Genomic DNA, 230,686 nt, shown 5'->3' with positions numbered 1-230,686 from the left:
ACAACTCAATAGGATGCTCATTCAAGTCCATTTTTTCTTGAGAAATCGCGAGTGGCTTGCGTTGCGGCGTTTGTTCCGTACCTAATTGTTCCACGTATTCAGCAAGCTCGCGAACGGTTTTGTAGCGGAAAAAATCTCCGATGCGCAGCGCGCCATAACGCGGCTTTAGAATAGCCAGCACATGAATGACACGAAGCGAATCGCCCCCGATCAGGAAGAAATCATCGGTAGCGCCAATGTTATTTTTACCAAGCACTTGAGTCCATGCTTCGGCAATGAGTGTTTCGGTTCCTTCTCGGAGAGGTTCCCCGCCAAATGAAAGATCAGACGCTTCCGGCAGTGGTCGCAGGGCCAGCTTTTTGCGATCGATCTTGCCAGTTGGTGAAATTGGCATGGCTTCCAGATGAACGACATGGCTTGGTACAAAATAAGAAGGCAGCTTGCCCCCAATATAAGACTGAATAACGTCTTGTGGAATGGATTGTCCATCCGAAGTGGTAAAATAGCCAACTAACATGTTCTGATCAGTGTGATCTTTGACAGCTACTACAGCGACGTCCTGAACACCTGGATGTTTGGAAAAATGGTCTTCAATTTCTCCAATTTCAATCCGATTCCCCCGAATTTTGAGCTGTGAATCCTTGCGACTTACGTATTCAATCGTACCGTCTGGCAGCAGCTTGGCGATATCACCCGAGCGGTACATTTTTTCACCCGGAACAAAAGGGTTGTCCACAAACGATTGAGCTGTACGTTCTGGCTGATGGAGATAGCCATGGGCCAACGCAGGCGTAGCAATACATACTTCACCCGGAATATTGACAGGGCAAAGCTTGTTATCATCGTTAACGATATACACTTTATAATTGTAAATCGGCTTGCCGATCGGAATATTGACGACATGCTCAGGCACGGCACCACGAACCCGGTGGGTCGTTGTCGCCACGGTGCATTCGGTCGGTCCGTATACGTTTACGATGTCGGTATCTGTACCGAATTTACTTTGGAACGCTCGAACTTGTGAGCCGTACAGCGCTTCGCCTGCCACGGTAACGATCCGTACCTTAGCGAGTTTGCGATAGCCTTCGTCTGACAAGTACGTAGATAGCTGATTAAAGAATACGGTCGGCAAAATGGTAATAATCGTCGTGCCCGTACGTGCAATGGCTTCAGCGAATTCTTCAACAGATACACGTTCTTCGGAAGACAGCAAGTACAATTTTGCACCGTAAAACAAGGCTCCAATTGTATCCCAAACGGATGCATCGAAGCTGTAGGTTGCAAATTGGGTCAATACATCCTGAGGTGTAATGTCGCAATCGCGTTGCACGACAGCTCCTAGGTTAACGACACCGCGGTGAGCGATCAGAGCACCTTTCGGTTTGCCTGTAGAGCCGGATGTATAGATGACATAAGCTAGATCATCCGGACTTACATTAACGTTTGGATTGCTTGCAGCATAGCCTGCCAGTGGTCCGTTAATTGCTAAAATTTCTTTTACCGTCTCAATGGAACCGCACAGTTCAGTCGCTTGCTCCATGAGTGCGGAAGTTGTTAAGACAAAAGGAGAACGCGTGTCTTCGACAATGTAGCTGCTCCGGTCGGCGGGGTGGGCGGGATCAACAGGCACATACACGCCCCCGGCTTTCAGGATACCCAGAAGGGAAATAACGGTCTCCAAGCTTCGTTCCATGAAGATAGTCACGAATTCACCTTTGGTAAGACCTTTAGATAACAAGACACGTGCGACTTGGTTAGCACGTTCGTTCAACTCACGGTACGTGTACTCTCCAGTGTGGGAAGCAATAGCCGGACGATCAGGGTATTGTGAAGCAGCCTCCTCAAACATTCCATGAATAGTTTGATGCTCAGGATATTTCACGACTGTATTATTTAAAGCTTCGTGAGCAGCTCGATCTGCATCTGATAATATATCAATGGAGTTCACAAGTGCATGGCTGTTGGTTAGCGCGCCGCGCAAAAGGGTTTCAAAGTATTCTGCGTATCGGACAACCGTTGTTTCCAGCAAGAGTGATTGATCATATCGGATCTGTATTTGATAAGTGCCATTGTGTTCACTAACAGCCCAGTCCATAATACGGGATTCTACTCCGCTGTCCGTAGGCAGATTTGCCGAAAATGAAGTATCGGCTTGTGGTTCCGCTAGGTATGCATTAGGCTCACGGAGCATCTCCTGAAATAAGTCTGCTAGTTCATGAAAAGTCGTTTCCTTTTCGACTGTCAGCGAAGCTGTAAGCAGACCGGTTTGTGGCACAAATGTAGAAAAAGAAACTTCTTCTTCTGCGGATAGGCGATATACCCATGCAGTATATGCTGATAAAAGCAACGCTTGTTTGTCATCCGCAGTTTGTTGCTGATTTAATTGTTCCGAGATGGACGCTTCTAACTCTACTTGATAAGTAGAGGATGTATGCTTGCGTTGTATACGTGCACAATCCAAGGGAACTAGGAATGGGGATGGGGTTGTCTGTGTGCTGTTTTGTAGTAATGAAGCCATTACGCTAACCTCCTGAATGTATGATGTCTTAATATAAATGGTAAACTCAGTAAATGCCTCCGATCCCTTCAAATGCATGAACAGGAGGGAGGCATTACCGAATGATTTACTTATAAATTTTGGAGCCGATAAATGGTTATTATGATTTGGTACGGTTGGTGTCTGCAATTTTGAAATAAGATGTAATTTCTTGAAGCTCTTCAGACATGGACGTCAATTTATGGGATGAATCAATGATCGAATCCAAAGAAGCTTTTTGCTCCTCCACCGTTTGCACAATGTGAACACTGTTATTGGCTGTTTTGGTTACAGTGGAAGAAAGATCGTCTGCTGTCGCGGTCATTTCCTGTGTACCCGCAGATATTTGCTCAGTAGCGCTGGAAACTTCTTGGATTTGCCATGCTACATTTTTAGTTGCTTGAAGAATATCATTGAACAGCACGCCTGCTTGTCCGGCAACGACGATTCCGTTTTGAACTTCAACGTTTCCTTGCTCCATCGACTTCACAGCTTGTCCGATTTCACTTTGAATTTCTTCGATCAGGGACGTGATTTGTTTGGTTGCATCCGCAGATTGTTCTGCCAGCTTACGTACTTCACTGGCAACAACGGCAAAGCCTTTACCTTCTTCACCAACGCGCGCAGCTTCAATAGAAGCGTTCAAAGCGAGCAGGTTGGTTTGACTGGAGATGCCTGAAATGGTACTGATGATATTGCCAATTTCCTGCGAACGACTGTCCAGCAACTTGATGATACGGGAAGTATTGGTGACTGTATCGGTAATCAAGTGCATTTGGGATGATACCTTGCTTACAATCTCGTTGCCTTCGTTAGAACGTTTCTCTACCGAATTGGCTTCTTCCGCAACATTGGAAGAACTCGTGGCAATATTTTGAATTACCGAAGCCATTTCAGCCATGGCACGTGCACTATCGCCTGTTGCTTTTTCCTGCGAACGGATATTCTCCGTGATTTCACTGATGTTTTGATTGATGATGTTGGAGTTGATTCCGTTTTGTTCGCAGATTGCGAGTAGTTCCTTGGCAGATTCATTGACTTCATCAGTTGTCTGCTTCACTTTGGTCATAATGCTGTTAATATGACTTACCATATCGTTGAAATTCTGATTTACGAGCCCCAAATCATCATGACCTGCATGAATTTGAACATCCAGATTTCCTCTGCTTACTTCACTGATACCGTACATCAGTTGCTTAATCGGTGACAGCGTGCGCTTCACAACCCAATATTGAAGCGCCAGGCAGATTAGTAGGAAAATCACTAAAATGGTAGCGCCGCTAATGAGCAGCTTGGTTAAGCCGGCAGGTACGGCGCCAGCATCTGCATCGACTGCAAAATATGCAAAGATTTTGCCACTTGAATCTTTAATCGGAGTCATCAAAGTCGTCCATGTACCAAAAGAATCATCGTAGAAGCTAGTGAATGTTGGTTTGCCACTGTCCAACATACCGGTTACGCCGACTGCCACGACATTAGGTTGCTCGTACATAGAGCCAACGAGCAGCTTATCTTTTTCAAATGCTTCTCTGAGATCCGTTGGCATCGCCACAATAGATGTTAGATTGCCGTTTTCGAGCTCCGTCCCGAATATATAGGCATGAGAGATATTCGGATTGGTCGCCATGATGTTATCTAGGTACGTGCGGAGTTTGGTTTGAACGGGTCCATCATAGTTTTTCTCTTGAACCGCTTGGGTTACTTCATCGGAATTAATGCCCTGGGCCCACTTCAATGTGATTTTTTCCACTTGCCCATGCAATTGGTCTATCAAAATCGTACGTTGGATCAAATAACTGGACACAATAAGGACTAGTCCAATCAATACGATGTTGAAGAAGGATAATAATAAGTTTTTGGTGAAGAATGATAAGCTACTCCACTTTTTCAAAATGTTCCACTCCCTGGTTGTATTTTTGTATATGGTGTTGAACCGCTTATCGAATGAGATAATCAAGTCCCCCTTACAAACATAATAATAGAGATAATAGACCCTTGAATTTTATGTAATAGGTCTTAAGTCCTTTTATAGACAAGTATGATATCCCTATATATATGTCGTACGAAAAGCCCTTGAAATGAATACCTTACACAATAAAAAATTAATTTTTAATAGGTAAACGCTGTCTGTGTTTCAGTATATTCCAATTTATACTTCAACTTGAAATTCGAATTCATTACAGTCCATAAGCAACTATTCAACAGAAACCATCATACTTTATAATAGAGTCAAATGCACTTATCAATTTGGGACATTTTTCATATTTAACGTTGGAAATGCTTGATTTATCGCGGTTTTTGTGAATTGTTTGCGAAATGAGTCCTTATATCCATGCAAAGAGAAGAGGGATAAGAAGAATGTCCAAGCTTACGATTTTAAAGGTTGAGAGTCATCACGAGGATCTGCATGAGTTGATTCAAAGGCTGGATGAGGACTTGCTGGAAAGGTATCCTGCCGACGAAATTTACTTGGTTGATTTTTCCAATCCAAAAGTTAAAGAAATGATTTTCGCTGTTGTGTATGTGGACGAAAAACCGGTGGCTTGTGGAGGGCTTAGGCCTATAGATGCGGAAGAAATGGAGCTCAAAAGATTTTATGTCGATTCCTCTTATCGCAGACAAGGAATTGCGGTGAGCCTATTATCTTTTTTGGAAGAGGAAGCCAGCAAACGGGGAGTTGTAAGGATTAAACTGGAGACCGGAGCAGCTCAACCTGAAGCGATTGCTCTCTATACCAAGCGGGGATACGAACCTATTGAACGGTTTGGGGAGTATGAACACGATGAAAACAGCCTTTGTTATGGTAAAAAGCTGTCTCTGTTATTATAAAGCGTTCTCTTATAAAATGGATGATGATCAATACTAGCCTATATAGCGGGAGAGATGATAATGAATTTGAAGCAAAAAGCAGCCGAAAAAGCAGTTGAGGCGATTGAGGACGGCATGAAGGTAGGACTTGGTACAGGCTCGACAGCCTTTTGGGCTATTCAAAAAATTGGTGAGCGTGTAGCGCAAGGATTACATATACAGGCTGTAGCTACATCCCAAGCTTCGGAGGATCAGGCCAGGGAGCTGGGAATTCCCATCATTCCGTTTGATCAGATTGGAAGGCTTGACGTTACCATCGACGGTGCAGACGAGGTGAACGAGCAGCTGGTGCTGGTGAAAGGTGGAGGCGGAGCCCTGCTGAGAGAGAAAATTGTGGAAAGCAATAGCGACCGATTAATTATTATTGTCGATGAGTCCAAGGATGTGAAGGTACTGGGTGCATTTCCTTTACCCGTTGAGGTCGTACCCTTTGCCAGTGAATGGACGTTGGAGGCTTTACGGCAGACAGGCTGTAGGGCGGAGTGGCGTATGAAAGACGGCGAGCGCTTCCTTACGGATAACGGTAATTATATTGCCGATTGTCGCTATGGTACGATTGAGAATCCGCAGGAGTTGGAAATCCGCTTGAATCAAATTCCGGGTGTAGTCGATAACGGACTGTTCATTAATATGGCGGACCAGGTTATTATCGCACGGGCCAACGGACAGATCGACGTTCGTAACAAGTAATGTTTAGGACCCGCCTGCTTCATCATGTGGCGTTGATGTTATTGATTTTATATACAGGACTTCTATTATATTGGATGTTTCTCGGTTTTGGTCGTACATTACGGCCAGGACCCCCGTATTCGTATAATATTGTTCCGTTTGATACGATCAGGCAATACTGGCGGGCAATGGGGTCGTTTCCTTTTCGGGTATGGGGTGTTAATTTGCTCGGCAATATTGGCGTATTCATTCCCTTCGGTATTCTTGTGCCTATCATTTGGGTGTCCATGCGAAGTATAGGCAGTCTGTTGTTAACGATAGTGATCGCACTGGTCATTCTTGAGGTGTCCCAAATGCTGCTGGGCGCAGGTACAATGGATGTAGATGACATCATATTGAACGTTCTGGGAGTATTATGCGGCCGTGTTGCCTACGTATTTTTACGTAAGAAGTTAGGGGTTACAACATAATCGTCCTGCTCTCTGGATCAGTGCATTAAGACTGACTGAGAGCGGGCTTTTTTTACATAATGAACTGTAACCTTCACATAATAGACGGTAATTCCTCCATTTATAGGCCGTATGAGCAGGGGAAGGAACGCTTAAACTTGACAAAAGCGAACAATTAAGATATCTTGGAATAAAGATATGAGTAACGGAGGCTGTTAATATGTCTGTAAAACCAGATGATCAGGACTTAGCGCTTAATTTGTTCGTTGTTCTGGCTCGTGCTTATAATTCGGTCACGTCCCGTACGAATCGGGACATTCATAGTCATGGTTTAAATACAACAGAATTTGGTGTGCTTGATCTGCTGTATTATCGGGGATCACAACCTTTACAGAAGATTGGAGAAAAGGTACTAATCTCTAGTGGAAATATTACGTATGTGGTAGATAAACTTCAGAAAAAAAACTTGCTTACCCGTCGTGCATCACAAGATGATCGGCGTGTGATTTATGCAGAATTGACTGATGATGGACGTCATTTCTTTGAGCAAATATTCCCGCAGCATCATCGTGTCATTATGGAGACCGTGGATGGCTTATCCGTGGAAGAGAAGGAGCAGGCTATTCATCTGTTAAAAAAGCTTGGACTAACGGCTGAGGGGCAGAAGAGTAACGGATCATAAATGGTGCATGTACAGGTTAAATCTGCTTTAGATAAAATACCGACTTTTCGGTATTTTATTTTTTTGTCGTATTTTGGGGAGTAGGGTTAATGTAGAGGCGTAAATCAGGTATAATTATCTAATAGTCACGTCCGGAACAAATTCCCCAGTACCTGTTTCGAATACAAATACCTTGTCGGGGAAGGAGCTGTACATGAGTATACAGCAATATACCGCAGGTGAATCGCTATTGATGCAAGCAGGAGCTTTGGCTGAATTAGTTACCCATAAACAATACGAATTACAGCCCGATCTTTTGCAGCGTTTTGGGGATAACGGTAAAATAAAGACAAAACAGGATTCTATATATAGTTTGAACTATTTAGCTGAAAGTGTAATCATGAACAGCCCTATTTTATTTACACAGTATGTTTCTTGGTTAAAAAAGCTTCTGGAGGGTTTCGGCATAACCCAAGAAGATTTGAGCATCAATTTCCGATTAATCCAGGAGACGTTGGTAGAGCATTTCGATCATACAGATAAAGCTATGGTGCTGGAGCATCTGGATTTGGGGATACAGCAAATAGGGAAGAAAGAGGAGTATGCCTCTTTTATTACAGATGATAATCCCTATGCTGCTGACGTGGCTCAATATTTGGAATATTTACTCTCAGGTAATCGCAGACAGGCTTTGGATTGGATCGTCCGTTTGCTGAATGAGGGTATCTCTATTCAACATACGTATAAATATATTTTTCGAATTTCGCAATATGAAATAGGTCGTCTATGGTATGAAGGCAAAATCACCGTCGGTCAAGAGCATTTTTGCACTGCTGTGACTCAATTTATTATTTCCAGCCTGTACCCCCAATGGATGGGGAATGGAAATAAGGAACGCTGCCTCGTGGCGGCGTGTGTAGGCAGCGAGCAGCATGAAATTGGTCTGCGTATGCTGGCTGATATATTTGAAATGGATGGTTGGGATACGTATTATTTAGGCGCCAATGTACCTAACCGTAGTCTGCTTCAGGCCATTGTGAGTTACAAGGCGGATGTGGTGGCTATCTCAGCTACCATGGCTTACCATGTCCATCTAGTGAAAGAGTTGATTGCTCTCATTCGGCAAGACCCAACGACTAGCCATGTGAAAATTATGGTCGGAGGCTTGCCTTTTAATCTCGATTCCCACTTGTGGCAGGAAGTAGGGGCGGACGGATACGCACCAGGTGCGGAGGAAGCGCTGGAGGTTGCAGGGGACTTACTTTCGCTCAGGAAATAAGGTTAGTTATGTGAACCTGTAGTCATTTTGTAAAGGGGGCCTTTTAATATGAAGGAACCGACAGCAGAAATGGCTGTCCTGCGGAAAACGGTCGAACAATTAACGGATGAGATTGTGAAAAGCAAGGCTGAGGAAGAAAAGTTGCTGAATGAATTTTCATCAATGAACAACGAGCTGGTCAATCTGCAGCGTCAGCTTGCCAAAAGCAATGCGGAATTAACACAGACGAAGGAAGAAGCGGTACGGGCTAATGACCTAAAGAGCACTTTTCTGGCTGTGGTTAGTCATGAATTCAGAACGCCAATGAACGGAATACTTGGAATGATTGAAATGTTAGGTTCATCCAAACTTTCCCCAGATCAACGGCAGGCCATCAGTGTTATACGTGAGTCAGCCTCTCTGTTGTTGAACATGATTAATAATCTGCTCGATATATCTAAAGTGGAAGCAGGACAGATGGAACTGGAGATCGGAAACGTCAGAGTTCAGGCGATTATGAGCCACGTTGCTCAGTTGTTGGAGCCACAAATCTATCAGATGGGTAACCGTTTGAGTATAGAGACCGATTCTGGTGTGGCAGAGCATCTGGAGGGAGATTCTGCAAGGATCATGCAGATCTTGCTCAATCTGTTGAACAATGCGAATAAATTTACCAGTGAAGGATTGCTCATCATTCGAACAAAATTGGTGGAGGAAACAAAAGATTCCCAACGTGTTCGGTTTGAGGTGCAGGATTCGGGTATTGGTATTTCACCGGAGGATCAGAATAAGCTGTTTCAGCCTTATGTACAAGCAGGTGAAGGCAGCGCCTCCCAATATGGAGGAACGGGTCTAGGGCTATGGATATGCAGTTCATTTGTGGAACTCATGCAGGGAGAAATTGGGGTCGTCAGTAAAGAAGGCCAAGGCTCCACGTTCTGGTTTGAAATTCCCCTCATGAAAGGATCGGAGCAGGCAGACGAAATGGAGAAGCATGAAAATGGTGATTTGAAGGCATTTAGCGAGTTGCTGCGTGAGCATAGTCATTCTCAAACTATTTTGGTGGCTGAGGATAATCGGGTGAATCGGCAGGTGGTGCAATTGCAGCTTAACCACTTGGGATTCCAGCATATTGATTTTGCTGAGGATGGACAAGCTGCTGTAAGAGCGGCCTCCGAACGATCCTACGCTTGTATTCTAATGGATCATCATATGCCTCTGCTGAGTGGTCATGATGCGGCAAAATCGATCCGCCAGCGGGAAGCAGACAACCAGCAACCCCCTGTACCGATCATTTCTTTGACCGGAAATGTGTCCGAGGAGGATCAGGCACGGGGCCAGGAGGTTGGAGTGAACGATTACTTGATGAAGCCAGTAACGATTGAAAAGCTCTCTGAAAAGCTTGTAAAATGGCTTCCAAAGCCGGAAACCGAGCCGATTTTGGATGAGGAAGTTATACGTGAAATTATGCTGCTGGACGAGGATGGCAGCACGGGACTACTGGAGTCATTGGTCGAAATGTATACAAGTGATACACCTGCCAAAATCAATAAGTTAAATGAACTGGCTGCTGCGGGCGAAGCCACAAAAGTAGTAGAGGCTGCTCATGAGTTGAAATCAGGCAGCGTGAGTCTGGGTGTCGGACGTTTGTCCTCGTTGCTGTCCGATATTGAACAGCTTGCACGGGAGAACCGACTCGAGAATGCGAAAGCGAAGTTATCTGCGCTCCAATCTGTCTATCAAGCAACGTGTTTAGAACTGGAACGCTATATTCACCAGTGCTAGACAGGTTTCCCCCTTGTTAGACTTGCATACGGAAGGAGGACGTAAGAGACATATATGAAAGAACAGTTGCGTTCTATTCACCCGCTGGCCTGGACGATTATTGTCGGTACTATTTTTGGGCGGATGGCGACATCCATGAGTATCCCGTTTTTGTCTATTTACCTTACCACCCGTTTAGGGGTGTCCCCCTTTCATACGGGGGTGATCGTATCGGTCAGCTCGTTGGTCGGCATTTTTGCCAGCTTTTACGGTGGATATATTTCAGATCGAATTGGACGGCGTAAGGTGATGCTGGTGTCCATTGCGAGCTGGGCGCTTGTATTCGTTGCTTTTGCGTTGGCGGAAGCGGCCTGGGCCTTTTTTGTCATTAATGCTCTGAATGGACTGTGCAGATCCCTGTTCGAGCCAACCTCACGGGCGCTGTTATCAGATGTAACCCCGAAGGAGAAAAGACTGCTTATCTACAATATGAGATATGCGGCCATTAATGTTGGGGTGGTGGCAGGGCCGTTGCTTGGTTTAATGCTAGGATCTGCATCCACGGGTACGCCGTTTATGGTAGCTGCTGGTGTGTACGCATTGTACGGGGTACTGTTGTTGATCCAATTTGCCCGGTATGCATCGGATCTGCATATAGGTACAACAGCGGGAGAGGCTCCACTGCGAATGGGTGAGGCATTCCGTACAGCCAGCCGTGACCCGGTGTTTATGCCAATTTTGCTGGGAACGGTATTTTGTGTGATGGGCTATGCGCATTCCAATTCCACAATGCCTCAATTCTTGTCCTTATCCTTCGCAGAAGGAACCCGATGGTTTACATACATGCTGACGGTCAACGCGGTTTGTGTATTGGCATTTCAATATCCGCTGGTGCGACTGGCAAGCCGATTTTCCCCGGTGAATTCCTTGATTGCAGGGAATATATGTATTGCGGTCAGCCTGTTGCTGTGCGGTATGCTAAACTCAGGCTGGATGTTTATACTGGATATGGTGCTGTTTACGGTTGGTGAAGTGTTATTGTTCACGATGCTGGACGTATTGATTGACCAAATTGCAGATGCTCAATATAAAGGGACCTACTTCGGTACAATCGGCTTTAATAATTTGGGAAGCGTGCTGGCTCCTTTATTTGGTGGCTGGTTGCTGGATATCTATGGTCAAACGGCGCCGCTTGCCGTTTTTGTTCCGGTTGCCCTGTCGGTTGTGATTGGTATTCCATTCCTTCTGGTCGCACGCCGCCGTCTGGTGCAGCGTACAGCACGGATCGCGGCTCAGGGAGGAAAATCGGTGCAGCAACTGTCATCATAAAAAGGGAGTTGAGTGCAGGATGAAGTCGGAAGAAAATGCGCTACGAATCATACAATATATGAATGATCCGCAGGTACTGCAAGACTTGCGCTATGTGCGAGAGCTGAAGTTGCCACAAGGATGTATTGCCGCAGGCTATGTACGTAACCGGGTTTGGGACAAGCTCCATGGCTATACAACTGCTACACCTTTAAACGATATTGATGTTATTTATTTTGACCCGAAAAATACGCTAGAGGAACGAGATGAGTATCTAGAATTGTCCTTGAACCGTAAGCAGGCCGGACGTAACTGGTCTGTCAAAAATCAGGCTCGGATGCATATTCGCAACGGTGAGGCTCCGTATTCCTCGGTAGAGGATGCGATGAGCCGCTGGCCAGAGACGGCAACGGCTGTGGCGGTTAGATTGAATGACAAGGATCAAATAGAGGTCATTTGTCCGCATGGATTGGAAGATTTACTGGATATGCGGGTACGGCAAAGCCCTTTGTTTCGTCACACAACGGCTTTTCGTCAGCGTGTATTTGAGAAGCAATGGCTTGATAACTGGCCGTTGCTTATTATGGAGAATTAGAGTGTAATCCTAATTTCAGGATATTAAGGAGAGACGACAAACAATGTTTAAAAATATAAAAACAGATTCAGATCGTGAGGAGGTTCTGGAGCTGTTAACCTACGCTGTGCTGGATCACCCTGAACGCGGAGAAGCAGCTTTACGTACCTATCAAGCCTCGGATGACTGGAAGCTGTTCGGTGTAGAAGATGAAGGACTTATTGTAGGTATTGTCGGCTTTGAGGAGCAGGAGGATGGGACAACCGTAATTCGTCATCTGGCCGTGTTGCCTGAAAACCGTCATAGAGGATATGCCAGAGGTATGCTGCTTACGCTCATTCAGGAGCATAATCCGAAACGGCTTACTGTGGACACGGATGCGGAGGGGGCAGATTTCTTCCGCAACGTGGGCTTTGCCGTCTATGGATCAGAGGATTTGCCAGAGGGTGGGCAATTCCATTGTGTATATGAAATAGACGAAGAATAAGCGAATCTCCGGGTCCCGCGTCCCTCTTTCTACATAAGATATGTTATGTAGAAAGAGGGAGGTGAGTTTCATTGGCGTACCACTACACAGCGATTGGAGATTCTTTAACAACAGGTGCAGGGACGTTGCTGAGTGGCGGATTTGTACCTATCTATCGGCGAATGGCAGAAAGACATCTCCGTACGCCAGTCAGCTACGAGAATCTGGGAATCAATGGGCTGACATCGCAGGAGTTGCTGTCAATGGTCCGCAACAATCCGCTTTTTCGGTCGGCGCTCAGCCGGGCTGAACTTATAACCGTAACGATCGGCGGAAATGATCTGCGCCCATACATCAGCGCCCTTGCTGGAGGTTCCGGCTTGTCGGGTTCTTCCATTCCGCAAGCGTTGAATCACACAAAAGAACATGTGCGCCAAATTGTACATGCCCTGTATCAGATAAAGTCCGGTCAGCGTGAGCCATTTATCATCCGAATGGTGGGATTATATAATCCTTTTCCAGGGGTGAGGGAGGCGGGAGTATATGTGCGCCAGTATAACTCGTTTCTCTATACATTGGGCGGACCAAATTACCGGGTGGCGAACATTTATCCTGCATTTGAGGGTTATGAACGGGCTCTACTTTCGTTAGATCGGGTGCATCCGAACAGTCGTGGTTATCGCGTGATTGCGGAAGAGCTGAATCGGCTTGGTTATGCGCCGTTACGGTGAGCGTGAGAGGATGCTTTGGATCGGACAACGTATATTAGAGAAAGAGGTTCATCATGGCAGTAGAAACTGACCATCATGAACCTCTTTTTCTGCATTTCGGCGTGCTAAACTTCCAATATAGCCTTCAGCTTGGTGCAGTCTTCCAGTAACTCGGGCAGCTGACCCAAAAATAGAAGGAGGGCTTTCACGTGAGCTATTTCCACGTTTTCTTCCGAGAGTTCACCCTTTAATCTGCTTAGGATTTGCACATATTCATTCCGGGGAGCTTCATTTAATTTAGTTTGTTTCAGAACCGTATCCATACGTTGCAGTGCATAGGAGATTTGTTTTCCCTTGGTCCAGATTTGATCAGAATCTTCATGGAATACGGAATCGCGGCCCCACATGATTTGATGTTGAACATCAGGGCTCAGCATTCCTTGTGCCAGCATATCCGTAATGCTGAGCATAAATTCAGCCAGTGTTTGCTGCTCCGTCCAGGACAGCTCTGAATCGCTCATTCGGAAGGAATTAATAATGATACTTTTGATGACAAAATTGATATCGTGCGCATAGTCACGTATAGATTGTCCATAAGCATCAATTAAGAAATCAACCATCACGTTAGACAAATAAAGTTCAACACGATCAATGGCTTGTGCGATTTTTTCTTCCTTAGAACCGATTAAAGGGACGGAGTATACCAGTAAATGAACTTTATTCTTATAAATCCGGCCCAGCGCAATCAAATACAGTTGTCTCAACTTTTCACGGGAAGGTAGCTGGTGCTTCAAATAAAGTTCTTTAATATCTGCATCAAGAAGTTTTTCAATCAGGACGATTGTCCCCAGCAGCAACTCTTCTTTACTTTGAAAGTATTTATAAAAGGAAGCCTTCACCATCCCGCTTTCGCGGGCAATTTCATCCACCGAGGTGGCATCGTACCCTTTTTCAGAAAACAGGGAAAGGGCGGCATAGATAATATCTTCACTCGTTATTTTTTTCATTGTACCCCCAATTTTTTGCTCTGTCTCTTTAATTTCCAGCGGGCAATAACCATATACAGGGACGGAACCACAAACATCGTAAGAATGGTCGAGTACATCAATCCAAACATAATAGTATACGCCAGAGGTCTAAACATAAGTTCCCCAATAAGAGCAATCGGAATCAGACCGACAATGGCTGTCAGTGAAGTAAGCAATATGGGGCGGAAACGCGCTTTGGTCGCTGCAACAACGGCCTCCTTCAGTTCGATCCCTTCACGTCTTGCATCCTCAATAAACTCAATCAGCACAATGCCGTTACGTACGACAATACCTGCCAAGGTCATTAAGCCCAACACGCCCATAAAACTAACCGGCGTATTTAGAATGAACAAGCCAAGAAATCCGCCTGCTGCTGCCATATACACGGTAGTCAATATGATGAGTGGAGTCGAGAAAGAATAAAATTGCAAAAAGATCAGCATGAAGATTAATAGTATGACGACAACATATAACCATCCTATTTCTGATAAAATGTCATCTTGTCCTGAAATCTCGCCGCCAATTTCCCAAGTGTAGCCTGGAGGAAATTTAATGTCCTGCAATTTAAGCTTGACATCCTTCATGACTTCGGAAGCTGTACGCCCGTGAACTTCAGCTTCAACAGTAATCGAACGTTTTAAATTATAATGGTTAATTTTTTGTGTTGCAAAGGATGGTTTCAACTCAGCCAATTGAGATAAAGGGATTTGAATACCATTGGCATTGGTCACATTCAATTGCTGAAACAAAATTTCAGGATTTTGATCGGTTTGGCTTAGCTTCAGCTTAATATTGATCAAATCTTTCCCCGTATCAAATCGGCTAAAGCTCACGCCATTACCCATTAACAAGAGTGTACGTGTCAGATCATTATTGCTTACCTGATATTGATCCATCGCTTGTTTGTTGATTTGGAAATCCAACGTATATCCTTCATTTTCCATATTATCTTGTATGTCCTGTGTTCCTCTGGTAGCCATAATGCCTTCTTTTAACTGCTGTGACAACGAACGCAACTGATCTACATCATTGCCTAAAATCCGAATGGAGATCGGCTTACCGAGAGGCACCCCCACTTTAGCTATTTTCAAGGAAATGGATTGACCCGGATAACGATCCTTTAAAATGGAGGGCCATTTGTCTGCCATTTCATCGGGATCAAATGCACCTTCTTCCCCAATAATAGCAATTTGACCCACGGTTGTGCCTGTTTTGGCGTCAGCGGTCATATCTTGAAACAACCGGGGAGCGTCGCCGCCAGCCGCATAACTGATCGTTTCCACATGAGGTTGCTGCTTCACCCATTTGGCAATATCCTCGGTGACCCGCTTGGTTTCTTCTATAGAAGTACCTGTAGGCATACGCACATTAATGCTTAATTCCGGATCGTTGGTTCTGGGGAACAGGTCGATCGGAATCAGAGCAAGTATGCCGTACAGCGTGGTACTGATCAATAATCCTAATGCAGCATATAATCCAGGTTGCTTAATGACTCTCGGAATCAGCTTGCTGGTATATACGTTACGAAGAGCATCAATTTGTTTTCCCAGCAGTCCCGACGGCTTCATGGTGGAGTTGGGCGTTTTTTGATTTCGTTGTCCATACCATTCTCTAAAGATTGGGATGACGGTAAAGGACATGAGCATGGAAGCCAATAACGTAAAGATAACAGCAAACGGTAATGGTTTGATAAGGGAGCCTGCATCGCCTGATAAAAAGAACAGCGGGGCAAAGGAGGCTACAGTTGCCAGGGTTGCGGTCAAAATGGAAATGGAAACTTCTTTCGTTCCATTTAATGCTGCTATCTTGGGACTCTCGCCCAAGGTCATCATTCTGCGTTCAATATTATCATTAACCACCACAGCATCATCGACTAGAATCCCCATTACAATAATTAAGCCAATGACCGTAACCTGATTCAATGTTATTCCGAGCATAGGGAGAATAATGAGACCTATGGCGATTGAAATAGGAATAGCCAGTGCCACAAAAGAGGATGTAATCAGATTCAAGCCCAATGTACATACGATCACAACCGCCGCAATGGCAAACAGCAATTCACGGGTCAAGCCATGAAAAATATGATCAATCCGCTCGGTCTGTGAAAATAACGTATTCAGTTGAAACGTATTAGGCAGATCTGGTTTTAACAACTGCATTTCTTTATTTACTTTGCTATAAATCGTGTCTACGTCAGAGCCGGTATTACCGTTAATCGTCAGCGTAATAGCTGGTTTACCGTTAAAAAAGGCCATATAGCTGCTGGTGTTATGTGTAAGCAATACGGTGCCCACATCACTGAGATACACAGGAGCGCCGCTGTCTGTTCTGGAAATAATGACCTTACTCAAATCCTGAGCATCCTTGGACTGCTTTACATTCAAGCGATAGGTACGTTCATTGTAATCCAGATTGCCTATCGGATATTGCTCATTTTCCTTCTGCACTGCACTCATGAGCTGTTCCCAACTGATATGGTACTGCTGGAGCTTTTGAGCATCAATCTCAATCTGAACCTCTTGATCCGGTAATCCCTTGATTGTTACTTCCGATACACCGGGAATGGTTTTTAATTGATCCTTCCATGATATCACCATATCATTTAGTTGATACAAGTGCTCCACAGAGTCCCCCGTGATGGCGTAGGAATGGATAAATACTTTATTCAAATCATCGTTAACGACAGGCTTTTGAGCATCTGTGGGCAGAAAAGATTGGGCATCGTTCATTTTTTTGCGTAATGTATCCCAGACTTCTGCGGCATTGGCGTTGCCTTCTGTCTCAATGATAATCGTCGAAAGTCCATTTTCGGATGTAGAAGAAATCTTTTTAATATGATTGATTTCTTTCATTTTTTGTTCCAGAGGCTTCGTGACCGTTTGTTCTACCTTTTGGGGTGTAGCTCCAGGGTAGAGGGTCGTGACCACAGCGGTTTTCTTGATAATATCCGGCGTTTCCTGCCGGGGAAGTTGAGAGACACTATATAGCCCGGCAACAATCGCCATGATAAAAATAAAGAGGGTCAGTTTTTTCTTTTTGATAAAATATGCAATCATTTGCTCGTTCCCCCCATGATCTGAACGAGCAGCCCATCGTAGATCAGGTTTACTCCGGTGGTAACGATACGATCCCCGACATTCAGTCCCTTGGTAATTTCGAGCTTATTGTTGGACATCTGACCGACATTCACGACCGTCTTGACCGCTTTGTTGTTCACCACTTTATAGACAAAAGTATCTGTACCGTTATTAATGACAGCTTTGGCTGGGAGCAAAATTTGCTCACTCTGAGTCAGTTGGCGGCCTGCCTTTATGACTTGTCCCGGGGCCCAATCATGCTGGGGGTTAGGAACAATCACTTCTACGTTGATACTGCCCGTATTGGTGTTGGTGGCCGGATAAATTTTGCTGACCGTTCCTTCTCTGTTCTCATCGTACAGTTGAAGTTGGACTGTCTGACCTTGCTTCCAGTTCGTGATTTCATGATCGGGAACAGGGAGCAGCACCTTGAGCTTGTCGATTTGTCCGATACGATATATCGGCTGTCCAGTGCTCGCCAATTGTCCCACCGTTGCCTTTTTCTCCAGAATAACGCCGGAAATGGGGGCTTTTAAAGCTGTCTTGGAGAGGGAAAGTTCGGCTTGCTTTTTGGCAATGACCGCCTGTTGATATGCCGCAGTTGAGTTATCTCGGGAGGCTTCTGCCTGTTCCTTCGCAGCGATAGCAGCTTCTTTCCCGGCTTGGGCTTGCTGTAGGCTGGATTCTGCCGATTGCCGATCTTCCAATGTTGCTCCCTCCTGGATTAAGGAGAGGGCTTCTTGTGTATCCTCCAGGTCCTTGGTGGCATTGGTCAAAGCGAGCTGCGCATTTTCATAATCGTTTTTGGTTGCAGCTCCCTGATCATATAAAAGCTTGGTGCGTTCAGCGGTAGCCTGTGCTTTAGTCAAAGCGGACTGTGCTCTTTGCACTTTGGTACGGACCTGTGCCCTTTCCTGCTCACGGGCACCCTTGTTCACTTTGTTAACTCCAGCTTGAGCTGCTGCCTTTTGCGCGTCGGCGGATTGAATGGAGGCATCTGCACTTGAAATGGCAGCTGTAGCATTTTTGATACCTGCCTGTGCTTCAAGAATAGCTGTACTAGCCTGCTCCAGTTGTAGCTGGTAGCTGGATGAATCAAGCATCGTCAAGATCTGCCCCTGGGATACGGAGTCTCCCACATTGACTACTGTGTCGCGAATCAGTCCGGATAACTCAAAAGATACGGAGGTATCCTCATAGGGCTGTAGTGTGCCTGAAAGGTCAAAAGAAGCAGACAGCGGTTCTTTTTTAACAACCATCGCTTCCACCTTTTGCTTTTGTTGTTCTGCTGCTTCATTATTACTCGATCCTGTAGATGAGCAAGCTGAGGTGAACAGAAGAATGAATATAGCAGATATGTAGAGACTGGGTTTTAACAAGATGATCATCCTTTCTGTTTTTTTGTACTTTAAAGTTTATGTATAAACTCATAAGTTCATAAACGGATTATATGACCTGATTTGTGGCATGTCAACGACTGATTACAAAAAAATGCCTCGAATTCAGGATGCGAAAGGGAGCCGATTCAGGTCCGTGGAAGTACATGGTAGACAAACGTAAAAACGACCTTTCTCAAAAGAAGAGAAAGGTCGTTAAGAAAATAAATATAGCTGTTTAGCCGATTAATTTACGGAATAAGCTACGTACAGCCCACTTGCGCTCACTTCGTTTACGATATTTGGGCAGAGAGCGATAGACGGCAATGGACTGGTTAAAGGCTACAATGGCCTCATCCTTGCGTCCCAGCATACGGTACATCAAGCCTGTCAGATAATAGCCCTCACTGGAAGAAGACTGAATCTCCTGAAACTGCTGCAGATAATGAAGCGACTTATTGACGTCACGTTCCTTGAAAGCAGCGGCTAAATGCAAATAAGGCTCACCGTATTGCACCCGCGGGTTAATATCCAGTGCTTTCAATAAATGCTGTTCTCCAACCTCCAGATGGTTTGTGTGTACTTCAGCCGTTCCCCGTGCGTTCCAATAGTCTGCTGATTCTTCATAACGGGATTGAATTTCCAATAACAGCTCCAAAGCCTGAGGATATTTCTTGCTTTCGATCCAGATACGAGCCAAATCGAACTTGGCAGCCACATCGTTGGCGTTTAGCGTAATCTGTTGGTGCAATCGAGCGGCATTGCGTCTTCTTTTCCATGGTCTGCTGATGCTGGGCAATACACCGACAAAGCTGCGATCCAATATATAGATCACGATTAGGAGTACGAGCATTGCTAAAAACGGGTTGCCGAGCAAACTCCATAGTAGAGAGAAAATTAAAAATTTCCCAATCATTTTGCTCCAATCCTCCTGTGCATGTAACAATCCATACTTTCCACATTATAGCATAGTGTTACTTTAAGGGTCATTAGCATGATGAGATTTGGAAGGATGGTAGAGGGGCGAGAAGAAACATACTTATTTGTGATGCTCGATGTATAGTTTTACGAGAAAAGGAACCTTTTTTTATCCCCGCCAAAAGGTTGAACAGTCTGCCTTATCCAAAATATTAAACTCGATCATTTTCTCAAGTAATGAGAAATCAACGGGACTATCCCACTGGATACGTACCAACTGCTTGGTGTGATCATAGCCAGCCTGCATAATTAACTCAGAAAAATGATTAATCCCTGCCTTTTCAGGGGCAACGGCCAAATGATGTTTGGCTACGCTAAAGCCAATAATAAATGTGCCGTGATCCGTAAACATAGGCTGACTCCACGCAATTTTTGCCATTAAATTTGGAAACTTCTTGGTTACCCAAGCCAAAACCTCTTGCGTTCGAGCCCGATGTTGGGGGTTATCAATATGCGCTAAATATTCTGCAAAAGCTTCCATGTTGTTCCCTCCTTAAATTAAAAATTATATCGTTCAGAAAAGTTCCTCAAACCTATTTATCGTTAAAACTCCTCACAGAATGGCTCAGACAGATTCTTAACAACACCTATTTCCAACTATATATATTTTCAAACTAGATAGTCAAAAGGGTTTAACTATCATTTTATCGCAGCAACATGTTTCTTAAGAAGTAATTGTCTGTTGAAAAATATAAAAATATATTTAGATATAAAAAAATACCTTTTATGTCCTGTTATATTCCTCAGCAAGAATAGAGTACAAATATGAATCATGAAACTCGCCTTTGTAGTACCAGTGTTCACGCATCAAACCTTCACGTTGCATTCCGATCTGTTGCATAACCTTCTCAGAAGCCTTGTTTTCTGGACGACATGTTGCATAAATACGGTGGACAGCAAGTGTGCTAAATCCAAAGTCTAGTAACGCTCGTGCTGCCTCTGCTACATAACCCTTCCCTTGATAATCTGGATTCAAAACATAACCCATTTCTGCATTAGTATCTTTGACATGAATACCAACACCGCCGATCAGGGTTCCATTGTTTTTCAGACAAACGGCTAGTTCATAGTCTTGTCGTGGCTGTTTCTGCTGTGAAGCTAGAACTTGTTCTATATATGCCTTTGTATCTTCTTCTGTATTTGGTCCCCAGGCCGTATATCTAGTAACTTCAGGCAATGACGTGTAGGTATGTATACTTTCCCAATCGGATCTGCCAATATCACGAATGATGAGCCGATTTGTCTCAAATTGCATAACGATTCCTCCTGTCTATAATCAACAGACTCTACTTAGTATTTTAAAACGATTAACATCTCAATCCAATCTTTTATGCGTTCGTAGCCTTTAAACGTGAGACCTCCATTTAACAATGAACCTAGACCTTTTGCCGCCTGAACGCAAACCGCAAGGGAGGCGTCCGGCAAAAGGCAATCAGAAGATATTGAATGTGGTACTGGAATCCTCCTGTTATTGGCTATCTGATTCGTCCTAAAACAGCCTGCACGCTGTGACGAAACGTTTCTGCCATTTATCATCAAACGTGTCAAAATGAACGCCGCGTTCTTTGGAGAAGGTATGCAGCAATGTGTTGTTCCCTGCATAGATCGCCACATGGCCGATCTCCAGGCCGCGTGCGCTGAAGAACAGCAGATCGCCTTTGCGCAGCTCGTTCAGCCCGACCTTCCGACCTTCTTTAGCCTGATCGTAAGAGACACGGGGGAGGTCGATAGAGAGCGTATGCCGGAACACTTCCTCCACAAATGAAGAACAATCAAAGGTCGATGTCTGGCCGCTTGCTGCTCCGAATTCATAAGGAGTACCAAGGAATTTCTCTCCGTAGGCGATCAGTTCATCTCCTTGTCGTTCCACCAGGGATGGGCTGGTATAATCGCTGTATTTGGGTTTAGCCGATATGTATCCGGTCAGGTTGTCTTTAGTGCGCACTTCCAGCCAGAGAGCATTGACCTCGCGAATGACATGAACCTTTTCGTCGGCTGGAATAAGCCGCAGGGAAGAGGAAGCTATCGATGAATCCGGTTTGCTGCGCAGGTTGACCCCGAAAAGAACCGTTGTGAAAAAATCGCCCCTGGAGGCAATTCGGATGGTCCGGGTCAAGGCCTCCCACTTTACTGTGCTCCCAAGTGCTTCGCTTACAAAACGCAGTGGAATCATCGTGTTGCCCTCAACAATCTGTCCTGGAACATTCAGGGACAGCGTATCGCCGTTTAAGGTGGCAGCGAGTTCCCCGATGCGATAGGTCAGCACCGTGTCGTTTTTGGTTGCCGTTACGGTTTTGCCGGATCCATCCCAGGAAAGCCTGGCTCCTTGCGCCTCAAACAACTGGCGCATGGGGATGAGCGTTGTCCCGTCTAGCAGCAGCGGCTGGACGGCAAGCTGAAGCGGGCGGTCATCTACATAAACGGTTGTCACCGGAGTCGTCCGTACCGACTTTGCATACGACGGGTTTGCCTGGAGCAGTGATACCGCTAGCAGAGCTAGCAATGCTTTCTTGTTGATTGTCATGCTGTTATCACCTCATTGTGAATATGTTCATCTAAGTTGTACGAGACTGCATCCGATTAGTTGTGTACTAAATATTGGGTTCATTTAATAAAACAAAACAAACAAACATAAAACAAAATAATATCTGTGTTTTATTATTGACATCAAAACAAAGTAAAGATAAAATTATATGTGTGAAATATTTCACTTTATAGATTGATTCCCTATTTAGCGAGGCATTAAGAAGTGAATTCTTAGGAGGCCGATTTTTTATGAGTGCACATGTATTTTTTGTACCATCTATCAATCTTATGGGAACAGGATGTTTGCATGAAGTTGGGCCGTATATAAAAGAACTGAATTTAAACAAAGCTCTAGTCGTTACGGATAAATTTTTGATGAAGAGTGGCATTGCAGGCAAGGTTACATCTTTGCTGGATGATATTGGATTGAACTATGCGGTATACGATGAAGTAAAACCAAATCCGACCTGTAAAAATGTACATGATGGTGTTCAGTTTCTGCAAGAAAACGGATGTGACTTTTTAATTTCGATTGGCGGAGGATCACCACAGGATACGGCTAAGGGAATCGGCATTATTGCTACCAATGGGGGACATATAACCGAGTATGAGGGCGTTCATAAATCCACGCATAAATCGCTTCCTATTGTGGCTATTAATACCACAGCAGGAACATCGGCTGAAATCACGATTAATTATGTCATTACGGACGAAGAGCGCAAGGTCAAGATGGTTATGGTGGATAAGAATAGTGTAGCTACGATTTCGGTCAACGACCCTGAACTGATGGTAGATAAACCCGCCGCATTAACGGCAGCTACAGGACTAGATGCTTTGACTCACGCTATTGAAGCTTTGGTTACGCCAGGCTCCTATCCTGTAACGGATGCGACTGCGTTGGCAGCAGTAGAGATTATTTTTAATCATTTGGCTCGTACGGTAAGCAACGGTCATGATATAGAAGCACGCGAGCAAATGGTATACGCTATTTTCTTGGGAGGACTTGCATTTAATAATGCTGGATTGGGTTACGTTCATGCGATGGCGCATCAGCTTGGGGGCGTATACGATTTGCCTCATGGTGTTTGCAATGCCATGCTGCTGCCGATTGTGGAGGAGGAGAACGCCAAGCATGTACCAGAGAAATTTCGTGCCATCGCTAAGGTCATCGGTTTTGAAGATAAGGGGAAAAGGGATAAGGAATGCGCAGACTATGTAATCCAAAGAATCAAAGACCTGTCGAAGGAAGTTGGGATTCCTTCCAAACTTTCTGAACTGGGTGTAAATGAAGTGGATTTGGATCTGCTTGCCGAGAACTCAATGAAGGATGCTTGCGCTCCGGGCAATCCGTTCATACCTAGCAAAGAACAAGTTATCGAGATGTTTAAGAAAATTCTTTAAATAAAAGGTACAATTATTTTACTAAATACTATAAGGGCTGTCTCAGGAAATGATCGAAGAATACTGGGAACGGCCCTTTTATTTGCATTTTCTACTAAGAGATTTGTGAGACTAGAGATAAGACAACCCCATTGAAGATTAATGGCACAGCTCTCTCGGCTAAAGCTGTAGGAGACTCTTTTTTTCCTTCCGCATTCCAACGAAAGGTTACACCATAAATGGACCAGCTTAATATGTTCGCGGCAAGTTCTAACGTTCTTTGGTCTGTATTATTGGCTTCTCTTGTTATGAGTTGAAGTATGAAGTGCTCTAATTGATTCTTAATATGTTCTTCCAGGATCGGTGCGACTGAATTATATTTATGAACGCATTGGTTACTTGAGTCGTGATAGTCACATAACGAAAGAATAAGTTTCTGAATGGTCTCCTCCGACAAACGTGCCTCAGCATCAATCCTTTTGATAACATACTCCAAAAATGCGTCTGACAAAAGGGTTTCAAGCAGTGCATATTTATCTTGAAAATGTGCATAGAACGTGGCACGGTTAATGGTGGCTTTTTGGGTAATGTCATTGATCGTAATCGTGTAGAAGTCTTTCTTATTTAATTGGTCAACGAATGCGTCGAGAATTAATCTACGTGTTCGAATGACGCGCGGATCATTTGGGTTGGGTGAAGTTACACCAGGCATCCTCAAGACACTCCTTTCAGGTAAATCAAATGATTTCCCCATTATAAACATGTGTTGTTTTGTCAACAAGTGAATTTAGATATACAACAATTTCATAACCCTTTTGGTTAAGCAACAGAATGAACATTTTGTCGGTTGAATGATAAATTAAACATTGCTAACATTTTACTTGCACCCCGTTTGATGATGCACGAGCCTTTTATATAATCCTTTTAAAACGATAAAAGAAAATGAGGAGGTACAATCCTTGAGTAATCAACCGCAAAATGTCCATTCAACAGAAGCTTTATTTCAACCTTATACCATTCATAATCTGACCTTACAGTCTCGTATTGTAATGCCGGCAATGGGGCGTGCTTTTTCACCCAATGGTGTGCCAGGACCGGATGTAGCTGCTTATTATCGCCGTCGCGCAGAGAATGATGTAGGTCTTATTATTACTGAAGGCGCAGTGATTGACCATCCGGCTGGAACAAGTGAGCCGAGGATACCTAATTTTTATGGGGAAGCGGCTTTAAACGGTTGGGCTGAAGTGGTCAGACAGGTTCATGAAGCTGGTAGTAAAATTTTCCCACAGCTTTGGCATATGGGAATGGCTCGTCCTTTGGGGTCTCAGCCGAATCCCGAAGCGCTATCGATTGGTCCATCGGGGCTGGATCTGGAAGGCAATAAAGTGACCGAACCGATGACAGAAGAAGAAATCGCCAAGGTCATTGGCGCCTATGTCGATGCAGCGGCGAATGCAAAACGACTGGGCTTTGACGGCGTTGAAATTCACGGAGCACACGGCTATCTGGTTGATCAATTCTTTTGGGAGAGAACGAACCAACGTACGGATCGCTATGGTGGCGATATCATAAACCGTGCACAATTCGCCATTGAGCTTGTGGAAGCTATTCGTGCTGAGGTTGGCCCTGACTACCCTATTGCCATGCGTCTATCCCAATGGAAAATGAATGATTACAACGCAAAGCCGTTCGATACACCGGATAAACTGGGGCAGCTCCTGAATGTGTTAGTACAAGCGGGCGTGGACATCTTCCATTGCTCGACACGTCGCTTTTGGGTACCTGAATTTGAAGGCTCCGATTTGAGCTTTGCCGGATGGGTGAAGAAGCTGACTGGAAAAACCACGATTACGGTTGGCTCTGTAGGTCTGGATGAGGATTTTGTAAGTTATACGGAAGGAAAAGGGGCAGGACACCAAGATATTAATGAACTTCTGGAACGGCTGGACAACAATGAATTTGATCTGGTAGCTGTTGGGCGTGCGCTTCTGGGAGATCCTGCTTGGGCTACGAAAATACGTGAAGGCCGAATTCATGATCTTCAAACCTTTACACCTGAGTTACTTCAAACGCTCAACTAAAACATATCATACTTTGAACACCTCTTCCTTTCATAAATAAACACTGTAAGCCAAAATACTCAAAGTGAGGTAAGGAACTTTGGTATTTTGGTTTTTTTATGCGTCTGGATAGTAGTCCATCATGAACCATTTTAGATTAAGTCATATTTTCTTTAAAGCTGCTCCATTTAACAAGCTCCTATCTAATTTAGATCTCATTATAACAGACTTAATCCTAGTTCTTTGAAATCATTCATATACTAAAACCAGATCAGACTGACATCAATACTTGATATATATAGATGTCTATGTAATAATGCTTGTATGTTAAAAAATAATGCAGCTGCACTGATAGGAACCATTAGAGACTCAATCAATAAATTGATTGTGTCTGAGCTTGAAGCGAATGGAATTGAAGGGATTGTTCCTACTCATGGTGGAATTCTAATGTTCCTTTATCAAAAGGACGGGCTTTCCATTAAGGAATTGACGCAAAAAATTTCTCGTCAGCAACCCACTGTTACTGTTTTGATCGACAAGCTAGTGAAGTTGGGGTATGTCGAAAGAAAAAAAGAAAGGGAGGATAGTCGAGTTACCCTGATATTTCTGACCGATAAGGGAAAAGAGATAGAGCCTATATTTGAGATGATCTCCAACAGATTACAAGAAACGATCTATGGTGGTCTCAAAGATGAAGAAAAAGAACAGCTGGAGTATCTGCTGGAGCATGTCAAAAACAGATTATAAATTTTTTTAAGTAAATGCATAGATATCTATATTAATATCAAAATAACAATAAAACATCGGGAGGTTATTAAAATGAAACATCTTATCATCTATGCTCACTCTAACGCAGAAAGCTTTAATCATGCGATACTCGAAACGGTTGTAAATACCTTGAAAGAAAAAGGTGACGAAGTCGTTGTACGCGATCTATATGCCCTTGATTTTCAACCTGTATTAAAACCTGAGGATACTGCCGCTATGAGAGCAGGGCAAACCCCGGCTGATATCAAAGTGGAGCAGGAATACATCTCACAATCGGATACGATTACTTTTATTTCTCCCATCTGGTGGACAGGTCTTCCGGCTATCCTGAAAGGTTACGTTGACCGTGTATTTGCATACGGCTTTGCATATACGGCTGGTGTAGAAGGGATTAATAAGCTGCTTACAGGTAAAAAAGGTTTTATCGTGAATACACACGGTACTCCCAACGCGATCTACGATGAAATCGGTATGACCGCAGGATTGAAGATCACATCAGATACGGGAATTTTTGATTTCGTTGGAATTGAATCCGTCGGTCACTTACTGCTTGGAAGTATTGGTTACCTTGATGATGATGGCTATAAAGAGCTGCTACAGCAAGTACAAGACACAGTTAAAACGGTGCTGTAAAGTTAGATTATTTTTGATTCGCAGCGTAAAACATTCTTAAAATGATGAGGTCAACCAGCATGAATGGTTGGCCTTTTTTTTGTAAAAGCTAATTCTTCTCCAATATAGCCCAAACCACGATCTGATGCTGCTTGTTATTATTGGGATATACAAAACTAGCCTTCGTCCGATTTATTTTGTCATAATATACTATGGCATCTAGGTTTTGGGCAGAGTCGTAGCTTTGTTCGGCAAAATGGCTACCCAATTTATGTTTTACATCTTCGAGATTCCGAAGCTTGTATCCGGCGAAGCTGGAAAATTCATTTTCGGACAATGTTTGCAGCTTCATAATTTCCCCACGAGAGCTATGAACCATTAAGAAATTATCAAAATACTTGTAATCGGCATCTTTGGTGTGCTTATCGTCAAAATTTGGATTCTTTTGATAAGCAGTTAAATCAATGTCTGCAATATTTTTGCTTAGAGAAATATTATGGATAGTTAATTGGGCCAGGTCCGTTGACTTTATCAGCATCTCCGTCCATAGATTTTTTGTGAAATATGCCGTTAAAGCGATAAGGATGATAATCAATAAAATGATGCTTTTTTTGGAAAGCAGCTTCAGCATAGCTTATTTAACCCCCTTATAATTAAGAAAGTATTAGTATAGTTTATTTCATCTTATGTACTAGAATATACTATTTGGATTGAGATGAGCCAAACTTAATGAGACAGGAAGGTGAACTTGTGCATTCCACTGGGTGTCTCACAGTCCACGGTATATAACCTCCTGTTACTGGACATTCAAGGGGGGATAAAGTATAAAAATTCACAAATATTTCATTGTTATTATCGTGGGCAATTCATTATAGTACATAGTATTAATAGTTAACTGTATGTATTATGTGTGTTGCGGAGGTTCACTATGAAATATTATGAACTAAGGGACGAATTGAGAGAATCCGTTAACCGGATTTATGACATGGAATTATTCAGTAGCCTGACGGAGCTTGTTCAGGGGGAAAACCATGTGCTTCAATATTTAGTTCAGCATCGGGATGATGAAATTAATCCTTCCTTGCTCAGCGATCATCTGCATGTATCCAGATCAAGAATTACGGCAGCGCTTACGGGATTAAGGAAAAAAGGCTATGTGACTATGGAAATGTCTGAGCATGACAGACGACGAATGTGTGTAAGGCTCACAGTAGATGGTGAATCCTTGATCAAACAGAAGCAAGAGAGAATTGAAGGTTATTTTGAAGCGCTTGTAGTAGGTTTGGGTGAGAAGAATGTGAAGGAATTTATACGGTTAATTGAGCTTTCTTTGAGTATTATGAATGCGCGTTCTATTGAAAAATAACATAATGTGAGGGTGTACCGGGTGAGATATAAAATAATAGCGGATAGCTGCTGTGATTTAACGAGAGAGCTTAGAGAAGAGATGCAAGTTACTACGATTCCGTTGAATATGACGCTGGGAGATAAATGCTTCGTAGATGATGACACATTAGACTTGCCTCAGTTTATGGAAGAAATGAAAGCCTGTACAACCAAAATTGGATCCGCATCACCGTCACCTATGCTGTATAAGGAAGCCTTTCAAGGTGCGCATACTTCTTTTGCCATTACATTATCCAGCAACCTGTCCAGTTCGTATTCCAGTGCATTGGTAGGAAAAGATATGGCGGAAGAAGAAGGGGCGGATGTTCATGTATTTGATTCGAAAAGCGCTTCGGCTGGACAGCTCTTGTTAGCTCTAAAACTACGCAAGTTGATTGACGAGGGATATCATAAAAGCGAAATTATTTCTTCCTTGGAGAGCTTTATTAGCAAGATGAAAACCTACTTTGTTTTAGAAAATCTGGATAATTTGGTTAAGAACGGACGAATGAATAAAATCACTGGAAAGATACTTTCACTCTTGCATATCAGGCCTATTTTAGGCTCGGATGGTGACGGGAATATCGCATTTTTTACTCAAGCACGCGGTCAGAATCAAATTATCGAAAAGCTGGCAGATACTATTGAAAAAAGTGGTCGGGCTACCGAAGGAGAAAGCATCGTCATTACTCACTGCAATAATCCTGGGCTGGCGGAAAAATTAATGAATGCGCTGAAGAAACGCTATCAATTTAAAGATATTCATATTGTGTCCACCAGAGGGATTAGTTCAATGTACGCTAATGACAAAGGGATCATTATGGCCTTTTAAAAATATTCAGGGTTTATCCTCGCTGTATGGATAAACCCTTTTTAGTACACTGAGACTTTGCGGGAGTTCAAGCCTATCTCAATTTTCTAATGAGGACAGAAGCGTTTATGCTGGCTTGAGTTCCTCCGGCTTGTGTTTGCAGGGTAACAGCAGTAGTAGAGCTATGGTTTCGCAAAGTAAGGACGTCACCGCATGCCAGAGCGAGGATGGCTTGCCCTGTGTTCTGTTGTGTCCCGGCTCCTGAGCCGTATACAGTTCCCTCAGCCAGTGCGCCATTAATAAAGAGGGCGAATTGGTTAGGTTCCACACCGGACACCGAAAAGTGAACTTCATATTTTCCAGCATCGGATACAGCAATCTGTGTAGTTCCTGGAACATGAGCAATTCCAGGTGTAAGTATACCGTTTGTATCCAAAATGACATCCCCTTCAATCGGAACAACTTGGTGCTTCACATTATAAATATAACCGAACTGCGCTAAATCACCTATGGTTCCAGAATCCCCTTCAGGCCCTAAAGCGCCATGATTAATATTCACACTTACAAGTTGCTTTTTGACGATGATGTCTTTCCCGAACCCTTTCCGTTTCGAGCGGTCTTTTCTCTTTGGGGGCTTTTCCTCAAACTTTTTTTCTAACTTATCAAACCAGGCACGGACAAAAACATTTTTTTTACGGCCTTTTTTTCGTTTTAATTCAGGGTGACCCAATACAAACACCTCCATATGGTTTGTTGTATACTACTCCATTCATCTAGAGGAGGCATGGATATCTGTCCTGTGATCCATAGGAAACGATCTATTTTGACTAAAAACAGGCTGCTGTACAAGGTACATTCGTCTAGTATGTAAAAAAGCACCTTTGAATGTGCACTTGGATGATAACCAAGGAACAGACAAAGGCGCCAGTAGAGACGTGTATCATGATGAAGCGGTTTGAAGCCGCTTTTTGCGCACATATAGGGCGTACAAGATGCCCCCAAGCAGACACAGGATGCAGGCGAAGCCTGCCAGCAACCACGCCGATGAGACTGCTCCACCACGATCCATGCTATTTCCGAGCCATAAAGGCAGCAGAGCTCCTCCAACTCCACCTGCGCCTATAAGCAGGCTGGTGGTGGATTCTTCGGTGCCTGGCATCATTTTGCTGGCAAAAACAAGTGCGATGGAGAAGATCCCGGACATGCCCAGCCCCAGCAGTACAATAAGGATAAAGGCGCCGGCAGTGCCTTTGATCAGCGGGAACACGCACAGCAGCAAGGTCGCTGCCAGCGAGCTCAGGGCGACAAAGACACCGTAGCCGTATCGATCGGCAATGTAGCCTGTGAATAACCGGCCGGTAGCCATTGCTAACCAGAAGCAGGTGACACTAAGTGCTGCTTCGGCTTGCGTGAGACCCAAACGTTCGATGAACATGGAGGGCAGGAAATTAGCCAGGCTCATCTCTGTTCCTACATAGATAAAGAAAAAGACGATAAATAGTGCAAGTAGCTTCCAATTGCCTATAGGGCTACCTTTAGAAGCCTCCACCGTGGGGGATTTGGGTGAGTTGGTGGAACGCGCATGGTTGTCACCTCGGTGTTCCTGTTGGTCTAATACAGCGTCCAGCGTGCCGAAGGACCCACGCAGCCAAGCTATGACGGTCACGGCTGCAAACATGGAAATGATGGGAAAGGCCAATCGCCACCAACCGAGAGCAATGAGCTGGCTGGCGATAGCGGGCATAGCCAACGCGCCGATCCCAAAAAAGACTTCCAGACGGCTCATCGCCGCGCCCGTTCCTTGAGTAATACCGCTGATAATAATAGTGCCAATGAGTGTTTCTACCATGCCGAAGCCAAACCCGGCTGCTGCCCCGACGGCATATAGCCAACCCCAAGGCGGCAGCAATGAGTACAGCACTTCAGCCGCGCACAGCAGGAGCAGGGCGAATATTAGACTTCGGCGTTTGCCGAAACGCCGGGCAAGCCACGGCGACAGCAGGACTCCAGCCAGAAAACCGGAAAATTGAGCGAAGATTAGGCTTCCGCCGTCCGTATAGTTTCTACCGTAATGCTCTAACAACACAGGCAGTAGGGAGCCTACAACCACGTGTGCCAGGCCGATTAAAAAATAAGACAAGCTGCCGATCCATAGCAGTCGTTTCATGATGAACTCCTTTGATACCTAGATTTGACTCATGCAGCAAGCTGAACTGCATGAGTCAAATCTGAGGGATTATGATAGCTCCAGTACTTTACAGCCGTAGCCTTCAATAGAAATATCTCCTTCCAGGTATTTACCGCTGATCAGCTCATTCCCTTTCTGATCATCCAGATGATATTGCTGCGTCTGGGCGTTATGATTCAGAACGAATAGATATGATTTTCCATCTTTGGTCCGTACAGTGGCTTCTACACCCGCAGGAGCGCGCAGCAGGGATGGAATCCCTTTTTGCTCACAAATGTAGCAAAGTAGGCCATCAAGGAAAGTCTCTTCAGGATCTGAAGCAACGTACCATGCCTCACCTTGACCGAAACGATTGCGTGTCAGCACTGGCATGCCCTGATAGAAATCATCGCCGTATTCGGCCAGCACCTCGGCGCCTTCGCTATGCAACAAGTCGCAGAGCAGACCGCATTTATATTCACCTTGTAATACGCCCACCTTTTCTTTCAATACAATGCGATTGTGTGATTCCGGCAGAAGCGCGTCTATTTCTTCCACCCAGATCCCAAGCAAGTTACGCAGTTTACCAGGATATCCTCCGGTTGTGACCAGATCATTTTCATTTACAATGCCACTGAAAAAGGTCGTTACGAAGGTGCCACCATGCTCTGTGAATTGTTCTAGCTTCTCGGTGGTACCCGGCTTGACCATGTAGAGTACAGGCGCGATAATGAGATCATAATTCTGGAAATCTGCATCAACAGAAACCAGATCTACCTGTACATTCCGCCGGAAGAGGGGAGCATAATACTTGTGCACCTGATCCACATATTTCAAGGCGACAGAAGGGCCGCTTGATTTTTCTAAAGCCCACCAATTGTCCCAATCGAATAAAATGGCTACTTTGGCATTAACGGTCGCGTCAAGTAGCGTGTTGCCTAATGCGCCAAGCTCACTGCCAAGCTGTGCCACCTCGCGAAATACACGTGTGTTCTCATGCCCGGCATGTTCAATGACGGCCCCGTGGAATTTCTCACAAGCGCCGATCGAGCGGCGAAGCTGGAAGAACATGACCGTGTCCGCGCCATGCGCGACTGCCTGATAACTCCATAATCGCATAACGCCAGGCCGTTTAAGCGAATTATACGCCTGCCAGTTCTGCTGGCTCGGTGTTTGCTCCATCAGCATAAAGGGTTGCCCATCCTTCAAGCCGCGCATCAGATCGTGCGCCATCGCCGTATAGCTTATCGGAGTATTGGCCCCGGGATAGCTGTCCCAAGATACAATATCCATGTGCTTAGCCCATTTAAAATAGTCCAGTTGTTTAAAAAAGCCCATCAGATTGGTCGTTATCACGGCATCGGGAACATGTTTTTTAATCGCGTTATACTCCAGCAGATAACAATCAAGCATACTGTCTGAATTAAAGCGTGCATAATCGAGGGATATGCCCTGAAAGGTCGAGTGATTTTCTCCCCAATGCTCGCTCAGATTATTTGGTGGTACAATTTCATCCCAATCATAGAAGGTGTGACCCCAGAAGGAAGTATTCCACACCCGGTTTAGTTCTTCCAGTGATCCGTATTTTTGCTTGAGCCACACCCGAAATGCGGCCGCACAGTTATCACAATAGCAATCCCCGCCGTACTCATTGGACACGTGCCACACGAGGATCGCAGGATGGTTTTTGTATCGTTCTGCAAGTCGGTCAGCCATCTGCTCCGCATATCTTCGGTAAGTTGGGCTATTCGGACAAGAGTTGTGGCGTCCGCCGAATTTCCGCTTACGCCCGTCAGCATCGACCCGCAGAATGTCGGGATAACGCGTAGCCATCCAGGCTGGATGCGCTGCCGTGCTAGTAGCTAAACAAACGAAGATATCGCTTTCATAAAGACTGTCAATCAATTGATCCAGCCATTCAAAATGATATGTGATTTCGTCGGATTGAATTTTGGCCCATGAGAATACGTTGACCGTGGCGATATCAATCCCTGCCTGCCTGAACATCCGTAAATCTTCCTGATGTGTGGCCTCATCCCATTGCTCAGGATTATAATCTCCACCGTAAAATACTTTAGGAAGTTTGCTGCTTATCATGCCAATCACCTCTGTATATAAGAATAATCCTATCTTATAATACAAATAACTGCTTTTAAATATAATAAAATGAACGTGTATATAACAATATGGATCTACATGTGAAATACATACCCGCATACGCCGGAGGTGCTTTTTATGATTTTAACTCCCCATCATTTAAGATTTTTCCTGACTACGCGTGAGCATTCTTTACCCCTTTTTATTGAAAGTATCGGATTTAACAGCAGGCAGGAAGATGTGTCCCGTCCAGAGGGTTATCCGTGCTTTCACTGGATTCAGACGGTGTCTGGTGAAGGGATATTTACATTTAAAGGGGGGAGCTTCCGTTTGGGAGAGCAGTCCGGGGTTCTGCTGCTGCCCGGGGAATCCCATGCATACAGACGGGCGACCAAGGTATGGCGAACGTTATACATTACATTTGACGGCCCCATCGCCGCTGCTGTATTGACTGCACTGGGATTGAAGCATACGCGTGGGTATCATTGGGACCCGGATAGCGAGCTACACAGCTTTGGGGAAACGATGCTCCATTCCATGGTTAGTGAACGTGATTTGTCTGGATTAGATGCTTCGGCCAATATGTATCGTTTTCTGACTCTACTGCGTAAACATGGACAACATAGCTCAATGCCTTCCCTCTCCCATAATGTGGAACGTTTAACCCCTGTACTGGCCTTTATGGAGCAAAATTATGCCAGTCCAGATGTGGGCCTAGGTGATATGGCAGTTATGATGAATGTCAGCTCCCGCCATTTAAATACATTATTTAAGCAAGCGTTTGGTGTGACTTCTTATGCTTATCTGATTGTAATTCGGCTGCGGAAGGCCAAGGAAATGATGACGGAATATCCGCAATTAACAGTAAAGGAGATTTCGGAGCGTGTAGGCTTTCGGGATGCCAGTCATTTTGTGGCAACTTTTCGCCGAGCTGAAGGAATTACGCCTGAAAGGTTCAAATTACTGTATACATAAGGGTATTTTATCGAAATACTCTTTCTTACTCGGGAATGCTCATTTTAGGGAGCATTCCTTATTGTTTTTTTCAGGATGAGGGAGTATAAAATAATAGTTCATTTGTTTCATCAATCTGATGTTCAGGTGACATAATAAACATAAGATCCATAGTTCTTTTGCAAAACCCTCATCCAAAGAAGGAGTCAACGAAATGCTGAGTAAAGTCAAAAGATTATTAATCGGTCGTCCGCGAAAGTCGACGGCCCTTGAAGATGAGAAACTGAATAAGCTCAAGGCACTGGCCATTCTGTCCTCAGATGCCTTGTCCTCTGTAGCTTACGGAACGGAGCAAATTCTGCTGGTTTTAATTACAGCCGGCTTCGCTGCCCTATGGTATTCCATTCCTATATCCATTGCGGTATTGGGATTGCTGATCATTCTGATCCTGTCCTATAGACAGACCATATTTTCCTATCCTGGTGGCGGAGGAGCGTACATTGTTGCACAGGACAATTTGGGAAAGAGTCCGAGTCTGATTGCAGGTGGTTCTTTGCTGGTCGATTATATTCTGACGGTAGCAGTTAGCTCATCAGCAGGTACAGATGCCATTACATCGGCTTTCCCGTCGTTACATGATCATCGGATCGCCATTGCTCTGATTATGATTATCTTTTTGACTATTATGAACTTGCGCGGGGTGACAGAATCTGCCTCGGTGCTGGCTGTACCGATTTACTTATTTGTTGTTGCGATTTTTGTTTTGATTATTAGCGGTATCATTCATTACGTGGCAGGGGGAGCTCATGCTGCAGCACCGCAATTTGGAGCTACGGTATCCAACGTCAGTCTGTTCCTATTACTGAAGGCGTTCAGCTCGGGTTGCTCGGCATTAACTGGGGTAGAAGCTGTCTCGAATGCCATTCCGAACTTCCGCAAGCCTGCTGCCAAAAATGCAGCAACTACACTAATGATGATGGGTTTGATTCTCGGGTGTATGTTTATCGGAATTAGTTTGCTGGCTTATTGGTACGGTGTTCGTCCTAATCCGCATGAAACGGTCATCTCGCAAATTGCGAACGCCACTTTCGGGCGCGGTGTGATGTATTACATCATTCAGGGCGTAACGGCGCTCATCTTGTTTTTGGCGGCAAATACAGCCTATTCGGCCTTTCCGTTGCTTGCTTTTATGCTGGCGAAGGACAAATACATGCCGCACATGTTCATGGTTCGTGGAGATCGGCTCGGATACTCTAATGGTATCCTGTTTCTGAGTATCTTCTCGGCATTGCTGGTCATCGTATTTGGCGGCAACACAGAAAATCTGATCCCGCTTTATGCCGTAGGGGTATTTATTCCGTTCACGCTCTCGCAACTTGGCATGATGATTCGCTGGATCAAGCTCAAACCGCCAGGCTGGATCGTCAAACTTGCTATTAATACGGTTGGGATGCTGACCACGTTGTCGATTACGCTTATCTTTATCTTCACCAAGTTTAGCCAGGTGTGGGTAATCTTTATCTTCCTGCCTTTGGTTCTGTATTTCTTTATGAAGATCAATAGGCATTACAAAAATACGGCTGAACAACTGCGCATTGATATTACCAAGGATAAACCTATGGTGAAAGGCAATACGATTATTATTCCGGTGGCAGGTATTACGCGAGTCGTTATGAATACGATCAGCTATGCCAAAACCTTGTCGGACAATGTGGTTGCCGTATATGTGGGTGTGGATGATGAAGCGATTCGCAAAATGGAACAGAAATGGGAAGAGTGGGATGTCGGCATACGTTTAGTAGTGCTGAAATCCCGTTATCGCAGCATTATTAATCCGCTTCGCAAGTTCATCGATACAGTAGAGTGGAAAAAAGCAGACGAGGACCATATCACTGTTCTCATTCCACAATTCATCACCAAGCACTGGTGGGAAAATATTCTACACAATCAGACCAGCTTACTGATGAGAGCTTATTTGATTAATTATAAAGACGTGATCGTAACGACCGTTCCTTTTCATTTAAACAAATAAAGTCACTGCCAATTGGCCCATACTCATTTGCGTGAGCTGACGATAGTAATGACAAAATGAACATCTTTTGGCCGCATTTCTTTGCGGTCGGAGGGTGTTTTTTTGCATAACGGAGATATTTACTTTGGTGATACATTTTGTGTATTATAGATACGAAATGTATCATTCAAGACTGTTATGGAGGGATACGATGCCCGAAGCCACGGGGAAAATGGAAGATGACAAGCTGCAATTTGTAGATACGCTGAGGGCGCTGGCTATTATTGGAGTTTTACTTGTGCATGTCAGCCAGCATGTAGACGGATTAAACGGATGGTTGCAAAAAGGTTTGAGTATAGGAGCTAAAGGAGTCGCTTTATTTTATATGGCCAGCGCTTTTACGCTATTTCTGTCCTTGAGCAGACGTTCGGGTGACAAGAGGGAAAGAATTTCAGCTTACCTGTTGCGTCGTTTTTTTCGGATTGCTCCTTTGTATTACGTGATGTTAGGAATCTATTTGGTTGTGAACGGGACAGGTCCAAGATTTTGGCTTGGAGATCAGGAGGGAGTCACTGTCGCCAATATCACTGCTCATGTCCTGTTTTTGAATGGTCTGAATCCGTACTGGATCAACAGCATTATTGGTGTGGAATGGTCCATTGCGGTGGAATGTATGTTTTATCTGTTTATCCCCCTATTATTTAAGCTGATCCGATCAGTCCGCCATGCGACCTGGTTTGTTGTGATGGCGCTTGTGGTAAGCTTCGGGCTAAATACGGTATTTGCTCAATATCCATGGATTAGTGATCACTCTTTATGGGGTCACTATCTGTATTTATGGTTTCCGAATCAATTGCCTGTCTTTGGGCTAGGTATATTGTTGTTTTTCATTTGGAAAGACGAGCGGCATTGGAAAAGTATAGACCGAGTCAGTGGAGGTTTGCTGCTTGTTTCTGTGCTATTTGCATTTTTTGGAGGCATGACCGATTATCTCATAGGTTTCGGGTTGCTACTGGGAGCGTATGCTTTGTATCACTGGCAGCCGATATGGCTGCTTAATCTGGTATGGTCATGGATCGGCCGCCTTAGCTACAGCATGTATTTGACGCATATGCTGGCTCTGGGACTAATCGTACAGGTTAAAATACCTTTTGCTCCCCTAGTCAGCCTCACACTTATGTTTATCATGACGTTGCTAGTCACCATCGGACTATCTTGGTTTACCTACTCGTGGATTGAACAGCCCGGCATCCGTTGGGGGAAAAAGCTTATATCACGTATGAAGCCTGTGCGCAAGCAGGGAGATTCGGTCAAAGAAAGTGTTGCCTAAGCTACAACTTGAAGCAGCATCCGATAACATTTGGTTGAAGTGCTTGAATAAATCTATGAAATAATTGAAAAGACCTCTTGAAAAGTAGCTCCCAGCCCTTTATATTCGATGTACATCCAAGTTTTTGAATACACCGATGAGGTTGGTTGGAATTGTAAAGGAGATGCACGCATGCTTTTGAAGCCAATCGGCTTTTTGCTTTTCTCCACGCTTGAAGGAGTAGCTGTTTTTGCGCTGATTTTGAGTATTTTTAAAGTTAAAATGACCCCTTATCTTTGGCAGGCCATTTTTGTTAACCTGATTATGAATATGCAAAGTTATATGCTCCGAGAGGAGTTTTCCCTTTCGTATTTGGTGCCTGTCGTAAATATGCTGCTTTTTATTTTTTTACTCGCTACGGTCGTGAAGATTCCGATTGTGTGGTCCGGTATTATGACGGTTACAGGTTATTTTGCATATGCCGTTGTTCAGTCGGTATTCTTAAAAGTCATGTTCGGCAATCTTCCGGTTTCTGAGCTGCAGGATGGGTCCTTGAAGGGCTATCTGCTACAAGTGGTAAGCGCGGCAGTAGGACTGCTTATTTCATTGATGTTGTATCGAAAAGGGATCGGCTTTTCCCCTAATTTCAAGAAGCTTAAGTTCAAAGAGGAATATGGCATTGTCATCACGCTGATTATCCTGTCCCTCATTTCAACTTCTATTGTGCTCTACTATAACGAGGTATGGTTAAGTATGATATTTTTTGCACTGGTTTCGGGATTTTTCATCTATTATGCAATCGGAAAGGAATACCGGGATGATTGAAGCGATGGCTTTCAAACTTGCTAACCAGATCAAACGTACTGTGCCTGATCATCCAGCCTCTGTCGCGGTACTTAAATACGCACTTGCTCTCATTCTGAATGCGTCCATGATCATCGTGTTAACACTTTTCGCCTCAATCTTCACGGGACGGATGGTAGAAGCTGTAACGATTCTCATCGCTTTCGCCCTACTGCGCCAAATATCAGGAGGCATTCATTTGAAAACGGGCATGGCATGTGTGTTGGTGACCTCAGCAGCTTTTACTTACATATCCTGCATTGCCTTAAATAGTTGGTGGACAAACCTGTTTACCGGAATAGCTCTCATTCTCGTTTTATGTTTTGCCCCGTCCAGAATTGAAAAGCAGTCGCGCATTCCAGTACGTTTTTATCCCCTCTTGCGACTGTTATCCTCCTTGCTTGTATGTACTAATTTTGTAATCGGTTCCTCTGTAGTGGCTGTTGCTTTTTTGGTCCAAAGTCTAACATTGATCCGGGGAAGGAGGTGAGTGGAATGATGAGGAAAATGGTATATGGATTAGCCACATCGTTGTCTATGTTTGCAACATTTGCTGTATCAGTGGCGAGTTATGTGTATGTTTATCAAGGGGATACACCCGAGGAACTGCTGAAATAAACAAAATGCTGAAATAGAAAAATGATACATAGAGCTGCTATTAAGCAGCTTCTTTTTATGCAAAAAAAATCAGGCGCTCCATTAAAGAGCGCCCGAATGGGAGAGGAGAAACCGGACGAAGAGCTTATGGGGAAACGTAAGTCTTCTCCGCGGTTGTCTACGACATTGGTTGAATGCCGATATCCTAAGGATGCCCAGGGAATGGTTTTTTATACCTGCCTCATCCTAAGTTTTTCAAACGGCGGTGCATGTGGTACGATAGCGTCATAATCTTATATGGTTATGAACACATATAGAAAATAGGTGAGTTTCAGCGTGAGAGTGGTATCGGGTAGTGCCAAAGGAAGGCCGTTAAAGGCAGTTCCCGGCACAGGGACGCGGCCGACCACGGATAAGGTCAAGGAAGCGCTATTTAGCATGATAGGTCCTTATTTTGATGGGGGAGTCGTACTTGATCTGTTTGCTGGTAGTGGTGGCCTGGGTATAGAGGCGCTTAGCCGGGGAATGGACAAGGCTGTTTTTATTGATATGGAATCCAAAAGCATTGATGTCATTAAAGAAAATTTACGAAAAACTGGACTGGAAGGACAGGCTGAAGTGTTCCGCAATGATGCCGGACGAGCGCTCAAGGTGCTGGCAAAACGTGGAGCTCTTTTTGATGCTGTTTTTCTCGATCCACCCTATCGTCTCAAACACGGAGATGAATTAATGAGCCGTATGGCTGAGTTGAACTTGCTTCGTTCAGATGCAATCATCGTGCTGGAGTATGAATCGGGACATGAATATCCGGAAAGCTTCGGACCGTTCGAACAGGTCAGAAAAGCAGTCTATGGTGAAACGGCGTTATCTATTTATCATTTTGCAGCCGATGCTTTGTCGGATGTCGTAGAACATACGGAAGCCGGAGTGGTCAAATTCGGCATCAGCGAATCAGACGGGGAGGACCATCATGATTGAGCACAAACCACGTATTGCCGTATATCCGGGGACCTTTGATCCCGTGACGATGGGGCACCAGGATATTATTCAAAGAGCAGCCAGACAGTTTGATCTATTGATTGTCGCGGTTCTTAACAATATTAGTAAAAATCCGCTGTTTTCACTTGAGGAACGAATGGAGCTGCTGCGAACGGTAACTCGCGATATCCCGAACGTTGAAGTGGACAGCTTCCGTGATCTGACAGCTAATTATGTACGTCAAAAAGGGGCCCAGGTTATTGTCAGAGGAATCCGGTCGGTGACTGATTTTGAATATGAGCTGCAATTAGCCTCTACAAATCATAAGCTGAACCCGGATGCGGAAACAATCTTTATGATGACCAATCCGGCTTATTCATATCTGAGTTCCAGTATGGTAAAGGAAATTGCGCATTTTGATGGCAAGGTTGTAGATCTGGTGGCACCGGAGGTGGAAGACGCGCTGCGTGCGAAGGTCAACGCGAATCGCGGCGGCTCCACCATGAAGCCATAAAGGAAAAGGCCAGCAGGGTAACTATAATTGTACCCAGCAGCGCAATGGACAGTAGGGTTAGTTGCCAGGGGTACATAGATGTTCCTTCTATTTGTGTTAGTAAGCCGCTGGCTCCGGCCATGACAGGATGCGTGGCGGATTCATTTACGCTTTCCGCGAAAGAAGACACAGAACTGCGACTGACGTAAGCGGGAGTTGTATTGCTGACGATGCGGTTAAGCGGGACCCATGTCGCCAAGGTAAGTCCAAAAGCAATGATCCCATGGAGCACTCGTGACAAGGTGAAGGTGATGCCCTTGTCGGAAGGTCTGGTGACGGCGGTAATTTGAAGCCAGCCGCACAGGCCGCCCCAGCCCAACACAGCACTGATCAGGGCTGCTTGTGTACGGAGATCGTAGGGCAAACGGCTGATTTCATAGGAACCCAGATGGATTTCCATCCAGGCAGGCCATATGAAAGAAAACGATCCTTGGCCTGTGTATATGGACAGCAGTCGAATCAATACGGAAAAGAAAATAATGAATCCACCTGTCACCATCAGCGTCTGTACAGCATGGGATACGGTTTCGCCCAACAGTTTTCCGAAACTGCGGCCGTCCCGTTCTCTGGCAGAGCGGGTAGCTTCCCATGCGGATCGAATCAGGGAGGGAGAAGTACGGGAAACTGAGGTGCGCCGGAGGGCAGCTGGCGTTTCCCGTTTTTGCAATTCTTTGGACGATACAGATAGTCTGGCGGTGATCCAGCCTGCCAGCAGCCCGGAAATCCAGTGAACTGCAAGTAACATCACGCCTGCGGTAGCATTGTGCAGTAGCCCTGTCCCGATGACGAGCAGGATGGTAATCGGATTGCAGAAATGAGCGATAGAGGTTAGACGTCGAAGCTGAAACGCAGTCATATCCTCCTGTTGTGCCCATTGGCGCACCGCTTCCGCTGCAGCGGGGAATCCCGCGGTCAGGCCGAGGGCCAACACCCAGCCGCTTCGCCCGGGTAGACGGAACCAGGATCGCATAAACGGCTCCAGCAGGATACCTAGTCCATGTACTAGACCAAAGGCGATGAGCATTTCGGACAGCATCAAAAAAGGCAGCATGGCTGGGAAAATAATACTCCACCATAGCTTAAGGCCTTGAGTAGAGGCTTGAAATACTTCTTCTGGCGAGGCGACAACAGCCAGTACAAGCAAAATGGCTCCGAGGCCAAGCAGTATGGTTGTCCAATAAGGAGCGGAATGGGCTTCCTTTTGCATCAAAGAATTCACCTCTCATAAATATACTAAGGAGAGTGGGATGCTGTCTCCAGTGTTTATTCACGTTCGTTGTCTTGGGATAGGTTGTTCGTATACGTTGTCGTAAACAATGTATGCTTTTTCGGAAGGCTTGAGAACAGGTGGCGCAGAGGCACTTGGATAAGATAGGAGAAGTTAGGCTGCAAGGGGGGGAGAAGCAATGAAACGAATAAACCGGAAAAGAGTTTTTTTTACAACCGGTTATGTCTTAATGCTGGCTGCAATGGTCTATGTGCTGGTCTATATGCCAACCCCTTATCTGATCTATGGACCAGGTGGGGCTAACGAGATCAAACCGATGGTTAAAGTCCGGGAGGGTGACAGCATCGAACGGGGGACCTTTATGATGACGACGGTATCGGCGCGTTATGCCAATGTTATTATGTTGGGCCTTTCTAAGTTGGACCGCAATTCGGAGATACAGCGCAAAGAGGATCGTCTGCATGGAAGAAGTGAAGACGAATATGCGGCAGAGCAGGTATGGTATATGGGGGATTCCCAATCTTCCGCGATGGAGGCTGCCTACACCCGTGCCCATGTTCCCTATCGCATTGTGCCGGATTATGTGTATGTATTTAAGGTCCCGGGATCGAACAGCGTGTTTGAGCCTGGAGATGAAATGTTGGAGCTGAACGGCGTGCGGGTGACCGATAATCGTTCCATTCGGAAGGCTTTGGAGGACGGAAAATCGGGAAAAATGGCTAAAGTGAAGCTAAAGCGCGATGGAAAGTTGCTGACCGTGCAAGCTCCCTTAACGACCATCACGGACAGTGAGACGGGTAAGCAACGTTCTGGATTTGGCGTCAGTATTGCCACGGTACAGAAGGTAGAGCCGAAGGATGAACGTAAAACGATTCATTTTACATCTACGGATGTTGGCGGTCCTTCGGCAGGTTTGATGTTTACCATGGAAATCTATAACCAACTGACACCAGGTGATCTGAGTAAGGGATATCGTGTAGCCGGTACGGGTACTATTGATAAGGACGGTCAGGTTGGAGCGATTGGTGGTGCAAAGTATAAAATAGTTGCTGCTGACCGTCAGGGTGCGGAATTGTTTTTCGTCCCTGCGGATAATTATAAAGAGGCCAAGGCCAAAGCTGAGCAAATGGGAAGCCGGATGAAGCTTGTTTCGGTTCGCAAGCTTGGCGATGCGCTGAATTATATGGAAAAGCTGCCCATCAAACCATAATGGGCGGTCGCAAGTAATCAGCATACATGCCGCGGATGGCGGGACGTGGCATCCCGGCTGCGTGTATGGCGGCTGCGGCTGTATCCCAGTCCAGGTGGGGATGTGATCCGGCAGACAGCTTGACCCATACCGGAAGGGTGGCTGTCTGCTTCATACGTGCCAGCAGCTCGCGTCCAGCCCTGTTAAAGCCGAGCACGCGGATATAGCCCGGACCTTTCGCCAGCTCATCCGGAGTCATATCGGCTTTGGCATGATTCAGCAAAATATGTGCACACATCCGCTGAAGCTTCGTACGAGTATACCGCCTTGTCTTGATCGCGGTGAGCAGGGCCTCCACAGAAGGCTGGGGCAGCGTGTACAGCGATTGCCGCAGACGATGCTCCAGCCCTTCGGTGACCTCGTGCAGCTCCGCCAGCTGCTGCGGGCTACGTGTGATTAGGGCGTTCAGCAGCGGCTGGCTGAACGCTTCCCAATGCAGCGGCGCGCGTTCAGCTTGCCACTCGCGCCGCAAAATCTCCAGTGTCGCCGCAGGTATGTACGGCGACGCGGCTTCCGGCCCGCCGTCCAGCAGCAGACGGCGGATGGCCGTGGCGCTGGCGATGACTCCGTCCGCAGGGGCCACGGCTTCGTGGTAGCCCGATCCCGTGCGGGCTACCACGAAGGGCTTGATTGTGCTGCCCAGCCGTTCCAGCGCAATCAAATAATGCAGCCCCAACGTATTGTTGGGCTGCTGCATGAGGGCGGCGAGCGCAGCGCCGTCCGCTCCTTCGGCCGCGAGCGCGGCTGCGGCTCCCGCGTAGGCAGCGGGATAGCTCGTGCCGCTGCTTAGGCGCTGCGCGATGCCGGCCTTGAGCTCGGCCGGCTCTGCCGCCAGCACGCGGGCCAGCGCGCGCAGCGGGGCGATGTCTCCGCTCTCGCTGCCGAAGCAGAGCGCGTCGACGATGCCCGTCGCATGGAGCAGGGCGACCGCTCCGCGGGCAAACCATTCTGCGGGCTGGACGGCATAGGCCACAGGCAGCTCCAGAACTAGGTCCACACCCATGGCGAGTGCCATTTCGGTGCGGGACCATTTATCTGTAATCGCGGGTTCACCCCGCTGAAGGAAAGGACCACTCATCACAGCCACTGTGCGCTGTGCACCAGTGATGCGAAGAGATTCCTCCCAGTGATGGACATGTCCGTTATGCAGGGGATTGTACTCTACAATCATACCGAGTGTTTTCAAGACCGTAGTCGGCTCCTTTCTTAAAGTAGCTTATTGGGTAACCCTTTTGATAATAATGGTTAAGTACCCGTGAATGATTGTTTTCAGGGCAGCTATACTGATTTTTCATCGTCGGCATGAACAAGACCATTGAGACCTGGACGAAAAAGCTTTATACTCGCATTATTGTACACGAAGAGTGGCGGGGGTACGAATACTCATCGGTGCATGTTTAGCACAATGCATTTTTGCTTCTGCATAAAACTTGTCGAACCATTGGAAAACCGGTGGATTTGTGAGTGGTGTAAAGTGAAAGGTGTTGACAAACGACTCGATCAGTCGGTATAATAATTTTTGTTTGTTTGGAGTGATAGTGATGCAACTATTTTTTCGCAAAGTAGCAACAAGTGACGGTCCTTTTCCTATCCGTGAATCTCTTAATGTGAGTGAATTGGTGGATGATCGTGCTGATGTTACGGCCGTTTCCCCGCTGGAGACCGACTTGGTCGCCGTTAGTCTGGGTCAAGGCTTGATGAGCGTGGAAGGCACGTTGACCGCAGGTCTGGACATGCTGTGCTCACGCTGTTTAAGCCCGATGCACGAGGATTTAAAGATTGAATTCCGTGAACGGTTCAAGCAAACCTCTTCGAGTGTTGAAGAGGAGGATGAAGATGGCGATTTTATCGCAGTGACGGAGGAATCCTTCGACATTGCACCGTATTGTGAAGAACTGTTTGTACTGCATGTGCCGTTTGCGCCTTTGTGCAGTGAGGATTGTCAGGGAATCGCACCAAAGACCGGACAAAACTGGAGTATTGGCTCCGATGACAGTAACGATGGCGATACGGAAAAGATTGATCCGCGTCTGGCAGGGCTTAAGGATTTTTTTAAATGAGAATTGAGTTCAATTCTGAAAAATCATCATCCGCTTGTGCCGGAGAGTTACTGAACCGATGCGTGGATGTTGCAGGCTTGATTCACCGGCTGTAAGATAATTGCTTCTGGCATTTTCTTTCAGTCTTGAATGAGATAAGAAGTCATACCCGCTATGCGGGGGTGATCTGGTTAAGGAGGTGGGAATAATGGCAGTACCTCAACGGAGAACATCCAAAACTCGTCGCGACAAACGTCGTACTCACTTTAAACTGGCAGTACCAGGTATGGTGAAATGCTCCGAATGCGGCGAATTGAAACTTGCTCACCATGTGTGCAAAGTTTGCGGAACGTACAAAGCTAGAGAGATCATCTCTCAATAATGTCCGATAAGCGGATTCTTTGGAATCTTCGCAGGAAGAGTAGCGCTTCACTTCAGTGAGGCGCTACTTTTTTTTGTCTGCATGCTTCCTTTTTACGTCAGCATGCTATATACTGTTTTAGTACCAGGTTCTAAGAAAGAAGGGCCGAAGAGGTTCCTTTATACATACAAGAAGACAAATCGGCTTGAAGTTTCGCCGTTAGAAAGTGAAGTGAAGTAACCCGAACTGTCGTCTGAACGACAGTTTATTGTAGGGAAAGGAGGCGTCACTGACATCGAACGTTTGCCGAAGAGACAGAGACAGCAGCGGCTGACTCAATTAATTGATGATAATCCGTTCGTAACGGATCAGGAATTGACAAGACAGCTGAAGGTAAGTATTCAGACTATTCGGCTGGACCGGATGGAGCTGGGAATCCCGGAATTGCGGGAACGGCTAAAGCTGATGGCTGAGCGCTCCTATGACCAGGTTCGTTCTTTGCCTTTGCATGAAGTGATCGGGGATATCGTTGATCTACAGTTGGATCGAAGCGGTATTTCGATTTTTGAGATTAAAGAGGAACATATTTTTTCGCGTACTGGCATTGCGCGGGGGCATTATGTATTTGCCCAGGCCAATTCATTGGCCGTAGCCGTGATTAATGATGAGATAGCACTGACCGCGTCAGCGGATATACGCTTTGTCCGCCCGGTTCATTTAGGTGAGAAGTGCATTGCCAAGGCATATGTACGCTCTAATCCAGAACAAAAAGGGAAGGCTAAAGTGGAAGTCTTTGCCTACGTAGGAGAAGAAATGGTGTTCCAAGGCAACTTTGTCATTTATCGCTCCACGGAGGAAGAGTATAGCGAAGGAGGAAGTCAGCATGCGGATCGCCATTGATGCCATGGGGGGAGATAATGCTCCTGAGGCGACAGTAGAGGGCGCGCTATCTGCGGCGGCGGAATGGAAGGATACGGACATTACGCTGGTTGGTGACCGGGAACGAATTGAATCGGTTCTGAACGGTAGGGCGTTGCCGACGAACCTCAGCATTCGCCATGCATCCGAAACGATAGATGCGCAGGACGAGCCTGTAAAGGCAGTGCGCCGTAAAAAGGATGCTTCGATGGTCGTGGCTGGTCGAATGGTCAGAGAAGGCGAAGCGGATGCCATGATATCCGCAGGTAATACAGGCGCGCTAATGACCACAGGGTTGCTGGTGGTTGGAAGAATGGAAGGCATTGAACGTCCGGCTCTCGCGCCGATGATACCAACGATTGATGATCAGGGTATTCTGGCGCTGGACTTGGGAGCCAATATGGATGCCAAGCCTGAGCATCTTGCCCAGTATGCACTGATGGGGAGTTTGTATCGTCAGAAAGTTCACGGTGTGACTTCTCCAAGGGTGGGTCTGCTGAATGTGGGGACTGAAGCTGGGAAGGGCAATGAACTGACGAAGTTGGCATTTCCACTTATTGAGCAATTACCTGTCAATTTTGTGGGTAATGTTGAATCGAGAGATGTGTTAACCGGGAATTGTGATGTACTGGTGTGTGATGGATTTGCTGGAAATATCATGCTAAAATCACTGGAGGGTACAGCCGGAGCCATATTTTCTCTCTTAAAAGAGCAATTCACCAAATCCTTGAAGACCAAGCTTGCGGCAGCCTTGATTATGCCTGAGCTTCGCAGTCTGAAAGGTAAATTGGATTATAAAGAGCATGGCGGGGCTCCTTTGCTGGGTTTGAGTGGACTCGTCCTGAAAAGTCACGGTTCGTCTGACGGCGTTGCCGTCAAAAACGCGGTAAGGCAGGCTCGTACGGCCTTGCAAAACCGGTTGGTGGAAAGTATATCCAAGGAAATCAGCAGGAAGTGAGTGACGATATGAATAAATTACGGCCGGTTGGTGTTATCGGAACAGGGAAATACGTACCTGAGAAAATTCTAACCAATAAAGATTTGGAAGCAATCGTAGAAACGAGTGATGAATGGATTGTCAGCCGTACAGGGATTCAGGAGCGCCATATTGCGGCTCCAGAACAGGCTACATCTGATTTAGCTTATGAAGCAGCAATTAAGGCGTTGGAGTCCGCGGGTATGACGGCACAGGATCTGGATTTAATTATTGTAGCTACGGTTACACCGGATATGGCGTTTCCGTCAACTGCCTGCATTCTTCAGGACAAATTGGGAGCCAAAGGCGCAGCAGCTTTCGATTTGTCTGCGGCATGCTCGGGTTTTGTATACGGACTGGCTACGGCAACGAGCTTCATTAAGACAGGTATTTATAATAATGCATTAATCATTGGGGCAGACTGTCTTTCTCGGATTACAGATTATACCGACCGCAATACCTGTGTTCTATTCGGAGATGGTGCAGGAGCTGTAGTGATTGGCGAAGTGCCTGAAGGTAGAGGATTCCAATCCTTTGATCTCGGGGCTGAAGGTGCCGGAGGCAGCTTACTCAAGTTGGAAGCAGGAGGCTCGCGTTTGCCTGCGAGTGCAGACACACTGGAAAATAAACAGCACTATATTTACATGAACGGACGCGAAGTGTTCAAGTTCGCGGTTCGTGTTATGGGAACGGCAACGGTTGATGTGTTGGAAAAAGCAGGGTTGTCCAAAGATGATATTGATCTGTTCGTTCCGCATCAAGCCAATATTCGCATCATCCAATCGGCGATGCAACGTCTGGATTTACCAGAGGAAAAGGTAGTTGTTAATGTTCATAAATATGCGAATACATCTGCAGCATCAATCCCTCTCGCTCTTGTGGAAGCAGCTGAGGAAGGCCGCATGAAGGAAGGCGACCGTGTATTAATGGTGGGCTTTGGCGGTGGCTTGACCTGGGGAGCGTCGGTTCTTGTCTGGTAATTAGTTGGAAGTTTCGATATAATATTGAATTTGTGTAGTGTTTTACAGGACAAGCATTGGATACAGAGAGGTGCATACACGATGGGCAAAACGGCATTTATATTTCCCGGTCAGGGTTCACAAGCTGTAGGTATGGCTAAAGATGCTTATGAAGCAGTTCCAGCTGCAACAGAAGTATTTCGCCAAGCGGACGAACGGTTAGGGTTCGCACTAAGCGCACTGATTTTTGAAGGGCCGGACACAGCTTTGAAGCAAACATCCAATACGCAGCCTGCACTGTTAACGGCGAGCATTGCGTTGTATGAAGCGTTCAAGGAAAAAATGGGCATTCATCCCGATTATGTGGCTGGACATAGTCTAGGAGAATACAGCGCGCTAGTCGCTTCCGGTGTCCTCGCATTTGAGGATGCGGTTGAGATCGTTCGTACACGTGGCGAGTTCATGGAGCAGGCCATTCCTGATGGGCAAGGCGGGATGGCTGCTGTGTTGGGAGCTGATCGTGAAGCATTGGCAGCATTGTGCCGTGATATTACGGAGTCTGGTCAACTGGTTGAACTAGCCAACATCAATTGTCCCGGACAAATTGTTGTATCTGGTACGAAGGAGGGCGTAGCTGCTGTCGCTGAACGTGTAAAGGAAGCAGGAGGCAAGCGCGCTATTACTCTGGAGGTTAGCGGTCCTTTCCACTCGTCATTGATGAAGGAAGCAGCGACCAAGCTCTCCGGCAAGTTGGGGGCTGTAACTTTCTCCAAAGCTCAGATTCCGGTTGTTGCCAATGTAACAGCTAAACCTGTACGTGAGGGGAGCGAAATCCGCCAACTGTTGGTGGATCAGGTCTATTCTCCGGTACTGTGGGAAGACAGTGTAACATGGCTACTAGAACAAGGTGTTGACACCTTTGTTGAGTTTGGACCGGGAAGTGTTTTGACTGGACTGGTTAAAAAAATCGACAAAACGGTTAAGCTGTATAATATAAGCAGCCTGGAGTCGTTTGCTTCTGTAACGGAAGCCTTGGAGGCCCGTTAAAAGTATAATCATTGCCTTAACGGGTTATATACTTGCAAGGGGGGACTATGATGTCTAAGCCATTGAGTGGAAAAACGGCGCTCGTTACGGGAGCGTCGCGCGGAATTGGCCGTAGCATTGCGCTGGCGCTGGCTGAAGCAGGCGCTAATGTGGCAGTAAACTATGCTGGTAGTGAAGCGGCTGCGACTGAGGTAGCAGAGCAGATTCGTGCCAAAGGTGTAGAGGCTATTACAGTTCAGGCTAATGTCGGTCGCGCTGACGAAGCAGATCAGTTGATCAAGGATGTGATTGGCGCTTGGGGCAAGATTGACATCCTAGTGAATAATGCCGGCATAACAAGAGATAATTTAATCATGCGTATGAAGGAAGAGGAATTCGATCAGGTGATCGAAACGAATCTGAAGGGTGTGTTTAATTGTCTTAAGGCGGCAACACGTCCAATGATGAAGCAGCGTTCTGGCCGAATTATCAATATCTCCTCCGTGGTCGGTGTACTTGGCAACGCAGGACAAGCCAACTACGTTGCTGCTAAAGCAGGGGTAATTGGTCTTACCAAATCCTCTGCTCGAGAGCTTGCGTCAAGAGGTATTACAGTGAACTGTGTGGCTCCTGGATTCATCGATACTGAGATGACGCAGGTACTGGCTGATGATTTGCGTGACAATATGCTGAGCGGTATTCCGCTGGCCCGTCTTGGACGGCCTGAGGAAATTGCTGACGTGGTGCTGTTCTTGGCCTCGGATGCTTCCTCATATATGACGGGCCAGACTTTGCATGTGGATGGCGGCATGTATATGTAGTAGCATGTTGCCAATCCGCATGCCCCGATGAAGAGTTGTCAATGAAAACTCTCTTCTATGGCATTTTAATTGTAATTTTCGTATAATACCTAAGAGGAGGTGAGCCGGATGTCCGATGTATTGGAGCGCGTAAAACGCATTGTCGTTGACCGTTTGGGAGCCGACGAAGCCGAAGTTACACTTGAAGCATCTTTTAAAGATGATTTAGGCGCTGATTCTCTCGATGTAGTTGAATTGGTAATGGAATTGGAAGATGAGTTTGATATGGAAATCTCTGATGAAGATGCAGAGAAAATTACAACTGTAGGTGAAGTTGTGAAGTACATACAATCTCATACCTAATTCATGTCATCAAAAGTCCCGTTCTGTTACAGGCGGGACTTTCTCCTAATTATACAGATTGAACTAAAGACGGAATTGCCGCGTGTTTTTGAGTTTGGCTCAGCTTCACTTAGTCAAAGGCTGAGAAGTATGCGTCATTACTAACTTTAGTTGATTCTATATTATTTTTACGCACAAGAATGTGCGGTCTTAAAATACAATATGCAGTAGACATAGAGGTGATTATCTTTGAAACAACGTGTTGTCATAACAGGAATGGGTGTAATCACTTCGCTGGGACAGGATTTGAACACACTATGGGATAATCTGATGGCTGGAAAATCCGGCGTCAGTGAAATCGAAGCTTTCGATACAAGTGAGTACACTACGAAAATAGCCGCTTCCATTAAAGATTTTAATCCAGAGGATTATATTGAACGTAAGGATGCGCGTAAAATGGACCGCTTTGTGCAGTTTGCGGTTGCTGCTAGTAAGTTGGCGCTTGAGGACAGCGGACTTGTAATCGGAGAAAATGCGGACGCTGAGCGTGTTGGTGTATCTGTCGGTTCCGGTATTGGCGGATTGGGAACTTGGGAAGATCAGCACAACGCGCTGATTGAAAAAGGACCTAAACGCGTAAGCCCTTTCTTCATCCCGATGATGATTGCTAATATGGGTTCCGGTCAAGTATCGATTTCACTCGGTGCTAAAGGCCCTAATACATCACCAGTTACGGCATGTGCCACGGGCAGTCATGCTATTGGCGATTCCTTCCGCATGATTCAGCGCGGTGACGCAGACGCCATGATTTGCGGAGGAGCTGAGGCCACTATTCGTCCGATTGGTATGGCTGGATTTTGTTCCATGCGAGCGATGTCCACGCGTAATGACGAGCCTCAAAAGGCAAGTCGTCCTTTTGATACCGAAAGAGACGGGTTTGTTATGGGCGAAGGCTCTGGTGTTCTTATTCTGGAATCGTTGGATCATGCTTTGAAGCGTGGTGCGCGTATTTACGGTGAAGTGATTGGCTACGGTCTTTCTGGCGATGCCCATCATATGACGGAGCCTGATCCAGAGGGAGCGGCACGCTGCATTAGAATGGCGATCCGTGATGCTGGATTGAATCCTGAAGAGATTGATTATATCAATGCACATGGTACATCTACACCAGTCGGTGATAAATCCGAAACGGAAGCAGTTAAGAAAACGCTTGGAGAGCATGCCTATAAGGTAGCGATCAGCTCAACCAAGTCGATGACAGGGCATTTATTGGGTGCAGCGGGCGGCGTTGAAGCCGTGATCTGTGGTCTCGCCCTTCAGCATCAGACGATTCCGCCAACGATTAATTTGGATAATCAAGACCCGGCATGCGATCTTGATTATGTACCTAATAAGCCGAGAAAAGCGGAACTGAATGTGGTTATGTCCAATTCCTTTGGTTTTGGCGGTCACAATGCTACGGTTATTCTAAAAAAATATGAAGCATAAGGGGTCAGTTCGTTGAGTGGAGACTTGAAGCAATTACAGCAGAAACTTCATATTCAATTCAACAATCGGCAGCTTCTGAAGCAGGCCTTTACGCATGCTTCCTACGTAAACGAACATCGGTTCAGTCAGCATGCAGACAATGAGCGTCTTGAATTTTTAGGTGACGCTGTTCTGGAACTGACGGTGTCCGAGCAATTGTACAATCAGTACCCTAATCGACCCGAAGGCGAACTCACCAAGTTGCGTGCAGCTATTGTCTGTGAGCCTTCTCTGGTGAAATTTGCTGTCGGGCTTGAGTTCGGGCAATATGTACTGCTTGGAAAAGGTGAAGAGTTGACAGGTGGACGTACTCGTCCGGCTCTGTTGGCTGATGTATTCGAAGCGTTCGTAGGTGCGCTTTATTTGGATCAGGGTCTGGAGGCCGTCCGGTCGTTTCTGGAACGTTATATTTTTCCTCAAATTGTATTAAATGGTAAGCTTCAGATGAGTGATTTCAAAACAGAGCTTCAGGAACTGACGCAGCATCATAACATGGGGATGCTTGAATACAAGATTGTAGAGGAGCGCGGACCAGCCCATGAGCGCGAGTTTGTAGCTGAGGTATATATGGACAGCGAACGGCTAGGGGCAGGTACGGGACGCTCCAAAAAAGAAGCTGAGCAGCAAGCGGCGGCAGTAGCTTTAAACCGCTTGAAGCTGGCAGAATCGTAATCGGTACCTGAGCAGCCCGGACGGGTTACGCAAGCAGGGGGCACAAAGTAAGAGCAAAGGGCAGTCCGCGGGGAGTCCCGGCCCGTAATGGCGAATGGACTGCGTTTTGCTCTTTTTTCGTGGCTTTGCTGGTGTAATGTGAGTGTCGGTACTGTGCTTTATACAAGCTAGTTTATGCTACAATAGGGATAATTCATATCAATCAGGTATACGGTGTTGTACAAGCATATTTGAAATGTTAGAGGTGAGATTGAGCATGTTTTTAAAGCGCATTGAGCTGGCGGGCTTCAAATCGTTTGCAGATAAAACGGAAATGGAATTTGTCCGCGGCATTACGGCAGTCGTCGGACCCAACGGAAGCGGAAAAAGTAATATTTCCGACGGAATTCGTTGGGTGCTAGGCGAACAGAGTGCCAAATCACTGCGTGGCGGCAAAATGGAGGACATTATTTTTGCGGGTAGTGATGCTCGTAAGGCTGTTAATTACGGTGAAGTATCGCTTACGTTGGATAATGAAGATCAGGCGTTGCCTCTGGATTTTGGTGAGGTCACGGTAACGCGACGTGTACATCGAAGTGGGGATAGTGAATATTTCATTAATCGGCAATCATGCAGACTCCGAGATATTACAGAGCTGTTTATGGATACAGGCATTGGTAAAGAAGCTTATTCAATTATTGGGCAGGGACGCATTGAAGAAATTCTGAGTACCCGATCTGAGGATCGTCGAGGTATTTTTGAGGAAGCTTCGGGTATCGTAAAATATAAATCGCGTAAAAAAGATGCGGTTCGCAAGCTGGATGAAACGGAGCAAAATTTGCTGCGTATTCACGATTTGGTTAGTGAACTGGAGGATCAGATTGGACCGCTTAAGGAGCAGTCTGAAAAGGCGATTCATTTTAAAGAGCTGCGCGGTGAATTGAAATCAAAAGAAATTTCAATGTACGTCCATCAAATTGAACAAATTCATACTTCGTGGAGCGATGCGACTTCCAAACTAGCTCTGTTGCAGCAGGAGCAGCTTCAGTTGTCTACGGTGGTGTCCCGCCATGATGCGATGCTGGAAAGCGACCGCAACGAATTGCGCCAGCTGGAAGAGCAGGTAGAGCAGTTGCAAAGGGATTTGCTGCAATACAGTGAAGCGACGGAGAAAAGTGAAGGCTACGGCGAATTGCTCAAAGAGCGCACACGCAATCTGGAGGCTAATCGGGAACAATTGATCTTATCACTTAGCACAAGCGAATCACGGCATTCCGAGCGTAGGAGTGAACTGGATCAGCTGAACGAAAAACTGTCTACACTGAATGTAGAGCTTGACGAGTTGCGTGCGCGGCTGTCTGACGAAGAGGCCAAACTGATTGGTGTTACAGGCGGAATCAGCCAGGAGCAGGAAGAAAGCCTAAAGGGTGGTCTGCTGGAGCTGATGAATCAGATGGCGCAGGCGCGTAACGAAATTCGTTATACAGACCAACAGAAGGAAGCATTGGAACGGCGTGTGACTCGCGTAAGTGACGAATCCGGCAAATGGGAAGCCCAGAAAGTACAACTTGAACAGCGCAAAAAGGGATTGGAAGCTGCGGTTCAGAAGCTGGGGCAGGAAATCAGTAGTTTGCGTAGTGGCTATATTCAGGGAAGTGAAAAGTACCAGGCCCTGCAAAAACTACTGGAAGAAAATCAGGGTACGGTTCGTAAATGGGAACAAAAACGTGAGGCTCAAATTTCACGGCGAGATACAATGAAGGAAATGCAGGATGACTTTGACGGCTTCATGCTTGGAGTTAAAGAGGTATTGAAGGCTGCACGAAAAGATACTTTGCACGGTGTGCATGGAGCGGTAGCGGAGCTGATTCGGGTGCCTGAGCATTTAGAGCAGGCGATGGAAACCGCTTTGGGTGCTTCAGTTCAGCATATCGTGATGGAAAATGAATCCGTATCCAGACAGGCGATCAGTTTTCTAAAGCAGCGTCAACTGGGCAGAGCGACATTTTTGCCTATGGATGTTATCCGTCCGCGTCAAATCGGTGCAGGAGAACGCCAAATTGCAGAAGGAGCCGAAGGCTTTGTCGGAATCGGTGCAGATCTTGTTCAGTATGATGATCGATATGCCGGAATTGTAGGCAGTCTCTTGGGGAATGTGGTCATTGCCCGTACGTTGGAAGATGCAAACCGTATTGCGGCCCGTTGCCAATATAGATACCGCGTGGTCACTTTGGAAGGCGATGTTGTCAATGCAGGGGGTTCCATGACTGGGGGAAGCCAGTTCAAGAAAAATGCTAATCTGCTTGGACGCAAACGTCAGCTGGATCAGTTGGACCAGGACATTGTAGATACGGAGCAGCAAATTGCAAGGTTGCGCCAGAGTGCAATAGATACCAAACGCCAGTTGGAGGAGACACAGACCCGTCTGGACGAGTTGCGCCAGGGCGGCGATGTGAAGCGCGGTGAAGAGCAGCAGATGGCAATGGAACTCAAGCAACTGGAGCATGAACTTCGTCATGTTCTGGAGCAGGTCGCTGCGTCTGGTCAGGAGAAAAAGGGCTTTGATCAGGAAATCAAGGAGCTAGAAACTTCCCGTGAAGAAGCGTTGGTAAAGTTGGCTGCGCTGGAGGAAGAAGAAAAGAAAACGCATCAGGCCATTCACGCTGCTGAATTTGCCCGTAAAGCCAACGAATCTGCCAAAGAGCAGCTGCAGGGAGAGCTCACGAATCTCAAGGTAAGAGAAGGAAAGCTGGACCAAGAGCGCTTTTCTTTGGAAGAGCAGTTGCGCAGATTGCGTGGGGATTATGATACTCTTGGTAAAGATTCGAGACAAAACAAAACCTTGCTTGCTTCCATCGAAGCAGATTTGCTGACCAATGAGCAGGAGACCGTGAAACAGATTGAAAATCTCAATCAATACCGTTTGAAAAAGGAAGAAGCCGCACAGCAACTGGAATTCAAACGGGCTGCACGCAGCAGCTTGTCCAAAAAGCTTGAAGTGGCTGAGAACGACACGAAAGAACAGCGAATTCAGCTCAAGTCAGTGGAGGAGTTGCTTCGTCAAACGGAAATTGGAGTAAATCGGCTTGATGTGGAACTGGAAAACGTTCTGAAAAAATTAAGTGATGATTATGAACTCAGCTATGAGTTAGCCAAGCAGCGTTACCCTATACCGGAAGATATTGAAGGTACGCAGAGCGAGGTAGAGAGGCTCAAACGGGGTATTTCCGCGTTGGGTGAGGTGAATCTGGGCGCCATTGAAGAATACCAGCGTGTGCATGAGCGTTATACGTTTCTTGATGAGCAAAAGTCTGATTTGGTGGAGGCCAAGACAACACTTTATCAGGTTATTCGTGAAATGGATGAAGAAATGTCCAAGCGCTTTAAGACTACGTTCGATGCTATTCGGCGCGAATTTGGAACGGTATTCTCCAAGCTGTTCGGAGGCGGACGTGCTGATCTCGTGCTGCTTGACCCGGAACGCTTATTGGAGACGGGAATTGACATCGTAGCTCAGCCACCGGGCAAAAAACTGCAAAACTTGCTGCTGCTGTCAGGCGGTGAGCGCGCGTTAACAGCGATGGCGTTACTATTTGCCATTTTACACGTTAAACCTGTTCCATTCTGTGTACTCGATGAAGTAGAGGCTGCATTGGACGAAGCAAACGTGGTGCGTTTTGCCCAGTATTTACGAGAATTCTCGGAGCAGACACAGTTCATTGTAGTCACACACCGTAAGGGCACAATGGAAGAATCTGATGTGCTTTACGGGGTTACGATGGAGGAAGGCGGGGTTTCCAAACTCGTATCTGTCAAGCTAGACAACGATGAAGCTGAGATTGCCTGACATTAAATAACCTACTTTCAGACCAACGGAGGGAATCCATGAGTTTCTTTAGGAAATTGAAGGAAAGCATTGCAAACAAAACTGAATCTGTCACAAAACAGTTCAAAGATGGTTTGGAAAAAACACGTAAAGGTTTTGTTGAAAAAGTAACGGATTTGATGATTCGCCGTAAAAAGATTGATGAGGAATTTTATGAGGAACTGGAAGAAATTCTGATCGGAGCGGACGTAGGCGTCAACACGGTTATGAACCTCATTGAAGACCTGCGAGAAGAAGTGAAAAAGCGCAAAATTGAGGACGCATCGGAATTACAGCCTGTACTGTCGGAAAAGCTGTCCGAGTTGCTGCGGGGGAATGACAATAGTCAGCTCAAAATGAGCGCTGACGGGATTACAGTCATTCTATTCGTGGGAGTCAATGGCGTCGGCAAAACGACAACCATTGGCAAGTTAGCTCACCGTTTTAAACAAGAGGGCAAAAAAGTATTATTGGCTGCTGGAGATACGTTCCGGGCGGGTGCGATTGAACAGTTGGAGGTATGGGGCGAACGGGCAGGTGTAGAGGTTATTAAGCAGCAATCCGGTTCCGATCCGGCTGCGGTTATGTTTGATGCCGTACAGGCTGCCAAGCAGCGTCAAGTGGATGTTTTGTTGTGTGATACCGCTGGACGTCTTCAGAATAAAAGCAATCTGATGGAGGAACTGAACAAAATTTTCCGCGTGATCCAACGAGAAATTCCAGATGCTCCTCATGAAGTGTTGTTGGTACTTGATGCGACGACTGGACAAAATGCACTTAACCAAGCCAAGCTGTTTGGTGAGAAAAGCGGTGTAACCGGGCTGGTACTAACGAAGTTGGATGGTACAGCGAAGGGCGGGATTGTTGTGGCCATCCGTCAGGAGCTGAATTTGCCTGTTAAGCTGGTGGGCTTAGGTGAAAAAGTGAATGATCTTCAACCGTTTGATTCCGAGCAATTCGTTCATGCGTTGTTTGCGGGGTTGATTCAGGAAGAGACCGTCGAAGCAACTGCTGCAGACGAGGAAGAACAGAACTGATACGTTTAAAGTAGGCTTTCATGCTACGTTTGGGACTAAGTAGCCATCCTGTTGCTGTTCAAGCTCGCCCAGATGTATAATGAAAGCAAGAGGTCTGTCGATGCCGTATATGTAATGTATGTTGTATGTAAAATATAAATAAGGAAGCCGGGTGAAAAACCGATGGCAAACACCTATACCTACTCCCGACGGGAAGAAGTAGCCAACGCCATTACACATGGAATTGGAGCCGTTTTAAGCGTGGCAGCGCTTGTGTTACTCATTGTTTTTGCTAGCTTGAAAGGAACCACTTGGCATGTCGTCAGCTTTACGATTTACGGGATTACGATGCTGCTGTTGTACACCAATTCAACGTTGCTTCATAGCCTGCGTGAAGGGAAAATGAAGGATTTGTTCGAAATATTCGATCATTCTTGCATTTACCTGTTCATTGCAGGTAGCTATACCCCGTTTATGCTCGTTGCACTGCGAGGTACTCTGGGATGGACACTGTTTGGAGTGATTTGGGGGATTGCACTGTTTGGTGTGTTGTTCAAGGCGTTCTTCACCAAGCGCTTCCTGTTTATGTCTACCGTGTTTTACATTGTGATGGGCTGGCTCATCACAATTGCCTGGAATCCTCTGGTTGCGACTGTTCCCGCCGGAGGGATGACGTTATTGTTCGTAGGTGGTCTTATGTATACGTTGGGCACGATTTTCTATGTGTGGCGGGCATTTCCATATCACCATGCGATCTGGCATCTGTTTGTTTTAGCAGGCAGCATACTTCATTTTCTGGCTGTTCTGCTGTATCTTACTCCAGTAAGGGTTTAAGTAACAGTGGGCAAAAAGCCGATCCGTACTTCCGTTTGAGGGCAGTGGATCGGCTTTTTTTTGTATGACAAGGGATAACGCTTGACATCTTCTTTTCTTTTATGTATCATAAGGAACGTTGAAAAGAACTGTAAAGTGTTTTTCCTTGACGATGGAGGTATACAAGATGAGTCAGGAGAATCGGCTGGAAAAGACAAACCGGATTAACCGACTGTTTGACTTCTATGAACCTCTGCTTACAGAGAAGCAACAGATGTTTTTAAAATATTACTTCCATGATGATTTTTCTTTAGGGGAAATCGCATCGGAATTTCAAATTAGCCGTCAGGCAGTATATGAACATATTAAACGTGCTGAACAGGTATTGGAAATGTACGAGGAAAAGCTTGGTTTGCTAAGCAAGTATGAGCGTAGAATCCAAGATCTCGAAGAATTAAATAAGACGTTGTATGAGGCATTCGGTAAAATCGGTGAGTCCGATGAAGGCATTCTGCAACATGTTCATCAAATTGTAAATCGCCTGCAGGAACTGTAGGACATATAGATTAAGAACAAACAACCCTGGTAGACAAGGAGGTGCGAAAGTATGGCATTTGAAGGATTATCGACTCGCTTGCAAAATGTATTCAGTAAACTGCGCGGTAAAGGAAAAGTGTCTGAGGATGATGTAGCTCAGGCGATGCGTGAAGTACGATTAGCTTTGCTTGAGGCGGACGTTAACTTCAAGGTTGTAAAGGACTTTATTGCCAAGGTAAAGGAGAAATCCGTTGGTAAGGAAGTGATGGACAGCTTTACGCCAGGCATGGTCATCATCGACATCGTGAACAAAGAACTGACCGAGTTGATGGGTGGCAGTCAGGCCAAGCTTGCCAAAGCAAACAAACCGCCTACGGTCATTATGATGGTGGGTCTCCAGGGCGCAGGTAAGACGACGACGTCTGGAAAACTGGCGAAATTGCTGCAAAAGCAAAATCATCGTCCATTGCTTGTAGCTGGTGATATTTATAGACCAGCCGCGATCAAGCAACTTCAGGTTCTTGGGGAGCAGATTAATACTCCTGTATTTACACTGGGAGATCAGACAAGCCCGGTAGAAATTGCAAAACAGGGTTTGCAGCATGCTAAGGATAATGGTAATGACTACGTTATTATAGATACTGCTGGTCGTCTTCATGTTGATGAAGAGCTCATGGAAGAGTTGCGCCAGATTCATACCAACGTCAACCCGGATGAAGTTCTACTGGTTGTAGATAGCATGACGGGGCAGGACGCGGTTAACGTTGCGGAGCACTTTAATAATAGCTTGGAGTTAACGGGAGTTGTTCTGACGAAGCTGGATGGTGACACTCGTGGTGGTGCAGCTTTATCGGTTAAGGCTGTGACGGGATGCCCAATCAAGTTTGCTACATTGGGTGAAAAGCTGGATGCGATGGAGCCGTTTCATCCTGAACGGATGGCTTCACGGATTTTAGGCATGGGTGATATGTTGTCCCTGATTGAAAAAGCGCAGTCCAATATCGACGCCGATAAGGCGAAGGAAATGGAACGGAAAATGCGTAATGCCGAGTTTACTTTTGAAGATTTTCTGGAGCAAATGGATCAAGTTAAGAAGCTTGGCCCAATCGACCAGATTCTTGATATGATTCCCGGTATGGGCAACATGAAGCAAATGAAAGATATCAAAGTGGATGACAAACAGATGGGCCGGATTGAGGCTATCGTTCATTCTATGACCACACAAGAAAAGCAAAACCCAGATATGATTAATCATAGCCGTCGCAAACGTATTTCTGTAGGCAGCGGAACATCACTGGCTGAGGTAAATCGTCTGATAAAGCAATTCGACGAAATGCGTCGCATGATGAAGCAGTTCTCAGATATGATGGGACCTAAGGGTGGCAAAAACAAGGCTATGAAGCAGTTGAAGAGTATGGGTAAAGGTATGAAGTTTCCTTTCCGCTAAGGCCAATAGGCCCTTGGAATTATGGGATAACAATATACAGTCTACTTTTTGAAGGAGGTGAATTTTCGTGGCAGTTCGTATTCGTCTGAAACGTATGGGTGCACATAAAGCTCCTTTCTATCGCGTCGTGGTATCTGATTCTCGTTCCCCGCGTGACGGTCGTTTTATCGAAGAAATCGGTTACTACAACCCAATCACAGTACCAGCGGTTGTAAAAATTGATGAAGATAAAGCGCTGAAATGGTTGCAAGATGGTGCACAAGCATCCGACACAGTCCGTAACTTGCTTAGCAAAGCGGGCGTAATGAAAAAGTTTCATGAGTCTAAACTACAGAAATAAGGTGCTGATACGGAGGGTCAACCATGGAAGAATTAGTGATAATCATTGCTAAGGCTTTAGTCGATCATCCGGAAGATGTAACCGTGAAGACCTTGGAGAAGGATCGGCTTGTTGTATATGAGCTTAGTGTGCATCCTGAGGATGTAGGCAAAATCATTGGTAAGCAGGGTCGTATCGCCAAGGCGCTTCGCACTGTGGTTGCATCAGCAGCCGTTAAGATGGATAAACGGGTTACCGTAGACATCATATCTTAAAGATATACGAAAGTGGGTTAGGATGTATGTCCTAACCCTTTTTCGTACATGATGAAGATGATATGGAGCGGGACCGATTACAAGCAGGAGGAACACGATGCAACAATTGTTTAATGTCGGAAAAATTGTGAACACCCATGGAATCCGTGGGGAGCTTAAAATATTAACGACGACAGATTTCCCAGAGGATCGCTTTGCTAAAGGTAGTGAACTTTTGATTGTTCCGGCTGAAGGTAAAGCCCCGATTCCCGTAACTATTGAAACAGCGCGTTTTCAAAAAAATATGGTTGTCGCTAAATTTAAGGAATATCACAATATCAATGAAGTTGAAAAATATAAAGGTACTTTGTTGAAGGTATCTGCTGATCGGTTAGGCGAATTGGAAGAAAATGAATTCTATTTTCATGAAGTAGTCGGCATGGAAGTGGTGACCGAAGACGGAAATGAGCTCGGCGTGGTTAAAGAAATTTTGACTCCGGGAGCCAATGATGTATGGGTAGTCAAAATGCCTAAAGGCAAGGAACTGCTATTGCCGTATATAGAGGATGTTATTTTGGATGTAAACGTGCGCGAAAAACGGGTTACGGTACGGTTGATGGAAGGTCTGCTGTAATGCGGGTGGATGTGCTGACCCTGTTTCCAGAGATGTTTGATGGAGTATTTAATGCAAGCATTCTGGGAAAAGCAAGGGATAAGGGAATTGTATCACTGCAAGCGGTTAATTTTCGTCAGTATGCCGGCAACAAGCATGGACAAGTGGATGATACGCCTTATGGCGGTGGGGGTGGCATGGTTTTGAAGCCTGACCCTATTTTTGCTGCCGTGGAAGCGCTGTTGGATAAATCAGAGGAATCAACATTAGAAACTGCCGATGAAGTTATTCAACATGAAGGGATAGAACGTAACACAGACATAAAATCTCCGCGTATCATTTTGATGTGTCCACAAGGCGAGACTTTTACGCAAAAGAAAGCGGAAGAGCTGGCCAAAGAGGACCATCTTATTTTTATATGTGGGCATTATGAGGGTTATGATGAGCGTATTCGAGAGCATTTGGTGACAGATGAGCTTTCCATCGGAGATTATGTATTGACTGGCGGTGAGCTTCCAGCCATGGTCGTCATTGACAGTGTGACACGCTTGCTGCCAGGAGTGCTGGGGAACGAAACGAGTGCGGTAACGGACTCGTTTAGTACGGGGCTGCTGGAGTATCCCCATTATACCCGGCCTGCGGAGTTTCGGGGCTGGAAAGTACCAGATGTACTTCTGTCAGGGCATCACGTCAATATTGATTCTTGGAGACGACAAGAGGCGTTACGTCGTACGATGGAACGCCGACCGGATCTGTTGGAACAAGCTGAATTGACAGGCAAGGAGCGCGTGTGGGTTGAGGAGCAGCGCAAAGCTGACGGTTTGGAGGAAAAGCAATAAAGCGCTTTAGACATGAGTGGATTTGAAAGCAGGCAGTGACCTGTTTTATAATGGAGTCAATTAAATAATGTTTGGTCAAATCCCTTTTTGTTGTTGCAATGCGGTATCCTCCATGATACAATACATCTGTTGTGTGTAATACGGTGGTCCTCTGTGGATAATGAAGGAAACGGTTGTGTTTCCAGAAGAAGCATGAACACCTGTACGGAAGGAGGGAGTCATAGATGAATATCGTCCAAGCGATCACTGAAGAACAACTGCGTAAAGATTTGCCTAACTTTCGTCCTGGTGACACTTTGAAAGTGCACGTGAAAGTTATTGAGGGAACTCGTGAGCGTATCCAGTTGTTTGAAGGTGTTGTCATTAAACGCCGTGGTGGTGGAATCAGTGAGACTTTTACAGTTCGTAAAATTTCTTACGGTGTAGGTGTGGAAAGAACTTTCCCGCTTCATTCCCCAAAAATCGATAAAATCGACGTGGCTCGCCGTGGTAAAGTGCGTCGTGCGAAGCTTTATTATCTTCGTGAACTGCGCGGTAAAGCAGCGAGAATTAAAGAAATTCGTCGTTAATACAACGAATAACGAAAGGGGCTTGGTTACAAGCTCCTTTCGTTTTTTCTACGTACATAGGGAACTGTGGATTATTGACCGTAAAGAGAGGACAGTGAGCTATGGAGCAAGAAGTAGGACAAGGAGCTGTACAGCAGCCAACTGAACAGGATGGTACGCCCAAGCGTAAACCAAAAAATGAGATTTTTGAGTGGCTTAAGGCCATCATTATTGCGTTAGTGCTTGTCTTTTTAATCCGCTGGCTTCTCTTTAAGCCGTTTATTGTGGATGGCCCGTCGATGCAGCCTAACTTTCATACCGGAGAACGCGTCATTGTAAATGAGATTTTGTATGATTTCCGTGCCCCTAAACCAGGGGAAGTGATCGTGTTTCATGTGCCGGAGGAAGGAAGAGACTTTATCAAACGCGTCATTGCCGTTGAAGGAGATACGGTCAAGGTAGAAGGTGACACGATTACAGTAAATGGTAAGCCGATTCAGGAAGCTTATTTGAAAGCTCCTTTAGAAGAAGCGCATCAGAATGGCGAGCTTTACAACAAGTTTACAAATTTTCCAAATGAGAAGTTTAAGGATGGAAAAGTTCCGGCAGGGCATATTTTTGTAATGGGAGATAACCGTTCCAATAGTACAGACAGTCGGATGATTGGATATATTGATTTGAAGGAAGTCGTAGGTCGGGCTGACGTTATTTTCTGGCCGGCGCAAGATATGCAGTGGATTAACCACTAGAATAACTAATAAGCAGCATAGCTGCCGTAATCCTAACGAAGAGCCTAAGGGTAAAAGTAGGAGTTACGATCAATGGGGTGATGACGGTGACGATTCAATGGTTTCCTGGTCATATGACCAGAGCGCGCCGCCAAATTGAAGCAAAATTAAAGTTAATTGATTTGGTCATTGAGCTGATTGATGCTCGATTGCCGCTCTCCAGCCGAAATCCAATGATTGATGATATTTTGCAAGGCAAGCCGCGAATGATTATTTTGAATAAAGCAGATTTGGCGGACCCGGTAGTATCACAGCAATGGATTGCCTATTTTAAGGAGCAGGGGCATGTGGCCCTTCCGGTGGATGCCACAACTGGGACGGGACTAAAAGAAATTCCGATTCAGGCTAAGCTGCTGCTTAAGGAAAAGATAGATCGGCAGATTAGGAAGGGAATGAACCCGCGTCCTATGCGTGGGTTGATTGTTGGTATTCCGAATGTCGGTAAATCGACACTGATCAACCGAATGGCGGGACGTAATATTGCAGCTACGGGTGACCGTCCAGGGGTAACGAAGGCACAGCAGTGGATCAAGATCGGAGAAATTGAATTGCTGGATACACCAGGTATTCTATGGCCTAAATTTGAGGATCAGAATGTAGGCTATCGTCTGGCAGTTACAGGTGCGATCAAGGAAGAAATTCTGAATGTTGAGGATATTGCCTTTTTTGCGACTAAATATTTGGTTCAGTACTATTGGGATGCACTGGCAGAGCGCTTTGAGCTCACCGAACGTCCTGAAGATACAGAAAATCCTGATGAAATTGTCAACGTTATGGAAGCGATCGGACGTAAACGTGGCTGTATTGTTAGCGGCGGACGTGTAGATCTCGAAAAGGCGTCAAAAATCATTTTGCGTGAGCTGCGTGCAGGGAAGCTGGGACGATTCAGTTTGGAAGCTCCTTACTGATTTTACTGGTACACCGATGCAGAACATAGCATTTTGTGGCAAGGAAGAACCTTCCCCATCTCTCCGGAGAGGAGGAAGGTTTTTTTGGTATTTGAAGGCAGTTAGAAAAGGGTTTTGGACGGTGAAGGTCTGTGGTAAGCTGAATTCAATCGCTAGAGCTACGGCATGAATGACGCGTTAAACTACATATAGATGGGCAGGTATTGAATATGGAAAATAAAGAGATTGTAGTGAAGGACATGCTACATTATGAAAAAAAATGCTGGGAGCAGTCTTGTGAGCGGATTGCAGGTATTGACGAGGTAGGTCGTGGATGCCTGTTTGGTGATGTTGTGGCCGCAGCAGTCATTTTACCAGTGGGTGAGTTACTGGAAGGTGTGGATGATTCCAAAAAATTGACGGACAAGAAGAGAGAAGCATACTACGAGCTGATTATGGAGAAGGCTATTGCTGTAGGAGTTGGCTATGTAGACGCGCAGACGATTGATGATATCAATATTAAACAAGCAGCTCGTTTGGCTATGAAGCAGGCTATTGAGGCTTTACATGTGTCTCCTGATTATTTACTGGTGGATGCAGAAAAGGTAGATGTGCCTATTCCTCAGCTCTCTATTATTAAAGGAGATGCCAACAGTCAGTCTATTGCGGCGGCATCTATCATCGCCAAGGTAACCCGTGATCGGCTGTGCAAAGGTGAATGGGATGCGAAGTATCCGGAATATGGGATCGGTATACATAAAGGTTACGCTACCAAGTTACACAGGGAACAAATTTTGGCGCTAGGACCTACAAAGATGCATAGACGCAGCTTTCTGGGCAATTTGTTGACGGAGCAACCGACGCTGTTTGATCTGTAGTTGCTTATTATGAATCAGGACAATGCCGATATAAAGTATAACTAATACCATAAGCCCCTTTGAATGGGGGAGAGTGAGAGGAGGGGCGATATGAACATCGGATCTGTATTTCGTGGATTACTTGGAGATGTGAAGGCTGGAGAGGCTAAAAAACTTGATATGCAGCCAGGTCAGGTTGTACGAGGAGTCGTGCTAAAGGTGTCTGAGGACGGCAGCGAGGCTGTGTTGCAAATACAAGGTTCTCAGGTCAGGGCAAAGCTGGAGACCCCTCTTCAACCTGGACAGACTACAACGTTTCAGGTTCAACCGGCTTCCCCCAGCGGAATGACGGTGCTTAAGCCTCTGAACGATGTGACCAATACACCACAGCAAACCGTAGCGCTGACAGATGTATTGGAATCGGTGGGACTGCCGGATACAGCTCAGAACAGGGAGCTTATACAGGCAATGCAAAAGAATGGTGTGCCGTTGACATCTGAAAATGCGGCCTCTTTGCGAGAAGCTATGGCGAAGCAAAACGGCAATGTACAATTGGGAACGTTTGTGCAGGCGGCGGCAGTTGCCTTTCAGCGGGGACTTCCATTGACGGCAGAAAGCATAAACGGATTGCGTCAAGCGATGTTTGGGCCTCCTTTAAATGATCTGTTGTCTTCGCTGGAGCAAGAGCTTGAAGCGGTATTAAAGCAGCAAGGACAGGGAATATCCACTGACCGTTCAGTGGCGGAATCAACAGCTATAAAGAGCGCTGATCGAATGCCTGCTAGTCCAACAGGTGCTTCTTCCGGGGTGGTTGTAGATGGACAGGAAGGCCAAGCTCTCATATTGTCCAAGGATGCTTCTACCGCTGCAAAGCAGGCAGAAGCTGGACAAACCACAGGCGGCAAGGAATTGTTAAAAGGGACTCAAGCAGCCAACCTTGCTGCTGCAGTGAGTGAAGCGAGTGCTTTAGCAACAGATTCAGATACTGCGACGGGAGCTACATCTGCAGCCAAAGGGACTGCTCCAGGAGAAGCGGAGACAGTCAATGGACGCGGAGCGACAGTGGCATCGGAAGCTAGCGTAATTGCTCCAGAATCGGGTGCTGATGCATTAAACGGTCCTCGCACCAGAGTGGAGCAGTCACAGTCACAGCAAGCTACTGCGTCAAGCACACAACTTAAGAATGCGGATGGCGCTCCAGCGGTTGCCACGGCAGAATCTGCGGGGGCAAAGACAGCCTTAACCGCGGCCACGGCTGACCGTCCCACTGCACAGCAGGCTGGTGCCCCTGTGCCGCAATTCACAGCAGGTAACACTGCTGCGCCAGAGGTGCCGCTCCAGCGGCTGCGCACGTTGCTGCAAGAGCTACGCGCGGCGGTGCCGCCCGCACTGGGCACAGCTGCGCCGGAGCAGCCCGCAACGGAAGTGGCGCAGCCAACGGCTGGCGCCTCACGAGCCGCAGACGCCGCTGCGTCGCAGCCTGCGGCGTCCAGCACGCAGCTTCCCCCCACGGAGGACCCGTGGGTGGGCCGCGTACTGAAGCTGCTCGGTGCAGAGCACGAGCAGCAAGTACACCGCGCGACTACACAGGTCGCGCAAGGGGCGGCGGCACGTATGGAGCCGCCAGAGGGAATGCCCCAGACGCTGCCGGGATTAGCGGCTGCGTCTGGGGACACGGTGTCAGCAGACGCAGACACCGTAAAAGGGGCGCTGCTCCAGCTGATGAGCAGTGACGATCTGCCGCCCGCTTTGAAAGAGGCGGCCCAGCAGGTTGTACAGCACCTGACAGGTCAGCAGTTGCTGCTCAATACAGACCGAACGGCGCCTTTTGCACAAGTACACATGTTTATACCGTTCGTTGGACCGGACGGTCGTGAAACAGCTACGATCCAGATTCAGTCCCGCCGCGGCAAACGGGGAGAGCTGGACGCCTCCAACTGTCGTCTTTGGTTTGATTTGGACATGAAGGGGCTTGGACCGACCCTGGTAGATGTCCAGGTTGTAGATCGGATTGTAAGTGTCAAGCTCCATAATGATCATGAATGGGCGGCTTCGTTGTTAACCAGTGGGCGTGAGTCCATTCACACAGCGTTGGAGTCACTAGGATACCAACTTCTATCGCTTCGTACTGAGCCTATGCCCATAAGGACTGAACAGAACAGTCTCGCCTCTTCTGAAGTACAAAGCTATGTGCCTCAGCCGTATAAAGGAGTCGATCTTAAAATATGAAAGAGCCGTTGGAACCTCCTTCTCCTTCCATAAAGAAGGCGGTCGCCCTTAAATATACGCCTGGTGAGAGCGAAGCACCGATTGTCGTTGCCAAAGGGAGCGGCCGTGTTGCGGATAGCATTTTAGAAAAAGCTAAAGAACATGGTGTTCCAGTACAGGAGGATGCTGCGCTGGTTGAAGTACTATCCAAACTCGATTTGGACGAACAAATTCCTGCTGAGCTCTATCAGTTGGTGGCAGAGGTGCTTACCTATATATATCAAATGGATAGGCTTGCATCAAAGGATGACTGGTGATGTCGAATGAAATGAAGGCTGGAGGCAAGGATCAACGGAAAGCCAAAGGAGCGATGGGCGAAGAGGCAGCGGCTTTGTTTTTAGAAAACTTGGGTTACCGTATCATAGAGCGTAATTGGCGATGCCGCAGTGGTGAAATAGATCTGATTGCCAAGCAGGAGCATACACTCGTGTTTATTGAGGTACGTAGTCGAAGTAGCTCCAAGTATGGAACGCCAGCAGAATCAGTTACTGCGCGTAAAAAGCCCAAGTTCGCCAAACAGCCGCTGTATATTTGCACATGAACGGGATTGGAGAAGCTCCAATCCGCTTTGACATGATTTCTGTACAATTAACTGACGAAAAGGCAGTTGTTACGGACCATTTAATAGGCGCATTTTAAACGAGTAAGAGCTTATTCAAAGGTAAGAGTGCGGGACTGAATTCATATGTGCAGGTTGACAGGAAGGAAAGCTACAGGTATATTTTATTGAGAATAGTTATCATTTTCATCTTAAAATGAATATCTAGAAGTTGTACCTGTGAAGGAGGATTTACGTGACAAAGCATACCTTTAGTGAACATGTCATAGATGTAATTCAGGAACGCCGGACGATTAAACGATTTAAATCCGACTCCATTCCGGTAGATACGATCAAAGAACTGCTGGACGTCGCTGTGTGGGCTCCTAATCATAAAATGCGTGAACCGTGGCGTTTTCTGTTGTTTGCTGGTGAAGGACGGAAAAAGCTTGCAAAAGCAATTGCAGCCGATATTGGTAAGGACAACAAGTTTGAGAGCGGCATTTTGCACAACCCGATCCAGCTTTTAGTAGTATTGGAAGAAGACCCGCGTCAAGCGGTTTGGGATGAGGATTTTGCAGCGGTCAGCGCGCTTGTACAAAACTTTATGCTTGCCGCATGGAGCAAAGGAATCGGAACGTTTTGGGTGACAAAGCCATTTTTGTATTCGCCTAAGTTCCGTGAGCACTTGGGAATTCAACCAGGTGAGAAGGTAATAGGAATGATATATGCAGGTTATCCTGACGTTATCCCGGAATCAAGACCACGTACTCCGGCAGCCGATAAGCTGACCTTGTTTGACAAATAATCTGTCGTCAGATAAACTTAGTCAAGAATTTTGAAAGCATGGTCCGAAGCTAAAATTTCGAACATCACATTTGCAAAGAATGAAAATTTGGAAGCACCTTTTTTCATATATGCAATGATTCCCGAGAGGGAGCATTCCAATATGAGGAGAGGTGCTTTTTGATATGTATGGAAAATTACACGGAGCTTGTTTGTATGGAATAGATGGTGTTCTGATTGAAGTTGAGACTGATTTGTCCAATGGCTTGCCTCAGACAGCGATTATAGGCTTGCCGGATTCGGCGATTCGAGAGGCAGTGGAGCGTGTCAGAGCAGCAATTAAAAACTGTGGCTTTAAATATCCGTCCCAGCGTGTCACGATTAATTTAGCTCCTGCTGATTTGCGTAAGGAAGGTTCATCTTTTGACCTTGCTATCGCTTTAGGGTTGCTGACGACCAGTGAACAGGTCGTTTTACCCGCGGGAGAACGAACGTTGTTTATTGGCGAGCTGGCGCTGGATGGCAGTATTCGCCCTGTGAATGGGGTACTGTCCATGGTTGATCTGGCCAAGCGAGAAGGATTCAACTCCGTGCTGCTTCCCCAGGAAAACGCAAGCGAGGCTCGTCTGATTACGGGTATACGTATTTACGCTATACGGCATCTAGCAGATCTTATTCCGATTGAAGATCGTGCACAAGGCACTGTTGATAGCCAAGCAACAAATCAGAGTTGTACTGCCAGTAAACAAGTCATGATCTGTTCCTATGACCATTTACCTCAGGCAGAGCATATACCGTTGTGTGAAAAAGAAGGGATAACTAGCAACATGGAGGATTACAGCGATGTGTTGGGTCAGCTGCACGCCAAGCGTGCGTTAGTCATCGCTGCAGCCGGAATGCATAATATCCTGCTTATGGGACCGCCGGGGGCTGGGAAAACAATGCTCATCCGCAGATTGCCATCTATCCTTCCGCCTTTGACTGAAAAGGAGGCGCTTGAAGTCACCAAAGTATACAGCGCTGCCGGGAAGTGGAAGGAGTCATCGCCTCATCTGATGAATATTCGTCCCTTCCGTTCGCCTCATCATACGATCTCTGCTGCTGGTTTGGTGGGTGGGGGAGGTATACCCAAACCAGGAGAAATCAGTCTTGCACACCGGGGGATTTTATTTCTGGATGAGTTGCCTGAGTTTAGCCGTCATGTACTAGAAGTGCTGCGTCAGCCTTTGGAAGACCACAATGTTACGATCAGTCGTTCACGTGCTGTTTTTAAGTATCCGGCGCATTTCTTACTTGCTGCCTCTTTAAATCCGTGTCATTGTGGCTTTTTCGGAAATGACACGGAACATCAGCGCTGTACCTGTTCACCTGCAGCAGTAGCCCGCTACCGTTCACGTATTTCTGGTCCACTGCTGGATCGGATTGATCTTCAGCTTGAAGTATCGCAACCGAAGGATTGGCGGGAGGAAAAAGAATCATTGTCGTCCGCTGAAATGCGAAGACAGGTGCTGGCTGCTCAAGCGATACAAATCCACAGATATAGCAAGCTTCCCTTTTCATGGAATAGTGAGCTGTCCGGTCAGATGCTTCGTAAATATGCCGTATTAGAAAAAAATGCAGCGGAGTTGCTTGATCAAACAATGGACGCACTCGGTTTAAGCATGCGTGCGTATGATCGAATTCTCAAGCTTTCGCGTACCATTGCAGACTTACATGACTCAGAGAAAATTTTGACTTCACATGTGGCTGAAGCTATTCAATACCGCCACATGGATAGAGCAAATGCCAGTTTTCCTGAAAGTTAAAAAGGCGATAAAACTTAATAGTTATAACACATTATTTTTATGAAAGAGTTTTTCCAAGGGGTATGTACAATAGAAAATGGAAAAAAGGACAAAAAAAGCTCCAGACAATAAAGATCTGGAGAAGAAAAAAAGATTATGACAATAGTGATTATACTATGAGTATATCAATTTTGTATATACGATTATACATCATCTCCCATGTTACTTGATGGAAAAAAACAAACATTCTTTAACGAAGGAATAGCTGAAAGGATAATAAGCCCCTCGACAAAAAACGGTTGAGGGACTTGTTGCAAGATTCATTCTAACGAATACTATTGAATTCATGAAGAGAGATGGAGATGGGCCCCCTACATATGCTAAAGAAAATCTAAGTTACAAAACGTTCAGTTTCACTTCAATATTACCGCGGGTAGCGCGAGAGTATGGACATTGTTCATGTGCGCCTTCCACCAGTTTTACTGCAGTTTCATGATCGACGCCTTTTACCAGTACGTCGAGATTTACTCCGATTCCGAAGCCGCCGTCTTCCACTTTGCCGAAATGGACCGTAGCTGTTACTTCAGTACCTTCATGCTTAATACGTTGCATGCGAGCAACCATATTTAAGGCACTGTCAAAGCAAGCGGAATAGCCTGCTGCGAACAATTGCTCTGGATTCGTACCTGCACCGCCTGCGCCGCCCATTTCTTTTGGGGTATCAATATCTAAACGGAGTTCAGGGGAAGAAGACTCGATATAACCGTTACGTCCACCAACCGCTTTTACTGTTGTTTCATACATTTTTTGTTGAATGGTCATCATAATCCAATCACTGCCTCTCGCTCAATTTATATTTTACACAATTTAATTTATCAAAATAATTATTGTTTGTAAAGTATTTTGTGCAATTAGCATGTATTTTATTATATAATGTGCTAAAATAATGACGAAAGTAGGTGATCAGACAGCATGGAAGACAATCCTAATGAAGGTACAGCGTTGAAACTTGATAATCAGTTATGCTTTGCCATATATGCATGCTCCAGAGAGATTACGAAGCTATACCAGCCTTATCTGGAAAAGCTCGGTGTGACGTACTCACAATATTTGGTACTTATCGTGCTCTGGGAGCGTGAAGAGTGTACAGTGAAGGAATTGGGTGAGGCACTATATTTGGACTCCGGCACACTAACTCCCCTATTGAAGAGATTGCAGAACGCCGGGCTTATCGATCGAAAGCGTTCCACTCAGGATGAGCGTAAGGTGCTGATTTCTTTGACGACAGAGGGAAGCGCATTACGGGAAAAAGCTCTGTCCGTACCAGGATGCATCCAGGAAAAAACAAGTATGACTCATGATCAATTTGGGTCGCTTCTGCTCCAGTTCAATGATCTGCTCGATCGTGTTCATCAAGCTAATGTACAAATTGAAAAATCATAAGGTGTTTTCAGTTGCTCTTGCGAATCTTATGGCATGAGTTGTTCTCAGCTGAAAGAAAAATACCTAATAATGCTTGAAGAATTAAAGTGCCTCTTAATGTGGATTAGGTAATCCCATGTTGTAGAGGTGCTTTTTTTGTGTGAATTTGTATTAAGAAAAATATCCAATAATATCCAAACATTCGATTTTGGGAATGATAATGATATCAAAATACTGTAATTCATGAGGTTAAATTATAAGGAAAGCGTTTTAAAAACATGTTACAATGATGTAGGTTTAGTATAGATTTCCTTGTGAACCGCCCTTGTTGCAGTCATGTTGATAGGAGGATTCCAGAATGAATATCCATGAATATCAGGGTAAAGAAGTATTGAAGCAGTACGGAGTGGCTGTACCGAACGGTAAGGTTGCCTATACGGTGGAGGAAGCCGTTGCTGCGGCAGAATCGCTTGGAAGCGCTGTTACGGTGGTAAAAGCACAAATTCATGCTGGTGGACGCGGTAAAGCGGGTGGCGTGAAAGTTGCCAAAGGTTTGGATGAGGTGCGGACTTTTGCTTCTGAAATTTTGGGTAAGGTGCTGGTGACGCATCAGACCGGACCTGAAGGTAAAGAGGTCAAACGCCTTTTGGTTGAGGAAGGCTGCGATATTCGTAAAGAATATTACGTCGGCGTTGTCGTAGATCGTGCGACTGGACGTATCGTAATGATGGCCTCAGAAGAAGGCGGTACGGAAATCGAAGAGGTGGCTGCAGCCACTCCGGAGAAGATTTTTAAAGCGGTTGTTGATCCAGCGATTGGGCTTCAGGTGTATCAGGCACGTAAGTTGGCGTATGACATTAATATCCCAAATGAACTGGTAAACAAAGCGGTCAAGTTTATGCTGGCACTATACGAAGCTTTTGTGGACAAGGACTGTTCGATTGCAGAAATCAATCCCTTAGTCGTTACGGGTGATGGGAATGTACTGGCGTTGGATGCCAAACTGAATTTTGATTCTAATGCGTTGTTCCGTCACAAGGATATTTTGGAATTGCGTGATTTGGATGAAGAGGACGAGAAGGAAATTGAGGCATCTAAATACGATCTAAGCTATATCGCTCTGGACGGAAATATTGGCTGTATGGTCAATGGTGCGGGCTTGGCGATGGCAACCATGGATATTATCAAATATTACGGTGGCGATCCGGCCAACTTCCTGGACGTAGGGGGCGGTGCGACGACGGAAAAGGTAACCGAAGCGTTCAAAATCATTTTGTCCGATCCGAAGGTAGAAGGTATTTTCGTGAACATTTTCGGCGGAATTATGCAATGTGACATCATTGCGAACGGCGTCGTGGAGGCTGCCAAACAGTTGGGGCTGACTCGTCCGCTTGTTGTCCGTCTTGAAGGGACAAATGTTGAGCTCGGCAAACAGATTTTAGCGGAATCCGGTTTGAATATCGTAGCAGCGGATTCCATGGCGGATGGCGCCCAAAAAATCGTCGAACTTGTTCAATAGCCTGTTTGCATTCCGATATGCCGAATAAACGATAGGGGATGTGAAGATCGTGAGTATTTTGGTCGATAAGCATACAAAGGTGATTACACAGGGGATTACGGGAAAAACGGCGTTGTTTCATGCCAAGGGTGCGCTTGATTATGGTACACAAATGGTAGGTGGCACTTCTCCAGGTAAGGGGGGCACCGAGGTAGAAATTACACTGGAGAACGGACAACAGGTCAAATTGCCAGTGTTTAACACCGTAAGCGAAGCCAAGGGAGCTACTGGCGCAACAGCGAGCGTGATTTACGTGCCACCGGCTTTTGCAGCAGATTCCATTTTGGAGGCTGTAGATGCGGATTTAGATCTCGTGATTTGTATCACGGAGGGCATTCCGGTGCTTGATATGATCAGGGTCAAGCGTTTTATGGAAGGTAAAAAGACCGTTCTGATTGGCCCTAACTGTCCAGGTGTTATTACACCAGGAGAATGTAAAATCGGTATTATGCCAGGTTACATTCATCTACCAGGTCATGTAGGTGTTGTGTCACGTAGTGGTACTTTGACCTATGAAGCAGTGCATCAGTTAACGACCCGAGGTATAGGACAATCTTCCGCGGTTGGTATTGGCGGTGACCCCGTTAAAGGTTCAGAATTCATTGACATTTTGCAACGTTTCAATGAGGACCCCAACACTCACGCTGTCATTATGATCGGAGAAATTGGTGGTACAGCCGAGGAAGAGGCTGCCGAGTGGATCAGGGACAATATGACGAAGCCAGTGGTTGGTTTTATCGGCGGTGTGACTGCGCCTCCGGGCAAACGGATGGGGCATGCAGGCGCCATTATTTCTGGTGGAAAAGGAACGGCCAAAGAGAAAATTGCCACGCTTGAAGCCTGTGGGATCAAGGTGGCACCGACTCCTTCCGAAATGGGCTCGACACTGGTAAGTGTGCTAGAAGCACGTGGTATTTTGAATTTGTGTACGACACATTAAATCGTGTTTCTTCATTAATATACAGGCCATAAAACTGCATCGAAATTTGCCGCAGGCTAGTGTATAATGAAAGAAAGGTAAGCAACCTTTTTATCTTCTGAAACAGGGGATGAAAAGGTTGCTTTTTTTTGCGTTAAGACAGGCTTGTCAGGGAAACGCTTGCAAAATGATTCATTGTGCCACAAAATAAGGGAGGGTTCACTCTTCCGTGAATGGGGGAACCATAGTTTGGAAGAAAGATGGCTTTTGTTAGGCTTACATGAGTTAGAGGGAATCGGAAGAAAAACAATTCAGCGTATTTGGTCGAGTGACTATCGATTGCATGAGCTACTGCATTTTAGCGAACAAAAGTGGATTGAGATAGGGTTAAGCCCTGCTCAGGCACGAATTGCGGCTCAGTGTTACGATGAAGAATGGGTGCATGAACGATATCAGCGAGTTCTATCCGGTGATATTGGAACGGTAACTTATGTGGACGAGGATTATCCCCTATTAATGAAGGAAACAGTTGACCCACCATGGGTAATGTATACAAAAGGGGATAAATCACTTTTGCATACATGTTCTGTAGCCATGGTAGGAACCCGCGTTCCCACCGCTTATGGACGTAGAGCAGCGGAGATACTAACAGATGGATTATGTAATGCAGGGATTACAGTAGTTAGCGGATTGGCGAGAGGAATTGACAGTATTTGTCACGAAACAGCCCTGCGCCGGGGAGGAAACACGATTGGTGTACTGGGAACAGCGATTGATCAAATTTATCCTCCCCAAAATGCGTCTTTATTTGCAGAGATGGCTAGCAAAGGCTTGATCGTATCGGAGTACCCTCCAGGCACGAGGTCACATCCAGGAATGTTTCCACAACGTAATCGGATTATAGCTGGCCTAACGAAGGGAACGCTCGTTGTCGAAGCAGATGCAAGAAGCGGCTCCTTGATTACAGCTGATGCTGCGCTAGAGGCAAATCGAGATGTGTTTGCTGTTCCCGGACCCATTACGTCACCGAAGAGTAGAGGCACGCTGAGCTTGATCAAGCAAGGAGCCAAAACAGTCACTGAAGCTTCGGATATTATTGAAGAGTATGAAGCAGATTTGCGTACAAGGGAGGTTTCTTCATACAATAGAGAGCAGAGTCTTAATCTGAAACAGGCCTCCAAAGTGCCAGAAAGTGAGACTTCTGAGGAAAACCGTGTCATACTGTTGCTCGAACAGGGAACCATGACACTGGATGAACTGCTTGATGCTACGGCATGGGATTTTGGACTTTTACACGCAGTTCTGTTATCGTTAATCATAAAAAAAAGGATCGCCCAGCTAGCGGGCACAAAATACAAGCTTATTTAGTAGTTGTTTTTGCAAAGTCCTTAGTTAGTAAATGCACAAATTCAATTTTAAACATCAGGTGGAGGGCAGTATGGTATTCATCCGCACCGCGGATTCCTACTCCTTCCCCACTTCCTGAAATGTGTTGACATTATGACTCGCAGTAGCGGAGCAGATGGAATTTTTCTGAACAAGCACAGCGATCTGGAAAAATAACCAATCTGTTAAGCGCTCTCCGCGTCATAACTCACCACATTTCAGGAAGTCTATCATATTCATGTGTGTAATTGAGAGGAGGAAGAGCCTATGGCGGATTCACTCGTCATCGTGGAATCGCCTTCCAAGGCGAAGACGATCGGCAAATACTTAGGCAGCAAATATATCGTCAAGGCTTCCATGGGTCATATCAGGGATTTACCGAAGAGTCAGATCGGCGTAGAGGTCGAAAATGATTTTAATCCCAAATACATTACCATTCGAGGTAAAGGCTCAATTCTAAAAGAATTAAAGGATGCCCGAAAAAAAGTGAAAAAAGTATATCTGGCGGCTGACCCGGATCGCGAAGGTGAGGCTATTGCCTGGCATCTGGCGCATGCGCTGGAACTGGACGATACAGCAGATTGCCGTGTTGTATTTAATGAAATTACGAAGCAGGCTGTCAAAGATGCTTTTAAAACCCCCCGTAAAATCAATATGGATTTGGTTAATGCTCAGCAGGCACGACGGATACTGGATCGACTTGTTGGCTACAAAATCAGCCCGTTGCTCTGGAAAAAGGTAAAAAAGGGTCTATCCGCTGGGCGGGTGCAGTCGGTTGCGGTGAAAATTATTTTGGACCGGGAAAACGAGATCAGTGAGTTTGTACCGGAAGAATACTGGACGATTACAGCTAAACTAGCTATTAAAGACAGTACCTTTGAAGCGAAATTTCATAAGCTGCGCGGTGAAAAGAAAGAGCTCTCCAGCGAAGCGGATGTACAAGAAGTGTTGGAAGCTATCGGAAAATCGTCTTACAAGGTGCGCGATGTGAAAGAGAAAGAGCGTTTACGCAATCCTTCTCCTCCATTCACAACAAGTTCCTTGCAGCAGGAGGCGGCTCGGAAGCTCAACTTCCGTGCATCTAAAACGATGTCTGTAGCTCAGCAGCTATATGAGGGTGTGGATTTAGGAAAAGAAGGGACCGTGGGTTTGATTACGTATATGCGTACGGATTCCACACGGATCGCCGCTTCAGCTCAAGAGGAAGCGAAAGATTTAATTATTCAAAAATATGGCGAAGCTTTTGTACCTGAAACTCCTCGTCAATATTCAAAAAAAGCGGCCAACGCCCAGGATGCGCATGAAGCGATTCGCCCAACCTCTGCGTTACGCGATCCGGAAACAGTTAAGCCGTTTATGAGTCGGGATCAGTTCCGTTTGTACAAATTGGTATGGGAACGTTTCATGGCCAGTCAGATGGCATCTGCTATTATGGATACTTTGTCCGTTGATATTGAAGCGGGTGAGACGATATTTCGGGCAGCAGGTTCTAAGGTTCGTTTTCCAGGTTTCATGAAAGTGTATGTAGAGGGAAATGACGATGGTAAAACCGAAGAAGATAAACTGCTGCCACCACTTCAACCAGGCGATAAATTAAAAAAAGAAGCGGTTGAGCCGAAGCAGCATTTTACACAACCGCCTCCCCGTTATACGGAAGCGCGACTGGTTAAGACGCTGGAAGAACTGGGTATAGGACGTCCAAGTACGTATGCACCAACGCTGGAAACCATTCAGAAACGTGGGTACGTTGCTATTGAAGAAAAGAAATTTTTCCCTACAGAGCTGGGCGAATTGGTCATCGAACAGATGGAGGAGTTCTTTCCAGAGATACTGAATGTGGAGTTTACAGCTAATATGGAAGGTGATCTTGACCACGTCGAAGAAGGCGAAGGTAATTGGGTCAAGGTGTTGAGTGACTTTTACGAGTCATTCGAGAAGCGACTTGAAGTGGCTGAAGAAGAAATGAAAGAAATTGAAATAAAAGATGAAGTATCCGATGTCATTTGTGATAAGTGTGGCAGCCAAATGGTGTATAAGCTTGGCCGATTTGGTAAATTCCTGGCCTGTTCTGCTTTTCCAGATTGCCGTAACACAAAGCCAATTGTTAAGGATATCGGGATTAATTGTCCTACATGCGGTGAGGGCCATGTCGTCGAACGACGGAGTAAAAAGGGACGTATCTTCTATGGATGTGACCGCTACCCGGAATGTGATTTTGTTTCCTGGGATAAACCGTCCATTAAGCCTTGCCCAAGTTGCAGTAGCCTAATGGTCGAAAAACGTACAAAACAAGGGACGAAGCTCAACTGTACGGTCTGCGATCACAGCGAAATGCTGGAAGAGAGCGATGAGAGCGTAGAGACTTCTTAAGAACAACAATAGCAGGGGGATTTAAACGTGAGTGAACTACAAAAGGTAACGGTCATCGGAGCAGGTTTGGCAGGCAGCGAAGCTGCCTGGCAAATTGCAAGCCGTGGAGTGTCAGTTAAGTTATATGAAATGCGGCCGGTTGTAAAAACACCAGCACATCATACAGATAAATTTGCCGAACTGGTATGCAGTAATTCCTTGCGGGCAAACGGCCTAACGAATGCAGTAGGCGTACTGAAGGAAGAGATGAGAATACTGAACTCCTTGATTCTGAGTGCAGCAGATCGTCATGCTGTTCCGGCTGGCGGTGCATTGGCAGTGGATCGTGACGGATTTTCCGGTCATATTACTGATACGCTTCATCAACATCCTTTGATCGAGGTTGTTAATGAAGAGCTTCAGGAAATCCCACAGGACGGTATTGTGGTCATTGCGACGGGGCCTTTAACTTCTCCAGCTTTGTCGGAACAGATTAAATCGCTGATGGGAGAGGAGTATTTCTATTTTTACGATGCGGCAGCTCCGATTGTAGAAAAGGACTCTATCGACATGAGTAAGGTTTATCTGGCTTCCCGTTATGATAAGGGAGAAGCAGCGTACTTGAATTGTCCGATGAACGAAGCGGAATTTGATGCTTTTTATGAGGCTCTGATTGCGGCTGAGGTAGCGCAAGTCAAGGAATTCGAAAAAGAAATTTATTTCGAAGGCTGTATGCCCATCGAAGTGATGATGCAACGTGGGAAACAAACGGCATTGTTCGGACCGATGAAACCTGTGGGTCTCGTAAATCCACATACAGGTGAACTGCCCCACGCAGTTGTTCAGCTTCGCCAGGACAACGCCGCAGGAACGCTGTATAATCTGGTTGGTTTCCAGACTCACCTCAAATGGGGGGAGCAAAAGCGTGTATTTTCAATGATTCCGGGTCTTGAAGAGGCAGAGTTTGTACGTTACGGTGTGATGCATCGCAATACCTTTATTAATTCTCCGCAGCAACTTCATCCAACTTATCAGTTTAAGGGAAGAAGTAATCTATTCTTCGCCGGACAAATGACCGGTGTAGAGGGATATGTGGAGTCAGCGGCTTCTGGTCTGCTGGCCGGAATGAATGCGGCACGAGCAGCGCGTGGACAGGAAATGTTTGTATTTCCTGCGGAAACGACATTAGGTAGCATGGCACGGTATATTACGACCGCTGATTTTAAGCATTTTCAACCGATGAATGCAAACTTTGGTTTGCTTCCAAAGTTGGAGAAACGGATTCGTAACAAAAAAGAAAAAAATGAAGCTCTCGCTAATCGCGCGTTGGAAAGTTTGCGTGGTTATATCAACGAAACGGGAGTTATGTCAGCTGAAGTACAGGCATAAGGATGAAGGAAAAGGAGGAGCGCGTTATGGATATGTCCTTTCATGCTACCACCATCTGCGCTGTACGCCACAATGGCAAAGGAGCTATTGCGGGTGATGGACAGGTAACGTTCGGCAACAGTGTTGTCATGAAGCAGACGGCTAAAAAAGTGCGCAGATTGTATCGAGGTCAGGTCGTTGCAGGATTTGCGGGTTCAGTGGCCGATGCTATCACGTTATTTGAAAAGTTCGAAAATAAGCTGGAGGAACACCACGGAAATCTTCAAAGAGCAGCCGTGGAACTTGCCAAGGACTGGCGTCAGGATCGTATCCTGCGCAAGCTGGAAGCGCTCATGATTGTGATGGACTCATCCGGAATGTTGCTCATTTCTGGAGGCGGCGAAATTATAGAGCCGGATGATGATGTGCTTGCGATTGGCTCAGGTGGTAATTTTGCATTGGCGGCTGCCCGTGCTTTCAAACGCCATGGCTCTGGCATGGAAGCAAAGGATATGGCACGGGAAGCGCTAGAGGTTGCTTCGGAAATATGTGTGTATACGAACAATCAGATTATCGTGGAAGAACTGTAAATCGGCTCTGAGTATTCAAGGGTGGAGGAGTGCAAAATGAATAATCAATCGTTGACGCCCAGACAAGTGGTATCCGAGCTGGATAAGTATATTGTCGGACAAAAGGAAGCTAAAAAATCTGTTGCTGTTGCCTTGCGCAACCGTTATCGGCGTAGTAAGCTGCCGGATGATATCCGGGATGAAATTGTGCCTAAAAATATTTTGATGATCGGACCGACAGGTGTGGGTAAAACTGAAATTGCACGTAGACTTGCACGGCTCGTGGGAGCTCCTTTTGTCAAGGTAGAGGCGACCAAATTTACAGAAGTGGGTTACGTCGGTCGTGATGTGGAATCCATGGTGCGTGATCTGATGGAAACCTCTATTCGCATCGTTAAGACGGAACGAACAGAGAATGTGAAGGACAAAGCGGAAGACATGGCAAATGAACGGATTGTCAGCATCCTTGTACCTGCAGAAAAGTCAAACAAATCGCAACGTAATCCTTTTGAAATGCTGTTTGGCAATAACACGGGAACTTCAGTAGAAGAAGAACCACCACAACAGGATGGATCTTTGGCAGAAAAGCGCCGTAAGGTTAAATTCGATCTATTGTCTGGTAAGCTTGAGGATGATGTCATAGAGATTGATGTGGAGGATACTGCCCCCAATATGCTCGATATGTTTGCTGGGCAAGGGAATGAACAAATGGGTATGAATATGCAGGAGATGTTCGGAAGTTTTCTGCCCAAGCGGACGAAAAAGCGCAAGCTACCAGTCAAGGAAGCTCGCAAGGTGTTGATTCAAGATGAGGCCGCCAAATTGATCGATATGGATGATGTGATTCAGGAGTCTGTGAAGCGTGCTGAGCAATCCGGTATTATTTTTATTGATGAAATAGATAAGATTGCCAGCCAGGGTAAGGGTAGCGGCCCCGATGTGTCGAGAGAAGGCGTCCAGCGCGATATTTTACCTATTGTCGAGGGATCTACCATCATGACCAAATACGGTCCGGTAAGAACAGATTACATTCTGTTTATTGCTGCAGGAGCTTTTCATGTTGCAAAACCATCTGACCTGATCCCTGAGCTTCAGGGTCGTTTTCCAATCCGTGTGGAATTAAGTAGCCTGACTTTGGATGAGTTTGTGTCGATACTGACGGAGCCTAAAAATGCGCTGACCAAGCAATACACTGATCTACTCCGTACTGAGGAAATTGAAGTCGAATTTTCTGCGGAAGCGATCCGTGAGATTGCCAGCATTGCTGAGTCTGTAAATCGCAACACCGAAAATATTGGCGCACGTCGTTTGCATACCATTCTAGAAAAGCTGCTGGAGGATCTGTCGTTTGAAGCACCAGAGCTTACATTGGATCGTATGATCATTACCCCGGAATATGTACGTGAGAAGCTGGGAGATATTGCCCAAAACAGGGACCTTAGTCAGTATATTTTATGAATAGGGTTTCTAAAAATAGGGTGTGTGGTCCAGAATAACACTATCTTGCACCGTCGTTTAGACCTAGATAATGGTCAAGTTGATGATTTTTCTGTCTATTCCAAAAGTAGGACGTATAATCTTTTACAGGTGTAAAGTGCTAAGAAAACATTCATTTTCTTGAAATAAACCTGAAAAATTTAACATTTTATGCATCTAAAGCCCTCTTTTTTAAAAAAGATAGGGCTTTTTTCTTATTGTAATTAGGTCCCAACTCTACGAAACTTAGAATATATGACAGAAAGTTATTATTTTCTACTTAAGACCTAAAAGAAATGTATAATTATGAAATTTTATTGTCGAAAAAAAGTGAAAAATCTTGTTTTATTGAATCTTACTTTGGAGTAGACGCTGGGAGGGAGGAGCTAAATGAATCTGCTGGGTGATATGAGCTTTCAAAAGCTTCAGGCAGGTGTACAGGCGGCAAATACGAGACAACGTGTGATGGCGGACAATATATCCAATGCGGATACCCCGTATTTTAAGCGTTCGGAGGTTTCATTTGAAGAACTGCTTCAGCAGCAAATGGACGGTGATGTCACACCACTACGTGGAAAAGTAACCAATTCAAGACATTTTCAAATAGGACCTGTGAACTCCATTCCAGATGCCACGGTCACCAAAGATGGGTACTCAGTCATGAATAACAATATGAACAACGTAGATATCGACAGAGAAATGAGTCTTATGGCTGAAAATCAACTAAGATATAATACCTACATCCAAGAAATTAATGAGCGCATCAAAATGATGAGAACAGCGGTAGAAGGGAGATAGGACTAGGTGAAGATTAACAACGGCTTTGATATTAGTGCATCTGCTCTTACGGCCCAACGGTTGCGGATGGACGTTATATCTAGCAACATTGCCAACGCAGAGACAACTCGGGCGAAAGTAGAGAATGGACAAGCAGTTCCATATCGGAGAAAAACGGTTGTTTTGGAGCCGAACCAATCTGGCTTTGCCGATGTTTTAAAGGCTCAAATGGAAGGAAGTAGCACAAACGCTGCTGGCGTTAAGGTTTCGCAAATTCAGGAAGATCAGTCACCTTTGAAGCCTGTGTACAATCCGGGTCACCCGGACGCTGATAAAGATGGCTATGTATATATGCCTAATGTAGACATTATGAAAGAAATGGTCGACATGATTTCCGCAACACGCTCATACGAAGCCAATGTAACAGCTCTGAATGCATCAAAGGCTATGGTTTCCAAAGCGCTTGAAATCGGTCGCTAAGTTCTAGGACTACTAACTACTTAATAGGGAGAGTAAAACATGATTCAGAACGCCATGTTTAATGTACAGACACCGGTAATACAGCAGATTCAATCGCCTAACAATGAGTTGACGAAAGCGACGCCTTCCGAATCCTTGAAGGATTTTGGTTCCTTCCTAAAGGATGCTCTCAATGAAGTAGGGCAGCAGGAAGCCGCTACGCACCAGATGTCCGACCAATTCATGGCAGGCAAAGTTGATGTAGATCAGGTCATGATCACTTCCCAACAAGCGCTGCTTTCCCTGCAGCTTACTACACAGGTCCGAAACAAAGCGATCGAAGCCTATCAGGAGATCATGCGTACACAGATGTAAAGAGGGTTTAGCAAAGTTTCGGATGGGGTGACGGAGTGAACGAGAGAATCGCCCAATATCGGGATAAGATTTCCGGGTATTGGAATAATTTCAGCAAAAAACAGAAGATATTACTTGTTTCGACATTAGCATTCATCATTATCGCCGTTGTAGTGCTAACGATGCAGTTTACTAAAACCGAGTATGAAGTGGCTTTCCGAGATTTAAATGCTAACGATGCAGCCGGAGTCATTAAATATCTCGATTCTGCGGGTATACCGTATCAACTTAATGCTGGTGGGACACAAATCGCAGTTCCAACCGCTAATGCGGATAAGGCGAAGGTAGATGTTGGGTCTCAAGGCCTGATTCAGAAGGGGTCAATCGGCATGAGTGCTTTTGACCAGTCCTCCTCTGCCATTGGTATGACGGAGAACGAGTTCAATGTGAAGTACAATAATGCATTGAACGGCGAAATACAGCAACTGTTGGAACGGATGGATGGTGTCCAAAGCTCCAAAGCTGTCATTAATATGCCAAAGGAAAACATTTTTGCCGGACTTGAAGAAAAGGACAAAGCCTCCGCTTCGATTCAAATGGAATTCGAGCCTGGCTTTACTCCAAATCAGCAAGCGATCGACGGATATTTTAATCTGGTAAAAACGGCCGTACCGAATCTGCCAGTGGAAAACATTACGATCACCAATAAGGAATATGAGTTGATTCCAACGGCCAAGGGCGGCCAAGGTGGGCTCACTAGTGGTGTTCAGGAAAACATGGCTCTACAGAAGAAGTTTGAGAGCGATGTAAGGAATAATGTCCAACAATTTTTGTCGAAAATTGTTGGAGACGACAAGGTAAACGTGCTGGTTATGTCCCAGCTAAATTTCGACAAAGTCACATCAAAAGAACAAATGGTCACACCTGTTGATCAAACGAAAATGAAGGGTATTGAAATTAGCGCCCAACAAATTCAGGAAAGCTATACGGGCAGTAGTGGACAAACCGGAGGAGTTGCAGGAACAGGAACACAGGATGTTCCGGGCTACCCGGGAGGAGCTAATTCCGGTAATACCAGCTCAGATAAGAGCTCAAGTACGATTAACTACGAAGTTAACCGAATTGCAAGGGATATTATCCAAAGTCCGTACACTGTAAAAGATTTAACCATTAATGTAGCAGTTGAACCACCAACAGGTCAGCAAACGTTGGATACTGCAACTCAGACAGCAATTCAAAATATTTTGGTTAATATTGTTAGAGCATCGTTAGCGAATTCTGGTACTACTATTACAGACGCTGATTTGGCTAAGAAGGTTTCAGTGTTTTCACAAGCTGTTCCAGCGCCTGCGAGCACGAATACATTCTTCTCAGCATCCAACCCTTGGCTATGGGGCATCGGAGCTGCTGTTCTGGCACTGCTGGCGGGTGTAATCTTCCTCATTGTACGCGGTCGTCGTAAGCAGGAAGAAGAGTTGGATGAAGAATTGCAACTCATGCCAACGCCGACGGAGTTCCCGTCTATTACCATGGAAAGTGTGACAAATGAAAGTCAAGTGCGTAAACAGCTTGAAAGTCTGGCGAAAAAGAAACCCGACGAATTCGTCAATCTGCTTCGTACATGGCTGGCTGACGAATAGAGGTGAGTTCATTGGCAAAGGCAAGCAGTCAAGGTTTAACGGGAAGACAGAAAGCAGCTATACTTCTGATCACAATGGGACCAGAGGTATCTGCTCAAATATTCAAGCATTTGCGTGATGAGGAGATCGAGCAACTTACATTGGAAATTGCCAATGTGCGGAAGGTCGATGCCATTGAGAAGGACTCCATCATGGCCGAGTTTCATCAAATTTGTTTGGCTCAGGAGTACATTTCCCAAGGCGGTATTAATTACGCTAAAGAAATATTGGAGAAAGCACTCGGATCGCAAAAAGCAGTTGAGGTCATTAACCGTCTAACAGCGACGTTACAAGTAAGACCCTTCGATTTTGCCCGCAAGGCTGATCCAAACCAGATATTGAATTTTATACAGAATGAGAATCCGCAAACGATTGCTCTCGTGCTTTCGTACTTGCAATTCGAGCAGGCGGCTGCAATTCTGTCGTCTCTGCCACAGGAAAAACAGGCAGATGTGGCCCGGCGTGTCGCTGTCATGGACAGTACATCTCCGGAAGTTATTTCTCAGGTGGAACGAGTGTTGGAGCAAAAGCTGTCAGCAACCGCGACGCAGGATTATACGAATGCGGGTGGTATCGAGTCCATTGTTCAGATTTTGAATGGCGTAGACCGCGGAACCGAACGTACGATTCTCGACTCGCTTGAAATTCAAGATCCAGAACTGGCTGAGGAAATCAAGAAAAGAATGTTCGTGTTCGAGGATATCGTCAATGTGGACAACCGTTCCATTCAGCGCATTATCCGCGATATCGACAATGCAGATTTGCAATTGGCGCTTAAAGTGTCCAGTGAAGAAGTACGCGATGTGATTTTCCGAAATATGTCGAAACGTATGGCAGAAACCTTCAAAGAGGAAATGGAGTACATGGGACCGGTGCGGTTGCGTGATGTGGAAGAAGCACAGACACGTATCGTATCGACGATCCGCAGATTGGAAGAGGCCGGTGAGATTATAATCGCACGCGGCGGAGGAGATGACATCATTGTCTAACTTGATTAAATCTTTCCAATATGTTCCTGTAGAAGCTTTGAAAACAATTGATGTGGCACATACGTATACGCCAGAAACGACGGACGAAGAAATCACAACTGAATATACGGAGCCGGAGCCTCAGCGAGATCATGAGGCTGAACGGCTACGGGATGAAATGCTGAATGATGCTAAGGATTTTGCCGAACGTCAGGTTCGCGAGGCAGCTGAAGAAGCGGAACGGATGCTTCAGGAGGCACAGCAGCAGATTGAAGCCTGGTGGCAGGAACGACGCGAGCATGACGAGCAGTTGACTCAGTCGTTAAAAGCTGATGGGTTTCAGCAAGGATATGAAGAAGGCCAGAAGCTGGCTGAGGCCGAGCTCCAAACGAAATCGGAGCAGATGATGGAAGAAGCACAGGATATTCTGCGTCAGGCCTATGAGATTAAGGAACAACTGATTCAGGAAGCGGAGCCTTTCCTGGTCGAACTGAGTAGTGCTATTGCTGAGAAGGTCATTGAGAAACAGCTTAGCCTTGAGCCTGAATACACGATTGAATTAATTCGTAAAAATTTGGCTCGTAAGCGGGAAAAAGGAACCATTACATTGTGTGTGTCGCCTCAGCATTTCGCATTTGTGCAAGGTGCACGAGAAGAATTGTCATTAACTGTCGATTCGCAGGCAGAACTTCAAATTATTCCTGATGGTACCGTGAAAGATCGCGGTTGTGTTATCCGTTCTTCCTTTGGAAGTGTGGATGCGCGGATTGATACGCAATTAGCTGAGATCAAAAAGGAATTATTGCGTCTGGTACATGAGAATGAGGAGCGAAGACATGAAGGGGCTTAATGCGCAGCGCTACATGGATCATTTGCGCCAGCTGGACCCGGTTCGGGTAAATGGCAAGGTTACGCAGGTTATCGGCTTGATGGTTGAATCGGAAGGTCCAGACGCCAGTATCGGGGATGTTTGTTACATTTATCCGGGTAAAACGGCAAAGCCGTTGCAAGCGGAGGTCGTAGGCTTCAGGGACAATAAAGTGCTTCTGATGCCACTTGGAGAACTGCAATCCATTGGTCCCGGTTGTGATGTTGTAGGAACAGGGAAACCGTTGAATGTGCAGGTCGGGTCGGAGCTGTTAGGCAAAGTGCTGGACGGATTGGGTCAGCCTCTGGATGGCTCATTGATTCCCTCTCGAATGGCGAGATATTCAACCTTCAATATTCCGTCCAATCCGCTGAATCGTCCGCGTGTGCAGGAACCAATCAGTATCGGGGTGCGCGCTATCGACGGGTTGCTTACTATCGGTAAAGGACAACGGGTTGGTATTTTTGCAGGTTCGGGTGTAGGTAAAAGTACCTTGATGGGAATGATTGCTCGTAATACGGAAGCTGATGTGAATGTAATTGCCTTGATCGGGGAACGTGGACGCGAGGTGCTGGATTTTATTGAACGGGATTTAGGTCCAGAGGGACTAGAACGTTCCGTGGTCATTGTGGCAACTTCCGACCAGCCTGCGTTAATCCGTATTAAGGGTGCACTTATTGCAACGACGATCGCGGAATATTTTCGGGATCGCGGGTTGAATGTCATGCTGATGATGGATTCAGTTACCCGGTATGCGATGGCCCAACGTGAAGTGGGACTAGCCGTAGGGGAGCCGCCAGCAATGAGAGGGTACACACCTTCCGTGTTTGCTAGTCTACCTAAGCTTCTAGAACGTGCAGGGACAGGTCCTACTGGCTCCATAACCGCTTTTTATACGGTACTGGTCGATGGTGATGATATGAACGAGCCCATCGCAGATGCGGTGCGCGGGATTTTGGATGGACACATTGTCTTGAATCGTGGGATTGCGAACAAAGGACATTTTCCCGCAATTGATGTGTTAGCGAGTATTAGCCGGGTTATGAAGGATATCGCACCACGAGATCAGATAGACGCTGCCGAGAACATTAAGCGCTTGATGGCCGTCTACAAAGATTCGGAGGACCTGATTAATATCGGGGCCTATCAGCAGGGTTCAAATGCAGAAATTGACGAATCCATGGAGCGTATACGGGATATATGGGATTTTACAAGACAAAGAACAGATGAAAAGGCTGAGCTGGACGAGGTAAGGGAGCGTTTGATTTCTGAATTTACGAGGAGATGAAGGTTGAACGATGAGATTTCAGTATTCCTTTCAGAAAGTTGTAGACTTGAAAACCAACGAAAAGTCACAGGCCGAATGGTTGCTTTCCAGTGCTGTCGGACAATTGCAGGCTGAGGAGCAGACATTAACACAGCTTGTAGGCGAAAGGAATCGGGTCATATCAGCCATTCAAAAGGCTGCCGAGGATTGCGCGCCACTCTCTACCATTCAGGAATTACAGGCTTATGTTAATCATCTGGACCAATGTATTACACGCAAGCATAGGGATGTTCAATATGCGCAGCAAAATGTGCAAAGCAAACAAACCGTTTTGACCGATAAAATGCTGGATGAACAGGTTTGGCTGAAAGCGAGAGAGAAGGCCAACGTGAAATTCCAACAGGAAATGCTCCTGCGCGAGCAGAACGAGCTGGATGAAATGGCTTCCGTGCGATTTGCCATGAAAGCCCGGTAAGCGGAAAGTCATAGGATACGCATATCAGCTGCCTGAGGAGGAAGACGATGGCACAGAAGTTAGCAGAAAATGAACTGGATATGGATTTAGGAAAAGAATCAGGCGGGGGATTTGAACGGTTTATGTTTTTCCTGATTCCGATTGTGTTCACAATCGTTCTGGTCGGGGTCCTGCTTACATTGTTCAATATGGACTTCAGAAGCGAAATGATTTCATTAGGGAACAAAATACCAGTTGTTAAAAATTGGGTGCCTGAACCGAAAGATAAGGCTACCCAGACGAAAGAGGCAGATCAGAAGGCACAGTCTGAAAGTTCTGAAGCAACCATTCAGCAGTTAAAGGCAGATTTAGCCAAGCAGACGGAGGAGCTTAAGAAGGCTACCGCTGCTAAGACGACACAAGATAAAAAGGTTACTGAACTGCAGAATCAGGTCAATACGCTGCAAACGCAACAGGAACAGCAGCCACAGGCCAGTCAGCAGGGACAGGCTGGTACGCAAACTACAGGTGGAACAACAAATGAAGATCCTTATGTAAAACAGGCCAGAGATCTTGCTAGCATGTATGAAGGAATGACAGCTAGTAAAGCGGCACCGATTATGGAGAATCTGACTACGGAAGAGACTGTGCAGCTGCTAAGCTACATGGACCCTGCCAACAGTGCAAAGATTTTGCAAAAGATGGACGCTAAAAAAGCAGCCGATATTACTATGGCTCTGAAAAACGTAACGCCATCTACGGATTTGTCAGTTGCTGCGTTGCAGTCTCGTCTGAAAAAGGATCAAGGTACCACAGCTGGCACGACGAGTAAGAGTTTGCAAAGCACTCAAATCAGTAGCACATTTGCTTCCATGGACAAGAAGAGCGGTGCCGAACTTATTTTACAAACTTACAAAATCAGTCCAGACAAGGCATTAAACATATTAAATACAGTAGATGATTCGACACGTGGTTCTTTACTACAAAATATGTCTGCCAAGGATGCGGCTCAGACTGCAAAAATTTTGAACAAACTGATGGGCAGTAAGTAATTTAAATGAAGGGAGGTGAAAAATAAATGACCCTTATTTCTCAAAGTGTATCGCTCAGCTCCAGTCAAACAGCTAGCAGTACGACAGCCTCAACAACGAGTACAGCCACGGCTGCCGGAGCAACCACGGGTGCTTTTAATCAAACACTTACGCAAATGATGACAGGCGGGCAAACGGGCTCAGCAGGCACAGATGCGAACGGTTCTCCATTAGTTATGGTACTTCCGCTGATTGCAACCGGAGAATCCACGGAAGCTCCAACCGAGCCGCTGGTCGAAACACTGGCTCCTTTGCTGCAAAATCTCGAAAAGCTGGATGAACAGGTAGCTGCCGATCCTGCTCTGCTTGCTTCTCTGCAAGCGTGGATTCAGCAAGTACAACAGTTTTTGCAAGGCGACGGAACAAATCAACAGTTAAACGGTGGAGAAACGACAGAGGCGACAGGCTTAACAGCCTTGGCAGCCAACCCGGCTACTCTTCGGTTTGCATTGCAGGACGCTTTGTCTCAACTTGCCAATGTAGCAGAGCAGGCTTCTGGAGACCAAAAGTCCCAGGTGGCACAGTTGCTACAATCGCTCCAAAGCGCAACGGCAGGGACGGGAGCTATTTCCGATGAGCAGTGGAATGGTGTAATGAAAGCTGTGGAACTTGCTGATGGTGGGGACTCACAAGCGGTTCAGCCTTCTGCAAATCGAGCAAATGGTACTCAGACCGTAGCTACAGCTACTACAGACAAACAGGTTGTTGTTTCTCAGCAGCAAGCAAGTCAGGGCGAAACTAATCAGCAAGGTTCAGAAGGGCAACGTCCATCAACTAATATTCTCGTTCAGTCTACAGTTAAGACGACTGGAGCGGATGAAGCGAGTGCATTCGTAGATGCAACTGAGCAAGCGGATCAGACAGCAACTGACAATCAGACTCCAGTGATCACAACTGCGGGACAGCTTTCGGTACAAACGCAAGGAACAACACCTTCGGCTCCAGCTCAACCAGTCGTACATGTACGGCAATTTGCCAAGGAGATGACCGAATTTGTAGTTCAGAAACTTGACATTGTAAAACACACTGGTTTGACGGAAGCGACCATCATGCTTCGTCCAGATCATCTGGGCCAGCTGGAGGTTAAGCTGACGATGCAAAATGGTCATCTGGTTGCCCAGTTCATGACTGAGCATAGCGGAGCGAAGGATTTGCTGGAACAGCAAATGTCGCAGCTGCGTTCGAGCCTGCAGAGCCAAGGTATCCAGGTAGATAAGGTAGAAGTAACGCACAATGAGTCGCTTTCCTCCCATATGTATCAGGATGGACGCGGATCTGGAGCTAATCAGCAGCAGCAATCCAACCAACGTTCCAAAGCTCGTGGTAGAGAAGAGAGCGAGGATGCTATGAAGGTAGCTGAAATGGCAGAAGAGCTTCGTAACTGGACAGCAGAACAACGCGCAGATGATATGAATCGGACAGGCTCCTTTACAGCACAAGCGTAATGATGGAGGTGAGAACACAATGACGACTACAGACAACAATGTATCCACCAGTAACGTCTGGCCGAATTACAATGTGAATAATGTCAAAACAGCAAGTGCCAAGGATACTAAAACGATGGGTAAAGATCAATTTCTGAAAATTTTGATCACCCAGCTACAAAATCAGGATCCGATGCAGCCTTTGGAGGATAAAGAATTTATCGCTCAAATGGCCCAGTTTTCCTCGGTGGAACAACTGATGAACATTTCTACGCAGTTGAATGCATTGGGACAGTCTTTGGGTACGGCTTCCGGTTTGATAGGAAAAGAAGTCAGCTGGATTGAGGCAGGTAAAAAAGACTCCATTACAGGTGAAGCAGGCGCGGGTACAGTGAAAAGTGGAATCGTGGATTCCATCGTTATTCGCGACGGTGTGCAGTATGCCAAAATGGGAGCGGCTGAGGTGGCATTAAAAGATGTAACATCAGTAAGCCAGGCTAACACAACGACTCCCGCTACAGATACATCGGATACTTCATCTTCTTCCTCTACTGGAAGCGGTGAGAACTCATGAATGACAGGCTAACGGTCGGACGCCTTTTTCCCGCCAACGTGCCCCCGGCAGCAATCTCACAAAACCGAGTGAATTCGGTATCCAAGGATGCCAGACCGTTCGGTCAGGTGTTGCAGGATCAGGTGCTCAAGCTGAGCAACCATGCAGCCAAGCGTCTGGAGCAGCGGGGAATAGAGTTGAGAAGTGACCAAATGGCGAAAATTAACTCTGCTGTGGATAAAGCAGCTGCCAAAGGCGCCAAAGAATCATTGATTTTAATGCAGGATATGGCTTTGATTGTAAGTGTACCTAATCGAACAGTTGTTACCGCGATGGATAAGAAATCCATGGAGGATAACGTATTTACGCAGATAGATAGTGCTGTAATTATTTCATGAAAAATGTATACGAAGTGGCTGGCCCAAATAGGAAAGCCATGAAAAAGCCGCGGATCGACTGATGCGGTCAACTAAGCAACCAATCAGAGGAGGATTTATACTCGATGTTGAGATCAATGTATTCAGGTGTATCAGGCATGAAGGGCTTTCAAACGAAGCTGGACGTTATCGGTAACAACATTGCAAACGTAAATACTACAGGTTTCAAGTCCAGCCGAGTGATGTTCAAGGATATCTTGAGCCAAACGAGTTCAGGCGCAAGTGCACCAGACGGAACCACAACCGCCGGGCAGAATGCCAAACAGGTAGGTTTGGGGGTATCGGTCAGTTCAATTGATACACTGCACCTTCCAGGTAGTGCAATGACTACGAATAACCCAACGGATTTACGTATTAACGGTGACGGATTTTTCCTGGTCAAAATGAATGATGCACAGGAAGTTCCTTATCTGACTCGTGCGGGCGATTTTCATGTAGACGCGAACCGAAATCTGGTTACATCTGATGGATTTTTCGTAGGAGATGCGGGTGGAGATCCCATCACACTTGCTGACAATGTTACAGCGTTCTCCATCTCGCAGGACGGTACAATTGTACAACAATTGGATGACGGAACAGTTGATAATGGTACGCAAATTGGATTAGCCAGAGTCACGAATCCGGAAGGTTTAGAAAAAATCGGCGGGAGCTTGTACCGTACTACGGTCAACTCAAATATTGATGCAATTGAGCCTGGAGTAGCGAACGCAGATGGTCTGGGAGCTATTATCTCAGGTCAGCTGGAAATGTCCAACGTTGATCTGACAGGCGAATTTACCGAAATGATCGTAGCTCAGCGCGGATTCCAAGCGAACTCGCGTATCATTACGACCTCGGATGAAGTGCTTCAGGAAGTTGTAAACTTGAAACGATAATCTCATTTAAACGCGGTGGAGTAGAGGCTCCTCCGCACCTATCAGGAGGTTGGTGTTACGATGATCCCGTTAACGCGGCTGAACGGCTCGCCTATGTGGCTTAATGCGCTGCTCATTGAGACTGTGGAGGAAACACCGGATACATACGTCACTTTGGTGACGGGGAAACGGTTGATTGTATTGGAAAAAGCGGCAGATGTCGTCTCCTTGATCAAGGGTTACAGCCGTGAAATCGGCATGCATGCCGCCACGATAAAAGTGCAACAAATGGAGGAAGACGAATGAAGAAGATGCTGCCATGGCTCATTACAATTTTACTCGCGATTACTTTGATTGCAGGCGCGGCCTTTGTACTTATACCAGCGCTTAGCGGGAAGAAGTCGGAAGTCATACCGAATGCGCAAGCTGCTCAAGCAGAACAACTTCCAAGATTGTCAGCAGATGAATTGGTGGAAGTGAGCTCTGAAATTACCGGTATCAAAACGAATTTGGCAGACGCAGATTACATTGTCCAGATGAACCTATCTTTTCAATTGAACGATGCCAAAGCAAAAGAATCTTTTGAAAAAATCAAAGATATCAGTATTAAGCCCATCGTTATTCAATTACTTGCAGACACCAAACCTGATGAGCTCAGAACGGCTAAAGGCCGGGACCAGTTCAGTGACAAGCTGACGGATCTCATCAACAAGTCGCTCCCTGAAGGTCACCTGGGGAACGCCAAAATTACAGACTTTTTGCTGGCAGCCATTTGATTCCAGGTGAACTTGTCAGGAACACGTAAGGGGGTGAATAACATTGGTGGATGTACTGTCACAAGGGGAAATTGATGCCCTTTTAGCAGCTCTTTCGTCCGGTGAAATGGATGCGGAAGAACTTAAAAAGGAAGATACCCAAAAGAAAGTTCGCGCTTATGATTTTAAAAGAGCGCTTAGGTTTTCCAAGGATCATATACGGAGTCTGACGCGGATACACGAGAACTTTGCACGGTATCTGACCACATATTTTTCAGCGCAGCTTCGTACTTTTGTCCAAATTAATGTCGTTCAGGTGGAGCAGCTTCCTTATGATGAATTCATTCGCTCCATTCCGAAAATGACCATTCTAAACATTTTTGAAGCTGAACCGCTGGAAGGCCGTATGGTGCTTGAGGTTCACCCGAACGTTGCTTATGCCATGTTGGACAGGCTTCTCGGAGGAACAGGTTCGGCACCGTCAAAGGTTGCTGCGTTGACCGAAATCGAGACGACGATCATGGAACGGATTTTCAGTCGTACCTTTGATAGCCTGCAAGAGGCTTGGAAAACGGTACTGGACATTGAACCGCGCCTAGAGGCGATGGAAACGAATCCGCAGTTCATGCAGATTGTTTCGCCGAATGAAACGATTGCTCTGATTTCGCTTAGCACCAAAATTGGTGATACCACAGGGATGATTAACCTCTGTATCCCGCACGTGGTATTGGAACCCATTATGGCCAGACTGTCCACGCACCAGTGGTTTACATCCGAAAAGAAATCAAGGGCGCCCGAAGAGATCGACGCCTTGAGATTACGGGTCACCAAAGCAGAGCTCCCTATTATTGCGGAGTTGGGTGAATCCCGGATAAATGTAGCCGAGTTTCTGGGTCTTTCGGTAGGGGATGTCATTTCATTGAACAAGCCTGTCAAAGAAGGACTATCCATCCGGGTAGGCGAGAAATTGAAGTTTATGGGAAGTCCCGGCATGGTAAGAGATCGTGTTGCCGTACAAATTGATGAAATTGTCAACGAAGGAGTTGAAGAAATTGACGAGTAAAGACTATTTGTCCCAGGAGGAAATCGATGCTTTGCTGAAACAGTCTGAAGCGGGGACGGATTCTACTCCCGCCAACAAGACCGTTGACGATTTTCTGACTCCTCTGGAGCAGGATGCTCTCGGGGAAATCGGTAATATAACGTTCGGCAGCGCAGCTACGGCTCTTTCCACACTGCTCGGTCAAAAGGTGGATATTACGACACCTAAAGTTTCAATTATTACCCGTTCTGAATTTGAAACTGCATTTCCAAAGCCACACGTAGCTGTACATGTAAATTATGTTGATGGATTCGAGGGTATTAACTCACTCGTAATCAAAAAGCGTGATGCACAAGTGATAGCGGACTTAATGCTTGGTGGTGAAGGAAACCCAGTAGATGAAGAATTGAATGAAATCCACATCAGTGCCGTGCAGGAAGCGATGAACCAGATGATGGGATCGTCGGCGACCTCTATGTCTACCATGTTTAATCGTTTTGTTAATATCTCTCCACCGGGGATTGATATCTTAGATCCTATGCACGGTGATGGAGTATCCAGTCTGCCGGATGAAGAGACGCTCATTACAGTATCCTTCCGTTTATTGATCGGGGATCTTATTGACTCTACGCTGATGCAACTGTTACCTGTTAATTTCGCCAAAAAAATGGTGAGCATCCTAATGAATGGCGGAGAGGATGAGGAACAACCGCAAGCGTCCGCACAGCAGGTAGCTGCAACAGCAGCTCCTGAAGCGCCGCAACAAGCTAGCGTTCCGCAGCAACCGCCTGCACCAGCCTATCAGCAGCAGCCTGCAGCCGCGCAGGCGCCACAAGACGCAGGCTATGGGCAACAACCGCCAATGTATCCTCAAGACCCGGGATATGGGCAGCAGGGCGCTCCAGGCTATGGAACACCGGGTTATGGAATGCCAGCTGGTGTACCGCCGCAAGCTCCTTACGGAACGCCTCATCACTACGGCGCAGTACCGGGACGTAATGTAAATGTACAACCTGTACAATTTTCTAACTTGCAGTCCGGTGCATTTGCGCAAGTGGATGAAAACAATTTAAATTTATTGATGGACATTCCCCTTAGAGTCACCGTAGAATTAGGAAGGACCCAAAAGCAAATTAAAGATATTCTGGAGCTCTCACAAGGTTCAATTATTGAACTGGACAAGCTTGCCGGGGAGCCGGTGGACATTTTGGTTAACAACAAACTGATTGCCAAGGGCGAGGTTGTCGTAATCGACGAGAACTTTGGCGTGCGTGTAACAGATATTGTAAGCCAATGGGACCGTATTCAAAAATTACAATAAAAGCATAATTTAGGGAGGATTTATTTCAGATGGCAAACCGTATTTTGATCGTGGACGATGCTGCATTTATGAGAATGATGATTCGGGACATCCTGTCCAAAAATGGATTTGAAGTAGTAGGAGAGGCCCAGGACGGATCACAGGCCATTGAAAAATTCAAGGAGCTTCGTCCGGACCTGATTACGATGGATATCACGATGCCTGAAATGGACGGCATTGCCGCTCTGAAGGAAATCAAACAAATTGACGCGAACGCAAAGGTTATCATGTGTTCCGCGATGGGTCAGCAAGCAATGGTTATTGATGCCATTCAAGCTGGCGCAAAAGATTTTATCGTTAAGCCTTTCCAATCGGATCGGGTTATCGAAGCCATCAACAAAACACTGGGTGTGTAAGGCGCACCCAGTATGGATACACAACAGGGTGCCTCTGACGCATTGAGTACATCCAGCAATATAGGCAACATTGCCTGGGTCCTTTTCGTGCTAATCTTTATCATCGTACTGATCGTGTACTTGATACGGTTTTTGAGTAAAAGAAATCAGAGCTGGTTCAGCAACCGCTCCGTTCGCATACTGGGAGGCGTGGGACTTGGTCCCAATAAATCCCTTCAGCTTGTTGAAGTTGGTAGCAGTGTGTACCTCATTGGTGTGGGAGAAGATATCCGGCTTGTTGACAAAGTATCCGATCCTGAAGAAGTGGAGCAAATTTTGGCCGCACTGGAGCAAGAAGCTTCTCTGCAGCGCGGCCCGATTGCCCCGCTATTCGCTAAAATTGCGGATAAGCTTCGCCGGAACAACGCGGCACAGCAGCAGCCTGAAGAGGAGACATCTTTTCACGAGATGTTTGAATCCAAGCTTCGGCAAATGCCGAATCGCAAGGATAAACTTGAAAAGCTGCGCAATGAGGAGAATACTACAGATCGGTCGGGAGATTCATGAGAAAAAAGATTATACTTGCATGTTTGCTGCTTGTCTTGTTCAGCTTCATTTCGGTGACGGCGGCCTCTGCGGAACCGATTCCGAACATTGATATTCAAGTCGGCAATTCGGACAAAGGACAGCCCGGTGCCACCTCGCTGTCTATTATTTTACTTATTACTGTCATTAGTGTAGCGCCGGCGTTGCTTGTACTTATGACAAGTTTTACGCGAATTGTGATTGTGCTTGGCTTTGTGCGAACTTCGCTGGGAACCCAGCAGATGCCGCCTAATCAGGTGCTTGTCGGGCTGGCTTTGTTTCTCACTTTATTCATTATGGCACCGACGTTCTCAGCTATGAATGAAACTGCACTTCAGCCGTATCTCAAGGGGGATATAACACAGTCTCAGGCGCTGGATAAGGCATCGGTACCGATCAAGACCTTTATGTTCTCTCATACACGTGAGAAGGATCTACTGCTCTTTATGAAATACACCAAGATGGAAAAACCAAAGAATTATCAGGATATTCCACTAACGGTGATGGTTCCGGCTTATGCAATCAGTGAGTTGAAGACGGCATTTCAGATGGGCTTTATGATTTTCATACCGTTTTTAGTTATAGACATTGTGGTGTCGAGTACACTCATGGCTATGGGGATGATGATGCTACCACCAGTAATGATTTCACTTCCTTTTAAGATACTGCTTTTCGTACTTGTAGATGGTTGGTATTTGGTTGTCAAATCATTGCTTCTGAGTTTTAACACATGAATACTTCATGCAAGGACAGCAATCAAGGAGGACGGCAATGACTTCGGAGTTTATTATTTCCCTGGCTGGGCAAGCGGTGTACATTGTACTCAAGGTGAGCGCTCCGATGCTGATTTTGGGGCTAGTCGTGGGTTTGATTATCAGCATTTTTCAGGCGACAACCCAAATTCAGGAGCAAACACTGGCCTTTGTTCCGAAGATTGTCGCCGTATTGCTGGCATTGCTTTTGTTCGGGCCCTGGATATTGACCACATTAGTGGACTTTACGTATAACATTCTGGACAATTTGTACAAATATATAGGTTAGGCTGAATGTTATGAACATATTGTTACAGAGTTTTCCTGTTTTTTTGCTGATTTTTTGTCGGATTACCTCATTTTTTGTAGTAGCGCCTATTTTTTCAACCCGAGGGGTACCTAATATCTTTAAGGTTGGAATTTCAGGATTTCTAGCTTTGGTCGTGTATCTTACATATGGTACGCATCAACAGGTACCGACCGATGTAGCGTATGTGCTCTTAGTGGGCCGTGAAGTGCTGATTGGGTTGTTATTGGGGTTTACTGCATATCTGTTCATGACAGCGATCCAAACCGCAGGTTCTTTTATAGACCTACAGGTGGGTTTCGGAATGGCGAGTGTGTTTGATCCTATGACAGGGGCTTCAACGCCTTTAACGGGGAATTTTAAGTTTGCCATAGCTGTATTGTTCTTTTTAAGTATAAATGGGCACCATCATCTGCTAAATGCTATCTTATACAGCTATGATTGGGTACCGTTGACAAATGATTTTTTTGTAAAGCTGTATGGTGGCAGTGTAACTGAATTCCTGGTACGTTCTTTTGCGGAATCATTTATGCTTGCTTTTCAAATTGCTGCTCCCATTGTAGTGGCTACCTTTTTAACAGATGTGGGACTCGGTTTTTTAGCTAAAACAGCGCCACAATTCAACATTTTTGTTATTGGTGTACCTCTTAAAATTATTGTGGGACTGTTCATGTTACTGCTTCTCATGCCAAGTTTTGCTTTTATATTCGAAAGATTGTTTTCTGTGATGTTCGAATCCATGCGCAACTTGTTGGATATTATGGGTAATCGTCCTTAATGTCTGGTCTGGAGGAACGTAGTTTGTCATTTAAATATGCTATGAACCTGCAGTTGTTCTCAGGGGAAAAAACGGAAAAAGCTACACCCAAAAAGAAACAGGATGCAAGACAAAAAGGGCAGGTTGCCAAAAGCATGGAGTTGCCCGCCGCTGGTGTCCTGCTGGTTACGTTTTTTTGCCTCATGATTTTCGGCGGGTATTTTAAGGACCATGCAGTTCGACTATTTCGAGATATTTTTGTGAATCGGCTCTCTATGGAGGTAACGCCGAACACAACGCTGCTGATGATGGGCGAGTATGGCGTGCAAATCTTGATTATGCTAGCACCTATTTTTATTGGGGCTATTGTCATCGGGATAGCAGCCAATTACATGCAGATCGGCTTTTTATTAACCGGAGAGGGCATTACGCCCAAGTTTAGCAAGATTGATCCGATTAAAGGATTCAAAAATATTTTTTCCATGAGGTCATTGGTTGAATTCCTAAAATCCGTTTTAAAGATGACTGTAATTGGTTATCTGGTGTACAGCGTACTCTGGAAAACAAAGGCTGACCTACCCAAACTGGCTGAAATGTCCGGCGATCAGATGTTGAGCTTTACAGCTTCATTAACGATGGAACTGGGGCTCAAAATTGGTGTGGTACTGTTCGTTTTAGCGGTATTGGATTATATGTATCAACGTTATGAGCATGAGAAAAACCTGAAAATGTCCAAACAAGACATCAAGGATGAATACAAGAAAATGGAGGGTGACCCGCTGATCAAAGGGAAAATTCGCGAGCGTCAGCGCCGTATGGCTATGCAGCGTATGATGCAGGAGGTTCCTAATGCAGATGTCATCATCACCAACCCTACGCACTTTGCTGTGGCTTTGAAATATGACGGTTCGGAGATGGAAGCGCCGCAGATTATTGCGAAAGGGCAAGATTACGTTGCGCTCCGAATTAAAGAAATTGCCAAGCAAAACGGCGTAATAACGATGGAAAACAAGCCGCTGGCGCGGGCGCTGTTTCAAAGAGCCGAAATCGGGGATGCGATACCAGCTGATCTGTTCCAGGCCGTTGCCGAAGTGCTGGCGTATGTATATAAATTAAAAGGTAAAGTGAAATAAAGGGATCGGAGGGCTAGAGACCCGTGAAAATAAAAGAAATAACTGTCCTTGCAGGCGTCATCGGTATCGTTCTTATGATGATTCTCCCGATCCCATCATGGCTGCTGGATATCCTACTCGTCATTAATATTTCTATTGCTTTGATGATTCTACTCGTTTCTATGAATACGAAGGAAGCTTTACAGTTTTCTATTTTCCCTTCATTGCTACTCATTACAACGTTGTTTCGTTTGGCACTTAATATCTCTACAACCAAACTTATTTTAGGTGAGGGCCATGCAGGGGAAGTAGTTGCTACGTTTGGTAGTTGGATTGCAGGAGGGCAAATTGCCGTCGGTTTTGTTGTCTTTCTCATTCTCGTGGTCGTACAGTTCATTGTTATCACCAAGGGATCTGAGCGGGTTGCTGAGGTAGGCGCACGGTTTACATTGGATGCGATGCCGGGTAAACAAATGAGTATTGATGCTGATCTGAATGCAGGTTTGATCAATGAGCAGCAAGCCCGTGAACGACGCAGTAAAATCGAACGGGAAGCTGATTTTTACGGAGCGATGGATGGTGCGAGTAAATTCGTTAAAGGTGATGCCATTGCTAGTATTATCATTTTGATCATTAACTTGGTCGGCGGCTTTATTATCGGTATGGCCGTTCAGGGAAAAGGATTTCAAGAGGCGCTGTCGACTTATTCTGTACTCACCATTGGTGACGGACTGGTCAGCCAGATTCCCGCACTGCTCATATCCACGGCGTCAGGCTTAATTGTTACACGGGCTACGTCGGATGGCAACTTGGCAGAGGATTTAACTGGACAGCTCTTTTCTTATCCAAAATTGATCTATATTGTGGCTGCCACAATTGCATTATTGGGTCTCTTCACGCCTATTCATATCATTACAACTCTTCCACTGGCGATTCTGCTGTTTTTCGCGGCTCGAAGAATGCAGGGCAATATGGAACGCAAGCAGATAGCCGATGAACAGCTGGAAGAGGAGCAACAAATTGAAGAAGTCCGTAGTCCAGAAAGTGTCATTAATCTGCTTCAGGTAGATCCAATTGAATTTGAATTTGGATACGGGTTAATTCCGCTGGCGGATACACAGCAGGGCGGGGATTTATTGGATCGGATTATTATGATCCGTCGTCAATGTGCTTTGGAGCTGGGTTTGGTTGTGCCGGTCATTCGTATTCGGGATAACATTCAGCTCAAGCCTAACGAATATGTCATTAAAATTAAAGGTAATACCGTGGGCGGCGGGGAGCTTCTGTTAAATCATTACCTGGCTATGAGTCCGGGATACGACGACGATTCTATTACAGGGATTGAAACGACAGAACCGGCCTTCGGATTGCCCGCGCTCTGGATTGATGAAAACACCAAGGATGTTGCGGAACTATCGGGTTATACCGTAGTTGATCCACCTTCAGTTGTAGCTACTCATCTTACGGAGACGATCAAGAAACATGCTCATGAGTTGCTTGGCAGACAGGAGACACGGTCGCTGGTCGACAATCTCAAAGAGAATTATCCAGTGCTGGTGGACGACCTTATTCCTTCTGTGCTTGCGATTGGGGATGTACAAAAAGTGTTAGCCAAGCTGTTGAAAGAAAAAATCTCCATTCGCGATATGGTGACTATTTTCGAAACGCTAGCTGACTACGGTACTTATACAAAAGATCCCGACGTGCTGACTGAATATGTCCGTCAGGCGTTGTCCCGACAGATTACGCAGCAATTTGCCCAACAAGGGGAGACGTTACGCGTTATTACAGTGGGACCAGGATTGGAGAAGAAAATTGCTGAAAGCGTGCAACAGTCGGAGCAAGGTAGCTATTTGGCTCTTGATCCGGTGTCTACGCAAACGGTGTATCAAAGGATGATGGAGCAAATCAACCGTCTCATTCAATCTGGACAGCAGCCTATTGTGTTAACGTCACCGACAATTCGGATGTATTTGCGGCAAGTGATGGAGCGGACTATGCAGGATGTCCCGGTGCTGTCGTACAGTGAGCTGGAGCCGAACGTTGAAATTCAAAGTGTCGGGGTGGTGAACTTATGAGAGTGAAACGATATGTAGTGGATACCATGCCAGAAGCTATGCTGCAAATCAGGGGTGACTTAGGAACAGACGCCGTCATTTTAAGTACAAAGGAAATGAAGGTCGGCGGTTTCATGGGAATGTTCAGTAAAAAGAAAATCGAAGTGGTAGCTGCGGTAGAGGAGAAGCAACCTCAAAAGCCACGACGGTTTGGATCATCTTCACAAGAGCTTGCCCAGGCGGCTTCATCTTCAATGAATGCTCCTGAACAGTCAGAAAAATCATTTATGCCTGTGGTTCCCAGACAAGCTGCTCCAGAAGCTTATCGGCGGGTAACGCAGATGACGGGTGGTTCCAAAGAAGAACAAGCTGAATTAACGAATGATGCAGAACAGGCAGCTTCAGCAACTGAGCATTTGTTATCTAGGCCTGCTAATAATCTGGAGACTATGTCTCAAGTACTTGATCATGAAGCATTGCTTTCGAACATGAAATCATCCAGTGAACTGTTTAAACAGCCCATTGAAGTAAGTGTTCCAGAGAAGAGCGGAGCAGAGGAAAATCAGACTCTGCTTAATGAATTGCGGGAAATGAAGGCTATGATGACTCGGTTTTCCCGAAATTCTTCATTAGAAAGTACTTGGCCGGAGCCGCTGCAAGAGATTTGTGAGCGTGTGCTGGAGCAGGAAGTGGAACGCGATTTACTGGAGTATTGGCTCGAACAGGTATATGTGCGCCGGAGTGAGCATCCTTTTGCGCCTGAAACTTTTGATTGGGAACAAGCCTTTCGTGAGGAAGTGGCCAGTTTTATTCAGACAAGACTGGACAAAGGGATCTCCAAAGATACCAAAATTGTGTATGTGGCAGGTCCTACCGGAGTAGGAAAAACGACAACCATTGCCAAGTTAGCAGCAGAGCAGTTGTTTAAGCATCATCGCAAAGTTGGATTTATTACTTCTGACACGTACCGGATTTCAGCCGTCGAGCAACTGCGTACATATGCTACGATTTTGAATGTACCGCTTGAAGTTGTGCAGTCTCCCGGTGACGTCCACAGAGCCATTCAACGTCTGGAACATTGTGACCTGATCCTCATGGATACCGCAGGACGAAATTATCGTAATGAATTACTTGTTTCGGAACTGCAAAGTCTGCTTTCGCCTATTAATGAAAGTGAGACGTATCTGGTACTCAGCCTGACATCCAAAAGCAAAGATATGCTCAATATAACTGGACATTTCAGTAAGTTTGGTCTTGGTAAGGTTGTATTTACTAAGATGGACGAGACAGGTAGCTGCGGTGGAATGTTTAATCTTTTGCATCAATTCCCGATGCAACTGGCCTATATTACCAATGGACAAAATGTTCCTGACGACCTGCTTCATCCCGATACAGAAATGGTGACAAGCATGCTGCTTGGACCCAAAGAATCATCAGGAGCTAACGGAGATTCCATATGAGTGACCAAGCCCAATCACTTAGACAAATGGCTTCTTCCTTGGATAAATATCGATTGCCCCCACGTAATCGTCAAGCCAAAATTATAACGATCACCAGTGGTAAAGGCGGGGTGGGCAAATCCAATTTTACGCTGAATTTTGCTCTGGCTCTGCAATCCCTTGGTCGAAAGGTACTTGTGTTTGATGCTGATATCGGTATGGCCAATATTGATGTATTAATGGGGGCCAATTCACAATACAATCTTCTTCACCTGTTAAAACGTGAGAAATCAATTGATGAAATTATTCAAACGGGTATAGGTGGTTTGCCTTATATTGCTGGAGGATCGGGCTTGAGCGAATTGTTTACGTTATCGGATGGCGATCTGAATTATTTTGCCGAAGAAGTAGAAAAAATGGCGGCAGATATGGATTACATTCTATTTGATACAGGTGCAGGTTTATCTAAAGAAAACCTTAAATTCATCACTTCAGCTGACGAATGCCTGGTCGTAACCACACCGGAACCGACGTCCTTAACAGATGCGTATGCGCTAATTAAAGTCGTCAGCGGGTTGCAAAAGGATACGGTATTCAAAATTATAGTCAATCGTGCCGATAACGATAATGAGGCCCGTCAAGTTGCCGATAAGATCGCACTGGTTGCGAGACGCTTTTTGGAGATCGAAATCCCGTTGCTTGGGCATATCAGTGATGATACTCATGTCATGCAAGCAGTCAAAAGGCAAGTACCTTTTATGGTTGCTTCTCCGGGATGTGCGGCTTCAAGAGATGTATTGAATCTGGCACACCGTTTTGCAGCAATGCCACAGATTCCGCAATCAGGTGCATTGAGTGGAATTAAAGGGTTTATGCAAAAATGGTTGCGACGTTCTGTACATTGATTTTGATGAGAGGAAACAGAGGTGTTTAACATGTGTGCTTACCGGGTGCTGGTTGTAGATGATTCGGCCTTTATGCGCAAAATTATTACAGATTTAATTGTAAGGGATGAGTCGTTCAACATCGTAGGTACGGCCGCCAATGGCAAAGAGGCTGTAGAGAAAGTGAAGGAATTGCAGCCCGATTTGGTCACCATGGATGTCGAGATGCCTGAAATGAATGGTCTTGAAGCATTGCCATTGATTATGGCAGCCCATCCGCTACCTGTTATTATGCTGTCAGGCATTAATGAACAAGGCATGAAAGAGACCATCATGGCTCTAGAGGCAGGAGCTTTCGATTTTATAAGAAAGCCTTCCATTGCTCATGCGCAAGATATCGAGCAAGTGAGCAAGGCGTTGCTGGAACAGATGCACACTGCTATGCAAGCAGTGCGGAGCCGCCTGGAGCGCAAGGAAGCTAATGAGCGCAAAGCTGCATTGGAACAAGCGAAAAAAACGCCAAAGGAAAAGCCTACAGGACAGGCGGTGACTGAGAAACGAGCAGGCAGTCAAGCTTCGACAGACAAGCCTGCTGTTGTTCCGCTTGCTCCTTCACCTGCTGTATCAACTCAGCCGAAGCGTGATGCTGGCAAGTCCGTCCCGGCAGCAGCCAAGCAGGAAACGAAACGACAGCAGTCTGGAACATCTGTTACGGCGGGGCGCATAGAACAGTCAGCTGCTCAGCCAAGCAAGTCAGTCCAAGCATCTACTGTTCAGAAGAAGAAAGACTTGTCCAAGGGGATGGGACGAACACCAGGGAAACTAAACAGTTCTAATACGGCCGCTGACAAATCGCTGCATGGTAAGGATAAAGCAGGGCTGGTTAAGCCGGAGCCCCGTAAGACGGTGAGTTCATCAGCTACTCCTATTCCTGCGGCTGCTACGCCTCCAGTAACGGCACCTACAGTTCCTGCCGCACCTAAAGGATTTTCTCTTAAAAAAGGTGTGCATACGTCCAGCTTTCGCAAACTGGTGGCGGTGGGATGTTCTACGGGCGGTCCGCGGGCGCTTAAGACGCTGTTGGAACGCATTCCTGGTGATTTCCCTGCTCCAATCGTTATCGTTCAGCATATGCCGCCAAACTTCACTCGTTCGCTGGCACAACGCTTGAACACGTTAAGTCCACTCCGAGTTGTGGAGGCTGAGCAGGGAATGACGCTGGAGACTGGAACGGCCTACATTGCCCCAGGGGGATATCAACTAAGAATTGTGCCAGGAGCCGGTGGTAAATACACTGTGTCACTGAAGATGGAGGAAGCTCGCAATGGTCACCGTCCTTCCGTAGATACGATGTTTGAATCGTTGCTCTCGTTAACCTCGTTGGAGCGGCATCTAGTATTGCTCACTGGAATGGGGAGCGATGGGGCCAAAATGATGAAAAAGCTTTATGATGCTGGGGTACAATCCACATTTGCTGAAAATGAGGAAACTTGTGTAGTGTACGGAATGCCCCGCTCAGCAGTAGAGTTAAAATGTGTGCGTCACCTTCTGCCAATGCAGGAGATCGCCCCCAAGCTTGTACAAGTTGTGAAATAATCGGAGTGTAACTCATGGAGGAGGTGTCTCACAATGGACATGAACCAATATTTAAACATGTTTATTGATGAGTCGAATGATCATCTGCAATCTCTTAACGAAAAAATGCTTCAACTGGAAAGCAATCCAACCGATCTAGGCATCGTTCAGGTGATTTTCCGTTCTGCCCATACCCTCAAAGGAATGGCTGCTACGATGGGATTTGAAGACCTAGCATCGCTAACTCACCAAATGGAAAACGTTCTTGATCTGGTACGTAACAACAAGCTGGCGATGCATGAATTTATATTCGATACCTTATTTAAAGGATTGGATGCTTTGGAGTCCATGGTGCAGCACATTACAGAGGGAGGCGACGGGAAAGCGGATGTCTCCTCTATTGTATCTTCACTACAATCCATCGTGAGTGGGGATTTCCAAAAGTCCGGCACAAATGCTGCCACTGAGGAGTCTCCATCTAAAAAAGTGGACAAAAACGATAGTGCTGGGCTTGTCTTGGATCAGTTCCAGTATTCTGTACTGGAGCAATCTATTTCTGAAGGACATCGTGTTCACTATATACAGGTAACAATCAGCTCAGAGAGCCAGTTGAAAGCGGCACGTGCCTTTATGGTGTTCAACACGCTGGAAAACTCTGGTGAAATCGTCAAGGCCTATCCGTCGGTACAGGATATTGAGCAGGAGAAATTCGAGCAAAGCTTCTCGTTATATTACATAACGCAGAAAGAAGTTGGGGAGCTGGAAAAGGAAATCGCGGGTATCTCTGAAATTGACACTGTCTCAGTGGTACAACTAGATCAGGAATCGCTTAAACAAATGAGCGAAGTTACTGCTGGACTGGCTGAGGCTGCTGCGGTGCAGGAAGCACCTGTTGCCGTGCAACCACCTGCTCCATCCCAGCCGCAGTCTCCAGCTGCGGCCTCTGTGGCTAAGCCAGCAGCAGGTAAAGCACCAGCAGCTAAGGCAGCTGCGCCTACGCATAACCGTACGATTCGCGTAGATATTGAACGCCTGGATGTACTTATGAACTTATTTAGCGAGTTGCTCATTGACCGTGTGCGGTTAGAGCAGTTGGCAAGTGAAGCTTCCAATCCAGCACTGACAGAAACGGTAGAGCACATGAGTCGTGTGAGCAGCGATTTGCAAAACGTCGTTCTCAAATTGCGAATGGTACCAGTAGACACTGTTTTCAATCGTTTCCCGCGTATGGTGCGCGATCTGGCCAAATCGCTGGATAAAAAACTTGATTTGGTTATTACTGGAGCAGAGACTGAAATGGACCGCACTGTTATCGACGAAATTGGCGATCCTCTGGTGCATTTGCTTCGGAACTCCGTGGATCATGGCATTGAGTCGGTAGCCGACCGGATTGCAGCTGGTAAACCTGAGACAGGAACGGTTCACTTACGTGCTTTCCATAGCGGAAATAACGTATTCATCGAGATTGAAGATGACGGAAATGGCATCAATCGCGATAAGGTACTAAACAGTGCTATTTCTAAAGGGATTTTGACGGCAGAGCAAGCAGCGGTCATGACCGACGAGGAAGCCTATCAGGTATTGTTTGCTCCGGGCTTTAGTACAGCTGCAGTCATTTCAGACGTATCAGGACGTGGTGTCGGTTTGGACGTTGTTAAATCCAAAATCACTGCTTTGGGTGGCAATGTTACGGTTCACTCTACACTAGGCCAAGGCACTAATTTCTCTGTGCAATTGCCGCTGACCCTATCCATTATTGCAGCCATGATGATACAGATCGGTTCTGAAAAATATGCGATTCCATTGTCCTCCATTGTGGAGACTGCGATCGTCAAACGGACACAAATTCGTTCTGTACATGGCAATAAAATGATTGCTTTCCGCGATTCTCATATCCCGCTCATCTCCTTGAGTCAGCTGTTCGAGGTTCCGGACTTCAATGAAGATGAAGAAGAAGAGACAGAGGTCGTGGTCATCCGCAAGGGAGACCGTCTGGCAGCTCTTTCCGTACAGGACTTTTTGGGACAGAGTGAAATTGTTCTTAAAAATCTGGGCAAATACCTTCCAAACATCCAAGGAATTTCAGGCGCCACGATTCTGGGTGACGGTCAGGTTGCTTTGATCATTGACCCGAATGTTTTCATTAAATAATGTCTTCATCAGAAATGAAAGAAATGTGAAGTTGCTGACATCAATAAGGAGGGTTTTTAGACATGGGAGAAGAAATTAAAGTTATCGTATTTAAGCTTGGTGAAGAGGAATACGGTGTTGAAGTAGAAAAAGTCCAATCTATTGAACGCATGGTGCCGATTACACGGGTTCCAAGAACCTACGATTTTGTTAAAGGCGTATTCAACATGAGAGGCGTAGTCATTCCGGTTATTGATCTTCGTGGCCGATTTGGATTACCTGAAGCTGAATATACCGATCAAACCCGTATCATTATCGTTGCAGTGGGTGAAATGCAAGTCGGCTTTATCGTTGATTCAGCGAATGACGTTATTGACCTGAATACTGACAACATCGAGACACCACCGGAAGTGATTGGCGGAGTTAAGGCTAAATACCTTCGCGGAGTTGCTAAAATTGGTGAAGAGCGCTTGTTGATTATGCTGAACTTGTCTGAAGTCCTGAATCGTAGCGAAATGAACCAACTGGAAGGCTTAGAGGATTAACATATGGAAAATCTTGGGAATCTCGAAGACTTCAAATTGGATGTGTTGAAAGAAGTCGGCAACATTGGCTCGGGGAACGCTGCTACAGCGCTCTCCCGGCTTCTCAATAAACCGGTCGATATGGGTGTGCCCAAAGTACAAATGCTGCCCTTTGAGGAAATTGCCGAGAAAGTCGGCGGCTATGAGCAACTTGTTGTTGCCATATTTTTTAGGGTAGAAGGGGAAGCCCCCGGGAATCTATTCTTCATATTGCAGCCTCAGGCGGCAAAAAGCTTACTTTCCCGTTTGGCGAATATTCCTTCAGATGATGAGGACAGTTTTAACGAAATGGAGCACTCAGCCCTGTCGGAGATCGGAAACATTTTAGCAGGCTCATATTTGTCTTCGCTGGCAGACTTTACGCGTTTATCTATGTATCCAACAGTCCCTGCGCTGGCGTTGGACATGGCAGGAGCAATTCTCAGCTATGGACTGCTGCAGTTTGGGCAGATGGGGGATGCTGCATTATTGATTGACACATCGTTTCTGGAAGGGCAGAATCAGATAGAGGGTCAATTTTTCCTGATTCCTGATCCAGAATCGTTCGGGAAAATCTTTAGGTCGTTAGGAGTCCCGATGAACGATGATTGAGGATAAAAGCATCATTAAAGTCGGTATGGCTGACTTAAATGTTACCAGTAACCCGAACTCGATTCGCACGACAGGACTCGGTTCTTGCGTCGGATTGACTCTCTACGATCCTCACTTGAAACTGGCAGGTATGGCACATGTGATGCTACCATCCTCGGATATTGCACGTGAAGGGCAACTGAATATTGCTAAATACGCCGATACGGCGCTGCCCGAGTTATTTGAGCGGATGCTGAAATTGGGTGCTGAACGACGCAGACTGATTGCCAAAATGGCAGGGGGAGCGCAGATGTTCGCCTTTGCCGGTAGTGGAGATACCATGCGCATTGGTCCACGCAATGTAGAATCATGCAAAGAAATGCTCGTAGATCTCGGTATTCCCTTGATTGCGGAGGACACAGGCGGCAATTATGGACGAACGATTGAGTTGGACTCTGAAACTGGCGTTTTGAATATTCGAAGCGTACAAAAAGGTGTAAAGGAATTATAAACATGTTATTTGGCAGCTTACGCATTAATCTTTGGTCTGGAGTAGTCGGATTTATTCTGACTTTTGTGTTGTCCGTTGGCAGCAATCTGCTGACCACGAGCTTAATTCGTGGCTTGATCGCCTTCGTTTTTTGGTTCCTACTTGCATTTGTGCTGCGCTGGACACTAGGTGTTGTAGCGCGGCCAGATCTGGGGAATGCCCAAAGCCGGGCAAGCTCTCAGGTAGATGGCGTAGGGGGGAATCTGGACCTGACGACACCAGACGAGAATGAAAACCTGAATGAATTGCTGAAACCGAAACCAGAGCAGACGGACGAAGGGAACAATGGTTTCGCGCCTTTAAACCCACCTAAGCTGGTTTCCAACAAGGACCCTGAAGAATTGGCCAAGGCCGTTCGTCACCTGACAGACAAATAAGGAGGGTGAAGCCGATGAACGAGCGTAAAGCCGCTCATTTAAACCATTCCGAACTATGGGAGCAATGGAAAGAACACGGTGACAAGGAAGCAAAAAAACAGTTAATTGAAAAGTATCTCCATATTGTGGAATATGTTTCGGGCCGCCTTGCAGTAGGCTTGCCCAAAAATGTTTCCAAGGATGATCTGGCGAGTAACGGCGTTATGGGTTTGATAGACGCTTTAGAGAAATTTGACTATGAGCGTGGTTTGCAGTTTGAGACTTATGCTTCTTGGCGTGTTCGCGGAGCGATTTTGGATGGTCTTCGTCAAGGGGATTGGGTTCCTCGTTCAGTTAGGGAAAAAGCAAAAAAAATCGAGGATGCCTACCAGCATTTGGAACAAAGATATTTACGCACGGTAAGCGACGAAGAGATGAGCCATTATTTGGACGTTTCTGAAAAAGAGTTTCAAAATATGATCCAGGAAGTCGCCGTTATGTCGATTGTCTCACTGGAGGACCCGATCCGTGAAGAGGAATCGGAAACACGGCTTTCCCTTTTGGTGGACGAGAAGGCGAAAAATCCGGATCATAAGGTCAATGAATTTACACTTCGTGATGCCCTTGCACAAGGCATTGATAAATTGACTGAAAAAGAACGTATCGTTGTTTCTTTATTGTATTACGAGGATTTGTCACTCAGCGAAATCGCTGAGGTCATGTCGCTATCTCCATCGCGAATTTCACAGTTGCATTCCAAAGCAATATTACGTCTAAGAGCGACATTGGACAAACAACGGGATTTGCTAATGCGTAAAGATTAACGTACGGGAGGTTACAGTAACAGTTAGACGGAAGGAGCACCCTTGTGGAGAAGCAATATGCTTTGGACCAGTATTTAAAAGTGGTTGTCTCACCTGACAAACAAACAGCCTACTTGGAGTTTGCCAAACGTGAAGAGGGTTTTGCCTGTTCTGTGGAAGAATTAGAGCGTTTTCTAAGCAACCAAAAAATATCCTACGGTTTAATGACCGATGCGATTCGCGCATTTGCGGCAAATCCGGAAGATCATTTCTTCGGAAAATTACTGATTGCTCAGGGAAAGCAGCCGATCCATGGCACAGACGGAAAAATTAATCTGGCTGATATTGTAACTGGCGAAGATGCACATAAGCCACTTGAAACCGTAGATGGACGGGTGGATTATAAAGAACTAACTCGTTTAAGAAATGTAAAACGTGGACAATTGATTGCCGAACGAGTTGATCCTCTGCCGGGTGTACCGGGGATTGCTGTAACCGGAGAGGAAATTCCTTTTCTTCCAGGTAGAGAGGCGCGTTTTAAAGTTGGAAAAAATGTAGTGATCCATCCGGAAGGTGTTGCCATGTATGCGGCTATTGACGGACTGGTGACTACGACTGAAAAGGGCAAGCTTAATGTGTTCCCCGTATATGAAGTGAACGGGGACGTCGATTATAGTGTCGGTAACATTGATTTTGTTGGAACCGTCGTCATTCGTGGGAATGTCTTGACAGGGTTTCGCGTTCGGGCGGCTGGCGACATTCGTGTCATCGGTGGTGTGGAAGGCGCTGAAATTGAGGCGGAAGGTTCAGTGGAAATCAGTGGCGGTATTATCGGATACCATAAGGGGTTCGTGAAAGCTGCACAAAATGTCAAATGCTCATTCATACAAGATGGTAACGTGATTGCGGGAGGCGATATACTTGTATCCCAGAGCATCTTGCATTCCCAGATTAAAGCGAGTGTAAATGTACTCTGCGAGGGGACCAAAGGGCTTATCGTAGGTGGCAGTGTACAAGCTGGTAAAAAGGTAGTGGCTCGTACCATCGGTAATACGATGTCCACAGCTACTGTTATCGAAGTGGGTGTGCTTCCCGAACTGCGCGATGAACTGACAGAACTCCGCGCACGTTTGAAGCAGCAGACAGACAGTCAGGATAAAACGAATAAGGCTCTTACCATATTGGATCAGCTTGCCGCTGCCGGACAGCTTGCACCTGAAAGAATGGCTATGCGAATCAAGCTGACGTCTACTAAAAAATCTAATGAACAGGAGCTTTTGGAAACCAAGTCCAGAATGCTTGAAATTGAACGAACATTAGAGGATACGAGCCGGGCACGGGTAGAAGTTAAAAATGTGATTTACGGTGGCTCTAAAATAGTTATCGGCAGATATACAAAATTTATTAAAGATTCAGTGGAAAGAATGGCGTTTTATTATCATGAGGGAGACATCAGCATGTCCTCCTACGTGTAATTCAGCACACTGTTAATCATTTAACATTGTATTCCTTGAAAGACAGATACGGATGCCCAATCGGAAAGGGTGTGGTCCAATGAGCTTGAAGGCTGTTGAATTGCAAATTGCCGTACCTCGCACCAGTGAAGCAGGAAAATACCAAAGTGAGTCCCAGCAGCGGCCAATGAATGACCAAGCATTGCTTGGACAAAAGGCCGCGCTGGAGACAGAGAACATGCGTCAGCGAAGCAGTGCCATAGATCAGTCTGCAGAAACATTCGTCGGTGAGCGGCAAACGGGAGGACAGAGCAGAGATTCTTCCCAGCAGAGCCGTTCCCAATCAGATGAGACTGAGGTGCCTAAGGAGCATCCGGCAGAGCATCCGTACAAGGGACACCATATTGATTTTTCGCTCTGATCCGACAGGTGGAGAAGCGTTATTAAAGGAGACGATGGGCAGTGGATCAACCATGGATTTATATTGTTCTGCTGGGCGCTGCAGCTGTTGTCTACGCCTGGCTTCTGCCTAAGCGTCAGCCAGGCCGGGGAACAGAAGAGGCCGTCGTTCAAAAGGTCGAGGCCACATTGGAGCAGTATATGGCCGATATTGAAAACGACAATGACGAGCTGATTGAGCTCGTATCTGGTATGAAGCAGGAGCATACAGTTAAACAGGCGGCATTACAGGAACAAGTAGCTGAGCTTCGGAACCGTATCGTGGAGCTTGAGCGCCAGGCTATGTTTGCTACTGTTTCTATGCAAACCGAGCCTGTATCTAAGGAAATACAACATACAGTAACTTCTCATCAGGCAGCGGTTGCTTACGGTCAATTTCAAAGTCCGCAACCTGGAGTGTCTGTACAGAAAGGCTATTCTGATTCAGAAGCTCCTCTCGTAACTATGGAGGAGCAGACAGTATTGCAAGACCCTGAAACTGAGCAGGAAGTAGAGTCCATCCGTGATCGTTATCAAGAGTTGTTTGCGCTGCATGAGCAAGGCAAGTCGTTGGATTATATAGCCAAGCAATCAGGCATCCAGCGGGGGGAAGTACAGCTTATATTGCAACTCGCGGAGCGGGAGGATGTAATGTGATCAAAAACCGTTCATTTATGCTAGGCATGGGTGCGGGCCTTATAACGGGGGCATTGCTGTTGCAACTGGCAATGATCGGTCAGGGACAATCGCAGCAATCTTCAACAGACCCAAAAAACATGACGCGAGAGCAATTAGAAAAGGCAGCTGCCGAATTAAATCTTCAGATCAGTGACAGTTCTGATCCGAAAATGACAGAAGAGGAATGGCGTAATAAGGTGATCAAGGAAGGCAACAAAACTCCGGTTGCACCCCAAAAGGCTAAACCAGCTCAAACGCCGTCAACACCAAAGGTACCTGCAAATAGCACATCCTCGGCGGCTTCTAAACCTTCGACCAGCGCATCGGTTCCACAAAGTCCGAATAAGCCGCAAACTCAAAGGTCTGGCACTACAACGACTCCCAACATCCCCAAGCAGCCTGCCACCCCACAAGTGCAGTATAGCATTGCATCGGGAAGCAATTTGAGAAGTGTGGCATCAGGATTGCAACGGGCAGGGGTTGTGTCGGATGCTAGTGCATTTGAGGCAGCAGCTAAGGCCCAAAAAATCAATACCAAAATTCGTACGGGTACCTATCAGTTTGCTAAAGGTGAGGATTTCAGTTCTATTATTACTAAAATTACGAAAAAGCCGTCCAACTGACCAGACCGGGAAGTGGACGGCTTTTATTCATGCTGACAATTCGATAAGAGGCGTAAAACGTCACATTTTGCATTGTTCCAACTATTGTCGAAAAGTTGGTTGCAACGATGCAAGTGTTATGGTATATTAATTGACGGTGTTAAAAACGCACGTCGGTTAATTTTATAGAGGGTGCTTTCCAATGGAAAGTCTTTATGAAAAATGATGTCGGCGGAGGACACACAAAAAACCAAACTTAGGAGGTGCGTGAAGATGGCAGTAATCTCCATGAAACAGCTTTTGGAAGCTGGGGTTCACTTTGGTCACCAAACACGTCGCTGGAACCCGAAAATGGATCGTTATATCTTCACTGAAAGAAACGGTATTTACATCATTGACTTGCAAAAGACAGTGAAAAAGGTTGAGGAAGCTTACAACTTCGTAAAAAGCATTGCAGCTGAGAATGGTACAATTCTGTTCGTAGGCACGAAGAAACAAGCACAAGATTCCGTTAAAGAAGAAGCAGCACGCGCTGGTCAATTCTACATTAACCAACGTTGGTTGGGTGGTACGCTGACTAACTTCCAAACGATTCAAAAACGTATTGACCGTTTGAAACAACTGGAAGCTTGGGAAGAAGATGGTACATTTGCAGTTCTTCCTAAAAAAGAAGTTATCATTCTTCGCAAAGAAAAAGATCGTCTTGAAAAATTCTTGGGCGGTATCAAAAACATGAAGGGCCTTCCGAGTGCTCTGTTCATCATTGATCCACGCAAAGAACGTATCGCGGTTGCTGAAGCTCGCAAATTGGGTATCCCAATCGTTGGTATCGTTGATACAAACTGCGATCCAGACGAAATCGACTATGTTATCCCAGGTAATGACGACGCAATCCGCGCTGTTAAATTGCTGACAGGTAAAATGGCTGATGCAGTTATGGAAGCAAACCAAGGCGAAGAAACTACAGTATAATATTTCCATTAGGAAATACCTATATGAATTAAATGAAAAGGGTGGTTGGCAGGTGTATAACCTCTCACTACCCTTTTTTTAAGGAATAAAGCACGGTATACCACTGAAAATCAAATTTGGAGGGAAATAATATGGCAGTTAATGCTAGCGCAGTAAAAGAGCTTCGTGAAAAAACAGGCGCAGGAATGCTGGATTGTAAAAAAGCGCTTGAAGAAGCAAACGGTGATTTGACAAAAGCGGTTGAAGTTCTGCGCGAAAAAGGACTTGCAGCTGCAGCCAATAAAGCAGGTCGTATTGCTACTGAAGGTGTTGTTGAATCCTACATTCATGCTGGCGGCCGTATCGGCGTACTGGTAGAAGTAAACTGCGAAACAGACTTCGTAGCTAAAACAGACCAGTTCAGAGATTTTGTACGCGACATTGCAATGCATATCGCTGCATCGAACCCTCGTTATGTCCGTCGTGAAGAAGTGCCACAGGAAGAAATCGAAAAAGAAAAAGAAATCCTGAAAGCACAAGCTCTGAACGAAGGTAAACCAGAGAAAATCGTTGAGAAAATGGTTGAAGGCCGCATTGGTAAGTTCTATGAAGAGTTCTGTTTGCTGGAGCAATCTTTCATCAAAGATCCGGACAAAACAATCTCCACGCTTATCAACGAAAAAATCAGTACAATTGGCGAAAACATCTCCCTGCGTCGCTTTGTTCGTTTTGAACTGGGTGAAGGTCTGGAGAAAAAAGAAGACAACTTCTACGAAGAAGTTATGTCTCAAGTGAAACAATAATTACCAACGAACGGTAATTGCATATGAAAAAAACGGAAATGGAACACATCAGTGTTCCTTTTCTTGCAACAGGACACCTATCCTGTTACATAAAGTATAAATGATATTGGAGGGTGATCATTTGGAAAAACCTGTGTTTAAGCGTGTTGTCCTGAAAGTTAGTGGTGAATCGCTGTCAGGCCCTAACGGTTACGGTATTGATGCGGATACGATTGCGTCCATTGCTGAACAAGTCAAAGATGTGGTGGAACTGGGAGTAGAAGTTGCTATCGTGTGTGGTGGCGGTAACATCTGGCGTGGTATTGCTGGAAGTGCCAACGGAATTGACCGGGCCACGGCAGATTACATGGGTATGCTGGCAACAGTGATGAACTCACTGGCCTTACAGGATGCTTTGGAACAGATTGAAGTACCTACGCGTGTACAAACATCCATTGCGATGCAACAGATTGCAGAACCATACATCCGCCGTAGAGCTATCCGTCATTTGGAAAAAGGTCGGGTTGTAATTTTTGCAGCAGGTACAGGTAATCCGTTCTTCTCGACTGATACTACAGCTGCACTGCGTGCCGCTGAGATTGAAGCGGAAGTGATTCTGATGGCTAAAAATAAAGTGGATGGCGTATATTCTGCTGATCCGTTTAAAGATAGCACAGCTGAGAAATATGAGCAGCTTACGTATTTGGATGTGCTCAACAAAAATCTCGGTGTCATGGATTCTACTGCTTCCTCGTTGTGCATGGATAACAATATTCCGTTGATTGTCTTTGCTATTACAGAGCAAGGTAACATTAAACGTGTCGTGCTGGGTGAAAAAATTGGTACGATCGTCAAAGGGAGTGTAAATTAATGCCACAATCTGTGAAAAAGAGTGCTGAGGAGCGCATGCAAAAAGCAATCCAAGCATTGCAACGTGATCTTGCATCTTTGCGTGCAGGACGGGCGACACCAGCTTTACTGGACCGTGTGCAGGTAGAGTATTATGGTGCAATGACTCCAGTCAACCAGCTGGCGAATGTCAATACACCTGACAGCCGGACCTTGATGATTCAGCCTTGGGACAAATCTTCCTTGGCCGATATCGAGCGCGCTATACAAAAATCCGATTTAGGTTTGACACCTTCGAATGATGGCAACACCATTCGTCTGAGCATTCCTGCTTTGACGGAGGAGCGCAGAACTGACTTGGTGAAGTTGACGAAAAAGAACGGTGAAGAAGCGAAGGTCGCTATTCGTAACATTCGTCGTGATGCAAATGATGACATCAAAAAAATGGAGAAAAGTGATATTTCCGAGGACGAATCTCGTAAATATCAGGAAGATATCCAGAAAACAACTGATAAGTTTATCGCTGAAGTGGATAAAGTTTTAGCTGCAAAAGAAAAAGAAATTATGGAAGTTTAAAAGATTGGCAGCCCCTCCCTTACGGTGGGGTTTGTCTCTTTTCAAGCCTGAGGCACATTTTCAGAGAATGCTGGAGGAACTGGAATGATCAAACGGGTTCGGTCTTGGTGGAACGGGGAACAAAAACAGCAAACACCGGCCATTTCAAAAGACAATATTCCGCAGCATGTTGCTGTCATCATGGATGGGAACGGCAGATGGGCCAAACGGATTGGAATGCCGCGGATTGTAGGGCACCAAAATGGAATGAAGGCAGTAAAACGCACAGCAATTGCAGCGGATGAACTGGGTATTAAGTATTTGACTTTGTTTGCATTTTCAACTGAAAATTGGACGCGTCCAAAGGACGAAGTTGATTTTCTAATGCGCTTACCGCAGGAATTTCTGGCTATTGAGCTAGATGAGTTGATTGAAAAAAATGTGCAAGTGCGTATGATGGGCAATAAGGAACATTTACCTTCCCATACCGTTGAGGCACTGACTGAAGCGACTCGACGAACTGAAAATAATACCGGACTTGTTCTTAATTTTGCATTAAATTATGGAAGTCGGTTGGAAATCACAGAATGCATGCAAACATTGGGCCGTCAAATTGCGGATGGGAAGCTTAAAACAGAAGATATAACATCTGAGCTGATCGGTAATACGTTGCTTTCTAGTGGTATGCCAGACCCTGATTTACTGATTCGAACAAGCGGTGAGCTTAGACTTAGTAATTTTATGCTCTGGCAGCTTGCCTACAGTGAGTTGTGGTTTACTGATATTTATTGGCCTGAGTTTAAGAAAGAACACTTATACGAAGCAGTGATCGAATATCAGCAAAGAACACGGCGGTATGGCGGACTGAAGTAAATGGAGGATGAAAGCCGTTGAGACAGAGATTAATTACCGGTATTCTGGCAGGCATATTCTTTTTGGCGATGGTCCTGTGGGGCGGCTTGGCCTACCATTTGCTTATATTGGCGATGGCCCTAATCGGATTTTATGAGTTCGCACGAATGACGCAGGTATCTCCTTTTGGAGGTACAGCAATACTTGGATACGTAAGCATATTAGCTTTTGTATTCCCGTATGAACCTTTTGGTTTGCACTCACCCTTACCCTTTGCCAGTATGCTTTGGCTGGTAATGATAGCTTTTATGATTATCACGGTAGGAACCAAAAATAAAATCCCGATTCAAACGGTAGCTATATTATTTCTTGGTACCGTTTATATAGGGTTTGGATTTTCGTATATTGCGGAATCACGTCATATGGAACATGGACTGTTATGGACATTTTTATTATTGGCTTGTATTTGGGCAAGTGATGCAGGGGCATATTTTGTAGGCAAAATGGCAGGAAAGACGAAATTATGGCCTGCGATCAGTCCGAACAAAACGGTCGAAGGATCCATTGGCGGCATTGTTTTAGCGTTGGTTATAGCTCTTGTATTCGCTGGATTATCGGGTGGACTGCTGCCATGGGGCAAAGCCATCGGCATCGGTTTGTCTTGTGCAGTTGTGGGACAACTGGGCGATTTGGTACAATCTGCATACAAACGAGTGTACGGCATTAAAGATTCTGGTAATCTGCTGCCAGGGCACGGTGGTATACTAGACCGCTGCGACAGCTGGATTGTCGTTTTTCCATTTGTACATATGCTGATGCTGCTTCCATGAGTCTGTTGATTACAGTTTATGCTCAGGCTAATCTCTATGCTGCTCACTCTGCACTACTAGAAGGTTGGAACCAATAGCATAACTGCCTGAATAACAATCAATGAGCTCCTGGATAAAAGTGATTTTCAGGATAGGAAGGTGCATCATGAAAAGAATTACGGTACTTGGTTCAACCGGATCTATTGGAACTCAAACGCTGGATGTAGTGTCCATGCACCCGGATCAGTTTACTGTTGAGGCTTTAGCAGGTGGTTCTAATATAAAGTTACTTGCTGAGCAGGCGCATCTTTATAAACCCAAAAAAGTGTCTGTGGGTACTCGGCAGTTGGCGGATGAAATTCGTCCTTTACTGCCTTCTGGAATGGAACTGCATTGGGGAAATGAAGGACTCGTTGAGCTTGCTGCGAACACAGAGGCGGATATGGTTGTGACGGCTGTAATGGGCAGTGTCGGATTGCACTCCACGCTGGCCGCAATTGAGGCTGGAAAGCAGATCGGTTTGGCCAATAAGGAAACACTGGTTACTGCTGGTCATCTGGTCACAGCGCGGGCTCGGGCGAAAGGAGTGCCGTTGCTGCCGATTGACAGTGAGCATTCAGCTATTTTCCAATGCTTGAATGGTGAGCGTATGAAAGATGTGGCACATATTACTCTCACAGCATCAGGGGGTTCTTTTCGAGATTTGACAAGAGAACAGTTGCGTGAAGTTACAGTGGAAGATGCACTCAAGCATCCCAATTGGTCAATGGGGGCTAAAATTACAATTGATTCAGCAACGATGGTAAACAAGGGGCTGGAAGTCATTGAGGCGCATTGGCTATTTGGACTTGATTATGAGCAGATTCATGTGTTGCTTCATCCGGAAAGCATTATTCATTCCTATGTTGAGTTTCAGGATACAAGCATTGTTGCTCAACTTGGGAATCCGGACATGAGAGTACCCATTCAATATGCATTGACTTATCCTGAGCGTATGAAGTCCCCGGCGAAGCCGTTGTCACTGGCTGAAGTGGGCAGACTCCATTTTAAGGAAATGGATTATAATCGTTTTCCTTGTTTAAGGCTTGCCTTCGAATGTGGTAAAATGGGTGGTACAGCACCGACCGCATTTAATGCAGCTAATGAGATTGCTGTTGCCCGTTTCCTGCGTGGAGAAATTTCTTTTCTGCATATTGAAGCTATTATTGAACGTGTGCTGGAGCGGCATGTCAATGTGGCTAATCCTGATCTGTCTGCGATTGAAGCATGTGACGGAGAGACTCGTAGCATAGCTGCCGAATTGTAGGCTAATGTTGGGTTAGAAACGAAATGTGATTCTCTTGTGCGGGATCGGAGAATAATGATAATCTAGGAAGACAAACTCGATCTCATTGAAAGGGGAACGGAAACGATTGGAAACGATTCAAATAGTGTTGATGACGGTGCTCATGTTTTTCGTCATAGTGACGGTGCATGAATGGGGGCATTATTATTTTGCCAAGCGCGCCGGGATTCTGGTACGGGAGTTTGCGATCGGTTTCGGTCCGAAACTGTTTTCTTATAAAAGAAACGAGACGCGATTTACGTTGCGTTTGTTGCCGTTCGGTGGCTTTGCCCGCATGGCGGGAGAGGATCCGGAGGTCAATGAAATTGAGACCGGACAAACGATTGCTGTACGCGTAACGGATGACGTCGTGAAAACCATCTATCTGGATCAACTGGATAATCGCAAGAATGTGGTGCGTGGCGAAGTGTTGGATATTGATCTGGAACAGTCGTTAACTTTAAAATTGGATGTAGATGGCGAAGATCAGCAATACACTGTACACCCGCAAGCGATGATGGTAACCAAAGGTCAATCCATTCAGATTGCACCCAAGGATCGGCAGTATGGGAGTAAAACAGTAGGACAGCGTGCGATGGCTATTTTTGCTGGACCACTGATGAATTTTATTCTTGCCTTTATTTTGTTTGGTCTGCATATTCAGATGGTCGGCATACAAGTGGACAACCCGACTTATGTCCAAATTAGTGAAATTACAGCAGGTATGCCTGCTGCTGAAGCTGATTTGCATAAGGGAGATATCATCGAATCGGTGAATGGAATAGCCATTGGTGCGAATGTTGAAAACATGATCAAACTGATTGCGGATTCTCAAGACAAGCCGATGAAGTGGACGGTTCGCCGTGATAATAAGACCTTTGATCTTACTATTACACCTCGTGCAATGGAAGGACAAAAGGGTGGCAAGGTGGGCATTGTGCCTGAACTTCCAAAACGCCAAGCAGGTGTGGGTGAAACGTTCAAATTTGCCGGACAATCCATGGTCAGAACGACCGATATTATTTTCCAAGGATTTAGCCAGCTCATTCAACGATTTTCTATCAATGACTTGGGAGGCCCAGTACGTACTTTTGAAGTGACGGGGCAAATTGCCAAGCAGGGGATTGAGCAGTTGACGTATTGGACTGCCATAATGAGTCTTTATCTGGGGATATTTAATTTATTGCCCATTCCGGCGCTGGATGGAAGCAGACTTGTTTTCCTGGGTGTAGAGGCGGTAAGAGGACGTCCTGTTGATCCGAGCAGGGAAGGAATGGTCCATTTCGTTGGTTTTGCTATGCTATTCCTGCTTATGATTGCGGTCACGTATAACGATATTTTACGCTTAATTAATGGTTAATTAGAGACGGACTTATATAAAAACGGTCTGTATGGGAGGACATGCATTTCTATGTCGAACGATAAACAGTTTGTCGAGGAAATTACGCCGCAGAGCGAAGATTTTTCCCGATGGTATATTGATGTTATTAAAAAAGCAGAACTGATGGATTATTCCCCTGTTCGCGGATGTATTGTATTCCGCCCCGATGGTTTTGAAATCTGGGAGCATATCAAGGAAGCCATGGACGTGCGCTTCAGAGAAACAGGGCACCGTAATGCCTATTTTCCAATGTTCATTCCAGAAAGCTTTTTTCAAAAGGAAAAAGAGCATGTTGAAGGGTTTAATCCTGAACTGCCTTGGGTAACCGAGGCTGGTGGGGAAAAGCTGGAAGAGCGTCTTGCAATTCGTCCGACTTCGGAAACCATGATTGGTCATATGTACTCCAAATGGATTCAATCCTATCGTGATCTGCCTGTGCTTATTAACCAATGGGCTAATGTAGTGCGTTGGGAAAAACGCACGCTGCCTTTCTTGCGCACAAGTGAATTTTTGTGGCAAGAAGGTCACACCGCCCATGAAACAGAAGAAGAAGCACGCGAAGAAACGATGAAAATGCTGGAAGTATACCGTGAGGTTATTGAGGAAGTTCTGGCTATTCCGGTTATTACTGGACAGAAAACACCTTCTGAAAAGTTTGCAGGTGCGAAGGATACATTTTCACTGGAAGCGATGATGAAGGATGGACGGGCGGTACAAGCTGGGACCTCCCACTATATGGGAACTAATTTTGCCGTTGCATTTGACATTAAATATTTGAGTCGTGAAAACAACTTGGAATTCGCGCATACGACTTCATGGGGAACAAGTACACGTTTGATCGGTGCACTGATTATGGTACATGGAGATGACCGTGGTCTGGCATTGCCTCCTAAAGTTGCGCCTACGCAGGTTATTATGGTTCCAATTGGACCACCTAAGAAGCGTGATGCCGTTATCGCTCGTGCAGATGAACTATTTGCTGAGTTGAAACAAGCGGGAGTGCGTGTTAAAATGGACGACCGCAGCGATGTAAGTCCAGGCTGGAAATTTAATGAATATGAAATGCGCGGTGTGCCGGTTCGTCTGGAAATCGGACCTCGTGATATGGAAAACGGTGTCTGTGTGCTCGTGTCCCGCATCAGCGGTGAGAAAAAAAACGTGCAGCAGGATAATCTGGTTGAGGAAGTACACGCGATGCTCGCACAGGTACAGCAGGAGATGTTTGATCGTGCGAAAAATTTCATGGAAGAAAACTTCTATTCCGTCGATACGCTGGATGAAATGAAGACTCTCATGGAAGAAAAACGCGGCTTTACTTTGGCAGGCTGGTGCGGAGCTGAAGAATGTGAAGACAAAGTTAAAGAAGTAACAGGTGCTACAAGCCGTAACATACCGTTTAAAACAACCGAGCAAAAGTCCACATGTTTGTGTTGTGGCAAACCTGCCAAGCATACAGTAGTGTTTGCACGGGCGTACTAATATAGATGTAGGGCAATATCACTATACTCACTTCATTCTTTTTGCTGACATGGTAGCTATTACGGGACAATGTTCCGAAGGATCTATGTCGTTGTGAGAAGGATTGAAGAGGGCTACGAAAAGCTTTTGCGGTCGGAGATGTTTTTGACGCAGAAGCTTTTCATGTTTTCAGAATGGTAGATTTAAAATTGGGGGGAGAGTCATGGGCGGAGCTGAAGAAAAGAGAAAGCGGCTGGAACTGCTGATGAAGCAAGTTGGGATGCCGGCTGGAGTGGTTGAACCTTATTTTTTGGACGGTTGGATTGATCAAGTGGAGATTAGCCGTACCAATAAGGATTGGAATATCACCATTGCCAAGGAGACACTGGTCCCCGCTCAGGTGTATCGTACGTTCTGTATTCAAGTACAGGAAAAAATGAGTCACATCGCAAAAATTACGTTCCGTTTTCAGTATAGTGAGCAGATTCAGCCTGGTGATATCATCAGTGAATACTGGAAACTTTTTCTAGAGTGGGTGCATCGTGAGATCCCATCTGTTAACGGTTGGATGAATCGGGCTGTGCATGAGTGGGAAGACGGTCTATTATTGCTGACGATGAGCGATAGTATGTCATTGGAACTGGCGCGTAAAAAACAGATAGATCAAGCTATCATCAAATTTTACGATAAATATTTCGGCCTCTCTATGCGCATTAAAGTCCAAGTGGGTGAAAGTAACCAGGAGGCATTACAGCAATTCCAAGAAAAGAAGATGCAGGAAGAACGCGAAGTTATTCAGCAGATGATGGAAAGTATGGAATCCGAAATGCCGCCTTTGGATGAAGAAGAAGGAGACGTACGGCTTCAATTTGGTTATGACATCAAAGAACCGGCTGTTCCGATGCAAGATATTCAGGACGAAGAGAAAAAAGTCACCTTACAAGGAACAATCTTCGGTTTGGATAGTAAAGAATTGCGCAATGGCAGTACGTTGTTTACGTATTATTTGACCGACTTTAGTGATTCCCTGCAAATGAAAATGTTTGCTAAAACTAAAGAAGATCTGAAGATCCTCAGTTTGTTGGCTAACGGGAAATGGGTCAAAGTGCGAGGGCGAGTTGAATATGATCGTTTTATGCAAATTCCCGAGCTGGTTATGATTCCTTCCGATCTAGTTGAAGTACAGGCTCCACCCACACGTAAGGATAATGCAGAGGAAAAACGGGTTGAGTTCCATCTCCACACAAAGATGAGCGCAATGGATGCTGTCGCCTCTATTGACCAATACGTCAAAACAGCCGCCAAATGGGGGCACAAGGCGATTGCGGTCACTGATCATGGCGGTGTGCAATGCTATCCCGATGCAGCAAAAGCAGCAAAGAAAAACGGAATTAAAATGATCTACGGTATTGAGGCCAACGTGGTTAATGATGCCGTTGAGGTTGTAATGCAGGCACAACCATTAAATTTGAAAACAGCGACTTATGTCGTTTTTGATATTGAAACCACCGGTTTATCGGTTACGCAGAATAAAATCATTGAGATTGCGGCTGTAAAAATGCATGATGGCAAAGAAGTTGATCGTTATGCTACCTTTGTCAATCCACATGAGCGTATACCATACAATATCCAGCAACTGACCAACATTAACGATGAAATGGTCAAGGACGCGCCGGATGTAGAACCTGTTATGAAGGAGTTTGTAGCTTTTGCTGGCGATGCTGTATTGGTTGCCCATAATGCGCGATTTGATGTCGGGTTTATCCAGGCCACCCTTCGAAATATGGGGTTGCCTGAAATGACCAATCCGGTACTGGATACGCTAGAATTGGCTCGTTTACTGTTTCCAACAATGAAAAACCACCGTCTGAATACGCTGACGGCCAAATATAAAGTTGCGCTCGAAAGCCATCACCGAGCCATTGACGATACAGTCGCACTGACTGAAGTGCTAAATGGCTTGCTGAATGATGCGGAACAAATTAAGGGTTTAAAAATGCTCGATCGTCTGAATGATTATGTGGGTAAGGATTTATCGACCGTTCGTCCTTTTCACTGCTGTATTTATGCCCTCAATCCGATTGGTAAAAAAAATCTGTACAAGTTGGTTTCGATGTCTCATACCGAATATTTCAAGCGTGTGCCTTGTATTCCTAAATCCAAATTGTCAGAAATGAGAGATGGATTGCTTATTATTTCTGGTTGCGAAAAAGGAGAGTTCTTTGAGGCTGTGTTGAACAAGTCCGAGGAAGAGGCCGAGGAAATTGCACAGTTTTATGATGTGTTGGAGATTCAACCTTTGACGATGTATATGCATTTAGTAGAAAAACAACTGGTAAGCGGGCCTGATGCTCTGAAAACGGCAATACGCAAAGTATGCGAAATTGGACGGCGACTTGATAAGCCCGTAATTGCCACAGGCAATGTTCACTACTTGGAAACTCGCGATAAGTTGTACCGTGATATTACGATACACGGCATTACGGGATTTAGCCCGCTAAAAGATATTCGTAAGCCAGATGCGCATTTACGCACCACAGACGAAATGTTGGCAGAATTCGAGTTTTTGGGCGAGGAGAAAGCCTATGAAGTCGTTGTGAAGAATACCAGTGAGTTGGCGGATCGATTTGAGGAGCTGGAGCTGTTCCCTGACAAGCTGTTCACACCTTTGCTGGATGGGGCGGACGAGGAAATCCGCAACACTTGCTACGAGACAGCTAAATCCATCTATGGTGAGGAATTGCCCGAAGTGGTTGTAGCCCGTCTTGAAAAAGAACTAGAGCCGATTATTAAATACGGTTTCTCTGCCAACTATCTCATTTCCGAGCGTTTGGTTAAAAAGTCTAATAAGGATGGATATCTGGTAGGTTCACGGGGTTCTGTTGGATCTTCTGTGGTCGCTACCTTTCTCGGTATTTCCGAGGTTAATCCACTGCCTGCACATTATATTTGCGGTAATCCTGAATGCAGACATAGCGAGTGGATTTTGGACGGTAGTGTGCCGAGCGGATTTGACTTGCCGGACAAAAACTGTCCGAAATGCGGTGGTAAACTGAAGGGTGAGGGACAGGATATTCCGTTTGAAACGTTTCTTGGATTTAAGGGAGATAAAGTTCCCGATATTGACTTGAACTTCTCTGGCGAATATCAGCCTGTCGCACATAACTATACGAAAGTACTGTTTGGTGAGAAAAGTGTATTCCGTGCTGGAACCATCGGTACAGTTGCCGAGAAAACAGCCTTTGGCTTTGCAAAGAAATATGAAGAGGCGCATCATAAAAAATGGCGTGGGGCTGAGCTGAACAGGCTGGCTTCGGGCTGTACAGGGGTCAAACGCAGTACCGGGCAACATCCAGGCGGAATTGTCGTTGTTCCCGATTATATTGAGGTCGAGGATATTACGCCGGTACAGTACCCCGCCGATGATACAAGCTCGGAATGGAAAACAACGCATTTTGATTATCACGCTTTTGATGCGAATTTACTCAAACTTGATATTCTGGGTCATGATGATCCGACCATGATGAGGATGCTTCAGGATTTGACTGGTGTCGATCCTACGACCATTCCAATGAATGATCCAAAGGTGATGAGCATGTTCAACTCCACGGAGGCGCTCGGTGTAACACCCCAGCAAATCCGCACACCTGTAGCTACCTATGGTGTACCAGAAATGGGGACGAAGTTTGTACGCCAAATGCTAGTAGAGTCGCAGCCAAGTTCTTTTGCTGACTTACTGCAAATATCCGGACTGTCTCACGGCACGGGTGTATGGTTGGGGAACGCACAGGAACTGATTAAGAATAATACCTGTAACATCAAGACTGTAATTGGTTGCCGTGATGACATCATGCTATTTTTGATTTACAAGGCAGGGATGGACGCAGGTCTGGCCTTTAAAATTACGGAGAGCGTACGTAAAGGTAAGGGGCTTAGTGCTGAATGGATTGAGGAAATGAAAAAATGCAAGGTGCCACAGTGGTACATTGATTCCTGTCTGAAAATCCAGTACATGTTTCCGAAGGCGCATGCTGCAGCCTACGTTATTTCAGCAGTGCGCACAGCGTACTTTAAGCTGTATCATCCGATTGAATATTATGCGACTTACTTTTCAGTACGTGCAGCCGATTTTGATATTGAGCTGTGCTGTCAGGGATATGATGCAATCGCACGGAAGATTGTCGAAATCGAGCAACTCGGCTTTCAGGCACCGCCCAAAGAAAAAGGGATGCTTCCGATCCTGGAAATGGCTCTGGAAATGACGGCTCGCGGGTTTAGTTTTAAATCCATTGATTTGTACCGTTCGGAAGCTACACGCTTCAAGGTGGATGGAGATTCACTCATTCCGCCATTCGGAGCTCTTCAGGGAATTGGAGACAATGCAGCACGTAACATCGCAGCCTCCCGTGAACATGGTGAATTTTTGTCTGTCGAGGATTTTCAACAAAAATCGAAAGCTAGTAAAACCATTGTCGAAATGCTGTCCCAGATGGGTTGCTTTCGAGGTCTGCCAGAGAGTAATCAGCTGTCTCTGTTTTAATCCGAACCACAGTAGTCAAGCTCTGGCACTTGTCACATAACTATGGTTATGTTATAATTTTTTTGGTAATCATGGAGATAAAACCGTTGCTAAAAGAGTGGGGAAACCCACTCTTTACTGTTTGATATACAGTTACAACGTGAAAAGGTTATTTTTGGGCACGAAACCGGTACGCCGGTTTATTTGCAGTGAGCCCGAAATGAACATTACATCAAATGAAAATGAAAAAGCCGGTGATGGAGAAGCATTGTCCATGGTAATAGGGCGTCTTTTTTTCACCACAGGAAAGTTCACTTTTGGAGGTTATAATCTTTGAGCACACCAAAGATCAAATCAGTAGTAGAAGAAATGGCCCAACCTTTCCTCGATGAGCATGGTTTTGAACTGGTCGATGTCGAGTATGTCAAAGAGGGTAGCAATTGGTTTCTTCGCGTTTTTGTGGACAAAGACGGAGGAATTGATCTGGACGACTGCAGTATGATCAGTGAATATCTGGGTCAAAAGTTGGATGAAAATGACCCTGTTTCTACAGCATATTTTCTGGAAGTGTCTTCACCAGGCGCCGAAAGACCGCTGAAAAAAGCGGAGGACGTTACTAAAGCGGTAGGCAAAAACGTATTCGTTACTACATACGAGCCGATCAACGGCCTGAAGGAATTCGAAGGTCGTTTGCTTTCTTTTGAAGACGGGGAACTCACCGTTCAAAGCGGACAAAAGAAGCATGCCATACCTTATGACAAGGTAGCTGGTGCAAGGCTCGCGATCATATTTTAATTCAGATTTGACTGTTGCTGTTTGACATGTACTACATGTTTTTTTGCCTCGTGTGCCGACCAGTACGCAGGTGCATCATTTGAAAGGGGGAGCAGTAATCCATGAGTATGGATTTTATTGAAGCAATGAACGAGTTGGAAAGAGAAAAGGGGATCAGCAAGGATGTGCTGTTTGAGGCCATTGAAGCAGCCTTGATTTCCAGTTACAAACGGAATTTCAACACCGCACAAAACGTGCGTGTTGATATGAACCGCAACTCGGGAGTCATTAAGGTATATGCCCGCAAGCTGATCGTTGAGGAGGTATTGGATCCTCGCACCGAGATTTCGTTGCCTGCGGCCCGTGAGATTAACCCGCATTTTCAGTTGGAAGATATCGCTGAAATCGAAGTCACACCACGTGATTTTGGGCGGATTGCTGCACAAACTGCGAAGCAAGTCGTGACCCAGCGTATCCGCGAAGCGGAACGGGGACTGATCTACAACAAGTTTGTGGACAAGGAAGAAGATATTGTAACAGGAACTGTACAGCGCCAAGACCCGCGTAACATTTATATTGATCTTGGTAAGGTGGAAGCGGTTCTCCCGTTAGGTGAATTGATGCCTAATGAGAAATTTAGCCATCTGGATCGAATCAAGGCTTATATTACCAAAGTAGAAAACACAACCAAAGGACCGCAAATTATGCTGTCCCGATCACATCCGGGTCTGCTTAAGCGTTTGTTCGAACTCGAAGTGCCTGAAATTTTTGATGGTGTTGTAGAGATTCGTTCCGTAGCGCGTGAAGCAGGCTTCCGTTCTAAAATCGCGGTTCATTCCCGTAACGCCGAGGTTGACCCGGTTGGCTCTTGTGTGGGTCCTAGAGGAACACGTGTACAGACTATTGTAAATGAGCTGCGTGGCGAAAAAATCGACATTGTACGTTATTCCGATAATGTTGATGAATACGTGGCTAATGCGCTGAGTCCATCCAAGGTGCTCGAAGTGCAAGTATTTGAAGAAGAGAAAATGGCGCGTGTTATTGTGCCTGATTATCAGCTTTCTCTTGCTATTGGTATCAAAGGGCAAAATGCTCGTCTTGCTGCTAAGCTTACGGGCTGGAAAATTGATATTAAGAGTGAAACACAGGCGGAGGAAGAACTCGGCAGACCGAGAACATCCACCGATGAAATGCATCAGGATTCCGTTTCTGTAGATTAAGCGGAGTGTAGGGGGGTTAATGCATGAAACAGAGAAAGATACCTTTGCGCAAATGTGTGGCCTGTCATGAAATGATGCCAAAGAAGCAGTTGATCCGTGTCGTCAAAACCCCTGAAGACGAAGTGTTGATTGACTTGACTGGCAAAAAGTCGGGACGCGGCGCTTACTTGTGCGGCAAAGCCGCCTGCTTCAAGCTGGCTCAAAAGAGCAAGGCACTGGATCGAGCATTGAAGCACTCGGTTCATCCTGATATTTATGAGCAGCTAAGTCGTGATTTTGCTGCCGTCGAGGAAGAATTCCTGGCGGCACAAGGCAGCGTGCAGGATGAATAAGGCGCTGTCTGGATTGGGTCTTGCCATGAGAGCTGGCAAGCTGCTAACAGGTGATGAGATCGTTTTTAAAGCGATCAGGTCTTCAGAAGCCAAGCTGGTCATTCTTGCGAAAGATGCTTCAATGAATACTCAAAAGAAATTCCGCGACAAATGCGGGACGTACAAAATCCCCTTATTGATAGGATTTGACCGGGAAAGCTTGGGAAGCAGTATCGGCAAACCTGAACGGGTTGTGCTGGCTGTGACGGATCAAGGATTCGCGAAATTGATCAAGAAACATGCGGGGATAATGTCGGAGGTGGAGTATATTGAGTAAACAAGAAAGCAAAGACAAAGTGCGGGTATACGAATACGCCAAATCGTTGAACATGAGCAGCAAAGAAATTATCACCATTCTTAAACGGCTGGATATTCCCGTGAACAACCATATGAGCGTCATGGAACATGATGCCGTAGGTAAAGTGGAAAGTTTTTTTAAGAATATTAAATCCAATGCTGCGGCCAAGCAAGGCGGAGCAGGTACGGCGCAAGTAAGCTCGAATCAGGCCGGTTCAAGCCAGAATAGTAATCATTCAACTGAGCAAACCAAAAATCAACAGGAAAAGCAGGTAAGTATGAATAGGACAAACAACAACCAAAACAGTAACCGAAGCAGCGCTCCTAAAGCGCAAAGCAGTCAGCAGGGCGGTCAAAACCGCAGTCAACAAAGTACTAGCAGACCCACTGGTCAGCAAAGTACACAAAACCGCAGTAATGGTCAACAACAGGGAGGACAACAGCGTCCTAGTGGCAACACAGGTTCGCGTCCTCAAGGTAACCAAAGCACTAACTCACGCCCTCAGGGAAGTAGTCAGGGTGGTACGGCTGTAAGAACATCATCCTCCACAGGTAGCAACAATGCGAACCGTAGTGGTGGCAACCGTACAGGCAGTAACTCCAACAACGGTGGTAACCGTTCCGGTCAAGGACGTTTTGACGATAACCGTCAAGGCGGCGGACGCGGTGGTAACGGTGGTCGCGGAGGCAATAATCGCGGTGGCAGTAATCGTGGCGGGAAATTTAACAATCGTGGTAAAGGTCAACAACAGGAACGTCGCGAGAAAATCGACAACACGCCTAAGAAAATTATTGTGCGTGGTGAGATGACCGTAGGCGAAACAGCCAAGCTTCTTCATAAGGATGCGTCAGAAGTCATCAAAAAGCTGATTATGCTCGGAACGATGGCGACCATTAACCAGGAACTGGATATGGATACCATCCTCTTGCTTGCCGGAGACTTTGGCGTCGAGGTAGAAGTGAAAATTCCGGTCGAAGAAGATCGTTTTGAAACCGTGGAAGAAAATGATGATCCTGCGGATCTGAGAACACGTCCACCAGTTGTAACGATTATGGGTCACGTCGACCATGGTAAAACAACTTTGCTGGATGCCATTCGCTCGACTAATGTAACCGGTGGCGAAGCTGGCGGTATTACACAGCATATTGGTGCATACCAAGTTGAAATTAATAGCAAAAAAATCACTTTCCTGGATACACCGGGTCACGAAGCCTTTACCGCTATGCGTGCACGTGGTGCTCAAGTGACAGATATGACGATTATCGTGGTTGCAGCTGACGACGGTGTTATGCCACAGACGGTCGAAGCTATTAACCATGCGAAGGCAGCAGGTCTGCCAATTATCGTAGCTGTGAACAAGATCGACAAACCGGATGCCAACCCGGATAAAGTGAAGCAAGAACTCACTGAATATGAATTGGTACCTGAAGAGTGGGGCGGCGATACGATTTTCGTCAACGTTTCCGCGAAACAAAGAATGGGTCTGGAAGACCTGCTCGAAATGATTCTGCTCGTAGCTGAAGTGAATGAGTACAAAGCGAACCCGAACAAACGGGCACGTGGTACCATCATCGAGGCAGAACTGGATAAAGGCCGCGGTTCTGTAGCCCGTATCCTCGTTCAGAACGGTACACTGAAAGTCGGCGATGCTTTCGTAGCGGGTAACTGCTTCGGACGTGTGCGTGCCATGGTCAACGATAAAGGTCGTCGTCTTAAGGAAGCGGGTCCTTCCACTCCAGTTGAAATTACTGGTTTGACAGAAGTTCCACTTGCTGGCGATCCATTCATGGTGTTTGAGGATGAGCGCAAAGCTCGTGCTATTGCTGACAGACGTGCGATCACGCAACGCCAATCTGATCTGGGCAGTAATACCCGCGTAACACTGGATGACCTGTTCCAACACATCAAGGATGGCGAAATGAAGGATCTGAACGTCATTATTAAAGGTGACGTACAAGGTTCCGTCGAAGCGTTGAAAGGTTCCTTGAACAAGATTGAAGTCGAAGGTGTGCGCGTTAAAATTCTTCACAGTGGTGCAGGAGCAATCACCGAATCTGATATTATTTTGGCAGCAGCTTCCAATGCTATTGTCATTGGTTTTAATGTTCGTCCGGATAACCAGGCGAAATCTACAGCGGAAGCTGAAAAAGTGGACATTCGTCTACACCGTGTCATTTACAATGTCATTGAAGAAATAGAGCAAGCCATGAAGGGCATGCTGGATCCTGAATATAAAGAAAATGTGATTGGGCATGCTGAAGTACGTAACGTATTCAAAGTTACTAAAGTCGGTACGATCGCTGGTTGTATGGTGACATCCGGTAAAATTACCCGTTCAGCAGAAGCACGTCTGATTCGTGATGGCATCGTCATTTTTGAAGGTAAAATCGACTCACTGAAACGCTTTAAGGACGACGCAAAAGAAGTTGCCCAAGGTTACGAATGCGGTATTACCCTTGATGGCTATAATGATGTTAAGGAACTCGACATTATTGAAGCGTTCGTCATGGAAACAGTGGAGCGCTAACGGCAGAGAGGTGAGCATCCATGGCTAAAATACGTACAGGTCGGGTTGGCGAGCAGATCAAGAAGGAGCTAAGCCAACTCATACAAACTGAATTAAAAGACCCCCGCATCGGTTTTATCACCGTAACGGGTGTCGATCTTACAAATGATTTGTCCCAAGCGAAAATATACTTGAGCGTGCTCGGGGATGAAGAACAAAAAAATTCTTCCCTGAAAGCATTGGACAAAGCGAACGGTTATCTTCGTTCTGAACTCGGCAAACGGATACGGCTGCGCCATATTCCTGAGTTGATTTTCAAAATTGACGAATCTATTGCTTACGGCAGTCGAATTGAAAAACTGCTGAGTGATATCGACAAGGATGAAAAATAAAACTTTTAGTTTGTCTGAAGGAACCATGAACTGAATGTAAAGGAGAAGGCAATGCATACCTATGAACAGGCGCTTCAACAAGCGAAGGAATTTATTCTGGAGCATGATGATTACCTGATCGTATCGCATGTACAGCCGGACGGAGACGCAGTCAGCTCCACCGTAACGGTGGGCTGGCTTCTCTCATGTCTGGGGAAGAAATTTACCATGCTGAATGAGGGGCCTATTCCCAAACGTATGGATTTTTTATGGCATGCCGATGAGATTATGGATATGAGCCAGCAACCGCCAGAACGGAAATACAACCGGATCATTTGTGTAGATTGTGCGGATTACCGTCGTGTTGGTTTGACAGAGCAGTTTTTTTCGGAAGATGCCATTATCCTGAATATTGATCATCATCCAACGAATGATGCTTACGGTACAGTTAATGTGATTAAGCCGGATGCTGCGGCAACAGCAGAAATTCTTTTTGATCTACTGAAAGAGTTTGCAGTAACCTGGGATGTCGAAATAGCAACGGCTTTATATACAGGGTTGCTAACGGATACAGGAGGTTTCCGTTACTCCAACACTTCACCGAAAGTGATGTCTACTGTGTCACAGCTACTTGCTTACGGTGTAGATGGTCCATCTTTATCCGAGAAATTGCTCGAGGAAATGACCTTTCCACAAATGAAGGTGTTAACAAAAGCATTGCAAACGCTCACGATGTCGGAGGATGGGAAAGTCGCTTGGGTGGTAGTAACCCCTGACGACATGACGGATTGTGGTGCTGTAAATGAGGACTTGGAAGGCATCGTGAATTATCCAAGAAATATTCGTGGAGTTGAAGTAGGCATTTTCTTTAAGGTTATTAATGATCAAGCGGTCAAGGCCAGCTTGAGATCGGCAGGGAATGTTGATGTAGCTGCGCTGGCTCAATCATTTGGGGGCGGTGGACATGTACGTGCAGCTGGCTGCCGGCTAGAGGGTAAGCTGGGAGATATCATTGAGACAGTTGTAGGGCGGGTGAAATCTGAGCTATGAACCCAATAAAAAAGGAACAGGCAACTTGGGAAGGCATTCTACCTGTCTATAAACCTGCTGGATTTACCTCTCATGATGTGGTGGCCAAGGCTCGCCGTTTATTAGGTATGAAGAGAATCGGACACACTGGAACGCTTGATCCGCAGGTAACCGGTGTTTTGCCCTTGTGTCTGGGACGTGCTACCCGTGTGGTGGAATACATGCAGGAGCGGCCCAAGGAATATCGGGCTACACTGCGATTAGGAATTGCCACGGATACCGAAGACCTGACTGGGAAAATCACGGAAGAGAGTGAACGTCCCGTAGAGGTGACGGAAGTGGAAGTCAAAGCGGTTCTGAAGCGTTTTGTTGGTACGATTTCCCAAGTACCTCCAATGTACTCCGCGCTAAAAGTGGACGGCAAACGTCTATATGAACTGGCTCGAGAAGGCAAAACCGTGGAGCGCAAAAGTCGTGAAGTGAGTATTTACGAGTTGGAAATGACGGGATTCGCGGAGACGGGGGCGTATGTGGATATTTCTTTTCGTGCCTTATGCTCCAAAGGTACTTATATCCGTACACTATGTGTTGATATTGGCCGTGAATTAGGATATCCTTCCACGATGGTCAAGCTGGAGCGAACCATGTCTGCGGGAATTCCTGCGGAACGTTGTCTGACTTTCGAAGAAATAGAGCGTTTCGTTGCGGATGGCAGTCTTGGAGAGAGACTTATTACAACAGATCAGGCGATTGACTATATGCCTGAGCATATAGTGGCTGAAGCCAAGGTAACTGCGGCTCTGCAAGGCCAACGCCTGTCGCTGAATATGATTTCACCACCTGTGACGGACAATCAGCCCTTCCGTTTGTATAAAGAGGATAAAACGTTTTTAGGTATATATGGTCGGGATGAATCAGACGCGATCGCTCCCATTAAAGTTTTTTTACCTTGAATTGTGCTATAATTTTGACGAAGTTAGTCAAATGATGTGAAATGCAGGTGAATTAATAATGATTACCGTATCGTTATCTTATCCATTGAGTGATGAGCTTTTGCAGCAATGGGGACGTCCACAGGTCACGGCGATCGGTCAGTTTGATGGTCTTCATCTGGGACACGCAAGCGTGATACGTAAGGCCGTTGCGCTGGCTCGTGAACAGCAGGTGCCGGTATCTGTCATGACATTTCATCCTCACCCGAAGGAAGTCATGAAAAAAGGCGATTATGAAGGTTATTTAACACCGCTTGCGGACAAGCAGACTATTCTGGCTGATATGGGTGTGGACGTACTTTATATTTTGAGTTTTAACGAAGAATTTTCCAAGGTCAGCCCTGAGGCGTTTATGAGCGACGTGCTGCTTCCGTTGCACATTCGAACAGCGGTAGTAGGCTTTGATTTTCGGTTTGGCCACCGGGGAGCGGGGGATGAGGATACACTTCGGAAGCTGGGAGGAGAGCTGATGTCGGTGCACACCGTACCACCGTTCGAACTGGATGGGGACAAGGTGAGCAGCTCTGGCATTCGCCGTGCTTTACAGACTGGGGATCTAGCACATGCCTCTCGCTGGTTGGGACGTCCTTATCGTATCCAGGGTACTGTAATGGATGGGGAGAAGCGCGGACGTACGATCGGTTTTCCGACCGCTAATCTCAAACTGGATGATACTTACGTGATTCCGACCAAGGGTGTATACGCTGTACGGGCACTCATAGGCGATCATTGGATAAACGGTGTAATGAATGTAGGGGTTAAGCCTACTTTTCATGAAGGTGTGCTGAATCCGTCGTTTGAGGTACATTTATTTGATTTTAATCAGCAAATTTATGGAGAGTCTGTGCTTGTGGAGCTTCACCACTACATCCGCCCTGAACGCAAATTTTCTTCGGTGGATGAGCTGATCAACCAAATTGGCAATGACGCACAAACGGCTAAAAAGCTGTTAAGCTAATTTATTTACATAAGACAGGCGCTGTGTTATACTGACTTATGTTGTGTAAACAACGATGAACCTTAGCTTGGTTGTCCGCTTTCACCGGCGGCTACGAGGCTAATGGCGATTATAATGAAGGAGGTGAACAGGATGGCATTGACTCAAGAGCGTAAACAGCAATTGATCGAGGAGTACAAAACTCATGAATCCGATACAGGATCACCAGAGGTACAAATCGCTATCCTTACTGAAAACATCGTCAACTTGCAAAGTCACTTTCGTTCGCACAAGAAAGACCATCACTCCCGCCGCGGGTTGTTGAAAATGGTCGGTCAGCGTCGTAAACTTTTGGCTTACCTGAAGAAGACTGATGTTAAACGTTACAGTGCGTTGATCGAGCGTCTCGGACTGCGTCGTTAATTTTCAGACATGTAATGAGAAAAGAAGCCTGGTTGTTCACCGCTTGTCCCTGCTAAGGCGACGGCGGACAGCAGCCGGGTTCTTTTTTGAAATGAGGAATCTTTTTTTGAATTACATATCCTGATTTGTCTGCTAGCTTCTTATGAATAAGACCTGCGCAGGAAATACTGGATATGTATAGAACTTTTACAATGAAATGAAATGGAGGGATACCATGGAGCAACGCGTAGAAATGCAGCTCGGCGGAAGAAAGCTGGTGTTGGAAACAGGACGTCTTGCGAAACAAGCCAATGCGGCAGTTAAAGTGAGCTACGGAGAAACAGTTGTGCTTTGTACCGTGACCGCTTCCCGTGAACCGAAAGATTTGGACTTTTTTCCACTGACCGTAAACTATGAGGAAAGATTGTATGCTGTGGGGAAAATTCCTGGCGGATTTATTAAACGTGAAGGACGTCCGAGTCAAAAGGCGATTTTGTCCAGCCGTTTGACAGACCGTCCAATTCGCCCATTGTTCCCGGAAGGTTTCCGGAATGATGTACAGGTGTTGAATCTGGTTATGAGTGTCGATCAGGATTGCGAACCTGAAATTGCAGCAATGATCGGAACCTCGGCAGCACTTAGCATTTCGGATGTGCCTTTTAATGGGCCAATCGGTGGAGTCGCTGTAGGACGTATAGACGGGCAATTTGTGATTAACCCGGATATTGCACAGCAGAATGCAAGCGATCTGTACCTGGTTGTAGCCGGAACGAAAGATGCCATCATGATGGTAGAAGCCGAAGGCAATGAGATTCCAGAGGAAGTTATGCTGGAAGCTATTATGTTCGGTCATGATGAGATTAAGAACATTGTGGCAGTTATTGAACAATTGGTGCAAGTAGCAGGTAAAGAGAAAATGCAGGTTAAACTGCATGCTGTTGATGAAAAAGTGAACAGTGAAGTACGTGCTTATGCAGCTGAACGTTTAATGCAAGCTGTTAAAATTGCAGAAAAACATGCCCGTCAAGAGGCAATTGATGCAGTCAACGAAGAGACAGTTGCCCATTTTGAAGCACAATACATAGAGACACCTGAGCTTTTGAGCGACGTGAGCGAAGTTCTCTATGATATCGTTAAGGAAGAAGTACGTCGTCTGATCACGCATGATAAAGTGCGTCCTGATGGTCGTAAGCTTGACGAAATTCGTCCGATTGAAAGCGATACTAGCATTTTGCCGCGTACTCATGGTTCGGGCTTATTTACACGCGGTCAAACGCAAGCACTTAGCATTTGTACACTTGGTGCATTGGGTGATGTACAAATTTTGGACGGTATTGATCTGGAAGAAACAAAACGCTTCATGCATCATTACAATTTCCCGCCATTCAGCGTAGGTGAGGCTCGTCCTTTGCGTGCGCCAGGTCGTCGTGAAATCGGACATGGTGCTCTTGGTGAACGTGCGCTTTCCAAAGTAATTCCTTCCGAAACTGAATTTCCATACACCATCCGTCTGGTTTCCGAGGTACTGGAATCGAATGGTTCGACTTCACAAGCCAGTATTTGTGCAAGTACACTGGCTATGATGGATGCAGGTGTACCGATTAAAGCTCCGGTTGCAGGTGTAGCCATGGGATTGATCAAGGATGGAGACCATGTTTCCGTATTGACTGATATCCAAGGTATGGAAGACCACCTGGGCGATATGGACTTTAAAGTTGCTGGTACCGCGGAAGGCGTAACTGCCATTCAAATGGATATTAAAATTAACGGTATTGACCGCCAGATTTTACAGGATGCGCTCAAGCAAGCTAAAGAAGGACGTTTGTTCATTCTTAGCAAAATGATGGAAGCGATCCAGAAGCCGCGTGAGCAGTTGTCTCCGTATGCTCCAAAAATTATGACAATGCACATTAACCCGGACAAAATCCGTGATGTTATTGGGGCTGGTGGTAAAATCATCAACAAAATCATCGAAGAAACCGGCGTGAAAATCGATATTGAACAAGATGGTCGTGTGTTCATCGCTTCCACAAATCAAGAGATGAATGAAAAAGCACGTTCTATTATTGAGGGTATCGTAAAGGAAGTCGTGGTCGGTGAGATTTACATCGGTACAGTAAAACGGATTGAGAAATTCGGTGCATTTGTTGAAATTTTACCGGGCAAAGATGGTCTGGTTCATATTTCTCAACTGTCTACTGAGCGTGTAGCCAAAGTTGAAGATGTAATTGCTATTGGGGATACAATTACGGTGAAAGTAACCGAAATTGATCAACAAGGTCGTGTCAATCTGTCCCGTAAGGCTGTTCTGACTGCAGAAGCACCTGCAAAATCCTAGGTATCTGCATGTAGCAGACTAGAAAGGCAGGAGTAGCTTTTCGTATTAACAGTACAAGGGATTTGAATAGCATTGTTTAAGCTTTTGGAAAGAGGCAGAGCTACGTTTCTGGCTCTTTTTTCATACATATGCACAAGCTGCACCCAAGTGAGCTTCTAGAGCTTGCTACGTCATAGTTCTTGTCCTCGCCGCATACAATGTGGACAAACGGGCGGGGGGATGAAGGAATTATGAGTAGGGCAAAACGAGCAGTGTGGGTGGTAGCCAGTTTAGCCATCACACTCGTAATCGGGCAGTTTAGTGGGGTTCGTGACTACGCTAGTCAATTACGCAATGGAGACGTTACAGGGGTTAAAGAGCCAGAGACTGTAACCACGATGGCGATAGCAGCTTTGCCCGACAATGCGCTTATGCAGCGACTAAGAACAGAAGCAGCACGTCAGCGGCGGGAACCAGTTGATGCCAAGATCGACAGGGTATGGAAGGCTATTCCAGGCTATAACGGACTGGAGGTGGATTTGGATGCTACCTATCGCAAAGCAATTGCATCTCCGGATCGACCCATTCAATATGTTTATCGGCAATTGGCACCTAAAATACATTTAAATCAGCTTGGTAATGTTCCAATTTACAGGGGGAATCCCGAAAAGCCGATGGTATCTTTCATGATCAATGTAGCATGGGGGAATGAATTTATCCTGCCGATACTGAACACGCTGGATCAGGAAAAGGTCAAGGCTACATTTTTTCTTGATGGAAGTTGGTTGAAAAAAAATCCTGATCTCGCCAAGGAGATTCAAAAAAGAGGGCATGAGCTTTCGAACCATGCATACTCTCATCCCAATATGAGCCGTCTGAGTCGGGCCAGAGCCACACAAGAAATTGAAAAGACTCAAGTGCTTCTTCAAGAAACTTTGGGTGTCAAAAATAACTGGTTTGCCCCTCCATCGGGTGATTTTAATCAGCAAACGGTGGATATAGCAGCAGAACATGGGCTCAAAACAGTGTTGTGGACATTGGACACTGTAGATTGGAGACATCCGTCACCGGAATCGGTGATTAACAAAATCAGTAGTAAGGTTGAATCAGGCTCCCTGATATTGATGCATCCAACAGATTCCTCATCGGCTGCTCTCAAAGGCATGATTCATGCTATTCGTAGTAAGGGACTTGTGCTCGGAACTGTCAGTCAGACACTTTCCCCTGATCGGCAACTACCTGCTCCGGTTGAGTGAACGTCTTTTTTCTGTTAGGATTGAACATTATGGCTAAGTATGCAATTCAGTTTAGGAGGGCCAATCGTGGAAAGAATTCAACTTAAAAACGGCCTAAGAGTGGTCATTGAAAAAATTCCAACCGTACGTTCAGTTTCTTTCGGTATCTGGGTTAAAACTGGCTCCCGGAATGAAACGCCGGACAATAGCGGTATTTCTCATTTTATCGAACACATGCTTTTCAAAGGAACAGAGCGTTTTAACGCTAAGGAAATCGCTGAGCAATTCGATGCCATCGGAGGAAATGTTAATGCTTTCACTTCGAAGGAATATACATGCTATTATGCCAAAGTATTGGATGAGCATCTACCGATCGCAGTTGATGTGCTGTCTGATATGTTTTTTAATTCCAAACTAGATCAGGAAGAATTGGCAAAAGAGAAGAATGTGATTTTGGAGGAAATCTCCATGTACGAGGATACACCGGATGATATGGTGCACGATCTTGTATCTCGCGCGGCCTATGGTGAACATCCACTGGCTTATCCGATTCTCGGAACCGAAGATCACCTGCTTGCTATGGATAGCTCACACCTCAGTCATTATATGAAGGAGCATTATACAATCGACAATACAGTTATCAGTGTGGCTGGTAATGTTGACGATCGCTTGGTAGAATTGTTGGAGCGACATTTTGGACATTTTGATAATCATGGAACCGTTTCGCCGCTGACAGTACCTGTGTTTAACGGTGAGCTGTTGTATCATGAGAAAGCAACGGAGCAAAATCATATTTGTTTATCCCTGCCTGGATTTGCAGCGGGTGACGAGCTCCAGTATGCTATGGTTTTGCTGAATAACGCGATCGGCGGCGGCATGAGTTCACGTTTGTTTCAAGAAATTCGGGAAAAGCGTGGACTGGCTTATTCGGTTTATTCCTATCATAGCTCCCATGCGGACAGTGGGTTGTTCACGATCTATGCAGGTACGGCTCCTAAGCAAACAAAGGACGTGCTGGATTTGACGCTGGAGCTTTTACGAGATGTGGCTGTCAACGGTTTGGACGCTAATGAGCTTCGTAAAGGTAAGGAACAATTAAAAGGAAGTTTGATTTTAAGCCTTGAAAGTACAGGTAGCCGGATGAATCGGCTTGGAAAAAATGAATTAATGCTCGGTCAGCATTATACGCTGGATCAAATGATCGAGCATATCGAGCAAGTGACCGCAAATGATGTGAATAAAGTGCTGGATCGGATGTTCTCGGAGCCGTTTGCCCTGTCGATGGTGGGAGCGAGTGATTCAGCGGTAAAGGATATGAGGAGGGACTATTTTGTTAACTTACGTGGAAATTAACAGACTTGCGGGCAATGAAGATATTGAGCTGCCCCGCAAAATGTCAGAGCTTGCATCAGGGTTTGACTTGTATGCAGCAGTACAGGAAAATCTGGTACTGGAACCCGGCAAACGTTGCCTCGTTCCAACTGGATTTGCAATAGCTATGCCAGCGGGATTGGAGGCACAGATCCGTCCGCGAAGTGGACTGGCTCTTAAGCATGGTATTACTTGTCTCAATACACCGGGAACGATTGATGCGGATTATCGTGGGGAGATTAAGGTACTTCTTATTAATTTGGGCGAGGAATCGTTCACGATTACGCGCAATGAGCGAATTGCACAAATGGTATTTCAGGTTGTACCTGAGGTAGAGCTGAAACAAGTAGACCAATTATCTGAAACAGTGCGTGGTGCTGGAGGCTTTGGCCATACAGGACGCTGAGGTTATGGTTGGTTTGCGATGTACGAATGTCTATTTTGTAAAATCTTCAAATTTCTTGCTTAAGAGTAAGCATGCAAATAAAGGTCGCCTCATCAATGGGCGGCTTTTTTTTGTGTTTTTTCACCCCTCTCCGGGCACTCGCATAGACTAAAAGCATATCGTGTCTCGGAAAGGAGTGATCCGGATGCTAACAGGAATACGCGTCGTTGTTTTGGGTGGCGATGCGAGGCAGCTTGAGGTAATCCGCAAATGTGTGGACATGGATGCTACCGTCAGTGTGGTCGGTTTTGACAAGCTTGAAGTACCACTCAAAGGAGTGACACTAGAACCAATGTCTGTCAAGCTGCTGGAATCGTCAGACGCACTGATTTTGCCGGTGGTGGGATGCGATGAGGAAGGCAACGTAAATGCACTTTTCGGAGCACAGAAGCTCCAGTTTCTGAATGAACATGCTGCTGCTCTTCCACCGCATTGCGTTGTATATACAGGGATGGCGCGGACGTACTTAAAAGAAATTTGTACCAGACATGAGTTAAAGCTGGTAGAGCTGCTGGAGAGAGATGATGTGGCCATATACAACTCTATACCTACGGCCGAAGGCGCACTGATGATGGCCATTCAGCATACTGATTTTACGATTCACGGTGCAGATTGTATGGTTCTAGGCATGGGACGGACTGGATTTACCATGGCAAGGGCACTACAGGGGTTGGGAGCCAGAGTGAAGGTTGGAGTACGGCGGGCAGAGGATGCAGCGAGAGCTGTGGAAATGGGTTGGAAGCCATTTATGACAAGGGATTTGGCGCATGAGACAAAGGGAGTTGACTTGATTTTTAATACGATACCCTCTATGATTATCACAGCGCAAATCCTGTCTAAATTGCCATTGAGCACCGTGATTATAGATCTTGCTTCCGCCCCGGGCGGATGTGATTTCCGTTATGCGGAAAAGCGTGGAATCAAGGCTATGCTTGCCCCTGGTCTTCCCGGTATAGTTGCTCCCAAAACTGCTGGTGCCATTATAGCGAATACGCTGGTGCAGTTGTTAATGGAAGATAATCCTGATCGGGGGGATGCACAATGAGTTGGCAAGGGAAAACAGTAGGTTATGCAATTACAGGCTCACATTGCACATTTGAAGAGGTAATGCCTGTTATACAGCGCTTTGTTGATGAGGGTGCGAAGGTCGTTCCTATTATATCCAATACAGTACTAACAACGGATACTCGCTTTGGTACTTCGCAAAGTTGGCAAAAACAGTTGAAAGATATAACAGGGAATGATATCATTTCTACAATTGTGGAGGCTGAGCCACTGGGTCCCTCCCAAATACTCGATGTGTTGGTGATTGCACCTTTGACGGGGAATTCGATGAGTAAGTTAGCGAATGCAATGACAGACAGTCCAGTTTTGATGGCTGCCAAGGCGCAATTGCGCAACGGTCGTCCACTTCTTTTAGCTATATCTACTAATGATGGACTGGGTCTAAATGCTGCCAATATCGCCAAATTACTCGTAGCCAAAAATATCTTTTTTGTGCCGTTCGGACAGGACAATCCAGTTAAAAAGCCGAACTCGCTTGTAGCTAACATGGAGTTGATTCCGGAGGCTGCTTATGAAGCATTGCAGGGCAAACAGCTTCAGCCGATGATTGTGGAACGCAAGACCCCATGAAGTATTATAGTTAACTGCTGAGCATCCCTCGCCTAGAAGATGATTCGATATTGTATCGGGTCTAATTTCTTGTTGGCGGTGGATGCTTTCAGAATAAAAAATGGTTTTTTAGTCGAGAAGGGGAGATACACCAGATGAGCAATAGAAAGTTTAATGTAGCTGTCGTTGGAGCGACAGGCGCTGTAGGAGAACAGATCGTAAATCTGCTGGAAAAACGGGATTTTCCTGTGGACAAAATCAAATTTCTTTCTTCGCCTCGTTCTGCCGGCACGTTAATTAGCTTTAAAGGTCAGCAAATTCCAGTAGAGATTGCTACCCCCGACAGCTTTGAAGGAATCGACATTGCTTTGTTTAGTGCAGGTGGAGACGTAAGTAAGGAATTGGCGCCGCATGCTGTTCGTCATGGGGCAGTTTGCATTGACAACACCAACGCATTCCGAATGGATCCGACAGCTCCTCTTGTAGTGCCTGAGGTGAACAGCGACAAAATTGCCGAGCATCAAGGAATTATTGCGAACCCGAACTGCTCCACCATTCAGATGGTAGCTGCTTTGAAACCATTATATGATCAGTATGGCATTTCTCGTATCATTGTATCCACATACCAGGCCGTTTCCGGCGCTGGAAGCCGAGCTATTGATGAATTGAATCGTCAAAGCGCAGCGATTCTGAACGGTGATGAAGTTCAGCCTGATCTCTTGCCAGTAGGCTCGTTGCCAGTAAAGCATCAGATTGCTTTTAATGCTATCCCGCAAATCGATAAATTCCAGGACAATGGTTATACACTGGAAGAAATGAAAATGGTACGTGAAACGAAAAAAATACTGGGTGACGAATCTGTGGACGTAACAGCAACGTGTGTGCGTATTCCTGTTGTTTACGGTCACTCGGAATCTGTATATGTAGAACTTAAAAAAGATTATGATTTAGAAGAAATCCGCAATCTGCTGGCTTCGGCACCGGGAGTAACGCTGGTGGACGATCCTGCTGCTCAGCTTTATCCACTGGCATCTGATGCTGCAGGAAAACCTGACGTATTTGTGGGGCGTGTACGCCGTGATTTGGGCAATAGCCGTGGATTGAATTTGTGGGTCGTATCCGACAACCTGCTCAAAGGAGCAGCATGGAACGCGGTGCAAATCGCGGAAATTATTGCTGCAAACGCGGAGTAACGTTCCGATATGGGGGAAGAATAATGGGTATTTTGGTGCAGAAATTTGGGGGAACCTCGCTGTCCACACCTGAAGCACGTCAACTTGTGCTGGCACATGTGAAGCGGGAGTTGGAACAAAATCTTCAATTAGTTGTTGTTGTGTCGGCCATGGGGAGAAAAGGAGAGCCTTATGCCACCGACACGCTGCTGGATTGGGCGGCGTCTAACGGCGACAGTCTTCCGAAGCGCGAACGGGATTTACTGCTGTGCTGTGGTGAAATCATTTCTGCTGCTACATTATGCAGCCTGATGGAGAAGGAAGGTATTCCTGCTACGGTGCTAACTGGGGCACAGGCGGGCTTTATTACGGATGATCAATACGGCAATGCTCGTATTTTGGATATAAAGCCAGACCGTGTTGTTGAAGAGTTGAACCAAGGTAGAGTTGTCATTGTGACAGGTTTTCAGGGACAAACAGCAGACGGTGATATGACTACCTTGGGTCGGGGAGGCAGCGATACGTCAGCTACTGCTCTGGGTGCTGCTCTACATGCGGATATGGTTGATATTTATACGGATGTGAATGGTATATTGACTGCCGATCCGCGCATTGTGGAAAACGCAAAGCCACTCACACATGTTAGCTATACGGAAATTTGTAATATGGCTCATCAGGGAGCAAAGGTTATCCATCCTCGTGCTGTTGAAATCGCCATGCAGGCTAATATCCCGGTCCGTGTTCGCTCTACCTTCTCCGAAGGAGAAGGTACGTTAGTTACCCACCCGGAAGGCTTCAAAGACGTACAGGCAGACATCGTAGACCGTTTCGTGACCGGTATTGCGTATGTCGGCAATGTCACTCAGATTAATGTTGAATTAAAGCCGGGTTTGGAGCACTTGCAATTACAAGTATTCAAATCTATGGCTGAACATGGAATTAGCGTTGACTTTATTAACGTAACGCCATCGGGGGCAGTTTATACTGTGTTCGATCATGATGGAAGCAAAGCGGTTGAAGTATTGAACGGTTTGGGTCTAGAACCTAAGATACTGGCCGGGTGTGCTAAAGTTTCTGTCATAGGCGGTGGTATCAACGGGGTACCAGGCATTATGGCGACAATTGTGGAGGCATTGGCAGATTCAGACGTACAGATCCTTCAATCCGCAGATTCCAACACGACGATCTGGGTACTTGTTAAAAAAGAAGATATGGTGCAGGCTGTACGCGCATTGCATAATAAATTTGAACTCCATCAATAGGCGCATTGTCCGTGCTCGGACTTGCAAAAAGGAGGCAGCATGGTGAACTTCGGCAGATTGATTACCGCAATGGTGACACCTTTTGATCAGCAAGGAGAGATTGACTGGACTGCATTGTCCTCGTTGATTGATTACTTAATAGAAGAACAGTACTCAGAGTCGCTTGTTGTATCTGGAACAACAGGGGAGTCTCCTACCCTGAGCGATGATGAAAAAATCAAGTTGTTTGCATTTGTTGTAGAAAAAGCAGCTGGACGATGTAAAATTATTGCCGGGACTGGAAGCAACAATACGCGTCACTCCATTCATCTAACCCGTGCCGCGGAGCAGGCAGGAGCAGATGGTGTTCTACTGGTAGTGCCATATTATAATAAACCGAATCAGGAAGGGATGTATCAGCATTTCGAAAGTATTGCGAACTCCACATCCCTCCCAGCTATACTGTATAATGTTCCAAGTCGTACTGGAGCGAGTCTAACAGCTGAAACAACACTGCGTCTTGCACAAATTCCGAATATTGTGGGAACTAAAGAATGTGCATCACTTGCGCAGGTCACACAGATTGCAGCGGCAGCGCCAGAAGGTTTTCTGGTTTATTCCGGGGATGATGCTTCTGGGTTGCCTGCTATGGCTGTAGGTGCTTATGGTATTATCAGCGTAGCGAGTCATGTGGTAGGTGCTGAAATGAAGCAGATGATCGATTCACTTGTAGGAGGACACTCGCAGAAGGCAGCAAAGTTGCATCAGCAGTTGTTCCCGATTTTCAAGGGTTTGTTTGGCTGTCCTCATCCTCTGCCTAATCCGGTGGCAGTAAAATATGCATTGGAATTACGGGGGGTTAAGGTAGGTTCGGTTCGGTTGCCGCTCATTCCTCCAACTGAGGATGAAGCGGAATTTATTAAGAAATTATTTACCCGCTAAAGAGAAATAGGAATGTAAGATGTTAATTAATACTAAGGAGTATCCTTGTTAAGGGCAGTCGGTAGGTACAAAACCGATAGGGTTTATTGTCTGACAAGGTTCCCAGCGTGAAGGGCGTTCTTATAGGACGCCCTTTTTGCTGTGCTTTTAACCATGTATGTAGACAAAATGACAGATACTAATGGTTTCAGACGGCAATGGGAAACCTAGCGTAACGAACAGGATGACTTGTTTTTTCGTATTTTAATCATGTATAATGGGGTCAAGTGACTGGGTGCGGTATTTTTTTGAAAATTAAATAAACAAATCAAGGTACGACGTCCAACTACCATAGGAGGTTTAGATTCATTTGTCTAAAAAAACAAACAACGATAAATTGATGATTTTCGCTTTGGGCGGCGTCGGTGAAATCGGGAAAAATATGTATGTCGTTCAATACGGCAATGACATTGTCGTGGTGGATTCCGGTCTGAAATTCCCGGAAGAGGACATGCTGGGCATTGATATCGTTATTCCTGATATTTCCTACCTTACAGAGAACCGCGACAAAGTAAGAGGCATTGTGCTGACTCATGGTCACGAGGACCATATCGGCGGTTTGCCTTACGTGTTGAAACATTTGAATGTACCAGTATATGGTACCAAATTGACGCTGGGATTGGTGGAAAACAAGCTGAAGGAAGCGAATCTGCTTGGTGAAACCAAACGTATTTTGATCAATGCTGATTCTGAAATCAAGCTGGGTTCCACACTGAAAGCAACATTCTTCAGAACCAACCATAGTATTCCAGATTCTGTAGGTGTATGTATTGATACTCCTGAAGGCGCTGTTGTTCATACAGGTGACTTCAAATTTGACCATACTCCGGTCAACGGACAATATGCAGATTTGCAGCGTATGGCTGAAATTGGCACACGTGGCGTACTGGCTCTTTTGTCAGACAGTACGAATGCCGAAAAACCGGGCTTTACACCTTCGGAAAAGAGCGTTGGTATTGTCCTGGAAGATATTTTCCGCAAGTCGAGACAGCGTGTGGTCGTAGCTACTTTTGCTTCTAACGTACATCGTATTCAACAGGTAATTAATGCTGCTGAAGCAACGGGACGTAAAGTAACAGTTATTGGTCGAAGCATGGTTAATGTCGTAGGTATTGCTTCAGACTTGGGCTATTTGGAAATTCCAGATGGAATGCTGATTGAGCCTGAAGAAGTTGGCAAAATGTCAGCGGATCGTGTAGTTATTCTCTGCACAGGCAGTCAGGGTGAACCGATGTCAGCTTTGACAAGAATGGCTCGTTCCACACATCGAAAGGTTGACATTCTTCCAGGGGATTCAGTCATCATCGCAGCTACTCCAGTACCAGGTAATGAAAAATACGTTGGACGCACAATTGATGAGCTGTTCCGTCTGGGTGCCAATGTATATTACAGCGCAGCTAATCCAGGTATCCACGTTTCTGGACACGGAAGCCAGGAAGAACTCAAGCTGATGCTAAATCTGATGAAACCAAAGTTCTTCTTGCCAATTCATGGTGAGTTTAGAATGCAACGTCGTCACGCTCTTCTTGCTGAAGGCGTAGGTATTGAGCCTGAAAATATCTTTATCACGGATATCGGTGAAGTCATTGAAATTCAGAATGGTGGAGCACGCAGAGCTGGTAAAGTTACAGCAGGTAACGTACTGATCGATGGACTAGGCGTAGGGGATGTAGGAAATATCGTATTGCGCGACCGCAAATTGCTGTCACAGGACGGTATTTTGGTGGTTGTTGTTACGCTGAGCAAGCAAGACGGAACGATTAAATCGGGACCAGATATCATTTCCCGAGGTTTCGTATATGTCCGTGAATCGGAAGGTTTGCTGGATGAAGCGAATCGTATTGTCTCAAGTACACTGCATAAGCTCATGAGTGAAAATGTAAATGAATGGGCTTCCCTCAAGACAAACGTCAAGGATGCACTAGGTCGCTTCTTGTATGAGCAAACTCGTCGGAGACCGATGATCCTGCCAATTATAATGGAAGTGTGATTCAATTGAAATTTGTTCAAAAACCTGAATTAAAAACTTAAGTCACAGGCACACAGTCGCCTCTCTTCCCGCAGGAAATATTGGACGGTTTCCGCGGGAGGAGAGGCTTTTTTGATTTCCCGAGACAAGGAAAATCATGGGGTCGGGTATAAAATATTCCATTTACATCCCATACTATAGGGTGAATACGGGTCATATAGATGCGTAAAGCGAAAGGAAGATCACCCATATGGAACAATACAGCAATCTAACATCTGGCAACGAGGAAACGGAAGCGCCAGATCAACCAGAAATTGGGCAAAGACCCGCTTTGCCTGCTATGGAGGCTTTGCAGCAGCTGGGTCAAACCTCCATGCCTGGAGGCGAGTCCAATATTTTTTGCATGACGATTATCGGTCAGATTGAAGGGCATCTCATTTTACCGCCTCAAAACAAAACGACAAAATATGAGCACATTATTCCCCAGTTGGTAGCGGCAGAACAAAATCCTCGTATCGAAGGATTAATGATTTTGCTGAATACAGTTGGTGGTGATGTAGAGGCAGGACTGGCTATTGCTGAAATGATCGCATCGATGAGTAAACCAACGGTGACCATTGTCATAGGTGGGGGGCATAGCATCGGTGTGCCTATTGCTGTGTCTTCCACTTATTCCTACATTGCGGAGAGTGCGACGATGACCATTCATCCCATTCGTATGAACGGTCTGGTCATTGGAGTACCACAAACTTTTGAATACATGGAAAAAATGCAGGAACGTGTTGTACGCTTCGTCGTTTCTCATTCTCGTATTACAGAAGAGCAGTTTAAGGAACTGATGTTTAAAACCGGTGAGTTAAACCGCGATATTGGTACAGCGGTTGGGGGAGCCGATGCAGTGAAGTATGGATTGATGGACGCGGTTGGAGGCATCGGAGAGGCTTTAAAACAGCTGAACACCATTATTGAAACGCGGCGTCAGCAAAACGGGATCGCTGGGATTCAACAGCAGGCTCCGTATGCTCCTTTTTCTCCTAGTGCCACAGGAACTCCTACAGAGACACTGTCAGGGGAGCCTAGTGGGGAGCTACCACAATGACACTATATACTGTAATGCCAATGGAAATGGTATGGCAAGGGATGTGGAAAGAGGCTGAGGAGTTTGCAGAGGTTCGGGTAGACGGTCTACTTATGCAAGTACAGCCGCTTGAAACTCGTCGGGGGATCATTGTACGGTTGTTGGACTGTCCACTGGAAGCCTACCTGAATCCGCGTTATGGACCAGGTCAAGTCATCGAGTGGTCGTAGAAGGTGTCGAATAGTTTAGAAATAGGTCATTTACTGTTGAAAAAGAACATATGTGCGGATACCGGGTGACGTGGTATAATATTCTTCTGGGGGGTGACCTTGTATGTCCAGAAGAAGAAAAAGAAAAAAGAAAGCCGCATTTGGCGGAGTTCTAAAATTTGAAATTTACGGCATTGTGCTGATTACATTAGCGGTCATTGCGTTGTCGGGTGAAGCGGCCGTTGGTCGGTCGCTATCCAAGATGTTTGGGCTCGTACTGGGGAAATTCTATTTTGTTATCCCTCTCATTGGCATTTATTATGGTCTGATGGTGATGATTCACCGCAAGTGGCCGAACCAGTGGAACTCGCGTAAAACGGGTTTGCTCCTGTTGGTATTTGCCTTTACACTTATGAGTTCTATTTCATCTATGGAGCAGCGTTTGGGGCCCATCAACGCGCTTCAGCCGGGCGGAGTGATGACCCAGATACATATAGATATGCGTGAGCAGTTGCTATCGCCTGACCAGCAGGGCCATACCTCAATGCTGAACAAGGATATCAGCGGGGGTTACGTAGGCGCATTGCAGCTTACTGTTCTGTTATGGCTGTTTGGTCTCACGGGAGCTAAACTGATCATGATTGTTATGTTCGTCATTTGTTTCATGCTGATGACCCAACTGTCCTATGTGGATTTGGTGCGGATTGTAAAGACCAAGCTGCTGACAGCCGGGGGAAGCGTGCGCAAAAAATGGACTGGTAAAGCTACTCCGCTTTCAGCATCAAGCAAAGGCAGTGGAAATAGAAAAATCAGGTCTGAGCCCATTCCTGCCTATGAGGAAGACATGGATGATGACTTTGACGAAATGCAGCCTCCTGCACGCAAACAGCCGATTTTCTTTCAGTTGTTTGGTCTCAAAAATTCAGATAAAGCGGACAAGGATGAGCATTCCGTCGATACGGATGAGGATGATCATGATCTTCCATATGAAGCTGAGGACGCGCAGGCCCAGTGGAGAAACGGCAACCAGAGTGAAGAGATGTCTGACGTAGTCGAACACGCTGAGCAGGAAGCTGCAACTCCGGTAAAAAGGTCGCCGATTATTAGGGATTTCTTCGAACAAGTAAAGCATGAGGAAAGAAGACCGGAAGCTGAATTTGGAGAGTCCCTGACAGGGGCAGAGCAGACAACTTCCATTATTGACGAATCCCTGGATGATGACTTTGTGGATGCCAGTGCAAATACGGATATGGATGATTCGACAGCGATCCAGGGGACATTAGAAGGTGCTCAGGGACAAGCTCAGACGATTGCAACTGGGGTGGCAGGCGAAGAGGCTGAAGGTAACCATACAGCTATTCCGGCTCCGCCGCCGCCTAAACCGTACAAGCTCCCATCATTTCGTTTACTTGCTAAACCACAAAACGCAGGCAAAGGTATGGGACAAAAGGATTACATGCAAACGGCACGCAAGCTAGAGGCAACGCTGGAAAGCTTCGGTGTGCGGGCGAAGGTGCTGGAGGTCGTCCGTGGCCCTGCCGTAACGCGTTATGAAATTCAGCCGGACATTGGAGTAAAGGTCAGCCGCATTGTGAGTCTGACGGATGACATTGCGCTTGCGCTTGCTGCCAAAGATATCCGTATGGAGGCTCCGATTCCTGGCAAATCTGCTATCGGAATTGAGGTTCCGAATAATGAAGTTTCCATTGTAACGATGCGTGAGGTAATGGAGACAACCGTTTTTCAGGAGTCAGCTTCCAATTTATCTATTGCATTCGGACGTGATATCGCAGGACAGACGATTGTCGGTAATTTGGCCAAGATGCCCCATCTGCTTGTAGCTGGGGCAACAGGTTCGGGTAAATCAGTGTGTATCAATGGGATCATTACGAGTATTTTGTACAAAGCAAAGCCGGATGAGGTCAAATTTTTGATGGTCGATCCTAAAATGGTGGAGTTGAACGTGTACAACGGAATCCCTCATTTGTTGGCTCCGGTCGTGACTGATCCAAAGCGAGCCTCACTTGCATTAAAGAAAATTGTAGTTGAAATGGAAAAAAGATATGAGTTATTTTCCAAATCAGGAACCCGTAATATTGAGGGTTATAATAATCTGATGAAAGATAACCCGGATGCATTTCTGCCTTACATCGTCGTTATTGTGGACGAGTTGGCAGATTTAATGATGGTAGCTGCGGGAGATGTGGAGGATGCGATTGCACGACTTGCCCAAATGGCGCGTGCAGCAGGCATCCACCTTATCATTGCAACGCAAAGACCTTCGGTTGACGTAATTACCGGGGTGATTAAAGCCAATATTCCTTCACGTATTGCCTTCGGCGTTTCCTCGCAGGTAGACTCCCGTACCATATTGGACATGGGTGGAGCCGAGAAGCTACTCGGACGTGGTGATATGCTGTTCATGCCAATGGGTGCTTCCAAACCAGTCCGCGTTCAGGGAGCATTCATGAGCGATCAAGAAGTCGAAAATATTGTTAGCTACGTACGTGAACAGGGTGAAGCGCAGTATGATGAAACGCTAGTGCCGGAGGTGGAAGAGGTATCGGCTGATGCAGATGAAATGCTGGATGAGCTGTACGATCAGGCTGTCAACATCATTTTAGAGGCTAAACAAGCTTCCGTTTCGCTCCTTCAGCGCCGTATGCGGATCGGTTATACACGTGCTGCTCGACTGATTGACTCCATGGAAGCTCGTGGAGTCATCGGCCCTTACGAGGGCAGCAAGCCCCGTGAGGTCCTTATCTCAATGGAGCAATATCAGCAAAATAAAGTAAGTTCCTAAGCATGATCTCTATCCAGCACTACATTAAAACGCTGTTTGTTCGCATGGTGGTTGTTCTAATATGACAACTCCAAGTGCACAAACAGTGTTTTTTTGTGATGTTTTTTGAGGTGTGGCGACTACCTGCTGAAAGAAGATTAAAAGGGTGAATAGCTTTAAGCGGAGCTTGTCATAATAAACGTAGCCATCCTGTTAATCCCACAAAAGAAAGGTAGAGCGCAGCATATGAAAAAGACAATGGTCTGGATTTGCACGGGTATCCTCGCAGCCTCGGCTATTACGTACACAGGACTTTTTAAAAGTGACTCTGCACAGCAGCAAGCAGAGCCGCTGAGCACACAGCAGAAAGTACAAGCGGCGCAACCTTCCCAGCCGACATTCAGCTCGGGAGCGGTTGATTTTGGATCTTACGGTCAGGATGTATATGAGTTGCAATCACGTTTGAAGTTGCTGGGCTTTTTTGGCGGGAAAGTGGACAGCCATTTTGGCAGCAGTACACTAAAAGCTGTTAAGGGTTTTCAAAAGGAATTTGGCATCCGTCCTGATGGAGTGGTCGGAGCAAAGACGAAATTAAAGCTGGTGAATGCTACTCCTAACTGGAAGCCAACGGAAACTCCTATGCATCGTAACAATCAAGGTTCCGCTCAGGGACAGACAGCGGACAATAACGATAAAGCAGATCAAAATGATGAAACGATGGGATCGGCCAACACTATGGGACTATCTGAAAACGATCTTAAAATTATGGCCAACGCGGTCTACGGTGAATCCCGCGGCGAGCCGTTTGAAGGCCAAGTTGCCGTCGCGGCTGTTATTTTGAACAGGGTCAAGTCACCTAGCTTTCCCAACTCACCATCTGGAGTGATCTTTCAACCAGGAGCTTTCACAGCTGTAGCAGACGGTCAAATCTGGCTCACACCGAATGAAACTGCACAAAAGGCGGTACGCCAAGCCCTAAACGGCTGGGACCCAAGCGGAGGATGTCTTTATTATTTTAACCCAAAAACAGCCACCTCCAAATGGATTTGGTCCCGTCCGCAGGTGAAAACCATCGGGGAGCATATTTTCTGCATGTAAAACGCCGAAGCAGCCGGGAGCTTGTCTCCGGTTGCTTCTTGGCTTTTGCATGGTTAGAATAAAGATTGGTACACTTTACCTCTTTACAGGAGGATGATTTACAACAGCTAATGCTAATCAAAGGCTAGACGCAAATTGACGTCACAAAGGAGTTTTGGACTTGAACAAAACAGGTTTCGAGCGTGGCACACGCAGACAACTGAGGATTCATGTACTGCCGACCAAGCGCTTTAAGACGTTTGCTATATCATTGTATGTAGGCACTCCGCTACGGGAGGACACCGTAACTCGAGTGGGGCTGGTACCTTTCGTTCTGCGACGGGGTACAGAATCGTATCCGCAGACTACACAATTCAGAGAACAGTTAGAGCAATTGTATGGCGCGGGTTTCGGTTTCGATGTGTATAAACGTGGAGATTATCAGATCGTGCAATTTCGCATGGATACAATTAATGACAGCTTTGTAAATAGTCCAGATAGTTTACTGGATCGTTCGTTTTCTTTTCTCGGAGAAGTGCTAACGAAGCCTGCATTGGAAAATGGTGCATTTCAAACGGGATACGTCCAGCAGGAACGAGAAAATGTGCGTAAGAAGCTGGAATCTATAGTTAACGATAAAATACGTTATGCTGGTGAGCGCTGTATGGAGGAAATGTGCAAGGATGAGCCTTATCGTCTGCACCCTCTTGGTCAACGATCTGATCTGGACAGTATAGATGCACAGAGCTTGTATAAGGCTTATGGAGAATGGCTGAATCATGCCAGCATGGATTTATACGTTGTGGGAGATACGACGCTAGAAGAAGTTGAGAAGTTTGTTGATCGCTATTTTCAATTGAACCGTTCAGCGGAGACAGGGTATGTTCCTGAACAGCCCAAGTCGGTAGAGCGTGATGTTCAAACCGTTGTAGAGCGTCTTGATGTGAACCAGGGCAAGCTCAACATGGGGTTGCGCACCCCTATTACGTATGGAGACGATCGCTATGCTTCCGCTCTGATGTACAATGGCATTCTGGGCGGGTATCCACATTCAAAGCTGTTCGTTAATGTGAGGGAGAAGGAAAGTTTGGCCTATTACGCTTCATCACGGTATGACGGGCATAAAGGTATTGGTACGATTCAATCTGGTATTGAAATTCCTAATTATGAAAAAGCGGTTACTATTATCCGCAAGCAACTGGAAGATACGCAAAACGGAGCGATTACTGAGCTGGAAATGACCCAAACGCAGGCGATGATTCGCAACTTGCTAAAGGAGATGCAGGATTCCGCTTTTGAAATGATCGCCTATGATTTTAACAGACAGCTTTCCGGTAAAGAACGGACAGTAGATGAGCTGCTGAGTCAGGTGGAGGCAGTCAAGGTGCAGGATGTTCAGGATGCCGCCCGGACGTTCCGACTGGACACTATTTATTTCTTGAGAGACCAGAAGGGGGAATAGCGGTGGAGCATATACCTTATGAGCATTTGCAGGAAACGCTGTACTATGAAGTAATGGATAACGGTTTACACGTTTATGTGTTGCCCAAACCGGGTTTTCAGAAGACATACGCCACATTTGCAACTAAATACGGCTCAGTTGATAATCATTTCCGCGTAGAAGGTCAACAGCCCGTAAAGGTGCCGGATGGCATAGCCCATTTTTTGGAGCATAAAATGTTTGAAGAGCCTGAAGGCGATATTTTTGCTACCTTTTCCTCTAATGGGGCATCAGCGAATGCATTTACGAGCTTTGATCAAACAGTATATCTGTTTTCGGCAACGGAGCGTATTCAAGAAAATTTGACCACGCTGGTCAATTTTGTGCAGCATCCTTACTTTACAGATGAAAATGTAGAAAAGGAAAAAGGCATTATTGGCCAGGAAATTAATATGTATGAAGATAACCCTGATTGGCGGAGTTACTTTGGTCTGATCGAGGCGTTGTACAAGGTTCATCCGGTGCATATTGATATCGCAGGTACTGTTCAATCCATCAGTACGATTACAAAAGAAACGCTGTACAGTTGCTATGAAGCTTTCTACCACCCAAGCAATATGATTCTTTTTGTAGTGGGCGGAGTGGATCCAGCTGAAGTAATAGAGCTGGTACGTAACAATCAGGCCAAAAAGGACTATAAGCCGCAGGGAGAGATTGAGCGGATTTTCGACGATGAACCCACTACAGTTGCAGAACCACGTCGTGAGGTGAAGCTGGCCGTTTCTCTGCCAAAGCTACTGTTTGGATTCAAGGAGGCTGAAGTAGGCCTAACGGGTGAAGAATTACTTCGTCATGATCTGGAAACCAAGCTGATGCTTGATCTCCTGTTTGGTTCCAGTACACAACTATATCAAAAGCTCTACGATGAGGATCTGATTTCGGACAGTTTTGGTCATGAGTACAATAGTACGCAGCAATATGCATTCTCTGCAATCGGCGGGGATACCAAAGACCCGGATCGGCTGTTGGCGAGAATACGTGAAGAGGTGGAGTCCATTCAGAAGCAGGGCTTTGCAGCAGAACATTTTGAACGGGCACGCAAAAAGAAAATCGGTGGTTATCTGCGTACACTCAATTCACCAGAAAATATTGCACATGAATTTACAAGACATCGCTTCCGGGGCAGTGATTTTTTTCAACTTCTTCCGATTTATGAAAGTATCACGCTTGAGGATGTAAATCGCCGTCTAAAAGACCATATCCAGTGGGATCAACTCGCAATATCACTAGTGGTGAGTCCGTAATGTCCAGGGAGAGGGAAACGATGACCACCGGGGGCGGAGAATTAAAAGCAATTGGCGATACAACGGTGCTGATTACAGGAGCGAGTGGCGGAATTGGTGCGGCAATTGCTGAGCGTTTTGCAGCTGTAGGGATGAATGTTGTCATTCACTATATGAAGTCTCATGAAAAAGCAAATGAAGTTGCCCGTCGTTGCATGGCTTATTCAGGCAAGGTAATGACCGTGTCAGCGGATCTGCGGAGCAAGGAGCAGATCGAACGCATGCGGGAAAAGCTGGATAATCACGGGATGAAGCCGGATATTCTTGTGAACAACGCCGGATTATCTCATTATGGGCTGTTGACAGATGTTTCGGAAGAGGAATGGGACGAAGTGATGGCCGTCAATGTTAAGGGAACCTTTATGTGCACGCAGGTTTTTATGCCACATATGATTTCCCAACGCTATGGCCGCATTGTGAATGTTTCCTCCGTGTGGGGGATATGTGGCGCATCGTGCGAGGTGTTGTATTCCACCACCAAGGGAGGCATTAACGCTTTCACTAAAGCGTTGGCTCAAGAGGTAGCACCTTCCGGGGTGACAGTGAATGCTGTAGCTCCAGGTGCAGTGGATACGTCGATGCTGGATCATTTGGATAAAGGCGAAATTACCAGTTTGGAAGAAGAAATTCCTGCCGGACGGTTGGCTCGACCTGATGAAATATCGTCCCTGGTTTATTTTCTTGCGCTTCCTGAGTCAGGTTATATTAATGGCCAGGTCATAAGTCCTAATGGAGGATGGGTGACTTAAGGGATAGCGCTTGGAGGAATCCACCAGTATAGTAAGCGTTTGAGAAGAGCATATTATAACTGTTGATTTTAAATCTGAATCATCTAAGGAGGATTTAAGTATGTCAACAGTTGTTCAGAATTTTGATGTTTGGAAAAAGTTCCTTGGTCAGCGTGTAGAGCAAGCGGAGAAGCTGGGAATCAGCCAAGATACCATTTCAGAGCTTGCTTATGAAATCGGTGATTTTCTGGATGAGAAGGTCGACCCAGCGAACCACTCCAACCGCGCACTGAAAGAACTGTGGGGAGTTGCCGATGAGGACGAGCGTCACACCATCGCCCGGCTAATGGTTAAATTGGCTAAGAGCAACGCATAAGTAGGAACCAACATGAAAAGCTCCCTTTTGGGGGCTTTTCTGTAATGGTTACAGAGCTGTTCTTGTAATTCCATTGTAATTTATATATCATAAACGTGATTGAGGCTTACAACACAATGTAGCCTATCGAATTTCAATAATTGGTTTTGTCGAAAGATGTTATTTTATGATACAATAATGCTTTGATTTGGAGTTGTTGACGGTTTGAATGTGAATGAGGTGCTAACGTGACGGAAGAAACGAAACAGTGGTACATGGAGTACAAGATACATAAAAATCGACCCGGACTGCTGGGAGACATTGCTTCCATGCTTGGTATTCTGGGGGTTAATATACTGACAATCAACGGTGTTGAAGGTGAAAGACGGGGGATGTTGCTTGAAACGGACGATGACGAGAAAATACGCATTCTCGGAGACACGTTAAAAAAAGCGAGCAACATTACAGTCACGGCCTTACGTGCTCCGAGACTGGTTGATATATTGGCAGTAAGACACGGCCGTTACATCGATCGGGATTCAGATGATCGTAAAACATTTCGCTTTACACGCGATGAGCTTGGGTTGCTGGTCGATTTTTTGGGTGAAGTATTAAAGAGGGACGGCAATCAGGTGATCGGTCTTCGCGGGATGCCGCGTGTGGGCAAAACGGAATCCATTATTGCCAGTAGTGTGTGCGCAATGAAGCGTTGGACTTTTGTGTCTTCAACGTTACTACGACAGACGGTGCGCAGTCAGCTCTCTGAAGAAGAAATGAACCCAAACAATGTGTTTATTATTGATGGTATTGTGAGTACAATTCGGTCAAATGAAAGACATTATCACCTGCTTCAGGAAATCATGAGCATGCCAAGTACTAAAGTGATTGAGCATCCTGATGTATTTGTACGTGAATCAGGATACAGCTTTGACGATTTCAATATCATTATTGAACTTCGCAATAATCCGGCTGAGGAAATTATTTATGATACCTTTACAGCCAGTTATACAGAAGATCTTTAAATAAGCGTAATTACACAAGGAGATGATGACATGTCAGAACTGGGTCAGCAATTAAAGGAGGCCCGGCTGCAAAAAGGATTGAGCCTTGACGATGTTCAGGAAATGACGAAGATACGCAAACGTTATCTGGAAGCCATTGAGACGGGCGATTACAAAGTGCTGCCGGGAAGCTTTTATGTCAGAGCTTTTATTAAAACATACGCTGAAACGGTCGGGTTGAACCCCGATGAGATTCTGGAAGGGCATCAAAGTAATGTGCCTGAACCTGAGCCGGAAGCAGTCATGGAGCCTGTTACACAGAAGCGCTCCAGCCGTCCCGCCACAATTGGTAATCTTAAATGGTTGCCTACAGCGTTAATGTGGCTTTTTCTAGTTCTCATTGTTGGGGTTATTTATGCTTATTGGGTGAGCAACAACCATTCAACTCCAAAAACAGCAGAAAACACAACGCCGATTACAACACCAAGTACAACGCCAAGCACGTCTACTCCTGATACCACTACGACACAGCCGAACAATGGTCAAGCGACGGCTCCAAATGGTGCTGGTGGGCAGACTCCTGATGCGGGGCAAACCGGACAAACTCAGCCAGATGGTACGGGGAATACGGATGCTACTACTACTCCAGATACTGGACAGCAGCCGGATACGACTACACCACAACAAGGTGTAACTGTGGCACAGGACGGCAAGCAAGGCAAGACGACGATTTTCAAAGTTTCCAGTGCAACGGGAGCCACAGCCAAGGTTGATATTAAAGCTACGGGTGAAAGCTGGCTTGAAGTGTACAAGGGACAAAATTCCCGTGGAGAAAAGCTGAGCTACGGTATGACTAAAAGTGGAGATGCCATGTCTTTCGATATTGGTCCGGAAGGTTTATATATTAAATCAGGACGGTCTTCTGCCACAGATATTTCCGTAGCAGGTCAACCGATAACAGATAATAAATCGACTACACGTGTACTGATCCAGCAAGGAGAAGCTTCTTCGACCGGAACGAGTGCAGGAGTGACGGGTTCACCTGCAGATTCTACGACAGGTAGCAGTACGGATTCAGCACAAAGTGGTACAGATTCTACAACTACTGATGGTGAATAAACGCCTTGGTGCGAGGAAATACTAATGACTGTAATTCCTGGAAAGGCAGTCATTTCATTTTCCGCAAAGTGAGGTGTATACGTTATGACCGTCAGCTGGATTGTGACTGGGCTCGGTATCATTGTCAGTTTACTGGGCTATTATCTGACACCGAATGCATGGGGCTATGGCATACTGGGCTTTGGTCTTGCTCACATTGTGCTTGGACTCTTGGATATGTTCCGAACTCCAACACGAAGCCATAATTAGATATTTTGACCGTAATTGAAATAAAGGCGTTTTTGTCAGGAAAACTGGCAAGAACGCCTTTTTAGTCAACGGATTATTGGATTTTTGTAAATGACTAGCCTATAATTAGATATTGAACTTTGTTGTGGAAAGGAAAGTGAAACGATGGCTTCAGAAAATTCATTTGATATCGTCTCCAAAATGGATATGCAGGAGTTAACAAATGCGGTTCATCAGACGGAGCGTGAAATTGAAACTCGATTTGATTTCAAGGATAGCAAAAGTAGCCTCAAGCTTGAGAAAGAAGCTCTTACGATTGCATCGGAAGACGAGTACAAGCTGAATGCGGTGATTGATATTTTGCAATCTAAAATGGCCAAACGAGGTCTGTCCCTTAAAAATGTGGAGTATGGCAAATTGGAACCCGCTTCTCTAGGTTCAGTGCGTCAGCGTCTTTCGCTTAAGCAGGGAATTGATCAGGATAATGCCAAGAAAATTAATATTCTTATTCGGGACTCCAAGCTAAAAGTCAAAAGTCAGATTCAAGGTGATCAAATCCGAGTGACCGGAAAAAACAGGGATGATTTACAGGCGATCATTCAATTGCTACGTAAAGCTGATTTGCCATTGGAGCTTCAATTTACAAACATGAAATAAAGCCGTTTTCCCTCAAATATTTTGTAGGAAAAAACGTTGCTTGATGTGCGGCAGGTTATTTTGACATGCGTTTTGCGCCATATTATACTTGTAACGAAAATGCAGACAATTCAGGTGTATAGCGCTCGTCGAAAGCGATTTACATAGGATTGAATTTAATCCGAAAACTGCCATTTGTAATCAAGTACGATAATCAGGGGAGAGTGTGTTGTGAATTTACCCAACAGAATTACAATAACGCGGATTTGCCTTATCCCGGTGATGATGCTGGCTTTGCTGGTGGACTTTGATTTTTATCCGCCGCCGATTGAGATCGGAGCTTTCAAGCTGCCGTATAATCAGCTGATTGCGGCTATCATTTTCCTTGTAGCAGCCAGCACGGATGGTCTTGACGGATATTTGGCACGTAAAAATAATATGGTCACCAATTTGGGCAAGCTGTTGGACCCCCTTGCTGATAAGCTTTTGGTAACCGCTATTTTGGTTTCCTTGGTAGAAATGGGGAAAATTGATTCATGGATTGTCGTTGTGATTGTTAGCCGTGAGTTTGCGGTTACGGGGCTGCGTCAGATTGCCTTACTGGATGGGTCTGTGGTTGCTGCAAGCAATTGGGGCAAATTAAAGACGATCATCCAGATCGTTGCTATTGTAGCGCTGCTCATTAATAATTTCCCGTTTGTTTTTCTTGGTATACCGTTTGATTTAATAGCGATATGGGCAGCAGTGTTGATCACCATTTATTCGGGTATTGATTATTTCGTGAAAAATATCCATTTGCTGAGCTCCTCCAAAGTTTAACAGGATAAATTTTATGGAAACAGCAATAGGGACTAAACTTATTGCTGTTTCTTTATATAATTCCCATAATATTCGCAGTACAGGAGGAAGAATTGATGAAAGCTGAAATAATTGCAGTAGGAACAGAGTTATTACTCGGACAAATAGTGAATACAAATGCTCAATATTTGTCACAAGAGCTGGCTACAATTGGAATCGATGTATATTTTCAGACTGTGGTTGGCGATAACATAGATCGGCTTCAGGAAGCGATAAGAATTGCTCAGAAGCGTGCGGATATTATTTTGTTTTCCGGCGGTCTGGGGCCGACTCAGGATGATTTGACGAAAGAGGCGATAGCGGTTGTATTGGGGCGGAAATTGCACATAGATCGTCTTGCAATGGACAAGCTAGATCAATTTTTCCGTAACCGTGGGGTAGAAATGACCGAGAATAACCGCCGTCAGGCGCTTTCTATTGAAGGTGCTACTCCGCTTGAAAATGAGACAGGGCTAGCTGTGGGCGACGCGATTGCACAGGACGGTAAATTTTATGTAGTTTTGCCTGGACCGCCTAAGGAACTCAAACCCATGTTTGCAAACCATGCGAAACCTTGGTTGCTTCAGCAGGCATTGAGCGGTGAGGAAATGCCAATTTATTCGAAAATGCTAAAATTTGCAGGGATCGGTGAGTCAGCTCTTGAAACCCATTTGTTAGATCTGATCCAATCCCAGACAGATCCTACGATTGCTCCTTATGCCAAGGAAGGGGAAGTCACGATCCGTATATCCACCAAGGCGGCCAGCGAAAGTGAAGCATTAATTAAGTTGACAGCTACGGAAGTAGAAATTCAGCAGCGTCTTTCGGAGTATATGTATGCAAGCGAGGATGTTGCGCTGGAGAAGGTTATCGTAGATCTAATGGCCAAACGCGAACTCACTGTGAGTGCGGCAGAAAGCTGTACAGGTGGAATGCTGATGGAACAGATTACTTCTATACCTGGCAGTGCTGCTATGTTTCAAGGTGGCATCGTGTGCTATTCCAATGAAATGAAGATGAAGTTACTCAACGTGCCTTATGATTATTTGGAAGGGGACCATGCGCCAGGCGCAGTGAGTAAGGAAGTAGCCCTTGTGCTTGCAGAGCAGGCGAGAATGATCATGGATAGCGATTTTGGACTTTCAGTTACTGGTGTGGCTGGGCCTGGGTATTCCGAACGGAAGCCAGTCGGTCTAGTGTATATTGGCATTGCTGAACGCGACAAGGAAACGGAAGTACATGAACTGAGACTGAGTGGCAACCGTGAAACAATCCGACTGCGATCAGTTAAAGCAATCCTGTACAGATTGTGGCGCAGGCTGGTAGAGAACGAGAAACTCTCTTAAACATCTATGTACAGTGTGACTCGTAGAGTTGTTTTAGATAGATATTCATGGTATAATCATCTTATCGGAAGAACCGTTGCAAAGCCTTTTGCCAGCGGTTCTTTTTTTGTTTTAAGAGACAGGTGTAATTATAGAAGAGAGTTGTGCGAATAAAAAAAACGAATGTATGTTCGAAAAAATGCTTGGCAAGCGTGTCAAAACAAGGTATTATTAAAGTACAAACAATGAAGGATGTGAGTTTATTGTCAGATCGTCGTGCTGCGCTGGATATGGCGCTCCGTCAAATAGAAAAGCAATTTGGTAAAGGTTCCATTATGAAGTTGGGTGAGTCTACCCATATGCAAGTGGAAACGATCCCCAGTGGTTCGATTGCTTTGGATATTGCGTTAGGAACGGGCGGCTTTCCAAGAGGCCGGGTTATTGAAATATACGGACCGGAATCATCCGGTAAAACGACAGTAGCTCTTCACGCTATCGCAGAGGTGCAAAAAACAGGCGGACAAGCCGCCTTTATCGACGCCGAGCATGCGCTTGATCCGTCGTATGCAAGCAAGCTGGGTGTCAATATTGATGAGTTGTTACTATCGCAACCAGATACAGGAGAGCAGGCGCTTGAGATTGCCGAAGCCCTTGTACGTAGTGGAGCAGTAGACATTGTAGTTGTTGACTCCGTAGCGGCACTTGTGCCCAAGGCAGAGATTGAAGGCGAAATGGGAGATTCCCACGTTGGTCTTCAAGCACGTTTGATGTCTCAGGCATTGCGTAAGCTTTCTGGAGCCATTAATAAGTCGAAAACCATTGCTATTTTTATTAACCAGCTACGTGAAAAAGTAGGTGTTATGTTCGGTAACCCTGAAACAACACCAGGTGGACGTGCCTTGAAGTTTTACTCTACGGTACGTTTGGATGTTCGTCGTATTGAAAGTTTGAAAATGGGTAACGACATTGTGGGTAACCGCACACGTATTAAAGTCGTGAAGAACAAAGTTGCCCCTCCTTTCCGTCAGGCTGAGGTGGATATTATGTACGGTGAGGGTATCTCTAAAGAAGGTAGCTTGATCGATATCGGTACGGAGCATGACATTGTCGACAAGAGCGGAGCCTGGTATTCCTACGAAGGTGAGCGCCTTGGTCAGGGACGTGAGAATGCTAAACAATTTTTGAAGGAAAATCCGAATATTGCTAGTACGATCGAACAAAAAATTCGGGTGGCCAGCAATCTGATTACGACGGTTGCTCCGCCTACAGAAGAAGAGTTGGCACAGCAAGCGAAGGAAGAACAGGAATTGTTGGAGCTTGAATAAAGCTCGGTGAATCCTGGTTTGTGAACTGGGGCCAGGGTTATGGCACCGTCCGTTTGAATAGCATGATTCTGATGCCCTGCACAGTTGTGCAGGGCATTTTTGCATCAACTAGAGTCTGCTTTGTCAGTGGAATCTAACTTTTGCGTAGCAGGTGTTCAAAGGCTGCTTTCGTGAATTTCAAAGTGAGGGAAATATATTGCAGTTGGACGATGAAGATGAATACACTTCGGAAGCAAATAAGCAACAAGGGATTTCTCTTTTTCCGGATCATGAGGAATTGATGATTACTAGGGTAGAGCAGGGACAGGGACGCAAACGTGGAAGGTATATCATACATTTTGGTCCTTATTCACTGTCTGTATTAGAAGATGTAATGATCAAGTACAATATGTTCAAAGGAACGTCATTTGATAAAAAAGAACTGGAAGATATCGTTCTGGCAGATGAAAAGCAACAGGCTTATGTACTTGCGCTTCGCTATTTGGGGCGAAAGCCTCGCACACGTCAGGAAATTGCCCAGCGTTTGTTACAAAAAGAACTGGATCAGTCTGTTATTGACGAAGTAATGGTTCGACTGCAAAGGGAACAACTCGTAGATGATGATTTATACGCCCGTCAATGGGCAAGGCAGCGCATAACAAGCCAACGTAAGGGGAAGATGTGGGTTAGGCAAGAACTTCGTCAGAAGGGCATCTCTAAAGCCTCTATTGGCGAAGCGTTAGGTGAGATCACCGATAATGAGGAGTGGGAGAGCGCTTTGACGGTCGGACGTAAGAAATGGAATCAGGTACGTGGTGATATAATGGAGAAAAAAAGGAAAACATACCCTTTTCTCATGAGACGCGGATATTCGGGGGATATGACACGCCGGGTAGTGAATCATCTCACTGCGACCGAGCATGACGCTGCTTCAGATGACGAGGAGTTGTTGCAGTGGGAGGAATAGTTGCCAAACGCCTGCTGAACCTTTGGCTAGTATGAACGGATAGGATGAGCTAGTTATTACATGGAAAGCTACATGGTAGTCTACTAATGTTTGCATTCCCTTGACAATGCCATTTGTCAAATAATAAAATATATATGAAACGATACTTGTGGAACGCCCTTTTTCCTTCCAAAAAAGCGGAATCCACGGTGAGTTCTCATCGCCAAATAACAAGTGATGCCGCTATGCCAGGCGGAATTGTACATGTGAAAGCATGTGCATATGAAATGAAACGACCTTGTGTCGTTGTCTTAGTTTGACGATCAAAGTAAATGTGACAATTGCAAAAAGTCCCAAGGAATGCCTTGGAGGAACCAACGGGGAGGTGAACAGTATGATGACTGCGATCTGGTTCGTTCTCGTTGCTGTAGCCGCGTTATTCTTTGGGTTCGGGATTGGTTATTTTATTCGCAAATCTATTGCAGAAGCTAAGATCTCCAGTGCGGAAGAAGCTGCCGCGCAAATCGTGGAGAACGCGAAAAAAGAGGCAGAAGCGCTGAAGAAGGAAACGGTATTGGAAGCGAAAGATGAAATCCACCGCATCCGTGCCGAAGCTGAAAAAGAAACTCGTGAACGTCGCAATGAAATTCAACGACAGGAACGAAGATTGCTGCAAAAAGAAGAATCGCTGGATAAAAAATTGGAATCGCTGGAACGCAAAGAAGAACAAGTGGCCAACAAAGAGAAACGAATCGATGAAACCCAGCAGCAAATTGATTTGATTTACAAGAGTCAGGTAACTGAGTTGGAACGTATTTCCAATCTGACGATGGAGGATGCAAGAAGTATTATTCTGACCAACGTAGAACAGGAAGTTCGTCATGAAACAGCTCAGATGATTAAAGAAATTGAACAGCAGGCCAAAGAAGAAGCGGACAAAAAGTCTCGTGAAATCATCACACTGGCCATCCAACGCTGTGCGGCAGATCATGTAGCAGAAACGACGGTTTCTGTTGTCACATTGCCGAACGAAGAAATGAAAGGCCGGATCATCGGGCGCGAAGGCCGTAATATCCGTGCACTTGAAACCCTTACAGGAATTGACCTCATTATTGATGATACGCCGGAAGCTGTTATTTTGTCTGGATTTGATCCGATTCGTAGAGAGATTGCGCGTACTGCGCTTGAAAAGCTCGTAGCGGACGGACGGATACATCCGGCTCGTATTGAAGAGATGGTGGAAAAATCCCGTAAAGAGGTGGACGAACGAATCCGTGAGTATGGTGAACAGGCCACCTTTGAGGTGGGCGTGCATAGCTTGCATCCAGATTTGATCAAGATCTTGGGACGTCTCAAGTTCCGTACAAGTTACGGACAGAACGTATTGAAGCACTCGATGGAAGTTGCATACTTGACAGGTCTGATGGCCGGGGAACTGGGCGAAGACGTTGTACTGGCAAGACGGGCAGGATTGCTGCATGACATCGGGAAGGCGCTGGATCATGAAGTGGAAGGATCGCACGTTGAAATTGGCGTGGAGCTGGCGAAGAAGTACAAGGAACACCCGGTCGTCATCAACAGCATTGCTTCACATCACGGCGACTGCGAAGCGACTTCAGTGATCGCCATGCTGGTTGGGGCGGCAGATGCCCTGTCAGCAGCAAGACCGGGAGCGCGGCGTGAAACGCTAGAGACGTACATCCGTCGTCTTGAGAAGCTGGAACGCATCTCCGAATCTTTTGAAGGCGTTGAAAAATCATACGCGATTCAAGCCGGACGCGAAGTTCGTGTCATGGTACAGCCAGAGAAAATTGATGATGCGGAAGCATTCCGACTGGCCCGCGATATTACGAAAACGATTGAGAATGAACTGGACTATCCGGGACATATCAAGGTTACCGTCATACGCGAGACCCGTGCGGTAGAATACGCAAAATAAAAGCATTTCAATGAAAAGTGGCCGCTGCTTGTAGGGCCACTTTTCATTATGTAAGGCAGACTAGGGAGGGCTTTCTATCAACGTATTATTTATTGGAGACATCGTCGGCAGTGTAGGCAGAAAGGCACTGAGGGAGAATCTCCCTTCGCTAAAATCAAAATACAACCCGCATGTTATTATTGTGAACGGAGAAAATGCGGCTTCGGGAAGAGGAATTACCCCAGCCATCGCCAGAGAGTTTTTTGATTGGGGCGTTCATGGGATTACGATGGGAAATCATACTTGGGACAATAAGGAAATATTTGATTTTATAGATGATGAGCCGCGGATCATCCGCCCGGCTAACTTTCCACCAGGAACACCAGGCCGGGGTTATACCGTTGTAAAAGGTGGAGGTAAGGAACTGGCTATTGTTAATCTGCAAGGTAGAACCTTTTTGCCAGCTATTGACTGTCCATTCCGTGCAGCAGATGAAATTGTCGATGAACTACGGAAAAAACATAAGCATATCCTAGTTGATTTTCACGCCGAAGCAACCTCGGAAAAAATCGCTATGGGTTGGCATTTGGATGGACGTGCTTCAATCGTGGTAGGTACGCACACACATGTACAGAGTAATGACGATACGATTTTGCCACAAGGAACTGCGTATCAGACAGATGCGGGAATGGTAGGTCCTTATGAGGGAGTGCTTGGGATGCAGAAAGAGGCTGTGTTACAGAAATTCCAGACCCAGCTTCCGGTACGTTTTCAAGTGGACATGGGCAAATGGCACTTTCATGCCATCAGCGTAGAACTGAATGATAATGATGGAAAAGCCCGCAAAATTCAGAAAATTAGACTTAAAGAAGATGAATGGCGGATGGATTAACTTTTTTGTGAGCTACTTAAGGAAAGAATAAGGAAAACTGTCACCAAAAAGCAGGAATTATTTGCTGACCCTCGAATAACATCTATAGTGGAATCAAACCATCATCATTCCCAGGGGAGGTACTTACTATGGATGTATTAAAAGTATCAGCAAAATCCAATCCCAATTCAGTTGCAGGCGCACTCGCTGGAGTACTGCGTGAACGCGGAAATGCAGAATTACAGGCGATTGGAGCGGGTGCACTAAACCAAGCCATTAAAGCGGTAGCCATTGCCCGGGGATTTGTCGCACCAAGCGGAGTGGATTTGATTTGTATTCCTGCTTTTACAGACATTGTTATTGATGGAGAAGATCGGACTGCGATCAAATTGATTGTAGAGCCAAGATAATAAATGTAAGTTGCCTGAGCCTGTTTACGATTTGTAAACGGGCTTTTTTGCTTTGTGAGTCTGTTACTATGATTTTTAAAATAAATTTGTGATGCTTCAATCTCTAAATGGAGGTAAGATGCATGAATGATAAGCTAAAAGTCAATTGGCCTGTTGTTGACTTTCATTGTGATGTGTTATGTAAAATGCAGCTCGATACGCAGATCGATTTCAGTCATCCATCGCTTGATGTCACAAAAGAACGTTTGCTAGAAGGTAACGTGCGGTTGCAAACGTTTGCTATATATATTTCACAGGTATTGGGCATGCCAAGATTTGAGCATGTGGTTCGTCAAATTGAGCTGTTCAGGCAGCATGTTACCTCTATCTCAGGTGGGTTGAGACCATTGCTGTGGAAGGAAGACTTGGCAATGTGGGGGCATCAGATGGAGCAAGTAAAACAGGTAGGAGAAGAGAAGCGCACGGAAAAGTTAACGTATGTGGATGGTAAGGGGACGGATCATACATGGGTACCTTGGGCTTTGCTCTCACTGGAGGGGGTAGATGCGCTGGAAGGGAACCCTTTTTATGCAGAATTGTGCTATGCCATGGGAATACGATTGATTGGGCTGACATGGAATTATGCGAACTGGGCGGCTGACGGCATTATGGAACATAGAGGAGGCGGGCTGACTAGCAAGGGGCGTGATTTGGTCAATCGCTGTAATGACCTGGGACTGCTGCTAGATGTGTCGCATTTGTCCGTACAGGGCTTCTGGGAGGTGCTGGAGGAGGCTGCTCTACCACCCATCGCCTCGCATTCGAATGCCTTTGCGAGATGTGCTCATCCTCGTAATCTACGGGATGAACAGATTCGTGCACTGATCGCTCGTAACGGACGGATTGGTTTGACCTTCGTCACGATGTTTCTCAAAGAGCAGGGTACGGTAACCGCTGAGGATCTGCTACCGCACATTGAGCATATTTGTTCATTAGGCGGCGAAAGGCATTTGATGTTTGGCTCTGATTTTGACGGTATCGAGCACCATGTGCAAGGGCTGGAGCACTCGGGTAAATTTCCGGTTTTTGCAGAACTGCTGCTGAAGCATTACCCTGAGGAGCTAGTCAAGGGGTGGCTGGGAGGACATGCACTGGAATACCTGCAAACGAATTTGCCTTCCAAAGTGTCTTCTTAAATAGCTATATACTAAGAGTTATTATTGGCTGCGAATACCTTGACAAAGTGAGAACGATTACGAAATAATTGGAGCATCTTAGAATTTCATGGTGCTAAAATAAGCATAAATAAGGCAGACGTTGGAGCAAGACTGAGGGGACACCATGCTGCACCGCCATATCAGAGGGGGCTCCATTACACAATGTTAATAAAGAAGGTTACCTGGCTTGAGCTCTTTTATGACTTATTGTTCGTAGCTGCTGTCTCTAAGGCCACTCATGTATTACTACATGTTGAGCATGGTAGTATTTCGTGGGAACATATGGAAAAGTTTATTATGATTTTTATCCCAATATGGTGGGCTTGGGTGGGGCAAACGGTCTACAACAATCGTTTTGGGCAAGACAGTATAACGCATCGAATTTTTATGATCCTGCAATTGTTTTTCGTGTTGATCATGACCGCCAGCCTTAATATAGATTTTGATGCGTATTATGTATCTTTTTTTGTTGGCTATATTGGGTTAAGAGGTTTGACTGTCGTTCAATATTTACTTTCGGCACCCAAAGAAACGGCTCATAAACAGGAAACAGCTCGTTTTTTTGGTACCTATTTTTGGATTGGAATAGTCATCTCTAGTTTCTCCCTCTTCTTTGATTCTTGGGTTCGATATTTGATTTTATATACCGGTATAGCTATTGATATCCTCGTTCCTTTGATTGGCCGTAAAAAGTTGGTGATCACACCAATCCATACGGAGCATCTTTTAGAACGCTTTGCACAGTTCACGTTAATTCTGCTTGGCGAATCTGTGATAAGTATGCTTTCTGTTTTACAATCCGATCATTTTACGGTTTCTTCTGTTGTATTTGCTGCTTTGGCTTTTGTATTAGTCATCGCAATCTGGTGGCAATATTTTGAGAATATGGAGAAGCGCGTAGATAAATCAAAACAATCAGCAGGCCAGACTATTATTTATGGTCATTTGTTTATTTATCTTTCCCTTAGCATGCTAGCTGCTTCGATTCAGCTCTTGTTTTTGGGACAAGTAGACTATATCTTTGTGCTTTGCTTTACCTTTGCTTCTGTTTTTATTTACTTTTTGTCGGCTTTGCTGGTATTTCATCAGTACAGATTAAGTCATCTTAAACCTCGTCTCAGAGTCATTTTTTTCTTGACTGGAATACTCTGTGTCCTGTTTATCCTTAATATATTTATTGTCGTTCCCCCTCATCTCATCGTAGCTGAAATCATGCTTTTCTTTCTCCTGTTCGCTAAAACGACGGTTTGATCCGACTTTATATGGAGGATATTTAACGCTGATTGGGGCGAAAAAGGGAACTTTATGCGCTCTCCTTTTCTTTCTTGGCAAAATAGGAGTATAATAGCATGGATGTGTAAAGTATTGTATAGAGAAAAAGGAGTGACCACACGATGAGTAAAATCGTACCTGTCGGCGTTTCCGCCCGTCATATTCACCTGACTCAAGAGCATATTGAAATTTTGTTCGGAGCAGGCTATCAATTAACTGAATTTAAACCATTGTCCCAACCAGGACAATTTGCCGCAAATGAAACGGTAGCTGTAATTGGTTCTAAGGGCCAATTTGATAAGGTTCGCATTTTGGGACCTGCTCGTCCCGCTTCCCAATTGGAAATCTCTCGCACTGATTCCTTTGCTATTGGTGTAAAAGCACCTGTACGCGAATCTGGTAGCATTGATGGTACACCAGGAATCACGGTAAAAGGACCAGCTGGTGAAGTGGAACTGCAAGAAGGCGTGATTGTAGCAGCCCGCCATATTCATTTCCATACATCTGATGCAGCTAAATGGGACATTAAGGACAAGCAGTTGCTGAAAGTACGTGTCGGCGGCGAACGTGGCCTTGTATTTGAAAATGTTCTTGCACGTGTGTCCGATTCTTTTGCTTTGGATATGCACATTGATACAGATGAAGCGAACGGAGCCGGTGTGAAAAACGGTGACAACGCTGAAATCGTAGACTAATATACACGTATTTAAATGCCGGAAGGCTTAAAGAGTCCGATTCTTGCAAAAGAATCGGGCTTTTTACATACTATATAATTTATAAATACTTCACTTATGTACAAAAAGAACATGAGTTCAAATTACACTCCATGGTATCTGCGGTTGATCTATGGCGATGGCCTATAAATCATGCTATAATTTAGTGTAATGCCTTTTTTAAAGGTTTTTTAGAACTTAAGATAAATTTACCCATGCCTAAAAATACAGTAAAATTACAAATTAGCTCGTGAAATAGATGGTGTAAGGAGTGACTAAGGAATGGAAAAGAAAACAAAAGATTACTCCAAATATTTTGATTTCTCGGATGCGAAGATTATTTCTGAAGATGAGCATAGCAAAAAGATCCGTATTCGCGGACGTGAAATCAACATTATGGCGGAGCCGAACCATAGAAAAGAAAAGCAGCGCGGTAAAGAGGACGTACAGGTATTGTATGATAACACAGTTCCGGATGAGCTCAAGCATATCGGTGAGGGAAAGCATTATATCGTATACACATTTGGTTGCCAAATGAACGAGCATGATTCCGAAACCATAAAAGGCTTGCTGGAGCAAATGGGCTACCAGGCAACCGAGGATCGGAAGGAAGCAGACATCATTTTACTGAACACTTGTGCTATCCGTGAAAATGCGGAGGATAAAGTGTTTGGCGAGTTGGGTCACCTCAAGCATCTCAAAACAGAAAAGCCAGGTTTACTGCTTGGCGTGTGTGGCTGCATGTCACAGGAAGAGAATGTCGTTAACCGAATTATGCAAAAACACGGTTTTGTTGATATGATTTTTGGTACCCATAATATTCATCGTCTGCCTCAGCTCGTCAAGGAAGCACTCTTTAGCAAAGAAATGGTGGTCGAAGTGTGGTCTAAGGAAGGCGACATTATCGAAAACTTGCCAAAGAAGCGTGAGGGTATGCGGGCTTGGGTGAACATTATGTACGGTTGTGATAAATTTTGCACCTATTGCATTGTTCCCTTTACACGTGGTAAGGAAAGAAGCCGCCGTCCAGAGGATGTAATCGCTGAGGTACGGGATTTGGCACGTCAAGGCTTTAAAGAAATTACCTTACTGGGGCAGAATGTTAACGCTTATGGCAAGGATTTGAAAGATTTGAATTACAGATTCGGGGATCTGATGGATGATATGCGCAAAATCAATATCCCGCGTGTACGTTTTACGACATCACATCCACGTGATTTTGATGACCATTTGGTTGAAGTGCTTGGTAAGGGTGGCAATTTGGTGGAGCATATTCATCTGCCTGTTCAATCCGGTAATACGGATATATTGAAGAAAATGAACCGAAAATATACCCGTGAGCGTGTTCTGGAACTGGCCGCGAAGATTAAAGCAGCTGTTCCGCATGTTTCTCTGACAACAGATATCATCGTAGGTTTCCCGGGCGAAACAGACGAGCAGTTTGAAGATACTCTATCTCTGGTGCGCGAGGTCGGATATGACTTTGCCTACACATTTATTTATTCACCACGTGAAGGTACGCCAGCTGCTTCGATGGAAGATAATGTGCCTATGTCGGTCAAAAAAGAGCGTCTCCGGCGTCTGAACATTGCTGTGAACCAAAACAGCCTTCGCTTTAATAGTCGTTTGCGTGGCGAAGTGGTTGAAGTGCTGGTGGAAGGCGAGAGCAAAAATGACAGCAAAGTGCTTGCCGGTCGGACCCGTTCCAATAAGCTTGTACATTTTGAGGGTTCTAAGGACCTGATTGGTTCCTTTGTTCAAGTGAAAATTACGGAACCTATGACCTTTTATATCAAAGGTGATCTGGTTGAAACGGCTGTAGCGGTTAACGGATAAAAGAATTTCTAACGGGTTGCATGCGGTCTGAGTAAAGGGCTGTGTGCAAGGCCGTCTAAATGAGAAAAGGAGCGATGGGCAATGACAGAGGAGCGGTTGCAACAAACAGAACTTCAATCGGCGGCGCGCCAGCATGATCATTTGGTCAATCGCGAAATGATATTGGCAAAAGCCAAAGAATTGGCAGGTATTTTGGGTAGCAGTGAGGAAGTGCAGGTATTCCGGAAAGCAGAAGAAAAGATTCAGGATCATGGGCGCATCCAGCAACTGATTGCAACGATGAAAAAGAAGCAAAAGGAAATTGTAGCATTTGAATCCTTGAAGAATCAAAAAATGATTGCCAAAATAGAGGCCGAGCTACAGGAGCTACAGGAAGAGCTTGACGGTATTCCAATTGTCACGGAGTTTCAGCAGAGTCAGGTGGAAATTAATGAGCTACTGCAAATGGTAATCATGGCGATCCGTGATACCGTTGCTGAGAAGGTGAACGTAGAAGAGGGGAAAAGCACTTCCTCGTCGAATTGCAGTGATTAGAGTGAAATCTATGGTGTGGAGGCGTAGCTTCCACGCCTTTTTTTCGAAAGCAATTTACTATCGTATGTGTTTATAAGACATCAAGAGAAATGGGACAACATCGAAGGGATGGAAGCAAGGAATGGATAAGTTGGGTAAGATGCTAGAGGGAGAAAATAATACTTTTTGGGAGTATTTAGGGTGTGAGCTGATTGCAGCTGATGCAAACGAGGTACAGATCGCTTTGGAGGCCAAACAAGAGCATACCAATGTGATGGGTATTGTCCATGGGGGTGTACTTACTTCATTGATGGATCAGGCGATGGGGATGGTTAGTATGGCTTCACGAAATATGGATCCATGTGTAACGACGAACCTGAATGTTCATTTCTTGTCAGCCATGAAGCAAGGACGACTGGAGGTTAGGGCGCGAATTCTTCATCAAGGAGGTCGCACTATAACCACTGAGGCGGAAGTAAGAGATAGTGAAGGCACACTCGGTTCTACATCTACAGCAACCTTCCGAGTATTACGTACACAAGCAAGTGATTCAGGCAAGGCCTGACACTTGACAAAAATTTTTATTATGTCATAATGAATTTATCAAAACGATATAATATGGTGATGCCAATGGATAGCAAGCGTATAAACGAAGAGGCGCAAAAGGCGTCGTACAACATTAAGAAATACCGTACCCCGGATGGAGCTCCAGCGGATATCGTTATGTTTACCTTAACGAAGCGGGAGCGCAAGACGGTAACAAAGACATTGCCTATTCGAGAGCTGAAAGTGATGCTCATCAAGCGCCGCAGTTGGCCGTTTGCAGGACGCTGGGCTTTGCCTGGAGGGTTTTGTCAGGAAGATGAATCTATGTATGGTGCTGCCAAGCGGGAGCTGTTAGAGGAGACGGGTGTGGACGGCGGGCATCTGGAGTATTTGGGTGTATATAGTGGACCGGGACGTGATCCGCGCGGGTGGATCATATCACATGCATTTTTTGCGCTGGTAGAAGAATGGATGTTGGAACAGCGTCAGGCGGCCGATGATGCTTCCGAGGTCGGGTTATTCACGATCCGCGAAGCGTTGGAGGAATTGGAGCTGGCATTCGATCACCGGGATATCATAGTAGATGCTTATCGCAAAATTCAGTTGCAGATGCTTCAGACGACGATCGCCAAGCAGTTTTTACCGCTACATTTTACACTGGGTGAATTATATCAGGTGATTCAGAGTGTCGTACCGGATTTCGAAGAGCCAAACTTTATTCGCAAAATAACATCGACTCGTAGCAGGCAGGGAATACTGGAAGAGGTGCGTGATGAGAACGGCAAACCACTCAGTTCCAACCAGTATTCACAAAGACCGGCACAGTTGTACCGTTTTAGTGACAGAGTACCGCGTTTATCTATCTACACGTAACGTCTAATGTAATAGGTTACGCATAGAACGTACAATTTCACTTTGAGGCTAAGGAGCTGACCGTACAATGCAGGCACTAATTGTTATTGATTACACGAAAGATTTTGTGGACGGTAGTTTGCCTGTAGGACAACCTGCGATTGAGTTGGATGAACGGATCGCAGCAATTACGCAGGCATATGTGGATCAAGGGGACTTTGTTGTCATGGCTGTGGATTTGCATGAGGAGAACGACCTTTATCACCCGGAGAGCAAGCTGTTTCCTCCACATAATATACGTGGAACCAACGGACGACATTTGTATGGCAAGCTTCGTAGTCTTTATGAGCAACAAAGTGATCTTATCTACTGGTTGGATAAAACACGGTACAGTGCTTTTGCGGGCACAGATCTGGAGCTCAGGCTGCGTGAACGTGGTATTCTGGAAGTTCATCTGATTGGTGTGTGTACAGATATATGTGTACTGCATACGGCTGTAGATGCTTATAACAAAGGTTTTGCTATTACTGTATACAAGGACGCTGTGGCGAGCTTTAATCAAGCTGGACATGATTGGGCTTTGGGTCATTTTGAAGGAAGTCTTGGAGCCGCGGTACGGTCGGCTGAGGATACGGTTTTACGCCAGAAGAAGTAAAATAACTTAACGATTGTGCACCAATGTCCGATAACAAAATGGAGCCGGATATTGCTGAATCTGGGCAGATGAGGCGGTACGCTGCCACCACAAACCTGGAGACAGTCAGAGAGGATGATTACGATGCAGTCAACGAGCCTCGCATTACATACAGATAAATATCAGATTAATATGATGTACGCCCATTGGGTGAACGGAAGTCATCAGCGTAAAGCTGTGTTCGAGGCGTATTTCCGTAAACTCCCTTTTGGTAATGGATACGCCGTGTTCGCTGGTCTGGAACGCATTGTGAATTATATTGCAAATTTGCGGTTTACAGAAGAGGACATTCGCTACCTGTCTGAACAGGAGGAGAAATACGATCCCATGTTCATGGAGGCGCTTCGCCAGTTTAAGTTTGGTGGAACGGTCCATTCGATGAAAGAAGGAGCACTTGTTTTTCCAAACGAGCCTTTGGTACGTGTTGAAGGAACGATTATGGAAACGCAGCTTGTCGAGACGGCATTGCTTAATTTTATGAACTATCAGACGCTCATTGCGACAAAGGCGTCGCGCATCAAGCAGGTGGCAAGTGACGATACACTGCTCGAATTTGGGACACGGCGTGCGCAGGAAGCTGATGCGGCTATTTGGGGAGCACGGGCAGCTTATGTGGCAGGTTTTGACGCGACTTCTAATATGCTGGCAGGCGAGCACTTTGGAATCCCGACGAAGGGGACACATGCCCATTCATGGGTGCAGACTTTTATGACGGAGCAGGAGGCGTTTGACGTGTATGCGAAGGTTTTACCGGACCAGGTTACACTGTTGGTAGACACCTTTGACACGCTGGAAAGCGGTGTTCCTCATGCGATTCGGACAGCAAAAATGCTGGAGAGTCAGGGCAAGCGTATGAATGCAATCCGTCTGGATAGCGGTGACTTGGCTTATCTATCCATTCAGGCGCGGGAAATGCTCGATGCTGAAGGCTTAGATTACGTACAAATTGTAGCTTCCAATGATTTGGATGAAAATACGATTTTTAACCTGAAAGCCCAAGGGGCACGTATTGATGTATGGGGTGTAGGAACACAGCTTATTACGGCTTCAGATCAACCTTCGCTTGGCGGGGTGTACAAGCTGGTTGAGCGTGAAGTGGATGGCGAAATGTTGCCGACGATTAAGATCTCGGGTAACCCAGAAAAAGTATCCACACCAGGCAAGAAGGATGTATATCGCATTGTGGATAAGAAGAAAGGGAGAGCTGTAGCCGATTATATTTCTTTCCCGGATGAAGAGCGTCCGCGTAATGGTAAGCGCCTGAAGCTGTTTAACCCTTTACATCCGTATATGAAGAAGTATGTAGAAAATTATGAAGCCGTGCCAATGCTTGAGCCTATTTTTATAAATGGACAGAAGGTATATGAGCTTCCTGAGCTGGATGAAATTCGTGCCTACCATACTTCACAGTTGAAATTGTTTTGGCCAGAATATTTGCGGAAGCTGAACCCTGAAATTTATCGTGTAAATCTTAGCGAGAAGGTATGGGAGCTGAAGCAAAAGCTGATCGACAGCTATATGCAGCCCGAAGTTGAAGAAAAAGAATAGTTGGAAGAGGCACCTCATGAATGTATGGGGTGCCTTTTTGTGTCGCGGCATGTAGGAAATAGGAGCTTATTTATAAATTTCTCTCATCACATGTCGTAGCTCAGGGACAATAATGCGTTCCATTGCCAAACGAACGGCTCCGCGTGAGCCAGGCATAGAAAATACAGCTGTCCGACCCACAGTACCAGCTACAGCCCGGCTTAATATAGATGCTGAACCAATGTCCTCAGCAAAGCTTAAATAACGGAAGATTTCCCCAAAGCCAGGTAGTTCCTTATCCAGTAGAGAGGAGACGGCTTCATATGTAGTATCACGTGGAGAAATACCGGTACCGCCTGTCAAAAGTACAGCCTCGATGTCATTCTGTGCCGCTGCTTCGGATACTAACTGCTGAATACCTTCGTAGTCATCCTTGACGATGACATATCGAACAACCTTATATCCATTGGTTTCTAGTAGATCCATGAGCAGTTGTCCCCCGGTATCTGTTTCCACGGTACGTGTGTCCGAGACAGTCACGACCATGCAATTAACCTGTTGCGGGGATTCCTGTCGATGCTCCTCTACGGAAGACATATTCATTAAAATGTTCACTCCTTGATCGATGGTTAGACATACACTTTTTACAATAGAGCAATGACTGAGTGTATGCAAGTCAGAAACAGGGGCTAAAAATCCATGTGATTAATATCCTTGCACTTACATACTGGAATATAGTACACTTCCTTACATAAGTCGGGATTGTTTTGGTTTTATTTTATTGTAAGCGCGCACATCAAATGATTAAACTCAAGGATCAGCGGGTAATAGTACAGCAGGGTCAACAACTGGGAGGTAATGTAATATGAATCATTCATACCAACAATGCGTGGATGCTTGCCTGGAATGTATGAACGCTTGCAATGTATGTTACGTAGCGAGTTTGAAGGAATATGATTTAGCTATGCTGCGTGAATGTATTCGAGTGAGTAGGGAATGTGCAGAAATATGCGGATTTGCTGCTCAAATGCTGCAGCGCGGAACGGATTTTGCCGAGCAAATCTGTGAGCTGTGCGCCAAGGCCTGTGAGGTATGTGCTGCTGAATGCAGCAAGCATTCCCATGATCATTGCAAACATTGTGCAGAAGCCTGCCGTCGTTGCGTTCAGGCATGCCGCCAATTGGTGGCAGTGTAATTACATATATGGAACTAGTGCCTGAAGAGGAAATAAAAGGTTGCTTTCTACTGAATAGGTTTGTATAATAATTGGAATTAACGTCATGGAACGGGAGAGTAGCAGCGGAGCCGTATCATTACAGCGAGCCGGAAGAGGTGGAAGCCGGTATGAGGTCCGATGTGAAGCGCACCCGGGAGACGGTTGATCCAACGAGCAGAATTTCTAGTAGATCAGCCCGGCAGACACCGTTATTAGTCATTGGAGTGAAATCGCGATTTGTGTAAGTTAGCTTTAGCTGCACAACCGATTTACGAAGAGTGGTACCGCGGGGATATTGAAGTTCTCGTCTCTTGAATTATTTCAAGAGGCGGGAGCTTTTTTTGTTAGATCTTATAAAAAGAAGGAGAGAGAAACATGTTGTTGTTGATTGCTACTCAAGCGATATTGGCCCATACGGGCTTGGAGGAAAAAGAAATTTTATCTTTATTTGAGGTGCCACCGCAGCCTGAATGGGGAGATGTGGCGTTTCCCTGTTTTGTGCTGGCTAAAAAGTTTCGAAAGTCTCCACAGCACATTGCACTGGAATTGGCGGAGCTAGTAAGTCATGAAGAAGGTTTGACGGCTTCAGTATCGGGTGCCTATGTAAATATAACATTGGATCGGTCAGTTCATATTCCGCTTATGCTTGCTGAATTGAGCAAGGCTGATTTCCTCAGACCTAATATCGGGCACGGACAGCGGGTAGTTATTGATATGTCCTCGCCCAATATTGCCAAACCGTTTGGTATCGGTCATCTTCGCTCTACTGTTATCGGTGCTGCCTTGTATCGTATTCTTGGTGAAACTGGATATGTTCCAATAAGTGTGAATCATCTTGGAGATTGGGGAACACAGTTTGGCAAGCAAATTGCGGCCTATAAAAGATGGGGAAATGAGGAGCAGCTACAACATGATCCGATTGGTGAATCGCTGAAGCTGTATGTGCGTTTTCATCAGGAGGCCGAGCATGATCCAACTTTGGAAGATGAAGGCCGCGAGTGGTTCCGACGTTTGGAGCAGGGAGACGCAGAGGCTCAACAACTATGGGAGTTTTTTGTTGAAGTCAGTCTGGGTGAATTTGATCGTATGTACCAGCGCCTGAACATTACATTTGACCATGTGCTGGGAGAAAGTTTTTACAATGATAAGATGCAGGCAGTTATTGATCAATTAAGAGCAAAGGGATTGCTGGAGGAAAGTGATGGCGCGCTCGTAGTTCGTCTGGAAGACGAGGAACTGCCGCCATGTCTTATTCTAAAAAAGGATGGGACTACCATTTATCCGACACGTGATCTGGCAACAGCGATTTATCGTCATGAAGTGATGAAGGCTGATCGGCTTCTGTACGTCGTTGGTGGGGAACAGAAGCTGCATTTCCAGCAGGTGTTTGCGGTGCTGAAACATGCAGGAGAGGCATGGGCGGAGCAGTGTGAGCATGTGCCGTTTGGATTAATGCGGTTTGCGGGTAAGAAAATGTCTACAAGACGTGGAAAAGTTGTCAAACTGGAAGAGGTGCTGGATGAAGCTATAGCCCGTGCTCAAGCCATCATTACTCAGAAGAATCCCGATTTGCAGGAACAACAGGCAGTAGCAGAGGACGTTGGTATTGGGGCGATTATTTTTGGTGACTTAAAAAACAACCGGCTGAATGAAGTGGATTTTTCGTTGGAGGAGGCGCTGACCTTTGAAGGTGAGACCGGGCCTTATGTGCAGTATACTCATGCGCGCATACGCAGCCTTCTGGAGAAAGCTCATGCTCGCGCCGATGTTGATGTTATTACTAATTCTAGCGACAACGCCCTTGTCCAAGATAGCCATTCTCGTGATTTGAATGACATATCGGATGAAATGTTTGGTGACGCAGGTTGGGCGCTGCTTAAGCAGTTGGATCGTTATCACGGACAACTGATACGTGCGGCTCGCCAACTGGAGCCTTCGGTTATTGCGAGATTTGCACTGGATACGGCCCAGGCGTTCAACCGTTTTTACGCCAAGGAAAGGATTGTCGATGGTGGACGCTGGCGTATTCAATTGGCGGAACAAACTGCGGATATTCTGGCATGCGCGCTGCAACTTCTTGGTCTGAAAGCACCGAATCGGATGTAAGCAAAGAGAACAAAGGGGAGCGAGGTTTCCCGGCGGGATACCGCTACCCAGATCCGGTTCTTCCAAGGGGACACTGTAAAAGGTAATCTTCACAGGCACTTTTGAGGATGTATAAAGATAGTGAGCAGAAAAGAGTTAGACGGGTTACACTAATCGCAGCTATTGCACTGTTTTGCAACCAATTTGTGCATATTTGAAACATTTGATGCTTTTATTGCGTCGGTAAGTATAGAAGCAAAGTAAACATGGAGGTGTATCTCATGAAAAAAAATAAAAGCGTGGCAGTTGCCCTGCTTGTCGTCTGCTCATTGGCTGTGGCTACGTCGGCTTCTGCTTTTCGTGATATAAAGGGAGCTGAACAGGAGAAGATCGTAAACTCACTTCAGGATAAAGGAATTATCCAAGGAATAACCAAGGATAAATTTGCACCGGATCAAACGCTCACCTATGCACAAGGAGTGCATTTGGTTGTTCGTGCGATGGATCTTCAGGTAATGCCTGATTTCACAACGGGTTCCTTTGCAAACATTCCGGCTTCCGCATGGTATGCCCAGTCCTATCGGATTGCGGCCCAACACCAAATCCCTTTGTCACCAGATATTGATCCAAGCACCTGTATGACAAGAGAACAATTTGCGAATATTCTGTATAAAGCAGTGAGTGCAACGGGTGAATATCCAACTGTCCGTATGTTAATTAATGTAGCGGATGGCAAAAAATTAGATCAGGAATCAAACGCAGCAGTTCAATTCCTGCTGTTGACCAAAATTGCAAAATTGGACGAACAGAGCAACTTTAACCCGGATCGTAAAGTAACGCGGATGGAGGCAGCAGAAATGGTCTATAACGCATCCGAATTTGTACAAAGTCATAAAACGGCTGAAGCTACTCCTGAAAATCCGGCTGAGCCTGCAGATCCGGTTCAACAAAACAATATTAGTATGAGTATAGAAAAAGCAAATGACCAGCAGAACAAAGTGACAATCACCCGTCTGCAGGCACCTAATCCAGGTTACGGCATTGAAGTGGATCACATCGACTACGTAGATGATACGAATGCAGTAATTTACTACAAGCTGACTAGTCCAAAGCCAGGGGAAATGAACATTCAAGTCATTACGGACACCCACACAAGTACGTTGGTAGACAGCAAGTATAAGCTTACGCTCAAAGCAGTAGATGGAACAGTGCTTCCACCCATAGGAACAGGCACGTCTGTAGCTAAATAAAATTACAAGCCATATGTCCTATATAAAAATAAACCAGCGAGCCTCCAATTTGTAGGGGAGGCTCGCTGGTTTTTCCATGCCAAATGTTCATCGTTAGCCCTAAGCAATTGGGCTATTCAAGCTTTAAATGCTGACTTTGCCAGTAAGCAAGTCATCTTGCGCAGGAGGCGTAACAGAGATTGAATCTGATTCTGTTGCAACTGTTCCCGACTGGAGCTGATACATTTGGAAGTAACGCCCGCCTTGGGCCATAAGTTCATCATGGCTACCCCGTTCAACAATTTCACCCCGATGCAGCACCAAAATTTGGTCCGCACTGCGAATGGTGGACAAACGGTGAGCAATGATAAAGGTCGTACGTCCCTTCTTGAGCACCTCAAGAGCGGATTGGATGAGCGCTTCCGTTTCGGTGTCAATATTGGCAGTTGCTTCATCCAGAATTAAAATTGCGGGATCAAAGGCTAGTGCACGAGCGAAGGAAATAAGCTGGCGTTGCCCGGCTGATAAGGTGCTGCCTTTTTCAATAACAGGCTCATCGAATCCTTGCGGCAAATGGGCCAGCAATTTGTCGGCTCCAACATCATGCAGCGCTTTATTCACCTGTTCTCTCGTGATTCGGCTGTCTCCGAGACTGACATTGGAGGCTACCGTACCTGTGAATAAATATGGATCTTGAAGAACAATACCCATATGATGGCGAAGCCATTGCTTAGGGATGTCTTTGACAGACGTTCCGTCAATGGTGATCGTTCCTTTTTGCGGATCATAGAACCGGAATAGCAGGTTAATAATCGAACTTTTGCCTGATCCGGTATGTCCGACAAGGGCAACCGTTTGGCCGGGTTGTGCTGTAAAGGAAATATGTTTAAGTACATCATCCTTTTTGTAGGCAAAGGAAACGTCGTTAAACTCTACCTGGCCTTTGTAGCGCGGCATCGTGCCGTCCGTCACCGGCTCTCCAGTTTCGTCCATCAACTCAAATACGCGTCCTGAGGATACGATGGAAGTATCCAGTACGGCGAGTTGGTTGACCATACCCGTCATAGGTTGGAACAGTCGACCCAGCACATCGACGAAGGCATACAATACGCCTAGTGAAACAGCACTACCTGTAGTTCCGAGCGCCTCAGATCCGAAATACCACAACACGACGGCAAAGGCGAGATTTCTCAACACGTTGACTAAATTGTGCGAAGTGAAGGCGTTCAAATTCAGCATTTTATTCTGATGCTTCATATAGTCATCATTCAGTTCCTCAAACTCTTGCTGCGTTTGTTTCTGGTGGCGGAACACGCGAATAATGGACATCCCTTGAATCGATTCATTGATAATCGCATTAATTTCACTGAGTCTGGACCGAATGATCGTATTATAGCGGGTGGCGACCTTGCGATACAATACAATCCACAAGATCAGTAACGGTACAATAAACAGAGAGATAAGACCCAGTCTGAAGTCCAGCAAAAAGAGTGCAACATATACCCCTGCCATCGTCACAATCCCTGAAGTGAAATTGGAGAGCACAGCCACAAACAAATCTTTGACTGCCTCAGTGTCATTCGTAACACGGGATACGACTTTGCCTGCAGGCAAGTTATCAAAAAAGTAAACTGGCAGCCGCTGGATGTGAGCGTAGAGATCAAGCCGAAGCTTTTGTATGACCTTGTTCGCCGAGGATTGCAGCCAGTATGTTTTGCCGAATTCAGCAAAAATGGAAATAACCAGGAAGAAGCAATACCAGCCAATCAGCTGAAAGATACCGGGCATTTCCGGTTTGTAAAAGCTATACAGTTCATCAGCTGTCAGAGCCTTAGCTTCATAGCGAAAGGTGTCGGAGCCGCGTGTCACAGTCAGCGTTCCGTTTGTGAAGGAGCGGTTACCGTCAGCCACTTGAACCGAGCCATCGACAAATACGAAAGATTTACCAACTTGTAAAATCCTCGCTTCGCGACCTTTAGTCTCCCCGGACTCAAAGCGATCTTCACGCTTAAAGTGGGTTCCAGCATAGCTTACAGTTCCGTCCACACTAGTTGTTTCATAAAATGGTTTTTCAATAGCGAGCATATGGTCGTCGATCATCGTTTTGGCGATGAAGGGACCAGCCAGCTCGGCGGCTACTCCGATAGCCAAAGCGATGAGAGCGGCGATAAAACCTGCTTTGCTCGTCAGCGCGTACTGAAATAGCCTTTTGCCGATATTGGGTTTCATTAGGATACCTCCCCTGAGGTCAGATCAGATTCCACTTGTTGCCGTACATACTGTTGTCGGTACCATCCGTCAGCCTGAAGTAGCTCGCTGTGGGTCCCTTCCTCAATAATACGTCCTTGCTCCAGCACGACGATCCGGTCTGCATGTTCTACAGCAGAGAGGCGGTGGGTGGAGATCAAGGTTGTTTTACCCGAGCGCTTACGTCGGATATTGTCAATAATCCTTGCTTCCGTCCGGGCATCTACTGCAGATAGTGCATCGTCGAGCAATAGAATATCCGGATCACCGATAAAGGCGCGCGCCAGCGAAACACGCTGCTTCTGGCCGCCGGACAGGGCGATACCCTTTTCTCCGACCAGTGTATCCAGCCCATCAGACAGGGTACCTAAATCCTGGTCGAAGGCAGCAGTACGGATAGCTTCCATAATGTCGTCGTCATCTGCATGAGGTTTTCCGAATTGAATGTTCTCGCGCACCGATTTGGAAAACAAAATTTGCTCTTGCGGCACGTAGCCGATCCAGCTGTGTAGTTGTTCTACTGCAATGTCCTCTAGACGTATGCCGGAGATTAAAATATCACCACTACCCGTCGGATATTCATGTAGTAGCTGTTTGAGCAGCGTGGATTTCCCACTGCCTGTTCTACCGACGACGCCCAGCGTTTCTCCGCGTTTGAGCTCCAGACTCACATGTGACAGATTGTCAATAGTAGAGGTAGGGTAACGGAAGGTAACGTCTTTCATCCTGATGGATTCGAGGCGATCCACTGGAACAGGTTGAGCCGCATCTTGAACATCTGGCTGGACATCGAGAGTTTCATTAACCCGGTCCAAGGAAGCGCTACCGCGCTGCATAATGTTAATCAGCTCTCCAATGGCAAACATCGGCCAAATCATCATTCCTAGATACATATTAAAGGAGACCAGTTCGCCTAGCGTGATATCGTTATGAAATACCAGATAAATACCATACCCGAGTCCAATGACGTAGCTAAGTCCTACACATAAACGAATTGTTGGTTCAAAGAGGGCATCCATCCGAGCGACAGCCAGATTTTTACGAAATACATCGTCGGTAATATCAGCAAAACGCTTTTCGTCCATTCGTTCTTGCACATAGGCGCGAATGACTCGGATACCTGCCACGGATTCCAACACCTGATCGTTCATATCACCAAATGCATCTTGTGCCAGTGTGTAACGCTCGTGAACGGCTTTACCGTAAATGCTCATAGCCAGTGCGATAAAAGGTAGGGGCAGGATAGCTGCCAGTGTCAACTTCCAACTGATTAGAGTGCCCATGGCAACTAATACCACGCTCAGATAGACCGTAGAGTCTGTCAGTGTCAGCATACCGAAGCCCGCTGTACTTGCTACGGAGCGAAGGTCGTTCGTGGCACGAGCCATCAGATCCCCAGTGCGATTGCGTTCAAAAAATGGAGGGGTCATTCGCAGCAGATGATTCATAAAACGTGTGCGCAGTAAGCGTTCCACCAGATTGGCACCACCAAACAGCTTGTGCATCCATATGTACGTAATGTAGTAGATGACGGCTAGAATGCCTATGATGTACAAAATATAACGCCAAAGTGAGGACCAGGAAATTGAACCGCGTACAATCTCATCAATGGCACTACCAAGCAGCCGAGGTGGAGCAAGCTCCAGCACACCAACGGCTATCAGCAAAAACAATCCAATGGAGTATCGGCTTCGTTCTCTTTTAAAAAACCAGCTTAAATTTTTAAGTACCGAAAACAAGAGGAATCCCATCCTTTCATGACAAGTTCATTCGAGAGTTGTGTACCATTTTGAAGAAACAACAGCGGCTTGCTACCACAAATATGATCCGGCAACAGGCGCAAAAAAGGCATACCGTCCGCAGACGATATGCCTTAAATCTCAATATCATATGGCGCGCAGGTATTTTCAGCACACTCACCACTGAAAAACTGCTCAAACGCAGGCAGCCACTCGTATTAAACCATACAACGCGAATGGCCCAATTTTGAAGGATGCGACAGGGGAGATGCTCCGGTATGAAGTTGTTGTGTTTGTAGATGTGGGTAAAATGCAATAGGAAATTTTAGCACCGGTAACACTCCTTTCTTCCTCAAAATGGGTTTACTCTAACATGAGTAATCGTTCAAATTGGTAATAAATTTCAAAATGGATCTCGTATGGTTGAATCTTAACACCCTTATTTGCGAATTGTCAAACCTTTTTCAAAAAAATGTATATGACTTGTCCAAGAAGCTCGCTGGGTTCGGACGGTTGGTGGCCATTCTAAAAGATGCTATGATATAGTTGGCAGACGTCATTGTACAAGGAGATGAGCATAACGTATGAGCATACAGGTAACTGAACCTGCGGCACAGTGGTACATTAAGGAGCTTAGTTTGAATCGTGGAGATTCGATCCGTTTTTTTGTTCGCTATAGCTCTGGCGGTGGGTTGCATCCAGGCTTTTCTCTGGGAATTGCCGTAGAGCCGCCGCAGCACCCCGTATTACAGCATGAAGCGGCTGGCATTACGTTTTATATGGAGGACCAGGATTACTGGTATCTGAAGGGCCATCATCTGGAAGTTAAGTATTTGGAGGAACATGATGACATTATTTACACCTATGTTGAGGATGAACAAGCTTAGTGTTCCACTGTCAATCATAGCGTGCAAATAGTTGTTCTTGGACATGAAAAGCGGCGGAGTATCGTGTTACAGGAGATAAGCCTGTACATGATGCTCCGCCGCTTTTTTGTGGTTAAGGCGGGTATGTCGTATGTCAAGGGTTGTTAAGTATCGGGCCATCGAGTGCAAAATCAAAATCATCAATGTCGTACACATGTACAGGTACGGAAGCTTCGATAATGCGGTGGATCCAGTCCAATTGATCCGTCAGAATGGGTAAAGATTCACGCTGAGCTGTCAACAAAAGTTCAGTCTCAATTGGATCAAAATATTCTCCGTAATGCGCTGTATCAACAGCATTAATGATGATGAGTGATGTATTGGCATCGAATAGAATAGGCAAGCTCTTGGCCCAAGGCATCTGAAGCGCACGCCGAATTTTTTTCTGATTCAACGGTTCCTCAAAATAACTGATCAACTCGCTTACCTTCCGCTTCACATGTTGATCGTCCATAGGATTATCCATGAGCGGCTCTGTGCTGTCCTGGAATTCGTATAGCTCTAGTAGTGATGTGTAAGGCACTATATATTCCACAGGGGCGGGAGATGTAAGTAGTTGGCCGTATATAGCCACCATTACAGCTTCCGTTACAAATTGTCGAGACATCGGTCAAGCCTCCTGCATTTACCAAATTATGCGATATGAGTATACCACAAAGCGGGACTGAATTCAGCCCGACATGCAGATTGCTATCATGTATTCCTATATTTGTTGTGCGAATTTAGCTACGGCCGATTAATAAGGAAAGCAATCCGGCAGCAATTAGAGGCCCAACAGGAACTCCTTTAAAGAAGGCAACGCCAATGACGGTCCCGATCAGTAGACCTGTCACAATAATGGGCTGTCCAGACATCAAAGTTACTCCGCGGCCGCCAAGATAGGCTACCAGAATTCCGATACCAATCGCGAGCAGTGATTTCCAGTGCAGGAAAGACTCCATCACCTGATTGATACTGATTTTACCGCTGGCTAGCGGGGTCATGACCCCGATCGTCAAAATAATAATTCCGATCGTCAGGCCATACTTTTCAAGCCAGGGGAAAGCAGTGTGAAAGTTGGTTACCCGCAGTAGCAGTAATACAACCATGGCAATAGTCACGGTAGAGTTGCCACTAACAATTCCTAGACCAGCCAACACGAGTAAGATAAGTGAGCTGTAATCCATACAGATGTTCTCCTTCGTTTATTTAGCTTTGGATATGTTCGGCGATTTGTCGCCCGTGCCAGCGGCCTGTTTCAATAAACACTTCATTGGCATTGCTGCCTGAAGCGATGACCCCGGCGACATATACACCCGGGATGTTCGTTTCCATCGTGGCAGGATTAAATTCTGGTTTGTCCAGATCCTCAGCCATGTGAACGCCGACAGACTCCAGCAGTTTTCGTTCCGGGTGAAATCCGGTCAGTGCCAGTACAAAATCATTCTCGAGTCGGAATGCTTCAGTGTCCAGCGGATTGACTATGACATGGTCTGGATGGATTTCGGTAATGCGTGCGCCTAAGTGCAGCGTGATTTTCCCTTTTTGTACCATACTGTCAAACAGTGGACGTACCCACGGCTTGATGTATTGGGACAACTCGCTTCGACGATATACCATATCAATCGTAGCTCCGACCCGCACCAATTCCATCGCAGCATCTACCGCAGAGTTACTGCCACCGATGACTGCGACCCGGGTTCCTGTATAGGGATGGGCTTCGCTGAAATAGTGCGTGACTTTATCCAATTGTTCCCCGGGAATGCCTAAATAGTTCGGATGATCAAAATATCCTGTAGCCACTACGACATAACGGGACGAATACGTTTTGGTTATTTCTCCTTTGCTCAGGGTATGTACGGTAAATGTACCGTCATCCTGGCGATGAATGGACTGGGCCTCCTCATAATGCTGAATGTTCAAGTTATAATGAGTGGCTACCTTACGATAGTACGCCAGTGCTTCATGACGATAAGGTTTGTCATTAGGGGTGCTGAATGGAACATCACCGATTTCCAGTAGTTCGGCGGTGCTAAAAAACTGCATGTTCGTCGGATACAGAAAAATGGAGTGAACGATGTTGCTTTTTTCAATAATGACAGTTTGCAAACCTCTGCGGCTGCATTCGATTGCAGCGGATAGTCCGCAGGGTCCGCCACCGATAATGATTACGTCGTGCATTTGGATGAACCTCCAGTTGTATTGGTTTATTACGCCAATTTTGTAGGGTTAACATTATTTTGACGATTAAAAACGGATCTCAGAATTGAAGCAAATAGCTCAGTATGTGAGAAGTTTTCAAATAATAATCCTACCCCAATGCGAACACAATATCCAGCCGTTTTCAGAAAGAGATGACGGACGGTGAAGATTGACAGCCACTTTTAGAAAACATATAATTAGATATATATCTATTTTTTATGATTGAATTCGCTTGCATAGCAAGTATGTACTAGTGAAAAGAGGTGCAATAACGATGCAACTGGATAAAATGGTCAATTATCATAAAGCACTTGCTGATCCAACGCGAATGCGGATATTACTTCTTTTGTCCCGTGGGGAGATGCATGGCCAAGCTTTGGCGCAAAAGCTGAATTTATCACAGCCGACGGTTACACATCATGCTTCCAAACTCCGTGAGGCTGGGTTGATTAAGGAACGACGTGATAAAAACACGGTGTATTTTACACTGAATCCAGAGCTGATCCGGCAGCATGCCGAGGCGACGGTGCAATTTATTTTTGAAAAAGGAGAGAGGGAGGAAGAGATGTCAGAGTTGAATGAAACGCTGGAGGCGTCGGTCTTACGCAATTTTTTTTCCAAGGACGGCAAGTTGCGCCAAATCCCTGCACAGTATAAGAAAAAATTGATTGTACTTCAGATGCTGGCAGAAAAGCTGGAGCCAGGCCGTATGTATCCTGAACGTGAATTAAACGAGTGGATAAAGCAATACCATGAGGATTTTGCAACGATTCGGCGTGAGCTGATTATGCATCAGTTTATGTACAGGGAACGGGAAATGTACGAATTGAACCCGCGTGAGATGTGGATACGCTGGGATCAGGTACGCTAAACGAAACTTGACAAAGATTTCAAAAAAGTTTCGTAGCAGCCTTGACAGACAATTGATGGACTTGTATGATAAAGGAAATTTTAGGAGGAGGCGATGTTATATGCGTACGAACATGAATGGATGGGTTCAGCAGCAGAATGACTTGTCTCCCGCACGGACGATGCACGGTTAAAAGACTGTATGGATCTATAGTCTTGGCTTAGCAGTTGGTTGGACAGTAGAACCAACGAAATCCGCAGGGAGTGATTCCCTGCGGATTTTTTATGGTTAGGCATCTTGTTATCCAGTTGTTGGTTCTGGGGAGTGGTCCTTGAGAGACTGCTTGCTTAAGTGAACGAACGGATCACATCGGCCTGAATCGTATACCCTCCGCAGGGAAACCCCTGCGGATTTTTTGCGTTGTTTGCATGTGGGGAGAAAAAATGTACACCTATCGAATAACACTACGATCAAAAATAAACGATGATTTCAGGAGGAAAACAATGAGTATACATGAATACGGTTGGTCTGATTATTGGAACGGTTTTTGGGACCAATGGAAGCAAAGCTATGAGGAAAGAGCAGGAAATACACAGGTACGTCCTGCCCGCTTGATTGCAGATTATGGACAAAAAGTGAAGCTTATCACAATGGATGGAGAACGCTGGGGAGCGGCTTCAGGTAAGCTACGACATGCTATGGTAGATCCGGCGGAAATGCCGGCTGTAGGGGACTGGCTGGCAATCACCACGTCGGATGAAGTGTCGGATGCAGTAATTCATGCCGTCTTGCCACGTAAAAGTCGAATATCTAGGCAGGCCGCGGGCTTTGAGACGAAGGAGCAACTGATCGCGACAAATGTGGATACGCTTTTCCTTGTTAATGCGCTGAATCATGATTTTAATATGCGCAGACTGGAACGGTATTTAATTATGGCTTGGAACAGCGGGGTAAACCCAGTTGTCGTGTTGAGTAAGAGTGATCTTTGTGAAGATGTCGAACAGCGGGTTGCTGAAGCGGAGGGAGTTGCTCCTGGTGTACCTGTTATCGTTATCTCTGCTTTGCAGAACGAAGGCAGAGAGCAACTGGAGGCGTTTCTTCAACCTGGCTTTACAGTTGCTTTGACAGGCTCTTCCGGTAGTGGCAAATCCACGATAGTAAACTGGCTCTCCGGGTCTGAAGTTCAACTGACACAGGATGTGAGGGAGGAAGACAGCCGGGGCAGGCACACAACCACTCACCGACAGCTTTTTCCCATCGCAAAGCAAGCTGTTCTGCTGGATACACCCGGCATGCGTGAGCTTAATCTGTGGGATGATTCCATGGGTGTCGCTCATACCTTTACGGATATTATGGAAACGGCGCAGCAATGCCGTTTTGCAGATTGCAAGCATAAGGGCGAAGCTGGATGTGCAGTGGAGGAAGCTATAGAGAGAGGGGAATTGTCGGAATCCAGAGTGAACAATTATCGCAAAATGCAGCGGGAACTGGAATATCAGGCGCGTAAGGAAGCAGATCGACGCAGGAAAGATAGCCGTTCAAGCACAGCCCCGGGTCGTAGAGATCAGCGAAGCGGCTGGCGACGTGATGTGGAGTGGTAAGCCGAGCCGCAGTGAAGCATCAAATGTAAAAATATAAGAAAATCTATGTTGTATTCGGCATATGGTATAAAGGGGTGAATATATGCCGAACTACAGCATTGTGGTGGATTTATCGGATCGTCGTTTATATTTGAAAGATGGAGATCAGATTGTTCTTAGTTATCCAGTCGGTATTGGCAAGCTGGCTACACAGACACCGCATGGGCAATTTACGATTATTAACAAACAACCCAATCCCGGCGGCCCTTTCGGAGCGTTCTGGATGGGGCTGTCCAAGCCGCATTATGGCATTCATGGCACCAATGAGCCATGGTCCATTGGCAAGATGGTGTCACATGGCTGCATTCGAATGCAGAATAAGGATGTGCTTGAGCTTCAGGAGAAGGTAAGTATAGGCACGCCAGTCACGATACAGCCGTAGCGGCTAGACGACATCGGGTCAGACATGGAAGCCGCGTCATATGCTGTATCTGTGAAGCGTATTTCATGGCGAACGGCCGTAACTTTAAGTTAGATGCTGCGTTTAGTTACGATTTGGGTTGGATAGGGATACGGGCTTCAATCTGTTTGGAGCCCTCTTTGTCGTCTGCGGACTTGACTAACGGTCCCGAAAGGCGTTCCCCTTGTGTACCGTACGCCTGTTTGGCGTTGGTCCACATATCTTCGTTCGGTTCGAAAATTATGACTATGGTGTAGTGGTTGGCAAGGCTCGGCTTTTTGACCCTCATGCTGAAGGAGCCGTCAGGCATAACTTTGGTTTGATCATCGTAGCCAAACTGCCATCGTCCCGGAAAATCAATCGTGAGTTTGACGTCCGATCCTTCCAGCAAATTGCTGCGCGCATATACATGATAATGGTTACCTTCTTGCTTCACATCAGGCTTAATCCACACTTGAGGGCTACCGTAGTCCTTAGGTTTGTTCCAGACGGGCTTAACTAAAGGGGTATTGCGTTCTTGTTCAGGATCAAATTCAGCCCCAATCCGAACTTCATGCAGAAGCTGTTTGTTTTCTTCGTATTGATATACATAAGGACCTTCTAATTTGTTGCCACCGCTGCCATACAGATTTCGTATTTCATTGTCTTGGTCATCTGGACGGAACAGAACAGTCAGATCCATACTGCCCTGTATTCCGGGGCGTTGTACCTGGAGTACAAAACTTCCATCCTTTTGAACGGTTGTCTCATCCGTGTACCCAGTTAACAGGGAGTTTTTGACCGCAAGATTCCCTTTAATCCGTGCTCCGGCCGGGAGGTTGGAATGTCCTGTAACCTTCACGGTATTTTTATCAATGCTAACGCCACCTGATATTTCGACATAGCTGCTGCCTTGCTTATGGACAGGTGTATGATTGGCAGCTCGTTCATCAAGGGATGATGCGCCTTGGTTGGGATTACCCGTTACGGTGTAGGCACGTGCTTCAGCTTCATGTTGGGCCATACTCCGGGTTGAAGCTTTTTCCCTGCTGCATGCAGCCAGCATCGTTAGGATTAAGAATGCACATAAAAGGTTCCAGCCTATTTTGGTAATCATGTGTTTACTCATGGTTTTTGCTCGCTCCTTGTCCATAGCTTCCAGGCTTAACGTGATAAAATTTTCGAAACTTTATATATTTACCCTAATTAAAGGGTATGTAATCCCGTCTGCTTTATCCTATAAGTAACGTACCTGTTTAAACAACAGACAGAATGGTTAAAAATGGATAGCCTGATCATCCCCTTGAAAAGCAGGGGCAGCTTGCTGTAAAGGAGCCTGAGTCATATGTCCATTGACCGTTTTATCTTAAAAAAGCTGGACAACTGCCGGGAAGAGCATACACGCGCTAATTTACTAGAACTGTTTAGAATACGGATTGAGAAGGCGCAGAATAAGGAACGAGGCGGTAAAAAAGGTTATCGCAGAATACTTTAAATAGAGTCTAATCAAATGCATAAGCTGCGGTAAGTCACATGTATCATGTTTCAAAGCTGCTGATATGGAGAGGGTGCTGAAATGCCCCTCTCTTTTTTGTGTCTAATGTGGACAAAAAAAGTCCCTCTTAATAGAGGGACAATGCCAATGAATCATTTTCACTAACGCTATGCAGGATGGCTTCACAACCGACAATCTCTATACTGATCAAAGAGTTAAGACATTTTTGAAGGGCACGCTTGCCGCTGGAGATTTTATTCTCCAAAGTGTTACTTAGAAGTTTTAATGTTTTTTGTACCGGTTGCTTATTTTCTTGATTGAAGTATACGGGAATACGTTTGTTTTGAAATGTAATTAATGTTCTCACAAAAATCACCTCGCCTGAGTTATTTCATGGCTTCATTGTAGTGCCCGTTTCTTAAAATTACCTTAAAAACACCTTATAAAAACATAAAGGTCTGAAAAATTTACAAAGTGTTCACAACAATCTAGGTAACAATCGAATTTAGTTCTAACTAATCGACAATATGACGTATATCCCCATATTAAAAACAATTAAATACATATTATTGATGCTAATGGCTCTACTAATGTGAGAAAATATGACTAAAGTCGCTGTTTTATTTTTGGAGTGGGTATTTTGTAACAAATTGACAGTCTAATAGTCGGATGCTACAGTTACGATAGCCATATTTCCGTAGAAATAGGCTTTTTGCGTGAACTTTGCTATATATTAAGGATCGGGAGGGATGACAGATGATCCTGACCGTGCTTTCAGGACGACAGGAAACAGAGTGGTTTGACATCGAGGTAGCTGATGAATACTCGGTGGAACATTTAAAGTTGATGCTGGGTGTACGCATTTTCGGCGAGCCTCCAGCGGAAGGCATGCAATATATTATGGAAGCAAAGTTCCCGGAAGGGCTTTGGTTCAGGGTGGGGGATAACCAGCTACTCACAGGATCAGGCTTGCGGGAAGGCTGTACTGTGCGTATTCAGCGCGCTTTTTCGACAACTCAGGACGAAGCGCCTGTGTATGGAAGGCGTTCTCTGTTTCAAAGTGAAAAAAATGGGTAAATACACACATGAAATTATATGAAACCTTGGTAAAATGAAATAGTAAGCGAAAAGGGGGACTTTTGTCTTGAATGCATTATACCAGCGATCCCCGAGATTAAGGCCGGCGCTCCGAGAGGAGAAGCTGGAGATTTTACGGCCTCCGGCTGAGCCGAGCAAGCCGTCTTTTTCTATTATATCTATACTTATTCCGTTAATGATGACGTTGGTGACTATAGGCTTTTACGTATATATGAGCAAAACAGGTAAGATGGGCAACAGTAACTATTTGATGTTCCAGATGGTTACTGTGGTCATGATGCTTACATCTTATACGATTCCTTTTTTCGTCTATCTAAATAATAAGAAGGAATACAAGCGTAAGCTTGAGGAACGGGACCGCATGTACCGGGAACAGCTCCAAAAGCATCGTGAAGAACTTGAAATGAAACGCGAGGAGCAAATTCGCACACTATATGAAATTCACGGTGACCCGCAAATATGCACTCAAATTGTCAAAAACCGCAACAGTTCACTCTGGGAACGATCACCTGAGGATGAGGACTTTTTGCAGGTGCGTATTGGGACTGGACAAGTTCCCTTCCATATTAAATTGCAAATTCCACGCCCAGACGGTTATGATCGAGATCCTTTGTTGGGAGCTGCGGATGAACTGGAAGAAGAATTTCGTCTGGTAGACGCCGCTTCCATTGCATTACCGCTATTTCAATCCAAAGTGGTTGGATTGGTCGGCGAACGGGAGCATACCCTTGCTGCGTTAAGAGTCATCTTGGCACAAGTGACGGTTCGTCACTCGCCAGATGAAGTGAAAATTGCTTCCTTCTATGACGAGCGAGAGGAAAGTGAATGGACTTGGATGCGCTGGCTCCCACATGTGTGGGATGATGACCGAATCCAGAGAATGATGTCAGACCGCAGTAGCAGTGCACATCAACTAGCTGATTTTCTGTTTGCCAGACTGAACCGCCGTAAAAATAATCGCAATGATCGTCAGGGCAGAGGGATGGAAGTCCCGTGTTATGTCGTTGTTTTATCTGACACCCAGCTGATTGAGGAAGAACCGTTGCTGCCGTTGTTACTGGAGGACGGCCGAGCCATTGATGCGTGTACGATTGTGCTGGCTTCTCGTAAAGAGGCTTTGCCGATGCAGTGTCAGCTGATTGTGGAGGCTTCCAAAGAGCAGGGCGTATATGCCCGCAAATCAGAATCGGCGGAGGTTGAACAGCAAAGTTTTAAACCGGATCGTTTATCAAAAGAGGAAGCCGATGCATTGGCGCGGTACATGGCTCCTATTCGCTTGAAGCGTTCCTCTGCTTCTGATATTCCCGCTGTGCTGCCTCTGTTTGATATGATGAGCGTAGCGAGTGTAGCAGAACTGGACGTGGCAGATCGGTGGCGACGTAACCGCCATCCTGATACCTTACCCGTACCGATGGGCGTGCGAGCAGGCGGCAAGAAGATTATGATTAACCTGCATGATAAGATAGAGCGTCAAGGACATGGTCCCCATGGCTTGATCGCCGGTACAACGGGTTCAGGGAAGAGTGAGGTTATCCAATCCATCGTAGCCTCGCTTGCTGCCGAGTTTCATCCGCATGATCTTGCTTTTATGCTGATCGATTACAAGGGTGGAGGCATGTCTAACACGTTCGTTAACTTGCCGCATGTGGTGGGTACGATTACGAACTTGGACAATAATTTGATTGAACGTGCCAAAATATCTCTTAAAGCAGAACTGGTTCGTCGACAGAAGATATTGAACGATGCAGGCAATTTACAGCATATTGATGAATATTACAGACTACTCCGGCAGCGGCAGGAACAACCGCTGCCTCATCTGGTTATTATTATTGATGAATTTGCACAATTAAAGCGGGATCAGCCAGAGTTCATGGACGAGCTAATCAGTATTGCTGCGATTGGGCGGACACTAGGTGTCCATTTGATTTTGGCAACGCAAAAGCCCGCAGGTGTCGTGGATGATAAGATCTGGAGTAACTCCAGGTTCCGCATCTGCTTACGGGTGCAAAGCGAAGGTGATAGCCGTGACATGTTGAAAATACCGAATGCTGCGTGGATTACGAAGCCGGGACGAGGATATTTTCAAGTGGGTAGCGACGAGGTTTTTGAAGAGTTGCAGTTTGCTTGGAGCGGTGCGCCGTATATAGGCAACAGCGATATTTCTTCTGCACTACCTGTCCATGAAGTGAGACTGAACGGGAAACGTGAAGCGCTACTGACGGGCGGAGAACGGGCAAGCTCAGGCTTAAAAGGTGAAGAAGCTCCTAAACAGCTTCAAGTATTTATTGATTATATTGCGAATGAGGCTGCTAAAGCAGGGATCGAACGACTTCAGGGACCGTGGCTTCCACCGCTGCCTGAATTGCTGGATTTAACAAATCTGCCTGCATGCACCGAAATAGATAGTACATCATCATCTTTGGAGCTGAAGGCTCTTATGGGTCTGGTCGATGATTTGCCGAATCAGCGGCAGGAGCCGATTTATGCATCGCTGGATCATGGTCATTGGGCTGTGTATGGCATGCCGGGCATGGGGAAAACGACCTTTTTGCATACGTTGCTGATGTCCACGGCTCAGCGTTTTACTGCGAATCATTGGAATGGTTATATCATTGACATGGGTCGAACGATGCGCGACTTTGGGGAACTTCCCCAAATCGGGGCTGTTATGATGGCTGAGGAGGATGACCGGATCAAGCGATTGTTCCGTTATCTGTTCAAGATGGTGGCCGTACGCAAGGAAATGCTTTCCGAGGCTGGTGTCAAAACAATAAGCTCTTATCGACGTTCTGCTGTCGAGGATATTCCGCAAATTGTCGTAGTCATTGATGGATATCTTAATTTCCGTAATGCTTATCCAGATGAAAATGAACTGCTGGAATCTCTTTTGCGAGAAGGAGGTAGTCTAGGTATCACGTTTATCATTACGGCGAACCGGATTACCGATGTGTTTGAGAAATTCCGCAGTAACATACCGAATGCTGTTTCTTTTGAAATGTCCGACCCGAGTGACTATTATTATGCGGTAGGACGACCAGCCAAAACGCCAGGACCGTTAATTCCAGGCCGCGCCCTGGTTAAAGGACATGTTCCTCCGCTGGAGTTCCAAACGGCTTTGCCTTCACCAGGTGAAGATGAGGCGGAACGATCAGCACGGTTACGTCGCAATATCGCTGGCATTGCGCAGGAATGGAAAGGCAAGCACGCACCAGCCATTCTTCCATTACCTGAGCGGATTCCACTGTCGGAACTGCTTCAGCAGTGGGATCGGACAATTGGACCCTCGGGCGCACTTCCTTATGAGGTACCTGTAGGTCTACAGAGTGACGATCTTGAGCCTTTTCTCCTGAATCTAAAAGAAGGGCCCAATTTTATCGTGGGTAGTCCAATGGAGGGTGGAAAAACCTCTTTTCTAATGAGTTGGATTATATCGCTCGCTTATTACACATCACCTAATCAATTGGAAGTCTATACGATTGATACACGCTATGGAGGCGGAGGACTATCTAGATTACGGCATCTTCCTCATGTTAAGGCTGCTGCCGAAAGCGAAGAAGAAATGGGGCCTCTGGTACAGAAAGTGTATGATATCGTTCAACAGCGGAACAAGGAAGGGAATGATCCCGAATTGCTCCTGGTCATTGATGATGCGGATATGTTAAGTAAGCAACTGAACGATTTTATGATAAAGGATCAGCTCTCCGCCATTGTACGGTTGGGACGTGATCGCAATGTGCATGTCGTGCTATCGGGTGTGCCATCTGATTTTCCTACCTTTGGGGTGGACTGGTTTAATGATGTCAAGGCAAGCCAAAGCGGTATGCTATTTGGAACACTAGATTCGAATGATCTATCGTTCTTTCGTATCCCTTATTCGGAGGCGAACGCCGCTGCTGGTGGCCTAAAAGTCCTGCCACCTGGGCAGGGATACTACGTACGGCGCAAATTTACCAGGATAAAAGCGGCAATTCCCTTCTCAGAGCAAGTGAGCTGTGAGGATTGGATAACGAAAATTCGTGACCGATGGCATGTTGTAGTTTGAAGGGAGGTGGCTCATAATGTTAACGTTTCAAGCTTCCAAGCAGAAGTTAATAACCCTTAAGGCGAAGGAACTGTTTTTTCTAGCAGGCGTATTGGGTTCTGACAGACTGCTTGGGGTGGAAGATCCGTTTAAGGGCTATCTAGCAGAGGAGTTGGCGGAAGAGTGGGAGCAGGTAAAAGCTACTCTTTTGGAAAAGGGTTATCTAAAGCGGGCAGATAAGGGCAAAGAGCTAGCAATGCCTCCTACCGTTTTTTCAAGAGTCGCTATCGCGGGATTATCCAACAGGGCTTGCCGTATACGCTATGTGCGGGGAGGCAAGCAGTTTGAAGGCTATCTCCATTGCACGAACGAACGTGTAGTGGAACTCGTGAAATCCGCTGATGAACCCGATGAGTATCGACTGTACGATCTGGGTAATGTGGAAAAGGCTTGCGAAACATTGATTGATAAAATGGGTTGGGTAGATCGACTTGTGCCTGAATCCCCCGCACTTATGTTCTCCAAGCAGGCATTTAATAAAATTTACGAGCAGTCGGCAGGAGAAAGTGTATCTCTGATCAGCAGTAAACTGACCGAGGCTAGCGGAGATGCAGTGGGGTCTGCAAGCCTGGCTCAGTCTTTGAGTTCCCGTGTAGCCGAGGGAGAATTGCAATTGCTGGTCTGGAACGGTAGGGAGTGGGAGTCACAACGGGCAGCCTTTGTCCTGTGTCCCGCAATGAACTGGATATTTCGGATGAGCTCCAGTGGTAACGGAGACTGGCTGATTGCAGCTATGGCTTCAAGAGATCAGTTTGTGGATTTATTATTAAATTGGTTGAAACAGTCGGCAGTGAATGAAGAAGTGACAGAAGAAGGGTGATGGATATGCGCATTCGAGTTGAACCGGATGTGCTTCGGGGGCTTAGCGGGCAGCTACAGCATGCGGCGGAGCAAATTCAACAGTTAACAGCAGGTTTGGAGCAGGCATTACAATCGCTGGATTGGGATGTATCTGCACGCGAGGCGATCTTGAATCATTGGATGCAGGCCAAGCGGATGTCAGAACAGATCCATGCTTACCTCCATACATCAGGTACACAACTGAACCGAAAGGCAGAGCAGTTTCAGTCTGTTGACCACAACTATCAAACGATTCTGTCATTTGCCAGCCAACCATTGGGACGACCCGTCACGATGCTCGATTGGTCGAATCAGCAATCACCGTCTATTCTGCCTGGGCAAGCTTCGGAAGGAGGCAGTCTGATTTCAAACCCGCAGTCTGTCGTACATGCCATTGCTGGTGTACAGTCTTCGGATATAGAAACGTTGCACCAGGATATTCTGATGCAGGCGTCTTCTAGCAGTCCGCAGGATTGGTATTTTACTGATCCGTCTACAGCAAGAGATCAGCCTGTCGCTTAGTTGGGAACGCGTTCCGGGACAATCTGGATCGATTGCAAAATTTACTTGAATTCGTTTCGCAATTCCCGGCTTTATGGGACTTATTAGGTGGTTGTTTTGTTAATATTATACTGTTAGGTGCTGTTTTCTAGTTAAAAAGTGGGATTATAACAATTAGGTCCTTTGCCTTTTGTAGGGAATTAAATAGCCATAGTACAATTTGAACCAGATAAACAAAAACATTATTTATCATCAAGGAGGACGCAAAAAATGGCAGGACGCATTTTAATTACCCCAGAACAGGTTGATCAGGTGGCTAACCAATTTAAACAAAGTGGTGAGCAAAGCCAGCAGATCGTTTCCAGTTTGACACAGTCCATCTCAGGTATGGAAGGTCAATGGGAAGGTATGACTAAGCAACGCTTCTTCCAAGAGTTTCAGGAAGCTAGCAAACAAATGCAAGCTTTCGTAACGACTTTGAATAGCATCAGCCAAGAATTGACAGCTATCGCTAACAAATTCCGTACGGTTGACCAAACGAAATAAGTTGCCTTGCCTGATAGGGATCAACTTATCATACACCACTCTATAAAGAAGCAATATGTGAGCCATTCCTCATGGTTTGGCACAGGATGTTCAGGAAAAACCGGGCGATCTTCGGATACCCGGTTTTCTTGCCATCCATAGATGTATATAATAAGGTGAGGAATACTAGCATACTGAATGATGTAAGGAGAGGGATGTTTCATGTCTTTTCAACCGAATCCGGGAGACGAATTGATCATAAACGGCACAGCTTATGTGGTTGGGCGACATCCCGCTGCACCCGGTTTAGCCTATGCTCAAGCAGGGCGACAGGGAATTGTATACCAGCTAAATGCCAAAAACGGAGCGCCGCATGAGGCCAAAGCCCTTAAGGTGTTTTTTCCGAAGTTCCGCATCCCGGCTATGGTTTATCAATCGGAGCATATGGAAGCATACGGGGATATTCCCGGTTTGCAGGTATGCAAGCGTGATGTGCTCACTCCAGAAAGAAACGGAAGTCTGATCGCCGAGCAGCCTGATTTGCTGTATGCGGTGCTGATGCCATGGGTTCACGGTATGACATGGTTCGATTGTCTCACAGATCAGCGTCAGCTTGAGGCTTCCGATAGTCTGGCTTTAGCCAGAGCATTGGCAGGGATCGGTTCAGCTATGGAGCAAAAAGGATTGGCGCATTGTGATTTATCGGCGCCGAATGTAATGCTTCCGTTTTTTTCTGAAGTGGAACTGCCTCAAGGCACGTCAGCTGTGGAATTGGTGGACGTGGAACAAATGTATAGTACTAAAATGGATCGTCCAGATGCTCTATTGGCAGGTTCGCCAGGGTATGCCGCCCATCGTACCGTCCACAGCGGGTTATGGAGTGCGTATGCAGACCGTTTTGCAGGGGCAATTATTATAGGAGAAATGCTAGGCTGGTCTGACCGTGTAGTAGTGGACAAAGCGTGGGGCGAAAGTTATTTTGATCAGCATGAAATGCAGACGCCTTGTGAACGTTATTTTATTTTACGAAAATCACTTGAATCCCGGTGGGGCAGCAAGGTGGTAGAATTGTTCAGCCGTGCCTGGGATAGTCAGGATTTAAGCAGTTGCCCTACTTTTGGCGAATGGCTGGTTGTACTTAATGCGGTTACTGAGCAGGAAATTCCAGTTGAGGCTATAGAACCGGAGCCTACTGCGACAGAAACAATAGAATCGGCAACGGTGGGCGGCCTTGCCAGTGAAGCTGCACCCTCTTTGTCAGCGCCTGCACCGCTCAAAGCTGAACAGGCTGCATTGATAAATCAGGCTGCCCTGGAGCAGGGAGAGCGTGGGGTAACGGACAAGCTGTTCCGACAGGCACGTGATTTGGAGCAGCAAAACAAACCTGCTGCAGCGCTAGAAGTATACCGGTCGTTGTATCATTTTGTAGAAGACGGCAGTCCTCTGCATGTGGAGGTGTCGGCTGCGATCACAGGGCTAGAGGAGCAGTTGAATCCCAAGACGCCAGAGCAACCTGAAAAATCAAAAGCCTGGTATCGATCCAAAGCATTTATCGTGACAACTGCGGCCGCAGTCGTTCTATTGGCAGCTGGAATCCCAGCCGTGAATATTCTTGCAGATCAGTCCAATCAGCGGCAAATCGAGGCAGCCAAGCAGGAAGAGGCAGCGAAGGCTGCAAAGGCGGCCGAGGAAAAGCTGGCAGCCGAGCAGGAAGCGGCTCAAAAATTGCTGACGGAGAAACAACGACAGGAAGCGGAACAGCAGACCAAACAACAGGCACTTGCTGCTCAAAAGCAACAGGAGGAGCAGAAGAAACAGCAAGCCCTTATCGCTCAACAGGTTAAATATGAAGCTTATCTCGCCCAAAAGGAACAAAACAAGCAGGCGGCTGCCAAGTTAGCGAAGCAAAAAGCGTATGATCAACAGGCAAAGTATGAAAAATACTTGGCTTTGAAAAAAGAGCAGGAAGCTCGTGCCGCCCAGGAAGAGGCAGCTCGTAAGGCAGCAGCCGAGGCGGAACAAAAGCAAAAAGAGTCCTTGCATGCACGAAACAAGGAGAACGTTCTTCAGCTTATTTCCCTGTACAACAAGGCGTATGCCTCTCAGGAAGGTGGAAGCGCTGCGAAGGCTAAGAGCTTTGCCAAGCGTTTTAGAACACTATATGATAGTAATCCTTCTTATTATCGTTCGGTAGGTGAAGTGGGATATCGGGCTTCCTCTATTTATAACTTTTTAGGAGATACGAATTTTAGACTGCCTAAAATTTAATATTTCATATGTTTATATATGGGTGGAATGATAGATACAAAACAGATGGAGATAGAAGGTAACTGAGGGGAGCATGTACAAACTATGAATTATACAATACAGGCTTCACAACGTACTCCCGCCCTGATCATTTACCTGATTGACATCAGCGCGTCGATGAACATGCTGATGGAGGGGCGGCGGCGTATTGACGTTGTATATGAAGCTATATCGTTGGCGATCCGGCAGATGGTTTTTCGGTCAACCAAAGGAAATCGGCTGACAGCGCGCTATCGGATTGCGATTTTGGCTTATAGTGACGACGTGTATGACCTGCTGAATGGTGTTAAGGGGATAGATGAAATTGCGGCCATTGGCTCGTTGCCCGATTTGACACCCAAACGATTCTCAGATTCTGCAAAAGCCTTCTTGCAGGCTGAACGTATTTTGCAGGCAGAATTACCAGGGATGCAGGATTGCCCTGCACCATTGGTCTGTCATATGACAGATGGGGTTTCTACAGGCGATGATCCAGAACCGATTGCGAAGCGTATTATGAGCATGAGTGTACCGGACGGTAATGTACTGGTGGAAAATATATTTTTATCTGACAGGTTGCTGGAAACGCCTATTCAGGACCCCCGTCGCTGGAAAGGTCTGACGCATAATACGCCGTTGCAGGATGAACATGCTGTGAAATTGCGTGATATGTCTTCTGTACTGCCTGAAAGCTATCGAGAAATGCTGTTTGAGGCAGATTATCAGTTAGGTGAAGGAGCCATTATGATGCTGCCCGGAACCTGTGCGGAACTGGTGTCCATTGGGTTCCAAATGTCGGCCGCAACGCCTGTACGGTAAGGAGGTAAAAGCATGAATCCACTGCTGTCCCTGCTCCCGGCGAGCAAAAAAAAGGGAATGAATGCAAGGCTGACTCAGCAATTTGCTTACATAAGCTCTCAGACAGGCGATCAGCCTCTATCATCTCATCACAGTCGTTTTATGTGTCGTTATGGCTATGGAAGATCTGCCGAATCTGCCAGTATGGGGGAAAGCGGACAGGATTTCGCCGCAGTACGTATTCATAAATCCGTCTGTTGTTTTGTCTTGTGTGATGGTGTCGGGCTCAGTTACCGAGGAGATTTTGCAGCCCGCTATCTGGGTTCTTCTTTACTGGATTGGATGGAACGGGGACAAGATCTGTCTGCTGATCAATTGAGAGTGTACCTTGAACGTTTGGCAGGTACAGCGGCAGAGGAACTGGGTCGGCAGCCTTTGGATCACGAATCAGGCTTAATGCGTTCGGTATTGGAAGATAAACGTCGTCAGGGAAGCCAGTCCATGTATATTTGCGGTAAAATCGAACTGCCGAAGCGTGGTAGCCGTGGCCGTCTCCGACTTGCCTGGCAAGGAGATTCACGTTTGCGACTATGGAACGGTGCCGAGGAAATCAGCGAGCTGTTCGATCATACTTTCTCTACAGCGGAGCGCTGGTCTACAAGTCGTGGGCCGATTGGAGGGAAGCCTCATTGGTATGAAAGAAGCATATCCGCAGATATGCCGATGAGATTACAGGTATATACGGACGGTTTATCCGATTTAGACCCCATTCGCGAGCCTGTCCCTGATGAGCAGATACAGGTATTGCTGGATGCATCCCATACCGGGGGACTTGATGATGATGCTGCATTTATTGAGTTGCAGTGGTAAATAAATAAGAAAAGGACGTATACAACCATGGATATGGATGTATACGTCCTTTTTTTGATGAATACATAGAACATACGATTCTTTAAGATATTTGTAGAATGTAACGAGGAAGAGAAGGAAAGAGGCGCTAATACGCGTAATATTCGTACTTTTCTTAAATATCGCAAAGGAATAGCAAAAAATGCGCAAAAATAGTGATTATAAAGTATATCCTTTTGGGTAATCTTGTGATTATACAGATTACTGAAAGGGAGCGATACATATGAGCTACACATATGCAGGAGGCGCGCGCTTTGAAGGCAAAACCGCTCTAATTACGGGAGCTGGTTCTGGGATTGGCAAGGCAACGGCCATTCAGATGGCTAGAGAAGGAGCGAATGTCGCTCTTTTTGACGTAAGTAATGAGCGCATTTCGGAGACAGAAAGAGAAATTAATGCTATACGTGAAGGATCAGCGCGGGCTTTTGACGTGGACATTGCCGATCCGGTGCGTGTGGAAAAAGCAGTTCTGGAAGCGGTTGAATTATTTGGAGGGCTGCATATCATTTTTGCCAATGCGGGGATTAACGGTGTCGTCGGGCCGATTGAGGATCTGAGCATTGAGGATTGGCGGCAAACATTGTCCACGAATCTGGATGGTACCTTCCTGACGGTGAAGTATACAATACCACATTTGAAAAAGAACGGTGGCGGCAGCATTATTATTACCAGCTCCATTAATGGAAATCAGCGCTTTACCAGCTTTGGAATGTCAGCCTACAGCACATCGAAGGCGGGTCAAACCGGTTTTGCTAAAATGGCTGCGCTGGAGTTGGCTAAGTTCCGTATTCGTGTGAATGTCATCTATCCGGGTGCCATTTCGACGAATATTGATGAAACCACGGAGAAATCGGAAGGGTTAAAGCAAATTACCATCCCCGTCAAGTTTCCCGAAGGAGGGCAACCGTTGGCTGATGGGCCGGGTCAACCCGAGCAGGTAGCTGATTTGGTGACATTTTTGGCTTCTGATCATTCGCGTCACATTACTGGTGCACAAATTGTAATTGATGGGGCAGAGTCGTTATTATTTTAGAGAATACTGTCCATACGCTGATCGACAGCCTGGATGACAAATATGTTGACTATTACTTTCATCAGCTTCACGATGCTTGGTGATATGTACAATGCTCGCAATGGGCGCGATGAGAGGCAATGATGCGAGGGAATGAGGCAAGAATACGAGGGCGTACAGGAGATAAAATACGGAAGAACCACCGAAGGATGAAAAATCCAGTGCGGTGGTTCTTTTTTTTCACTCGTCTTGTATGCCATCATTATGGGGGGAGGCGATGAAGGATGTTCCAGGATTTCAAGCTCGTCAGTGACCGCCCGGTCTCGATACAAGTAAAAGAATACGTCAATCGTTTAATTATAAAAGGGGCGCTTCAGGCGGATCAGAAGCTGCCTTCCACACGAGAAATGAGCGTTCTGCTTAAGGTGAGCCGCAATACCGTCATTGCAGCCTATGAAGGCTTGGAGGATGACGGATTTGCGTATGCAATTCCCGGAAAGGGTAGTTATGTGGCCGCCATGGTGGGCCAGTCAGCCGTAGATAACGGAGGATCTGACGATTCTGCCACCTGGGAGATCGACTGGAAGGCAAGAATGAACGAGTATGCTGTATCGGCTGTTGATCTGGATATGATGAAGCAGGGCATTCGTGCCCAAAAGGGAACTATCTCGTTCACAAGCATCGCTCCGGATGAGCAGCTGTTTGATCTGGGGGATGTAAGGCGAGCTTTTATGGATCGGATGGCAATCGAAGGGCAGGTGCTGCTCAACTACGGCTATGCCAAGGGCTACAAGCCGCTGATTGATTACCTGATGCATTATATGGAGAACAAGGGCGTCGATATAATTGGCAAGGATATGCTGATTACAGGCGGTTTTACAGAAGGCTTTGACATTGTGCTGTCGGCTTTACGCCCTTCTGCACGCCGCGGAGCGGCGATTTGTGAAAATCCGACCCATCACACAGCGATCAAAAATTTGAAGCTGCAAGGATTTGAGATTACCGGCATTCCGATGGAGCGTGACGGTATTGATGTGGAGCGGCTAGAGGAGGTACTGCAGACCAATAGCTTCGATTTGGCCTATTTGACTCCTTCCTATCATAATCCGACAGGCATCGTCATGTCGCCAGCAAAGCGCAGCGCTGTTATGAAATTAATGATGCGCTATCAGATTCCGGTGATTGAGGATGGATTCAATGAGGAGCTGCGCTACTCGGGAGCGCATGTTGCGCCCTTAATAGCGACAGCAGGGCAAGGGAACGGAGTAATCTATATTGGCAGCTTCTCCAAGGTGCTGTTCCCTGGCTTGCGAGTGGGCTGGGTGCTTGGAGACCGAGCACTGATTGACACTCTGGAAAGCATTAAGCGTGCGCGCACCATTCATACCTCAACAATCGATCAATCGATTTTATACCAATATATGCTTAACGGAAATTTCGATAAACATGTAAAAAAAGCACGTACAGAGTATAAGCGCAAATATGAGCTGACAAAGACATGCTGTGAAGCACATCTTCCTGAGGCGCAGGTGTCTGGTGACGGGGGCTTGCATTTGTTCCTTACCTTCCCGACAGGCGTAAATACACGCCAGCTGCTAGAAGCTTGCACAGAACAGGGTGTCATTTTTACACCGGGAGACAAGTTTTTTATTCAAGAAGGCGAAGGGACGAATACATTGCGGCTTGGGTTTTCACGGGTAACGGATGAAAATATCGAACGGGGTATTCAAATAATCGGTAAACAGACGCGTAACTTTCTTAAGGCATAAGGATTAAGAAAAGAGCTATAGAGAAGGAATATTGTTTCGAAGAAGCAATAGTGATCGGATGAACATCCGTAGCCACATAAAGATTTTGAAGAAAAATGAGGTGTCATGATGAAAATTGGCGTTATTATGGGCGGTATTTCCTCTGAGCGTGAGATTTCTCTGCAGACAGGTCAAGAGATGATCAATCATTTGGATCGCAGCCGTTATGAAGTGGTTCCAATGGTGATCGAGCATCGAGCGGATTTAATCGCGCAGGTCCAGCAGGCAGGCATTGATATCGCGCTGTTGGCACTGCATGGTCAGTATGGCGAGGACGGCACGGTGCAGGGAGCGCTGGAGACACTGGGCATTCCCTACACAGGCAGCGGTGTCCTGGCAAGCAGCTTATGCATGAATAAGCAGTTGTCCAAGATGCTGTTGAAGGCAGCGGGTGTGCATACGCCTGCAGGCCTTTACTGGCAGGGGATGGACGATTATGATCCGCAGGTGGTGGAGCATTTGGGCTATCCGGTTATTGTGAAGCCGAATACGGGGGGATCCAGCATCGGCATCCAGCTTGTACAAAATGAGAAGGAACTGCTGCCGGCTGTTCAGGAGGCTTGCAGTTTGGATCAAGCGATCTTGATTGAGCACTATTATGAAGGGACGGAGATTACCTGTTCCATCGTAGATGGCGAGGTATTACCGATTATTAGCATTAGCTCTGCTCGTTCGAAGTGGTTCGACTACAAAGCAAAATACGAGGTCGGCGGCGCTGAGGAGAAGGTGGTCGAGCTTCCCACCGTTATTGAGCAGCGAGTGCGCGAGGCGGCACTGGCCAGCTACCGGCTGCTACAATGCAAGGTCTATGCAAGGATCGATATGATTTTGTGTCAGGATAGACCTTACGTGCTGGAAGTGAACACATTACCGGGAATGACCGCCAACAGCCTGCTTCCGAAGAGTGCGGCAGCTGCGGGTATAACCTTTACACAGCTACTCGACCATATTATTGCCAGCTCGCTCCATGAGCGGAAACAGGAATGGAGGATGGCGTAATATGTTTAGTGAAATGGGGACAGGGCGGTTTATATCCTCGCGCGTACGGGATATTCGCCCATCGGGAATTCGCGCTTTTTTTGATCTGAATGCAGCAGGCGGAGGTACAATCGCCCTTGGGGTCGGAGAGCCTGATTTCGTTACACCGGAAAAGGTACGTGAAGCTTGCATTCAGGCACTGCGTGAAGGACAGACGAAATATACTTCGAATGCCGGCTTGATGGAGCTGCGGGAGGAGATCTCTGCTTATTTTTCCGGCAGCTTGGCGCTTTCCTATGACCCTGAGCAGGAAATGATTGTGACGGTGGGGAGCAGTGAAGCCGTCGACTTGGCGCTGCGAACAGTGATCGATCCGGGTGACGAGGTGCTGATTCCAGCACCAAGCTATATTGCCTATGAACCCATTACCCATCTGCATGGCGGTAAAATTGTAGAGGTGGCGGCTACGGCAGAGGAGCAATTCAAGCTGACCCCGCAAGCGCTGCAAGCGGCAATTACACCTCATTCAAAGGTTTTAATGATCAATTATCCCTGTAATCCGACTGGAACAGTTATGACGAAGCAGAATTGGCTACCGATTACAGAGCTCATTATCAAACATAATCTGGTCGTCATTTCGGATGAAGTGTATGCCGAACTGACTTACGGGAGAAAGCATGTCAGTATCGCCTCCTTGCCGGGCATGAAGGAGCGTACGATTGTCATCAGCGGTTTTTCCAAAGCATTTGCGATGACAGGCTGGCGGGTAGGCTATGCGTGCGGTCCGCATGAGCTGATTGCCGGCATGCTGAAAATCCACCAGTACACAGCCATGTGTGCGCCCACCATTGCACAGATTGCCGCGCTGGAATCATTGCGTCATGGCTTGGCTGCCAAGGATGAGATGATGGCGAGCTACGACGAACGTCGCAAGCTGTTTGTGGCCGGCTTGAATGCAATCGGGCTTGCTTGTCATGAGCCTGAAGGGGCTTTCTATGCCTTCCCTTCAATTACTTCTAGTGGCATGTCATCTGAGCAGTTTGCACTTCGTATGCTGAAGGAAGCGAAGGTGGCGGTCGTACCGGGACATGTATTCGGATCAGGCGGAGAGGGCTTTATTCGCTGCTCATATGCAGCCTCGCTCGTCGATTTGGAGAAGGCGCTGGAACGGATGGGAAGGTTTATGCAGGTAATGCAGCCGGTATGATGAACAGGGTTAATAACTCAAATTTTGCCGAACGTCTTTATGAAATATTTTACAATACCTTTATGTTTTTTGAAAACATAAAGGTATTTTTCTAGGGCGTGTATTCAAACTATAAATCATAGTTAAATGATGGTAAATTGAGATATGAAAAGACGATACGAAATACGCGACGATCAATGGGTTCAAATTAAAAAACGATCTAGAGGCGGATTAACTACCTTTTGGTAGTTAATCCGCATGCCATTTTGCATTAATTGAACATGTGGAACCCGTCGGTGATCAGCGGCATTACCCGCACAGCCAGCTCGGAGGGGGGCTCTGTTCTTCCCTCCAGGTTCCAGCGGTAGGTAACACCGTATAAAGACCAGCTTAACAGGGTTGCTGCGGTTGCGAGCGACTTCGAGTCCGCAGCGGCGTCTGCTCCAGAGATCAGCTGAAGGGTGAGTTTCTCAAGATGCAGCTTGATATTTTCTTCAAGCAAGAGGGCCACTGAATCGTATTTCTTGAAGCAGTGGTGGCTTGTTTCATGGTAATTACATAATGACACAATAAGCTCCAGAAGCGTCTTCTTCGTCAAAGGTCCTTTCGTATCGACTTTACAGACTACCATATTCGTAAATGCGTCCAGCAAAAAGGCTTCGAACAGCGCATATTTATCCGGGAAATGTGCATAGAAGGTCGCCCGGTTAATCGTGGCTGCCTTGGTGATGTCACCGATAGTTATCGAGTTGAAGTCCATGATGTTCAACTGCTGAATGAAAGCATCCAGAATTAATTGACGTGTCCGAATGACGCGCGGGTCGTTTGGATTGGGAGGAAGTACACCAGCCATCCTTTGAACACTCCTTTCAGTAAAGATACTAATCTCTTATTATAAACATGTGTTGAATAGACAACAATTATTATCTCCCAATACGACAGTTTTTTTCACTTCTTGCTTAAGCAACAAATTAGTCGGATTGTTGGTTGAAGCGGGAACAGGAGCTTGATACTATTGCACTCATATCCACTTTGAAAATAATTATTGAAACTATAGGAGGCGTTATTCTTGACTAAAGAGCAGCAGCAAACTCATTCACTGGAGGCCTTATTTGAACCTCATACGGTTCATCAATTAACTATACCTAACCGGATTGTAATGTCGCCGATGGCGCGTGCTTTTGCACCGGAAGGAGTGCCGGGTGAGGATACTGCCGCCTATTACCGACGCCGCGCAGAGAACGGGGTAGGGCTCGTCATCACCGTAGGCATGATCGACCATCCGGCTGCAACAAGTGAGCCCGGACTTCCTAGTATCTTTGGCGAAGCCCCTTTGAACGGCTGGAGGGAAGTGGTCAGACAGGTCCATGAGGCTGGAGGGGTCATATTCCCGCAGTTATCGCATATGGGGATGATTCGCCCCGTGGGTTCCCAGCCTTACCCGGACGCTCCGTCGATTGGGCCTTCGGGACTGGATATGCAGGGGAACAAAGTAAGCGAGCCGATGACGGAAGAAGAAATTGCCAAGGTCATCCAATCCTTTGCCGATGCGGCAGTAAATGCACAGCAGGTTGGCTTCGACGGAATTGAGCTGTCGGGCGGTCACGGCTTACTGATCGACCAATTCTTCTGGGAGAAAACCAATCAACGGACGGACCGCTATGGCGGCGATTTCCTGAAGCGTACCCGGTTTGCAGCCGAGATTGTCCAGGCAGTCCGCGCTGCCGTCGGCCCGGATTATCCGATCTCCATGCGCCTGTCCCAGTGGAAAATGGCAGATTATACGGCGAAGCTGGTAGATACGCCGGAGCAGCTGGAGCAATTCCTGACTGTGCTGGTACAAGCGGGCGTAGACATTTTTCATATCTCGACGCGCCGATTCTGGGAACCGGAATTTGCAGGTTCGGAGCTTAGTCTTGCCGGATGGGTGAGGAAGCTCACCGGGAAGACAACGATTACTGTTGGCTCCGTAGGCATGGACAATGATCCTGCAGATGGAGAGGAGGCAGACAACCAAGGACTGAAGGAGCTGCTGAAGCGGCTGGATAACTGTGAGTTTGATCTGGTAGCTGTCGGACGCGCGCTCCTGGGTGATCCGGCATGGGCGAAGAAAATCCGGGAGGGACGGACAGAGGACATTCTAGCCTTTACTCCTGAGTCTGCAGCCAATCTGTATTGATTGCGTGCTTGTCATAAGAAGGTGACATAAGAAAACCAAACAAGCAGGTTAAGACATCCAGCCTTGATCCGCTTGTTTGATTTCATAAATTAGGGTGATGATATATTTGTATAAAGACAATGTAAACAACCAAACGAAAACAGATGGACGATAAGATCAGAAAAAGAATACACTGACGAAGACGATTGCGGCCTGCTATCCCCAAACCGAAATCCAAAAGTGTATCAGGCTGTGCGGTTTGGAAGGGACGGCGACGGTTCAGTACAATTCCGTTAGGATGGGCTGATCTTACAGCAAAAAGATGATTTTCACTTCCATGGATACCATAAACGCCCGCCGTTAGATACTGTGAATGCCCTATTATCTTTTGCCTATACACTGCTGTCCAACGATATGAAATGGGCACTGGAAGCTGTGGGCTTGGATGCTTATGTAGGTTTTCTGCATAGAGGTTGTTCAGAGTGAGCCTTATCGGCATTGGATGTGATGGAAGAACTTCGAGAAGTATATGCCGGCCGTTTTATCCTTACATTGATTAATAAGAAAAATGATTAAATAAAAGATTTTACAAAAAAAGAAAACGGGGCTGCCATGATGAACGATGTTACAAGGAAAAATCGTAATGAAGGCCTGGCACAATGAAACAGGATAGGATTATTTATCCCTATGTGAATGTATTTCGGATTTTACCCAATTCGACGTTTAAAGTACGAACTCGAAGAGTTGATAGACAAAACAGAAGACAGCTTGCGCTTCTACAACTTAGAAGATAACTACAAAAAGAAAGTGGATCATATAGGGGCCAAAGAAGCTTACGATATGGAAAGTCCGCTGATTCTGTAAGGTGCGAATGTGAAGCTCACATAAAAATCCCGGGTCCTTCGCACCTCGAAAAATGTCGAAAAGCAATTGAATCGGTTGCCTTCAGAAAAGGGCAATGGTTGATCCAAGCCTTTTTGGCATCGTTTTTTACGAGAATGTGTGGAATTGATATCATTAGGGTATGAATTACTTCATTTTTGCTGTCGCACTCCATGTGAGTGCGTGAATGATATGAAAAAAGAAGTCTTATTTCGTGGCCTGCCCAGCAGTGAACAAGTGCAAATTTCTTTTTAACGGATTCCTTAATCGACAAATTCCCCCTTACTTTTATACAATAATGAACTAACATTTACTATGTTGAAGTATAAAATAAGGTGGGAGTTGCTTATGAGGATTTCCATTAGTAAGTTTCTAAAGCGTTATGCAACGATTCTATTGAACTACGCAATAGTTATAGGGGTATTTTATGCTTTGGGATATCAGATGAGTGCTATGGGAATCTATGCAATTCTGACAGGAATTGTGAGTGGAGAAATAATCAATTTGGCATTATCAAAGCGAGAGAAATGAACCTATGTATCCCTTGATTACATCAAAATCGGGGGATTTTTCATTTGATTAAAAGGTTCAACAGAGTTTCTACCTGGGAACTCTATATCATTTACTAATAGTAAAGAATGTGGAGAGATGAAATAGTCATGTCAACTCTGTGAAACCTTTTATTTCGGCAATCCAATTTTACTTTTGCTATTCGTTTTCACAATCTTCCCTTGTGTGTAAGTTATGCTGAATTTTCGTTATAAACATTAGCTGCATAATATATTGACAGATGGTTAATTATGGAGAAGAATAGAGGGTGATTTTTAAAATAATGGAATTTTTATGTGAAGGGTGGTTATGACTTGAAGCATACACCTACGATTTCAGCGGAGTTTGAGGATTATCTAAAACAAAATGATATGACGTTGAGTCAATTTGCCGAATATTCAGGGGTTCATCAAAGAACACTTAGTCATTGGATTACTCAGCATCGTCCTGTTTCCATACAGCAGCTAGACCGAATCACTGTGGCTATGGATTTGCCAGAAGGCTATTTTTACGATCTATACATAGAAAATTACATCATTGACCTTTCCCCGAATTTTAGGCGAATCGAGCCATTATTGTATCGTTGTGCGGAGCTGGACAAGCTGGATGCAATCCGTCGAATGGTTGGACATATCATGGATAATCCGCTGTATGCGACTAGGCTATTTGATGTTGCAGAAGCATTATTTGAACAGGGACGACATGCTGCTGCGCTGCCTCTCTATGAGAATGTCGCAGAAGTGGAGAAATATCAGCATTCTGAACGCTTGGCCACCTGCCAATATCGTATATTCTCGATTCAAGTTGGAGACGACCAAAGCCGTAATCTCAAGGCAGCAACGCTATTTGAACCCTTCGTGGAACGTCTGGATGAAATAGACCAGCTTGATGCGCTAAAAGATTTGGCGAATGTGTATCGATCTTTGCGCTTGTGGGACAGGCTTGATGTGACCGCTCGAAAAATGAGAGATAAAGCGGAAATCCAATATACATTAGAGCATCAGCAGAAAAAGCGAAAGTCTGCGGAAATTGAAAAGAGGCTGAGCCGTCCATTGTTTGTGTATATCACCTATGCTGATTTATTGTGTGCAAGTGTCTGTGAAGCCCAAGGTGATTATCAACAAGCTCTACAATATACATACGCCTACGTTAATTTAGATTGGGTCAAAGAGACAGATGAGGATACTCTGCATTGGATTAAACTATTTCAAAATTGGGCGCTATGTAATACTTACGTTAATAAATTATTATCCGGAGATATAAGTGTGCTTCCGGATTATGTTGAATATATTAGTGTATCATCAAACACCACTAAAGAAATGGTTACTCAACTATTGAATATTATGATGGCGGCTAACCGATTTCAAGTTGATGTGGATGAAGTACTTAAGCAGTTCGAAACGGAGATCGATTCGATCACCCAACAGCAACCATCTGCTGATATGTACACTCATCAAGTGGTTCCAGAACAATTAACGCGTTTTAAATATGAACTGGCTAAATACTACTTAAATAAAGGTAATTATTCATATGGATTTAAAAATTTACTAGACGTTTTATCTAAATCATTAGTCATTAACAAAGAAGCCTTTTTCATTAGCTGCATAAGATTATTTGAGCAGTTCAAACAATTTGCAGACTTTAGATTGTGTACAAAGTATGAAAGTTTAGTTAGAGAAGGGCGAAAAGAAAGATTATTTTATTATTAATAGTTATTAATCATTTCTCAGTGTTGATTCCAAGTTGAATAAAATAAAATATATATGGAAAACGAAGAAGGCAGAATGTTGCTGTGCAAGTAAAGCGGTCGCCTTTACCACGGATTTTAACCTTAATCTGACTTTATTCAGGAAATACAGGGGCGGTGACGATGGGAAGCAATATCGGGCTGCGTAGTGAATCAATAGTTGAATTTTAAGTTCATTTTGTAGGAGTCTGTTGCATTTTAAATAAACATAAAACGCCAAAAAAGTGCCTCTGGAATGCTCCAGAAGCATTTTTTTTGTCGAGCAAATTTTCAAAAAATCCAAAAATTTACGTTTTGTATTAGGATATGACACAGAAGGGGGAATCATGCTGATGAATCCAGGTGTGACTTTACTTCGTGTCGAACGGGCCAGAAAAAGACTGTACCAAATTCAGAAGAAATACGGATTTTTAACGCATCCCAAAGTGATTGAACAATCCATGAAACTGGATGAACTATTGAATCAATACCAAACCTGCAAAATGAAATCTTAGCTAATGTGTGTGCAAGACGCGCTTTTAAAGGAAGAAGACGAACTCCAATCCCCAAACCCCAATCAAAATTCTAAATCCTATACTTATGAAGAGGTGGTAACGTTGTTGAACAAACGAAATCCTGTAACTCCTTTTGGCTGGAAAATCAAACAAAAGCTAGTTGAAATTCAAATGGATCAGAGAACTTTTTGTGACACCTATCATATTCCTGCTAGCCGTTTGTCCAATCTCATTCACGGAACACGTAAGGCCAAAAAATATAGAGTACAAGTATCTCAATTGCTTGGGATCGAAGAATAACCCTCTTTCTCCTTTATGGATACAGGACATCCTAATGATATGTAAGCTACAGTGGCAAAGGACTCCAGGTTTCTTTAATATAGATTGTACATAGGAAGCTTAAAACAAGGAGTGATGGGGATGTTCTCCAGAATGGCAGAGCAGAAGATTGCCGAGGCGATGGCCAAAGGTGAGTTTGATCATTTACCGGGAGCGGGCAAGCCACTGGTCATCGAGGATTTGTCACATGTTCCAGAGGAGCTGCGGATGTCGTACAAGCTGTTGAAGAATGCAGGCATTTTACCGGAAGAGCTTCAGTTACAAAAGGAATGTGTCCAATTACGTGATTTGCTTCACGCTTGTCATGAGGCAGGAGAGCGAGAGCGGATCAGTCGCAGGCTGACTGAAAAATCACTTCGTCTCCGTATGCTGCTGGAGGAAAGAGGGCTGAATACGTCGTCTGTATTTTATGAATATGAGTCCGCTATGCGTAAGCGACTGGAGGAATAGAAGCGAGAGGAGCAAAGGGCGGAATGCCCTTGCCCGTACACTTTGATTTCTGTGCTTTACCTCATTACCGTTGCAGTGCAGATAATCTCGTGAGGCATTGTTTCGTCAGGATGACAGGTTCTTTGGGCAGTTTGTCCAAATGAAAGTCATCGATTAAATCCTCAGCCTTCACAGGCTCAGGTGAATCCAGTAGCCCGGAAAAATAGGCGAGCCAGCCAATGACTGCTTCCGGTGTGACCCCTTGTCGGCGCATAGCTCGGAGTGCTACGCCACCATGTCGTTTGGCCAGCCTTCGCCCATCAGGGCCTAGGACAAGGGGAACGTGTGCGAAACGTGGCGGCTGCAACCCCAAAGCTTGGTACAGCAATAGCTGACGGGGAGTCGAATCGAGAAGATCATACCCGCGTAGTACGTCGGTCATATGCATATCCGCATCATCGATAACGACAGCCAGCTGATAGGAAAACATGCCGTCGGCTCGTTTGACGATAAAATCGCCCCCCTCAGCCGCACCAAAGGCCACATGACCTGCTACCTGATCATGAAACGAAATAACGGCATCTGGATATTGCGGTACTTTAAAGCGAAGTGAAGGGAGTTTATATTGTGCTTTGGCTACGACATCTTGAAAGCTAAGATTACGACATGCCCCTGAATATGCGGGTCCTTCACCAGACAGTCCATGTGGAGCATGGGCGGCGGCCAGAATGTCGGCCCGACTGCAAAAACAAGGATACAGTAAATCTTGCCTCTGTAGTTTCTCCAATGCAGACTGGTAGCGTTCCAGCCGTTGGCTTTGAGTGTAGGAACCGTAGGGACCGCCTACGTCGGGTCCTTCGTCCCAATTCAGCCCGATCCAGCGCAAGTCTTCCATAATCCCTTGCGCCAACTGGCTGCGAGCTCGCGTCATATCAATATCTTCCATGCGCAAAATATAGGTTCCGCCCAGGGAACGAACGTGCAGCCAGGATAATAAGGCAGTACGAGCGTTTCCTAAGTGTATCCATCCCGATGGTGTTGGGGCAAAACGCCCTCTGATGGGTTGGGCCTGTAATTCCATACGAAAGTGACCTCGATTCTATGTTCCGTCCTTCAGCAATCATATCGACCATATTATAAAACGATCTTGCCGCGAGTGCATCCCGACAGGTATAGGAGCTAACACAGAAAACTTACATAGCTGCGATGGCCAGACGGGAAATTTAAATATCTGTATAATAGATTTAGAAGAATTATGCACGACAGACCGAAGAGAAGTTCCAGAGGGTTAGCTTAACCTTTTCTATTCAGTGTTCGATAATTACAGGTAATGAAAAATTCATAATAATAAAGGAATTAAAACTTAGATTCTACGCATCAAGCGTATCATTGGAGAGATTTCATTGACAGATAAACAACTGCCTATTATGCAAGTGATCCCCGAGCTTAAACGTACACTGCAATCCCATTCGGCGGCGGTACTGATTGCACAGCCGGGAGCGGGGAAAACGACGGTAACGCCTCTGGAGCTACTGCATGAGCCGTGGCTGGCAGGGCAAAAGATGATTATGCTGGAGCCGAGGCGTTTGGCAGCGCGTGCAGCAGCAGCGCAAATGGCAAAAGCGCTCGGAGAGCCCACCGGGAAGACCGTGGGTTACCGGGTTCGTATGGATACAAAGGTAGGGCCAAACACACGGATTGAAGTGGTTACGGAGGGCGTACTGACCCGGATGCTACAACATGATCAGGCGTTGGAGGGAGTCGGCCTGATTATTTTTGATGAGTTTCATGAACGCAGCCTGCATGCAGATTTGGGATTGGCACTTGCCCTGCAAAGCCAGGCACTGTTGCGACCGGATTTGAAGATATTAATCATGTCTGCCACCCTGGAGGCAGAGCCTGTATGTAGATTATTAGGGGATGCGCCATTGCTGGAATGTCCAGGCACTGTATTTCCGGTAGAAACCTTTCATATATCCAAACCTTCGTCAACTTCATTAGAGTCCTTTACGGTTGAGACGGTAGAAAAGGTACTCCATGCTCATGAAGGTGATCTGCTGGTGTTTTTACCAGGGGCTAGAGAAATTCACAGAACGGAACGAGAATTGGCTTCAAAGCATTTACCAGCACATGTCAAGGTCATTCCGCTGTATGGGAGCATGAAGCTGGAGCAGCAGGATGAAGCAATACGCCCGTCGGCTTCGGGCAGTCGAAAAGTGGTATTGGCCACTTCAATTGCCGAGTCTAGCTTGACCATCGCCGGAATCACGGTGGTGATCGACAGCGGACTATCGCGGGAGTCTGTATTTTCCGCGCGAACCGGCATGAGCCGTTTGACCACGGTCAAGGTGTCCAAGGCCTCCGCCGATCAGCGGCGCGGACGGGCGGGCCGCCTCCAGCCGGGCGTATGCTACCGGCTGTGGAGCGCGCAGGAGCAAGCCGCGCTCCCCGATGCCAGCCGGCCGGAAATCGCCGCGGCGGATCTCGCCCCGCTTGCGCTGGAGTTGGCGGCCTGGGGCGTGCGTGAGCCCGCCGAGCTGGTCTGGCTGGATGCCCCGCCTGAGGCGGCGTACCGCCAGGCCACAGGTCTGCTGCACCAGCTCGGCTGTCTGGATGCAGCAGCCGATGGCACTACAGGCGGCATTACCGCGCATGGGCGCGAGGTGTCCGCCCTGGGCACGCACCCGCGCCTTGGGCACATGCTGTTGCGTGCTGCGGCCCTCGGCCTGGCACCAACTGCCAGCCGTCTGGCTGCGCTGCTGCAAGAGCGTGACCCGTTCCGCACTCATGGCGGAACGGATTTGCGCCCGCGACTGGATGCCCTGCGCGAGGCGGCCTATGCCCGCAGCACGCACAGCCTGCTGCGGGCAGCAGACGATACGGTGATTCGCCGTATCGTGCAGGAGAGCCGGCAGCTGCTAGCCACGCTGCCAACAGCAGCCGCAGCGCAGGACGAGCCTGACGGCTCCGCGGCTTGCGGGTTGCTGCTGGCCTTTGCGTATCCGGATCGGATCGCGCAGGGCCGGGGGGATGGCCGCTTTTTGCTTAGCGGCGGTCGGGGGGCGCGACTCCGACAAGTGGAGTGGATGTCGCGTTCGTCCTATCTCGTCGCCGCTGAAGTGGACGACGAGGGAGCAGACGGTGCCATTCAGTTGGCGGCACCAATTGAACTGCAAGAGCTGGTCGAACATTGCAGTGAAATGCTGTTGGAACAAGCTAACGTATACTGGGATAGCTCCGCCTCAGCAGTGAGAGCCCGCAAAGTACTGCGGCTGGGCTCACTTGTCTTAAAGGAAACGTCCTATGAGCGACCTCCGGCAGAGGAAGTAGCTGCTGCCTTGATGCAGGGTGTCCGTGAACGAGGTCTAAAGCTGCTGTCATGGAATCGGCAAACCCTCCAGTTGCAGGCGCGTTTGATTTTTATGCACTTCTCGGCCCCTGAGGACTGGCCGGATTGCACGGAATCGGCATTGCTGGATTCTCTGGAAGCGTGGCTGCTACCTTTTGCTATAGGAGCCAAAAATGTATCCGATCTGCAACGGCTGGACAGTGCTGCATTGCTGCTTGGCAGGCTGGATTGGGAACAGCGGCAGCTGCTTGATCAGGAAGCGCCGACGCATATCCGCGTACCCAGCGGTTCCCGCATTCCTGTCGATTATTCAAATCCTGAGGCACCAGCGCTGGCCGTACGACTACAAGAGTTGTTCGGTATGGGGGATACGCCTCGTATTGGACGCGGACGTGTGCCAATTGTATTGCATTTACTGTCACCTGCCCAGCGACCTGTCCAAGTGACTTCCGACTTGTCCAGCTTCTGGAGCGAGGCTTATTTTGAGGTCAAAAAGGATCTAAAGGGCAGATATCCCAAGCATTATTGGCCGGATGATCCACTGGAAGCTGTGGCGACCAACAGAGCAAAGCCAAAGCGTTAAATAGAAGCTATTTTATGCTAATCGACTTTTTGAATTTTTGTAAAATCGTTTAAACGTCATAATAGTGGGGTAATGAAAAACGAACCACTCAACACTAAAATATTTGGGAGGTAACTATCATGGCTAATAACTTAAACGATTATAATGAAAAGAAAATTGTTGGTGTTTTTGATACAGAACAGGAAGCATCTCGTGCGATAGGACAATTGCAGAGCAAAGGAATTCCAAGCAGTGAGATTTCTGTGATCACCCGTGACCGTGACGAGCTGAGGACGATTAGCGAAGAGACAGGCACGAAGGCACCGGAGGGTGTAGCGACAGGTGCGGCTACAGGTGGAGTTGTAGGCGGTGTCGCTGGCTTGCTGGCAGGCATCGGGGCCTTGGCTATTCCGGGTATCGGACCTATCCTTGCCGCTGGACCTATCGCGGCTACTCTTACCGGAGCAGCTGTCGGAGCGGGAGCAGGTGGCTTGGTCGGTGGACTGGTCGGGCTGGGCATTCCAGAGGATGATGCACGTCAATACGAGACCTACGTCGATCAGGGCAAGATTTTAGTGCTGGTGGATTCCGCTGACCATCACAGGGATGTTTATGATATTTTCCGCACCAACCGTTCGCTGAATGCGGATCGTTACAGAACGTATGATGATACGGTGGCGGACACGCCGCGTACAGATGTGTACACAGATACTAGAAGGAACCTGTAAACACCTTACGGCTAGTTAAGAGAGTGATGTACAGTAGGCTTTCCTATTTCCTTTGCATATAGGTTGTTTTTACAGCAGCAGTCTCCCTGAGAGGGAGGACTGCTGCTTTTACATATTTTTACTCATTGATAAACCTGAGATAAACGATGCTTTGCATGCCGTTGGCACGTTTAACCTTCTATATATTTTTACAGAATTGTCGTTATAATAGATTGAGGATTTTGCAAAAATCCTGGATTTATAAATTGCTAGATGTAACAGGAGAGTGACATGAGTCAAAAAGAGAGAATTTCCGAAGTCGCTTTGCTGAGAGGGCTGGCTTTTGCGGCCGTTGTTCTTCAGCATTCCGTCGCACACTATGCGGTTGCGCAGGGGGCGCGCATCCAGGACGGGGTATTGATGACACTTTTACTGCTATGTTCCAAATTTGCAGTTCCTGTGTTTGTATTTATCACTGGAATGGTGTTATTTTACAATTATGATGGAGCCTTAAAGTACGGAACGTTTTTACGTAAAAGATTCATGGACATCATCGTTCCTTATATCATATGGTCTCTTTTATACGAATTGGGAAATCAGCTTGCCCAAAGTGGTGGATATATTCACCCACTTGATTTTTTCCAGAAGTTGTTGAACGGGAAAAGCAGCTATCATCTATGGTACATCGTTATGATTATCCAGTGTTATGTGTTATTTCCCGTGTTTCGTTATGCGGTCCGTCATTTGTCTGCGCTGCTGCCGTCAAAATGGCGACCCGCTGCATTGGCTGGATTCGGCGTGCTATATATTTTGCTCATGTTCGCCGTTGGACCCGTATACCAAGCGATGGATAAGCTCCAGCTTCCGGTTATTACCTCTTGGTTTACCCTGTACGCTGACCGGAATGTGATCTATTTTTTCTTTTATTTTGTGCTAGGAGCGGCAGCCGGGATGAACGTCAAGCGTTGGAATGCTTGGGTAACCAAAGCACAGATGATATACTGGCCGTTGTTTATCGTGATTACAGGCTACTTACTGTATGAGATGATCGGTCAGTTCCAGACGCCGCGAGGTACAGTTATTTCCTTTAACTATTTATCTCTGCTGCGTCCGATCATGGCTGTATATTGCGTTGCGTCTATTTTTGTAGCTTATCGGGTAGCGACGTGGATTGCTCATAAGGGGGGACGTGCGGCGAGTATGTTGACGGCCATCGGAACGTTGTCCTATGGAGCGTATCTCATGCATGCCTTTATGCTACGTATGACCTATTATTTTGACGAGACGTTGTTTGCAGACTGGAGTCACGTTCTTCGTACGCTGGCTTCATTCGTTCTCTGTATGATCTTTTCCGTTGCTGGAACATGGTTGCTGGCACGTTTGCCTCTGGGCAAATGGATCGTGGGGCTTCGGGTTCGTCCTCGCCCGACTGGAGGTCCGCCAGCCTTACAAAAGCAAGCCTGATTTGATAACCCAATCACATATGTTCACAAGAGTATCCCAACGCCAAGAAATAAGGCCAAGGGATACTTTTCTATCTACATTTGTTTAATAGTACACATACTGATAGACTGGATGTTCACATCCATATGGGGAGGGTCGCTAAATGAGTGGTCCAGATATAAGAAGCGTTTTTCCGATGAAAAATATTAGAAGTCTGTGTTTTTTGAACAATGTAGTGATTAATCCATATATCGAAATCGGGGATTATACCTATTATGACGATGATGATAACCCTTTGGATTTTGAGAAAAATGTCCTTTACCAGTTTGATTTTATAGGGGACAAATTAAAGATTGGTAAGTTTTGCGCGATTGCAGCCAAAGCCAAATTTATTATGAATGGCGCTAATCATAATACCAATGCGTTTACCACTTTTCCTTTTGGAGCGTTTGGCGGAGATTGGGAAGTTGGTGTACCCAATTTAAGTGGGGGCTACAAAGGGGACACTGTGGTTGGAAATGATGTTTGGATTGGTTACAATGCTACCATTATGCCCGGAGTTCAAATTGGTGATGGCGCGATCATTGCGTCAAATGCCGTGGTGACAAAAGATGTTCTGCCATATTCCATTGTAGGAGGAAATCCCGCGAAGTTAATTCGTTATCGGTTTGATGAGGAAACTATAGCGATGCTCCAAACCCTGAAATGGTGGGACTGGGACATCCAAAAAATAACAGAATATATTCCTGTTTTGACAAGTAACGATACGGAGGCCTTAAAACAATTAATCCAGTCTTCGTAATCTGTAACTCTATTTTTTTAGCTTTAGTTACATTATTTCAACATATGAAAAATTCATAATAGCAAGAACAATAAAATCATTTCTCAGCGCTGCGCACACTACTCTATATCGCCTCATTCTATATCTCTCACCATCTTAAAACAGGTCACAAGGGATGGAGAGTTCTCATAAACTCTTATCTCATCAAAGGAAATAGTGTATGGACGCAGAGTGGTTTATAATGGAAGATAAGGTGCACGAATAAGGTGTGGAGGAGGCTGTGAAATGGCGTTTATGATATCCCAGCGGGCTTTTATCAAAATTTATCTGATCACAATGGTGGAGAGGCATCGCGGTTATGGATATCAGATGCTCGAATCGATGAAGGATGAGTTTAGTGGCTTTGGATATGTTCCGCCTCAGAGCGAGGTTTACCGGGCGCTGCATGAGCTGGTACAGGAAGGCGTTTTTTACCGTACCAAGCGATTGAAAGGAACAGACCCGCGCGTGGATTTTCAGGAGATTGTACTCTATCACTTTACAGATGATGGGGAGGAGAAAGCACGATTGTACAAGAAGCAGGTCAAAGCTGATTTGGACCGTTGCTTAGGTATGCTGCATAAAGCGGAACAAGACAACTATTCCTAACCACGAAAGGATGAGAATGATGGGTAGAAAGCTGAAATGGGGAATTTTAGGCACTGCGGAGATCGCCCAAATCGCTGTAATTCCTGCGATTCAGCAATCTGAACGCGGAGAAGTGCTTGGGATTGCTAGTCGTAATGCGGATAAAGCCGCTGAGGCCGCCCGGGAGTTCGATATTCCAAAAAGTTATGGAAGCTATGATGAACTGTTGGCTGATCCCGAAATCGGAGCGCTGTACATTCCGTTGCCAAACCATCTGCATGAAGAGTGGACCATTCGGGCAGCGGAGGCTGGAAAGCACGTTTTGTGTGAAAAACCATCTTCTCTTAGCTCGGCTGGGACAAGCCGCATGATTGAAGCATGTCAACGTGCAGGAGTGATCTTTGCAGAGGCTTTTATGTATCGCTATCATCCCAAACATCGAAGAATTAAGGAAATTATCAATAGTGGGGAAATTGGTGACATTCGCGGCATCCATTGCACGTTTACGTTTAACAATACCGATCAGGCAGATAATGTGCGCTTTAATAAAAACATGGGCGGCGGCTCGCTGTATGATGTGGGCGTCTATCCGATATCAGCCGCTCGTATGTATTTGGATCGGGAGCCGGAGGCAGTGACGGTACATGCCTTATTTTCCCCGGAGCATGACAACGTCGATATGATGGCTTCCGGCTTGCTGGAATTTCCGGGTGGAGTCAACCTTACTTTCGATTGTGGCATGTGGGCAGCCAATCGTTCCAACATGGAAATTCTCGGTAGCAAGGGTACGATTGCGATGCCCAAAATGTTCGGCTGGGAAAGAACGTCTGTGGTACCGCAAATTTTCGTCCACGTCGGTTCGGTTACGCGTGAGGAACGTCTGAAAGGTTTTAATTCCTTTGAACTGCAAGCAAATGCTTTTGCCGAAGCGGTGCTTGATGGTGTTCCGTTGCCGTATGAGCCAGAAGATGCGGTGAGCAATATGAAAGTGATCGACGCTTGTATCGAATCAGCTCGCAGTCGGAAACGGATAGAAATTGGATAAGCAGGATCACCGTATTCCCGTAAGGCATAAAAAAGCAGCCTGTCCAAAGGACAAGCTGCTTTTTTAGATGAACGAATACATAAGCCTATAGCATTACATATTTTCATCATAATCGGTGACATCACGCTTGGCGGCAGTTGCAGGCGAGTTCGATGTACCGTATTTTTCTACGGCGTCCCATGCGCCCGCATCGTCAAATCGTCCTGCATTTCGTTGGCGAACCTCACCTGCACCCTTGGGTGGCGGAGTCATGACCTGTTCCTCGACCGGGCGGTCATTCGATAATTCTCGAGTTGGCGTGTGCTCGACGGTATAGGCTGTATATGGAATGGCTTGCAACCGTTCAAAAGGAATTTCTTCCCCGCTCTCCACACATATCCCGTACGTCCCATTCTTCATCCGTTGAAGGGCAGCATTGACCTGCTCCAGCTCGTCTTGCAGCGAATCATTAATCGCCAGATCACGGGACCGTTCAAAGGTTTCTGTCCCTATATCAGCGGGGTGGTTGTCATAGGACGAGAGCTCACCTGTAGAATCTGTCAGTGTTTCTCCCAATGGAGCGTTTTCCTGACCGTTTTGTTCAAAATGCTTTTCTAAATCCTTTTTCTGCTCCAACAACATATGTTTCAGCTCTGCAAGCTGCGAATCGTTCAAGTGGTTCATGATCATCTCTCCCCTTCGTGGTCTGGATAAGTGACACGTATGCTCTTTTATACCCGTTCATAGGGCTGGGCAATCAGCAGAGACTTTTATTCCCAGCCTAGAATGTGATATAAAAAGAATAGTGTGTTAAGGAGGGAATAACCGATGGATGAACATATGAAGCGTCGTCTGGATAAGCAAAAGCAGTTGTTTAAGCAACTGGGCATTCAGCTGGACGCGCTCTCCATTCATGAGAAACAGTTTAAGAATAAAATGCGCGGCTATGATCCGGACGAGGTGGATGCCTTTCTGGATGAAGTGATCAAGGATTACGAACGCTTTTATGCGAATATAGCCGACCTGATGGACAAGTGGCAGGAGCAGCAGGCAACCATACGTGATTTGAAAAATGCACCCAAGCCTGCCGCCGACCTTAATGGACTTGACCGTCGTCAACTGGAGGATATCGTTAAGCAGTTGGAATATAGTGTACGCCAATTAAAAGTGCGAGTACGTCCTGAAAATGACTATTTTCCGGAGTAAGGTGCAGTAAGCACTGTGTTGGTGCCTCTATTGTGGTATGATGGAAACATGCATTTTACCAAACATTTAATGAGGCACACACATAAAGGTGGTTAACATGAGTACCCATTTTTCCGTTAGTATCCATTGTCTGCTTCTTCTGGCTGAAGGGGCACCGGAGCGAATGACATCGTCACTTATTGCTTCCAGCATCAATACAAACCCGGTAGTTGTGAGAAGGATTATGAGCCGACTCAAGCAAGCGGGTTTGGTGGATTCGTCGCCTGGAGCACGCGGCTTTCGTCTAAGTATGTCCAGTTCAAACATCAATCTGAAAATGATCTATGAGGCGACCAAGGATGAAGGTCCGTTGTTCGCCATCCATACCGATAGCAATCATAATTGTGAGGTAGGCAGGAACATAGACGCATTGTTGGATGGTTTATATACCGTGGCAGAGCAGAAAATACAGGCGTTTTTCGAGACCGTTACGCTGCGAGATCTGGAGCAGGCACTTCAGCAGCGCGTGGGGCAACAAAGTTCATCCGTGTAAAGACGCTGGTAAGGAGAAATTGATATGAAAATCATCGTACTTTCAGACACTCATATGCCGCATAGAAGCAAAACGTTGCCTAGTCGGCTTGTACAGGAGTTAAAAGGCAGTGACCTCATTCTCCATGCCGGAGACTGGACGGATTGGTTCGTATATGAACGTCTAGCTGAGTTTGCGCCTGTGCAAGGCATTGCCGGAAACAATGATGGAATGGACATCGTGGAGCGTTTAGGCTATCAGCGAATCGTTGAAGTTGAAGGCAAGCGGATCGGTATGGTTCACGGTCACGGCTGGCGAGGAACGACAGAAAATATCGCATTGAATACGTTTAAGGGAGAAACGCTGGATTGTCTGATTTATGGACATTCGCATATTCCGGTGGTCAAAACGATTGACGGTCAGCTTGTCCTTAATCCCGGGTCTCCGACGGACAAACGTGGCGAAGACGAATATTCATTTATCGTGCTGACGATTGAAGCTGATCAGATGGAAGCACAGCTTGTTCTTTATCCAGATAAACATTGATTTAAAACCAACAACTGTTGATTAAAGGGGAAGCTATGGCTATTTTTGAATTAGAACCAATGAAGCATCATGTGTTGATCTGCAATGGAGGCACATGTATGCGACATGAGGGTGAAGAAGTTACACAGGCAATTCGGGATGAAATTCGTAAACAAAATGCAGAAGCATATATTCACACGACCAGAACTCGCTGTAATGGGCGTTGTCATGATGCTGCGGTTGTGATCGTATATCCTCAAGGGGACTGGTATGGTCAAATGACCCCTGACTCGGGGACTCAACTGGTGCAGAAGCTCGTAACGGGAGAGAAGCTGGAACCTCATCTTTTTCATGAGTGTACAGGTCAATCCAGTTCGGAATAATTCAATCAACCATCTATAAGTACATGAGTAGAGAAAATCTTTGCAGAGATTTTCTCTTTTTTGCGTTTAATCCCCGATGTGAAAGGTAAAAGTATACTGTGGACACCAATCCGATAGGGAGGGAAGTAAAATGGCCCCATTTGAAGATAACCTGCACGATCAGAATCAGCAGAAAGGACAGACGGGGAAAGGAATAACGGAGTCTAAACATCAGAAACAGTCGATCAATCGAGATCATGCAGAGCAGTATCCGACAGAGCAGGAAAGCTTGTTCGACCGTTTTGAGATCGAGCAGACGGTAGACGCCATTCCTGTAGAGGATTTGAAGATGGAAAGACAGGAGGAGAGAGACAAGGATGCAACCAAGCACACCTCTTCCAGTGAGAAAAAATATAATGGTGGCGTATAATTATCAACTAACTGGTAATATTTAAAAAGAAATCTCTTGACTTTAAGATATATGTAATGTATATTAAGTTACGAAAAGTAATTAATTTTTCTCAGGAGGTAACAAAATGGCTAAAGACTTCTTCACAGCTCTGAAAGACAGACGCTCCTATTATGGTATTAGCAAAGAACAGGTCATTTCTGACCAACGGATTCAAGAGATTGTAGAGGAAGCTGTTAAGTACACACCTACCTCTTTCAACTCCCAAACTTCACGTGCTGTAGTGTTGCTCGGAGAGCATCATGATAAACTGTGGAATATTACAGAAGATATTTTACGTGAGGTTGTAGGCAATGAGGAGCAATTCAAGTCTACTGCCGAGAAAATGAACGGTTTCCGCAGCGGATACGGAACAGTCTTGTTCTTTGAAGACAATAACGTGGTGGCTGGTCTGCAACAACAATTTGAAGCCTATGCGGACAATTTCCCAATCTGGTCCAACCAATCTAATGGTATGCTGCAATTGGTGGTATGGACGGCTCTGGAGCAAGAAGGACTGGGGGCATCCCTTCAGCATTACAACCCATTGATTGATGAAAAAGTGAAAAACGAATGGAACATTCCTGAGCATTGGAAACTGATTGCTGAAATGCCATTTGGTAAACCGACATTCCAACCAGGTGAAAAAGAATTCCAGCCTGTTGAAGAACGCGTAAAAACATTTAAATAATTATAATTTTCACGATAAAATGATGATTCAGGCTCGACCTGGTAAAGCACTGTGGGTATCCACAGTGCTTTTTGTCATTCCATTTTTAAGGCATATAAGCTCTGATATGTACGGACACAGGGGTTAATTCATCCGTTAGTGGGTGATATTATGTTTAAAATTGGATGAGAAGTTTACATTGGTGTTATTGCGGTTTTATGCAGATGTCTAGGATAACGCGCATTCAAAGGAGGAAAAATGATGAACTATGATTGCATTATTGTTGGTGGGGGAATTGCCGGATTGCAAGCAGCGATTCAATTGGGGAGATACAGCAGTCATCGAGTTCTAGTGATAGATTCGGGCTATGGTCGATCTACGCTGTGCCACCATTATCATAATATTTTGGGCTTTCCTGACGGAATTTCTGGTGAAGAGCTGCGACGGCTTGGACGTAGTGAAGCCACAAAACTAGGTACTGAGTTTATTGAAGGGAAGGTGGTAAAAGCCGCCAAAAGAGATGAGCTTTTTGACATTCAAGTGGAGGCAGAAACCGTGTATTCATCTAAGACGCTGTTATTAGCTACAGGGCTAACGGACCGTTTTCCAAAGCTGGATGGGTTGCAAGCCTGCTTGGGCAACAGTGTATATGTGTGCCCGGACTGTGACGGTTATGAGGTTCAGGATCGCAGCACGGTCGTCATGGGGGCCGGTAAAGCAGGAGCTTCCATGGCTCTGATCTTGTCAGCGCGTACCGATCAACTTGTTTATGTCAATCATGAGCGTTCAGAGGTGCCGGACGAGCTGATTGTGAAGCTGCGGGAAAAAGGGATTGGCTATAAGGAAGTAGCCATTTCTGAGATTATAACCGGAGAACCGGGTTGTTTTAAAGGAGTGCGGCTGGCTGATGGACAAGTGGTTCGAGCAGAGCGGGGCTTTTTAGCTTTTGGCAGCAATCATGTTCATTCAGAGCTGGCAGAGCAACTGGGTGTACATCTGCTGCACAATAAGCATATTGAAACTCATCCTCGCAGCAAAATGACAAATGTGGAAAATGTATGGGTAGCCGGGGACTTAGGAGCTCATGCCGAGCAAGCGACTGTGGCGATGGGAGAAGGAGCTATGTCAGCGATTTGGATACACAAGGTATTAACTGGTATGAAAACAAAAGTACCGCAGCTCTGAGAGCTGCGGTTTAGAACGATGGGCGTGTACTCGTTGGGAGTTGAAGTTCAAAGCGTTTAAATTGATCGCTAATGCCATACTTACGTAAAATTTCCGCTTGTTTGTTACCGATGAGATCAAAATGCGGATAGGGCTGACGCTGATGAATATATTGGGGGTCTAATCCGTTTTGGTTGCACCATAAGCGCAGCTTGTCCAAATCAGAACATCCTACCTTGGTGACAGTTGTAATGCCTGGAAAGCGATCATCCAGCCAGTAATGTGTCAGAAAAGCAATTTCACCACGACTGACCTTTCTTTTCCAGGCCATAAGTTCCTGGCGGGTAATGCCAAATGCCATCGTTCTCATCCTTCCTTGGCCCATTCTGAAATTATGAGCTGCTGAGCGGTTGTCCCATTATTTTCGTACGTATTATGATCCACATGGGGTAACACAATAACAGGAGACCATGTGTGGCGACCTCCTGTTAGCAGTTAAAGCCATCTCTCGGCCCAGCTCTCCACACCATTCAATGCATCACCTAGCTCTTTACCCTTGCGTGTCAGCGAATACTCAGTACGCACAGGCCGCTCAGTGATGACATTGCGAAGGATCAGGCCGGAAAGCTCTAGTTCCTTGATGCGTTCGTTCAGCATGCGTTTGCTAAGATCAGGTATGGAGACGTGAATTTCACTAAATCGTTTGGGATGTTCCATCAAAGTATGAATGATGAGAGCGGTCCATTTTTTGCTGATGATCTGAAAGGACTGTTCCACCTTACCGCACAAAAGCTTAGGCTGCCTGTCGTCGCTCATCTGAATCCCCTCAATTTCATTGTTGTTTTAAACAGT

228 protein-coding genes, 1 pseudogene and 1 other annotated feature (1 of these 230 cut by a window edge) are annotated in these 230,686 nt (G+C 46.0%); of the genes and pseudogenes, 199 read left to right on the top strand and 30 right to left on the bottom strand.

Annotation, left to right across the window (positions count from 1 at the left end):
• Nucleotides 1-2,518, bottom strand: the 5' portion of a protein-coding gene (locus G9G54_RS01860) for a non-ribosomal peptide synthetase family protein (protein ID WP_165175729.1). The gene continues 1,178 nt to the left of window position 1, outside the view; only the first 2,518 of its 3,696 coding nucleotides appear in the window; its start codon is at nt 2,516-2,518; its stop codon lies beyond the left edge, outside the window.
• A 139-nt stretch (nt 2,519-2,657) separates the two neighbouring features.
• Nucleotides 2,658-4,427: a methyl-accepting chemotaxis protein gene (locus tag G9G54_RS01855; RefSeq protein ID WP_061831317.1), complete on the bottom strand. Its 1,770-nt coding sequence runs from the start codon at nt 4,425-4,427 to the stop codon at nt 2,658-2,660.
• Between the two features lie 467 nt (nt 4,428-4,894).
• Here G9G54_RS01855 and G9G54_RS01850 point away from each other — a divergent pair, with 467 nt between their 5' ends.
• From G9G54_RS01850 to G9G54_RS01805, 10 genes are all read left to right on the top strand, one after another.
• Nucleotides 4,895-5,365, top strand: a complete 471-nt coding sequence (locus G9G54_RS01850; protein ID WP_165175727.1) for a GNAT family N-acetyltransferase — start codon at nt 4,895-4,897, stop codon at nt 5,363-5,365.
• Between the two features lie 60 nt (nt 5,366-5,425).
• The gene (gene rpiA / locus G9G54_RS01845) at nt 5,426-6,094 is read left to right on the top strand and encodes a ribose-5-phosphate isomerase RpiA (protein WP_165175725.1); all 669 of its coding nucleotides are present in this window, start codon (nt 5,426-5,428) and stop codon (nt 6,092-6,094) included.
• Complete coding sequence (locus tag G9G54_RS01840) at nt 6,094-6,543, top strand: VanZ family protein (RefSeq protein WP_165175723.1); 450 nt, start codon at nt 6,094-6,096, stop codon at nt 6,541-6,543. Before rpiA ends, G9G54_RS01840 begins: the two co-directional genes overlap by 1 nt.
• A gap of 199 nt (nt 6,544-6,742) precedes the next feature.
• The gene (locus G9G54_RS01835) at nt 6,743-7,204 is read left to right on the top strand and encodes a MarR family winged helix-turn-helix transcriptional regulator (RefSeq protein WP_165175721.1); all 462 of its coding nucleotides are present in this window, start codon (nt 6,743-6,745) and stop codon (nt 7,202-7,204) included.
• A gap of 193 nt (nt 7,205-7,397) precedes the next feature.
• A complete protein-coding gene (locus G9G54_RS01830) occupies nt 7,398-8,462 on the top strand; it encodes a cobalamin B12-binding domain-containing protein (protein ID WP_165175719.1) in 1,065 nt (354 codons plus the stop codon).
• 48 nt (nt 8,463-8,510) lie between these two features.
• Nucleotides 8,511-10,226: an ATP-binding protein gene (locus tag G9G54_RS01825; protein WP_165175717.1), complete on the top strand. Its 1,716-nt coding sequence runs from the start codon at nt 8,511-8,513 to the stop codon at nt 10,224-10,226.
• Nucleotides 10,227-10,280: 54 nt separating this feature from the next.
• Entirely contained in the window at nt 10,281-11,534 is a 1,254-nt protein-coding gene (locus tag G9G54_RS01820; RefSeq protein ID WP_165175715.1) for an MDR family MFS transporter, read from the top strand.
• Nucleotides 11,535-11,553: 19 nt separating this feature from the next.
• Complete coding sequence (locus tag G9G54_RS01815) at nt 11,554-12,108, top strand: nucleotidyltransferase family protein (protein ID WP_165175713.1); 555 nt, start codon at nt 11,554-11,556, stop codon at nt 12,106-12,108.
• A 43-nt stretch (nt 12,109-12,151) separates the two neighbouring features.
• On the top strand, nt 12,152-12,574 hold the full coding sequence (locus tag G9G54_RS01810; RefSeq protein WP_165175711.1) for a GNAT family N-acetyltransferase: 423 nt from the start codon (nt 12,152-12,154) through the stop codon (nt 12,572-12,574).
• A gap of 71 nt (nt 12,575-12,645) precedes the next feature.
• Nucleotides 12,646-13,284 carry a GDSL-type esterase/lipase family protein gene (locus G9G54_RS01805; protein WP_061831326.1) on the top strand — a complete coding sequence of 213 codons (639 nt, stop codon included), beginning with the start codon at nt 12,646-12,648 and terminating at the stop codon, nt 13,282-13,284.
• A gap of 104 nt (nt 13,285-13,388) precedes the next feature.
• Here G9G54_RS01805 and G9G54_RS01800 read toward each other — a convergent pair whose 3' ends face one another.
• The 7 genes from G9G54_RS01800 to G9G54_RS01770 all read right to left on the bottom strand — a co-directional run bounded on the left by G9G54_RS01800 (nt 13,389) and on the right by G9G54_RS01770 (nt 22,246).
• The gene (locus tag G9G54_RS01800) at nt 13,389-14,270 is read right to left on the bottom strand and encodes a TetR/AcrR family transcriptional regulator (protein WP_165175709.1); all 882 of its coding nucleotides are present in this window, start codon (nt 14,268-14,270) and stop codon (nt 13,389-13,391) included.
• A complete protein-coding gene (locus G9G54_RS01795; protein WP_165175707.1) occupies nt 14,267-17,347 on the bottom strand; it encodes an efflux RND transporter permease subunit in 3,081 nt (1,026 codons plus the stop codon). Before G9G54_RS01795 ends, G9G54_RS01800 begins: the two co-directional genes overlap by 4 nt.
• Nucleotides 17,344-18,747: an efflux RND transporter periplasmic adaptor subunit gene (locus G9G54_RS01790; RefSeq protein WP_237449000.1), complete on the bottom strand. Its 1,404-nt coding sequence runs from the start codon at nt 18,745-18,747 to the stop codon at nt 17,344-17,346. Before G9G54_RS01790 ends, G9G54_RS01795 begins: the two co-directional genes overlap by 4 nt.
• A 235-nt stretch (nt 18,748-18,982) precedes the next feature.
• Complete coding sequence (locus tag G9G54_RS01785) at nt 18,983-19,660, bottom strand: tetratricopeptide repeat protein (RefSeq protein ID WP_165175705.1); 678 nt, start codon at nt 19,658-19,660, stop codon at nt 18,983-18,985.
• Between the two features lie 171 nt (nt 19,661-19,831).
• Entirely contained in the window at nt 19,832-20,203 is a 372-nt protein-coding gene (locus G9G54_RS01780) for an iron chaperone (protein WP_165175703.1), read from the bottom strand.
• A 243-nt stretch (nt 20,204-20,446) separates the two neighbouring features.
• Nucleotides 20,447-20,977: a GNAT family N-acetyltransferase gene (locus G9G54_RS01775; protein WP_165175702.1), complete on the bottom strand. Its 531-nt coding sequence runs from the start codon at nt 20,975-20,977 to the stop codon at nt 20,447-20,449.
• A 234-nt stretch (nt 20,978-21,211) separates the two neighbouring features.
• The gene (locus tag G9G54_RS01770; RefSeq protein ID WP_165175700.1) at nt 21,212-22,246 is read right to left on the bottom strand and encodes a C40 family peptidase; all 1,035 of its coding nucleotides are present in this window, start codon (nt 22,244-22,246) and stop codon (nt 21,212-21,214) included.
• A 251-nt stretch (nt 22,247-22,497) separates the two neighbouring features.
• Between G9G54_RS01770 and G9G54_RS01765 the strand changes: the two genes are divergently transcribed.
• Nucleotides 22,498-23,649, top strand: coding sequence for an iron-containing alcohol dehydrogenase (locus G9G54_RS01765; RefSeq protein WP_165175699.1), 1,152 nt, complete (start codon nt 22,498-22,500; stop codon nt 23,647-23,649).
• A 94-nt stretch (nt 23,650-23,743) separates the two neighbouring features.
• On the opposite strand, the gene G9G54_RS01760 is transcribed toward G9G54_RS01765, so the two are convergent.
• Nucleotides 23,744-24,340: a TetR/AcrR family transcriptional regulator C-terminal domain-containing protein gene (locus G9G54_RS01760; protein WP_165175697.1), complete on the bottom strand. Its 597-nt coding sequence runs from the start codon at nt 24,338-24,340 to the stop codon at nt 23,744-23,746.
• Nucleotides 24,341-24,587: 247 nt separating this feature from the next.
• Between G9G54_RS01760 and G9G54_RS01755 the strand changes: the two genes are divergently transcribed.
• The 3 genes from G9G54_RS01755 to G9G54_RS01745 all read left to right on the top strand — a co-directional run bounded on the left by G9G54_RS01755 (nt 24,588) and on the right by G9G54_RS01745 (nt 27,089).
• Entirely contained in the window at nt 24,588-25,709 is a 1,122-nt protein-coding gene (locus tag G9G54_RS01755) for an NADH:flavin oxidoreductase (RefSeq protein WP_165175696.1), read from the top strand.
• Between the two features lie 303 nt (nt 25,710-26,012).
• Complete coding sequence (locus G9G54_RS01750) at nt 26,013-26,435, top strand: MarR family winged helix-turn-helix transcriptional regulator (protein WP_165175694.1); 423 nt, start codon at nt 26,013-26,015, stop codon at nt 26,433-26,435.
• Nucleotides 26,436-26,507: 72 nt separating this feature from the next.
• The gene (locus tag G9G54_RS01745) at nt 26,508-27,089 is read left to right on the top strand and encodes an NAD(P)H-dependent oxidoreductase (protein WP_165175693.1); all 582 of its coding nucleotides are present in this window, start codon (nt 26,508-26,510) and stop codon (nt 27,087-27,089) included.
• A gap of 88 nt (nt 27,090-27,177) precedes the next feature.
• Here G9G54_RS01745 and G9G54_RS01740 read toward each other — a convergent pair whose 3' ends face one another.
• A complete protein-coding gene (locus G9G54_RS01740) occupies nt 27,178-27,699 on the bottom strand; it encodes a peptidase M56 (RefSeq protein WP_165175691.1) in 522 nt (173 codons plus the stop codon).
• 297 nt (nt 27,700-27,996) lie between these two features.
• On the opposite strand from G9G54_RS01740, the gene G9G54_RS01735 reads away from it, so the two are divergent.
• Both G9G54_RS01735 and G9G54_RS01730 read left to right on the top strand, forming a co-directional pair.
• A complete protein-coding gene (locus G9G54_RS01735; protein WP_165175690.1) occupies nt 27,997-28,434 on the top strand; it encodes a MarR family winged helix-turn-helix transcriptional regulator in 438 nt (145 codons plus the stop codon).
• Between the two features lie 21 nt (nt 28,435-28,455).
• On the top strand, nt 28,456-29,286 hold the full coding sequence (locus tag G9G54_RS01730) for a DegV family protein (protein WP_025718529.1): 831 nt from the start codon (nt 28,456-28,458) through the stop codon (nt 29,284-29,286).
• Nucleotides 29,287-29,359: 73 nt separating this feature from the next.
• Here G9G54_RS01730 and G9G54_RS01725 read toward each other — a convergent pair whose 3' ends face one another.
• From G9G54_RS01725 to G9G54_RS01715, 3 genes are all read right to left on the bottom strand, one after another.
• A complete protein-coding gene (locus G9G54_RS01725; RefSeq protein WP_165175688.1) occupies nt 29,360-29,995 on the bottom strand; it encodes a BclA C-terminal domain-containing protein in 636 nt (211 codons plus the stop codon).
• Between the two features lie 210 nt (nt 29,996-30,205).
• Nucleotides 30,206-31,432 (bottom strand): MFS transporter, encoded by a 1,227-nt coding sequence (locus tag G9G54_RS01720; RefSeq protein ID WP_165175687.1) that lies wholly within the window; start codon nt 31,430-31,432, stop codon nt 30,206-30,208.
• Between the two features lie 69 nt (nt 31,433-31,501).
• Nucleotides 31,502-33,529: a beta-galactosidase gene (locus G9G54_RS01715; protein WP_165175685.1), complete on the bottom strand. Its 2,028-nt coding sequence runs from the start codon at nt 33,527-33,529 to the stop codon at nt 31,502-31,504.
• 138 nt (nt 33,530-33,667) lie between these two features.
• Between G9G54_RS01715 and G9G54_RS01710 the strand changes: the two genes are divergently transcribed.
• The 10 genes from G9G54_RS01710 to coaD all read left to right on the top strand — a co-directional run bounded on the left by G9G54_RS01710 (nt 33,668) and on the right by coaD (nt 40,735).
• Complete coding sequence (locus G9G54_RS01710) at nt 33,668-34,504, top strand: AraC family transcriptional regulator (protein WP_061831343.1); 837 nt, start codon at nt 33,668-33,670, stop codon at nt 34,502-34,504.
• A 193-nt stretch (nt 34,505-34,697) separates the two neighbouring features.
• Entirely contained in the window at nt 34,698-36,515 is a 1,818-nt protein-coding gene (locus G9G54_RS01705; RefSeq protein ID WP_061831344.1) for an APC family permease, read from the top strand.
• Between the two features lie 150 nt (nt 36,516-36,665).
• On the top strand, nt 36,666-36,737 hold the full coding sequence (locus tag G9G54_RS26175) for a hypothetical protein (RefSeq protein ID WP_367987578.1): 72 nt from the start codon (nt 36,666-36,668) through the stop codon (nt 36,735-36,737).
• Entirely contained in the window at nt 36,706-37,824 is a 1,119-nt protein-coding gene (locus tag G9G54_RS01700; RefSeq protein WP_165175684.1) for an acyltransferase family protein, read from the top strand. Before G9G54_RS26175 ends, G9G54_RS01700 begins: the two co-directional genes overlap by 32 nt.
• Before the next feature lie 171 nt (nt 37,825-37,995).
• Nucleotides 37,996-38,628, top strand: a complete 633-nt coding sequence (locus G9G54_RS01695; protein WP_061831346.1) for a hypothetical protein — start codon at nt 37,996-37,998, stop codon at nt 38,626-38,628.
• On the top strand, nt 38,621-39,136 hold the full coding sequence (locus tag G9G54_RS01690) for an accessory gene regulator ArgB-like protein (RefSeq protein ID WP_165176697.1): 516 nt from the start codon (nt 38,621-38,623) through the stop codon (nt 39,134-39,136). Before G9G54_RS01695 ends, G9G54_RS01690 begins: the two co-directional genes overlap by 8 nt.
• A 5-nt stretch (nt 39,137-39,141) precedes the next feature.
• Nucleotides 39,142-39,264: a cyclic lactone autoinducer peptide gene (locus tag G9G54_RS01685; RefSeq protein WP_023988155.1), complete on the top strand. Its 123-nt coding sequence runs from the start codon at nt 39,142-39,144 to the stop codon at nt 39,262-39,264.
• 21 nt (nt 39,265-39,285) lie between these two features.
• Nucleotides 39,286-39,534, top strand: coding sequence for a hypothetical protein (locus G9G54_RS25315; RefSeq protein WP_103744384.1), 249 nt, complete (start codon nt 39,286-39,288; stop codon nt 39,532-39,534).
• Between the two features lie 45 nt (nt 39,535-39,579).
• The gene (gene rsmD / locus G9G54_RS01680; RefSeq protein WP_165175682.1) at nt 39,580-40,221 is read left to right on the top strand and encodes a 16S rRNA (guanine(966)-N(2))-methyltransferase RsmD; all 642 of its coding nucleotides are present in this window, start codon (nt 39,580-39,582) and stop codon (nt 40,219-40,221) included.
• On the top strand, nt 40,214-40,735 hold the full coding sequence (gene coaD / locus G9G54_RS01675; protein WP_165175681.1) for a pantetheine-phosphate adenylyltransferase: 522 nt from the start codon (nt 40,214-40,216) through the stop codon (nt 40,733-40,735). Before rsmD ends, coaD begins: the two co-directional genes overlap by 8 nt.
• Here coaD and G9G54_RS01670 read toward each other — a convergent pair.
• Nucleotides 40,698-41,981 carry a nucleoside recognition protein gene (locus tag G9G54_RS01670; RefSeq protein WP_165175679.1) on the bottom strand — a complete coding sequence of 428 codons (1,284 nt, stop codon included), beginning with the start codon at nt 41,979-41,981 and terminating at the stop codon, nt 40,698-40,700. The two genes, coaD and G9G54_RS01670, sit on opposite strands and share 38 nt — an antisense overlap.
• Nucleotides 41,982-42,180: 199 nt before the next feature.
• Between G9G54_RS01670 and G9G54_RS01665 the strand changes: the two genes are divergently transcribed.
• Complete coding sequence (locus G9G54_RS01665) at nt 42,181-43,212, top strand: YlbL family protein (RefSeq protein WP_165175678.1); 1,032 nt, start codon at nt 42,181-42,183, stop codon at nt 43,210-43,212.
• Here the strand turns inward: G9G54_RS01665 and G9G54_RS01660 are convergent.
• Entirely contained in the window at nt 43,202-44,437 is a 1,236-nt protein-coding gene (locus G9G54_RS01660; RefSeq protein ID WP_165175676.1) for a nucleotidyltransferase, read from the bottom strand. The genes G9G54_RS01665 and G9G54_RS01660 overlap by 11 nt on opposite strands.
• Before the next feature lie 355 nt (nt 44,438-44,792).
• Here G9G54_RS01660 and G9G54_RS01655 point away from each other — a divergent pair, with 355 nt between their 5' ends.
• From G9G54_RS01655 to G9G54_RS01520, 28 genes and pseudogenes are all read left to right on the top strand, one after another.
• Nucleotides 44,793-45,311 carry a YceD family protein gene (locus tag G9G54_RS01655; RefSeq protein ID WP_165175675.1) on the top strand — a complete coding sequence of 173 codons (519 nt, stop codon included), beginning with the start codon at nt 44,793-44,795 and terminating at the stop codon, nt 45,309-45,311.
• Between the two features lie 187 nt (nt 45,312-45,498).
• Nucleotides 45,499-45,672 (top strand): 50S ribosomal protein L32, encoded by a 174-nt coding sequence (rpmF, locus tag G9G54_RS01650; protein ID WP_007429979.1) that lies wholly within the window; start codon nt 45,499-45,501, stop codon nt 45,670-45,672.
• A 282-nt stretch (nt 45,673-45,954) separates the two neighbouring features.
• Entirely contained in the window at nt 45,955-46,551 is a 597-nt protein-coding gene (gene fapR, locus G9G54_RS01645) for a transcription factor FapR (RefSeq protein WP_007429980.1), read from the top strand.
• Nucleotides 46,535-47,527 (top strand): phosphate acyltransferase PlsX, encoded by a 993-nt coding sequence (gene plsX / locus G9G54_RS01640; RefSeq protein ID WP_061832012.1) that lies wholly within the window; start codon nt 46,535-46,537, stop codon nt 47,525-47,527. Before fapR ends, plsX begins: the two co-directional genes overlap by 17 nt.
• A gap of 8 nt (nt 47,528-47,535) precedes the next feature.
• Nucleotides 47,536-48,525, top strand: a complete 990-nt coding sequence (locus G9G54_RS01635) for a beta-ketoacyl-ACP synthase III (RefSeq protein ID WP_069291709.1) — start codon at nt 47,536-47,538, stop codon at nt 48,523-48,525.
• A gap of 81 nt (nt 48,526-48,606) precedes the next feature.
• Nucleotides 48,607-49,551 carry an ACP S-malonyltransferase gene (fabD, locus tag G9G54_RS01630; protein ID WP_165175673.1) on the top strand — a complete coding sequence of 315 codons (945 nt, stop codon included), beginning with the start codon at nt 48,607-48,609 and terminating at the stop codon, nt 49,549-49,551.
• 50 nt (nt 49,552-49,601) lie between these two features.
• Entirely contained in the window at nt 49,602-50,351 is a 750-nt protein-coding gene (gene fabG / locus G9G54_RS01625; RefSeq protein ID WP_025721716.1) for a 3-oxoacyl-[acyl-carrier-protein] reductase, read from the top strand.
• Between the two features lie 108 nt (nt 50,352-50,459).
• The gene (locus tag G9G54_RS01620; protein ID WP_007429985.1) at nt 50,460-50,693 is read left to right on the top strand and encodes an acyl carrier protein; all 234 of its coding nucleotides are present in this window, start codon (nt 50,460-50,462) and stop codon (nt 50,691-50,693) included.
• Nucleotides 50,694-50,921: 228 nt separating this feature from the next.
• Nucleotides 50,922-52,160 carry a beta-ketoacyl-ACP synthase II gene (gene fabF / locus G9G54_RS01615; RefSeq protein ID WP_061832008.1) on the top strand — a complete coding sequence of 413 codons (1,239 nt, stop codon included), beginning with the start codon at nt 50,922-50,924 and terminating at the stop codon, nt 52,158-52,160.
• 12 nt (nt 52,161-52,172) lie between these two features.
• Entirely contained in the window at nt 52,173-52,871 is a 699-nt protein-coding gene (gene rnc, locus G9G54_RS01610; protein WP_013309856.1) for a ribonuclease III, read from the top strand.
• 256 nt (nt 52,872-53,127) lie between these two features.
• Nucleotides 53,128-56,697 (top strand): chromosome segregation protein SMC, encoded by a 3,570-nt coding sequence (gene smc / locus G9G54_RS01605; RefSeq protein WP_165175672.1) that lies wholly within the window; start codon nt 53,128-53,130, stop codon nt 56,695-56,697.
• A gap of 38 nt (nt 56,698-56,735) precedes the next feature.
• On the top strand, nt 56,736-57,752 hold the full coding sequence (gene ftsY / locus G9G54_RS01600; protein ID WP_061832006.1) for a signal recognition particle-docking protein FtsY: 1,017 nt from the start codon (nt 56,736-56,738) through the stop codon (nt 57,750-57,752).
• 162 nt (nt 57,753-57,914) lie between these two features.
• Entirely contained in the window at nt 57,915-58,565 is a 651-nt protein-coding gene (gene trhA, locus G9G54_RS01595; RefSeq protein WP_013309859.1) for a PAQR family membrane homeostasis protein TrhA, read from the top strand.
• 166 nt (nt 58,566-58,731) lie between these two features.
• The gene (locus G9G54_RS01590) at nt 58,732-59,100 is read left to right on the top strand and encodes a putative DNA-binding protein (RefSeq protein ID WP_069291713.1); all 369 of its coding nucleotides are present in this window, start codon (nt 58,732-58,734) and stop codon (nt 59,098-59,100) included.
• 51 nt (nt 59,101-59,151) lie between these two features.
• Entirely contained in the window at nt 59,152-60,528 is a 1,377-nt protein-coding gene (gene ffh / locus G9G54_RS01585; RefSeq protein ID WP_061832003.1) for a signal recognition particle protein, read from the top strand.
• 67 nt (nt 60,529-60,595) lie between these two features.
• Nucleotides 60,596-60,868 (top strand): 30S ribosomal protein S16, encoded by a 273-nt coding sequence (gene rpsP, locus G9G54_RS01580; RefSeq protein WP_013309862.1) that lies wholly within the window; start codon nt 60,596-60,598, stop codon nt 60,866-60,868.
• A 23-nt stretch (nt 60,869-60,891) separates the two neighbouring features.
• A complete protein-coding gene (locus G9G54_RS01575; RefSeq protein WP_013309863.1) occupies nt 60,892-61,122 on the top strand; it encodes a KH domain-containing protein in 231 nt (76 codons plus the stop codon).
• A 97-nt stretch (nt 61,123-61,219) separates the two neighbouring features.
• Complete coding sequence (gene rimM, locus G9G54_RS01570) at nt 61,220-61,735, top strand: ribosome maturation factor RimM (protein WP_165175670.1); 516 nt, start codon at nt 61,220-61,222, stop codon at nt 61,733-61,735.
• Nucleotides 61,735-62,553 (top strand): tRNA (guanosine(37)-N1)-methyltransferase TrmD, encoded by an 819-nt coding sequence (trmD, locus tag G9G54_RS01565; RefSeq protein ID WP_165175668.1) that lies wholly within the window; start codon nt 61,735-61,737, stop codon nt 62,551-62,553. Before rimM ends, trmD begins: the two co-directional genes overlap by 1 nt.
• Before the next feature lie 224 nt (nt 62,554-62,777).
• Nucleotides 62,778-63,122: a 50S ribosomal protein L19 gene (gene rplS / locus G9G54_RS01560; RefSeq protein ID WP_010346403.1), complete on the top strand. Its 345-nt coding sequence runs from the start codon at nt 62,778-62,780 to the stop codon at nt 63,120-63,122.
• Nucleotides 63,123-63,223: 101 nt separating this feature from the next.
• Complete coding sequence (lepB, locus tag G9G54_RS01555; RefSeq protein WP_165175666.1) at nt 63,224-63,850, top strand: signal peptidase I; 627 nt, start codon at nt 63,224-63,226, stop codon at nt 63,848-63,850.
• Between the two features lie 86 nt (nt 63,851-63,936).
• Nucleotides 63,937-64,797: a ribosome biogenesis GTPase YlqF gene (gene ylqF / locus G9G54_RS01550; RefSeq protein ID WP_023988173.1), complete on the top strand. Its 861-nt coding sequence runs from the start codon at nt 63,937-63,939 to the stop codon at nt 64,795-64,797.
• A 209-nt stretch (nt 64,798-65,006) separates the two neighbouring features.
• Complete coding sequence (locus tag G9G54_RS01545) at nt 65,007-65,654, top strand: ribonuclease HII (protein WP_080682994.1); 648 nt, start codon at nt 65,007-65,009, stop codon at nt 65,652-65,654.
• 90 nt (nt 65,655-65,744) lie between these two features.
• Nucleotides 65,745-67,862 (top strand): DNA ligase, encoded by a 2,118-nt coding sequence (locus G9G54_RS01540; RefSeq protein ID WP_165175664.1) that lies wholly within the window; start codon nt 65,745-65,747, stop codon nt 67,860-67,862.
• Nucleotides 67,859-68,158 carry an EscU/YscU/HrcU family type III secretion system export apparatus switch protein gene (locus G9G54_RS01535; RefSeq protein ID WP_165175662.1) on the top strand — a complete coding sequence of 100 codons (300 nt, stop codon included), beginning with the start codon at nt 67,859-67,861 and terminating at the stop codon, nt 68,156-68,158. Before G9G54_RS01540 ends, G9G54_RS01535 begins: the two co-directional genes overlap by 4 nt.
• Nucleotides 68,158-68,540, top strand: a pseudogene (locus G9G54_RS01530) (YraN family protein). The gene G9G54_RS01535 and the pseudogene G9G54_RS01530 overlap by 1 nt, the downstream one beginning before the upstream one ends.
• A gap of 155 nt (nt 68,541-68,695) precedes the next feature.
• Entirely contained in the window at nt 68,696-69,247 is a 552-nt protein-coding gene (locus G9G54_RS01525; protein ID WP_025723284.1) for a nitroreductase family protein, read from the top strand.
• Nucleotides 69,248-69,410: 163 nt separating this feature from the next.
• Nucleotides 69,411-71,030, top strand: coding sequence for a YifB family Mg chelatase-like AAA ATPase (locus G9G54_RS01520; RefSeq protein ID WP_165175660.1), 1,620 nt, complete (start codon nt 69,411-69,413; stop codon nt 71,028-71,030).
• 375 nt (nt 71,031-71,405) lie between these two features.
• Here G9G54_RS01520 and G9G54_RS01515 read toward each other — a convergent pair whose 3' ends face one another.
• Nucleotides 71,406-71,834: an organic hydroperoxide resistance protein gene (locus G9G54_RS01515; protein ID WP_061831855.1), complete on the bottom strand. Its 429-nt coding sequence runs from the start codon at nt 71,832-71,834 to the stop codon at nt 71,406-71,408.
• 147 nt (nt 71,835-71,981) lie between these two features.
• Here G9G54_RS01515 and G9G54_RS01510 point away from each other — a divergent pair, with 147 nt between their 5' ends.
• The 104 genes from G9G54_RS01510 to G9G54_RS01000 all read left to right on the top strand — a co-directional run bounded on the left by G9G54_RS01510 (nt 71,982) and on the right by G9G54_RS01000 (nt 177,869).
• A complete protein-coding gene (locus tag G9G54_RS01510) occupies nt 71,982-72,452 on the top strand; it encodes a MarR family winged helix-turn-helix transcriptional regulator (RefSeq protein WP_069291720.1) in 471 nt (156 codons plus the stop codon).
• A gap of 337 nt (nt 72,453-72,789) precedes the next feature.
• Complete coding sequence (sucC, locus tag G9G54_RS01505; RefSeq protein WP_053325253.1) at nt 72,790-73,950, top strand: ADP-forming succinate--CoA ligase subunit beta; 1,161 nt, start codon at nt 72,790-72,792, stop codon at nt 73,948-73,950.
• Nucleotides 73,951-73,999: 49 nt separating this feature from the next.
• Entirely contained in the window at nt 74,000-74,929 is a 930-nt protein-coding gene (sucD, locus tag G9G54_RS01500; RefSeq protein ID WP_165175658.1) for a succinate--CoA ligase subunit alpha, read from the top strand.
• Between the two features lie 228 nt (nt 74,930-75,157).
• Nucleotides 75,158-76,276: a DNA-processing protein DprA gene (dprA, locus tag G9G54_RS01495; RefSeq protein ID WP_165175656.1), complete on the top strand. Its 1,119-nt coding sequence runs from the start codon at nt 75,158-75,160 to the stop codon at nt 76,274-76,276.
• Between the two features lie 285 nt (nt 76,277-76,561).
• Nucleotides 76,562-78,664, top strand: coding sequence for a type I DNA topoisomerase (gene topA / locus G9G54_RS01490; protein ID WP_165175654.1), 2,103 nt, complete (start codon nt 76,562-76,564; stop codon nt 78,662-78,664).
• Nucleotides 78,665-78,691: 27 nt separating this feature from the next.
• Nucleotides 78,692-80,032, top strand: a complete 1,341-nt coding sequence (trmFO, locus tag G9G54_RS01485; RefSeq protein ID WP_165175652.1) for an FADH(2)-oxidizing methylenetetrahydrofolate--tRNA-(uracil(54)-C(5))-methyltransferase TrmFO — start codon at nt 78,692-78,694, stop codon at nt 80,030-80,032.
• Between the two features lie 26 nt (nt 80,033-80,058).
• Nucleotides 80,059-80,601 carry an ATP-dependent protease subunit HslV gene (hslV, locus tag G9G54_RS01480; protein WP_013309881.1) on the top strand — a complete coding sequence of 181 codons (543 nt, stop codon included), beginning with the start codon at nt 80,059-80,061 and terminating at the stop codon, nt 80,599-80,601.
• Nucleotides 80,602-80,637: 36 nt separating this feature from the next.
• Entirely contained in the window at nt 80,638-82,038 is a 1,401-nt protein-coding gene (gene hslU, locus G9G54_RS01475) for an ATP-dependent protease ATPase subunit HslU (protein WP_023988186.1), read from the top strand.
• Between the two features lie 408 nt (nt 82,039-82,446).
• Nucleotides 82,447-82,854: a flagellar basal body rod protein FlgB gene (gene flgB / locus G9G54_RS01470; RefSeq protein ID WP_013309883.1), complete on the top strand. Its 408-nt coding sequence runs from the start codon at nt 82,447-82,449 to the stop codon at nt 82,852-82,854.
• Nucleotides 82,855-82,860: 6 nt separating this feature from the next.
• Nucleotides 82,861-83,313, top strand: a complete 453-nt coding sequence (gene flgC, locus G9G54_RS01465) for a flagellar basal body rod protein FlgC (protein ID WP_028542726.1) — start codon at nt 82,861-82,863, stop codon at nt 83,311-83,313.
• A 39-nt stretch (nt 83,314-83,352) separates the two neighbouring features.
• The gene (gene fliE, locus G9G54_RS01460) at nt 83,353-83,667 is read left to right on the top strand and encodes a flagellar hook-basal body complex protein FliE (protein ID WP_007430020.1); all 315 of its coding nucleotides are present in this window, start codon (nt 83,353-83,355) and stop codon (nt 83,665-83,667) included.
• A 35-nt stretch (nt 83,668-83,702) separates the two neighbouring features.
• A complete protein-coding gene (gene fliF / locus G9G54_RS01455) occupies nt 83,703-85,286 on the top strand; it encodes a flagellar basal-body MS-ring/collar protein FliF (protein WP_160789836.1) in 1,584 nt (527 codons plus the stop codon).
• 11 nt (nt 85,287-85,297) lie between these two features.
• Entirely contained in the window at nt 85,298-86,314 is a 1,017-nt protein-coding gene (fliG, locus tag G9G54_RS01450) for a flagellar motor switch protein FliG (RefSeq protein ID WP_013370674.1), read from the top strand.
• Nucleotides 86,307-87,143: a FliH/SctL family protein gene (locus tag G9G54_RS01445; protein ID WP_165175650.1), complete on the top strand. Its 837-nt coding sequence runs from the start codon at nt 86,307-86,309 to the stop codon at nt 87,141-87,143. Before fliG ends, G9G54_RS01445 begins: the two co-directional genes overlap by 8 nt.
• The gene (gene fliI, locus G9G54_RS01440) at nt 87,130-88,449 is read left to right on the top strand and encodes a flagellar protein export ATPase FliI (protein WP_013309889.1); all 1,320 of its coding nucleotides are present in this window, start codon (nt 87,130-87,132) and stop codon (nt 88,447-88,449) included. Before G9G54_RS01445 ends, fliI begins: the two co-directional genes overlap by 14 nt.
• Before the next feature lie 10 nt (nt 88,450-88,459).
• Nucleotides 88,460-88,903 carry a flagellar export protein FliJ gene (fliJ, locus tag G9G54_RS01435; protein ID WP_013309890.1) on the top strand — a complete coding sequence of 148 codons (444 nt, stop codon included), beginning with the start codon at nt 88,460-88,462 and terminating at the stop codon, nt 88,901-88,903.
• A gap of 47 nt (nt 88,904-88,950) precedes the next feature.
• Nucleotides 88,951-89,934 (top strand): magnesium transporter MgtE N-terminal domain-containing protein, encoded by a 984-nt coding sequence (locus tag G9G54_RS01430; RefSeq protein ID WP_023988189.1) that lies wholly within the window; start codon nt 88,951-88,953, stop codon nt 89,932-89,934.
• 26 nt (nt 89,935-89,960) lie between these two features.
• Complete coding sequence (locus G9G54_RS01425; RefSeq protein WP_165175648.1) at nt 89,961-91,418, top strand: flagellar hook-length control protein FliK; 1,458 nt, start codon at nt 89,961-89,963, stop codon at nt 91,416-91,418.
• 19 nt (nt 91,419-91,437) lie between these two features.
• Nucleotides 91,438-91,971 carry a flagellar hook capping FlgD N-terminal domain-containing protein gene (locus G9G54_RS01420; protein ID WP_053325259.1) on the top strand — a complete coding sequence of 178 codons (534 nt, stop codon included), beginning with the start codon at nt 91,438-91,440 and terminating at the stop codon, nt 91,969-91,971.
• Nucleotides 91,968-92,348, top strand: coding sequence for a TIGR02530 family flagellar biosynthesis protein (locus tag G9G54_RS01415; RefSeq protein WP_053325260.1), 381 nt, complete (start codon nt 91,968-91,970; stop codon nt 92,346-92,348). The genes G9G54_RS01420 and G9G54_RS01415 overlap by 4 nt, the downstream gene beginning before the upstream one ends.
• A gap of 104 nt (nt 92,349-92,452) precedes the next feature.
• On the top strand, nt 92,453-93,262 hold the full coding sequence (flgG, locus tag G9G54_RS01410) for a flagellar basal body rod protein FlgG (RefSeq protein ID WP_025723727.1): 810 nt from the start codon (nt 92,453-92,455) through the stop codon (nt 93,260-93,262).
• A 60-nt stretch (nt 93,263-93,322) separates the two neighbouring features.
• A complete protein-coding gene (locus G9G54_RS01405) occupies nt 93,323-93,547 on the top strand; it encodes a flagellar FlbD family protein (RefSeq protein ID WP_013309896.1) in 225 nt (74 codons plus the stop codon).
• Complete coding sequence (locus tag G9G54_RS01400) at nt 93,544-94,017, top strand: flagellar basal body-associated FliL family protein (protein ID WP_023988194.1); 474 nt, start codon at nt 93,544-93,546, stop codon at nt 94,015-94,017. Before G9G54_RS01405 ends, G9G54_RS01400 begins: the two co-directional genes overlap by 4 nt.
• Before the next feature lie 43 nt (nt 94,018-94,060).
• A complete protein-coding gene (fliM, locus tag G9G54_RS01395) occupies nt 94,061-95,059 on the top strand; it encodes a flagellar motor switch protein FliM (RefSeq protein ID WP_023988195.1) in 999 nt (332 codons plus the stop codon).
• The gene (gene fliY / locus G9G54_RS01390; protein WP_053325261.1) at nt 95,049-96,359 is read left to right on the top strand and encodes a flagellar motor switch phosphatase FliY; all 1,311 of its coding nucleotides are present in this window, start codon (nt 95,049-95,051) and stop codon (nt 96,357-96,359) included. The genes fliM and fliY overlap by 11 nt, the downstream gene beginning before the upstream one ends.
• Before the next feature lie 29 nt (nt 96,360-96,388).
• Entirely contained in the window at nt 96,389-96,754 is a 366-nt protein-coding gene (locus G9G54_RS01385; RefSeq protein ID WP_010346372.1) for a response regulator, read from the top strand.
• 12 nt (nt 96,755-96,766) lie between these two features.
• The gene (locus G9G54_RS01380; protein WP_023988197.1) at nt 96,767-97,300 is read left to right on the top strand and encodes a flagellar biosynthetic protein FliO; all 534 of its coding nucleotides are present in this window, start codon (nt 96,767-96,769) and stop codon (nt 97,298-97,300) included.
• Complete coding sequence (fliP, locus tag G9G54_RS01375) at nt 97,297-98,052, top strand: flagellar type III secretion system pore protein FliP (protein ID WP_013309901.1); 756 nt, start codon at nt 97,297-97,299, stop codon at nt 98,050-98,052. The genes G9G54_RS01380 and fliP overlap by 4 nt, the downstream gene beginning before the upstream one ends.
• A gap of 37 nt (nt 98,053-98,089) precedes the next feature.
• Nucleotides 98,090-98,359, top strand: a complete 270-nt coding sequence (fliQ, locus tag G9G54_RS01370; RefSeq protein ID WP_007430038.1) for a flagellar biosynthesis protein FliQ — start codon at nt 98,090-98,092, stop codon at nt 98,357-98,359.
• Nucleotides 98,360-98,369: 10 nt separating this feature from the next.
• On the top strand, nt 98,370-99,155 hold the full coding sequence (fliR, locus tag G9G54_RS01365) for a flagellar biosynthetic protein FliR (RefSeq protein WP_023988198.1): 786 nt from the start codon (nt 98,370-98,372) through the stop codon (nt 99,153-99,155).
• On the top strand, nt 99,155-100,267 hold the full coding sequence (flhB, locus tag G9G54_RS01360) for a flagellar biosynthesis protein FlhB (protein ID WP_039274693.1): 1,113 nt from the start codon (nt 99,155-99,157) through the stop codon (nt 100,265-100,267). The genes fliR and flhB overlap by 1 nt, the downstream gene beginning before the upstream one ends.
• A gap of 23 nt (nt 100,268-100,290) precedes the next feature.
• A complete protein-coding gene (gene flhA, locus G9G54_RS01355) occupies nt 100,291-102,324 on the top strand; it encodes a flagellar biosynthesis protein FlhA (protein ID WP_016820963.1) in 2,034 nt (677 codons plus the stop codon).
• A complete protein-coding gene (gene flhF / locus G9G54_RS01350; protein ID WP_069291731.1) occupies nt 102,321-103,763 on the top strand; it encodes a flagellar biosynthesis protein FlhF in 1,443 nt (480 codons plus the stop codon). Before flhA ends, flhF begins: the two co-directional genes overlap by 4 nt.
• Nucleotides 103,760-104,647 carry a MinD/ParA family protein gene (locus G9G54_RS01345; protein WP_165175646.1) on the top strand — a complete coding sequence of 296 codons (888 nt, stop codon included), beginning with the start codon at nt 103,760-103,762 and terminating at the stop codon, nt 104,645-104,647. Before flhF ends, G9G54_RS01345 begins: the two co-directional genes overlap by 4 nt.
• Before the next feature lie 30 nt (nt 104,648-104,677).
• Nucleotides 104,678-106,222 carry a chemotaxis protein CheB gene (locus tag G9G54_RS01340; RefSeq protein WP_165176695.1) on the top strand — a complete coding sequence of 515 codons (1,545 nt, stop codon included), beginning with the start codon at nt 104,678-104,680 and terminating at the stop codon, nt 106,220-106,222.
• A gap of 33 nt (nt 106,223-106,255) precedes the next feature.
• Complete coding sequence (locus G9G54_RS01335; RefSeq protein ID WP_061829450.1) at nt 106,256-108,352, top strand: chemotaxis protein CheA; 2,097 nt, start codon at nt 106,256-106,258, stop codon at nt 108,350-108,352.
• A gap of 62 nt (nt 108,353-108,414) precedes the next feature.
• Nucleotides 108,415-108,876 carry a chemotaxis protein CheW gene (locus G9G54_RS01330; RefSeq protein WP_007430046.1) on the top strand — a complete coding sequence of 154 codons (462 nt, stop codon included), beginning with the start codon at nt 108,415-108,417 and terminating at the stop codon, nt 108,874-108,876.
• Nucleotides 108,877-108,879: 3 nt separating this feature from the next.
• Nucleotides 108,880-109,506: a chemotaxis protein CheC gene (locus G9G54_RS01325; protein ID WP_023988204.1), complete on the top strand. Its 627-nt coding sequence runs from the start codon at nt 108,880-108,882 to the stop codon at nt 109,504-109,506.
• Nucleotides 109,499-109,996, top strand: coding sequence for a chemotaxis protein CheD (locus G9G54_RS01320; RefSeq protein WP_010346358.1), 498 nt, complete (start codon nt 109,499-109,501; stop codon nt 109,994-109,996). Before G9G54_RS01325 ends, G9G54_RS01320 begins: the two co-directional genes overlap by 8 nt.
• Nucleotides 109,997-109,998: 2 nt before the next feature.
• Complete coding sequence (locus G9G54_RS01315; RefSeq protein ID WP_025722357.1) at nt 109,999-110,412, top strand: hypothetical protein; 414 nt, start codon at nt 109,999-110,001, stop codon at nt 110,410-110,412.
• 14 nt (nt 110,413-110,426) lie between these two features.
• Nucleotides 110,427-111,215 carry a FliA/WhiG family RNA polymerase sigma factor gene (locus tag G9G54_RS01310; protein ID WP_013309911.1) on the top strand — a complete coding sequence of 263 codons (789 nt, stop codon included), beginning with the start codon at nt 110,427-110,429 and terminating at the stop codon, nt 111,213-111,215.
• A 44-nt stretch (nt 111,216-111,259) separates the two neighbouring features.
• Nucleotides 111,260-112,669 carry a DUF342 domain-containing protein gene (locus G9G54_RS01305; protein WP_165175644.1) on the top strand — a complete coding sequence of 470 codons (1,410 nt, stop codon included), beginning with the start codon at nt 111,260-111,262 and terminating at the stop codon, nt 112,667-112,669.
• 79 nt (nt 112,670-112,748) lie between these two features.
• Entirely contained in the window at nt 112,749-113,069 is a 321-nt protein-coding gene (locus G9G54_RS01300) for a hypothetical protein (protein WP_165175642.1), read from the top strand.
• A gap of 41 nt (nt 113,070-113,110) precedes the next feature.
• The gene (locus G9G54_RS01295) at nt 113,111-113,743 is read left to right on the top strand and encodes a hypothetical protein (RefSeq protein WP_165175640.1); all 633 of its coding nucleotides are present in this window, start codon (nt 113,111-113,113) and stop codon (nt 113,741-113,743) included.
• Complete coding sequence (locus G9G54_RS01290) at nt 113,740-114,387, top strand: endolytic transglycosylase MltG (protein WP_165175638.1); 648 nt, start codon at nt 113,740-113,742, stop codon at nt 114,385-114,387. The genes G9G54_RS01295 and G9G54_RS01290 overlap by 4 nt, the downstream gene beginning before the upstream one ends.
• A 252-nt stretch (nt 114,388-114,639) precedes the next feature.
• Nucleotides 114,640-115,338, top strand: coding sequence for a 30S ribosomal protein S2 (gene rpsB, locus G9G54_RS01285; protein WP_165175636.1), 699 nt, complete (start codon nt 114,640-114,642; stop codon nt 115,336-115,338).
• A 131-nt stretch (nt 115,339-115,469) separates the two neighbouring features.
• Entirely contained in the window at nt 115,470-116,120 is a 651-nt protein-coding gene (gene tsf / locus G9G54_RS01280; protein ID WP_013309917.1) for a translation elongation factor Ts, read from the top strand.
• 121 nt (nt 116,121-116,241) lie between these two features.
• Nucleotides 116,242-116,970 (top strand): UMP kinase, encoded by a 729-nt coding sequence (gene pyrH, locus G9G54_RS01275; protein WP_013309918.1) that lies wholly within the window; start codon nt 116,242-116,244, stop codon nt 116,968-116,970.
• Nucleotides 116,970-117,524: a ribosome recycling factor gene (gene frr / locus G9G54_RS01270; RefSeq protein WP_023988209.1), complete on the top strand. Its 555-nt coding sequence runs from the start codon at nt 116,970-116,972 to the stop codon at nt 117,522-117,524. The genes pyrH and frr overlap by 1 nt, the downstream gene beginning before the upstream one ends.
• 84 nt (nt 117,525-117,608) lie before the next feature.
• Complete coding sequence (locus G9G54_RS01265; RefSeq protein ID WP_023988210.1) at nt 117,609-118,376, top strand: isoprenyl transferase; 768 nt, start codon at nt 117,609-117,611, stop codon at nt 118,374-118,376.
• Nucleotides 118,377-118,393: 17 nt separating this feature from the next.
• The gene (locus tag G9G54_RS01260; RefSeq protein ID WP_029517015.1) at nt 118,394-119,185 is read left to right on the top strand and encodes a phosphatidate cytidylyltransferase; all 792 of its coding nucleotides are present in this window, start codon (nt 118,394-118,396) and stop codon (nt 119,183-119,185) included.
• 145 nt (nt 119,186-119,330) lie between these two features.
• A complete protein-coding gene (locus G9G54_RS01255) occupies nt 119,331-120,470 on the top strand; it encodes a 1-deoxy-D-xylulose-5-phosphate reductoisomerase (protein WP_165175634.1) in 1,140 nt (379 codons plus the stop codon).
• 106 nt (nt 120,471-120,576) lie between these two features.
• Nucleotides 120,577-121,848, top strand: coding sequence for an RIP metalloprotease RseP (gene rseP, locus G9G54_RS01250; RefSeq protein WP_061829443.1), 1,272 nt, complete (start codon nt 120,577-120,579; stop codon nt 121,846-121,848).
• 51 nt (nt 121,849-121,899) lie between these two features.
• Nucleotides 121,900-123,348 carry a proline--tRNA ligase gene (gene proS, locus G9G54_RS01245; protein WP_165175632.1) on the top strand — a complete coding sequence of 483 codons (1,449 nt, stop codon included), beginning with the start codon at nt 121,900-121,902 and terminating at the stop codon, nt 123,346-123,348.
• 202 nt (nt 123,349-123,550) lie between these two features.
• Nucleotides 123,551-127,867: a PolC-type DNA polymerase III gene (locus tag G9G54_RS01240; protein ID WP_165175630.1), complete on the top strand. Its 4,317-nt coding sequence runs from the start codon at nt 123,551-123,553 to the stop codon at nt 127,865-127,867.
• Nucleotides 127,868-128,179: 312 nt separating this feature from the next.
• The gene (gene rimP, locus G9G54_RS01235) at nt 128,180-128,641 is read left to right on the top strand and encodes a ribosome maturation factor RimP (protein ID WP_061829440.1); all 462 of its coding nucleotides are present in this window, start codon (nt 128,180-128,182) and stop codon (nt 128,639-128,641) included.
• A gap of 101 nt (nt 128,642-128,742) precedes the next feature.
• A complete protein-coding gene (nusA, locus tag G9G54_RS01230; protein ID WP_013309927.1) occupies nt 128,743-129,840 on the top strand; it encodes a transcription termination factor NusA in 1,098 nt (365 codons plus the stop codon).
• 23 nt (nt 129,841-129,863) lie between these two features.
• Nucleotides 129,864-130,172 (top strand): RNase P modulator RnpM, encoded by a 309-nt coding sequence (gene rnpM, locus G9G54_RS01225; protein ID WP_007430067.1) that lies wholly within the window; start codon nt 129,864-129,866, stop codon nt 130,170-130,172.
• On the top strand, nt 130,165-130,488 hold the full coding sequence (locus G9G54_RS01220) for a L7Ae/L30e/S12e/Gadd45 family ribosomal protein (RefSeq protein WP_025720915.1): 324 nt from the start codon (nt 130,165-130,167) through the stop codon (nt 130,486-130,488). The genes rnpM and G9G54_RS01220 overlap by 8 nt, the downstream gene beginning before the upstream one ends.
• Complete coding sequence (infB, locus tag G9G54_RS01215; RefSeq protein ID WP_061829439.1) at nt 130,481-133,036, top strand: translation initiation factor IF-2; 2,556 nt, start codon at nt 130,481-130,483, stop codon at nt 133,034-133,036. Before G9G54_RS01220 ends, infB begins: the two co-directional genes overlap by 8 nt.
• Before the next feature lie 20 nt (nt 133,037-133,056).
• Entirely contained in the window at nt 133,057-133,407 is a 351-nt protein-coding gene (gene rbfA, locus G9G54_RS01210) for a 30S ribosome-binding factor RbfA (RefSeq protein ID WP_010346342.1), read from the top strand.
• 51 nt (nt 133,408-133,458) lie between these two features.
• Entirely contained in the window at nt 133,459-134,436 is a 978-nt protein-coding gene (locus G9G54_RS01205) for a DHH family phosphoesterase (protein WP_061829438.1), read from the top strand.
• Nucleotides 134,433-135,368: a tRNA pseudouridine(55) synthase TruB gene (gene truB, locus G9G54_RS01200; protein ID WP_061829437.1), complete on the top strand. Its 936-nt coding sequence runs from the start codon at nt 134,433-134,435 to the stop codon at nt 135,366-135,368. Before G9G54_RS01205 ends, truB begins: the two co-directional genes overlap by 4 nt.
• 58 nt (nt 135,369-135,426) lie before the next feature.
• The gene (locus tag G9G54_RS01195) at nt 135,427-136,365 is read left to right on the top strand and encodes a bifunctional riboflavin kinase/FAD synthetase (protein ID WP_165175628.1); all 939 of its coding nucleotides are present in this window, start codon (nt 135,427-135,429) and stop codon (nt 136,363-136,365) included.
• 132 nt (nt 136,366-136,497) lie between these two features.
• Nucleotides 136,498-136,767, top strand: a complete 270-nt coding sequence (gene rpsO, locus G9G54_RS01190) for a 30S ribosomal protein S15 (protein ID WP_007430074.1) — start codon at nt 136,498-136,500, stop codon at nt 136,765-136,767.
• A gap of 214 nt (nt 136,768-136,981) precedes the next feature.
• Entirely contained in the window at nt 136,982-139,084 is a 2,103-nt protein-coding gene (pnp, locus tag G9G54_RS01185) for a polyribonucleotide nucleotidyltransferase (RefSeq protein ID WP_061829435.1), read from the top strand.
• A gap of 230 nt (nt 139,085-139,314) precedes the next feature.
• Nucleotides 139,315-140,319, top strand: a complete 1,005-nt coding sequence (locus G9G54_RS01180; protein WP_185156266.1) for a polysaccharide deacetylase family protein — start codon at nt 139,315-139,317, stop codon at nt 140,317-140,319.
• Between the two features lie 66 nt (nt 140,320-140,385).
• Nucleotides 140,386-141,651: a M16 family metallopeptidase gene (locus G9G54_RS01175; RefSeq protein WP_061829434.1), complete on the top strand. Its 1,266-nt coding sequence runs from the start codon at nt 140,386-140,388 to the stop codon at nt 141,649-141,651.
• On the top strand, nt 141,629-142,075 hold the full coding sequence (dut, locus tag G9G54_RS01170; RefSeq protein WP_013309936.1) for a dUTP diphosphatase: 447 nt from the start codon (nt 141,629-141,631) through the stop codon (nt 142,073-142,075). Before G9G54_RS01175 ends, dut begins: the two co-directional genes overlap by 23 nt.
• Before the next feature lie 184 nt (nt 142,076-142,259).
• Nucleotides 142,260-143,159 (top strand): dipicolinate synthase subunit DpsA, encoded by a 900-nt coding sequence (dpsA, locus tag G9G54_RS01165; RefSeq protein ID WP_103047852.1) that lies wholly within the window; start codon nt 142,260-142,262, stop codon nt 143,157-143,159.
• On the top strand, nt 143,156-143,749 hold the full coding sequence (locus G9G54_RS01160) for a dipicolinate synthase subunit B (RefSeq protein ID WP_029517031.1): 594 nt from the start codon (nt 143,156-143,158) through the stop codon (nt 143,747-143,749). The genes dpsA and G9G54_RS01160 overlap by 4 nt, the downstream gene beginning before the upstream one ends.
• A 134-nt stretch (nt 143,750-143,883) precedes the next feature.
• A complete protein-coding gene (locus G9G54_RS01155; RefSeq protein WP_165175626.1) occupies nt 143,884-144,921 on the top strand; it encodes an aspartate-semialdehyde dehydrogenase in 1,038 nt (345 codons plus the stop codon).
• Nucleotides 144,922-144,944: 23 nt separating this feature from the next.
• Nucleotides 144,945-146,162, top strand: coding sequence for an aspartate kinase (gene dapG / locus G9G54_RS01150; protein ID WP_165175616.1), 1,218 nt, complete (start codon nt 144,945-144,947; stop codon nt 146,160-146,162).
• A gap of 39 nt (nt 146,163-146,201) precedes the next feature.
• A complete protein-coding gene (gene dapA / locus G9G54_RS01145; protein WP_165175614.1) occupies nt 146,202-147,083 on the top strand; it encodes a 4-hydroxy-tetrahydrodipicolinate synthase in 882 nt (293 codons plus the stop codon).
• Nucleotides 147,084-147,432: 349 nt separating this feature from the next.
• Entirely contained in the window at nt 147,433-149,112 is a 1,680-nt protein-coding gene (locus G9G54_RS01140; protein WP_013309942.1) for a ribonuclease J, read from the top strand.
• A gap of 229 nt (nt 149,113-149,341) precedes the next feature.
• Nucleotides 149,342-150,190: a ClpP family protease gene (locus G9G54_RS01135; RefSeq protein ID WP_165175612.1), complete on the top strand. Its 849-nt coding sequence runs from the start codon at nt 149,342-149,344 to the stop codon at nt 150,188-150,190.
• Nucleotides 150,187-150,399 (top strand): YlzJ-like family protein, encoded by a 213-nt coding sequence (locus G9G54_RS01130; protein ID WP_165175610.1) that lies wholly within the window; start codon nt 150,187-150,189, stop codon nt 150,397-150,399. Before G9G54_RS01135 ends, G9G54_RS01130 begins: the two co-directional genes overlap by 4 nt.
• A 103-nt stretch (nt 150,400-150,502) precedes the next feature.
• Nucleotides 150,503-153,181: an FtsK/SpoIIIE family DNA translocase gene (locus tag G9G54_RS01125; protein ID WP_165175608.1), complete on the top strand. Its 2,679-nt coding sequence runs from the start codon at nt 150,503-150,505 to the stop codon at nt 153,179-153,181.
• Nucleotides 153,182-153,406: 225 nt separating this feature from the next.
• Nucleotides 153,407-154,258, top strand: coding sequence for a spore cortex-lytic enzyme (gene sleB, locus G9G54_RS01120; protein ID WP_103047848.1), 852 nt, complete (start codon nt 153,407-153,409; stop codon nt 154,256-154,258).
• 160 nt (nt 154,259-154,418) lie between these two features.
• Nucleotides 154,419-155,699, top strand: coding sequence for an EF-P 5-aminopentanol modification-associated protein YfmF (gene yfmF / locus G9G54_RS01115; protein WP_165175606.1), 1,281 nt, complete (start codon nt 154,419-154,421; stop codon nt 155,697-155,699).
• Between the two features lie 2 nt (nt 155,700-155,701).
• Entirely contained in the window at nt 155,702-156,982 is a 1,281-nt protein-coding gene (gene yfmH, locus G9G54_RS01110; RefSeq protein WP_023988233.1) for an EF-P 5-aminopentanol modification-associated protein YfmH, read from the top strand.
• Nucleotides 156,983-157,002: 20 nt separating this feature from the next.
• On the top strand, nt 157,003-157,770 hold the full coding sequence (ymfI, locus tag G9G54_RS01105; protein ID WP_165175604.1) for an elongation factor P 5-aminopentanone reductase: 768 nt from the start codon (nt 157,003-157,005) through the stop codon (nt 157,768-157,770).
• A gap of 100 nt (nt 157,771-157,870) precedes the next feature.
• Nucleotides 157,871-158,125, top strand: a complete 255-nt coding sequence (locus G9G54_RS01100) for a DUF3243 domain-containing protein (RefSeq protein WP_013309950.1) — start codon at nt 157,871-157,873, stop codon at nt 158,123-158,125.
• Between the two features lie 227 nt (nt 158,126-158,352).
• The gene (locus G9G54_RS01095) at nt 158,353-159,126 is read left to right on the top strand and encodes a DUF3388 domain-containing protein (RefSeq protein ID WP_013370747.1); all 774 of its coding nucleotides are present in this window, start codon (nt 158,353-158,355) and stop codon (nt 159,124-159,126) included.
• Between the two features lie 30 nt (nt 159,127-159,156).
• On the top strand, nt 159,157-160,224 hold the full coding sequence (locus G9G54_RS01090) for a RodZ domain-containing protein (RefSeq protein WP_165175602.1): 1,068 nt from the start codon (nt 159,157-159,159) through the stop codon (nt 160,222-160,224).
• Nucleotides 160,225-160,308: 84 nt separating this feature from the next.
• Nucleotides 160,309-160,473 carry a hypothetical protein gene (locus tag G9G54_RS01085; RefSeq protein ID WP_023988236.1) on the top strand — a complete coding sequence of 55 codons (165 nt, stop codon included), beginning with the start codon at nt 160,309-160,311 and terminating at the stop codon, nt 160,471-160,473.
• A 144-nt stretch (nt 160,474-160,617) separates the two neighbouring features.
• Entirely contained in the window at nt 160,618-161,109 is a 492-nt protein-coding gene (locus G9G54_RS01080) for a YajQ family cyclic di-GMP-binding protein (protein ID WP_013309953.1), read from the top strand.
• Between the two features lie 210 nt (nt 161,110-161,319).
• Entirely contained in the window at nt 161,320-161,907 is a 588-nt protein-coding gene (pgsA, locus tag G9G54_RS01075) for a CDP-diacylglycerol--glycerol-3-phosphate 3-phosphatidyltransferase (RefSeq protein ID WP_013309954.1), read from the top strand.
• A gap of 95 nt (nt 161,908-162,002) precedes the next feature.
• Nucleotides 162,003-163,271, top strand: a complete 1,269-nt coding sequence (locus G9G54_RS01070) for a competence/damage-inducible protein A (RefSeq protein ID WP_165175600.1) — start codon at nt 162,003-162,005, stop codon at nt 163,269-163,271.
• 242 nt (nt 163,272-163,513) lie between these two features.
• On the top strand, nt 163,514-164,575 hold the full coding sequence (recA, locus tag G9G54_RS01065) for a recombinase RecA (protein ID WP_023988239.1): 1,062 nt from the start codon (nt 163,514-163,516) through the stop codon (nt 164,573-164,575).
• A 196-nt stretch (nt 164,576-164,771) separates the two neighbouring features.
• The gene (locus G9G54_RS01060) at nt 164,772-165,521 is read left to right on the top strand and encodes a regulatory protein RecX (protein ID WP_165175598.1); all 750 of its coding nucleotides are present in this window, start codon (nt 164,772-164,774) and stop codon (nt 165,519-165,521) included.
• Nucleotides 165,522-165,894: 373 nt separating this feature from the next.
• The gene (gene rny / locus G9G54_RS01055) at nt 165,895-167,439 is read left to right on the top strand and encodes a ribonuclease Y (protein WP_013309958.1); all 1,545 of its coding nucleotides are present in this window, start codon (nt 165,895-165,897) and stop codon (nt 167,437-167,439) included.
• Nucleotides 167,440-167,515: 76 nt separating this feature from the next.
• Nucleotides 167,516-168,310, top strand: coding sequence for a TIGR00282 family metallophosphoesterase (locus tag G9G54_RS01050; RefSeq protein ID WP_165176691.1), 795 nt, complete (start codon nt 167,516-167,518; stop codon nt 168,308-168,310).
• 128 nt (nt 168,311-168,438) lie between these two features.
• The gene (locus tag G9G54_RS01045; protein ID WP_007430104.1) at nt 168,439-168,699 is read left to right on the top strand and encodes a stage V sporulation protein S; all 261 of its coding nucleotides are present in this window, start codon (nt 168,439-168,441) and stop codon (nt 168,697-168,699) included.
• A 122-nt stretch (nt 168,700-168,821) separates the two neighbouring features.
• Nucleotides 168,822-169,874, top strand: a complete 1,053-nt coding sequence (locus G9G54_RS01040; protein ID WP_165175597.1) for a dipeptidase — start codon at nt 168,822-168,824, stop codon at nt 169,872-169,874.
• Between the two features lie 183 nt (nt 169,875-170,057).
• Nucleotides 170,058-171,146: a low temperature requirement protein A gene (locus G9G54_RS01035; RefSeq protein ID WP_165175596.1), complete on the top strand. Its 1,089-nt coding sequence runs from the start codon at nt 170,058-170,060 to the stop codon at nt 171,144-171,146.
• A 143-nt stretch (nt 171,147-171,289) separates the two neighbouring features.
• Nucleotides 171,290-171,862 (top strand): phosphate propanoyltransferase, encoded by a 573-nt coding sequence (pduL, locus tag G9G54_RS01030; RefSeq protein WP_013309962.1) that lies wholly within the window; start codon nt 171,290-171,292, stop codon nt 171,860-171,862.
• Nucleotides 171,863-172,162: 300 nt separating this feature from the next.
• Entirely contained in the window at nt 172,163-173,716 is a 1,554-nt protein-coding gene (gene miaB / locus G9G54_RS01025) for a tRNA (N6-isopentenyl adenosine(37)-C2)-methylthiotransferase MiaB (protein ID WP_165175595.1), read from the top strand.
• Nucleotides 173,717-173,797: 81 nt separating this feature from the next.
• Entirely contained in the window at nt 173,798-174,250 is a 453-nt protein-coding gene (locus G9G54_RS01020; protein WP_023988245.1) for a RicAFT regulatory complex protein RicA family protein, read from the top strand.
• A 121-nt stretch (nt 174,251-174,371) separates the two neighbouring features.
• Complete coding sequence (locus tag G9G54_RS01015; protein WP_069291745.1) at nt 174,372-174,794, top strand: PaaI family thioesterase; 423 nt, start codon at nt 174,372-174,374, stop codon at nt 174,792-174,794.
• A 65-nt stretch (nt 174,795-174,859) separates the two neighbouring features.
• A complete protein-coding gene (locus tag G9G54_RS01010) occupies nt 174,860-175,648 on the top strand; it encodes an NUDIX domain-containing protein (RefSeq protein WP_155765278.1) in 789 nt (262 codons plus the stop codon).
• Nucleotides 175,649-175,715: 67 nt separating this feature from the next.
• Complete coding sequence (locus G9G54_RS01005) at nt 175,716-176,282, top strand: cysteine hydrolase family protein (protein WP_103047837.1); 567 nt, start codon at nt 175,716-175,718, stop codon at nt 176,280-176,282.
• Nucleotides 176,283-176,305: 23 nt separating this feature from the next.
• Complete coding sequence (locus G9G54_RS25950; protein ID WP_274597330.1) at nt 176,306-176,440, top strand: hypothetical protein; 135 nt, start codon at nt 176,306-176,308, stop codon at nt 176,438-176,440.
• Nucleotides 176,406-177,869, top strand: coding sequence for a nicotinate phosphoribosyltransferase (locus G9G54_RS01000; protein ID WP_023988249.1), 1,464 nt, complete (start codon nt 176,406-176,408; stop codon nt 177,867-177,869). Before G9G54_RS25950 ends, G9G54_RS01000 begins: the two co-directional genes overlap by 35 nt.
• Before the next feature lie 66 nt (nt 177,870-177,935).
• On the opposite strand, the gene G9G54_RS00995 is transcribed toward G9G54_RS01000, so the two are convergent.
• Nucleotides 177,936-178,451, bottom strand: a complete 516-nt coding sequence (locus tag G9G54_RS00995; RefSeq protein ID WP_165175594.1) for a MogA/MoaB family molybdenum cofactor biosynthesis protein — start codon at nt 178,449-178,451, stop codon at nt 177,936-177,938.
• A gap of 262 nt (nt 178,452-178,713) precedes the next feature.
• Here G9G54_RS00995 and G9G54_RS00990 point away from each other — a divergent pair, with 262 nt between their 5' ends.
• The 3 genes from G9G54_RS00990 to G9G54_RS00980 all read left to right on the top strand — a co-directional run bounded on the left by G9G54_RS00990 (nt 178,714) and on the right by G9G54_RS00980 (nt 182,399).
• Nucleotides 178,714-179,043 carry a four-helix bundle copper-binding protein gene (locus G9G54_RS00990; RefSeq protein WP_023988251.1) on the top strand — a complete coding sequence of 110 codons (330 nt, stop codon included), beginning with the start codon at nt 178,714-178,716 and terminating at the stop codon, nt 179,041-179,043.
• Nucleotides 179,044-179,120: 77 nt separating this feature from the next.
• Nucleotides 179,121-179,379 (top strand) — a binding site (T-box leader).
• Between the two features lie 60 nt (nt 179,380-179,439).
• Nucleotides 179,440-181,170: an arginine--tRNA ligase gene (gene argS / locus G9G54_RS00985; RefSeq protein ID WP_165175593.1), complete on the top strand. Its 1,731-nt coding sequence runs from the start codon at nt 179,440-179,442 to the stop codon at nt 181,168-181,170.
• A gap of 260 nt (nt 181,171-181,430) precedes the next feature.
• Complete coding sequence (locus G9G54_RS00980; protein ID WP_165175592.1) at nt 181,431-182,399, top strand: S-layer homology domain-containing protein; 969 nt, start codon at nt 181,431-181,433, stop codon at nt 182,397-182,399.
• Between the two features lie 123 nt (nt 182,400-182,522).
• Here G9G54_RS00980 and G9G54_RS00975 read toward each other — a convergent pair whose 3' ends face one another.
• Together G9G54_RS00975 and G9G54_RS00970 are read right to left on the bottom strand one after the other, a co-directional pair.
• Entirely contained in the window at nt 182,523-184,607 is a 2,085-nt protein-coding gene (locus G9G54_RS00975; RefSeq protein WP_165175591.1) for an ABC transporter ATP-binding protein, read from the bottom strand.
• The gene (locus G9G54_RS00970; RefSeq protein WP_165175590.1) at nt 184,607-186,364 is read right to left on the bottom strand and encodes an ABC transporter ATP-binding protein; all 1,758 of its coding nucleotides are present in this window, start codon (nt 186,362-186,364) and stop codon (nt 184,607-184,609) included. Before G9G54_RS00970 ends, G9G54_RS00975 begins: the two co-directional genes overlap by 1 nt.
• A 50-nt stretch (nt 186,365-186,414) precedes the next feature.
• On the opposite strand from G9G54_RS00970, the gene G9G54_RS00965 reads away from it, so the two are divergent.
• Nucleotides 186,415-186,615, top strand: coding sequence for a hypothetical protein (locus tag G9G54_RS00965; RefSeq protein WP_231109418.1), 201 nt, complete (start codon nt 186,415-186,417; stop codon nt 186,613-186,615).
• 333 nt (nt 186,616-186,948) lie between these two features.
• Nucleotides 186,949-187,251: a HesB/YadR/YfhF family protein gene (locus tag G9G54_RS00960; protein ID WP_061829410.1), complete on the top strand. Its 303-nt coding sequence runs from the start codon at nt 186,949-186,951 to the stop codon at nt 187,249-187,251.
• Between the two features lie 133 nt (nt 187,252-187,384).
• On the opposite strand, the gene G9G54_RS00955 is transcribed toward G9G54_RS00960, so the two are convergent.
• The 3 genes from G9G54_RS00955 to G9G54_RS00945 all read right to left on the bottom strand — a co-directional run bounded on the left by G9G54_RS00955 (nt 187,385) and on the right by G9G54_RS00945 (nt 189,450).
• Nucleotides 187,385-187,897 carry an ADP-heptose synthase gene (locus G9G54_RS00955; RefSeq protein ID WP_165175582.1) on the bottom strand — a complete coding sequence of 171 codons (513 nt, stop codon included), beginning with the start codon at nt 187,895-187,897 and terminating at the stop codon, nt 187,385-187,387.
• Between the two features lie 115 nt (nt 187,898-188,012).
• Nucleotides 188,013-188,456 (bottom strand): DUF441 domain-containing protein, encoded by a 444-nt coding sequence (locus tag G9G54_RS00950; protein WP_165175580.1) that lies wholly within the window; start codon nt 188,454-188,456, stop codon nt 188,013-188,015.
• 22 nt (nt 188,457-188,478) lie between these two features.
• Nucleotides 188,479-189,450, bottom strand: coding sequence for a YpdA family putative bacillithiol disulfide reductase (locus tag G9G54_RS00945; protein WP_061829409.1), 972 nt, complete (start codon nt 189,448-189,450; stop codon nt 188,479-188,481).
• Between the two features lie 295 nt (nt 189,451-189,745).
• On the opposite strand from G9G54_RS00945, the gene G9G54_RS00940 reads away from it, so the two are divergent.
• The 3 genes from G9G54_RS00940 to G9G54_RS00930 all read left to right on the top strand — a co-directional run bounded on the left by G9G54_RS00940 (nt 189,746) and on the right by G9G54_RS00930 (nt 192,343).
• Nucleotides 189,746-190,342: a DUF2087 domain-containing protein gene (locus G9G54_RS00940; RefSeq protein ID WP_165175578.1), complete on the top strand. Its 597-nt coding sequence runs from the start codon at nt 189,746-189,748 to the stop codon at nt 190,340-190,342.
• Between the two features lie 482 nt (nt 190,343-190,824).
• Nucleotides 190,825-191,922, top strand: a complete 1,098-nt coding sequence (gene rsgA, locus G9G54_RS00935) for a ribosome small subunit-dependent GTPase A (RefSeq protein ID WP_061829407.1) — start codon at nt 190,825-190,827, stop codon at nt 191,920-191,922.
• An 82-nt stretch (nt 191,923-192,004) separates the two neighbouring features.
• On the top strand, nt 192,005-192,343 hold the full coding sequence (locus tag G9G54_RS00930; RefSeq protein WP_023988260.1) for a L,D-transpeptidase: 339 nt from the start codon (nt 192,005-192,007) through the stop codon (nt 192,341-192,343).
• A 106-nt stretch (nt 192,344-192,449) separates the two neighbouring features.
• On the opposite strand, the gene G9G54_RS00925 is transcribed toward G9G54_RS00930, so the two are convergent.
• Nucleotides 192,450-193,469, bottom strand: a complete 1,020-nt coding sequence (locus tag G9G54_RS00925; RefSeq protein ID WP_238807607.1) for a flagellar motor protein MotB — start codon at nt 193,467-193,469, stop codon at nt 192,450-192,452.
• Nucleotides 193,470-193,685: 216 nt separating this feature from the next.
• On the opposite strand from G9G54_RS00925, the gene G9G54_RS00920 reads away from it, so the two are divergent.
• Nucleotides 193,686-193,835 carry a hypothetical protein gene (locus tag G9G54_RS00920; protein WP_023988262.1) on the top strand — a complete coding sequence of 50 codons (150 nt, stop codon included), beginning with the start codon at nt 193,686-193,688 and terminating at the stop codon, nt 193,833-193,835.
• A gap of 127 nt (nt 193,836-193,962) precedes the next feature.
• Here the strand turns inward: G9G54_RS00920 and G9G54_RS00915 are convergent, their stop codons facing one another.
• On the bottom strand, nt 193,963-194,202 hold the full coding sequence (locus G9G54_RS00915; RefSeq protein ID WP_013370782.1) for a hypothetical protein: 240 nt from the start codon (nt 194,200-194,202) through the stop codon (nt 193,963-193,965).
• A 389-nt stretch (nt 194,203-194,591) separates the two neighbouring features.
• Between G9G54_RS00915 and G9G54_RS00910 the strand changes: the two genes are divergently transcribed.
• From G9G54_RS00910 to G9G54_RS00855, 12 genes are all read left to right on the top strand, one after another.
• The gene (locus G9G54_RS00910) at nt 194,592-194,912 is read left to right on the top strand and encodes a hypothetical protein (protein WP_023988263.1); all 321 of its coding nucleotides are present in this window, start codon (nt 194,592-194,594) and stop codon (nt 194,910-194,912) included.
• A gap of 67 nt (nt 194,913-194,979) precedes the next feature.
• Nucleotides 194,980-198,975 carry a type VII secretion protein EssC gene (essC, locus tag G9G54_RS00905; RefSeq protein WP_165175577.1) on the top strand — a complete coding sequence of 1,332 codons (3,996 nt, stop codon included), beginning with the start codon at nt 194,980-194,982 and terminating at the stop codon, nt 198,973-198,975.
• A gap of 16 nt (nt 198,976-198,991) precedes the next feature.
• Nucleotides 198,992-199,834, top strand: a complete 843-nt coding sequence (locus tag G9G54_RS00900) for a hypothetical protein (RefSeq protein ID WP_165175576.1) — start codon at nt 198,992-198,994, stop codon at nt 199,832-199,834.
• A gap of 5 nt (nt 199,835-199,839) precedes the next feature.
• Nucleotides 199,840-200,376, top strand: coding sequence for a WXG100 family type VII secretion target (locus G9G54_RS00895; protein WP_061829458.1), 537 nt, complete (start codon nt 199,840-199,842; stop codon nt 200,374-200,376).
• Between the two features lie 249 nt (nt 200,377-200,625).
• A complete protein-coding gene (locus G9G54_RS00890) occupies nt 200,626-200,901 on the top strand; it encodes a WXG100 family type VII secretion target (RefSeq protein ID WP_013309990.1) in 276 nt (91 codons plus the stop codon).
• A 201-nt stretch (nt 200,902-201,102) separates the two neighbouring features.
• Nucleotides 201,103-203,148, top strand: coding sequence for a hypothetical protein (locus tag G9G54_RS00885; RefSeq protein ID WP_165175575.1), 2,046 nt, complete (start codon nt 201,103-201,105; stop codon nt 203,146-203,148).
• 84 nt (nt 203,149-203,232) lie between these two features.
• Nucleotides 203,233-203,985, top strand: a complete 753-nt coding sequence (locus tag G9G54_RS00880) for a vWA domain-containing protein (RefSeq protein ID WP_013309992.1) — start codon at nt 203,233-203,235, stop codon at nt 203,983-203,985.
• A gap of 12 nt (nt 203,986-203,997) precedes the next feature.
• Nucleotides 203,998-204,834 carry a hypothetical protein gene (locus tag G9G54_RS00875; RefSeq protein ID WP_165175574.1) on the top strand — a complete coding sequence of 279 codons (837 nt, stop codon included), beginning with the start codon at nt 203,998-204,000 and terminating at the stop codon, nt 204,832-204,834.
• Between the two features lie 262 nt (nt 204,835-205,096).
• A complete protein-coding gene (locus G9G54_RS00870) occupies nt 205,097-205,906 on the top strand; it encodes an SDR family oxidoreductase (protein ID WP_061829403.1) in 810 nt (269 codons plus the stop codon).
• A 263-nt stretch (nt 205,907-206,169) separates the two neighbouring features.
• A complete protein-coding gene (locus G9G54_RS00865) occupies nt 206,170-207,654 on the top strand; it encodes an aminotransferase-like domain-containing protein (RefSeq protein WP_165175573.1) in 1,485 nt (494 codons plus the stop codon).
• A 108-nt stretch (nt 207,655-207,762) separates the two neighbouring features.
• Nucleotides 207,763-208,692: a D-alanine--D-alanine ligase gene (locus G9G54_RS00860; RefSeq protein WP_165176687.1), complete on the top strand. Its 930-nt coding sequence runs from the start codon at nt 207,763-207,765 to the stop codon at nt 208,690-208,692.
• A 1-nt stretch (nt 208,693) separates the two neighbouring features.
• Entirely contained in the window at nt 208,694-209,878 is a 1,185-nt protein-coding gene (locus tag G9G54_RS00855) for an aminotransferase class I/II-fold pyridoxal phosphate-dependent enzyme (protein WP_165175572.1), read from the top strand.
• Nucleotides 209,879-210,128: 250 nt separating this feature from the next.
• On the opposite strand, the gene G9G54_RS00850 is transcribed toward G9G54_RS00855, so the two are convergent.
• On the bottom strand, nt 210,129-210,710 hold the full coding sequence (locus G9G54_RS00850; protein ID WP_165175571.1) for a TetR/AcrR family transcriptional regulator: 582 nt from the start codon (nt 210,708-210,710) through the stop codon (nt 210,129-210,131).
• 216 nt (nt 210,711-210,926) lie between these two features.
• Between G9G54_RS00850 and G9G54_RS00845 the strand changes: the two genes are divergently transcribed.
• From G9G54_RS00845 to G9G54_RS00820, 6 genes are all read left to right on the top strand, one after another.
• Nucleotides 210,927-212,036 carry an NADH:flavin oxidoreductase gene (locus G9G54_RS00845; RefSeq protein ID WP_165175570.1) on the top strand — a complete coding sequence of 370 codons (1,110 nt, stop codon included), beginning with the start codon at nt 210,927-210,929 and terminating at the stop codon, nt 212,034-212,036.
• Between the two features lie 348 nt (nt 212,037-212,384).
• Nucleotides 212,385-212,501 (top strand): CRISPR-associated endonuclease Cas1, encoded by a 117-nt coding sequence (locus tag G9G54_RS26170; protein WP_416381841.1) that lies wholly within the window; start codon nt 212,385-212,387, stop codon nt 212,499-212,501.
• A gap of 1,259 nt (nt 212,502-213,760) precedes the next feature.
• Nucleotides 213,761-215,155 carry a helix-turn-helix domain-containing protein gene (locus G9G54_RS00835; RefSeq protein ID WP_165175569.1) on the top strand — a complete coding sequence of 465 codons (1,395 nt, stop codon included), beginning with the start codon at nt 213,761-213,763 and terminating at the stop codon, nt 215,153-215,155.
• 364 nt (nt 215,156-215,519) lie between these two features.
• Nucleotides 215,520-215,687 (top strand): aspartyl-phosphate phosphatase Spo0E family protein, encoded by a 168-nt coding sequence (locus G9G54_RS00830; RefSeq protein WP_081330748.1) that lies wholly within the window; start codon nt 215,520-215,522, stop codon nt 215,685-215,687.
• Between the two features lie 105 nt (nt 215,688-215,792).
• Nucleotides 215,793-215,987: a hypothetical protein gene (locus G9G54_RS00825; RefSeq protein ID WP_061829457.1), complete on the top strand. Its 195-nt coding sequence runs from the start codon at nt 215,793-215,795 to the stop codon at nt 215,985-215,987.
• 114 nt (nt 215,988-216,101) lie between these two features.
• Nucleotides 216,102-216,476, top strand: coding sequence for a DnaJ family domain-containing protein (locus G9G54_RS00820; protein ID WP_165176685.1), 375 nt, complete (start codon nt 216,102-216,104; stop codon nt 216,474-216,476).
• A 64-nt stretch (nt 216,477-216,540) separates the two neighbouring features.
• Here G9G54_RS00820 and gluQRS read toward each other — a convergent pair whose 3' ends face one another.
• Entirely contained in the window at nt 216,541-217,536 is a 996-nt protein-coding gene (gluQRS, locus tag G9G54_RS00815) for a tRNA glutamyl-Q(34) synthetase GluQRS (RefSeq protein ID WP_165175568.1), read from the bottom strand.
• 322 nt (nt 217,537-217,858) lie between these two features.
• On the opposite strand from gluQRS, the gene hrpB reads away from it, so the two are divergent.
• From hrpB to G9G54_RS00785, 6 genes are all read left to right on the top strand, one after another.
• Entirely contained in the window at nt 217,859-220,387 is a 2,529-nt protein-coding gene (hrpB, locus tag G9G54_RS00810) for an ATP-dependent helicase HrpB (protein ID WP_165175566.1), read from the top strand.
• 119 nt (nt 220,388-220,506) lie between these two features.
• Nucleotides 220,507-221,094, top strand: a complete 588-nt coding sequence (locus tag G9G54_RS00805) for a general stress protein (RefSeq protein ID WP_103047817.1) — start codon at nt 220,507-220,509, stop codon at nt 221,092-221,094.
• Nucleotides 221,095-221,364: 270 nt separating this feature from the next.
• A complete protein-coding gene (locus tag G9G54_RS00800) occupies nt 221,365-222,537 on the top strand; it encodes an acyltransferase (protein WP_165175564.1) in 1,173 nt (390 codons plus the stop codon).
• 142 nt (nt 222,538-222,679) lie between these two features.
• Nucleotides 222,680-223,318 carry a CatB-related O-acetyltransferase gene (locus tag G9G54_RS00795; protein ID WP_165175562.1) on the top strand — a complete coding sequence of 213 codons (639 nt, stop codon included), beginning with the start codon at nt 222,680-222,682 and terminating at the stop codon, nt 223,316-223,318.
• Between the two features lie 264 nt (nt 223,319-223,582).
• Nucleotides 223,583-223,945, top strand: a complete 363-nt coding sequence (locus G9G54_RS00790; RefSeq protein WP_013310011.1) for a helix-turn-helix transcriptional regulator — start codon at nt 223,583-223,585, stop codon at nt 223,943-223,945.
• Between the two features lie 19 nt (nt 223,946-223,964).
• The gene (locus G9G54_RS00785) at nt 223,965-224,969 is read left to right on the top strand and encodes a Gfo/Idh/MocA family protein (RefSeq protein WP_165175561.1); all 1,005 of its coding nucleotides are present in this window, start codon (nt 223,965-223,967) and stop codon (nt 224,967-224,969) included.
• A gap of 93 nt (nt 224,970-225,062) precedes the next feature.
• Here G9G54_RS00785 and G9G54_RS00780 read toward each other — a convergent pair whose 3' ends face one another.
• Nucleotides 225,063-225,632: a TraR/DksA C4-type zinc finger protein gene (locus G9G54_RS00780; RefSeq protein ID WP_165175559.1), complete on the bottom strand. Its 570-nt coding sequence runs from the start codon at nt 225,630-225,632 to the stop codon at nt 225,063-225,065.
• Between the two features lie 144 nt (nt 225,633-225,776).
• On the opposite strand from G9G54_RS00780, the gene G9G54_RS00775 reads away from it, so the two are divergent.
• The 7 genes from G9G54_RS00775 (at nt 225,777) to G9G54_RS00745 (ending at nt 229,855) form a co-directional block, all read left to right on the top strand.
• Nucleotides 225,777-226,154, top strand: coding sequence for a DivIVA domain-containing protein (locus G9G54_RS00775; protein WP_023988297.1), 378 nt, complete (start codon nt 225,777-225,779; stop codon nt 226,152-226,154).
• A gap of 97 nt (nt 226,155-226,251) precedes the next feature.
• A complete protein-coding gene (locus G9G54_RS00770; RefSeq protein ID WP_013310015.1) occupies nt 226,252-226,686 on the top strand; it encodes an Rrf2 family transcriptional regulator in 435 nt (144 codons plus the stop codon).
• Nucleotides 226,687-226,710: 24 nt separating this feature from the next.
• Nucleotides 226,711-227,211, top strand: coding sequence for a metallophosphoesterase family protein (locus tag G9G54_RS00765; RefSeq protein WP_165175558.1), 501 nt, complete (start codon nt 226,711-226,713; stop codon nt 227,209-227,211).
• Nucleotides 227,212-227,246: 35 nt separating this feature from the next.
• A complete protein-coding gene (locus G9G54_RS00760) occupies nt 227,247-227,573 on the top strand; it encodes a (2Fe-2S) ferredoxin domain-containing protein (protein WP_061830316.1) in 327 nt (108 codons plus the stop codon).
• Nucleotides 227,574-227,703: 130 nt separating this feature from the next.
• A complete protein-coding gene (locus G9G54_RS00755; RefSeq protein ID WP_165175556.1) occupies nt 227,704-227,982 on the top strand; it encodes a hypothetical protein in 279 nt (92 codons plus the stop codon).
• 106 nt (nt 227,983-228,088) lie between these two features.
• Nucleotides 228,089-228,691, top strand: a complete 603-nt coding sequence (locus G9G54_RS00750; RefSeq protein ID WP_025722870.1) for a nitroreductase family protein — start codon at nt 228,089-228,091, stop codon at nt 228,689-228,691.
• A gap of 240 nt (nt 228,692-228,931) precedes the next feature.
• Entirely contained in the window at nt 228,932-229,855 is a 924-nt protein-coding gene (locus G9G54_RS00745) for an NAD(P)/FAD-dependent oxidoreductase (RefSeq protein ID WP_165176683.1), read from the top strand.
• A 10-nt stretch (nt 229,856-229,865) separates the two neighbouring features.
• On the opposite strand, the gene G9G54_RS00740 is transcribed toward G9G54_RS00745, so the two are convergent.
• Both G9G54_RS00740 and G9G54_RS00735 read right to left on the bottom strand, forming a co-directional pair.
• Nucleotides 229,866-230,195 (bottom strand): hypothetical protein, encoded by a 330-nt coding sequence (locus G9G54_RS00740; protein WP_165175555.1) that lies wholly within the window; start codon nt 230,193-230,195, stop codon nt 229,866-229,868.
• A 134-nt stretch (nt 230,196-230,329) separates the two neighbouring features.
• Nucleotides 230,330-230,650, bottom strand: a complete 321-nt coding sequence (locus G9G54_RS00735) for a winged helix-turn-helix transcriptional regulator (protein ID WP_007430161.1) — start codon at nt 230,648-230,650, stop codon at nt 230,330-230,332.
• Nucleotides 230,651-230,686 lie beyond the last annotated feature (36 nt).

The sequence above is a fragment of the Paenibacillus sp. EKM212P genome (genome assembly GCF_011066115.1).
GTDB lineage: Bacteria > Bacillota > Bacilli > Paenibacillales > Paenibacillaceae > Paenibacillus > Paenibacillus polymyxa_B.
The sequence above is the reverse complement of the archived record's forward strand: the minus strand, read 5'-3'. Positions and strand labels throughout refer to the sequence as shown.

What these genes read in the sequence shown, in the direction of transcription:
- G9G54_RS01520 (WP_165175660.1), top strand. Translation starts at nt 69,411, where the DNA reads ATGTATGGAAAATTACACGGAGCTTGTTTGTATGGAATAGATGGTGTT.
- G9G54_RS01135 (WP_165175612.1), top strand. Translation starts at nt 149,342, where the DNA reads ATGGAACAATACAGCAATCTAACATCTGGCAACGAGGAAACGGAAGCG.
- coaD (WP_165175681.1), top strand. Translation starts at nt 40,214, where the DNA reads ATGATTGAGCACAAACCACGTATTGCCGTATATCCGGGGACCTTTGAT.
- G9G54_RS00800 (WP_165175564.1), top strand. Translation starts at nt 221,365, where the DNA reads ATGAGTCAAAAAGAGAGAATTTCCGAAGTCGCTTTGCTGAGAGGGCTG.
- trhA (WP_013309859.1), top strand. Translation starts at nt 57,915, where the DNA reads ATGGCAAACACCTATACCTACTCCCGACGGGAAGAAGTAGCCAACGCC.
- G9G54_RS01690 (WP_165176697.1), top strand. Translation starts at nt 38,621, where the DNA reads ATGATTGAAGCGATGGCTTTCAAACTTGCTAACCAGATCAAACGTACT.
- G9G54_RS01735 (WP_165175690.1), top strand. Translation starts at nt 27,997, where the DNA reads ATGAAATATTATGAACTAAGGGACGAATTGAGAGAATCCGTTAACCGG.
- G9G54_RS00775 (WP_023988297.1), top strand. Translation starts at nt 225,777, where the DNA reads ATGGATGAACATATGAAGCGTCGTCTGGATAAGCAAAAGCAGTTGTTT.
- nusA (WP_013309927.1), top strand. Translation starts at nt 128,743, where the DNA reads ATGAGTATGGATTTTATTGAAGCAATGAACGAGTTGGAAAGAGAAAAG.
- G9G54_RS00735 (WP_007430161.1), bottom strand. Translation starts at nt 230,650, where the DNA reads ATGAGCGACGACAGGCAGCCTAAGCTTTTGTGCGGTAAGGTGGAACAG.
- rplS (WP_010346403.1), top strand. Translation starts at nt 62,778, where the DNA reads ATGAATATCGTCCAAGCGATCACTGAAGAACAACTGCGTAAAGATTTG.
- G9G54_RS01760 (WP_165175697.1), bottom strand. Translation starts at nt 24,340, where the DNA reads ATGCCTGGTGTAACTTCACCCAACCCAAATGATCCGCGCGTCATTCGA.
- flhB (WP_039274693.1), top strand. Translation starts at nt 99,155, where the DNA reads ATGTCTGGTCTGGAGGAACGTAGTTTGTCATTTAAATATGCTATGAAC.
- tsf (WP_013309917.1), top strand. Translation starts at nt 115,470, where the DNA reads ATGGCAGTTAATGCTAGCGCAGTAAAAGAGCTTCGTGAAAAAACAGGC.
- G9G54_RS00940 (WP_165175578.1), top strand. Translation starts at nt 189,746, where the DNA reads ATGCAACTGGATAAAATGGTCAATTATCATAAAGCACTTGCTGATCCA.
- rny (WP_013309958.1), top strand. Translation starts at nt 165,895, where the DNA reads ATGATGACTGCGATCTGGTTCGTTCTCGTTGCTGTAGCCGCGTTATTC.
- G9G54_RS01080 (WP_013309953.1), top strand. Translation starts at nt 160,618, where the DNA reads ATGGCTTCAGAAAATTCATTTGATATCGTCTCCAAAATGGATATGCAG.
- hslV (WP_013309881.1), top strand. Translation starts at nt 80,059, where the DNA reads ATGGATATGTCCTTTCATGCTACCACCATCTGCGCTGTACGCCACAAT.
- G9G54_RS01825 (WP_165175717.1), top strand. Translation starts at nt 8,511, where the DNA reads ATGAAGGAACCGACAGCAGAAATGGCTGTCCTGCGGAAAACGGTCGAA.
- G9G54_RS00960 (WP_061829410.1), top strand. Translation starts at nt 186,949, where the DNA reads ATGAGCATACAGGTAACTGAACCTGCGGCACAGTGGTACATTAAGGAG.
- G9G54_RS01705 (WP_061831344.1), top strand. Translation starts at nt 34,698, where the DNA reads ATGCTGAGTAAAGTCAAAAGATTATTAATCGGTCGTCCGCGAAAGTCG.
- G9G54_RS01810 (WP_165175711.1), top strand. Translation starts at nt 12,152, where the DNA reads ATGTTTAAAAATATAAAAACAGATTCAGATCGTGAGGAGGTTCTGGAG.
- G9G54_RS01240 (WP_165175630.1), top strand. Translation starts at nt 123,551, where the DNA reads ATGGGCGGAGCTGAAGAAAAGAGAAAGCGGCTGGAACTGCTGATGAAG.
- G9G54_RS01695 (WP_061831346.1), top strand. Translation starts at nt 37,996, where the DNA reads ATGCTTTTGAAGCCAATCGGCTTTTTGCTTTTCTCCACGCTTGAAGGA.
- G9G54_RS00820 (WP_165176685.1), top strand. Translation starts at nt 216,102, where the DNA reads ATGGGGATGTTCTCCAGAATGGCAGAGCAGAAGATTGCCGAGGCGATG.
- G9G54_RS01265 (WP_023988210.1), top strand. Translation starts at nt 117,609, where the DNA reads ATGATCAAACGGGTTCGGTCTTGGTGGAACGGGGAACAAAAACAGCAA.
- ymfI (WP_165175604.1), top strand. Translation starts at nt 157,003, where the DNA reads ATGACCACCGGGGGCGGAGAATTAAAAGCAATTGGCGATACAACGGTG.
- G9G54_RS01130 (WP_165175610.1), top strand. Translation starts at nt 150,187, where the DNA reads ATGACACTATATACTGTAATGCCAATGGAAATGGTATGGCAAGGGATG.
- rnpM (WP_007430067.1), top strand. Translation starts at nt 129,864, where the DNA reads ATGAAACAGAGAAAGATACCTTTGCGCAAATGTGTGGCCTGTCATGAA.
- fliQ (WP_007430038.1), top strand. Translation starts at nt 98,090, where the DNA reads ATGACTTCGGAGTTTATTATTTCCCTGGCTGGGCAAGCGGTGTACATT.
- G9G54_RS01425 (WP_165175648.1), top strand. Translation starts at nt 89,961, where the DNA reads ATGACCCTTATTTCTCAAAGTGTATCGCTCAGCTCCAGTCAAACAGCT.
- rimM (WP_165175670.1), top strand. Translation starts at nt 61,220, where the DNA reads ATGCAACAATTGTTTAATGTCGGAAAAATTGTGAACACCCATGGAATC.
- rpmF (WP_007429979.1), top strand. Translation starts at nt 45,499, where the DNA reads ATGGCAGTACCTCAACGGAGAACATCCAAAACTCGTCGCGACAAACGT.
- G9G54_RS01540 (WP_165175664.1), top strand. Translation starts at nt 65,745, where the DNA reads ATGAACATCGGATCTGTATTTCGTGGATTACTTGGAGATGTGAAGGCT.
- G9G54_RS00790 (WP_013310011.1), top strand. Translation starts at nt 223,583, where the DNA reads ATGGCGTTTATGATATCCCAGCGGGCTTTTATCAAAATTTATCTGATC.
- G9G54_RS01160 (WP_029517031.1), top strand. Translation starts at nt 143,156, where the DNA reads ATGAGTTGGCAAGGGAAAACAGTAGGTTATGCAATTACAGGCTCACAT.
- G9G54_RS01720 (WP_165175687.1), bottom strand. Translation starts at nt 31,432, where the DNA reads ATGAAACGACTGCTATGGATCGGCAGCTTGTCTTATTTTTTAATCGGC.
- G9G54_RS01385 (WP_010346372.1), top strand. Translation starts at nt 96,389, where the DNA reads ATGGCAAACCGTATTTTGATCGTGGACGATGCTGCATTTATGAGAATG.
- G9G54_RS00795 (WP_165175562.1), top strand. Translation starts at nt 222,680, where the DNA reads ATGAGTGGTCCAGATATAAGAAGCGTTTTTCCGATGAAAAATATTAGA.
- G9G54_RS01535 (WP_165175662.1), top strand. Translation starts at nt 67,859, where the DNA reads ATGAAAGAGCCGTTGGAACCTCCTTCTCCTTCCATAAAGAAGGCGGTC.
- flgG (WP_025723727.1), top strand. Translation starts at nt 92,453, where the DNA reads ATGTTGAGATCAATGTATTCAGGTGTATCAGGCATGAAGGGCTTTCAA.
- G9G54_RS00865 (WP_165175573.1), top strand. Translation starts at nt 206,170, where the DNA reads ATGTTCCAGGATTTCAAGCTCGTCAGTGACCGCCCGGTCTCGATACAA.
- plsX (WP_061832012.1), top strand. Translation starts at nt 46,535, where the DNA reads ATGCGGATCGCCATTGATGCCATGGGGGGAGATAATGCTCCTGAGGCG.
- G9G54_RS00910 (WP_023988263.1), top strand. Translation starts at nt 194,592, where the DNA reads ATGATCCTGACCGTGCTTTCAGGACGACAGGAAACAGAGTGGTTTGAC.
- G9G54_RS01380 (WP_023988197.1), top strand. Translation starts at nt 96,767, where the DNA reads ATGGATACACAACAGGGTGCCTCTGACGCATTGAGTACATCCAGCAAT.
- G9G54_RS01830 (WP_165175719.1), top strand. Translation starts at nt 7,398, where the DNA reads ATGAGTATACAGCAATATACCGCAGGTGAATCGCTATTGATGCAAGCA.
- G9G54_RS01620 (WP_007429985.1), top strand. Translation starts at nt 50,460, where the DNA reads ATGTCCGATGTATTGGAGCGCGTAAAACGCATTGTCGTTGACCGTTTG.
- G9G54_RS00770 (WP_013310015.1), top strand. Translation starts at nt 226,252, where the DNA reads ATGAGTACCCATTTTTCCGTTAGTATCCATTGTCTGCTTCTTCTGGCT.
- G9G54_RS01155 (WP_165175626.1), top strand. Translation starts at nt 143,884, where the DNA reads ATGAGCAATAGAAAGTTTAATGTAGCTGTCGTTGGAGCGACAGGCGCT.
- pnp (WP_061829435.1), top strand. Translation starts at nt 136,982, where the DNA reads ATGGAGCAACGCGTAGAAATGCAGCTCGGCGGAAGAAAGCTGGTGTTG.
- G9G54_RS00830 (WP_081330748.1), top strand. Translation starts at nt 215,520, where the DNA reads ATGCTGATGAATCCAGGTGTGACTTTACTTCGTGTCGAACGGGCCAGA.
- G9G54_RS01000 (WP_023988249.1), top strand. Translation starts at nt 176,406, where the DNA reads ATGCAGTCAACGAGCCTCGCATTACATACAGATAAATATCAGATTAAT.
- G9G54_RS00780 (WP_165175559.1), bottom strand. Translation starts at nt 225,632, where the DNA reads ATGAACCACTTGAACGATTCGCAGCTTGCAGAGCTGAAACATATGTTG.
- G9G54_RS01815 (WP_165175713.1), top strand. Translation starts at nt 11,554, where the DNA reads ATGAAGTCGGAAGAAAATGCGCTACGAATCATACAATATATGAATGAT.
- G9G54_RS01035 (WP_165175596.1), top strand. Translation starts at nt 170,058, where the DNA reads ATGTTAATAAAGAAGGTTACCTGGCTTGAGCTCTTTTATGACTTATTG.
- G9G54_RS00755 (WP_165175556.1), top strand. Translation starts at nt 227,704, where the DNA reads ATGGCCCCATTTGAAGATAACCTGCACGATCAGAATCAGCAGAAAGGA.
- dapG (WP_165175616.1), top strand. Translation starts at nt 144,945, where the DNA reads ATGGGTATTTTGGTGCAGAAATTTGGGGGAACCTCGCTGTCCACACCT.
- G9G54_RS01710 (WP_061831343.1), top strand. Translation starts at nt 33,668, where the DNA reads ATGATTTTAACTCCCCATCATTTAAGATTTTTCCTGACTACGCGTGAG.
- G9G54_RS01765 (WP_165175699.1), top strand. Translation starts at nt 22,498, where the DNA reads ATGAGTGCACATGTATTTTTTGTACCATCTATCAATCTTATGGGAACA.
- G9G54_RS01635 (WP_069291709.1), top strand. Translation starts at nt 47,536, where the DNA reads ATGAATAAATTACGGCCGGTTGGTGTTATCGGAACAGGGAAATACGTA.
- flhF (WP_069291731.1), top strand. Translation starts at nt 102,321, where the DNA reads ATGAGAGTGAAACGATATGTAGTGGATACCATGCCAGAAGCTATGCTG.
- fliR (WP_023988198.1), top strand. Translation starts at nt 98,370, where the DNA reads ATGAACATATTGTTACAGAGTTTTCCTGTTTTTTTGCTGATTTTTTGT.
- frr (WP_023988209.1), top strand. Translation starts at nt 116,970, where the DNA reads ATGCCACAATCTGTGAAAAAGAGTGCTGAGGAGCGCATGCAAAAAGCA.
- G9G54_RS01040 (WP_165175597.1), top strand. Translation starts at nt 168,822, where the DNA reads ATGAATGATAAGCTAAAAGTCAATTGGCCTGTTGTTGACTTTCATTGT.
- G9G54_RS01590 (WP_069291713.1), top strand. Translation starts at nt 58,732, where the DNA reads ATGAGTCAGGAGAATCGGCTGGAAAAGACAAACCGGATTAACCGACTG.
- G9G54_RS01715 (WP_165175685.1), bottom strand. Translation starts at nt 33,529, where the DNA reads ATGATAAGCAGCAAACTTCCTAAAGTATTTTACGGTGGAGATTATAAT.
- G9G54_RS00980 (WP_165175592.1), top strand. Translation starts at nt 181,431, where the DNA reads ATGAAAAAAAATAAAAGCGTGGCAGTTGCCCTGCTTGTCGTCTGCTCA.
- rsgA (WP_061829407.1), top strand. Translation starts at nt 190,825, where the DNA reads ATGAGTATACATGAATACGGTTGGTCTGATTATTGGAACGGTTTTTGG.
- G9G54_RS01100 (WP_013309950.1), top strand. Translation starts at nt 157,871, where the DNA reads ATGTCAACAGTTGTTCAGAATTTTGATGTTTGGAAAAAGTTCCTTGGT.
- topA (WP_165175654.1), top strand. Translation starts at nt 76,562, where the DNA reads ATGGCGGATTCACTCGTCATCGTGGAATCGCCTTCCAAGGCGAAGACG.
- G9G54_RS01255 (WP_165175634.1), top strand. Translation starts at nt 119,331, where the DNA reads ATGAAAAGAATTACGGTACTTGGTTCAACCGGATCTATTGGAACTCAA.
- G9G54_RS01780 (WP_165175703.1), bottom strand. Translation starts at nt 20,203, where the DNA reads ATGGAAGCTTTTGCAGAATATTTAGCGCATATTGATAACCCCCAACAT.
- G9G54_RS00870 (WP_061829403.1), top strand. Translation starts at nt 205,097, where the DNA reads ATGAGCTACACATATGCAGGAGGCGCGCGCTTTGAAGGCAAAACCGCT.
- G9G54_RS01510 (WP_069291720.1), top strand. Translation starts at nt 71,982, where the DNA reads ATGGAAGACAATCCTAATGAAGGTACAGCGTTGAAACTTGATAATCAG.
- G9G54_RS01775 (WP_165175702.1), bottom strand. Translation starts at nt 20,977, where the DNA reads ATGCAATTTGAGACAAATCGGCTCATCATTCGTGATATTGGCAGATCC.
- G9G54_RS01340 (WP_165176695.1), top strand. Translation starts at nt 104,678, where the DNA reads ATGTGTGCTTACCGGGTGCTGGTTGTAGATGATTCGGCCTTTATGCGC.
- truB (WP_061829437.1), top strand. Translation starts at nt 134,433, where the DNA reads ATGAACCCAATAAAAAAGGAACAGGCAACTTGGGAAGGCATTCTACCT.
- G9G54_RS00875 (WP_165175574.1), top strand. Translation starts at nt 203,998, where the DNA reads ATGAATCCACTGCTGTCCCTGCTCCCGGCGAGCAAAAAAAAGGGAATG.
- G9G54_RS01575 (WP_013309863.1), top strand. Translation starts at nt 60,892, where the DNA reads ATGGAAGAATTAGTGATAATCATTGCTAAGGCTTTAGTCGATCATCCG.
- G9G54_RS01785 (WP_165175705.1), bottom strand. Translation starts at nt 19,660, where the DNA reads ATGATTGGGAAATTTTTAATTTTCTCTCTACTATGGAGTTTGCTCGGC.
- G9G54_RS01345 (WP_165175646.1), top strand. Translation starts at nt 103,760, where the DNA reads ATGAGTGACCAAGCCCAATCACTTAGACAAATGGCTTCTTCCTTGGAT.
- hslU (WP_023988186.1), top strand. Translation starts at nt 80,638, where the DNA reads ATGAATAATCAATCGTTGACGCCCAGACAAGTGGTATCCGAGCTGGAT.
- G9G54_RS01315 (WP_025722357.1), top strand. Translation starts at nt 109,999, where the DNA reads ATGTTATTTGGCAGCTTACGCATTAATCTTTGGTCTGGAGTAGTCGGA.
- G9G54_RS00990 (WP_023988251.1), top strand. Translation starts at nt 178,714, where the DNA reads ATGAATCATTCATACCAACAATGCGTGGATGCTTGCCTGGAATGTATG.
- G9G54_RS01770 (WP_165175700.1), bottom strand. Translation starts at nt 22,246, where the DNA reads ATGACAATCAACAAGAAAGCATTGCTAGCTCTGCTAGCGGTATCACTG.
- G9G54_RS01545 (WP_080682994.1), top strand. Translation starts at nt 65,007, where the DNA reads ATGGAAAATAAAGAGATTGTAGTGAAGGACATGCTACATTATGAAAAA.
- rpiA (WP_165175725.1), top strand. Translation starts at nt 5,426, where the DNA reads ATGAATTTGAAGCAAAAAGCAGCCGAAAAAGCAGTTGAGGCGATTGAG.
- G9G54_RS01415 (WP_053325260.1), top strand. Translation starts at nt 91,968, where the DNA reads ATGAATGACAGGCTAACGGTCGGACGCCTTTTTCCCGCCAACGTGCCC.
- miaB (WP_165175595.1), top strand. Translation starts at nt 172,163, where the DNA reads ATGGAAAAGAAAACAAAAGATTACTCCAAATATTTTGATTTCTCGGAT.
- G9G54_RS01685 (WP_023988155.1), top strand. Translation starts at nt 39,142, where the DNA reads ATGATGAGGAAAATGGTATATGGATTAGCCACATCGTTGTCTATGTTT.
- G9G54_RS01670 (WP_165175679.1), bottom strand. Translation starts at nt 41,981, where the DNA reads ATGCAAAAGGAAGCCCATTCCGCTCCTTATTGGACAACCATACTGCTT.
- trmD (WP_165175668.1), top strand. Translation starts at nt 61,735, where the DNA reads ATGCGGGTGGATGTGCTGACCCTGTTTCCAGAGATGTTTGATGGAGTA.
- G9G54_RS01085 (WP_023988236.1), top strand. Translation starts at nt 160,309, where the DNA reads ATGACCGTCAGCTGGATTGTGACTGGGCTCGGTATCATTGTCAGTTTA.
- G9G54_RS00900 (WP_165175576.1), top strand. Translation starts at nt 198,992, where the DNA reads ATGTTAACGTTTCAAGCTTCCAAGCAGAAGTTAATAACCCTTAAGGCG.
- G9G54_RS00995 (WP_165175594.1), bottom strand. Translation starts at nt 178,451, where the DNA reads ATGAATATGTCTTCCGTAGAGGAGCATCGACAGGAATCCCCGCAACAG.
- fabG (WP_025721716.1), top strand. Translation starts at nt 49,602, where the DNA reads ATGTCTAAGCCATTGAGTGGAAAAACGGCGCTCGTTACGGGAGCGTCG.
- G9G54_RS01125 (WP_165175608.1), top strand. Translation starts at nt 150,503, where the DNA reads ATGTCCAGAAGAAGAAAAAGAAAAAAGAAAGCCGCATTTGGCGGAGTT.
- G9G54_RS00745 (WP_165176683.1), top strand. Translation starts at nt 228,932, where the DNA reads ATGAACTATGATTGCATTATTGTTGGTGGGGGAATTGCCGGATTGCAA.
- G9G54_RS00765 (WP_165175558.1), top strand. Translation starts at nt 226,711, where the DNA reads ATGAAAATCATCGTACTTTCAGACACTCATATGCCGCATAGAAGCAAA.
- flgB (WP_013309883.1), top strand. Translation starts at nt 82,447, where the DNA reads ATGAATCTGCTGGGTGATATGAGCTTTCAAAAGCTTCAGGCAGGTGTA.
- G9G54_RS00950 (WP_165175580.1), bottom strand. Translation starts at nt 188,456, where the DNA reads ATGGATTACAGCTCACTTATCTTACTCGTGTTGGCTGGTCTAGGAATT.
- G9G54_RS01515 (WP_061831855.1), bottom strand. Translation starts at nt 71,834, where the DNA reads ATGATGACCATTCAACAAAAAATGTATGAAACAACAGTAAAAGCGGTT.
- G9G54_RS01325 (WP_023988204.1), top strand. Translation starts at nt 108,880, where the DNA reads ATGGAAAATCTTGGGAATCTCGAAGACTTCAAATTGGATGTGTTGAAA.
- G9G54_RS00885 (WP_165175575.1), top strand. Translation starts at nt 201,103, where the DNA reads ATGTCTTTTCAACCGAATCCGGGAGACGAATTGATCATAAACGGCACA.
- sleB (WP_103047848.1), top strand. Translation starts at nt 153,407, where the DNA reads ATGAAAAAGACAATGGTCTGGATTTGCACGGGTATCCTCGCAGCCTCG.
- G9G54_RS01400 (WP_023988194.1), top strand. Translation starts at nt 93,544, where the DNA reads ATGAAGAAGATGCTGCCATGGCTCATTACAATTTTACTCGCGATTACT.
- argS (WP_165175593.1), top strand. Translation starts at nt 179,440, where the DNA reads ATGTTGTTGTTGATTGCTACTCAAGCGATATTGGCCCATACGGGCTTG.
- G9G54_RS25950 (WP_274597330.1), top strand. Translation starts at nt 176,306, where the DNA reads ATGTCCGATAACAAAATGGAGCCGGATATTGCTGAATCTGGGCAGATG.
- gluQRS (WP_165175568.1), bottom strand. Translation starts at nt 217,536, where the DNA reads ATGGAATTACAGGCCCAACCCATCAGAGGGCGTTTTGCCCCAACACCA.
- G9G54_RS01010 (WP_155765278.1), top strand. Translation starts at nt 174,860, where the DNA reads ATGGATAGCAAGCGTATAAACGAAGAGGCGCAAAAGGCGTCGTACAAC.
- G9G54_RS01205 (WP_061829438.1), top strand. Translation starts at nt 133,459, where the DNA reads ATGCATACCTATGAACAGGCGCTTCAACAAGCGAAGGAATTTATTCTG.
- G9G54_RS00890 (WP_013309990.1), top strand. Translation starts at nt 200,626, where the DNA reads ATGGCAGGACGCATTTTAATTACCCCAGAACAGGTTGATCAGGTGGCT.
- G9G54_RS00850 (WP_165175571.1), bottom strand. Translation starts at nt 210,710, where the DNA reads ATGGCTGGTGTACTTCCTCCCAATCCAAACGACCCGCGCGTCATTCGG.
- G9G54_RS01070 (WP_165175600.1), top strand. Translation starts at nt 162,003, where the DNA reads ATGAAAGCTGAAATAATTGCAGTAGGAACAGAGTTATTACTCGGACAA.
- G9G54_RS00895 (WP_061829458.1), top strand. Translation starts at nt 199,840, where the DNA reads ATGCGCATTCGAGTTGAACCGGATGTGCTTCGGGGGCTTAGCGGGCAG.
- rpsO (WP_007430074.1), top strand. Translation starts at nt 136,498, where the DNA reads ATGGCATTGACTCAAGAGCGTAAACAGCAATTGATCGAGGAGTACAAA.
- G9G54_RS01820 (WP_165175715.1), top strand. Translation starts at nt 10,281, where the DNA reads ATGAAAGAACAGTTGCGTTCTATTCACCCGCTGGCCTGGACGATTATT.
- G9G54_RS01850 (WP_165175727.1), top strand. Translation starts at nt 4,895, where the DNA reads ATGTCCAAGCTTACGATTTTAAAGGTTGAGAGTCATCACGAGGATCTG.
- G9G54_RS00805 (WP_103047817.1), top strand. Translation starts at nt 220,507, where the DNA reads ATGGCTAATAACTTAAACGATTATAATGAAAAGAAAATTGTTGGTGTT.
- G9G54_RS01740 (WP_165175691.1), bottom strand. Translation starts at nt 27,699, where the DNA reads ATGCTGAAGCTGCTTTCCAAAAAAAGCATCATTTTATTGATTATCATC.
- G9G54_RS00855 (WP_165175572.1), top strand. Translation starts at nt 208,694, where the DNA reads ATGTTTAGTGAAATGGGGACAGGGCGGTTTATATCCTCGCGCGTACGG.
- G9G54_RS01835 (WP_165175721.1), top strand. Translation starts at nt 6,743, where the DNA reads ATGTCTGTAAAACCAGATGATCAGGACTTAGCGCTTAATTTGTTCGTT.
- G9G54_RS01020 (WP_023988245.1), top strand. Translation starts at nt 173,798, where the DNA reads ATGACAGAGGAGCGGTTGCAACAAACAGAACTTCAATCGGCGGCGCGC.
- G9G54_RS01045 (WP_007430104.1), top strand. Translation starts at nt 168,439, where the DNA reads ATGGATGTATTAAAAGTATCAGCAAAATCCAATCCCAATTCAGTTGCA.
- G9G54_RS01430 (WP_023988189.1), top strand. Translation starts at nt 88,951, where the DNA reads ATGGCACAGAAGTTAGCAGAAAATGAACTGGATATGGATTTAGGAAAA.
- G9G54_RS01195 (WP_165175628.1), top strand. Translation starts at nt 135,427, where the DNA reads ATGATTACCGTATCGTTATCTTATCCATTGAGTGATGAGCTTTTGCAG.
- G9G54_RS01800 (WP_165175709.1), bottom strand. Translation starts at nt 14,270, where the DNA reads ATGAAAAAAATAACGAGTGAAGATATTATCTATGCCGCCCTTTCCCTG.
- fliI (WP_013309889.1), top strand. Translation starts at nt 87,130, where the DNA reads ATGAAGGGGCTTAATGCGCAGCGCTACATGGATCATTTGCGCCAGCTG.
- ftsY (WP_061832006.1), top strand. Translation starts at nt 56,736, where the DNA reads ATGAGTTTCTTTAGGAAATTGAAGGAAAGCATTGCAAACAAAACTGAA.
- G9G54_RS01320 (WP_010346358.1), top strand. Translation starts at nt 109,499, where the DNA reads ATGATTGAGGATAAAAGCATCATTAAAGTCGGTATGGCTGACTTAAAT.
- G9G54_RS00945 (WP_061829409.1), bottom strand. Translation starts at nt 189,450, where the DNA reads ATGCACGACGTAATCATTATCGGTGGCGGACCCTGCGGACTATCCGCT.
- fliP (WP_013309901.1), top strand. Translation starts at nt 97,297, where the DNA reads ATGAGAAAAAAGATTATACTTGCATGTTTGCTGCTTGTCTTGTTCAGC.
- G9G54_RS01335 (WP_061829450.1), top strand. Translation starts at nt 106,256, where the DNA reads ATGGACATGAACCAATATTTAAACATGTTTATTGATGAGTCGAATGAT.
- G9G54_RS01700 (WP_165175684.1), top strand. Translation starts at nt 36,706, where the DNA reads ATGCCCGAAGCCACGGGGAAAATGGAAGATGACAAGCTGCAATTTGTA.
- G9G54_RS00760 (WP_061830316.1), top strand. Translation starts at nt 227,247, where the DNA reads ATGGCTATTTTTGAATTAGAACCAATGAAGCATCATGTGTTGATCTGC.
- G9G54_RS00860 (WP_165176687.1), top strand. Translation starts at nt 207,763, where the DNA reads ATGAAAATTGGCGTTATTATGGGCGGTATTTCCTCTGAGCGTGAGATT.
- G9G54_RS00880 (WP_013309992.1), top strand. Translation starts at nt 203,233, where the DNA reads ATGAATTATACAATACAGGCTTCACAACGTACTCCCGCCCTGATCATT.
- G9G54_RS01015 (WP_069291745.1), top strand. Translation starts at nt 174,372, where the DNA reads ATGGATAAGTTGGGTAAGATGCTAGAGGGAGAAAATAATACTTTTTGG.
- G9G54_RS01300 (WP_165175642.1), top strand. Translation starts at nt 112,749, where the DNA reads ATGAGCTTGAAGGCTGTTGAATTGCAAATTGCCGTACCTCGCACCAGT.
- rpsB (WP_165175636.1), top strand. Translation starts at nt 114,640, where the DNA reads ATGGCAGTAATCTCCATGAAACAGCTTTTGGAAGCTGGGGTTCACTTT.
- G9G54_RS01180 (WP_185156266.1), top strand. Translation starts at nt 139,315, where the DNA reads ATGAGTAGGGCAAAACGAGCAGTGTGGGTGGTAGCCAGTTTAGCCATC.
- G9G54_RS00975 (WP_165175591.1), bottom strand. Translation starts at nt 184,607, where the DNA reads ATGAAACCCAATATCGGCAAAAGGCTATTTCAGTACGCGCTGACGAGC.
- proS (WP_165175632.1), top strand. Translation starts at nt 121,900, where the DNA reads ATGTCGAACGATAAACAGTTTGTCGAGGAAATTACGCCGCAGAGCGAA.
- G9G54_RS00740 (WP_165175555.1), bottom strand. Translation starts at nt 230,195, where the DNA reads ATGGCATTTGGCATTACCCGCCAGGAACTTATGGCCTGGAAAAGAAAG.
- lepB (WP_165175666.1), top strand. Translation starts at nt 63,224, where the DNA reads ATGGAGCAAGAAGTAGGACAAGGAGCTGTACAGCAGCCAACTGAACAG.
- G9G54_RS00925 (WP_238807607.1), bottom strand. Translation starts at nt 193,469, where the DNA reads ATGAGTAAACACATGATTACCAAAATAGGCTGGAACCTTTTATGTGCA.
- G9G54_RS01745 (WP_165175693.1), top strand. Translation starts at nt 26,508, where the DNA reads ATGAAACATCTTATCATCTATGCTCACTCTAACGCAGAAAGCTTTAAT.
- G9G54_RS01665 (WP_165175678.1), top strand. Translation starts at nt 42,181, where the DNA reads ATGAAACGAATAAACCGGAAAAGAGTTTTTTTTACAACCGGTTATGTC.
- G9G54_RS01330 (WP_007430046.1), top strand. Translation starts at nt 108,415, where the DNA reads ATGGGAGAAGAAATTAAAGTTATCGTATTTAAGCTTGGTGAAGAGGAA.
- dpsA (WP_103047852.1), top strand. Translation starts at nt 142,260, where the DNA reads ATGCTAACAGGAATACGCGTCGTTGTTTTGGGTGGCGATGCGAGGCAG.
- G9G54_RS01655 (WP_165175675.1), top strand. Translation starts at nt 44,793, where the DNA reads ATGCAACTATTTTTTCGCAAAGTAGCAACAAGTGACGGTCCTTTTCCT.
- G9G54_RS01005 (WP_103047837.1), top strand. Translation starts at nt 175,716, where the DNA reads ATGCAGGCACTAATTGTTATTGATTACACGAAAGATTTTGTGGACGGT.
- G9G54_RS01310 (WP_013309911.1), top strand. Translation starts at nt 110,427, where the DNA reads ATGAACGAGCGTAAAGCCGCTCATTTAAACCATTCCGAACTATGGGAG.
- G9G54_RS00785 (WP_165175561.1), top strand. Translation starts at nt 223,965, where the DNA reads ATGGGTAGAAAGCTGAAATGGGGAATTTTAGGCACTGCGGAGATCGCC.
- fliE (WP_007430020.1), top strand. Translation starts at nt 83,353, where the DNA reads ATGATTCAGAACGCCATGTTTAATGTACAGACACCGGTAATACAGCAG.
- G9G54_RS25315 (WP_103744384.1), top strand. Translation starts at nt 39,286, where the DNA reads ATGATACATAGAGCTGCTATTAAGCAGCTTCTTTTTATGCAAAAAAAA.
- G9G54_RS01090 (WP_165175602.1), top strand. Translation starts at nt 159,157, where the DNA reads ATGTCAGAACTGGGTCAGCAATTAAAGGAGGCCCGGCTGCAAAAAGGA.
- G9G54_RS01405 (WP_013309896.1), top strand. Translation starts at nt 93,323, where the DNA reads ATGATCCCGTTAACGCGGCTGAACGGCTCGCCTATGTGGCTTAATGCG.
- fabD (WP_165175673.1), top strand. Translation starts at nt 48,607, where the DNA reads ATGGGCAAAACGGCATTTATATTTCCCGGTCAGGGTTCACAAGCTGTA.
- G9G54_RS01750 (WP_165175694.1), top strand. Translation starts at nt 26,013, where the DNA reads ATGTTAAAAAATAATGCAGCTGCACTGATAGGAACCATTAGAGACTCA.
- G9G54_RS01840 (WP_165175723.1), top strand. Translation starts at nt 6,094, where the DNA reads ATGTTTAGGACCCGCCTGCTTCATCATGTGGCGTTGATGTTATTGATT.
- G9G54_RS01795 (WP_165175707.1), bottom strand. Translation starts at nt 17,347, where the DNA reads ATGATTGCATATTTTATCAAAAAGAAAAAACTGACCCTCTTTATTTTT.
- dapA (WP_165175614.1), top strand. Translation starts at nt 146,202, where the DNA reads ATGGTGAACTTCGGCAGATTGATTACCGCAATGGTGACACCTTTTGAT.
- G9G54_RS01220 (WP_025720915.1), top strand. Translation starts at nt 130,165, where the DNA reads ATGAATAAGGCGCTGTCTGGATTGGGTCTTGCCATGAGAGCTGGCAAG.
- G9G54_RS01420 (WP_053325259.1), top strand. Translation starts at nt 91,438, where the DNA reads ATGACGACTACAGACAACAATGTATCCACCAGTAACGTCTGGCCGAAT.
- pduL (WP_013309962.1), top strand. Translation starts at nt 171,290, where the DNA reads ATGAGTAAAATCGTACCTGTCGGCGTTTCCGCCCGTCATATTCACCTG.
- G9G54_RS00930 (WP_023988260.1), top strand. Translation starts at nt 192,005, where the DNA reads ATGCCGAACTACAGCATTGTGGTGGATTTATCGGATCGTCGTTTATAT.
- rbfA (WP_010346342.1), top strand. Translation starts at nt 133,057, where the DNA reads ATGGCTAAAATACGTACAGGTCGGGTTGGCGAGCAGATCAAGAAGGAG.
- G9G54_RS00920 (WP_023988262.1), top strand. Translation starts at nt 193,686, where the DNA reads ATGTCCATTGACCGTTTTATCTTAAAAAAGCTGGACAACTGCCGGGAA.
- G9G54_RS00955 (WP_165175582.1), bottom strand. Translation starts at nt 187,897, where the DNA reads ATGTCTCGACAATTTGTAACGGAAGCTGTAATGGTGGCTATATACGGC.
- G9G54_RS00750 (WP_025722870.1), top strand. Translation starts at nt 228,089, where the DNA reads ATGGCTAAAGACTTCTTCACAGCTCTGAAAGACAGACGCTCCTATTAT.
- fliJ (WP_013309890.1), top strand. Translation starts at nt 88,460, where the DNA reads ATGAGATTTCAGTATTCCTTTCAGAAAGTTGTAGACTTGAAAACCAAC.
- smc (WP_165175672.1), top strand. Translation starts at nt 53,128, where the DNA reads ATGTTTTTAAAGCGCATTGAGCTGGCGGGCTTCAAATCGTTTGCAGAT.
- ffh (WP_061832003.1), top strand. Translation starts at nt 59,152, where the DNA reads ATGGCATTTGAAGGATTATCGACTCGCTTGCAAAATGTATTCAGTAAA.
- sucC (WP_053325253.1), top strand. Translation starts at nt 72,790, where the DNA reads ATGAATATCCATGAATATCAGGGTAAAGAAGTATTGAAGCAGTACGGA.